The sequence below is a fragment of the Pseudomonas sp. 203-8 genome, from assembly GCF_020708595.1.
GTDB classification, from domain to species: domain Bacteria; phylum Pseudomonadota; class Gammaproteobacteria; order Pseudomonadales; family Pseudomonadaceae; genus Pseudomonas; species Pseudomonas aeruginosa.
On the sequence record NZ_JAJFDF010000002.1, the window covers coordinates 454,265 to 679,157 of the forward strand.

Annotated in this window: 204 protein-coding genes (2 of these 204 cut by a window edge); 102 read left to right on the forward strand and 102 right to left on the reverse strand. The window is 67.5% G+C overall.

Features of this window, described 5'->3' with window-relative positions; translation table 11 throughout:
* Positions 1–827 carry the 5' portion of a TolB family protein gene (locus LJF27_RS05575; RefSeq protein ID WP_023102904.1) on the reverse strand. Its footprint begins 181 nt before the window's first position, so only the first 827 of its 1,008 coding nucleotides appear in the window; it begins with the start codon at positions 825–827; its stop codon lies off the left edge, out of view.
* 147 nt (positions 828–974) lie between these two features.
* Here LJF27_RS05575 and LJF27_RS05580 point away from each other — a divergent pair, with 147 nt between their 5' ends.
* The 3 genes from LJF27_RS05580 (at position 975) to recX (ending at position 3,122) form a co-directional block, all read left to right on the forward strand.
* Complete coding sequence (locus LJF27_RS05580) at positions 975–1,481, forward strand: CinA family protein (protein ID WP_003092262.1); 507 nt, start codon at positions 975–977, stop codon at positions 1,479–1,481.
* 133 nt (positions 1,482–1,614) lie between these two features.
* Positions 1,615–2,655, forward strand: a complete 1,041-nt coding sequence (recA, locus tag LJF27_RS05585) for a recombinase RecA (protein ID WP_003092260.1) — start codon at positions 1,615–1,617, stop codon at positions 2,653–2,655.
* Between the two features lie 5 nt (positions 2,656–2,660).
* Positions 2,661–3,122 carry a recombination regulator RecX gene (gene recX, locus LJF27_RS05590; RefSeq protein WP_003119355.1) on the forward strand — a complete coding sequence of 154 codons (462 nt, stop codon included), beginning with the start codon at positions 2,661–2,663 and terminating at the stop codon, positions 3,120–3,122.
* Between the two features lie 21 nt (positions 3,123–3,143).
* On the opposite strand, the gene LJF27_RS05595 is transcribed toward recX, so the two are convergent.
* Both LJF27_RS05595 and LJF27_RS05600 read right to left on the reverse strand, forming a co-directional pair.
* Entirely contained in the window at positions 3,144–4,214 is a 1,071-nt protein-coding gene (locus LJF27_RS05595; RefSeq protein ID WP_003092255.1) for an LOG family protein, read from the reverse strand.
* A gap of 82 nt (positions 4,215–4,296) precedes the next feature.
* Positions 4,297–5,700, reverse strand: a complete 1,404-nt coding sequence (locus LJF27_RS05600) for an MBL fold metallo-hydrolase RNA specificity domain-containing protein (protein ID WP_003129952.1) — start codon at positions 5,698–5,700, stop codon at positions 4,297–4,299.
* A 179-nt stretch (positions 5,701–5,879) separates the two neighbouring features.
* Here LJF27_RS05600 and LJF27_RS05605 point away from each other — a divergent pair, with 179 nt between their 5' ends.
* Positions 5,880–8,285 carry a phosphoketolase family protein gene (locus LJF27_RS05605; protein ID WP_003113876.1) on the forward strand — a complete coding sequence of 802 codons (2,406 nt, stop codon included), beginning with the start codon at positions 5,880–5,882 and terminating at the stop codon, positions 8,283–8,285.
* 123 nt (positions 8,286–8,408) lie between these two features.
* Here LJF27_RS05605 and LJF27_RS05610 read toward each other — a convergent pair whose 3' ends face one another.
* The 6 genes from LJF27_RS05610 to LJF27_RS05635 form a co-directional block, all read right to left on the reverse strand.
* Positions 8,409–8,630: a DUF3820 family protein gene (locus tag LJF27_RS05610; RefSeq protein ID WP_003092249.1), complete on the reverse strand. Its 222-nt coding sequence runs from the start codon at positions 8,628–8,630 to the stop codon at positions 8,409–8,411.
* An 18-nt stretch (positions 8,631–8,648) separates the two neighbouring features.
* Positions 8,649–9,059 (reverse strand): quorum-sensing-regulated virulence factor family protein, encoded by a 411-nt coding sequence (locus tag LJF27_RS05615; protein WP_003092248.1) that lies wholly within the window; start codon positions 9,057–9,059, stop codon positions 8,649–8,651.
* 175 nt (positions 9,060–9,234) lie between these two features.
* Positions 9,235–10,299 carry a polyamine ABC transporter substrate-binding protein gene (locus LJF27_RS05620; RefSeq protein ID WP_003113877.1) on the reverse strand — a complete coding sequence of 355 codons (1,065 nt, stop codon included), beginning with the start codon at positions 10,297–10,299 and terminating at the stop codon, positions 9,235–9,237.
* Positions 10,300–10,387: 88 nt separating this feature from the next.
* The gene (locus LJF27_RS05625) at positions 10,388–11,158 is read right to left on the reverse strand and encodes an ABC transporter permease (RefSeq protein WP_003098480.1); all 771 of its coding nucleotides are present in this window, start codon (positions 11,156–11,158) and stop codon (positions 10,388–10,390) included.
* Positions 11,151–12,044, reverse strand: a complete 894-nt coding sequence (locus tag LJF27_RS05630; protein WP_003092241.1) for an ABC transporter permease — start codon at positions 12,042–12,044, stop codon at positions 11,151–11,153. The genes LJF27_RS05625 and LJF27_RS05630 overlap by 8 nt, the downstream gene beginning before the upstream one ends.
* 4 nt (positions 12,045–12,048) lie before the next feature.
* Positions 12,049–13,140, reverse strand: coding sequence for an ABC transporter ATP-binding protein (locus LJF27_RS05635; RefSeq protein ID WP_003119359.1), 1,092 nt, complete (start codon positions 13,138–13,140; stop codon positions 12,049–12,051).
* A gap of 258 nt (positions 13,141–13,398) precedes the next feature.
* On the opposite strand from LJF27_RS05635, the gene LJF27_RS05640 reads away from it, so the two are divergent.
* Positions 13,399–14,115, forward strand: coding sequence for a tRNA-uridine aminocarboxypropyltransferase (locus LJF27_RS05640; protein WP_003098478.1), 717 nt, complete (start codon positions 13,399–13,401; stop codon positions 14,113–14,115).
* 3 nt (positions 14,116–14,118) lie between these two features.
* On the opposite strand, the gene LJF27_RS05645 is transcribed toward LJF27_RS05640, so the two are convergent.
* Entirely contained in the window at positions 14,119–15,045 is a 927-nt protein-coding gene (locus LJF27_RS05645; protein ID WP_073653002.1) for a DMT family transporter, read from the reverse strand.
* Positions 15,046–15,177: 132 nt separating this feature from the next.
* Here LJF27_RS05645 and erdR point away from each other — a divergent pair, with 132 nt between their 5' ends.
* Both erdR and LJF27_RS05655 read left to right on the forward strand, forming a co-directional pair.
* On the forward strand, positions 15,178–15,831 hold the full coding sequence (gene erdR, locus LJF27_RS05650) for a response regulator transcription factor ErdR (RefSeq protein WP_003092229.1): 654 nt from the start codon (positions 15,178–15,180) through the stop codon (positions 15,829–15,831).
* A gap of 71 nt (positions 15,832–15,902) precedes the next feature.
* Positions 15,903–16,274 (forward strand): diacylglycerol kinase, encoded by a 372-nt coding sequence (locus tag LJF27_RS05655; RefSeq protein ID WP_003092226.1) that lies wholly within the window; start codon positions 15,903–15,905, stop codon positions 16,272–16,274.
* A 69-nt stretch (positions 16,275–16,343) separates the two neighbouring features.
* On the opposite strand, the gene LJF27_RS05660 is transcribed toward LJF27_RS05655, so the two are convergent.
* Positions 16,344–17,954, reverse strand: coding sequence for an FMN-binding glutamate synthase family protein (locus tag LJF27_RS05660; protein ID WP_003098476.1), 1,611 nt, complete (start codon positions 17,952–17,954; stop codon positions 16,344–16,346).
* A 243-nt stretch (positions 17,955–18,197) separates the two neighbouring features.
* Here LJF27_RS05660 and LJF27_RS05665 point away from each other — a divergent pair, with 243 nt between their 5' ends.
* Together LJF27_RS05665 and ykgO are read left to right on the forward strand one after the other, a co-directional pair.
* Entirely contained in the window at positions 18,198–18,461 is a 264-nt protein-coding gene (locus tag LJF27_RS05665) for a type B 50S ribosomal protein L31 (RefSeq protein WP_003092213.1), read from the forward strand.
* On the forward strand, positions 18,461–18,613 hold the full coding sequence (gene ykgO / locus LJF27_RS05670) for a type B 50S ribosomal protein L36 (RefSeq protein WP_003092209.1): 153 nt from the start codon (positions 18,461–18,463) through the stop codon (positions 18,611–18,613). Before LJF27_RS05665 ends, ykgO begins: the two co-directional genes overlap by 1 nt.
* Positions 18,614–18,640: 27 nt before the next feature.
* Here ykgO and LJF27_RS05675 read toward each other — a convergent pair whose 3' ends face one another.
* Positions 18,641–19,426, reverse strand: coding sequence for a helix-turn-helix transcriptional regulator (locus tag LJF27_RS05675; RefSeq protein WP_003092207.1), 786 nt, complete (start codon positions 19,424–19,426; stop codon positions 18,641–18,643).
* A gap of 127 nt (positions 19,427–19,553) precedes the next feature.
* On the opposite strand from LJF27_RS05675, the gene LJF27_RS05680 reads away from it, so the two are divergent.
* The 3 genes from LJF27_RS05680 (at position 19,554) to LJF27_RS05690 (ending at position 23,053) form a co-directional block, all read left to right on the forward strand.
* A complete protein-coding gene (locus LJF27_RS05680; protein ID WP_003092205.1) occupies positions 19,554–20,369 on the forward strand; it encodes a carbon-nitrogen hydrolase family protein in 816 nt (271 codons plus the stop codon).
* Between the two features lie 198 nt (positions 20,370–20,567).
* Positions 20,568–21,890 (forward strand): APC family permease, encoded by a 1,323-nt coding sequence (locus tag LJF27_RS05685; protein WP_003109706.1) that lies wholly within the window; start codon positions 20,568–20,570, stop codon positions 21,888–21,890.
* Between the two features lie 89 nt (positions 21,891–21,979).
* Positions 21,980–23,053 carry a bifunctional transcriptional activator/DNA repair enzyme AdaA gene (locus tag LJF27_RS05690; RefSeq protein WP_010793352.1) on the forward strand — a complete coding sequence of 358 codons (1,074 nt, stop codon included), beginning with the start codon at positions 21,980–21,982 and terminating at the stop codon, positions 23,051–23,053.
* Here LJF27_RS05690 and LJF27_RS05695 read toward each other — a convergent pair.
* Both LJF27_RS05695 and LJF27_RS05700 read right to left on the reverse strand, forming a co-directional pair.
* On the reverse strand, positions 23,050–24,459 hold the full coding sequence (locus tag LJF27_RS05695; protein ID WP_003113881.1) for an MFS transporter: 1,410 nt from the start codon (positions 24,457–24,459) through the stop codon (positions 23,050–23,052). The genes LJF27_RS05690 and LJF27_RS05695 overlap by 4 nt on opposite strands.
* A gap of 218 nt (positions 24,460–24,677) precedes the next feature.
* Positions 24,678–25,565 carry a LysR substrate-binding domain-containing protein gene (locus LJF27_RS05700; protein WP_023105090.1) on the reverse strand — a complete coding sequence of 296 codons (888 nt, stop codon included), beginning with the start codon at positions 25,563–25,565 and terminating at the stop codon, positions 24,678–24,680.
* 113 nt (positions 25,566–25,678) lie between these two features.
* Between LJF27_RS05700 and LJF27_RS05705 the strand changes: the two genes are divergently transcribed.
* From LJF27_RS05705 to LJF27_RS05730, 6 genes are read left to right on the forward strand one after another with little or no spacing between them, the layout of a single operon-like run.
* Entirely contained in the window at positions 25,679–27,406 is a 1,728-nt protein-coding gene (locus LJF27_RS05705) for an acyl-CoA dehydrogenase family protein (RefSeq protein ID WP_003453614.1), read from the forward strand.
* Positions 27,407–27,444: 38 nt separating this feature from the next.
* Positions 27,445–28,632 carry a CaiB/BaiF CoA transferase family protein gene (locus LJF27_RS05710; protein ID WP_012613737.1) on the forward strand — a complete coding sequence of 396 codons (1,188 nt, stop codon included), beginning with the start codon at positions 27,445–27,447 and terminating at the stop codon, positions 28,630–28,632.
* Between the two features lie 59 nt (positions 28,633–28,691).
* Positions 28,692–29,489, forward strand: coding sequence for an enoyl-CoA hydratase (locus LJF27_RS05715; protein ID WP_023087104.1), 798 nt, complete (start codon positions 28,692–28,694; stop codon positions 29,487–29,489).
* The gene (locus LJF27_RS05720; protein WP_023087105.1) at positions 29,486–31,018 is read left to right on the forward strand and encodes a 3-hydroxyacyl-CoA dehydrogenase; all 1,533 of its coding nucleotides are present in this window, start codon (positions 29,486–29,488) and stop codon (positions 31,016–31,018) included. The genes LJF27_RS05715 and LJF27_RS05720 overlap by 4 nt, the downstream gene beginning before the upstream one ends.
* Before the next feature lie 22 nt (positions 31,019–31,040).
* Positions 31,041–32,246, forward strand: coding sequence for a 3-oxoadipyl-CoA thiolase (locus LJF27_RS05725; protein ID WP_023117070.1), 1,206 nt, complete (start codon positions 31,041–31,043; stop codon positions 32,244–32,246).
* A 52-nt stretch (positions 32,247–32,298) separates the two neighbouring features.
* Positions 32,299–33,549 (forward strand): OprD family porin, encoded by a 1,251-nt coding sequence (locus LJF27_RS05730; RefSeq protein WP_003143278.1) that lies wholly within the window; start codon positions 32,299–32,301, stop codon positions 33,547–33,549.
* 5 nt (positions 33,550–33,554) lie between these two features.
* Here the strand turns inward: LJF27_RS05730 and metR are convergent, their stop codons facing one another.
* Complete coding sequence (metR, locus tag LJF27_RS05735; RefSeq protein WP_003109716.1) at positions 33,555–34,475, reverse strand: transcriptional regulator MetR; 921 nt, start codon at positions 34,473–34,475, stop codon at positions 33,555–33,557.
* A gap of 298 nt (positions 34,476–34,773) precedes the next feature.
* Here metR and LJF27_RS05740 point away from each other — a divergent pair, with 298 nt between their 5' ends.
* Complete coding sequence (locus tag LJF27_RS05740) at positions 34,774–35,760, forward strand: alpha/beta fold hydrolase (RefSeq protein ID WP_003098462.1); 987 nt, start codon at positions 34,774–34,776, stop codon at positions 35,758–35,760.
* A gap of 16 nt (positions 35,761–35,776) precedes the next feature.
* Here LJF27_RS05740 and LJF27_RS05745 read toward each other — a convergent pair whose 3' ends face one another.
* The 5 genes from LJF27_RS05745 to glpF all read right to left on the reverse strand — a co-directional run bounded on the left by LJF27_RS05745 (position 35,777) and on the right by glpF (position 41,413).
* Positions 35,777–36,106 (reverse strand): GlpM family protein, encoded by a 330-nt coding sequence (locus LJF27_RS05745; RefSeq protein WP_003119370.1) that lies wholly within the window; start codon positions 36,104–36,106, stop codon positions 35,777–35,779.
* Positions 36,107–36,238: 132 nt separating this feature from the next.
* Complete coding sequence (glpD, locus tag LJF27_RS05750; RefSeq protein ID WP_003098460.1) at positions 36,239–37,777, reverse strand: glycerol-3-phosphate dehydrogenase; 1,539 nt, start codon at positions 37,775–37,777, stop codon at positions 36,239–36,241.
* A 278-nt stretch (positions 37,778–38,055) separates the two neighbouring features.
* Entirely contained in the window at positions 38,056–38,811 is a 756-nt protein-coding gene (locus tag LJF27_RS05755) for a DeoR/GlpR family transcriptional regulator (RefSeq protein ID WP_003092173.1), read from the reverse strand.
* A gap of 205 nt (positions 38,812–39,016) precedes the next feature.
* Positions 39,017–40,534, reverse strand: coding sequence for a glycerol kinase GlpK (gene glpK, locus LJF27_RS05760; RefSeq protein WP_023117069.1), 1,518 nt, complete (start codon positions 40,532–40,534; stop codon positions 39,017–39,019).
* Positions 40,535–40,573: 39 nt separating this feature from the next.
* Positions 40,574–41,413 carry a glycerol uptake facilitator protein GlpF gene (glpF, locus tag LJF27_RS05765; protein ID WP_003092166.1) on the reverse strand — a complete coding sequence of 280 codons (840 nt, stop codon included), beginning with the start codon at positions 41,411–41,413 and terminating at the stop codon, positions 40,574–40,576.
* 264 nt (positions 41,414–41,677) lie between these two features.
* On the opposite strand from glpF, the gene ybaK reads away from it, so the two are divergent.
* From ybaK to LJF27_RS05780, 3 genes are all read left to right on the forward strand, one after another.
* On the forward strand, positions 41,678–42,148 hold the full coding sequence (ybaK, locus tag LJF27_RS05770) for a Cys-tRNA(Pro) deacylase (RefSeq protein ID WP_003098459.1): 471 nt from the start codon (positions 41,678–41,680) through the stop codon (positions 42,146–42,148).
* 63 nt (positions 42,149–42,211) lie between these two features.
* Entirely contained in the window at positions 42,212–43,696 is a 1,485-nt protein-coding gene (gene glpK, locus LJF27_RS05775) for a glycerol kinase GlpK (RefSeq protein ID WP_023117068.1), read from the forward strand.
* Between the two features lie 195 nt (positions 43,697–43,891).
* Complete coding sequence (locus LJF27_RS05780; RefSeq protein WP_003159513.1) at positions 43,892–44,677, forward strand: PhzF family phenazine biosynthesis protein; 786 nt, start codon at positions 43,892–43,894, stop codon at positions 44,675–44,677.
* A 761-nt stretch (positions 44,678–45,438) separates the two neighbouring features.
* Here the strand turns inward: LJF27_RS05780 and LJF27_RS05785 are convergent.
* Both LJF27_RS05785 and LJF27_RS05790 read right to left on the reverse strand, forming a co-directional pair.
* Positions 45,439–45,861, reverse strand: coding sequence for a hypothetical protein (locus LJF27_RS05785; protein WP_010793344.1), 423 nt, complete (start codon positions 45,859–45,861; stop codon positions 45,439–45,441).
* Between the two features lie 98 nt (positions 45,862–45,959).
* Positions 45,960–46,490 (reverse strand): cytochrome b, encoded by a 531-nt coding sequence (locus LJF27_RS05790; protein ID WP_003092155.1) that lies wholly within the window; start codon positions 46,488–46,490, stop codon positions 45,960–45,962.
* A gap of 182 nt (positions 46,491–46,672) precedes the next feature.
* Here LJF27_RS05790 and LJF27_RS05795 point away from each other — a divergent pair, with 182 nt between their 5' ends.
* Positions 46,673–46,870, forward strand: coding sequence for a heavy-metal-associated domain-containing protein (locus tag LJF27_RS05795; protein ID WP_003111818.1), 198 nt, complete (start codon positions 46,673–46,675; stop codon positions 46,868–46,870).
* Here LJF27_RS05795 and nalD read toward each other — a convergent pair.
* On the reverse strand, positions 46,849–47,487 hold the full coding sequence (gene nalD / locus LJF27_RS05800) for an efflux system transcriptional repressor NalD (protein ID WP_003092152.1): 639 nt from the start codon (positions 47,485–47,487) through the stop codon (positions 46,849–46,851). The genes LJF27_RS05795 and nalD overlap by 22 nt on opposite strands.
* A gap of 365 nt (positions 47,488–47,852) precedes the next feature.
* Between nalD and LJF27_RS05805 the strand changes: the two genes are divergently transcribed.
* Positions 47,853–49,031, forward strand: a complete 1,179-nt coding sequence (locus tag LJF27_RS05805; protein ID WP_003092150.1) for a multidrug effflux MFS transporter — start codon at positions 47,853–47,855, stop codon at positions 49,029–49,031.
* A 7-nt stretch (positions 49,032–49,038) separates the two neighbouring features.
* On the opposite strand, the gene LJF27_RS05810 is transcribed toward LJF27_RS05805, so the two are convergent.
* Together LJF27_RS05810 and mmsR are read right to left on the reverse strand one after the other, a co-directional pair.
* The gene (locus LJF27_RS05810; protein ID WP_003104346.1) at positions 49,039–49,215 is read right to left on the reverse strand and encodes a hypothetical protein; all 177 of its coding nucleotides are present in this window, start codon (positions 49,213–49,215) and stop codon (positions 49,039–49,041) included.
* A 126-nt stretch (positions 49,216–49,341) separates the two neighbouring features.
* Positions 49,342–50,265: an MmsAB operon transcriptional regulator MmsR gene (mmsR, locus tag LJF27_RS05815; RefSeq protein ID WP_023117067.1), complete on the reverse strand. Its 924-nt coding sequence runs from the start codon at positions 50,263–50,265 to the stop codon at positions 49,342–49,344.
* A 131-nt stretch (positions 50,266–50,396) separates the two neighbouring features.
* On the opposite strand from mmsR, the gene mmsA reads away from it, so the two are divergent.
* The 3 genes from mmsA (at position 50,397) to LJF27_RS05830 (ending at position 54,790) form a co-directional block, all read left to right on the forward strand.
* Positions 50,397–51,890 carry a CoA-acylating methylmalonate-semialdehyde dehydrogenase gene (mmsA, locus tag LJF27_RS05820; RefSeq protein ID WP_023117066.1) on the forward strand — a complete coding sequence of 498 codons (1,494 nt, stop codon included), beginning with the start codon at positions 50,397–50,399 and terminating at the stop codon, positions 51,888–51,890.
* Positions 51,891–51,905: 15 nt separating this feature from the next.
* Complete coding sequence (gene mmsB, locus LJF27_RS05825; protein WP_009877528.1) at positions 51,906–52,802, forward strand: 3-hydroxyisobutyrate dehydrogenase; 897 nt, start codon at positions 51,906–51,908, stop codon at positions 52,800–52,802.
* Positions 52,803–52,903: 101 nt separating this feature from the next.
* Positions 52,904–54,790 carry a propionyl-CoA synthetase gene (locus tag LJF27_RS05830; RefSeq protein WP_003092138.1) on the forward strand — a complete coding sequence of 629 codons (1,887 nt, stop codon included), beginning with the start codon at positions 52,904–52,906 and terminating at the stop codon, positions 54,788–54,790.
* Positions 54,791–54,847: 57 nt separating this feature from the next.
* Here LJF27_RS05830 and LJF27_RS05835 read toward each other — a convergent pair whose 3' ends face one another.
* Together LJF27_RS05835 and LJF27_RS05840 are read right to left on the reverse strand one after the other, a co-directional pair.
* On the reverse strand, positions 54,848–55,861 hold the full coding sequence (locus LJF27_RS05835) for a zinc-binding alcohol dehydrogenase family protein (protein ID WP_003104356.1): 1,014 nt from the start codon (positions 55,859–55,861) through the stop codon (positions 54,848–54,850).
* A 21-nt stretch (positions 55,862–55,882) separates the two neighbouring features.
* Complete coding sequence (locus LJF27_RS05840; RefSeq protein WP_003104358.1) at positions 55,883–56,176, reverse strand: putative quinol monooxygenase; 294 nt, start codon at positions 56,174–56,176, stop codon at positions 55,883–55,885.
* Between the two features lie 95 nt (positions 56,177–56,271).
* On the opposite strand from LJF27_RS05840, the gene LJF27_RS05845 reads away from it, so the two are divergent.
* Together LJF27_RS05845 and LJF27_RS05850 are read left to right on the forward strand one after the other, a co-directional pair.
* On the forward strand, positions 56,272–57,192 hold the full coding sequence (locus LJF27_RS05845) for a LysR family transcriptional regulator (RefSeq protein WP_003092132.1): 921 nt from the start codon (positions 56,272–56,274) through the stop codon (positions 57,190–57,192).
* Positions 57,177–57,485: a hypothetical protein gene (locus tag LJF27_RS05850; protein ID WP_023083374.1), complete on the forward strand. Its 309-nt coding sequence runs from the start codon at positions 57,177–57,179 to the stop codon at positions 57,483–57,485. Before LJF27_RS05845 ends, LJF27_RS05850 begins: the two co-directional genes overlap by 16 nt.
* Here the strand turns inward: LJF27_RS05850 and LJF27_RS05855 are convergent.
* The 4 genes from LJF27_RS05855 to cra form a co-directional block, all read right to left on the reverse strand.
* Positions 57,472–57,744 (reverse strand): bacteriocin immunity protein, encoded by a 273-nt coding sequence (locus LJF27_RS05855; RefSeq protein ID WP_017002173.1) that lies wholly within the window; start codon positions 57,742–57,744, stop codon positions 57,472–57,474. The two genes, LJF27_RS05850 and LJF27_RS05855, sit on opposite strands and share 14 nt — an antisense overlap.
* Positions 57,745–57,746: 2 nt before the next feature.
* The gene (locus LJF27_RS05860; protein WP_023117065.1) at positions 57,747–59,867 is read right to left on the reverse strand and encodes an S-type pyocin domain-containing protein; all 2,121 of its coding nucleotides are present in this window, start codon (positions 59,865–59,867) and stop codon (positions 57,747–57,749) included.
* 691 nt (positions 59,868–60,558) lie between these two features.
* Positions 60,559–61,338: a TatD family hydrolase gene (locus tag LJF27_RS05865; RefSeq protein WP_003453587.1), complete on the reverse strand. Its 780-nt coding sequence runs from the start codon at positions 61,336–61,338 to the stop codon at positions 60,559–60,561.
* Between the two features lie 10 nt (positions 61,339–61,348).
* Entirely contained in the window at positions 61,349–62,338 is a 990-nt protein-coding gene (gene cra, locus LJF27_RS05870) for a catabolite repressor/activator (RefSeq protein ID WP_003104372.1), read from the reverse strand.
* 327 nt (positions 62,339–62,665) lie between these two features.
* Between cra and ptsP the strand changes: the two genes are divergently transcribed.
* The 3 genes from ptsP to LJF27_RS05885 are packed head-to-tail and all read left to right on the forward strand — an operon-like array spanning position 62,666 to position 68,239.
* Positions 62,666–65,536, forward strand: a complete 2,871-nt coding sequence (gene ptsP, locus LJF27_RS05875) for a phosphoenolpyruvate--protein phosphotransferase (protein WP_023117064.1) — start codon at positions 62,666–62,668, stop codon at positions 65,534–65,536.
* Positions 65,536–66,480, forward strand: coding sequence for a 1-phosphofructokinase (gene pfkB, locus LJF27_RS05880; RefSeq protein ID WP_014602625.1), 945 nt, complete (start codon positions 65,536–65,538; stop codon positions 66,478–66,480). The genes ptsP and pfkB overlap by 1 nt, the downstream gene beginning before the upstream one ends.
* Position 66,481: 1 nt before the next feature.
* The gene (locus LJF27_RS05885; protein ID WP_003107161.1) at positions 66,482–68,239 is read left to right on the forward strand and encodes a PTS fructose-like transporter subunit IIB; all 1,758 of its coding nucleotides are present in this window, start codon (positions 66,482–66,484) and stop codon (positions 68,237–68,239) included.
* Positions 68,240–68,391: 152 nt separating this feature from the next.
* Here the strand turns inward: LJF27_RS05885 and LJF27_RS05890 are convergent, their stop codons facing one another.
* The 23 genes from LJF27_RS05890 to argF all read right to left on the reverse strand — a co-directional run bounded on the left by LJF27_RS05890 (position 68,392) and on the right by argF (position 98,035).
* A complete protein-coding gene (locus tag LJF27_RS05890) occupies positions 68,392–69,786 on the reverse strand; it encodes a UDP-glucose 6-dehydrogenase (protein WP_003117510.1) in 1,395 nt (464 codons plus the stop codon).
* Complete coding sequence (gene arnF, locus LJF27_RS05895) at positions 69,783–70,196, reverse strand: 4-amino-4-deoxy-L-arabinose-phosphoundecaprenol flippase subunit ArnF (protein ID WP_003124269.1); 414 nt, start codon at positions 70,194–70,196, stop codon at positions 69,783–69,785. The genes LJF27_RS05890 and arnF overlap by 4 nt, the downstream gene beginning before the upstream one ends.
* A complete protein-coding gene (locus tag LJF27_RS05900; protein WP_003112876.1) occupies positions 70,193–70,540 on the reverse strand; it encodes an EamA family transporter in 348 nt (115 codons plus the stop codon). The genes arnF and LJF27_RS05900 overlap by 4 nt, the downstream gene beginning before the upstream one ends.
* Positions 70,537–72,186 (reverse strand): lipid IV(A) 4-amino-4-deoxy-L-arabinosyltransferase, encoded by a 1,650-nt coding sequence (gene arnT / locus LJF27_RS05905; protein WP_023117063.1) that lies wholly within the window; start codon positions 72,184–72,186, stop codon positions 70,537–70,539. The genes LJF27_RS05900 and arnT overlap by 4 nt, the downstream gene beginning before the upstream one ends.
* Positions 72,183–73,070: a 4-deoxy-4-formamido-L-arabinose-phosphoundecaprenol deformylase gene (arnD, locus tag LJF27_RS05910; protein WP_015502515.1), complete on the reverse strand. Its 888-nt coding sequence runs from the start codon at positions 73,068–73,070 to the stop codon at positions 72,183–72,185. The genes arnT and arnD overlap by 4 nt, the downstream gene beginning before the upstream one ends.
* Positions 73,067–75,055: a bifunctional UDP-4-amino-4-deoxy-L-arabinose formyltransferase/UDP-glucuronic acid oxidase ArnA gene (gene arnA, locus LJF27_RS05915; protein ID WP_003119539.1), complete on the reverse strand. Its 1,989-nt coding sequence runs from the start codon at positions 75,053–75,055 to the stop codon at positions 73,067–73,069. Before arnA ends, arnD begins: the two co-directional genes overlap by 4 nt.
* Positions 75,052–76,071 carry an undecaprenyl-phosphate 4-deoxy-4-formamido-L-arabinose transferase gene (gene arnC, locus LJF27_RS05920; RefSeq protein WP_003112880.1) on the reverse strand — a complete coding sequence of 340 codons (1,020 nt, stop codon included), beginning with the start codon at positions 76,069–76,071 and terminating at the stop codon, positions 75,052–75,054. The genes arnA and arnC overlap by 4 nt, the downstream gene beginning before the upstream one ends.
* Positions 76,068–77,216, reverse strand: a complete 1,149-nt coding sequence (gene arnB / locus LJF27_RS05925) for a UDP-4-amino-4-deoxy-L-arabinose aminotransferase (protein ID WP_003117513.1) — start codon at positions 77,214–77,216, stop codon at positions 76,068–76,070. Before arnB ends, arnC begins: the two co-directional genes overlap by 4 nt.
* A 387-nt stretch (positions 77,217–77,603) precedes the next feature.
* Positions 77,604–79,049: a mannose-1-phosphate guanylyltransferase/mannose-6-phosphate isomerase gene (locus tag LJF27_RS05930; protein ID WP_003092113.1), complete on the reverse strand. Its 1,446-nt coding sequence runs from the start codon at positions 79,047–79,049 to the stop codon at positions 77,604–77,606.
* Positions 79,050–79,245: 196 nt separating this feature from the next.
* Entirely contained in the window at positions 79,246–79,896 is a 651-nt protein-coding gene (algF, locus tag LJF27_RS05935; RefSeq protein ID WP_003092112.1) for an alginate O-acetyltransferase AlgF, read from the reverse strand.
* A gap of 72 nt (positions 79,897–79,968) precedes the next feature.
* The gene (algJ, locus tag LJF27_RS05940) at positions 79,969–81,144 is read right to left on the reverse strand and encodes an alginate O-acetyltransferase (protein WP_003092111.1); all 1,176 of its coding nucleotides are present in this window, start codon (positions 81,142–81,144) and stop codon (positions 79,969–79,971) included.
* Positions 81,145–81,158: 14 nt separating this feature from the next.
* The gene (locus LJF27_RS05945; RefSeq protein ID WP_003110467.1) at positions 81,159–82,721 is read right to left on the reverse strand and encodes an MBOAT family O-acyltransferase; all 1,563 of its coding nucleotides are present in this window, start codon (positions 82,719–82,721) and stop codon (positions 81,159–81,161) included.
* Positions 82,722–82,950: 229 nt separating this feature from the next.
* Positions 82,951–84,054: an alginate biosynthesis protein AlgL gene (gene algL / locus LJF27_RS05950; protein ID WP_003092108.1), complete on the reverse strand. Its 1,104-nt coding sequence runs from the start codon at positions 84,052–84,054 to the stop codon at positions 82,951–82,953.
* 3 nt (positions 84,055–84,057) lie between these two features.
* A complete protein-coding gene (gene algX, locus LJF27_RS05955; protein WP_003092107.1) occupies positions 84,058–85,482 on the reverse strand; it encodes an alginate biosynthesis protein AlgX in 1,425 nt (474 codons plus the stop codon).
* A 12-nt stretch (positions 85,483–85,494) separates the two neighbouring features.
* A complete protein-coding gene (gene algG, locus LJF27_RS05960) occupies positions 85,495–87,126 on the reverse strand; it encodes a mannuronan 5-epimerase AlgG (protein ID WP_003110465.1) in 1,632 nt (543 codons plus the stop codon).
* A gap of 20 nt (positions 87,127–87,146) precedes the next feature.
* Positions 87,147–88,619 carry an outer membrane porin AlgE gene (gene algE / locus LJF27_RS05965; protein ID WP_003110464.1) on the reverse strand — a complete coding sequence of 491 codons (1,473 nt, stop codon included), beginning with the start codon at positions 88,617–88,619 and terminating at the stop codon, positions 87,147–87,149.
* Positions 88,616–90,043 carry an alginate biosynthesis TPR repeat lipoprotein AlgK gene (gene algK, locus LJF27_RS05970; protein WP_003112887.1) on the reverse strand — a complete coding sequence of 476 codons (1,428 nt, stop codon included), beginning with the start codon at positions 90,041–90,043 and terminating at the stop codon, positions 88,616–88,618. Before algK ends, algE begins: the two co-directional genes overlap by 4 nt.
* Before the next feature lie 13 nt (positions 90,044–90,056).
* Positions 90,057–91,226, reverse strand: coding sequence for an alginate biosynthesis protein Alg44 (gene alg44, locus LJF27_RS05975; RefSeq protein WP_003092101.1), 1,170 nt, complete (start codon positions 91,224–91,226; stop codon positions 90,057–90,059).
* Positions 91,227–91,308: 82 nt separating this feature from the next.
* A complete protein-coding gene (gene alg8, locus LJF27_RS05980) occupies positions 91,309–92,793 on the reverse strand; it encodes a mannuronan synthase (RefSeq protein WP_003119545.1) in 1,485 nt (494 codons plus the stop codon).
* A 139-nt stretch (positions 92,794–92,932) separates the two neighbouring features.
* The gene (gene algD, locus LJF27_RS05985; protein ID WP_003110461.1) at positions 92,933–94,243 is read right to left on the reverse strand and encodes a GDP-mannose 6-dehydrogenase; all 1,311 of its coding nucleotides are present in this window, start codon (positions 94,241–94,243) and stop codon (positions 92,933–92,935) included.
* A 901-nt stretch (positions 94,244–95,144) separates the two neighbouring features.
* Positions 95,145–95,924: a peroxide stress protein YaaA gene (gene yaaA / locus LJF27_RS05990; RefSeq protein WP_003092094.1), complete on the reverse strand. Its 780-nt coding sequence runs from the start codon at positions 95,922–95,924 to the stop codon at positions 95,145–95,147.
* A gap of 106 nt (positions 95,925–96,030) precedes the next feature.
* Positions 96,031–97,113 carry an ABC transporter ATP-binding protein gene (locus tag LJF27_RS05995; protein ID WP_003092092.1) on the reverse strand — a complete coding sequence of 361 codons (1,083 nt, stop codon included), beginning with the start codon at positions 97,111–97,113 and terminating at the stop codon, positions 96,031–96,033.
* Positions 97,114–97,117: 4 nt separating this feature from the next.
* Positions 97,118–98,035 carry an ornithine carbamoyltransferase gene (gene argF / locus LJF27_RS06000; RefSeq protein WP_003092090.1) on the reverse strand — a complete coding sequence of 306 codons (918 nt, stop codon included), beginning with the start codon at positions 98,033–98,035 and terminating at the stop codon, positions 97,118–97,120.
* A 314-nt stretch (positions 98,036–98,349) separates the two neighbouring features.
* On the opposite strand from argF, the gene LJF27_RS06005 reads away from it, so the two are divergent.
* Entirely contained in the window at positions 98,350–98,781 is a 432-nt protein-coding gene (locus LJF27_RS06005; RefSeq protein WP_003104261.1) for a hypothetical protein, read from the forward strand.
* Positions 98,782–99,174: 393 nt separating this feature from the next.
* On the opposite strand, the gene LJF27_RS06010 is transcribed toward LJF27_RS06005, so the two are convergent.
* A complete protein-coding gene (locus LJF27_RS06010; RefSeq protein WP_003159527.1) occupies positions 99,175–102,162 on the reverse strand; it encodes an autotransporter domain-containing protein in 2,988 nt (995 codons plus the stop codon).
* Positions 102,163–102,460: 298 nt separating this feature from the next.
* On the opposite strand from LJF27_RS06010, the gene LJF27_RS06015 reads away from it, so the two are divergent.
* The 3 genes from LJF27_RS06015 to LJF27_RS06025 all read left to right on the forward strand — a co-directional run bounded on the left by LJF27_RS06015 (position 102,461) and on the right by LJF27_RS06025 (position 106,242).
* Positions 102,461–104,569 (forward strand): molybdopterin oxidoreductase family protein, encoded by a 2,109-nt coding sequence (locus LJF27_RS06015; RefSeq protein ID WP_023117062.1) that lies wholly within the window; start codon positions 102,461–102,463, stop codon positions 104,567–104,569.
* Positions 104,570–104,681: 112 nt separating this feature from the next.
* Complete coding sequence (grxD, locus tag LJF27_RS06020; RefSeq protein WP_003092082.1) at positions 104,682–105,008, forward strand: Grx4 family monothiol glutaredoxin; 327 nt, start codon at positions 104,682–104,684, stop codon at positions 105,006–105,008.
* 82 nt (positions 105,009–105,090) lie between these two features.
* Entirely contained in the window at positions 105,091–106,242 is a 1,152-nt protein-coding gene (locus LJF27_RS06025) for an MFS transporter (RefSeq protein WP_015649282.1), read from the forward strand.
* A gap of 66 nt (positions 106,243–106,308) precedes the next feature.
* Here the strand turns inward: LJF27_RS06025 and bfrB are convergent, their stop codons facing one another.
* Positions 106,309–106,785, reverse strand: a complete 477-nt coding sequence (bfrB, locus tag LJF27_RS06030) for a bacterioferritin BfrB (protein ID WP_003092078.1) — start codon at positions 106,783–106,785, stop codon at positions 106,309–106,311.
* A gap of 209 nt (positions 106,786–106,994) precedes the next feature.
* Positions 106,995–107,216: a bacterioferritin-associated ferredoxin gene (locus LJF27_RS06035; protein ID WP_003092075.1), complete on the reverse strand. Its 222-nt coding sequence runs from the start codon at positions 107,214–107,216 to the stop codon at positions 106,995–106,997.
* A 259-nt stretch (positions 107,217–107,475) separates the two neighbouring features.
* On the opposite strand from LJF27_RS06035, the gene LJF27_RS06040 reads away from it, so the two are divergent.
* Positions 107,476–108,078: a peroxiredoxin gene (locus LJF27_RS06040; protein ID WP_003092073.1), complete on the forward strand. Its 603-nt coding sequence runs from the start codon at positions 107,476–107,478 to the stop codon at positions 108,076–108,078.
* Between the two features lie 178 nt (positions 108,079–108,256).
* On the opposite strand, the gene rnt is transcribed toward LJF27_RS06040, so the two are convergent.
* Together rnt and pyrC are read right to left on the reverse strand one after the other, a co-directional pair.
* Positions 108,257–108,931: a ribonuclease T gene (rnt, locus tag LJF27_RS06045; RefSeq protein WP_003092070.1), complete on the reverse strand. Its 675-nt coding sequence runs from the start codon at positions 108,929–108,931 to the stop codon at positions 108,257–108,259.
* Positions 108,928–109,974, reverse strand: coding sequence for a dihydroorotase (gene pyrC / locus LJF27_RS06050; RefSeq protein ID WP_003092068.1), 1,047 nt, complete (start codon positions 109,972–109,974; stop codon positions 108,928–108,930). The genes rnt and pyrC overlap by 4 nt, the downstream gene beginning before the upstream one ends.
* Before the next feature lie 132 nt (positions 109,975–110,106).
* Between pyrC and motY the strand changes: the two genes are divergently transcribed.
* Positions 110,107–111,072: a flagellar protein MotY gene (gene motY, locus LJF27_RS06055; RefSeq protein WP_003104269.1), complete on the forward strand. Its 966-nt coding sequence runs from the start codon at positions 110,107–110,109 to the stop codon at positions 111,070–111,072.
* 117 nt (positions 111,073–111,189) lie between these two features.
* Entirely contained in the window at positions 111,190–112,407 is a 1,218-nt protein-coding gene (locus tag LJF27_RS06060; RefSeq protein ID WP_003092065.1) for an argininosuccinate synthase, read from the forward strand.
* 91 nt (positions 112,408–112,498) lie between these two features.
* On the opposite strand, the gene gloA is transcribed toward LJF27_RS06060, so the two are convergent.
* The gene (gene gloA / locus LJF27_RS06065; RefSeq protein WP_003110007.1) at positions 112,499–112,885 is read right to left on the reverse strand and encodes a lactoylglutathione lyase; all 387 of its coding nucleotides are present in this window, start codon (positions 112,883–112,885) and stop codon (positions 112,499–112,501) included.
* A 376-nt stretch (positions 112,886–113,261) separates the two neighbouring features.
* Here gloA and mexP point away from each other — a divergent pair, with 376 nt between their 5' ends.
* From mexP to LJF27_RS06110, 9 genes are all read left to right on the forward strand, one after another.
* The gene (mexP, locus tag LJF27_RS06070) at positions 113,262–114,419 is read left to right on the forward strand and encodes a multidrug efflux RND transporter periplasmic adaptor subunit MexP (protein ID WP_003119548.1); all 1,158 of its coding nucleotides are present in this window, start codon (positions 113,262–113,264) and stop codon (positions 114,417–114,419) included.
* A complete protein-coding gene (gene mexQ / locus LJF27_RS06075; RefSeq protein ID WP_023111478.1) occupies positions 114,416–117,577 on the forward strand; it encodes a multidrug efflux RND transporter permease subunit MexQ in 3,162 nt (1,053 codons plus the stop codon). Before mexP ends, mexQ begins: the two co-directional genes overlap by 4 nt.
* Positions 117,574–119,049, forward strand: a complete 1,476-nt coding sequence (gene opmE / locus LJF27_RS06080) for a multidrug efflux transporter outer membrane subunit OpmE (protein WP_023087113.1) — start codon at positions 117,574–117,576, stop codon at positions 119,047–119,049. The genes mexQ and opmE overlap by 4 nt, the downstream gene beginning before the upstream one ends.
* Before the next feature lie 597 nt (positions 119,050–119,646).
* Positions 119,647–119,841: a heavy-metal-associated domain-containing protein gene (locus LJF27_RS06085; protein WP_003092060.1), complete on the forward strand. Its 195-nt coding sequence runs from the start codon at positions 119,647–119,649 to the stop codon at positions 119,839–119,841.
* A 400-nt stretch (positions 119,842–120,241) separates the two neighbouring features.
* Complete coding sequence (locus tag LJF27_RS06090) at positions 120,242–121,279, forward strand: HOASN domain-containing protein (protein WP_023087114.1); 1,038 nt, start codon at positions 120,242–120,244, stop codon at positions 121,277–121,279.
* Positions 121,280–121,311: 32 nt separating this feature from the next.
* Entirely contained in the window at positions 121,312–122,298 is a 987-nt protein-coding gene (locus LJF27_RS06095; RefSeq protein WP_023087115.1) for an HOASN domain-containing protein, read from the forward strand.
* A 30-nt stretch (positions 122,299–122,328) separates the two neighbouring features.
* Positions 122,329–123,762 (forward strand): adenylosuccinate lyase, encoded by a 1,434-nt coding sequence (gene purB / locus LJF27_RS06100; protein ID WP_023117060.1) that lies wholly within the window; start codon positions 122,329–122,331, stop codon positions 123,760–123,762.
* Positions 123,762–125,213 (forward strand): class-II fumarase/aspartase family protein, encoded by a 1,452-nt coding sequence (locus tag LJF27_RS06105; protein WP_003092055.1) that lies wholly within the window; start codon positions 123,762–123,764, stop codon positions 125,211–125,213. The genes purB and LJF27_RS06105 overlap by 1 nt, the downstream gene beginning before the upstream one ends.
* A 49-nt stretch (positions 125,214–125,262) precedes the next feature.
* Positions 125,263–126,336: a methyltransferase domain-containing protein gene (locus tag LJF27_RS06110; protein WP_003159535.1), complete on the forward strand. Its 1,074-nt coding sequence runs from the start codon at positions 125,263–125,265 to the stop codon at positions 126,334–126,336.
* Positions 126,337–126,534: 198 nt separating this feature from the next.
* On the opposite strand, the gene LJF27_RS06115 is transcribed toward LJF27_RS06110, so the two are convergent.
* The 12 genes from LJF27_RS06115 to metG all read right to left on the reverse strand — a co-directional run bounded on the left by LJF27_RS06115 (position 126,535) and on the right by metG (position 138,067).
* Positions 126,535–126,714 (reverse strand): PA3496 family putative envelope integrity protein, encoded by a 180-nt coding sequence (locus LJF27_RS06115; RefSeq protein WP_003092052.1) that lies wholly within the window; start codon positions 126,712–126,714, stop codon positions 126,535–126,537.
* A gap of 108 nt (positions 126,715–126,822) precedes the next feature.
* Positions 126,823–127,461 carry an endonuclease III gene (gene nth, locus LJF27_RS06120; RefSeq protein ID WP_003092050.1) on the reverse strand — a complete coding sequence of 213 codons (639 nt, stop codon included), beginning with the start codon at positions 127,459–127,461 and terminating at the stop codon, positions 126,823–126,825.
* Positions 127,458–128,174, reverse strand: a complete 717-nt coding sequence (locus tag LJF27_RS06125) for an electron transport complex subunit E (protein WP_003107418.1) — start codon at positions 128,172–128,174, stop codon at positions 127,458–127,460. Before LJF27_RS06125 ends, nth begins: the two co-directional genes overlap by 4 nt.
* On the reverse strand, positions 128,167–128,811 hold the full coding sequence (gene rsxG / locus LJF27_RS06130; RefSeq protein WP_003092047.1) for an electron transport complex subunit RsxG: 645 nt from the start codon (positions 128,809–128,811) through the stop codon (positions 128,167–128,169). The genes LJF27_RS06125 and rsxG overlap by 8 nt, the downstream gene beginning before the upstream one ends.
* Positions 128,811–129,845, reverse strand: a complete 1,035-nt coding sequence (locus tag LJF27_RS06135; RefSeq protein ID WP_003117527.1) for an RnfABCDGE type electron transport complex subunit D — start codon at positions 129,843–129,845, stop codon at positions 128,811–128,813. The genes rsxG and LJF27_RS06135 overlap by 1 nt, the downstream gene beginning before the upstream one ends.
* 2 nt (positions 129,846–129,847) lie before the next feature.
* On the reverse strand, positions 129,848–132,172 hold the full coding sequence (rsxC, locus tag LJF27_RS06140) for an electron transport complex subunit RsxC (protein WP_009876886.1): 2,325 nt from the start codon (positions 132,170–132,172) through the stop codon (positions 129,848–129,850).
* Positions 132,169–132,735, reverse strand: a complete 567-nt coding sequence (gene rsxB / locus LJF27_RS06145; protein WP_003103780.1) for an electron transport complex subunit RsxB — start codon at positions 132,733–132,735, stop codon at positions 132,169–132,171. The genes rsxC and rsxB overlap by 4 nt, the downstream gene beginning before the upstream one ends.
* On the reverse strand, positions 132,732–133,316 hold the full coding sequence (rsxA, locus tag LJF27_RS06150) for an electron transport complex subunit RsxA (protein ID WP_229601846.1): 585 nt from the start codon (positions 133,314–133,316) through the stop codon (positions 132,732–132,734). Before rsxA ends, rsxB begins: the two co-directional genes overlap by 4 nt.
* 136 nt (positions 133,317–133,452) lie before the next feature.
* Positions 133,453–133,890 carry a T6SS effector muramidase immunity protein Tsi3 gene (gene tsi3, locus LJF27_RS06155; protein ID WP_003113900.1) on the reverse strand — a complete coding sequence of 146 codons (438 nt, stop codon included), beginning with the start codon at positions 133,888–133,890 and terminating at the stop codon, positions 133,453–133,455.
* Positions 133,887–135,113 carry a type VI secretion system effector muramidase Tse3 gene (gene tse3 / locus LJF27_RS06160; protein ID WP_003092026.1) on the reverse strand — a complete coding sequence of 409 codons (1,227 nt, stop codon included), beginning with the start codon at positions 135,111–135,113 and terminating at the stop codon, positions 133,887–133,889. The genes tsi3 and tse3 overlap by 4 nt, the downstream gene beginning before the upstream one ends.
* A gap of 86 nt (positions 135,114–135,199) precedes the next feature.
* The gene (locus tag LJF27_RS06165; RefSeq protein WP_003117530.1) at positions 135,200–136,000 is read right to left on the reverse strand and encodes a DUF4349 domain-containing protein; all 801 of its coding nucleotides are present in this window, start codon (positions 135,998–136,000) and stop codon (positions 135,200–135,202) included.
* A 33-nt stretch (positions 136,001–136,033) separates the two neighbouring features.
* Positions 136,034–138,067: a methionine--tRNA ligase gene (gene metG, locus LJF27_RS06170; RefSeq protein WP_003159539.1), complete on the reverse strand. Its 2,034-nt coding sequence runs from the start codon at positions 138,065–138,067 to the stop codon at positions 136,034–136,036.
* Between the two features lie 130 nt (positions 138,068–138,197).
* On the opposite strand from metG, the gene apbC reads away from it, so the two are divergent.
* The 9 genes from apbC (at position 138,198) to rarD (ending at position 147,062) form a co-directional block, all read left to right on the forward strand.
* Entirely contained in the window at positions 138,198–139,292 is a 1,095-nt protein-coding gene (gene apbC, locus LJF27_RS06175) for an iron-sulfur cluster carrier protein ApbC (RefSeq protein ID WP_003092020.1), read from the forward strand.
* A gap of 100 nt (positions 139,293–139,392) precedes the next feature.
* Positions 139,393–139,959 carry a dCTP deaminase gene (gene dcd, locus LJF27_RS06180; protein WP_003092017.1) on the forward strand — a complete coding sequence of 189 codons (567 nt, stop codon included), beginning with the start codon at positions 139,393–139,395 and terminating at the stop codon, positions 139,957–139,959.
* Positions 139,960–140,382: 423 nt separating this feature from the next.
* Positions 140,383–141,270, forward strand: coding sequence for a 3-(3-hydroxydecanoyloxy)decanoate synthase (gene rhlA, locus LJF27_RS06185; protein WP_003092013.1), 888 nt, complete (start codon positions 140,383–140,385; stop codon positions 141,268–141,270).
* 65 nt (positions 141,271–141,335) lie between these two features.
* Complete coding sequence (locus tag LJF27_RS06190) at positions 141,336–142,616, forward strand: glycosyltransferase (RefSeq protein ID WP_023109763.1); 1,281 nt, start codon at positions 141,336–141,338, stop codon at positions 142,614–142,616.
* A gap of 124 nt (positions 142,617–142,740) precedes the next feature.
* The gene (gene rhlR / locus LJF27_RS06195; protein ID WP_003119559.1) at positions 142,741–143,466 is read left to right on the forward strand and encodes a transcriptional regulator RhlR; all 726 of its coding nucleotides are present in this window, start codon (positions 142,741–142,743) and stop codon (positions 143,464–143,466) included.
* Between the two features lie 179 nt (positions 143,467–143,645).
* The gene (gene rhlI, locus LJF27_RS06200; protein ID WP_003111059.1) at positions 143,646–144,251 is read left to right on the forward strand and encodes an acyl-homoserine-lactone synthase; all 606 of its coding nucleotides are present in this window, start codon (positions 143,646–143,648) and stop codon (positions 144,249–144,251) included.
* A gap of 154 nt (positions 144,252–144,405) precedes the next feature.
* Positions 144,406–145,212, forward strand: a complete 807-nt coding sequence (gene pheC / locus LJF27_RS06205) for a cyclohexadienyl dehydratase (RefSeq protein WP_023085468.1) — start codon at positions 144,406–144,408, stop codon at positions 145,210–145,212.
* 93 nt (positions 145,213–145,305) lie between these two features.
* Positions 145,306–146,166: a carboxylate/amino acid/amine transporter gene (locus LJF27_RS06210; protein ID WP_003092000.1), complete on the forward strand. Its 861-nt coding sequence runs from the start codon at positions 145,306–145,308 to the stop codon at positions 146,164–146,166.
* Entirely contained in the window at positions 146,163–147,062 is a 900-nt protein-coding gene (rarD, locus tag LJF27_RS06215) for an EamA family transporter RarD (protein WP_003091995.1), read from the forward strand. The genes LJF27_RS06210 and rarD overlap by 4 nt, the downstream gene beginning before the upstream one ends.
* Before the next feature lie 20 nt (positions 147,063–147,082).
* On the opposite strand, the gene LJF27_RS06220 is transcribed toward rarD, so the two are convergent.
* On the reverse strand, positions 147,083–147,679 hold the full coding sequence (locus LJF27_RS06220) for a C40 family peptidase (RefSeq protein ID WP_003103763.1): 597 nt from the start codon (positions 147,677–147,679) through the stop codon (positions 147,083–147,085).
* A 456-nt stretch (positions 147,680–148,135) separates the two neighbouring features.
* Here LJF27_RS06220 and LJF27_RS06225 point away from each other — a divergent pair, with 456 nt between their 5' ends.
* On the forward strand, positions 148,136–149,830 hold the full coding sequence (locus tag LJF27_RS06225) for an NAD-dependent malic enzyme (protein ID WP_003103761.1): 1,695 nt from the start codon (positions 148,136–148,138) through the stop codon (positions 149,828–149,830).
* 120 nt (positions 149,831–149,950) lie between these two features.
* Here LJF27_RS06225 and LJF27_RS06230 read toward each other — a convergent pair whose 3' ends face one another.
* The 4 genes from LJF27_RS06230 to LJF27_RS06245 form a co-directional block, all read right to left on the reverse strand.
* Positions 149,951–150,409 carry an NUDIX hydrolase gene (locus tag LJF27_RS06230; RefSeq protein ID WP_003113894.1) on the reverse strand — a complete coding sequence of 153 codons (459 nt, stop codon included), beginning with the start codon at positions 150,407–150,409 and terminating at the stop codon, positions 149,951–149,953.
* Complete coding sequence (locus LJF27_RS06235) at positions 150,406–150,948, reverse strand: dihydrofolate reductase family protein (RefSeq protein ID WP_003119560.1); 543 nt, start codon at positions 150,946–150,948, stop codon at positions 150,406–150,408. Before LJF27_RS06235 ends, LJF27_RS06230 begins: the two co-directional genes overlap by 4 nt.
* Before the next feature lie 19 nt (positions 150,949–150,967).
* Positions 150,968–152,296, reverse strand: a complete 1,329-nt coding sequence (locus tag LJF27_RS06240; RefSeq protein WP_003103754.1) for a mechanosensitive ion channel family protein — start codon at positions 152,294–152,296, stop codon at positions 150,968–150,970.
* A gap of 167 nt (positions 152,297–152,463) precedes the next feature.
* Positions 152,464–153,831 (reverse strand): MFS transporter, encoded by a 1,368-nt coding sequence (locus tag LJF27_RS06245; protein WP_003113893.1) that lies wholly within the window; start codon positions 153,829–153,831, stop codon positions 152,464–152,466.
* Between the two features lie 185 nt (positions 153,832–154,016).
* Here LJF27_RS06245 and LJF27_RS06250 point away from each other — a divergent pair, with 185 nt between their 5' ends.
* Positions 154,017–155,357: a DEAD/DEAH box helicase gene (locus LJF27_RS06250; protein WP_016852586.1), complete on the forward strand. Its 1,341-nt coding sequence runs from the start codon at positions 154,017–154,019 to the stop codon at positions 155,355–155,357.
* A gap of 121 nt (positions 155,358–155,478) precedes the next feature.
* On the opposite strand, the gene LJF27_RS06255 is transcribed toward LJF27_RS06250, so the two are convergent.
* Complete coding sequence (locus tag LJF27_RS06255; RefSeq protein ID WP_003091965.1) at positions 155,479–157,194, reverse strand: MFS transporter; 1,716 nt, start codon at positions 157,192–157,194, stop codon at positions 155,479–155,481.
* Positions 157,195–157,410: 216 nt separating this feature from the next.
* Here LJF27_RS06255 and LJF27_RS06260 point away from each other — a divergent pair, with 216 nt between their 5' ends.
* Complete coding sequence (locus LJF27_RS06260) at positions 157,411–158,736, forward strand: hypothetical protein (protein ID WP_003453529.1); 1,326 nt, start codon at positions 157,411–157,413, stop codon at positions 158,734–158,736.
* Between the two features lie 472 nt (positions 158,737–159,208).
* Here LJF27_RS06260 and LJF27_RS06265 read toward each other — a convergent pair whose 3' ends face one another.
* The 5 genes from LJF27_RS06265 to LJF27_RS06285 form a co-directional block, all read right to left on the reverse strand.
* On the reverse strand, positions 159,209–159,439 hold the full coding sequence (locus LJF27_RS06265; RefSeq protein WP_003091959.1) for a YheU family protein: 231 nt from the start codon (positions 159,437–159,439) through the stop codon (positions 159,209–159,211).
* 51 nt (positions 159,440–159,490) lie between these two features.
* Positions 159,491–162,247 carry a hybrid sensor histidine kinase/response regulator gene (locus LJF27_RS06270; protein WP_014602640.1) on the reverse strand — a complete coding sequence of 919 codons (2,757 nt, stop codon included), beginning with the start codon at positions 162,245–162,247 and terminating at the stop codon, positions 159,491–159,493.
* Between the two features lie 136 nt (positions 162,248–162,383).
* The gene (locus LJF27_RS06275; protein ID WP_003091951.1) at positions 162,384–163,580 is read right to left on the reverse strand and encodes an osmoprotectant NAGGN system M42 family peptidase; all 1,197 of its coding nucleotides are present in this window, start codon (positions 163,578–163,580) and stop codon (positions 162,384–162,386) included.
* Positions 163,577–165,334 carry an N-acetylglutaminylglutamine synthetase gene (gene ngg, locus LJF27_RS06280; protein WP_017002165.1) on the reverse strand — a complete coding sequence of 586 codons (1,758 nt, stop codon included), beginning with the start codon at positions 165,332–165,334 and terminating at the stop codon, positions 163,577–163,579. Before ngg ends, LJF27_RS06275 begins: the two co-directional genes overlap by 4 nt.
* A 40-nt stretch (positions 165,335–165,374) precedes the next feature.
* The gene (locus LJF27_RS06285) at positions 165,375–167,144 is read right to left on the reverse strand and encodes an N-acetylglutaminylglutamine amidotransferase (RefSeq protein ID WP_003106635.1); all 1,770 of its coding nucleotides are present in this window, start codon (positions 167,142–167,144) and stop codon (positions 165,375–165,377) included.
* Positions 167,145–167,286: 142 nt separating this feature from the next.
* Between LJF27_RS06285 and LJF27_RS06290 the strand changes: the two genes are divergently transcribed.
* A complete protein-coding gene (locus LJF27_RS06290) occupies positions 167,287–167,760 on the forward strand; it encodes a MarR family winged helix-turn-helix transcriptional regulator (protein WP_023117059.1) in 474 nt (157 codons plus the stop codon).
* A 154-nt stretch (positions 167,761–167,914) separates the two neighbouring features.
* Here the strand turns inward: LJF27_RS06290 and LJF27_RS06295 are convergent, their stop codons facing one another.
* Together LJF27_RS06295 and mnmC are read right to left on the reverse strand one after the other, a co-directional pair.
* Positions 167,915–168,667, reverse strand: coding sequence for a sulfite exporter TauE/SafE family protein (locus LJF27_RS06295; protein WP_003117537.1), 753 nt, complete (start codon positions 168,665–168,667; stop codon positions 167,915–167,917).
* A 100-nt stretch (positions 168,668–168,767) separates the two neighbouring features.
* Positions 168,768–170,732, reverse strand: coding sequence for a bifunctional tRNA (5-methylaminomethyl-2-thiouridine)(34)-methyltransferase MnmD/FAD-dependent 5-carboxymethylaminomethyl-2-thiouridine(34) oxidoreductase MnmC (gene mnmC, locus LJF27_RS06300; protein ID WP_003114497.1), 1,965 nt, complete (start codon positions 170,730–170,732; stop codon positions 168,768–168,770).
* Between mnmC and LJF27_RS06305 the strand changes: the two genes are divergently transcribed.
* The 4 genes from LJF27_RS06305 (at position 170,731) to LJF27_RS06320 (ending at position 174,497) form a co-directional block, all read left to right on the forward strand.
* Positions 170,731–170,850, forward strand: coding sequence for a hypothetical protein (locus tag LJF27_RS06305; RefSeq protein WP_003091936.1), 120 nt, complete (start codon positions 170,731–170,733; stop codon positions 170,848–170,850). The two genes, mnmC and LJF27_RS06305, sit on opposite strands and share 2 nt — an antisense overlap.
* Positions 170,851–170,875: 25 nt before the next feature.
* Positions 170,876–172,366, forward strand: coding sequence for a polyphosphate:AMP phosphotransferase (gene pap / locus LJF27_RS06310; protein WP_003102298.1), 1,491 nt, complete (start codon positions 170,876–170,878; stop codon positions 172,364–172,366).
* Between the two features lie 152 nt (positions 172,367–172,518).
* Positions 172,519–173,703, forward strand: a complete 1,185-nt coding sequence (locus tag LJF27_RS06315; RefSeq protein ID WP_003102299.1) for a thiolase family protein — start codon at positions 172,519–172,521, stop codon at positions 173,701–173,703.
* 128 nt (positions 173,704–173,831) lie between these two features.
* Positions 173,832–174,497 carry a YceH family protein gene (locus LJF27_RS06320; protein WP_003091932.1) on the forward strand — a complete coding sequence of 222 codons (666 nt, stop codon included), beginning with the start codon at positions 173,832–173,834 and terminating at the stop codon, positions 174,495–174,497.
* Positions 174,498–174,720: 223 nt separating this feature from the next.
* Here the strand turns inward: LJF27_RS06320 and LJF27_RS06325 are convergent, their stop codons facing one another.
* On the reverse strand, positions 174,721–176,292 hold the full coding sequence (locus tag LJF27_RS06325) for a malate:quinone oxidoreductase (protein ID WP_003102300.1): 1,572 nt from the start codon (positions 176,290–176,292) through the stop codon (positions 174,721–174,723).
* Between the two features lie 202 nt (positions 176,293–176,494).
* Positions 176,495–176,704: a DUF6316 family protein gene (locus LJF27_RS06330; RefSeq protein WP_003102301.1), complete on the reverse strand. Its 210-nt coding sequence runs from the start codon at positions 176,702–176,704 to the stop codon at positions 176,495–176,497.
* Positions 176,705–176,909: 205 nt separating this feature from the next.
* Here LJF27_RS06330 and LJF27_RS06335 point away from each other — a divergent pair, with 205 nt between their 5' ends.
* The 10 genes from LJF27_RS06335 (at position 176,910) to LJF27_RS06380 (ending at position 185,326) form a co-directional block, all read left to right on the forward strand.
* Positions 176,910–177,548, forward strand: a complete 639-nt coding sequence (locus LJF27_RS06335) for a peroxiredoxin (RefSeq protein WP_003102302.1) — start codon at positions 176,910–176,912, stop codon at positions 177,546–177,548.
* A gap of 250 nt (positions 177,549–177,798) precedes the next feature.
* On the forward strand, positions 177,799–178,803 hold the full coding sequence (locus tag LJF27_RS06340; RefSeq protein WP_003119578.1) for an aliphatic sulfonate ABC transporter substrate-binding protein: 1,005 nt from the start codon (positions 177,799–177,801) through the stop codon (positions 178,801–178,803).
* A gap of 3 nt (positions 178,804–178,806) precedes the next feature.
* Complete coding sequence (locus tag LJF27_RS06345; protein WP_023117058.1) at positions 178,807–179,631, forward strand: ABC transporter permease; 825 nt, start codon at positions 178,807–178,809, stop codon at positions 179,629–179,631.
* On the forward strand, positions 179,628–180,377 hold the full coding sequence (locus LJF27_RS06350) for an ABC transporter ATP-binding protein (RefSeq protein ID WP_003091922.1): 750 nt from the start codon (positions 179,628–179,630) through the stop codon (positions 180,375–180,377). The genes LJF27_RS06345 and LJF27_RS06350 overlap by 4 nt, the downstream gene beginning before the upstream one ends.
* Before the next feature lie 153 nt (positions 180,378–180,530).
* Positions 180,531–181,124, forward strand: coding sequence for an NADPH-dependent FMN reductase (gene ssuE / locus LJF27_RS06355; RefSeq protein WP_003091915.1), 594 nt, complete (start codon positions 180,531–180,533; stop codon positions 181,122–181,124).
* Positions 181,125–181,242: 118 nt separating this feature from the next.
* Positions 181,243–182,214 carry a sulfonate ABC transporter substrate-binding protein gene (locus tag LJF27_RS06360; RefSeq protein ID WP_003117542.1) on the forward strand — a complete coding sequence of 324 codons (972 nt, stop codon included), beginning with the start codon at positions 181,243–181,245 and terminating at the stop codon, positions 182,212–182,214.
* Positions 182,215–182,291: 77 nt separating this feature from the next.
* Positions 182,292–183,440 (forward strand): FMNH2-dependent alkanesulfonate monooxygenase, encoded by a 1,149-nt coding sequence (gene ssuD / locus LJF27_RS06365; protein WP_003091910.1) that lies wholly within the window; start codon positions 182,292–182,294, stop codon positions 183,438–183,440.
* 20 nt (positions 183,441–183,460) lie between these two features.
* Positions 183,461–184,249, forward strand: coding sequence for an aliphatic sulfonate ABC transporter permease SsuC (gene ssuC / locus LJF27_RS06370; protein ID WP_003102309.1), 789 nt, complete (start codon positions 183,461–183,463; stop codon positions 184,247–184,249).
* Positions 184,246–185,070 (forward strand): aliphatic sulfonates ABC transporter ATP-binding protein, encoded by an 825-nt coding sequence (gene ssuB / locus LJF27_RS06375; RefSeq protein WP_003102311.1) that lies wholly within the window; start codon positions 184,246–184,248, stop codon positions 185,068–185,070. Before ssuC ends, ssuB begins: the two co-directional genes overlap by 4 nt.
* Before the next feature lie 40 nt (positions 185,071–185,110).
* Positions 185,111–185,326 carry a TOBE domain-containing protein gene (locus tag LJF27_RS06380; protein WP_003091900.1) on the forward strand — a complete coding sequence of 72 codons (216 nt, stop codon included), beginning with the start codon at positions 185,111–185,113 and terminating at the stop codon, positions 185,324–185,326.
* Positions 185,327–185,505: 179 nt separating this feature from the next.
* On the opposite strand, the gene LJF27_RS06385 is transcribed toward LJF27_RS06380, so the two are convergent.
* From LJF27_RS06385 to LJF27_RS06410, 6 genes are all read right to left on the reverse strand, one after another.
* On the reverse strand, positions 185,506–185,844 hold the full coding sequence (locus tag LJF27_RS06385; RefSeq protein WP_003091899.1) for a HopJ type III effector protein: 339 nt from the start codon (positions 185,842–185,844) through the stop codon (positions 185,506–185,508).
* Positions 185,845–185,895: 51 nt separating this feature from the next.
* On the reverse strand, positions 185,896–186,207 hold the full coding sequence (locus LJF27_RS06390) for a DUF1244 domain-containing protein (protein ID WP_003091898.1): 312 nt from the start codon (positions 186,205–186,207) through the stop codon (positions 185,896–185,898).
* A gap of 128 nt (positions 186,208–186,335) precedes the next feature.
* Positions 186,336–186,707 (reverse strand): dihydroneopterin triphosphate 2'-epimerase, encoded by a 372-nt coding sequence (gene folX, locus LJF27_RS06395; RefSeq protein ID WP_003091897.1) that lies wholly within the window; start codon positions 186,705–186,707, stop codon positions 186,336–186,338.
* Position 186,708: 1 nt separating this feature from the next.
* Positions 186,709–187,269, reverse strand: a complete 561-nt coding sequence (gene folE, locus LJF27_RS06400; protein ID WP_003091896.1) for a GTP cyclohydrolase I FolE — start codon at positions 187,267–187,269, stop codon at positions 186,709–186,711.
* A 17-nt stretch (positions 187,270–187,286) separates the two neighbouring features.
* Positions 187,287–187,991, reverse strand: coding sequence for a dihydromonapterin reductase (folM, locus tag LJF27_RS06405; RefSeq protein WP_003091895.1), 705 nt, complete (start codon positions 187,989–187,991; stop codon positions 187,287–187,289).
* Between the two features lie 110 nt (positions 187,992–188,101).
* Positions 188,102–188,659: a hypothetical protein gene (locus tag LJF27_RS06410; protein WP_023117057.1), complete on the reverse strand. Its 558-nt coding sequence runs from the start codon at positions 188,657–188,659 to the stop codon at positions 188,102–188,104.
* Positions 188,660–188,938: 279 nt separating this feature from the next.
* Between LJF27_RS06410 and LJF27_RS06415 the strand changes: the two genes are divergently transcribed.
* A complete protein-coding gene (locus tag LJF27_RS06415; RefSeq protein WP_003102319.1) occupies positions 188,939–189,391 on the forward strand; it encodes a flavodoxin in 453 nt (150 codons plus the stop codon).
* 139 nt (positions 189,392–189,530) lie between these two features.
* On the opposite strand, the gene LJF27_RS06420 is transcribed toward LJF27_RS06415, so the two are convergent.
* Positions 189,531–190,424, reverse strand: coding sequence for a LysR family transcriptional regulator (locus LJF27_RS06420; RefSeq protein WP_003114492.1), 894 nt, complete (start codon positions 190,422–190,424; stop codon positions 189,531–189,533).
* A 95-nt stretch (positions 190,425–190,519) separates the two neighbouring features.
* Between LJF27_RS06420 and LJF27_RS06425 the strand changes: the two genes are divergently transcribed.
* The 7 genes from LJF27_RS06425 to LJF27_RS06455 all read left to right on the forward strand — a co-directional run bounded on the left by LJF27_RS06425 (position 190,520) and on the right by LJF27_RS06455 (position 195,689).
* Entirely contained in the window at positions 190,520–190,909 is a 390-nt protein-coding gene (locus LJF27_RS06425; RefSeq protein ID WP_003091885.1) for a CidA/LrgA family protein, read from the forward strand.
* On the forward strand, positions 190,896–191,582 hold the full coding sequence (locus tag LJF27_RS06430) for an LrgB family protein (protein WP_003102323.1): 687 nt from the start codon (positions 190,896–190,898) through the stop codon (positions 191,580–191,582). Before LJF27_RS06425 ends, LJF27_RS06430 begins: the two co-directional genes overlap by 14 nt.
* Positions 191,583–191,710: 128 nt before the next feature.
* Positions 191,711–192,490 carry a class II aldolase/adducin family protein gene (locus LJF27_RS06435; protein ID WP_003114490.1) on the forward strand — a complete coding sequence of 260 codons (780 nt, stop codon included), beginning with the start codon at positions 191,711–191,713 and terminating at the stop codon, positions 192,488–192,490.
* Positions 192,487–193,383, forward strand: coding sequence for an alpha/beta fold hydrolase (locus tag LJF27_RS06440; RefSeq protein ID WP_016253115.1), 897 nt, complete (start codon positions 192,487–192,489; stop codon positions 193,381–193,383). The genes LJF27_RS06435 and LJF27_RS06440 overlap by 4 nt, the downstream gene beginning before the upstream one ends.
* Before the next feature lie 98 nt (positions 193,384–193,481).
* On the forward strand, positions 193,482–193,775 hold the full coding sequence (locus LJF27_RS06445; RefSeq protein WP_003111018.1) for a hypothetical protein: 294 nt from the start codon (positions 193,482–193,484) through the stop codon (positions 193,773–193,775).
* 115 nt (positions 193,776–193,890) lie between these two features.
* Positions 193,891–194,802 (forward strand): SDR family oxidoreductase, encoded by a 912-nt coding sequence (locus LJF27_RS06450; protein WP_003102332.1) that lies wholly within the window; start codon positions 193,891–193,893, stop codon positions 194,800–194,802.
* Positions 194,803–194,918: 116 nt separating this feature from the next.
* On the forward strand, positions 194,919–195,689 hold the full coding sequence (locus LJF27_RS06455) for a crotonase/enoyl-CoA hydratase family protein (RefSeq protein ID WP_003091874.1): 771 nt from the start codon (positions 194,919–194,921) through the stop codon (positions 195,687–195,689).
* Positions 195,690–195,708: 19 nt separating this feature from the next.
* Here the strand turns inward: LJF27_RS06455 and LJF27_RS06460 are convergent, their stop codons facing one another.
* The 3 genes from LJF27_RS06460 to LJF27_RS06470 form a co-directional block, all read right to left on the reverse strand.
* Entirely contained in the window at positions 195,709–196,053 is a 345-nt protein-coding gene (locus LJF27_RS06460; protein WP_003091873.1) for a cupin domain-containing protein, read from the reverse strand.
* Between the two features lie 34 nt (positions 196,054–196,087).
* A complete protein-coding gene (locus LJF27_RS06465) occupies positions 196,088–197,494 on the reverse strand; it encodes an NAD(P)/FAD-dependent oxidoreductase (protein WP_003102335.1) in 1,407 nt (468 codons plus the stop codon).
* Positions 197,495–197,584: 90 nt separating this feature from the next.
* Entirely contained in the window at positions 197,585–198,328 is a 744-nt protein-coding gene (locus LJF27_RS06470; protein ID WP_003119583.1) for an AraC family transcriptional regulator, read from the reverse strand.
* Positions 198,329–198,612: 284 nt separating this feature from the next.
* Between LJF27_RS06470 and LJF27_RS06475 the strand changes: the two genes are divergently transcribed.
* The 3 genes from LJF27_RS06475 to LJF27_RS06485 all read left to right on the forward strand — a co-directional run bounded on the left by LJF27_RS06475 (position 198,613) and on the right by LJF27_RS06485 (position 204,430).
* Entirely contained in the window at positions 198,613–200,370 is a 1,758-nt protein-coding gene (locus LJF27_RS06475) for a DUF1302 domain-containing protein (protein WP_003102337.1), read from the forward strand.
* A 56-nt stretch (positions 200,371–200,426) separates the two neighbouring features.
* Positions 200,427–201,797: a DUF1329 domain-containing protein gene (locus LJF27_RS06480; RefSeq protein WP_003114488.1), complete on the forward strand. Its 1,371-nt coding sequence runs from the start codon at positions 200,427–200,429 to the stop codon at positions 201,795–201,797.
* 149 nt (positions 201,798–201,946) lie between these two features.
* On the forward strand, positions 201,947–204,430 hold the full coding sequence (locus LJF27_RS06485) for a LuxR C-terminal-related transcriptional regulator (RefSeq protein WP_012613810.1): 2,484 nt from the start codon (positions 201,947–201,949) through the stop codon (positions 204,428–204,430).
* Between the two features lie 6 nt (positions 204,431–204,436).
* Here the strand turns inward: LJF27_RS06485 and LJF27_RS06490 are convergent, their stop codons facing one another.
* Positions 204,437–205,249, reverse strand: coding sequence for a SirB1 family protein (locus LJF27_RS06490; protein ID WP_003106976.1), 813 nt, complete (start codon positions 205,247–205,249; stop codon positions 204,437–204,439).
* 245 nt (positions 205,250–205,494) lie between these two features.
* Between LJF27_RS06490 and LJF27_RS06495 the strand changes: the two genes are divergently transcribed.
* The 4 genes from LJF27_RS06495 (at position 205,495) to LJF27_RS06510 (ending at position 209,883) form a co-directional block, all read left to right on the forward strand.
* Positions 205,495–206,520, forward strand: coding sequence for a Leu/Phe/Val dehydrogenase (locus tag LJF27_RS06495; protein ID WP_003091859.1), 1,026 nt, complete (start codon positions 205,495–205,497; stop codon positions 206,518–206,520).
* A 141-nt stretch (positions 206,521–206,661) separates the two neighbouring features.
* Positions 206,662–207,759 carry a pyruvate dehydrogenase (acetyl-transferring) E1 component subunit alpha gene (gene pdhA, locus LJF27_RS06500; RefSeq protein WP_003106978.1) on the forward strand — a complete coding sequence of 366 codons (1,098 nt, stop codon included), beginning with the start codon at positions 206,662–206,664 and terminating at the stop codon, positions 207,757–207,759.
* Entirely contained in the window at positions 207,752–208,753 is a 1,002-nt protein-coding gene (locus LJF27_RS06505; RefSeq protein WP_003106981.1) for an alpha-ketoacid dehydrogenase subunit beta, read from the forward strand. Before pdhA ends, LJF27_RS06505 begins: the two co-directional genes overlap by 8 nt.
* A 17-nt stretch (positions 208,754–208,770) precedes the next feature.
* The gene (locus LJF27_RS06510) at positions 208,771–209,883 is read left to right on the forward strand and encodes a dihydrolipoamide acetyltransferase family protein (protein ID WP_017149248.1); all 1,113 of its coding nucleotides are present in this window, start codon (positions 208,771–208,773) and stop codon (positions 209,881–209,883) included.
* Here the strand turns inward: LJF27_RS06510 and LJF27_RS06515 are convergent, their stop codons facing one another.
* Genes LJF27_RS06515 through LJF27_RS06525 form a run of 3 tightly spaced genes read right to left on the reverse strand, consistent with a single transcriptional unit; the run spans position 209,884 to position 211,213 of the window.
* Positions 209,884–210,282, reverse strand: a complete 399-nt coding sequence (locus LJF27_RS06515; RefSeq protein ID WP_016852593.1) for a DUF2809 domain-containing protein — start codon at positions 210,280–210,282, stop codon at positions 209,884–209,886.
* Between the two features lie 44 nt (positions 210,283–210,326).
* Positions 210,327–210,911 (reverse strand): hypothetical protein, encoded by a 585-nt coding sequence (locus LJF27_RS06520; protein ID WP_023117056.1) that lies wholly within the window; start codon positions 210,909–210,911, stop codon positions 210,327–210,329.
* A 35-nt stretch (positions 210,912–210,946) separates the two neighbouring features.
* Positions 210,947–211,213, reverse strand: coding sequence for a YebG family protein (locus LJF27_RS06525; RefSeq protein WP_003091854.1), 267 nt, complete (start codon positions 211,211–211,213; stop codon positions 210,947–210,949).
* Between the two features lie 209 nt (positions 211,214–211,422).
* Between LJF27_RS06525 and LJF27_RS06530 the strand changes: the two genes are divergently transcribed.
* The 9 genes from LJF27_RS06530 to LJF27_RS06570 all read left to right on the forward strand — a co-directional run bounded on the left by LJF27_RS06530 (position 211,423) and on the right by LJF27_RS06570 (position 221,956).
* Positions 211,423–211,692 carry a DUF2790 domain-containing protein gene (locus LJF27_RS06530; protein WP_003091850.1) on the forward strand — a complete coding sequence of 90 codons (270 nt, stop codon included), beginning with the start codon at positions 211,423–211,425 and terminating at the stop codon, positions 211,690–211,692.
* 119 nt (positions 211,693–211,811) lie between these two features.
* Positions 211,812–212,030: a hypothetical protein gene (locus tag LJF27_RS06535; protein ID WP_003091846.1), complete on the forward strand. Its 219-nt coding sequence runs from the start codon at positions 211,812–211,814 to the stop codon at positions 212,028–212,030.
* Between the two features lie 77 nt (positions 212,031–212,107).
* Positions 212,108–212,623 carry an RNA polymerase sigma factor gene (locus LJF27_RS06540; protein ID WP_003107536.1) on the forward strand — a complete coding sequence of 172 codons (516 nt, stop codon included), beginning with the start codon at positions 212,108–212,110 and terminating at the stop codon, positions 212,621–212,623.
* Between the two features lie 64 nt (positions 212,624–212,687).
* Complete coding sequence (locus LJF27_RS06545) at positions 212,688–213,674, forward strand: FecR family protein (protein ID WP_003119597.1); 987 nt, start codon at positions 212,688–212,690, stop codon at positions 213,672–213,674.
* A gap of 209 nt (positions 213,675–213,883) precedes the next feature.
* Positions 213,884–216,559 (forward strand): heme uptake receptor HasR, encoded by a 2,676-nt coding sequence (gene hasR, locus LJF27_RS06550; RefSeq protein WP_003119598.1) that lies wholly within the window; start codon positions 213,884–213,886, stop codon positions 216,557–216,559.
* An 85-nt stretch (positions 216,560–216,644) separates the two neighbouring features.
* The gene (gene hasA / locus LJF27_RS06555) at positions 216,645–217,262 is read left to right on the forward strand and encodes a heme acquisition protein HasA (protein WP_003091842.1); all 618 of its coding nucleotides are present in this window, start codon (positions 216,645–216,647) and stop codon (positions 217,260–217,262) included.
* Between the two features lie 217 nt (positions 217,263–217,479).
* Positions 217,480–219,276: a type I secretion system permease/ATPase gene (locus LJF27_RS06560; protein ID WP_023117055.1), complete on the forward strand. Its 1,797-nt coding sequence runs from the start codon at positions 217,480–217,482 to the stop codon at positions 219,274–219,276.
* Positions 219,273–220,604, forward strand: coding sequence for an HlyD family type I secretion periplasmic adaptor subunit (locus LJF27_RS06565; RefSeq protein WP_003161893.1), 1,332 nt, complete (start codon positions 219,273–219,275; stop codon positions 220,602–220,604). Before LJF27_RS06560 ends, LJF27_RS06565 begins: the two co-directional genes overlap by 4 nt.
* The gene (locus tag LJF27_RS06570) at positions 220,601–221,956 is read left to right on the forward strand and encodes a TolC family outer membrane protein (RefSeq protein WP_023117054.1); all 1,356 of its coding nucleotides are present in this window, start codon (positions 220,601–220,603) and stop codon (positions 221,954–221,956) included. The genes LJF27_RS06565 and LJF27_RS06570 overlap by 4 nt, the downstream gene beginning before the upstream one ends.
* Here the strand turns inward: LJF27_RS06570 and LJF27_RS06575 are convergent.
* Positions 221,949–222,236 (reverse strand): DUF3509 domain-containing protein, encoded by a 288-nt coding sequence (locus LJF27_RS06575; protein ID WP_003091839.1) that lies wholly within the window; start codon positions 222,234–222,236, stop codon positions 221,949–221,951. The genes LJF27_RS06570 and LJF27_RS06575 overlap by 8 nt on opposite strands.
* A 174-nt stretch (positions 222,237–222,410) precedes the next feature.
* On the opposite strand from LJF27_RS06575, the gene LJF27_RS06580 reads away from it, so the two are divergent.
* The 3 genes from LJF27_RS06580 to LJF27_RS06590 form a co-directional block, all read left to right on the forward strand.
* Positions 222,411–222,896, forward strand: coding sequence for a phosphate-starvation-inducible protein PsiE (locus LJF27_RS06580; protein ID WP_003091838.1), 486 nt, complete (start codon positions 222,411–222,413; stop codon positions 222,894–222,896).
* A 100-nt stretch (positions 222,897–222,996) separates the two neighbouring features.
* Positions 222,997–223,968 carry an HlyD family secretion protein gene (locus tag LJF27_RS06585; RefSeq protein ID WP_003091837.1) on the forward strand — a complete coding sequence of 324 codons (972 nt, stop codon included), beginning with the start codon at positions 222,997–222,999 and terminating at the stop codon, positions 223,966–223,968.
* 3 nt (positions 223,969–223,971) lie between these two features.
* Positions 223,972–224,893, forward strand: the 5' portion of a protein-coding gene (locus LJF27_RS06590) for an ABC transporter permease (RefSeq protein WP_003098671.1). Its footprint extends 251 nt past the window's final position; only the first 922 of its 1,173 coding nucleotides appear in the window; the start codon lies at positions 223,972–223,974; its stop codon lies beyond the right edge, outside the window.

Sequence of the window (224,893 nt, forward strand, 5' to 3'; positions counted from 1 at the left end):
TTGTCGCCCTGGCAGTGGTTGAGCGGCAGGATCGCCGGGGTGCCGGGCGGGCTGTTGGGTACGACCATGGCCAACTGGTCGTTGCCGGCCGGCTGGGTACGCGAGAGGAAGTAGGCGGTGTAGTCGCGTACCACCGGGTAATAGTCGCGGCCCCCCGCGGCCGGGGTGGCGAGGGGGCTGACCTGGCCGTTCTCCAGGTTCCTGCGCACCACCCGCAGGCTGTCGCCGGCTCCTGTCGCGTAGACCACGTACTTGCCTGAGGGGGTGAGGAACGGCATCGACTCCTCGGTGCTCCAGCCGTCGCTGGTCACGGCTTTCCAGGCGCTCACGCCGACGCTGCCATCGCCATTGAAGACCAGGGTGGCGAGGCGGATGTCGCCCTCGTGCTTGAGCACGACCTGGCGGCCGTCGAAGGAGAACTTCGGGTCCTCGTTGCGACCGCCGATGGCCGCGGTCAGGTTGCTTGGCGCCTGGGTACCGCCGATGGCCCAGGCGAACACGTGCCAGGCGCCATTCTGGCGGCCCATGAAGGTCAGGTAGCGGCCGTCCGGGGAGAAATGCGCATTCATCGGGTCCTCGATGTTCCAGCCGGGCTGGTTGAGCTGGCGGGTGCTCTTGCTCTTGAAATCGTGCAGGTAGAGGTTCGAGGAGCCGTCCCCGTACTCCATATAGCTGTGGTAGACCAGGCGCCCGCCGAGCGCGGGCAGGCTGCTGGCGGGTTGCAGGGCCAGGTTGGCGGTGCAGGCCGCATGGGCGGGGAGGCTGGCAACGGGGGAGAGGAGCAGGGCGAGGGAGAGCAGAGAGACCTTGAATGGCGCGATGTTCATGGGGTGCCTTTCCTTGGACGGTGATGGAACACGCATGTTCGCGCATTCGCTGCCTTCGCGCGGTTGCGCTTGTCCGAAAGCTGCTTCTGAATGGAAAAGCCGATGGTGTAGGGTAGTCCCTTTCCGTTTCTACCCTGGAGAACAGTGATGACCCTGATGGAGTCCGACCTGACCGCACTGGCCGCCCGCCTCGGCGAAAGCCTTCGTTACCTGGGCGAGCAGGTCAGCACGGCGGAATCCTGCACCGGTGGCGGCATCGCCGAGGCGATCACCCGCATCCCGGGGAGTTCGGGCTGGTTCGAGGCTGGCTACGTGACCTACTCGAACCGCCAGAAGACCCTCCAGCTGGAGGTGCCCGAGTCGCTGTTCCCGGCAGTCGGCGCGGTCAGCCGGGAAGTGGTCGAGGCCATGGTGCGCGGCGCCCAGCGGCACAGCGGGGCGCGTTTCGCGGTGGCGGTGAGCGGTGTCGCCGGGCCCGACGGCGGCTCGCCGGAAAAGCCGGTAGGCACGGTCTGGCTGGCCTGGGCCGACGGCGAGCGGCTGGTCAGTGAGCGCTGCCAGTTCAACGGCGACCGCGACGCCGTGCGCCGGCAGACGGTGGCGACCGCGCTGACCGGCCTGCTGCGCATGAGCAACGGCGAGAACCCGGGCTAGCCGCGCCTGCGGGCAACCGTTCGGAACATTCTTCCCGTCGGGGGTAGGCGAGCGACTTGCCCTGTGGAATAATACTGTCTACTTATACAGTTGTTCGTGGCCGTCCGGCCGCCCTGACTTCGCGAGGACTTCAATGGACGAGAACAAGAAGCGCGCCCTGGCCGCGGCCCTGGGACAGATCGAACGCCAATTCGGCAAAGGCGCGGTCATGCGCATGGGCGACCATGAGCGCCAGGCGATCCCGGCCATCTCCACCGGCTCCCTGGGCCTGGACATCGCCCTCGGCATCGGCGGCCTGCCCAAGGGCCGGATCGTCGAGATCTACGGTCCGGAATCCTCGGGCAAGACCACCCTGACCCTCTCGGTGATCGCCGAGGCCCAGAAACAGGGCGCCACCTGTGCCTTCGTCGACGCCGAGCACGCGCTCGATCCCGACTATGCCGGCAAGCTGGGCGTCAACGTTGACGACCTGCTGGTCTCCCAGCCGGACACCGGCGAGCAGGCCCTGGAAATCACCGACATGCTGGTGCGCTCCAACGCGGTCGACGTGATCATCGTCGACTCCGTGGCCGCGCTGGTACCCAAGGCCGAGATCGAAGGCGAGATGGGCGACGCCCACGTCGGCCTGCAGGCACGCCTGATGTCCCAGGCGCTGCGCAAGATCACCGGCAATATCAAGAACGCCAACTGCCTGGTCATCTTCATCAACCAGATCCGCATGAAGATCGGCGTCATGTTCGGCAACCCGGAAACCACCACCGGCGGTAACGCACTGAAGTTCTACGCCTCGGTCCGCCTGGACATCCGTCGTACCGGCGCGGTGAAGGAAGGCGACGAGGTGGTGGGTAGCGAAACCCGCGTCAAGGTGGTGAAGAACAAGGTTTCCCCGCCGTTCCGCCAGGCCGAGTTCCAGATCCTCTACGGCAAGGGCATCTACCGTACCGGCGAGATCATCGACCTGGGCGTGCAATTGGGCCTGGTCGAGAAGTCCGGCGCCTGGTACAGCTACCAGGGCAGCAAGATCGGCCAGGGCAAGGCGAACGCCGCCAAGTACCTGGAAGACAATCCGGAAATCGGTTCGGTACTGGAGAAGACCATTCGCGACCAGTTGCTGGCCAAGAGCGGCCCGGTGAAGGCCGACGCCGAAGAAGTGGCTGACGCCGAAGCCGATTGAGGCCAATGGCGACCGTGCTCGATACGCCCGTCGCCGTGCGGCGGGCGGCCATGGATCTGCTGGCGCGCCGTGAGCACGGGCGCGCCGAGCTTTCCCGCAAGTTGCGCCAGCGTGGCGCGTCTGCCGAGTTGATCGATCCTGCCCTCGACCGCCTGGCCGAGGAAGGTCTGCTCGACGAATCCCGCTATCTCGAAAGCTTCATCGCCAGTCGCGCCCGTAGCGGCCATGGGCCGTTGCGCATCCGTGAGGAACTGGCGCAACGCGGTCTGCCGCGCGCCGATATCGAAAGGGCGCTGGGTGCCTGCGAGGTCGACTGGAGTGCGCAATTGCGTGAGGTCTGGCGCCGCAAGTTCGCCCGCCTGCCGCAGGACGCCAGGGAAAAGGCCCAGCAGGGCCGCTTCCTGGCGTACCGGGGTTACTCCATGGAGTCGATCAGCCGCCTGTTGAACGGCCGCAGCGACGATTGAGCGCGTGCCGGAGCGGCAGCTTCAGTCCCAGTTTTCCGGCAGGTTGATGTAGTCCAGCAATTCCCGCAGCCGCCCCTGGTCGCGCCCGTTGAACACGAAGGCGAGGCGGGTCAGGTTGCGGAACTCCGGTTCGTCCTGTTCCTGCTCGCTGTAGGCCTGCTGCTGGAAGCCGCCGCTCAGGCAGAGGCTGGCGAAGTGTTCGTGCAGGTGCGCCAGCGCGGCTTCGTTCAGGGCGTGGTTCAGGCGAATCACGAAAGTGCCTTTCAGCCAGCGGCTGGAGTGGAAATTGCGGTAGAACTGGGCGATTTCCTTCACCGCGTCTTCGGCCGAATGCACCAGGCGCATCAGGCGCATGTCGGCCGGCAAGATATAGTGATTCTCCAGCAACTGTTCCTGCATGAACTCCAGGGCGTGTTCCCAGTAGCGGCCGCCCGGCTGGTCGAGCAGCACGATCGGCACCAGCGGACTCTTGCCGGTCTGTACCAGGGTCAGCACTTCCAGTGCCTCGTCTAGGGTGCCGAAGCCGCCGGGGCAGAGCACCAGGGCGTCGGCTTCCTTGACGAAGAACAGCTTGCGCAGGAAGAAAAAGTGGAACGACAGCAGGTTGCCGCTGCCGTCCACCGTATGGTTGGCGTGCTGCTCGAAGGGCAGGGTGATGTTGAAGCCCAGGCTGTTCTCCAGCCCGGCGCCTTCGTGGGCGGCGGCCATGATGCCGCCGCCGGCGCCGGTGATCACCATCAGGTCGTAGCGGGCCAGTTCCTCGCCCAGCTTGCGCGCCAGGGCATAGACCGGATGTTCGACTGGCGTGCGCGCCGAGCCGAACACGGTGACCTTGCGTCGCCGCTTGAACTGCTCGAGGACGCTGAAGGCATGCTCCATCTCGCGCAGGGTCTGCAGCATGATCTTGGCGTCCCAGCGGTTGCGGTCGGCCTGGGCCATGCGCGTCACGGTGAAGAGCATCTCGCGGTAGAGCGCGAGATTGGGGCTGTCGCCGGGAGCCGCAAGGGCCGCCAGTTCGTCGACCTTCCGCGCCAGGTCGGTGCCGCTGGTCTGGAAGTGCCGGGAAAGATAGTCATCGGCTTCGTAGGGCATTCGCATACTCCTTCTACAACCACCCTGGACAGGCGGTCATCCGCATACTGCCACGGACTGCGTGACAGTTGCGGACGGCGGCTCAGATCTCGATGCGTTCGCCGGGCTCCGGTATCTCGGCATCCCAGTCGAGACGCTCGCGGATCGCGCCCTGCAGCGCTTCCATCTTTTCCCGCTCGCCATGTATCAGGTATAGCGCTGGACGGTGGGCGAAGTGAGCGACCCAGTCGAGCAGCTGCGATTGCCCGGCGTGGGCGGAGAAGCCGCCGAGGGTATGGATCTGCGCCTTGACCGCGATGCGCTGGTGGAACACGCGAACCGCGCTGGCGCCGTCGACGATGTTGCGGCCCAGGGTGCCGCGCGCCTGGAAGCCGGGGAATACCACATGGCATTCCGGGCGCCAGAGGTTGTGCTTGAAGTGATGGACGATACGGCCGCCGGTGCACATGCCGCTGCCGGCGATGATGACCGCGCCGCTCTTGATCCGGTTGATCGCCATCGACTCGTCGGCGCTGCGGGTGACGCGCAGCACCGGCAGCCATTCCTCCAGGCGGGTGGTGCCGGTGCCGCGAATGTACTCGCGGTCGCGGTCGTCGAACTCGTTGCTGTGGCGCAGGTAGATGCCATTGGCACGGGCGGCCATCGGGCTGTCGAGGAATACCGCCTGTTGCGGCAGGCGGCCCTCCTGGTAGAAGCGGCCGAGGTAGTAGAGCAGGTCCTGGGTGCGACCGACGGCGAACGACGGGATCAGCACGTTGCCGCCGTCGCGATGCGCCTGGTCGAGAATCGCCGCCAGTTCCTCCAGGGTGTCGTTGCTGTCGCGGTGATCGCGATCGCCGTAGGTGGATTCGAGCATCACCACGTCGGCCCGGCTCAGCGGCGAGGGCGCTCGCATCAACGGCGAGCAGGTGTTGCCGAGGTCGCCGGAAAACACCAGGCGGCGCGGTTGCACCTGGTCGTGGAATTGCACTTCGACGATCGACGAGCCGAGGATGTGCCCGGCGTTGTGAAAGGTCACCCGCACGCCACGAGCGACCGCCACGGTGCTGCCGAGGCTGATCGGCCTGCGCAGCTTGAGCGCGCGTTCGGTGTCGGCCTGGGTATACAGCGGCTTGATGCTCGGCTTGCCGATCCGGTTGCGCCAGCGGTTCTCCCACTCGGCGTCCTTTTCCTGGATGTGCGCGGAGTCCAGCAGCATGAGTTCCAGCAGTTCGCAGGTGGCCTCGGTGGCGAAGATCGGGCCCTTGAAGCCCTCGGCCGCCAGGCGCGGCAGCAGGCCGCTGTGGTCCAGGTGGGCGTGGGAGATGACCACCGCGTCGATGCTCGCGGGATCGAAGGGGAAGGGCGCGCGGTTGCCGTTGTCGGCTTCGCGGCGCCCCTGGCGCATGCCGCATTCGAGCAGGACCTTCACGCCATCGAGGGTTTCCAGCAGATAACAGGAGCCAGTGACCTCCTGGGCGGCGCCTAGAAACGTCAGTGATGCCATCGAGCCTCCTCCGTCAGAGCTCTGTCGACACCCCGATACCTTTCGGGGATCGTGGAATGCCATGGAACCTTCGTACAGGGCCAGGGTGAACGAATCGGGGGCGGGGAGCTTGATGCAGGTCAGCGCCCTTTGCCGTGTGCTGCCTAGACTGCAAGGCACCACTAGGGAGGCTACCCACCATGAGTCAGATTCTGCCCAGTCAGGACGAGTTGCTTGCCCATGCGGCGGCCGAGCCGGCGTTTGCCGCGTGGCTGCAAGGCCATGGTCCGCTCCAGCATAGCGCAGAGACCCGCGCCGCCGTGTTCCGCACCGCTCATCAATTGGTCCAAGCCGGGCTGCAACCGGACCTGGCCAGCGTCTACCAGCTGTTCCGCGCCCTCGACCGGCTGACCGCCAGCGCCCTGCGCATCGTCGTGCACATGACCTACGCCCGGCGCATCCGCCTGGACGGCCAGCCGTTGCAGGCCGAGGATTTCAAGACACAGCCCGAGGGCCACACCGGCGGAGCCCTGAACATGGTCCCGGCCTACGCCGGCTATCTGGCACTCAACGTCCTGACCGGCAAGACTCGCGCCTGGCTGATGGGCCAGGGCCATTGCGTGGCCGCCATCGACGCGCTGAACGTCCTCACCGGCAACCTGCACCCGGAGCAGGAGCGCGCCTATGCCGACGGCGAGGAAGGGCTGAACCGCTTGCTGCAGGACTTCTACGGCTACGCCCAGGCCCCCAACGGCGCACCGGCGGCGCCACTGGGCAGCCACGTGAATCCGCATACCGCCGGCGGTATCGCCGAGGGCGGTTACCTCGGCTTCGCCGAATTGCAGTACGCGCACATGCCGCTGCCCGGCGAGACCCTGGTGGCGTTCCTCTCCGATGGTGCCGCCGAGGAACAGCGCGGCAGCGACTGGATTCCGCGCTGGTGGCGAGCCGAGGATTGCGGGGCGGCGCTGCCGGTGATGATCGCCAATGGCCGGCGCATCGAGCAGCGCACCGAGCTGGGCACCCATGAGGGGCTGGAGGGCTTCAAGCTGCATCTGCGCCGCTGCGGCTTCGATCCGATCAGCTTCGATGGGCGCGACCCGGCCGCCTTCGTCTGTACGCTCTGGGAGATGGAGCAGCGCCTGGAGCGGCGCGTGCAGGAGAAGAACAGCGGCATCCTCCGCTACCCGCTGCCGATTCCCTACGGCATCGCCGAGACGGTCAAGGGCTTCGGCTTCTATGGCGCCGGCAGCAACGCCGCGCACAACCTGCCGCTGCCGGGCAATCCGCATAACGACGAACAGGCCCGGCAACTGTTCAACCAGCATGCAAACGAACTCTGGGTCGAGCCTGAGGCTCTCGAATTGGCCCGCCGGCTGTTCGCCGAGCAGCGCGGCGAGCGTCCCCTCGAACGGGACAACCCGCTGGCCCTGCGCCATCCCATCGAACCGATCATCCCGCCGCTGCGCTATCGCGACGACGCCTGCTCGCCGATGGCCGCGCTGGACCGCTTCTATACCGAACTGGTGGAGGCCAACCCCGACCTGCGCGCCCGGGTCGGCAATCCCGACGAATTGGCCAGCAACCGCCTCGGCGGCGTGCTCAAGGCGCTCAAGCATCGGGTCAGCGAGCCGGAGAGCGAACTGGAATCGGTGAGCGGTCGGGTCATCACCGCGCTCAACGAGGAGGCGGTGGTGTCCGCCTGCCTGGCCAACCAGGGCGGACTCAACCTGGTTGCCAGCTACGAGGCGTTCTGCGTGAAGATGCTCGGCGCGGTGCGCCAGACCCTGATCTTCGCCCGCCAGCAGAAGGAAGTCGGGCGTCCGGCCGGCTGGCTGGGCTGGCCGCTGGTCGCTACTTCGCATACCTGGGAGAACGGCAAGAACCAGCAGTCGCACCAGGACACCACCTTCTGCGAGGCCCTGCTTGGCGAGATGAGCGACATGGTCCGGGTGCTCTTCCCGGCCGATCACAACAGCGCCCTGGCGCTGCTACCGACGATCTACCGCAGCCGGGGGCAACTGGCCTGCCTGGTGATCCCCAAGCGCGACCGGCCGATGGTGTTCGACGCCGTCCAGGCCGAGCGCCTGGCCCGCGACGGCGCGATCCTGGTCGAGGAGCGCTGCGGCTCCGATCCGCTGCTGCTGATCGCCAACGGCAGCTACCAGCTCGAACAGATGCGCCGCGCCGCGCAGCGCCTGGCCGAGGCCGGGCAGGCCTACCGGCTGGTCTACCTGCAGGAGCCGGGACGCTTCCGCGCGCCGCGCGATCGCTGGGAGGTCGAGGCGGTGGCCGACGAGGCGCTGGTGGAACGACTGTTCCCGGATAGCCATGAGCGCCGCGTGCTACTCACCCATATGCGCGCGGAAGTGGCGCGCGGTCATCTTTGGCCGATCCTGCCGGATGCCCGGCGCACCTCGGTACTCGGCTATCGCAACCGCGGCGGCACCCTCGACGAGGCGGGCATGCAGTTCGCCAACCGCGCCTGCTGGGGCAACGTGCTGGCGGCTTGCGCCCGCTTGATGGAGGTCCCGCGCACCGCGCTGCTGACCCCGGAGGAAGCGGCGGCGGTGGCCGGCAAGGGCGATCCGGCGTTGTTGCGCTGAGTTCGGCTGCGTATCGGCGGATAACGTCTGTGGCGTTATTCGCCCTGCCGAACGGGGGCGGGTGTCTGGCGAAGGCAGGGTGTGGGCAGGGTATCGGCGGATAGCGTCGGCGACGTCATTCGCCTACGGAGCGGGGGGACGAAGCGGCTTGAGCAGCCCGTCCAGCCCGTCGATCTTCAGTTCCAGGGTCAACTGCATCAGCCGCCCGAGTTCACCAGGCGGGAAGCCTTTCTTGTAGAACCACAGCAGGTACTCCTCCGGCAGGTCGACCAGCATCCGTCCCTGGTACTTGCCGAACGGCATCGGCGTCCTGGCGATCTTCAGCAGATGCTGCTTGTCCAGCATGGCGACCGCGCGGCGCGCTTACTTCTTGCCCTGGATGCGGCAGCTGCCGGCATCGAAGCGTTCGGTGGCGACCGGCTGGTTGGTCTTGTACTCGGTGAAGCTGTAGGTGAGGATCGCGCCGCGGGCGAGCAACTGGCGATAGCCGGTGTTGCTGCACACGCTATCGCCGAGCTGGCTGCGCACGCTGTCCGGGTTGGAGCGCATGCGCTCGGCGTGGCTGGCGCGTACGCTGAGGTGATTGATCAACTGGTTGCCTTCGACGGTGTAGCCCTGGTCGAGGATGTCTTCGTTGATGGCGCGGGGAGTGCCTACGCTGCTTTCCTTGGCCACTTTCTCCAGCATCTTGCTCAGTTCGAAATCCTTGAGCGAGGCGGCATGGGCGGCGGTGGGCAGGACGAAACAAAGGGCAAGGGCCATGAAGCGCGACATCGAAGATCTCCTGGGGCAATAAGCGGATTCGACCGATGGAGGGGGCGAATTGTTTCCGTCGGCCCATTCCCGGGACGGACGGTGGCGAATGGGCGCCATGTTACCGCGTTCGGGGCGGGGCACGGAAACGCAAAAGGGCGACCGAGGGTCGCCCTTTCGTCGATAGCGGTGCGGATCAGCGCAGCTTGATCTCTGTCCAGAGCTTGTTCAGGGCGCGTCGCTGGCGCGAGTTCAGGTCCTTCAGCGGCTCCAGCCTGGCCTGGGTGGTGGCGTCCGGGAACAGGGCGGCGAGCGTCTTGATTTCCGGCTTGATGAAGGGCAGGGCGGCGGCGTTGGGCGTGCCGGTACCGATCTGGTTGGTCAGCTCGGAAGCGTTCCGACCGTCGAGCATGAAGTCGATGAAGCGGTAGGCCAGGTCAGGGTTCTTCGAGCCCTTGTGGATCACCATGTTGTCGATGGCCAGCACCGCACCTTGGCGGGGCAGGGCGAAGTCGACCTTGAAGGCGCGGCCGGCAGCCTCCGCGTCGGCCCTGGCCTGGTACATGTCGCTGGAGTAGCCATGGGCGACCCAGATGTTGCCCAGGGTCAGCTCCTTGATATAGCTCGACGAGTTGAACGCGGCCCAGTACGGCTTGGCCGCGAGGATCAGCGCCTGGGCTTCCTTCCAGTGCTGCGGGTCGGTGTCGTTGGCGGAGTGACCGAGGTACTTCAGGGCGGCGCCGAACAGTTCCTGCGGGTCGTCCATCACCGTGACCCTGCCCTTGATCTTCTCCAGGACCGCCGGGTCGAAGATCACCGACCAGTCGGCGGGGTCGATGCCCAGCTTGTCCAGCTCGGTCTTGTTGTAGCCGACCAGGGTGGTGGTGAAGGCGTAGGGCAGGGAATAGCGGTTGCCCTTGTCGAAATCCTTGTCGAGGTAGCCCGCGGCCTCGTTGCTCAGGTTCGCCAGGCGACTCTTGTCCAGCTCCAGCAGGTCGCCCTTGCGGATCAGCGCCTCGACCGCGTTCTGGGTCGGGATGATCACGTCGTAGCCGCTGGCCCCGGCGGCCAGCTTGGCCATCATTTCCTCGGTGCCGGAATAGAACTCCTGCACCAGCTCGCAGCCACATTGCTGCTCGAAGCGTTTCAGCGTGTCCTCGGCGATGTAGTCGTTCCAGTTGAACAGATACAGCTTCTCGGCGGCGGTGGCCTGGGCGGCTCCTGCCATGAGGGTTGCGACGAGCAACAGCTTTTTCATCATGGTTCCTTGTTACGGGGTGGCAGGGCTCCGGAAACCGGAGCAGGGCAAGGCCGCGGGCCTCTCCGGGAGGCACGCGGGTTTCGGCGGATCAATGGCCCTTGATGGCGCTGGGGGAGAGTTTCGAGGCGATCACGATCAGCACCAGGGTGAGCAGCATCAGCAGGGTGGAGACGGCGTTCACTTCGGGCGTCACGGCGATCTTGATCATGGTGTAGATCTGCGTCGGCAGGGTGGCGAAGCCGCCGCCGGCGGTGAAGAAGGTGATCACGAAGTCGTCGATGGACAGGGTGAAGGCCATCAGCGCGCCGGCGACGATGCCCGGCATGATCAGCGGCAGGGTCACCAGGCGGAAGCTCTGCCAGGGCGTGGCACCGAGGTCGCGGGCCGCCTCGGTGAGGGTTTCGTCCATGCCCGACATGCGCGCCTGCACCACCAGGGCGACGAAGCCGACCGAGAAGGTGATGTGCGCGAGGGTCACCGAGAGCATGCCCAGGCTCATGTTCAGGCCGATGAAGAAGATCACCAGCGAGACCCCCATCAGGAGTTCCGGAATGGCGATCGGGGTCAGCACCAGCAGGGGCAGCACGCGCAGCTTGAAGCGATGCAGGGCGACCCCGGCGAGGGTGCCGAGCAGGGTCGCCACGCTGGCCGAAACCAGCGCGATGACCAGCGAGTTGGCGGCGGCCTGGAGCATGTCGCGGTTGCCGAACAGCTTGCGGTACCAGTCCAGGGTGAAGCCCACCCACTCGGCGTTCAGCCGCGAGTCGTTGAAGGAGTACAGCACCACGATCACCAGCGGTACGTAGAGGAACAGGTACACCAGCGCGGTGGCGCTCCAGAGCAGGTAGGGCCTACGCATGGGCGCCTCCCTTGCGGGCGCGCGCGGCGCCCATGCCGAGGGCGACCAGCAGCAGGATGCAGCCGGTCAGGGCGATCGACAGCGCGCTGCCGAACGGCCAGTCGCGGGAGTCGAGGAACTGGCTCTTGATCAGGTTGCCGATCATGATGCCGTCGGTACCGCCGACCAGGTCGGGGATGGCGAACATTCCCAGCACCGGGATGAATACCAGTGCCGCGCCGGCGGCCACGCCCGGCAGCGAGAGCGGGAAGGTCACCCGCCAGAAGCGTTGCCAACGACCGGCGCCGAGGTCCTGGGCGGCGTCCAGCAGGGCCGGGTCGTGTTTCTCCAGGTTGGCGTAGAGCGGCAGGATCATGAACGGCAGGTGCACGTAGACCATGCACAGGATCACCGCGAACGGGGTGAACATCAGGCTGATCGGCTGCGCGCCGAACAGGTCCAGCGCGGCGTTGATCCCGCGGGTCAGGGCACCGGACGGCGAGAGGATGATCATCCAGGCGTAGACGCGTACCAGCAGGTTGCTCCAGAACGGCAGGATCACCAGCAGGATCAGCAGGTTGCGCCACTTCGCCGGGGCCCGGGCGAGGGTGGTCGCCACCGGGTAGGCGAGCAGCAGGCAGGCCAGGGTGGTGACCAGGGCGTAGCCGAAGGATTTGACGAACAGTTGCAGGTACACCCAGCTCTCGGTGAGCCGGGTGTAGTTCTCCACGCTGAGGTCGTAGACGGTCTGCCCGTCCTCGCTGTACATCCAGGGCGCCAGGCCGCCGTAGTCGCCGGGAAAGCGGAACGAGGCGAACAGCATGATCAGCGCCGGAACCAGGAAGAAGAACAGCAGATACGCTTGCGGCGGCCAGACCAGCAGCCACTTGCCGAGGTTCTTTCTCATCGTGTCAGGCCCTGACCAGATGGCCGGCATCGAAGCGCCAGGCGGCTTCCACCGCGTCGCCCACCTCGAAGAACTTGGCTCGGCCGGGCGTGGCGTTGGGCAGCAGGGTTTCCAGGCGCTCGCCGTTCTCCAGTTCGACGATGTACAGGGTCACGTCGCCCAGGTAGAGCAGTTCGGCGACGCGACCGCGGAAGTGCACCTCGTCGCTGTCGGCGGTGACGCTCTGCGCCAGGCGGATCTTCTCCGGCCGCAGGGTCAGCACGCAGGCCTCGCCGGGCTGGGCGTCGAAGGATTTCAGCGCCTGGACCTCGCCCAGGCCCCTGAGGTCGATGCGCACGCGTTCGCCGTCGACCGCCTCGACCGTGGCGTCGAGCAGGTTGCACTGGCCGATGAAGTCGGCGACGAAACGACTGCGCGGGAAGCTGTAGATGGTTTCCGGGGCGTCCAGTTGCTCCACCCGGCCCTGGTTCATCACCGCGATGCGGTGCGACAGCGCCAGGGCTTCGCCCTGATCGTGGGTGACATAGACGAAGGTGATGCCGACGTCCTTCTGCAGGTTGATCAGTTCGATCTGCATTTCTTCGCGCAGCTTGGCGTCCAGCGCCGACAGCGGTTCGTCGAGCAGCAGCAGGCGCGGCCGGTTGACCAGCGCGCGGGCGATCGCCACGCGCTGGCGCTGGCCGCCGGAAAGCTGTGTCGGCATGCGCCCGCCCTTGTCCGCCAGGCGCACGTCCTTCAGGGCCTGTTCGACGCGGGCGTCGATCTCGCTCTTCGCCACTCCGGCCATCTTCAGCGGGAAGGCGATGTTCTGCGCCACGCTCATGTGCGGGAACAGCGCGTAGCTCTGGAACACCGTATGCACCGGGCGCTTCTCCGGCTCGACGCCGGCGAGGTCCTGGCCGTTGAGGCGGATCTCGCCGCTGTCCGGCTGGTCGAAGCCGGCGAGCATGCGCAGGAGGGTGGTCTTGCCGCACCCGGAAGGGCCGAGGAGGGTGAAGAATTCGCCGGTGTTGATCGTCAGGCTGACATTGTCGACGGCGGTGAAGTCGCCGAAGCGGCGGGTCACGTTGCGGATCTCGAGCAAGGGGGGCGTCACTCGTCTGGAGAGGCAGTAAGGTCAGCGGGCGGAGCCGGCTGCCCGGTGTCGAAAAAGGGGGCGGATTATAGGGATCGCATCCCGCTCTAACTAGACGTCTGAGGCCCCTGTGAAGAATTTTTTTTCGCGGCCTCGGAAGTTGTCCGACAAAGCAGGAGCCACGCGGGCTCTGATAGAATTTCGCGGTCGCTTTCCAGCCCGTTTCCTCGAGTCTTCGATGTTCCTTCGCCCGTCCTTTCCGTATCGGGAGCCTGCCCGATGAGCCATGCCGTTTCCCGCTTGCGCCAGGAGCGCCTGGCGCGCAGCCTGAAACCCTTCGTCGCGCGCGGTTCGCGCATGCCGCGCTGCGAAGGCTGTCGGCTGCTGCCGAGCTATTGCATGTGCGCCTGGCGGCCGCGGGTCGAGGCGCGCGCCGGCATGTGCCTGGTCATGCACGACATCGAGGCGCTGAAACCGACCAACACCGGCTGGCTGATCGCCGATACCGTGGCCGACACCTTCGCCTTCGGCTGGTCGCGCACCGAGGTCGACCCGCGCTTGCTGGAGTTGCTGGCCGACCCGCAGTGGCAGCCATACCTGGTGTTCCCCGGCGAATACGTGGCGGCGGAGCGGGTGGTGAACGAGGTCGCCCCGCTGGTGGAAGGCAAGCGACCGCTGTTCATCCTGCTCGACGCGACCTGGACCGAGGCGCGCAAGATGTTCCGCAAGAGTCCCTACCTGGAGCCGTTCCCGGTGCTCAGCCTGCTGCCCGAGCAGCTCTCGCGCTATCGCCTGCGTCGCTCGACCCGTGGCGAGCACCTGTGCACCGCCGAAGTGGCGGCGCTGTGCCTGGAGCTGGCTGGCGACGAGGCTGCGGGCGAGGCGCTCGGCGCCTACCTGGAGGTGTTCAGCGAGCGCTACCTGGGCGCCAAGCGGCACATTCCGCTGGACGAGGCCAGCCCGGCGCACCGTGCCCTGGCGCCGTTCCGTGGCTGAGTGTCAGGCCGGGCGCGCTTCGGCGGCGAGCTTGCGCGGCCACAACTGCGCCACCAGCATGCCCGCCAGCATCAGCGCGCAACCGAAATAGCCGCGCAGGTGCAGGGTCTCGGCGAGGAACAGGGCGCCGGCGATGGCGGCGAACACCGCTTCCAGGGACAGGATGATCGCCGCATGGGAAGCGATGGCGTGCTTCTGCGCCACCACCTGCAGGGTGAAGCCGGTGCCGACGCCGAGCAGGCCGCCGTATAGCAGGGCGGGACCGGCCTGGACGATGGCGTCCCAGTGGATTTCCTCGAAGACCAGTGCCAGCAGCAGGCTGACCGCCGCGCAGGTGGCGAACTGCAGGAAGGCCAGGCGGATCGGGTCGTAGCGGCTGGCGAACAGGCCTACCAGCAGGACGTGCGCGCCCCAGACCACCGCGCCGGCCAGTTGCAGCCAGTCGCCGGAGGCGACCTGGAAGCCCGGGCCGATGCTCAGCAGGGCCATGCCGAGCACCGCCAGCGACGCCCCCAGCCAGGTGCCCGCGCCGGTGCGCTGGCCGAATAGCAGGCCGAGCAACGGCACGACGATCACGTAGAGCCCGGTGATGAAGCCGGAGTTGGTCACGCTGGTGAACAGCAGGCCGACCTGCTGCAGGTTGATCCCGGTGGTCAGGGCGACGCCGAGGATCACACCGGCGAGCAACTGTCCGCGATGGAAGGGTTGCGCGCCGTCGCGTCGCGAGCGCAGCATCAGCAGTGGCACCAGCACCAGGGCACCGAGGACGAAGCGCAGGCCGGTATAGAGGAACGGCCCGATGGCGTCCATCCCCAGGCGCTGGGCGACGAACGACACCCCCCAGATCATGGCGGTGATCAGCATCAGGACATCGGCACGCAGGGCTTGGCTTCGCATGGCTCGCTCGACGGGGCGGGGAGGGTCCGCCACTCTGCCAGCAAGCCGGGGTGTTTGAAAAGACGAACGCGGTGTACGAGGTATCCCTCATTCGGCTTGACCGGTCCGCCCTCGGTCGGCATCCTGAGCGCCGCCTCGGCTGGGCCGAACAAACTAGGACATGTCATGGCTTCTTACGAGATCCTGATCGCCGACGATCACCCCCTGTTTCGCAGCGCTTTGCACCAGGCCCTCACCCTCGGGCTGGGCCCCGACGTGCGCCTGGTGGAAGCCGCCAGCATCGCCGAACTGGAAGCGCGGCTGAACGAGAAGGCCGATTGGGATCTGGTCCTGCTGGACCTCAACATGCCGGGGGCCTATGGCTTCTCCGGCCTGGTGCTGTTGCGCGGGCAATACCCGCAGGTGCCGGTGGTGATGATCTCGGCACAGGAGGAGGCCGCGGTGGTGCAGCGCTCCCGCGAGTTCGGCGCCAGCGGCTTCATACCCAAGTCCAGTCCGCTGGAAACCCTGCAGCAGGCGGTGCGCGCGGTGCTCGACGGGGACACCTGGTGGCCGCCGCAGGATGCCGCCGCCGAAGCCCTCAGCGAGGAGGCCAAGGCCGCCAGCGCCGGGCTCGCCAGCCTCACCCCGCAACAGTTCAGGGTACTCACCATGGTCTGCGAAGGGTTGCTGAACAAGCAGATCGCCTACGACCTGAACGTTTCCGAGGCGACGGTGAAGGCCCACGTCACGGCGATCTTCCGCAAGCTCAACGTGCGCACCCGGACCCAGGCCGCGCTGCTGCTGCAACAAATGGAGACGGTTCCCGCTTCTCATTGAGAGACGGCTTAACGCTTTTTTGACCAGCCGGCGGCTAGACTGCCGGCCTTCCGAATCGATGAGAACCCGACGTGTCGCCTTCCCCCTTCAAAGGCCAGACCGGCCTCAAGCGTATCCTCAACGCCACCGGCTATTCCCTCGCAGGTTTCCTCGCCGCCTTCCGCGGTGAAGCCGCCTTCCGCCAACTGGTGCTGCTCAACGTGGTGCTGATCCCGGTGGCCTTCCTCCTCGACGTCAGTCGCGGCGAACGCGCGCTGATGATCGCGGTGTGCCTGCTGGCGCTGATCGTCGAGCTGCTCAACTCGGCGATCGAGGCCACCGTCGACCGCGTCTCGCTGGAACGCCACCCTCTGTCGAAGAATGCCAAGGACATGGGCAGCGCCGCGCAGTTCGTGGCCCTCACCGTGATCACCGTGACCTGGGCGACCATCCTGCTGGGCTGATCTACGCGGACATGAAAAAGCCGGAGGCAGCGATGCCTCCGGCTTTTTCTTGCGTGCGAGGGCGGCGGCTCAGGCCGCCGCGTCGAAGCTGTCGGCCCGCGCCATGTTCCACATGCGCTCGTAGAACTCGCCCTCGATCTTGCCGGAAAGCAGTTCGCCCGGCTTGAGGAAGTAGTGCAGCTGCGAGAACAGGCGGATCTCGGTGTCGGTGATGCGTCGCACCAGGTGCTTGGCTTCGAGCTGCGAGGGATGTTCCAGGCCCGCCGCGGCGAGCATCTCGGCCAGGCCCTTGAGGGTGTTGCGATGGAAGTTGCGCACCCGCTCGGCCTTGTCCGGCACCACCAGCGCGCGCTGGCGCAGCGGGTCCTGGGTGGCGACGCCGGTCGGGCACTTGTTGGTATGGCAGCTCTGCGACTGGATGCAGCCGATGGCGAACATGAAGCCGCGCGCCGAGTTGGCCCAATCCGCGCCGGTGGCCAGGACGCTGGCGATATCGAAGGCGCTGACGATCTTGCCGCTGGCGCCGACCTTGATCTTGTCGCGCAGGTTGAGGCCGACCAGGGTGTTGTGGACGAACAGCAGGCCTTCGCGCAGCGGCACGCCGATATGGTCGGTGAACTCCAGCGGCGCTGCGCCGGTGCCGCCTTCCTTACCGTCGACGACGATGAAGTCGGGGAGGATGCCGGTCTCCAGCATGGCCTTGGCGATGCCCATGAACTCCCATGGATGGCCCAGGCAGAACTTGAAGCCGACCGGCTTGCCGCCGGACAGTTCGCGCAGCTGGGCGATGAACTGCATCAGCTCGATCGGCGTGGAGAAGGCGCTGTGGCGCGACGGCGAAACGCAATCCTCACCCATCGGCACGCCACGGGTGGCGGCGATCTCGGGGGTGACCTTGTGCTTGGGCAGGATACCGCCGTGTCCCGGCTTGGCGCCCTGGCTGAGCTTGATCTCGATCATCTTCACCTGCGGGTCGAGGGCCTGGGCGGCGAAGCGCTCAGGGTCGAACTTGCCATCGCGGGTGCGGCACCCGAAGTAGCCGCTGCCCAGTTCCCAGACCAGGTCGCCGCCGTTCTCGCGGTGATAGGGACTGATGCTGCCCTCGCCGGTGTCGTGGTAGAAGTTGCCCATCTGCGCGCCACGGTTCAGCGAGCGAATGGCGTTGGCGCTGAGGGCGCCGAAACTCATCGCCGAGACGTTGAACAGCGAAGCGGAGTACGGCTTGCTGCATTGTGGCCCGCCGATGTCGACGCGGAACTCGCAGGGATCGCTGAGCGGCGCCGGACGCATCGAGTGGCTGATGAATTCGTAGCCGGCGGTGTACACGTCGATCAGGGTGCCGAAGGGCTTCTCCGAGCTTTCGTTCTTCGCCCGCGAGTAGACCAGCGAGCGCTGGGCGCGGGAGAAGGGCAGGGCGTCGCCGTCGGCTTCCAGCAGGTACTGGCGGATCTCCGGGCGGATGCCTTCCACCAGATAGCGGATGTTGCCCAGGATCGGATAGTTGCGGCGCACCGCGTGGGGCGTCTGGATCAGGTCGAACAGGCCGAGCAGGCTCAGGGCCACGCCCAGGAGGGTGAACGGCCAGAGCCATTCGGTGCTGCCGAGGAACGGCAGGCTGACCAAGGTGAACAGGGCGATACAGGCGAAAAACGCATAGCGACTGAGTAGCGACAGATTCATCATGTCTCCAATCTTCAGGCTTCGGTTCAAAATGGTAGTCACCTTCTTCGAGGCGTCTACGACGGGTTCCCCCCGCGCTAACCAAGCGCTGATTATGGGAAACAAACGGGGATAGAAAGCAAGCTAATAATTGTGTCTGGATGGTCGAGCAGCCGAATGGTCGCCGGGAACTCTTTCCGGAGTTGCGAATTATTCTTATCGGAGTAATATGTAACTATATAACATTATGTAGGAGGCATCCCCATGAAACCCGGCATCCATCCCGAATACCGTCCCGTCCTGTTCCATGACACCTCGGCCGACGTGTACTTCCTGATCGGCTCCACCGCGGAGACCGACAAGACCCATACCCATACCGACGGCAAGACCTATCCCTACGTGACGCTGGACGTTTCCAGCGCCTCGCACCCGGTCTACACCGGCGAACAGCGCAAGACCAAGAGCGAAGGCCGCGTGGCCGGGTTCAACAAGCGTTTCGCCGGCTTCGTCGGCGGCAAGGGGGCCTGATGAAAGTCCTCGCCTCGCTGAAACAGGCCAAGCTGCGCCATCGCGATTGCCAGGTGGTGAAGCGCCGTGGCCGGCTCTACGTGATCTGCAAGTCGAATCCGCGCTTCAAGTGCGTGCAGGGCCGGCCGAAGCCGAAGATCAAGCGCCGCTGAGCGGCGACGGGACGGTCGCCCGTCCCGTCAGCCCTGGGCCTGGAGGAACAGGCCGAACAGCTCGGACTGCGACTTGATGCCGAGCTTGCCGTACATGTGCTTGCGGTGGACCTTCACGGTTTCCGCCGAGATCGCCAGCTTGCGGGCGATCTCCTTGCTCGAGCAGCCGCTGAGCATCAGCCTGCCGACCTCCAGTTCGCGCGCCGTCAGCGGCGTGCCCATCTGCTCCGCGACCTTCTCCAGCGAACCCTGCCAGCCCGGCTCCGGCGCCGCGGGGCTGTTCAACACTTCGTCCTCGAAGGCCAGGCGCTGGCGCATCAGCCCGGCCACCCAGGGCCGCACCAGGCCGAGCACGGCGAGTTGCTCGGGGGTGAAGCGGCGCCGCGAGCCGAGCGACAGGCAGAGGGTGCGTTCGCCGGAGAGCTGGACGTTGATCTGGATTTCATCGGCCACCACGTTGAGGCGGAAGTAACGCTGGTAGTAATCGGTCTGCTCGAAGCATTCCGGTGCCACGTCGGCCAGACGGAACAGGCCGCTGCACGGGTTCTCGCGGCTGGCGATGTAGAACGGGTCGAGCAGGTAGAGGCCTCGCAGGTAGTCCTGGAACAGCGGGTCCGGCCCGCCGTCGGCGCCCGGGCATTCGGCGAACACCTGTGGCCGGCCCTGGCTGAACAGCAGGGCCACCCAGCTGTCGAACGGAACGTACTGTTCGAGCAGGCGTACCAGGCGAATCCAGAAGTCCGGCGCATCCAGCGCCTCGACCAGTTGCCCGACGGAGCGGTGCCAGGCGATGTCCTGCAAGGTGAAACTCATCTTCTACCCCTGTTGGGTTAACCCTCGGACGTAATTATCGGCGCGGGGAACGCCAAGCATACTGTGCCGACCCCTGCATACGAACAGCGCGCGTGCCGAACAGCGCCGAGAACAACAAGGAATTCCGATGAAAGTCGAACTCGTCCAGATCGCCGGTCGCGATGGCGACACCGCGCACAACCTGGAGCGCGCCCTGGCGGCCATCGCCGACTGTGCGGCGGACACCGAACTGGTGGTGTTCCCGGAAACCCACCTGACCGGCTTCCCCAGCGAAGACAACATCGCCGCCCTCGCCGAGCCGCTCGACGGCCCGACGGTCAGCGCGGTGCAGCGCGTCGCCCGTGAACGTAACGTTTCGGTGGCGATCGGCATCGCCGAGGCGGACGCCGGCCGCTATTACAACACCACCCTGCTGATCGCTCCCGACGGCATCGCCCTGAAATACCGCAAGACCCACCTGTGGGCCTCCGACCGCGGCATCTTCACGCCTGGCGACCGCTACGCCACCGCCCTGTGGAACGGCATCCGGGTCGGCCTGCTGGTGTGCTTCGACATCGAGTTCCCGGAAAGCGCGCGGGCCCTCGGCCAACTGGGTGCGGAACTGATCATCGTGACCAATGGCAACATGGACCCCTATGGCCCGACCCATCGCACCGCGATCATGGCACGGGCCATGGAAAACCAGGCCTACGCGGTGATGGTCAACCGCGTTGGGCATGGCGACGGCGGGCTGGTCTTCGCCGGCGGCAGCGCGGTGGTCGATCCCTATGGCCAGTTGCTCTGCGAGGCCGGGCGCGAAGAATGCCGGCAGATCGTCGAACTGGACCTCGGCCGGTTGCAGGATGCGCGTCGGGATTACCGTTACCTCGAAGAGCGTCGCCTGGTCCTGCCCGGCGAGCGCCGCGAGCACCCGGACGGCCTGCGCGAACTGCTGATTCCCTGATTCACCGCGGCGCGACAGGAGCGTCGCGTCGTCCTCCGTCCGCCAGCGAGCGGGCGAGGATGGGCCCGGAAAGCCGTAGCACAACGATGGGCGCCCGAGCGTCCGCCGGTCTCCCGGGTGAGGGAGGCCCCTGCGCCCCGCGGCCCGGCCGGCTGCGGGCCACTGCCATAACAAACGATAATTCCGGAGTAAGCAGTAATGGCCAGACTCAAGCGCACCCTGTCGCTGGGTTCCGTGGTGCTGTTCGGCATCGCCTACATGACCCCCATCATCGTCCTCGGGACTTTCGGCATCCTCGCCGAGACCACCCAGGGACACGTCCCCGCCGCCTACATCGCCGCTTCCCTGGCGATGCTCTTCACCGCCCTCAGCTACGGGCGCATGGCCGCGGCCTTCCCCGTGGCCGGCTCGGCTTATACCTACGTGCGCAAGGCCATCGATTCCCGGCTCGGCTTCATCGCCGGCTGGGCGGTGCTGCTCGACTACCTGTTCCTGCCGATGGCGATCTGGCTGATCGGCGCCGCCTACCTGCACTCGGCCTTTCCCGCGGTACCCAACGCGGTCTGGGTGCTGGCGTTCATCGGCGTGACCACGACGATCAACATCGTCGGCCTGCGCCTGGCGAAGAACGTCAATGGCCTGCTGATGCTGGTGCAGTTCCTGGTCCTCGGCGCCTTCGTCGCACTCTGCGTGCACTACGTGCTGGGCGACCCGGGCAAGCCGTTATGGTCACTGCAACCGTTGCTAGGTGGCGACCTGCAGGTGCCGCTGGTGATGAGCGGTGCGGCGATCGCCTGCTACTCGTTCCTCGGTTTCGACGCGGTCAGTACCCTGACCGAGGAAACCCGCGACCCGCGGCGCAACATCCCGCGGGCGATCCTGCTGATCACCCTGCTGGGCGGGTTGATCTTCATCGTCACCTCGTACTTCGTGCAACTGGCGCACCCGTCGTTCGCCTTCGACAGCGCGGACTCGGCGGCCTACGAGATCGCCCGCAACATCGGTGGCGACCTGTTCGTGACCTTCTTCCTGGTCGGCCTGATCGTCGGCCAGTTCACCTCCGGTCTCTCGGCCCAGGCCAGCGCCTCGCGCCTGCTCTTCGCCATGGGCCGCGACGGCGTCCTTCCGCGGCCGTTCTTCGGTCGTCTCGGCAAGCGCTTCGAGACGCCGGTGAACAGCATCGTCCTGTGCGGTGTGGTGGCCTTGCTGGCGCTACAGATGGACGTGACCACCTCCACGTCGTTCATCAACTTCGGCGCCTTCCTCGCCTTCAGCCTGGTCAACCTGTCGGTGGTCTTCCACTACTACCTTGGCGCCGAGCGCCGCGGTCCACGGGAAACCCTGTTGTTCCTGGTATTCCCTGGCATCGGCCTGGTCGCCGACCTGTGGTTGATGGCCAGCCTCGACCATCTGGCGATCATCCTCGGCCTCTGCTGGCTGGCGCTGGGCGCGGTGTACCTGGCGGCGATCACCCACGGTTTCCGCGAGCCGCCGCCGGAGATGCGTTTCGAGGAGGGCTGAGAAAGAATCGACGCCCGTTTCGCGGCGGCAAGGCGCAGGCTCCTGGCCTAGAGTGGCTATCCATCGCCTCCCTGGTTCCGGAGCCGGCCATGTCCCATGCAGCGTTGTTCCTTCCCCTTCCCGATGACGACACCCTGTATGCCGCGCTGTTGGCGCGCGACCCCGCCTACGATGGCTTCGCCTTCGTCGGGGTGAAGAGCACCGGGGTGTTCTGCCGCCTGACCTGCCCGGCGCGCAAGCCGAAGCGCGAGAACACCCTGTTCTTCGATTCGATCAAGGGCTGCGTCGAGGCCGGCTTCCGGCCCTGCCTGCGTTGCCGGCCGCTGGAACGGCTCGGCACGCAGGGGCCGCTGGTCAGCGACCTGCTCCAGCGCCTCGGTCGGCAACCGCAGCGGCGCTGGTTCGAAGACGACCTGGCGGCGCTGGGCTATGACCCGTCCACCGTGCGCCGTGCCTTCAAGCGCGAGTTCGGCGTGACCTTTCTGGAAATGGCTCGCCTGCGCCGTCTTGGCCAGGTCGCCGAGCGGCTGTCCTCGGGCGCGCGGGTAATCGACGCGCAACTGGATGCCAGCTTCGACTCCGACAGCGGCTTCCGTAGCGCCTTCGCGCGCCTGCTGGGCGAGCCGCCGTCGCAGTTGCGCGGGCGCGAGCTGCTCAAGGCGGACTGGCTGCAGACCCCGCTCGGCGCCATGCTCGCGGTGGCCGATGCGCAGGCCCTGCACCTGCTGGAGTTCTTCGACCGCCCGGCGTTGAGCGGGGAGCTGAAACGCCTGCAGAAGAACAGCGGATCGAGCATCGGTTTCGGCCGTTTCGCCCCCATCGACAGGATCGAGGCGGAACTCGCCGGCTACTTCGACGGTACTCCAGTGCGCTTCCAGACCCCGTTGGCGCTGAACGCCTCGGCCTTCACCCGCACGGTCTGGCAGGCGCTGCGCGAGGTACCGTGCGGCAGCACGCAGAGCTACGCCGGGCTGGCCAGGTCCATCGGCTCGCCGTTGTCGGTGCGCGCCGTGGCCCGCGCCAACGGAGCCAACCAGATCGCCATCGTGATTCCCTGCCACCGCGTCATCGGTTCGGACGGTTCCCTGACCGGTTATGGCGGTGGCCTGTGGCGCAAGCGCTGGTTGCTGGAGCACGAGCGGCGCATGGGCGCTGCCGGCTAGCCGGGATCGCCGCCCAGTAGCCGGGCGGGGGCGCGCAACACCGGTTCCCGCTCGACCGCTACGGGCCGCTGCAAGTCCTCGGCGTCGGCGCGCTCGGCGGTCGACAGGTCGCTGGCGTGGAACCCGGTGATCCGCAACAGGGCCAGGGTACAGGCCAGCGAGACCAGCGCGTAGCAGGCCGAGGCCAGGGCCACGCCGACGATGCTGCCGGTACTGTTGAGAATCCACTGGGCCAGTACCGGTGTACCGCCGCCGACCAGCAGCGAGCAGAGCTGGTAGGCCAGCGACAGGCCGGTGTAGCGCACCCGCGCCGGGAAGGCTCGGGCGAGGATACCGCCCACCGCGCCGTAGAACATCGCGTGCGGCACCGTGGCCAGGCACATGCCGACCGCGGCGATCCAGTAGACCTTGGTTTCTACGGCGAAGAACATCGCCGGCATCAGGATGAACTCCGGCAGCACCATCAGGCATGCCGCCTTGCGCATGTCGATGCGCGAAGTGAGCAGCGCCCCCAGTGGCTGGCTGAGGAACTGCACCACCAGCGCGACCACGATGATGCTGAGGAAGGTGCCCTGGCTGTAGCCGAGGGTCTTGGTCGCCCAGGAGAGGGCGAAGGTGCTCTTGAAGTAGGTGACGTGGATGATCGGCAGCACGCCGGCGCCGAGCAGGACGATCTTCCAGTGCTTGCCCAGCACCTCGGCGAGCGGCAGCTTCACCGTGCGCTTCTGCGCCAGCACGCGCTTCATGTCTTCCGACTCCTCCAGCTTCAGGCGGATCACCATGCCGACGATGACCAGCACCGCAGAGAGCAGGAACGGCGCGCGCCAGCCCCAGAGAATGAAGTCCGAGGCGGGCAGGGCGCTGAGGGCGAAGAACGCCAGGGTCGCCAGCAGGTTGCCGGTGGGCGAGCCCTGCTGGGCGAAGGCGGCGTACAGGATGCCCTTGCCCTTGGGCGCGCTTTCGCTGGCGATCAGGATCGCGCCGCCCCACTCGCCGCCGACCGCGATGCCCTGGACGATACGCAGCGCCACCAGGGAGATCGGCGCCCAGATGCCGATCTGCGTATAGACCGGCAACAGGCCGATGCAGGTCGTGGCGATGCCCATCATGATCAGGGTGATCACCAGGGTGGTCTTGCGGCCGATGCGGTCGCCGAGATGGCCGAAGATGATCCCGCCCAGCGGGCGAGCGATGAAGCCCGACCAGAGGGTGACGAAGGACAGCAGGGTGGCCAGGCCCGGATCCATGTCGGCGGGGAAGAATACCTTGCCGAACACCAGGGCGGCGGCCAGGCCGTAGATGTAGAAGTCGTACCACTCGATGGTGGTGCCGATGAAGGAGGCGATACCGGCCCTGCGGGCCTTCTTGTGCAGGTCGGCGTCTTCGGGAGAGGGCGTGCGCGGCATGGGTCGAGTCCTGTTTATTGTTGTTCTCGCCGACACGCCGCTCCCTACCGCCCTTCGCTGAAAGGCGGGGCGGAAACGCTGGTTTCCGTGGAGGGAGAGCGTGCGTCGGTGTTGACCCGGGTGCCTCGGAGTCTAGGTGGCACCCCCGCAAATCAATAGTCTTTTAATCTTATGGCTCGATAAGGGATTCCATATCGACGTTTTCCGTCAGCCCTCGCTCAGGCGTCGTCCAGGCCGCTCTTCAGCGTCGCCAGGAACGCCTGCGCCGCCCGGGAAGGTTCGCTGGCCGGAAGGATCGCGTGGATCTCCGAACGCGCGCCGGCCGGCTCGATCTCCAGGTAGCGCACCTCGTTCCGCCAGGCCAGGCAGAGGGTCTCCGGGATCAGCGCGACGCCCATGCCGAGACCGACCATGGCGGCGACGGTCTGCCACAGGCGCGCCTCGTGGCGGATGCGCGGGCTGAAGCCGGCGTCCACGCAGCGGGCGATGATCAGGTCGTGGTAGTGCGGGGAGACATGGCGCGGGAAGAGGATGAAGTCTTCGTCGCGCAGTTCGGCGAGGTCCAGACGCGCCTGGCCAGCCAGGCGGTGCCCGGCGGGCAGGCAACAGAGGAACGGGTCGCTGATCAAGGGTTCGGAGACGATTTCCGCCGGCAGCCTGCCCCAGTGCACGAAGCCCATGTCGATCTGCCCGCGCTGCAACGCCTGGGCCTGCTCCGCGCTGTTCATTTCGCCGAGCACCACCTCCATGTTCGGGTGCTCCCGTTCGAAGCGGGACATGGCCCTGGGCAGGCCGCGGTAGAGCATGGAATTGACGAAGCCGACGCGCAGTTGGCCGACGTCGCCCTCGGCGGATAGCTGGGTCAGGCGTTTCACCTTCTCTGCCTGCAGCAGCAGGTTGCGCGCTTCCACCAGCAGGACCTGGCCGGCGCCGGTGAGCTTCACCGACTTGTTATTGCGTAGCAGCAATTGGGTTCCGAGCTGTTCCTCCAGCTTCTTGATGTCGAAGCTCAGCGCCGGCTGGGAGATGAACAGGCGAGCCGCGGCGCGACCGAAATGCAGTTCCTCGGCGACCGCGATGAAGTAGCGAAGCTGTCTGAGATCCATGGCAGGCACCTGGTTCTACGATCTGTTTTTCTTATCGTCGATGATTTTTTTTGTATTGGATGCTTATCGAAGCACTCGCCTAGTCTCGGCGCAAGACAAGCAGGAGCCGCGCCATGACCGCCATGCCCGAAGTACTTCGCGAAGATACGCTGAACATCCCCGACAGCCGTGGGCTGAATCTCTACACCTGCGATCCGGCCCTGGAGCGGCTGCTGGAGGTATACCTGCCGCCGGCGTTGCTCGCCGAATGGCGGCCGCTCCTCGAACGGCTCGGCGCCCGTGCCGGCGGCGAGCTGGACGTGCTGGCGCTGGCGGCGGACAAGAACCCGCCGGTGCTGGCGCCGCGCACCCGCCGCGGCGAGGATTTGCAGAGCATTCGCAAGCATCCGGACTACGTCGCCCTCGAACAGGTGGCCTATGCCGAACTTGGCCTGGCTTCCATGAGCCATCGCCCGGACGGCCCGCCGCCGCTGGTGAAGTATGCGCTCACCCACCTGTTCGTACAGGCCGAGTTCGGCCTTTGCTGCCCGGTCAGCATGACCGACTCGCTGACCCGCACCCTGCGCAGGTTCGGCGCGCCAGAACTGGTCGAGCGCTACCTGCCGTCCCTCGCCTCGCGGGATTTCGACGAGCTGTTCCAGGGCGCCATGTTCATGACCGAGCAGGCCGCCGGCTCCGACGTGGCGCGGACCCGTACCGTGGCGCGGGAGCAGGGCGGCGAGTGGAAGCTCTACGGCGACAAGTGGTTCTGCTCCAACCCGGACGCCGACCTGGCGATGGTCCTGGCCCGCCCCGAAGGCGCGCCGGAAGGAATGAAGGGCGTGACCCTGTTCCTGTTGCCGAAGGTCCGCGAGGACGGCACGCGCAACGCCTATCGCATCGTCCGCCTGAAGGACAAGCTGGGCAGCCGCTCCATGGCCAGCGGCGAAGTCCGCCTGGAAGGCGCCAGCGCCTACCTGATCGGCGAGATCGGCCGCGGCTTCCAGCAGATGGCCGACATGGTCAACATGTCGCGCCTGTCCAACGGCGTGCGCGCCGCCGGGTTGATGCGCCGGGCGCTGAGCGAGGCGCTGTTCGTCGCCCGCCATCGGCGCGCCTTCGGCAAGCACCTGATCGACATGCCGCTGATGCAGAAGCAGTTGCTGAAGATGATGCTGCCCACCGAACAGGCGCGCTCGATGTTCATGCAGATCGCCACGCTGCTGCCGCGCGCCGATGGCGGCGAGGTCGAGGCGCAGAAATGCGTGCGGATCCTCACCCCGCTGATCAAGTTCCGCGCCTGCCGCGATGCGCGACGGGTCACCGGCGACGCCATGGAGGTGCGCGGCGGGGTCGGCTACATCGAGGAGTGGAGCGACCCGCGCCTGGTGCGCGACGCCCACCTGGGATCGATCTGGGAGGGCACCAGCAACATCGTGGCGCTGGACGTCGCCCGTGCGGTGAGCCGCGAACAGGCGCTCGAACCCTTGCAGCGCCACCTGCGCCGGCTGCTGGATGACAGCGATCTGCCAGGGGACGCCCGCGACCTCTTCGACGAACTGCTGGTGCGAGTGGTCGCGACCATGGCCGACGTCGCCGAGCGCCGCCAGGACGAGCAGGTGCGCCAGGCCGGCAGCGCCCTCTACCACCTGTGCACGGCGATCTTCATGGCCTGGGAAGCCAGCCGCCAGGCACCCGACCAGCGCCGCCTGGCCCTGGCCTTCCTGGTCGCCCGGCACAAGCTGCTGCCGCGCGACCCGCTGCACCTGGAGGGCTGGACCGACCAGGCCGAACTGCTGGCCAGGGTGGTCGGCGAGGTGCCGCTGAGCCAGGCCGAAGCCATGCAATTGCTGCCGGCCTGACTGCCCGCATTCCCGCTCACAACAACCAGAGAGTCGCCATGACCAATCAGACGGGCGCCCTGCGTGGCCTGAAAATCATCGATCTCAGCCGGGTCCTCGGCGGACCCTACTGCTCCCAGGCGCTGGCCGACCACGGCGCCGAGGTGATCAAGCTGGAACCCCTCGGCGGCGACGAGACCCGTGGCTGGGGGCCGCCCTTCGAGGGCGACACGGCGTCCTACTTCAAGGGCGTGAACCGCAACAAGAAGGGCATCGCCGTCGACCTGGCGACGGCGGAGGGCATCGAGCTGCTGCTGCGCTTGCTGGAGGACGCCGACGTACTGCTGGAGAACTTCAAGCCCGGCACCCTGGCGCGCTGGGGGATCGGCTACGAGGAGGTGCTTCGCCAGCGCTTCCCGCGGCTGGTCCACTGCGCGGTATCGGGCTTCGGCGCCGACGGCCCGCTCGGCGGCCTGCCCGGCTACGACGCGGCGATCCAGGCGATGGCCGGACTGATGAGCGTGAACGGCGAGGCCGGCGGCGAGGCGTTGCGTATCGGCCTGCCGATCGTCGACATGGTCACCGGGCTGAACGCCATGGCCGGCATCCTCCTCGCCCTCCACGAGCGCCAGGTCAGCGGGCGCGGGCAGTCGGTGGACATCGCCCTGTACGACTGCGGTATCTCCCTGCTGCACCCGCACCTGCCGAACTACTTCGCTTCCGGACGTACGCCCCGGCGTAGCGGCAACGCCCACCCGAACATCGCGCCCTACGACAGCTACCGCACCGGTACCGAGCCGATCTTCCTCGCCGTCGGCAACGACCGCCAGTTCGCCCGCCTGTGCGAGTACCTGGGAGCGGATGAACTGCCGGGGGACCCGCGCTTCGCCGACAACGGCAAGCGCTCGGTCAACCGCGAGGCGCTGAAGCGCGCCCTGGAGGACTACCTGGCGGCCCACGACGGCCGCGAGCTGGCCGAGCGGCTGATCCGTCTCGGCGTGCCCTGCGGAGCCATCGCCACGGTGGATCGGGTGGTGGAGCACCCGCACACCCGCCATCGCGGGATGGTCGTCGAACTCGAGGGCTATCGCGGCATCGCCTCGCCGGTGAAGCTTTCGCGCACCCCGGCCAGCTACCGCGCCGCGCCGCCGGTGCTGGGCGGAGACACCCGGGAAGTCCTGGCGGAACTGGGATTGAGCGCCGAGGCGATCGACGCGCTGGTCCGGCGCGGCATCGTCCGCGCCTGAAACCCCTCACGGCACGGCCTGCGCCGTGCAACTCAATCCCCGGGCAATTGGAGATGGCCATGGATTCCTCCCCTGGGGCGGTGCGCCCCGAACTCGTGCTGCTGGAGCGGCCGGAGCAGGGCGTGGCCCTGTTGCGACTGAACCGCCCGGCAGTGCTCAACGCCCTGAACATGCGCCTGCGCGAGGCTCTGGCGGAGCACGTACGGCGCCTCGACGAGTGCGCCGATACCCGGGTCATCGTCCTCACCGGAAATGGCACGGCGTTCGCCGCCGGCGCCGATCTCAACGAACTGGCGGAGGCGTCCGCGCTGGAGATCCAGCAGCGCGGGGTGGAGCGCCACTGGCAGGCCCTCGCCGCCTGCCGCAAACCGCTGATCGCCGCCGTGGAGGGCCATGCCCTGGGTGGAGGCTGCGAGTTGGCGATGCACTGCGACCTGATCGTCGCCGGTGCCTCGGCGCGCTTCGCCCAGCCGGAAGTTCGTGTCGGCGTGATGCCCGGCGCCGGCGGCACCCAGCGCCTGGTGCGAGCGGTGGGCAAGTTCCAGGCGCTGCGCATGCTGTTTACCGGTTGCACGGTACGGGCGCCGGAGGCCCTGGCCATAGGGTTGGTCAGCGAGGTGGCGGCGGATGGCCAGGCATTGGATCGCGCCCTCGAACTGGCTCGCCAGATCGCCGGCCTGCCGCCGCTGGCGCTGGCGCAGATCAAGGAAGTGGTCCTGGCCGGCGCCGACCTGCCGCTGGACCAGGCCCTGGCGCTGGAGCGCAAGGCCTTCCAGTTGCTGTTCGACAGCCACGACCAGAAGGAGGGCATGCGTGCCTTCCTGGAAAAACGCACAGCGGAGTACCTGGGAAAATGAGCGAGCCATCGATCGTTCTCATCGGTATCGTCGGTACCGGTGCCATGGGCCAGGGCATCGCCCAGCTCGCTGCCTGTGCCGGGCTGTCGGTGCTGCTCTACGACAGCCGCCAGGGGGTGGCGCTGCAAGCGCGCGAGCAGATCGCCACGGTCCTTGCCCGGCAGGTGGAGCGGGGCCGGCTGGAGGCGGAGGCTGTCGAGCGCGCGATGGGCAATCTGCGGGTGGTCGAGGACTTGCGGGTCCTAGGCGGCTGCCAGTTGGTGATCGAGGCGATCGTCGAGAACCTGGAGGCCAAGCAGGCGTTGTTCCGCCAATTGGAAGAGGTGGTCGGCGACGAAGCGATCCTCGCCAGCAATACCTCCTCGCTGTCGGTTACCGCGATCGCCTCGGCCTGTCGCGATCCCGGCCGGGTCGCCGGTCTGCACTTCTTCAATCCGGTGCCGCTGATGCGTCTGGTGGAGGTGATCGAGGGTCTCGCCACCCGCACCGGCATCGCCGAGCGACTGTGCGCCCTGGTGGCGACCTTCGGCCACCAGGCGGTGCGTGCCACGGACAGCCCCGGCTTCATCGTCAACCATGCCGGACGGGCCTTCGGCACCGAGGCGCTGCGTATCCTCGGCGAGGGCGTGGCGCCGGTGGCGGCGATCGACGAAGTCCTGCGCGAGGGCGCCGGCTTCCGCATGGGCCCGTTCGAGCTGTTCGACCTGGTCGGGTTGGACGTCAGCCTGCCGGTGATGGAGTCGATCTACCGGCAGTACTACGAGGAGCCGCGTTATCGTCCGCATCCCTTGCTGCGCCAGATGCTCGCCGCCGGCCGCCTGGGGCGCAAGAGCGGCCAGGGCTTCTACCGCTACGACGGCGCTGGGCAGGTGCCCGTCGCCGCCCCGGCGGTTGCGCCAGGCGCGGCGTTGCCGCCGGTGTGGCTGGGCGTCGACGACGAACATGACCGCGCGCCATTGCTGACGTTGCTACAACGTCTGGGCGCCGAGGTGGAGAGCGGCGAGCGTCCTTCCGGGGCGGCGTTGTGCCTGCTTGCGCCACTGGGCGCCGACGTCAGCGCCGCAGCGCGGCGGTTCGCCGTCGATCCGACGCGCAGCCTGGCCATCGACGTGCTGTCGGACCTGGAGCGACACCGCTGCCTGATGGCCTGCCCGGCGACCCGAGCGGAGCTGCAGCAGGCCGCTCGCACCCTGTTCGCACGGGACGGCGTGGGCGTCACGCTGATTCGCGACAGCGCCGGGTTCATCGTCCAGCGCACCCTCGCCTCGATCGTCAATCTCGCCTGCGACATCGCCCAGCAGGGTATCGCTTCGGTGGAGCACATCGACCTGGCGGTGCGCCTCGGTCTCGGCTATCCGCTGGGGCCGCTGGAGTGGGGCGACCGAATGGGTGCCGGGCGCGTGCTGCGCATCCTCGAACGCCTGCATGCGCTCAGCGGCGACCCGCGCTATCGCCCCAGCCCCTGGCTGCGCCGGCGCGCCCAACTGGGCCTTTCCCTGCGCCAGCCGGACAGCCCGTTGGCCTCCTGATCCCTTCGCGGAGAAACACACCATGCTCGATGCCTATATCTACGCCGGCCTGCGTACGCCTTTCGGCCGGCATGCCGGTGCACTCTCGACGGTGCGTCCGGACGACCTGGCCGGCCTGCTGCTGGCGCGTCTCGCGGAAACCTCCGGGTTCGCCGTCGACGACCTGGAGGATGTGATCCTCGGTTGCACCAACCAGGCCGGCGAAGACAGCCGCAACCTGGCGCGCAACGCGCTGCTCGCAGCCGGCCTGCCGGCGCGGCTGCCCGGGCAGACGGTCAACCGCTTGTGTGCCAGCGGACTGTCGGCGGTGATCGACGCGGCGCGCGCGATCAGTTGCGGCGAGGGTCGGCTGTACCTGGCCGGCGGCGCCGAAAGCATGTCCCGGGCGCCGTTCGTCATGGCCAAGGCGGAGAGCGCCTTCAGCCGCACGCTGGAGGTCTTCGACAGCACCATCGGCGCGCGCTTCGCCAACCCCAGGCTGGTCGAGCGCTATGGCAACGACAGCATGCCGGAGACCGGCGACAACGTGGCCCGCGCCTTCGGCATCGCCCGCGGAGACGCCGACCGTTTCGCCGCTTCTTCCCAGGCGCGCTACCAGGCTGCGCTGGAGGAGGGCTTTTTCCTCGGCGAGATCCTTCCGGTGGAGGTGCGTGCCGGACGCAAGGGCGAGACGCGGCTGGTGGAGCGCGACGAGCATCCGCGGCCGCAGGCCGACCTGGCGGCCCTGGCGCGCTTGCCGGCGTTGTTCGCCGGCGGGGTAGTGACCGCCGGCAATGCCTCGGGGATCAACGACGGGGCGGCGGTAGTGCTGCTGGGCGACCGCGCGATCGGCGAGCGCGAGGGCATCCGGCCGCTGGCGCGGATCCTCGCCAGCGCCAGCGTCGGCGTGGAGCCCCGGTTGATGGGCATCGGCCCGCAGCAGGCGATCCTCCGCGCGCTGCAACGCGCCGGCATCGACCTGGACGAGGTCGGCCTGATCGAGATCAACGAAGCCTTCGCGCCGCAGGTCCTGGCCTGCCTGAAGTTGCTCGGCCTGGACTACGAGGACCCGCGGATCAATCCCCATGGCGGCGCCATTGCCCTCGGCCATCCGCTCGGCGCCTCCGGTGCGCGCCTGGTGCTCACCGCCGCCCGCGGGCTGCAACGCATCGAGCGGCGCTACGCGGTGATCAGCCTGTGCGTCGGGCTCGGCCAGGGCGTGGCGATGGTGATCGAGCGCTGCCGATGAGACACCGTTCCCCCTAGAAAAAGAGGCGCCCAGGCGCCCGTTCGGAGTGCGTATGAACAACAACAAGAAATGCGCGTTTTTCCTGCTGCCGATCCTTGCCGGCGATAGCGTTCCCGCCTTGGCCGAGGGCTTCCTCGAAGACTCGCGGGCCAGCCTGGCCTTGCGCAACTTCTACATGAACCGCGACTTCCGCGATGGCGCGGGACGTGCGAAAAGCGAGGAGTGGGCCCAGGGCTTTCTCTTCGACTACCGCTCGGGCTATACCGAGGGTACCCTCGGCGTGGGTCTCGACCTGCTGGGCAAGCTCGGCGTCCGACTCGATTCCGGCGCGGGGCGTAGCGGCACCGGCCTGCTTCCGCTTCGCGACGATGGCAGCGCGGCGGGCGACTACGCGCGGCTGGACGCCACCGCCAAGCTGCGCCTGTCGCGCAGCGAACTGAAGGTCGGCGGCCTGGTGCCGAAGCTACCGACCATCCAGCCCAACTACGGGCGGCTATTCCCCCAGGTGTTCCAGGGCGCGCTGCTGACTTCCGGCGAACTGAGCGGACTGAGCCTGAACCTGGGACGGCTGACCGAGGTCAGCCAGCGCAACGAGGCGGGCACCAGCGACCTGGCGCTGTTCAACCGCAACCGGCGTTTCGCCGGCGCGGCGCAGGCGGACCGTTTCGACCTGGCCGGCCTGGACTACCGTATCGCCCCGGACTGGACCGGCAGCTACCACTATGGCGAACTGGAGCAGGTCTACGCCCAGCATTTCCTCGGTCTCAAGGGGCGCATCGGCGTCGCTGCGGATAGCCTGGAGAGCGACTTGCGCCTGGCGCTCAGCCGGGATACCGGCGGCGCTCGCGGCGGGCGCATCGACAACCGTTCCTTCAGCGGGTCGCTCACCTACCGCCTGCGCAACGGCCAGGCCTTCGGCCTGGGCTACCAGCGGATGAGCGGCGACCACGGTTTCCCCTACCTGGAGGGGACCGATCCGTACCTGGTCAATTTCGGCCAGTACAACGACTTCGCCGAGGCTGGCGAGTCCTCCTGGCAACTGCGCTACGACTGCGACTTCGCGCCGCTCGGGGTGCCCGGCCTGAGCCTGATGACGCGCTATTTCAGCGGCCACGGCGCGAAACCGAAGGGCGCCGACGGCAGTCGCGAGTGGGAACGCGACAGCGACCTGCGCTACGTGTTGCAGGGCGGTGCGCTGAAGGGACTGGGGCTGGTCTGGCGCAACGCTACCTACCGTTCGGCCTTCAGCCGCGACATCGACGAGAACCGCTTGTACCTGACCTATGAGCTGCCGCTGTTCTGAGCCGCTCAGCCCTTGGCGGCGCTGACCCCTTCGAGGGTGGCGAAGGAGGTGTCCTTGGCGGTGAGCAGGAAGTCGCGCATGAATGGCGCATCGAACATGTCCGTGCGGATGGCGGCGAAGAGCGTGCAGTACAGGCCCTTTTCACCGAGGCGCCGGGCCGTCACGTAGCCGCGCGAGCTGTACTCGTGCAGGGCCCAGTTCGGCAGGCAGCAGACGCCGCGACCGGAGGCCACCAGCTGCATCATCATCACGGTCAGCTCGGCTATGCGCACCTGCGCCGGCTCCACGTCGGCGGGGTCGAGGAAGCGGGTGAAGACGTCGAGACGATCGCGTTCCACCGGATAGGTGATCAGGGTTTCCCGCTCCAGGTCCTCCGGGACGACATACGGTCGACCAGCCAAGGCATGCTGGTTGGCCACCGCCAGCAGCGCTTCGTAGGTGAACAGTGGCACGTAGGTGATGCCGGGCAACTCGATCGGGTCGGCGGTCACCACCAGGTCGAGGTCGCCGCGGGCCAGGGCCGGCAGCGGCGCGAAGGAGAAGCCCGAGGCCAGGTCCAGTTCGACTTCCGGCCAGGCGTCGCGGAACTGGTCGATGGTCGGCATCAGCCACTGGAAGCAACTGTGGCATTCGATGGCCATGTGCAGGCGTCCGGCGGTACCGCCGGCGAGCCGCGCCAGGTCGCGTTCGGCGGTGCGCAGCTGGGGCAGCAGCGAGTCGGCCAGTTGCAGCAGGCGCAGCCCGGCGCTGGTGAAGCGTACCGGCTTGGTCTTGCGCACGAACAGCTGCATGCCCAGGCGCTCTTCCAGTTCCTTGAACTGGTGCGACAGCGCCGACTGGGTAAGGTGCAGGCGCTCGGCGGCTTCCACCAGGCTGTCGGCTTCGCGCAGCGCGTGCAGGGTCTTGAGGTGGCGAAGTTCGAGCATGGCGGCCTCTGTATGAGCAAAACTTGATAGCGGTGCGGATTCGTTGAGTTTGTCTCATACGCCAGGGGCTGTCGACAAGCGATGGCCTCGATCCCGCAGAGCGTGCGATCGTGGAGCGACGGGGAGAAGAGCCCGGCACACGGGACGGCGGCACGGAGCAGCGGCGCAACGCCGCAGAGCCACAACGCCACGACCGCCTGGCGGCATTCATCAAACTGTCACGCTACTGTGGCAGCGCGCTGGACGAAATTTAATCAGAATCGCGCTCCACTGGGGTTTTGCGTTCTGGGTTTTCTTCATGCGTGCTTTCATCTTCCTGGCCGCCTTGTTGTGCAGCCTCTCCTCCTTTGCGGCGGCGCGTTGCGACGCACGCGTACCTACCGAGACGGTCGAACTGGGCGACGTGCGCCTGGCCTACCAGAGCATCGGCCGCGACAGCGATCCGGCCCTGCTGCTGGTGATGGGCCTGGGCGGGCAACTGATCCACTGGCCGGACGAGGTGGTCAGCGCCCTGTGCGAGCAAGGCTTCCGGGTGATCCGCTACGACAACCGCGACGTCGGCCTGTCGGCCTGGAACGTGCCGGTGCCCAGTTCGCGGCTGACCTACGAAGTGGTGCGTTATCGCCTCGGCCTGCCGGTCAGCGCGCCCTATACCCTCACCGACATGGCCGGCGATGCCCTGCATCTGCTCGACGCGCTGGATATCCCCCAGGCCCATGTGCTCGGCGCCAGCATGGGCGGGATGATCGCCCAGCACATCGCCGACATGGCGCCGCAGCGCCTGCTCAGCCTGACCCTGGTGATGACCAGCTCCGGCGCCGAAGGCCTGCCGGCGCCCAGCGAGTCGCTGCTGCGCCTGCTGGCGCGGCGCGAGGCGGCCAGCCGCGAGCAGGCGGTCGAGCAGCAGGCCGACCTGCTGGCGGCGCTGGGCAGCCCGGAAGTGCGCGATGATCGCCAGCAGCTCCTGTTGCAGGCCGCACGTTCCTACGACCGCGCGTTCAACCCGGAAGGCGTGCAGCGGCAATTGCTGGCGATCCTCGCCGAACCCAGCCGGGTGCCGCTGCTGAACCGTCTGCAGGTGCCGACCCTGGTGATCCATGGTACCGCCGATCCGCTGCTACCGGTGATGCACGGCGTGCACGTGGCGGCGCATATCCGTGGCTCGGAGCTGAAGCTGATCCCCGGTCTCGCCCATCGCTTCCAGGAGGCCTTCAAGGAGCCGTTGCTGGCGGCGGTAGTGCCTTACCTGAAGGCCCATCGGCAGGCCAGCGTCGTCCAGCTCTGAAGCCGCGCTCGCGGTCTCAGGCGTGCAGGCGTACCCAGAGGCCCACCAGCACGCTTGCCGCCACCAGCCAGGCCAGCGCCGCCAGGGCCAGCGAGGTCTCCAGGCGGAAGCGCTCGACCAGCAGGTAGAGCGCGGCGAGATAGACGAAGTAGGGGATGATCGACCACATGCCGAAGACGATGGTGGTCTTCAGGTCGTCCAGCGAACGGCCCTTGCCGACGATGTAGTGGGCAATCAGGGCGAAGGTGGGAAACAGCGGCACCAGGCCGGCGATGTAGTAGTTGCGGGTCTTCGACAGGACGGCGAGGAGCACGACCACGGCGGCGCCGATCAGCGCCTTGAACATCAGGTCCACGGGATTCTCGACTGCGGCGGCGCCACCGGCTTGGTGGCGTCGCGCATTATGCCCGGATCGTCCCGTACCCTTCCATAACGAACGAGGCCCGCAAAAGCGGGCCTCGACGTTTCTGGCTGGCGATCAGGCCGCATGCACCCGCGGGCGATGCGGATGCTCGCTCTGCAGGTACTGGCCGAGGCGCACCTGCTGGCTCGGCGAGAGGAACAGGCCGAGCTTGCTGCGGCGCCAGAGGATGTCCTCGGCGTCCTGGGCCCACTCGTGCTTGCACAGGTAGTCCACTTCGCGGGCATACAGGCCGCCGCCCAGGTGCTCGCCGAGATCGGCTTCGCCATTGACCCCGTCCAGCAGGCGCCACACCCGGGTGCCGTAGGTGCGCGCCCAGCGCAGCGCCAGTTCGCGGTCGAGCCAGGCGTAGCGGTTGGCCAGTTGCTCGGTGAGCGCCTCGACGCTCTGCATCTGCTCGCCGCCCGGCAGCGGTGCCTTGGCGGTCCAGGCCGGGCCGAGATTGGCGAAGAACGGCTGGAGCTGCGTCAGCGCCGATTCGGCCAGCTTGCGGTAGGTGGTCAGCTTGCCGCCGAACACCGAGAGCAGCGGCGGCTCGCCGTTGCCGGCGGAGAGCGACAGGGTGTAGTCGCGGGTGATCGCCGAAGGCTCGTCCGACTCGTCGTCGCACAGCGGACGCACGCCGGCGAAGCTGTGCAGGATGTCGGCGGCCGCGAGTTGCTGCTTGAAATGGGCGTTCACCACTTGCAGCAGGTAGGCGGTTTCCTCTTCGCTGATCGCCACCTTGGCCGGGTCGCCCTGGTACTCGCGATCGGTGGTGCCGATCATGGTGAAACGGTCCAGATAGGGGATGGCGAAGACGATGCGGCGGTCTTCGTTCTGCAGGATGTAGGCGTGCTCGCCTTCGTACAGCTTCGGCACGATGATGTGGCTGCCCTGGATCAGGCGGATACCGTAGGGCGACTTCTGTTTCAGGTCGTCCTGGATGAAGCGCGCCACCCAGGGGCCGGCGGCGTTCACCAGGGCGCGGGCGCGGATCGAATACAGGCTGCCGTCGCTGCGCTCCAGGTGCAGGTGCCAGAGTCCCTTGCTGCGACGGGCGCTGACGCAGCGGGTGCGGGTATGGACGTGGGCGCCGTGCTCGCGAGCGGAGATCGCGTTGAGCACCACCAGGCGCGCATCGTCCACCGCGCAGTCGGAGTACTCGAAGCCACGGCGGATCTCGGCCTTCAGCGGGCTGCTGCCGGTGAAGCGCAGGCCGCGCGAGGCGGGCAGCTTCTCGCGCTTGCCGAGGTGATCGTAGAGGAACAGGCCGGCACGGATCATCCAGGCCGGGCGCAGGTGCGGACGGTGCGGCAGGACGAAGCGCAGCGGCTTGACGATGTGCGGCGCCTTGGCCAGCAGGACCTCGCGCTCGGCCAGGGCTTCGCGGACCAGGCGGAATTCGTAGTGTTCGAGGTAGCGCAGGCCGCCGTGGATCAGCTTGCTGCTGGCCGAGGAGGTGTGCTGGGCCAGGTCGTGCTGTTCGCAAAGGAACACGGACAGGCCGCGCCCGGCTGCGTCGGCGGCGATCCCTACACCGTTGATGCCACCGCCGACCACGGCGACATCGTAGACTTCGGCGAGTGGAGCGGAGGGGGTGTGCGCTTGACTCATGTGAAAGGCCCTGAAGTCGAAAGTGAACGTAGTTTTGTTCGAATTCGAAAATAGCTTAGTCGATTGCGCAGTTATTGACCAGCCCGATTCACCAGGCTTTTTCAATTTCGAAGGGGTGCCCGGGCGCTACCGGTTTGCCCGTCCGCGCGGGAACCACCCCTCTTCCGCATGCGGGAAAGCGGCCGCCGAGGGTCGTGGCGCATGGGCAGGGGTCGGCAGGTGGCTTTTCTGAAACGAACATTCACGGCGCCGAACGGCGCCGTGGCAGGGGAAATGCCTCAGACCAGGTCCAGGTGAACCTTGTGCTGTGCCATCAGGCGGGCGATGGCGGCGGGCGGCGGGCTGTCGCTGATGACCCGGTTGACCAGCGAGATCGGTCCCAGGCGGACCACCGCGTTGCGCCCGAACTTGCTCGAGTCGGCGGCCAGGAACACTTGCCGCGCGTTGTCGATGATCGCCTGGGATACGCGCACTTCCTGGTAGTCGAAGTCGAGCAGGCTGCCATCCTCGTCGATGCCGCTGATGCCGACCAGGGCGAAGTCGACGCGGAACTGCTGGATGAAATCCACCGCGGCCTGGCCGACGATGCCGCCGTCGCTGCGTACGGTGCCGCCGGCGACCAGCACTTCGAAGTCTTCCTTGGCGCTGAGGGTGGCGGCCACGTGCAGGTTGTTGGTGATGATCTTCAGATTGCGGTGGTTGAGCAGGGCGCGGGCGATGGCCTCGGTGGTGGTGCCGATGTTGATGAACAGCGAGGCGTTGTCCGGCACCAGGCTGGCCACGGCTTCGGCGATGCGCTGCTTCTCGTCACGCATCTGGTCGGCGCGCATGGTGTAGGCGGTGTTCTCGATGCTCGAATCGTAGGCCGCACCGCCGTGGTAGCGGCGCAGCAGTCCCTGTTCGGCGAGCTGGTTGATGTCGCGGCGGATGGTCTGCGGGGTGACCGCGAACATCTGCGCCATCTCCTCGATGCTCAGGTAACCGCGCTCGCGGACCTCCTCGATGATGCTTTGCTGTCGGGGGGGCAGGTTCATGGGTTGTTCTCGTGCTGCCGGGCCGGGACCCTGGAAAGTCGCCAAGAATGCCGCACGCGGGGGGCCGTTGTCAGCCGTGCATGAGTCGTAGAGGGCGCCGCGGCGGCACCCGGCCGCCGCGCGCAAACGTTACCCAGGGCATGCCAGAGCGGCGCCCGGGAACACGCCATTCGCCGCATTGCGGCGGACGAATGGCGCCAGCTCGTCACAGTTCGCCGTCGTCCCAGCCGCGAGTGCGCTCCACCGCTTTCTTCCAGCCGGCATAGAGCTTTTCGCGCCGGGGCTCGTCGCACTCCGGCTCGAACACCCGCTCGATCACCGCCTTGCTCTTCAGCTCGTCGAGGCTGCTCCAGAAGCCGCAAGCCAGGCCGGCCAGGTAGGCGGCGCCGAGGGCGGTGGTCTCGCGCATCACCGGACGTTCCACGCGGGTGCCGAGGATGTCGGCCTGGAACTGCATGAGGAAGTTGTTGGCCACCGCCCCGCCGTCGACGCGCAGGGCGCGCAGGCGTTCGCCGGCATCGCGCTGCATGGCGTCGAGCACGTCGCGGGTCTGGTAGGCGATGGATTCCAGGGTAGCGCGGATCAGGTGGTCGGCCTTGACTCCACGGGTCAGGCCGAACACCGCGCCGCGCGCATAGGGGTCCCAATAGGGCGCGCCGAGTCCGGTGAAGGCCGGTACCAGGTAGACGCCGTTGCTGTCCTTGACCTTGGTGGCGAAGTATTCGGAATCGAAGGAGTCGTTGATCACCTTCAGTTCGTCGCGCAACCACTGCACCGTGGAGCCGCCGTTGAACACCGCGCCCTCCAGGGCGTAGCCGACCTCGCCGCGCGGGCCGCAGGCGATGGTGGTGAGCAGGCCATGGGTGGATTTCACCGCCTTGTCGCCGGTGTGCATCAGCAGGAAGCAGCCGGTGCCGTAGGTGTTCTTCGCCTGGCCCGGTTCCACGCACATCTGGCCGAACAGGGCGGCCTGCTGGTCGCCGGCGATCCCGGCGATCGGCAGCTCGCCGCCGCCGACCCCGCCGATCCGGGCGTTGCCGTAGACCTCCGAAGAGTTGCGCACCTCGGGCAGCATCGAGCGGGGAATGTCGAGCACCTCGAGCATCCGTGCGTCCCAGTCGAGGCTGTGGATGTTGAACAGCATGGTCCGCGAGGCATTGGTGTAGTCGGTGACGTGGACCTTGCCTTCGGTGAGCTTCCAGATCAGCCAGGTGTCGATGGTGCCGAACAACAGGTTGCCGTTGCGCGCGCGTTCGCGGGCGCCTTCGACGTTGTCGAGGATCCACTTCAGCTTGGTCCCGGAGAAGTACGGATCGGTGACCAGCCCGGTGGTTTCGCGGATGTAGTCTTCCAGCCCGTCGCGCTTGAGCTGCGCGCAGATCGCCGCGCTGCGCCGGCACTGCCAGACGATGGCGTTGTGGATCGGCCGACCGCTGTGACGGTCCCAGACCACCGTGGTCTCGCGCTGGTTGGTGATACCGATGGCGGCCACCTGGTCGTGCTCGATGCTGGCCTGGGCGAGGGCCTCGACCAGGGTCGAACTCTGCGTGGCCCAGATTTCCATCGGGTCGTGCTCGACCCAGCCGGCCTGCGGATAGAACTGGGCGAACTCGCGCTGGGCCTGGCTGACCACGTTGGCATCGCGGTCGAAGACGATGGCGCGGGAGCTGGTGGTGCCCTGGTCCAGGGCGACGACGTATTTCTTGTTGTGCTTGTCGGTCATGGCTGTGGCCTTGTGGCTATGGCAGGAAAGAACGGGCGGTCAGGAAGCGCGAACCTTCTCCGGCTCGGCTTCGGCGGGCGCTGCGGCGCTCGGCAGATGGCGCGCGATCAGTACACGATAGCCGCCGGCGCCGAGGCAGGCACCGAGGATCGGGGCGAAGATCGGCACCAGGAAATAGGGAATCTCGCGGCCGCCGGTGAAGGCGATGGGCCCCCAGCCGGCCAGGTAGGTCATCAGCTTGGGGCCGAAGTCGCGCGCCGGGTTCATCGCGAAACCGGTCAGCGGGCCCATGGCGCTACCGATCACGGCGATCAGCAGGCCGATCAGCAGCGGCGCCAACGGACCGCGCGGCAGGCCGTTGCCGTCGTCGGTAAGGGCCATGATCACCGCCATGAGGATGGCCGTGATCACCACTTCGACGAGGAACGCCTGGCCGACCGACAGCGCCGGGTGCGGATAGGTGGAGAACACCGAGGCCAGGGCCAGGCTGTCCTGGCTGCCGCGGACGATGTTCTGCGCCTGTTCGAACTCGATGAACAGGCTGCTGTAGAGGGTGTAGACCAGCGCTGCGGCGCAGAACGCACCGGCCACCTGGGCGGTGATGTAGAACGGCAGCTTGCGCCCCTCGAAGCCGGCGAACAGCCACAGCGCGATGCTCACCGCCGGGTTCAGGTGGGCGCCGGAGACGCCGGCGCTGAGGTAGATCGCCATGCTCACGCCGACCCCCCAGATGATGCTGATTTCCCACAGGCCGAAGCTGGCGCCGGCGACCTTCAGGGCCGCGACGCAACCGGTGCCGAAGAAGATGAGGAGGGCGGTGCCGAGGAACTCGGCCAGGCATTGGCCGAACAGGGACGGGGTCGGGGCGGCGGTGGTCATGGGGCCTCTCTTGTCTGTTCTTGTAATTATGGCGGGCAGCCGTGAAAATTGTTCAGTTTCGAAAAAATATATTCACAAAGGAATGCTGTCAAAGCGCGAAGATGAACGTTTGTCCGAAAAACGACCCTCCGGTTTCGTTTTCGCGGCCAATCGAATATCGCTACCGAGGCACGCGGGCCGCGGCATCGGCGCCCGTGCAGCAGGGGCGGCGATGGCTTAAGGTAGGCGCCGGTTTTCAGCCAACGTTCTTCTCCGGGAGTGACCATGACCCCTGCCATCGACCTGCTGAAAAAGGCCCGCGCCGCGCACAAGGTGCTCAGCTACAGCCACGACCCCAAGGCACCTTCCTATGGCCTGGAGGCCGCGGAAAAGCTCGGCCTGGACCCGCAGCGGGTGTTCAAGACGCTGCTCGCCGCCACGGAGAAGGGCGAGTTGCTGGTGGCGGTGGTGCCGGTGATCGGCAGTCTCGACCTGAAGGCCCTGGCCCATGCGGCGGGGGCGAAGAAGGCCGACATGGCCGATCCGCAGGCGGCGCAGCGGGCTACCGGCTACCTGGTGGGCGGGATCAGCCCGCTGGGGCAGAAGAAGCGCCTGCGTACCTTCATCGATGAAAGCGCGCGGCAGTACCCGAGCATCCATGTCAGCGCAGGACGGCGCGGGCTGGAAGTGGAGCTGGCGGCCGAGGTGCTGGCCCAGCTGACCCAGGGTTCGTTCGCCGCCATCGGCCGTGAATGAGCCGCTAATCCCGCCGGCCTAGCGGTCGGCATTCGTCTTACTTTTCAATCTGTCAGGTTTTCCATGTCCCACTATCTCCTCGCCATCGACCAGGGCACCACCAGCTCCCGCGCCATCGTGTTCAGTGCCCAGGGCTTGCCGGTGGCGAGCTGCCAGCAGGAATTCAAGCAGTACTTCCCGAAGGACGGCTGGGTGGAGCACGACGGCGAGGAAATCTGGCTGACCACCCTCCAGGTCTGTCGCGACGCGCTCGCCCGCAAGGGCTTGCGCGCGGCCGACATCGCCGCCATCGGCATCACCAACCAGCGCGAGACCACGCTGGTCTGGGACGCCGCCAGCGGCGACCTGATCCACCCGGCCATCGTCTGGCAGGATCGTCGTACCGCCGACTACTGTGCCGAACTCAAGGCCGCCGGCCACGAGGCGAACGTCAGCGCGCGCACCGGGCTGCTGATCGATCCGTATTTCTCCGCCACCAAGCTGCGCTGGATCCTCGACAACGTGCCCGGCGCCCGCCAGCGCGCCGAACGCGGCGAGCTGCGCTTTGGCACCGTCGACTGCTTCCTGCTCTGGCGCCTGACCGGCGGCCGCTCCCATCGCACCGACGCGACCAACGCTTCGCGCACCCTGCTGTTCAACATCCACAGCCAGGACTGGGACGAGGAATTGCTGGCGCTGTTCGAGATCCCGCGCAGCCTGCTGCCGGAGGTACTCGACTGCGCGGCGGAGTTCGGCGTCAGCGAGCCGTCGCTGCTTGGCGCGGCGATCCCGGTGCTGGGCATGGCCGGCGACCAGCAGGCCGCGCTGATCGGCCAGGCCTGCTTCCAGCCGGGCATGGTGAAGAGCACCTACGGCACCGGCTGCTTCATGATCCAGAACACCGGCGAGCAGCCGGTGACCTCGAAGAACCGCCTGCTCACCACGGTCAGCTACCGTCTGGACGGCAAGGTCAGCTACGCGGTGGAGGGCAGCATCTTCGTCGCCGGCGCCGCGGTGCAATGGCTGCGCGACGGCATCAAGCTGATCGACCACGCCCACGAGAGCGAAGCCCTGGCGATCCAGGCCGGCGACTCCAACGGCGTCTACCTGGTGCCGGCCTTTACCGGCCTCGGCGCGCCCTACTGGGACCCGAAGGCGCGCGGCGCGATCTTCGGCCTGACCCGTGACACCGGAATCAAGGAGATCGTCACCGCCGGTCTGCAATCGGTCTGCTACCAGACCCGCGACCTGCTCGAAGCGATGCGCCAGGACGGCACGCCGCCCAGCGCGCTGCGGGTGGACGGCGGGATGGTGGTGAACAACTGGGTGATGCAATTCCTCACCGACATCCTTGGTGTCACCGTGGAGCGCCCGGAAGTCACCGAGACCACCGCCCTCGGCGTGGCCTACATGGCCGGGCTGAAGGCCGGCTTCTATCGCGACCTGGACGACATCGCCAGCCACTGGCACCTGCAGCGCCGCTTCGCCGCGCACATGGCCGAGGAGCGCCGCGGCGAACTCTACGCCGGCTGGCAGAACGCGGTGCGACGGGTGCGCAGCGAGGCCTGAGCGGCGTTTCGCGGAAAAAGGCGGCGTTTTTGCCGGCGGCTTCACAACGCCGGCAGGTCGCCGCAAACGCCCGCTCGGGCAATGGGTCGAAGGCAGGGCGAAGTCCCACTGTTACGATCGGAAAAGATCGCACTGTATCGCCCATCCCGGAGCCTGCGGCGGCATGCTGTGGCGATCGTTCCCAGGAGGTCTGCCATGCAGCTCGAGTTCCACCAGGTCGACGCGTTTTCTTCCCGCCCGTTCAGTGGCAATCCCGCCGTGGTCTATCGCCTCGATGCCTGGCTGGCGGACGAGCTGATGCAGATGATCGCGACCGAGCACAACCTCTCCGAGACCGCCTTCGTCGTTCGCGAAGGAGAGGCCTGGCGGATCCGCTGGTTCACCCCGAGCGTCGAGGTGGCGCTCTGCGGCCACGCCACACTGGCTGCGGCCCACGTACTGTTCGAGGTCTACGACGAGCCGGGCGAGCGCCTGGAATTCATCTCGCGCTCCGGTGCGCTGCGGGTCAACCGCGAGGACGAGCGGCTGGTCCTGGATTTCCCCGCGCAGTATCCGAGCGAGGTCGGTAGCACCGTCGAGCTGGAGCAGGCCCTGGGCCTGCCGCCGGTGGACGTGCTGGGCTCCACCGACAAGCTGCTGGTGCTGCTCGAGTCCGAAGAGGCGGTGCGCGCCTGTCGCCCCGACTTCGCGGCCCTGGCGCGGCTGCCCTGGCGTGGAGTGATCGTCACCGCGCGGGGCCTGCAGAAGGATTTCGTCTCGCGCTTCTTCGCCCCGGCGATGGGCGTCGACGAAGACCCGGTCACCGGCTCCGCGCATTGCAGCCTGATTCCCTACTGGGCCCAGCGCTTGAACAAACTGTCGCTGACCGCCCAGCAGTGCTCGGCGCGCGGCGGCGAGCTGTGGTGCCGGTTGGAGGGCGAGCGGGTGAGTATCGCCGGGCATGCGGTGCTGGTGGCGAGCGGAAGGATTCGATTGGGCTGAGGGGCGCTTCAGGAGGGGGATGACCTCGTGCATGCCAGACTTCCACATACCGAAGCCCTGATCCGTAGAGTGAATGACCGCTTGCGGTTATCCGCCCTACGGATCGGGTTCCTGGCATGCACGAAGGGAGGTTTGCCCTCCAAGTGGTGGGGCGGCAAACCCGCCCCGTCAGGAGGCCGAGCGGAATCGTTGCGGAGGGGGACGAGTGGCAGGATGCCGGGGCGAGTCTTTTGGTTCCTTTTGGACGCTTGCAAAAGGAACTCGCCTGGGAAGGCGAAACAAGAGGTCAAGGCAGGCACAGAAAACAGCTTGACCACCAAACATGACGCCCGCTCAAGCGCTAAGCAACAGCGTCCCCCCTCACTGCCGTGTAGCTAAGAAGTCGCGAGCGATATAGTCCCGTAGGGCGAATACCGCCACAGGCGGTATCCGCCGATGCCCCGGAGAGCCGGCGGATAACCGCAAGCGGTCATTCGCCCTACGGATCGGGCTCCTGGCATGCCCTCCGAGTGGCAGGGCGAGTCTTTTGGACGCTTGCAGAAGGAACTCGCCTGGAAAGGCGAAACAAGAGACCAAGGCAAGCACGACGCCCGCTCAAGCGCTAAGCAACAGCTTCCCCCCTTAGTGCCGTGCAGGCAGCGACGGGAGCTGGGGCCAGTCACGCATTCACGGCCCGCCAGGCAGTCCCCGTGCACCCGGTGCCGAAACGCCACCTTCGTGCCCTGCGTCATGGCCAATGCTCCACGGCAAGTCGCTACCCCTCAGTACCCATCCGCCACCGGTGCCAGGTAGAGCCCGCCCGCACCGAGGGTAATGCGCAGGTTGCGGATCTCTCCGGCGCGCAGGGTCAGGGTCTGTCCGGCGAGGATGGTCATGCCGTTCCGGCAGGCCTCGCCAGGACCGTTCGGCGCAAGACGCACGTCAACCGCGCCGGGTTGCAGGTTCAGGGCCAGGCTGGCGCCCGGTTGCAGGTTGCCGACCAGTTCGTCGTGGACGTACAGGCCGACATCGCAGGCAGTGCCGGACTCGACCCGCTCGCGGGAAACGTTCAGCACCGCATAGCCGATCGGCGCCGGGTCGGGTTGCGCCCAGCCGCCGCTGGCCGGTTGCGGGTCCGCGGCGAGCGCCGGGAGGGCGCAGGCCAGGGCGGCGGTATGGAGCAGCGGGCGAAGAATGGGGAACATGGCGGGCCTCGGCGGCGGGGGCGTAGGGAAAAGCTTGGCCGAAGCCGGGGCCCGGGACAAGTCGGGACGGGCATCCGCGTGCCCGTCCGTCGCTGGGGTCAGGCGCCGCGTTGCGGCAGCATGGCGCGCAGTACGTCGTCCTTCTGCACGCGGTGGTGCCAGATGGCCGCGGCGGCGTGGCCGAGGATCAGCGCGAAAAGCAGGTACTGGACGGTGACGTGGGTGCCGCCGGCGAACGCCTTGAAGGCTTCCGGCAGGTCGAACGGGCCGATCTGCACCAGCCAGAACAGGTCCAGCGGACGCTTGCCGGCGAGCATGCCGGAGAGCGGCATGACGATCAGCACCGCGTACAGCAGGAAATGCCCGGCCTTGGCGGCCGCGCGCTGCCAGTCCGGGTTCCCCTCCAGGGTGTCCGGGACACCCTGGACGCGGCGCAGCGCCAGGCGTGTCAGGGTCAGCAGGAGTACCGCCACGCCCAGCGACTTGTGCAGGGTGAAGACGTTGCCCTTGCCGCCGAGCAGGCCGGCGAAGAAGTCGGCGCCGTAGGGCAGGGCGATGATCAGCAGGACCGCGACGGCGCTGAGCCAGTGCAGGGCGATCTGTGACGGGGAATAGCGGCGGATGGACATGGTTCTACCTCGTGAAGAACAAGGTGAACATGTTAACCATGTGCTTTGTAGGGTTTAAGCCTCTTTACTCCGCCTTTACCCGTTCTTGACGCTTTGTCGGTTACCGGATATTTCGAGGATTGACCTTGACACCATGTCAAGGTCGAAAATCGCCCCATCGATGACCAACAGGAGGCAATACCATGCAAGTCTTCAAGGTTCAGGGCATGACCTGCGGCCACTGCGTACGGGCGATCACCCATGCGGTGCAGGCGAAGGATTCGGCGGCGGACGTCCAGGTGGATCTTGGCGCCGGCGAAGTCCGGGTCGCCAGCCGGCTCGACAGCGCCCAGGTACTCGAGGCGATCCGCGAGGAGGGCTACGGCGCCGAGCTGGCCTGACCCCAGTCGCGCACCAGGCCACGGAACATCGGCTCCAGCAGGTGTTCCGCGTCCGTATCCGGATCGAACAGGCGCGGGTCGCGCAACCAGTCGTTGAACAGGCCCAGGATCAGCGCGTGCAAGGCGCGCGAGGCGATCCTCGGGGTCATGCCCGGATGCAGCCGCACACGGCATTCGTCGCGGGCGAACAACTGCTCGCAGAGTTCGATGAACATCTGCACGAAGGCGTTGTTGCGTTCCTGCGCCTCGCGCAGTTCCTCGGTGAATTCGCAACGTTGCATCAGGATGGTCAGGATGCGGCGCTTCTTCTCCTGCGTCAGCAACGATTGCACGGCCTCCAGGCAGAGGTCGTAGAGCGAGCGCAGCGGGTCGCTGCCATCGCAGCCGGACAGGCGCTCGGTGAGTTGCTCCGGCGGCAGGCGTACCTGGTTGAGCATCTCGTTGAACAGGTGGGCCTTGTTCTGGAAGTGCCAGTAGACGGCGCCACGGGTCACCCCGGCGGCCCTGGCGATCTGTTCCAGGCTGGTATGGGACACGCCCTTTTCCAGGAACAGTTCCTCGGCGGCCAGGAGGATGGCCGTACGGGTTTTTTCAGAATCTTCCTTTGTGCGTCGCATGCTGTGCTGGGTAGTCGAATCGGTCTCGGCAACGGGGCGGGGAGTGTACCGATTTTAGCCGCGCTCGGGCGGACTCGAAGTATTTCGACACCACCTTTGTCTAATGCTGCTCACTCATGAGTCGTGGATTCCGCGGTTCCACGGTCTCCGGCCATGATCGACGGGCGTCTTCGGTGTTATGCTGCGCGCTGCTTTTTCGGCGACTCCCCGGCTGTCCGTAGCATCTTCCCGCCAGTACCGGCCTTCAGGCCTGGAGCCGCCCGCCCTCACAGACGATTCAATGATAGGCGTCGTCGTCCCGCTTGCCGGGAGCCGCGCAGGGAAGTGCCTTGCCTGCCACCGACGCGCCCCGTGCCGAGCGATCCATGAACCTGCGCATCCTGCTGATACTGGGAGCCCTGAGCGCCTTCGGGCCACTGGCCATCGATTTCTACCTGCCGAGCTTCCCGACCCTGGCCAAGGCCTTCGCCACCGACGTCGAGCACGTCCAGCTGAGCCTGGCCGCCTACTTCGCCGGCCTGTCCATCGGCCAGTTGCTCTACGGCCCGGTGGCCGACCGCTATGGCCGGCGCCTGCCGCTGCTGGTGGGGGTGAGTATCTTCACCCTGGCCTCGGCCGCCTGCGCCCTGGCGCCGAGCCTGGAGTGGCTGATCGCCGCGCGCTTCGTCCAGGCCCTCGGCGGCTGCGCCGGGATGGTCATCTCGCGGGCAGTGGTGCGGGACCTGTGCGATCCGATCGGCGCCGCCAAGGCGTTTTCCCAGTTGATGCTGGTGATGGGCCTGGCGCCGATCCTCGCCCCCGTGGCCGGCGGCCTGCTGCTGGACTGGCAGGGCTGGCAATCGATCTTCGTCTGCCTGACCCTGTTCGCCGCCCTGGCCGGCCTCGGCGTGGCGTTGTGGCTGCCGGAAACCATCCCGGCCGACGGCGAGCGACCGCCGCTGTCCGGCGCGCTGGGGCAGTACCGGCGGCTGTTCGCCGACCGCCTGTTTCTCGCCTATGGCCTTTCCGGCGGGGTGGCGATGGCCGGGATGTTCGCCTACATCGCCGGTTCGCCCTACGTGTTCATCCAGCTCTACGGGATTCCCGCCGAGCACTATGGCTGGCTGTTCGGCAGCAATGCCGCGGGCTTCATCGTCATGGCACAGGTCAACGCGCGGCTGCTGCGCTATCGCGGGCCGGCGTTCTGGCTGCGGCGGATCATCTGGGGCTACCTGGCGTGCGGCCTGGCCCTGCTGGGCATCGCTTCGCTGCAACCGGCCACGCTGTGGCCGCTGCTGGTTCCGCTGTTCGGATGCGTGGCCAGCCTCGGCTGCATCATTCCCAACGCTTCCGCCTGCGCCATGGCCGGACAGGGACAGCACGCCGGCAGCGCCTCGGCGCTGATGGGCAGCCTGCAGTTCAGCGTGGCGGCGGGCGCTTCGGCGCTGGTCGGCGTGCTCCACGACGGCACGGCGATCCCCATGACTCTGGTGATCGCCGTCTGCGGCGCGGTCGCGACCCTGCTCGCCTGGCAGACCGGGCGCCTGGAGCGCCAGGCCGCCTGAGCGCGGATCAGGCCGTTCGCTGTTTCAGTTCGGGCAGCACATGGGGCGCGCGCAGGCGCGCCTCGAGGCGGTCGACGAAACGCCGGGCCTCGCTTTCGCTACGGAAGTTGACGGCCTGCTGGTCGAGGCAGACTTGCCAGCATTGGCCTTTCGGGGTTTGCGACGGGCGGACGAGGATGTTCATGGCGATTCATCCATCGGGGCTGGAAAGGGAGCTTCAGTCTAGTCCTGTCGGCCCGGAAAACACTGACCGGGATCAGTTTGCCGACAACTGGTCGCCGCTTCGTTTACAGCCCCGCCGCAGAGCGCTTCAGGCTCCTCCCTCGCCCTGCCTTACCCGCTGCCGGTAGGCGCTCGGCGACAAACCCATGACCTTGCTGAACAGGCGCGAGAAGTAGTAGCTGTCGTCGTAGCCGACCGCCTGGCCGACCCGGGCCACGCTCTGGTCGCTGCTGTCCAGCAACTGGCAGGCGTACTCGATCTTCAGGTGCAGGAAGTGCTGGATAGGCGTACGGCCGGTGATCGCCTTGTAGCGACTGACGAAATGGAACTTCGACAGGTTGCAGAAGGCCGCCAGGCGTTCCAGTTCGAGGCGCGCATGCAGGTGTTCGCGCATGTAGGCGTGCAGCCCGTCGAGGTCCAGGCTGCCCTCGCGCAGCGGGCGCAGCAGCGGTAGCTGGCAGAGCAGGCTGCGCAGGCGGCTGGCGGCGAGCAGGAAGTGCTGGAAGCGGTAGCCGCTGTGGCGCACCTCCAGCAGTTGCTCGAAGCCGCCGAGCAGGGCGTGTTGCAGGCCCCAATGGCGCAGCGGGGTGTCGCGGTAGCCGGCGCTGTGTTGCAGCCAGGTGGCGCTGTCGCCGCGCAGGTGGGTCCAAAAGATGGTCCAGGGTTGGCGGTCGTCGGCGGCGTAGTCGTGGGACATGCCCGGCGGCAACCAGAGCAGGTCGCCGCTGCCGACCCGGTATTCGCGCCAGGCCTCGCCCTCGCGCACGCGCAACAGGCCCTGGCCTTCGCTGCAATAGATCAGCAGGTGCTCGTCATGGCGCTCGCGGCTCATGCGGTGGTCGCGGGCGCGCCGGTAGTGGCCCAGGGAGGTGGGGTAGAGGTCGCGGCTGAGCGGGTGGACCGCCAGTTTCTCCAGCAGCGCCGCCGGGATCGGCAAGCGCAGGCTGTCGGCCGGCAGGGGCCAGTCGGAGGTGTGCGACATGTCGGTAGCCGGCTCCGCAATATAGTCCATGAACAACACAATTTAGTCGATCTCGCGACCTTCCGCCCAGTGATAGCTTCTTGGCCAAAGCGAGGTCCGAATCGACCTCGTACCAGTCCGCCACAACAATAAAAGCCGGCCTGGCCGGTGCAGGAGGGTTCATGTCAGTCCCAGTCCGCCACCTCATCGCGGGAGCCTTCGTCGAAGGTCTCGGCGCCCAGCGCATCCCGGTCAGCAATCCCCTCGACAACAGCACCCTGGCGGAGATCGCCTGCGCCAGCGCGGAGCAGGTCGAGCAGGCGGTGGCCAGTGCCCGCGAAACCTTCGCCAATTGGAAGGAAACCCCGGTTTCCGAGCGCGCGCGGGTGATGCTGCGTTACCAGGCGTTGCTCAAGGAACACCACGACGAACTGGCGAAGATCGTCTCCAGCGAGCTGGGCAAGACTTTCGAGGACGCCAAGGGCGACGTCTGGCGCGGTATCGAGGTGGTCGAGCACGCCTGCAACGTGCCCTCGCTGCTGATGGGCGAGACGGTGGAGAACGTCGCCCGCAACATCGACACCTACAGCATCACCCAGCCGCTGGGCGTGTGCGTTGGCATCACCCCGTTCAACTTCCCGGCGATGATCCCGCTGTGGATGTTCCCGCTGGCCATCGCCTGCGGCAACGCTTTCATCCTCAAGCCTTCCGAGCAGGTGCCGCTGACCAGCGTGCGGCTCGCCGAGCTGTTCCTCGAGGCCGGTGCGCCGAAGGGCGTGCTGCAGGTGGTGCATGGCGGCAAGGAACAGGTCGATCAGTTGCTCAAGCACCCGCAGGTGAAGGCGGTATCCTTCGTCGGCTCGGTCGCCGTCGGCCAGTACGTCTACCACACCGGCACCGCGCACAATAAGCGCGTGCAGAGCTTCGCCGGGGCGAAGAACCACATGGTGATCATGCCCGACGCGGACAAGGCGCAGGTCATCAGCAACCTGGTCGGTGCCTCGGTGGGCGCGGCCGGGCAGCGCTGCATGGCGATCTCGGTGGCGGTGCTGGTGGGGGCTGCCCGCGAGTGGATTCCGGAAATCCGCGACGCGCTGGCCAAGGTCCGCCCCGGCCCATGGGACGACAGCGGCGCCAGCTACGGCCCAGTGATCAACCCGCAGGCCAAGGCGCGCATCGAGCGCCTGATCGGCCAGGGCGTGGAGGAGGGCGCGCAACTGCTGCTGGATGGCCGCGGCTACAAGGTCGAGGGATACCCGGACGGCAACTGGGTCGGCCCGACGCTGTTCGCCGGGGTGCGCCCGGACATGGCGATCTACCGCGAAGAGGTGTTCGGCCCGGTGCTCTGCCTGGCCGAGGTCGACAGCCTGGAGCAGGCGATCCGCCTGATCAACGAAAGCCCCTACGGCAACGGCACCTCGATCTTCACCAGCTCCGGCGCCGCGGCGCGGACCTTCCAGCACCACATCGAGGTCGGCCAGGTCGGCATCAACATCCCGATTCCGGTACCGCTGCCGTTCTTCTCCTTCACCGGTTGGAAGGGCTCGTTCTACGGCGACCTGCACGCCTACGGCAAGCAGGGCGTGCGCTTCTACACCGAGACCAAGACCGTGACCGCGCGCTGGTTCGACAGCGATAGCGTGGCCGGGACCAACTTCTCGATCCAGATGCGCTGAAAGGGAGACGGACCGATGACCGACATCGCATTCCTCGGCCTGGGCAACATGGGTGGGCCGATGGCCGCCAACCTGCTCAAGGCCGGCCACCGGGTGAATGTCTTCGACTTGCAGCCCAAGGCCGTGCTGAGCCTGGTCGAGCAGGGCGCGCAGGGCGCCGATAGCGCCTTGCAGTGCTGCGAAGGCGCCGAAGTGGTGATCAGCATGCTGCCGGCCGGGCAGCACGTGGAAAGCCTGTATCTCGGCGACGACGGCCTGCTCGCGCGGGTCGCCGGCAAGCCCCTGCTGATCGACTGCTCGACCATCGCCCCGGAGACCGCGCGCAAGGTCGCCGAGGCCGCCGCGGCGAAGGGCCTGACCCTGCTCGACGCGCCGGTTTCCGGCGGCGTCGGCGGCGCCCGCGCCGGCACCCTGAGCTTCATCGTCGGCGGCCCCGCCGAAGGCTTCGCGCGGGCCCGGCCGATCCTCGAGAACATGGGCCGGAACATCTTCCACGCCGGCGATCACGGCGCCGGTCAGGTGGCGAAGATCTGCAACAACATGCTCCTCGGCATCCTCATGGCCGGCACCGCCGAGGCCCTGGCGCTGGGGGTGAAGAACGGCCTCGATCCGGCGGTGCTGTCCGAGGTGATGAAGCAGAGTTCCGGCGGCAACTGGGCGCTGAACCTCTACAACCCCTGGCCCGGGGTGATGCCGCAGGCGCCGGCCAGCAACGGCTATGCCGGCGGTTTCCAGGTGCGCCTGATGAACAAGGACCTCGGCCTGGCGCTGGCCAACGCCCAGGCGGTGCAGGCCTCGACGCCACTCGGCGCGCTGGCGCGCAACCTGTTCAGCCTGCACGCCCAGGCCGATGCCGAGCACGACGGGCTGGACTTCTCCAGCATCCAGAAGCTCTACCGCGGCAAGGACTGACCCCTACGACCAAAGGTTGATGGCGGGTGCCCGGCGCCCGCCCATACTCCAAGGCTCACTCACTGCTTCATCCCTAATAAGAACAATCAGAGGGCTGGAACATGACGTACCTGCAGCAGCACGCCCGCTCGATCGCCGAGCCGGCCGCGTTCTGGGCCGAACAGGCCCGTTCCCTGGCCTGGTACCAGGCGCCCGCGAATATCCTCGAAAGCCTGCCCGACGGCACCCATCGCTGGTTCGCCGATGGCCGCCTGAACAGCGCCTACCTGGCCCTCGACCGGCAGATCGAGGAGGGGCGCGGCGAACAGACCGCACTGATCTACGACTCGCCGGTGACCGGCACCCAGGACCGCTACAGCTACCTGCGGCTGCGCGACGAAGTGGCGCGCCTGGCCGGCGCCCTGCGGGCCCTCGGGGTCGGCAAGGGCGACCGGGTGATCATCTACATGCCGATGGTGCCGCAGGCGGCCATGGCGATGCTCGCCTGCGCGCGCCTGGGCGCGGTGCATTCGGTGGTGTTCGGTGGCTTCGCTCCCTACGAGCTGGCCCTGCGCATCGACGACGCCACGCCGAAGCTGGTGCTCACCGCTTCCTGCGGGCTGGAGTTCGATCGGGTGATCGAATACAAGCCGCTGGTGGACAAGGCCCTCGAATTGGCGATCCACCAGCCTGCCCACGTCATGGTCTGGCAACGCCCGCAGGCGCTCGCGCGCCTGCACCCGGGCCGCGACCTGGACTGGCAGGACTGCCTCGCCGCCGCCGAGCCGGCCGATCCGCTGCCGGTGGCCAGCGGTGATCCGCTGTACATCATGTACACCTCGGGCACCACCGGTAAGCCCAAGGGCATCGTCCGCGACAACGGTGGCCACGCGGTGGCGGTGCGCTACGCGGTCCGCACTATCTACGGCATGCAGGCCGGCGACGTCTGGTGGGGGATCTCCGACGTCGGCTGGGTGGTCGGCCACTCGCTGATCGTCTACGGCCCGCTGATGTGCGGCTGTACCACGGTGTTCTACGAAGGCAAGCCGGTGCGTACGCCGGACGCCGGCGCCTACTGGCGGGTGATCGAAGAGCACAGGGTGAACAGCCTGTTCTGCGCGCCGACGGCGATCCGCGCGATCCGCAAGGAAGACCCGCATGGCGAACGGGTCAAGCGCTACGACCTAAGTTCGCTGCGCCACCTGTTCCTGGCCGGCGAGAAGCTCGACAGCAGCACCCAGCACTGGCTGGAGGAGCACACCGGGCGGCCGGTCCACGACCATTGGTGGCAGACCGAGACCGGCTGGCCGGTGACCGCGCCCTGCATCGGGATCGCCGGCCACGACCTGCGGGCCGGTTCGACCAACCGCGCGGTGCCCGGCTACCACGTGCAGGTGCTGGACGACGAAGGCCGGCCGCTGGGAGCGAACCGCCAGGGCGCGATCGTCATCGCCCTGCCGTTGCCGCCGGGCTGCGCGCAGACCCTCTGGGGCGACCACCCGCGCTACCTCCAGGCCTACCTGGGCAACTATCCCGGCTACTACCACACCGGCGACGGCGGTTATCTCGACGAGGACGGCTTCGTCTACATCATGGGGCGCACCGACGACGTGATAAACGTTTCCGGGCATCGCCTCTCCACCGGCGAGATGGAGGAACGCGTGGCGCAGCACCAGGCGGTTGCCGAGTGCGCGGTGATCGGCGTGCGGGACGAACTCAAGGGCCACGTGCCGCTGGGCCTGGTGGTGCTCAAGGACGATGCCGGGATCGCCGCCGAGCAACTGCAGCGCGAGCTGGTGGCGCTGGTCCGCGAACAGATCGGCGCGCTGGCCTGCTTCCAGCGGGTGGTGGTGGTCAAGCGGCTGCCGAAGACCCGCTCCGGGAAGATCCTCCGCGCGGTGCTGCGCAAGATCGCCGATGGCGAGGACTACGCGGCGCCATCGACCATCGACGACCCGACGATCCTTGGCGAGATCGAGGCTGCGCTGAGGGTGCGCAAGGCGGGATAGCAAAAGCCAGGGGCACGGCGGTAGGGTGGAAAACGCCGCGCCCCGTGGTCCTGCCGTTCAGAACCCTTCGAGAACGATCTTGCCCTTGGCCCGGCCGCTCTCCAGCAGCGCGTGGGCGCGGCGCAGGTTGGCCGCGTCGATGCGGCCGAAATGCTCGCCGACGGTGGTCTTCAACACGCCTTCGTCGATCAGCCCGGCGACCCGCTCCAGCAGCCGGTGCTGCTCGATCATGTCGTCGGTCTGGAACATCGAGCGGGTGTACATGAACTCCCAGTGCAGCGACAGGCTCTTCTGCTTCAGCTTGCCGATGTCCAGCGACGCCGGGTCGTCGATCAGCGCCAGGCGGCCTTGCGGGCGCAGCGCGGCGACGATCTGTTCGAGGTGCTGGTCGGTGTGGGTCAGGCTGGCGACGTGGCTGACCTCGGCGACACCGATCCGCTTCAGCTCTTCGGCCAGCGGCTTGCCGTGGTCGATCACATGGTGCGCGCCGAGGTCGCGGACCCAGGCCTGGGTCTCTGCGCGCGAAGCGGTGCCGATCACGTTCAGGCCGGTCAGTTGCCGGGCCAGTTGGACCAGGATCGAACCGACCCCGCCGGCGGCACCGACCACCAGCAGGCTCTGGCCCTGGTCGGCCTTGCCTTCGGCGATCTGCAAGCGCTCGAAGAGCAGTTCCCAGGCAGTGATGGTGGTCAGCGGCAGGGCCGCGGCCTGGGCGAAGTCGAGGCTTTTCGGCAGGTGCCCGGCAATGCGCTCGTCGACCCGATGCAGCTCGCTGTTGCTACCGGGGCGGGTGATGTCCCCGGCGTACCAGACCCGATCGCCAGGACGGAACAGGCTGACCTCGCTGCCGACCGCGCGCACCACGCCCGCCGCGTCCCAGCCCAGCACCTTGGCCTGGCCGGCTTCCGGCTGGGCGCGCTGGCGGACCTTGGTATCCACCGGGTTGACCGAGATGGCGCGGACCTCCACCAGCAGGTCGCGCGGGCCCGGCGTGGGCTCGGGCAGTTCGAGGTCGAGCAGGGCGTCGGGATGGTCGATGGGCAGGGATTGGTAGTAACCGACAGCTTTCATGGGAACTCCGGGAAACGGGCCTCAGGCGAGGCGATAGAGTTGGTCGATCTTCACGTTCTGCAGCAGGGCTTCGTTGCCGCGGCTGAAGCGCAGGAAGTGTTCGGTGTTCTGGTGCCGCTCCAGGGCGGCGTCGTCGCGCCACTGCTCGATCATGTAGAACAGGTGGGAGTCGTGGCGGTCCTGGTGCAGGTCGTACTGCAGGCAACCAGCCTCGGCGCGCGACGGGGCGACCAGGGCGCGCAATTCGCGTTCCAGGGCCTCGGCGTGGCCGGGGGCGGCGGTGATGGTGGCGATCAGGGTGAGGGGTGTGCTCATGGTGGGTTCCTTCGATGGGGCGGAGTCAGGATGGGCTATTTCAAATCGCTGAAAAACAGGCTATCAGGGAAGACTCTTTCAAAGGAATCTTGAAAATGCTGCGTTACGACGACCTCCAGGTGTTCGTCCACACCAGCGACAGCGGCTCGTTGTCCGCCGCCGCGCGCCAGTTGGAGATTTCCCCGGCGGTGGCCAGCGCGGCGCTGAAGCGCCTGGAAAGCGAGCTGGAGGTACGCCTGTTCGCCCGCTCCACCCGCAGCCTGCGCCTGACTCCCGAGGGCGACGCGTTCCTCCTGCATGCCCGCGCCTCGTTGCGCAGCCTGGAGGAGGGGCGCCGGTTGCTGCAGGGCGGCAAGGACCAGATCGCCGGGGTACTGCAGCTTTCCGCGCCCTCCGACTTCGGCCGCAACCTGCTGCTGCCATGGCTCGACGAGTTCCAGGCGCGCTATCCGCAACTGAGCCTGCGCCTGCTGCTCGGCGACCGGGTGACCGATCTCTACCGGCAACCGGTGGACGTGGCGATCCGCTACGGCGCACCGGCCGACTCCAGCCTGGTCGCCCTGCCGCTGGCGCCGGACAACCGGCGAGTGCTCTGCGCCGCGCCGGGCTACCTGGCGGAGCGCGGCGAGCCGCGCCAGCCGGACGACCTGCGCGAGCACAATTGCCTGCTCTACCAACTCGGCGGCCGGGTACACGACCGCTGGGCTTTCCAGCGGGGCCGCCGCAGCCTGACCCTGACGGTCGCCGGCGACCGGGTCTGCGACGACGCCGACGTGGTGCGGCGCTGGGCCCTGGCCGGCAAGGGGCTGGTCTACAAGTCCTGGCTGGACGTGGCCGAGGACGTGCGCGCCGGGCGCCTGCGCCTGCTGCTGCCGGAGTGGCAGGGCGAAGCGACGCCGATGAACCTCTTGTGTACCCACCGCGCCCAGTTGACCCGCCCGGTGACCCTCTTGCGCGCGTTCGTGCGCGAGCGTTGCGACGCATTGCTGGCGGAGGCTCCATGGACGAGGAACTGAACCGGGCGGCGAGCCTGGCCATCGAGCTGGCGGACGTGGACAGCGCCGCGCGGTTGCACGAGGGGAAACCGCAGAATTCGGAAAAATCCTACGCTAAGGTTTCTGTGAGCCTGAGAATATGCTCTTCAATGACTCAGCCTGGGGCGCAAGCCGAAACCGCCGAAAACTCTGCAAGCCAATTAAATGGACTTGTCAGGGCTAGAGTGAGTAGCGTCCAGAAAAATAAGGAAAGTCTCTCAAAAAACAAGCCCCGCCGGAACGGGGCTTGTTGGTGGCTAATTAGCCAGCCTTGAAGCCAGGGAGGCCGTTGGCGGCACGCCACTCTTTGACTTCTTTCACTATGCCTTCGGGCGTTTCAAAGCCAGGTTTCGGATGGAAAATTACCCCACTCTTTCGTGGGTGAGAAGTAACTTCCTCGAAGTGCTTGACCAGTTTATCCATTCTCTTCTCTAGCTCACTACCCTTTAGTCCTGATTTGTTCTTGAAGAACTCTTCAATGATCTCCAGGAACTCGCTTTCAGTATAATCGGAAAGGTTATTTTTAATATCCATTATTATTTCTCCTTACGTTTAAGTTTCAGTTCTTTATGAATTTCGCTGTGGCGTTTCGGAGTGACGATAACAAGATTGTCTATATTGTAAAGAGCACCGCCGCTTTCCAGAGGGACTACATGGTGAATCTCAAACTTTTCTTTGCTACCCAGATGCTCCTCTGGCACAGCATAAGGAGCAAGGCCCTGACTGACAAAGTACCTATTACTGGGGGAGAGGTTTTCGAGAGCTGATGGGTCTTTGCTAACGGCCATCCAAAACTGCTCCCGAAAGTCTCGCCAACTCTTGAATTCCTTACCGCGTAACTGATCGGCGATTTGGCTCGGAATCGGCACTCCGTCACCTTGCGAGGCGCCGGCCAGCCAGTTCCCAGTGACCGGCTGGCCATTACCGGTAGCAACGCCCGGCTCATCTCGCGGATCTCGATAAACAATATAGAGTGGCGGAATACCGCTGTCTTCCGGGTAGACGTAGATGCCGTCGTTGAACTCCCGTTGGTCGAGTTCTGGATAGGACTCGATCTGCGGTTCCTTCGGAATCAGCAGTGTGCCGGGCATGATCAGCGGGCCACGGGGCACTGCGGGTGTCGAAGACGACGGATCGATCTGGCCAGGTGGAGTATCCGGGGTGACTAGGATGGTGCCGCCGCCAGGGCCGGTAGTCGTGTATTTGTAGGTCCCCGAGGCGGAGTCCAGAGTCAGCGCCCTGACGGGGACCGCCGCACTACCCGGCTCGGTCGGTACGGCGATGATTTGAATCGACCCATCGACATTGAGGGTTTTCAGCCGGTAAGGCAGGTCCACCGTTCCTTTGGCGGCGGCAATGGCTTGCCAGTCAACCGCCAGTGGCGGAGACAGTTCCGCAACCGGAATGGCAAAGGAGGCCTGCCGTTCACCATTGTTCAGTTTCGGCCAGAAGGAACTGACCGCCATAGTGGCGACGACAGCGGCTACCTGACCCAACATTGCACCAGGGGTCTTGCGGGCCACCGAAAGCAAATCCACTGCGGTTTTGAGAGTCCTGGAAACGCTCGCAGCACCGCCACCTGCTGGAATCAGAGGTTTAGCCGCTGCTGGTACACCGACGCCCGGAAAGCTAGGGAACGTCGGGAAGTCGGGAAAAGTAGGAACCAACGAGCCAAGATCCCTCCTTGGCTGGTCGGGAATTTTCGGGTCACGCCGGTCAGGGATTGAAACACTGCCGACATCGACCGGGCGCGCCGTGATGCCTCCTTGTCCAGTACCCGTATCAACATCCCGACCGGAGCCACCCGTTGCTCCAGTTTCTCCTCCAGAGGTCACACGGGTTCCGGTATGGGCGAGTGCGTCATCGACCCGAGAGCCGGCATCGACTGCGGGAGGGGTAGTGACGGTGGGGTTGCTGATTTTGTCCTGTTCTTCCAGACGCTTGTAGATTTCCTCGATGCGCTTGGCCTCACTTTCCGATACGACAATGGCCTGAAGCCGCGCATTGATTTCGTCTTGACGCTTTTTCTCCGCCTCTGCGACTCGCTTGGCCTCTGCTTCGGCCAAGCGTTGCAGTTCGGCTTGTCGCTGAGCCTCGGCCTGGCGACGAGCCTCTTCGGCCTGCCGTCGGGCTTCAGCTTGACGTTGCTCTTGCGCTAAGCGCTCCGCTTCCGTCTGCCGGGCGGCCTCTGCGGCGTGCTGTGCGTCCTCCAGCCGCTGAAGCCGGGTCAGTTCGGCGACCTTGCCATCCAGGGCGGAGGAGCGGCTATTGAGGACGCTGATTTCCGCTTCGATCAAGCGGATCTTTTGTGCGGCTGAATAAGACTTCGACCAGTTGTCGAAACTGAAATCTTTATCTTCGCGGCGGCCGTAGATTTCATTCATTACATTAACATAATTGACCGTGAGAGGGTCATAGCCAAAGAATGCATTTGCAATGGTTCGTGCGTCAGCCAGTTCCTTCTGTTTGGACGCAAGCAGTTCCACCGCCGCGGCCTTTTCAGCAGAGGCCATCTGCAAGGGTGTCGCCTCGGCAGGATTTAATTTTTCCTTTTTCTGGCTAGCAAGATACGCCAGTTCGCCATCGACAATTGCCCCCACATTGGCCAAGGCAGTGTTCGTGGATTTTTTGATCTCTTCCTGCACACCACGAATCATGATTGCTGCCGGGATTTGCGAACCAATATACTGATAGCGCTTAATCAGATCCTTGATTTTCGCCCCTTCAGGAAGATCAAATTTATTGATGCCGGGACGGGCGATATAGGTAAGGTATGGAATAGGGGTAGGTGGCGGAGGTGTGTAGAAAGTACTGACCAGTAGCGGTTGCTACTGTGGTCATGCTTCCAAGGTCAAAAACGTCGCTCATGATATTTCCCTTAAGAAACCCATAAAAGAAAACCTGCTTTCACTGCCTGTCTAGTAGGCAAATGGGATTCTTCAGGTTTGCTGCGGAACATTGAAGATAGCGACCCTCAATAAACGGTGATGCACGAGCGATGCACGACAACAAACTACAATATCTCCTCTTGCTGTCGCAGTAGCCGTGTATTCGCTTTCATCGTTACCGAGTTAGCTTGGCGCTGCCGCATCCTAAGTTCTCGCGATGTCAAATTGGGCCACGCCCTAACTGGGCGTCAGAGCGGCTGGGCAATGTCAGGTTAGGGTTTATCCATGCATTTTCTGACGCCTCACCTGCTACCTCTAGGGCCTCACTGGCAGGCTGCACGCTTAGCGTACGATTTTGTCCTTGCTAGCTATCGTCCCCCACGAGCGCCTGCGCGAGGCCCTGGCGCTGCCGCAATGGTAAGGGCGCAACTGGGATGTTTAACTTCTGCGCGACGCTTGATCAGTCCCAGCCGAACAGCTCGGCGGCGTTGCGGCTGCTGCTCGCCGCCAGTTCCTCGGCGTCGACCCCGCGCAGCTTGGCGAGGGCGCGGCAGATGTCCGGCAGGTGCTCCGGACTGTTGCGCTGGCCGGGGTGCATCGATGGCGCCATGTCCGGCGCATCGGTTTCCAGCACGATGGCGTCGGCCGGCAGCTCCGCCGCCACCTTGCGCAGGCGGTTGGCCTGCGGCCAGGTCGGCGCGCCGCCGAGGCCGAGGCGGAAGCCGAGCTTGAGGTACTCGCGGGCTTCCTCGCGGCTGCCGGCGAAGGCATGGATGATGCCACGGCGCTCCAGGCGGATGCGCTTGAGGGTGGCGATGGTCGCCGCGTGGGCGCGGCGCACGTGGATCAGCGCCGGCAGGCGGAATTCCGCGGCCAGCCGCAGTTGGGCCTCGAACAGCGCCTGCTGGGCGTCGCGGTCGAGGTGTTCCAGGTAGTAGTCCAGGCCGATCTCGCCGACCGCGCAGAGCTTCGTCTCGCCGCGCAGGCGTTGCAGCCACTGGCGCAGGTCGTCCAGGTGCTGCGGGCGGTGCCGCGCCAGGTAGACGGGGTGCAGGCCGAGCGCCGCGTACAGGCCATCCTCGGCCTGCGCCAGGTCCCAGACCCGTTGCCAGTTCTCGCGGTAGACGCCGAGCACCACCTGGCGCTCGACCCCCAGCGCGCGGCTGCGTTGCAGCAGCGCGGCGCGGTCGGCGTCGAAGTCCGGGAAGTCGAGGTGGTTGTGGGTGTCGACCAGGCGCATGGCGGCCGGCTCAGTCGCGCAGCTTGAGTTGCCGGGGGACGGCGTGCAGGCCCGGCCGGTAGTCGTTCTCCTCGACCGCGCGGAGCGCCAGTTCGAGGGCGTTGGCGGCGATTAGCGCGTGCTGCTGGTAGATCGAGTTGACCTTCAGCGGCACGAAGTCGAGCAACTGGGTGTCGCCGAAGGTCGCCACCCGCAAGCCTTCGGGCCAACCGTCGGCGCGCGCCTGGAACACATCGAAGACGCCTTCGAGGAGTACATAGGCAGTGGTCACCAGGGCGTCGGGCAGGTAGCCCAGGCGCTCGAGCAATTGCTCCATCAGGCGGCGTCCGCACTCGCGGCTGAACACCTCGGCATGCTCGACGATGACCTCGCCGCGGAAGTCCTTCAGCGCCTGGCGGAAGCCGGCGGCGCGGTCGTGGCTGATGATCAGGTCCGCCCGCGCGCCGAGCAGGGCGATATGGCGCGGCGCCGGTTGCAACAGGGTTTCGGTGAGGCGGCGCGCGGCGTCCTGGTCGTCGCTGATCACCGAGGCGAAGCGCTGCGGGTCGAGCTGGCGGTCGATGGCCACCACCGGCAGGCCTTCGGCGACCAGCCGGGCATGGGTATCATCCCCGGCCGGCAGGCAACTGGCGACGATCAGCGCGTCGCAGCGGCGCGCGCGGAACAGGTTGACCACCTGGCGCTCGGTCTCCGGCTCGTCGTCGGAGCAGGCGATCAGCAACTGGTAGCCGCGCGCCCGGGCGCCTTGTTCGAGTTGCTTGGCGAGGCGGGCGTAGCTGGGGTTTTCCAGGTCCGGGAGGATGAAGCCGAGGGTGCGGGTCTGCCCGCGGCGCAGGCCGGCGGCCTGCTGGTCCGGCTGGTAGCCGTGTTCCTCGACCACGGCAAGCACGCGCTCGACGGTGGCGGCGCTGATGCGCCGCTGGGCGGCCTTGCCATTGATGACGTAGCTGGCGGTGGTCACCGAGACCCCGGCCAGGCGGGCGATATCACTGAGTTTCAAACCGATCTCTACTGGAGGCGACGACAAGTTGGGCTTCAAGGATCAATCATTATCGGGTAACGTGCCAATTTAATTAAGTGAATCGATTCAGCAAAAGATTCCGGCGAAGCCGGCGCCCCCTGCCCCAGGCTGCCTCGCGCAGCCCGAACGCGGCGCCGCCTACGCTATGGCAGGTCAATGACAACAAGCGGATCACCGCCCCAGGCTGTACGGAAGGCTCCCGCGAGCCGCTTTCCGCTACCGCCGGCACATCCCGCGCCCGCGCCTCGGCGCGGCGGGACGATCCGGACGTGAGACGGGGAGCCGTTCGCTCCTGAGGAGGTTTCCATGCTCGAACTCGATACCCGGCAGATCCGCATGGGCCAGCGCGCCGCGGACAAGGCCGAAGCCCTGCGCCTGCTCGGCGCGGCGCTGGTCGCCGACGGCCTGGCCGCGCCCGGCTATGCCGAGGGCCTGAAGGCGCGCGAGGCACAAGGCTCCACCTACCTCGGCCAGGGCATCGCCATACCCCATGGGACCCCGGATACCCGCGAGCTGGTCTTCAGCACCGGTGTGCGCCTGCTGCAATTCCCCGAGGGAGTGGACTGGGGCGATGGCCAGCAGGTCTACCTGGCCATCGGCATCGCGGCGAAGTCCGACGAACACCTGCAGCTCCTGCAATTGCTCACCCGCGCCCTCGGCGAGGCCGACCTGGGACCGGCGCTGAGCGCGGCCGCCAGCGCCGAGGAAGTCCTCGGCCTGTTGCAGGGCGCGCCGCAGGAACTGGCGCTGGACGCACAACTGGTCGGCCTCGGCCAGAACGCCGAGGACCTCGACGAACTGGCCTGGCTCGGCGCGCGCCTGTTGAAGAAGGCCGGCTGCGTGGAGAACGGCTTCGCCGCCGTGCTCCAGCAGACCGAACCGTTGCCGCTGGGCGACGGGCTGTGCTGGTTGCACAGCGAACAATTGGTGAAGCGCCCCGGGCTGGCCTTCGTCACTCCGGCGCAACCGTTGCAGCACCAGGGGCAACCGGTCACCGGGCTGTTCTGCCTGGCCAGCCTGGGCGAAGCGCACCAGGCGCTGCTCGAACGCCTGTGCGACCTGTTGCTGGAAGGGCGTGGCGCCGAGCTGGTGCGCGCCACCAGCAGCCGCAGCGTACTCGCGGCGCTCGGTGGCGAGCTGCCGCCGGACTGGCCCAGCGCGCGAGCGGTCCTGGCCAACCCGCATGGCCTGCATGCCCGCCCGGCGCAGGCGCTGGCGCAGCTGGCCAAGGGTTTCGCCGGCGAGATCCGGGTACGCCTGGCCGACAGTGAGGCGGCCCCCGTCTCGGCGAAGAGCCTGAGCAAGCTGCTCGCCCTCGGCGCGCGACGCGGCCAGACGCTGGAGTTCAGCGCCGAGCCGGCGATCGCCGAGGACGCGCTGCCAGCCTTGCTGGCCGCGGTGCGCGAGGGGCTCGGCGAGGAGCTCGAAGCGCTGGCGGAGGAGGCCTTGCCCGATGCCGTCGGCGAGGCGGAAGAGGATGCCCGGCCGGCGCCGCTGCGCGCCGGCGAGCGCCTGCAGGCAATCGCCGCGTCGCCGGGCATCGCCAGTGGTCCGGCGCATGTCCAGGTGGCGCAGCGCTTCGAGTTCCAGCCGCGCGGCGAGTCGCCGGCCCATGAACGCGAGCGCCTGCTGCGGGCCAAGCGGGCGGTGGACGAGGAGATCGTCGGCCTGGTCGAACGCAGCACGGTGAAGGCGATCCGCGAGATTTTCGTCACCCACCGGGAGATGCTCGACGATCCGGAACTGGCCGAGCAGGTGCAACTGCGCCTGAATCGCGGCGAAAGCGCCGAAGCGGCCTGGAGTCGGGTGGTGGAAGACAGCGCGGCGCAACAGGAGGCGCTGCACGACGCGCTGCTCGCCGAGCGCGCCGCCGACCTCCGCGACCTCGGCCGGCGGGTGCTGGCCAGGCTCTGCGGGGTGGAGGCGCCGCGCGAGCCGGAGCAGCCGTACATCCTGGTGATGGACGAGGTCGGCCCCTCCGATGTCGCCCGCCTCGACGCCCAGCGGGTCGCCGGCATCCTCACGGCGCGCGGCGGCGCCACTTCGCACAGCGCGATCATCGCCCGCGCCCTCGGCATTCCGGCATTGGTCGGCGCCGGCGCGGCGGTGCTCGGCCTGGAGCCGGGCACGGCGCTGCTGCTGGATGGCGAGCACGGCTGGCTGCAGGTGGCGCCGAGCACCGAACAGTTGCAGCAGGCCGCCGCCGAGCGCGACGCCCGCCAGCAGCGCCAGGCCCGCGCCGACGCGCAGCGTCTGGAGCCTGCGCGGACCCGCGACGGCCACGCGGTGGAAGTCTGCGCCAACCTTGGCGACACCGCCGGCGCCGCGCGCGCGGTGGAGCTGGGCGCCGAGGGCGTTGGCCTGCTGCGCACCGAGTTCGTCTTCATGAACAACGCCCGCGCGCCGGACCTGGCGACCCAGGAAGCGGAATACCGTCGGGTGCTCGACGCCCTCGACGGACGTCCGCTGGTGGCGCGGACCCTGGATGTCGGCGGGGACAAGCCGCTGCCGTACTGGCCGATTCCCCACGAAGAGAATCCCTATCTGGGCCTGCGCGGTATCCGCCTGACCCTGCAGCGACCGCAGATCCTCGAGACCCAGTTGCGCGCGCTGTTCCGCGCCGCCGGGGAGCGGCCGCTGCGGGTGATGTTCCCGATGGTCGGCAGCCTCGACGAATGGCGCCAGGCGCGTGACCTGGCGCTGCGCCTGCGCGAGGAAATCCCGCTGGCCGACCTGCAACTGGGGATCATGGTCGAGGTGCCCTCGGCGGCGTTGCTCGCGCCGGTGCTGGCCCGCGAGGTGGATTTCTTCAGCGTCGGCACCAACGATCTGACCCAGTACACCCTGGCTATCGATCGCGGCCACCCGAGTCTTTCGGCCCAGGCCGACGGCCTGCATCCGGCGGTGCTGCAACTGATCGACATGACCGTCCGCGCCGCCCACGCCGAGGGCAAGTGGGTCGGCGTCTGCGGCGAACTGGCGGCCGACCCGCTGGCGTTGCCGCTGCTGGTCGGCCTGGGAGTGGACGAGCTGAGCGTCTCGGCGCGCAGCATCGCCCTGGTCAAGGCCGGCGTGCGCGAACTGCAGCTGGTCGCTGCGCGCGGCCTGGCCCGCAAAGCCCTGGGCCTGGCGAGCGCCGCCGAGGTCCGGGCCCTGGTGGAAGCGGAGGTGCAGTAATGGCGCGGATCCTGACGATTACCCTGAACCCTGCGCTGGACCTCACCGTGCGCCTGCGCCAGCTGGAACTGGGGGCGGTTAACCGCAGCGAGGCGGTGCTGACCCAGGCCGCCGGCAAGGGTCTGAACGTCGCCCAGGTGCTTGCCGACCTCGGCCATCGGTTGACGGTCAGCGGCTTCCTCGGCGAAGACAACCAGCCGCCGTTCACCGCCATGTTCCAGCGTCGTGGCTTCGCCGATGCGTTCGTCCGGGTGCCGGGCGAAACCCGCAGCAACATCAAGCTGGCCGAGCGCGGCGGGCGCGTCAGCGACCTCAACGGGCCGGGCCCGGAGGCCGACGAGCGAGCCCAGGCGGCGTTGCTCGAACGCCTCGACCGGCTTGCCGGGGAGCACGAGCTGGCGGTGGTCGCCGGCAGCCTGCCGCGCGGGGTCGAGCCGGAATGGCTGGGCGAACTGCTGCGGCGCTTGCGGCGCCTCGGCCTGAAGGTCGCCTTCGACAGCAGTGGCGCGGCCCTGCGCGAAGGTGTGAAGGCTGCGCCGTGGATGATCAAGCCGAACCTCGAGGAACTGGCCGATCTCTGCTCGGCGCCGATGGATGACCTGGTCGCACAGCGCCAGGCGGCCGAACGTCTGCGCCATGACGGGGTAGGCCAGGTGGTGATTTCCCAGGGCGCCGCGGGGGTCAACTGGTTCGCCGCCGAGGGTGCCTGGCAGGCGCGGCCGCCGGCGGTGGAAGTGGCCAGCACGGTGGGCGCCGGCGATTCCCTGCTGGCCGGCATGCTGCACGGGCTGGCCAGCGGCTGGCCGGCCGAGCGGGTGCTGCGTCAGGCCACCGCCATTGCCAGCCTGGCGGTGACCCAGTTCGAGTTCGGCATCGGCGATCCGCAGCGTCTGGCGCGGATCGAAGCGGGCGTCGTGGTGCAGCCATTGGTCGAGGAGGCCTGAGATGAAACTAGCGATCGTCACCGCCTGCCCTGGCGGACAGGTCACCAGCGTGCTCGCCGCGCGCCTGCTGCGGGGCGCCGCCGAGCGCCTGGGCTGGGAAACCTGCGTCGAGGCGAATGCCGGGTCGAGGCCCGAGGGCGAACTGAGCGCCGAACAGATCGCCGAAGCCGACTGGGTCCTGCTGGTCGGCGTCGAGCCGCTGGCGGCGGCGCGTTTCGTCGGCAAGCCGGTGTATCGCGCGCGTCCCGCCGAGGCGCTGGCCGATCCGCGCGCCTTCCTCCAGCGGGCCGCCGCCCTGGCGAGCGTGGAGGTCGCCGGGGACGAGGCCGGCCTGGTTGCGCCGGAGGCCGGAGCGGCACCGCGGATCGTCGCGGTGACCGCCTGTCCGACCGGCGTGGCGCACACCTTCATGGCCGCTGAGGCGTTGCAGCTCGCGGCGGGGCAACTGGGCTTCGCGTTGCAGGTCGAGACCCAGGGCTCGGTCGGCGCGCGCAACCCGCTCGACCCGGCGGACATCGCCGCCGCCGACGTGGTCCTGCTGGCCGCCGACATCGACGTGGACACGGCCCGTTTCGCCGGCAAGAAGATCTACCGTTGCGGCACCGGCGTGGCCCTCAAGCAGGCCCGCGCGACGCTCGAGCGGGCGCTGGCGGAAGGGCAGGTCGAGAGCGCGGGCGCAGCCAGCGCGGTGGTCGCCAGGGACGAGAAGCGCGGGGTGTACAAGCACCTGCTGACCGGGGTGTCGTTCATGTTGCCGATGGTGGTCGCGGGCGGCCTGCTGATCGCCCTGTCGCTGGCCTTCGGCATCGATGCCTACAAGCAGCCGGGCAGCCTGGCGGCGGTGCTGAGGACGGTCGGCGACACGGCTTTCGTCCTGATGGTGCCGATGCTCGCCGGCTACATCGCCTATTCCATCGCCGACCGCCCGGGCCTGGCGCCGGGCATGCTCGGCGGCCTGCTCGCCGGGACCCTCGGCGCCGGGTTCATCGGCGGGATAGTCGCCGGCTTCATCGCCGGCTATGCGGCGCGGGCCATCAGCCACGGGCTGAGGCTGCCGGCGAGCCTGGAAGCGCTGAAGCCGATCCTGGTCATCCCGTTGCTGGCCAGCCTGGTCACCGGCCTGCTGATGCTCTACGTGGTCGGCAAGCCGGTGGCCGGGATGCTCGCGGCACTGACCGGGTTCCTTGACGGCATGGGCACCTCCAATGCCATCCTCCTCGGCCTGCTGCTCGGCGGGATGATGTGCGTCGACCTCGGCGGACCGGTCAACAAGGCCGCCTACGCCTTTTCCGTCGGCCTGCTCTCGTCGCACAGCTACGCGCCGATGGCGGCGGTGATGGCGGCGGGCATGGTGCCGCCGATCGGCATGGGCCTGGCGACCCTGCTGGCGCGGCGCAAGTTCGCCGAGAGCGAGCGGCAGGCCGGCAAGGCCGCCTCGGTGCTGGGGCTGTGCTTCATCTCCGAAGGCGCGATCCCGTTCGCCGCCAAGGACCCGTTGCGGGTGATCCCGGCGAGCATCGCCGGCGGCGCGCTGACCGGCGCCCTGTCGATGTATTTCGGCTGCAAGTTGCAGGCGCCTCACGGCGGGTTGTTCGTGATGCTGGTGCCCAACGCGATCAACCACGCCCTGGCGTACCTGCTGGCGATCGTCGCCGGCAGCCTGCTTACCGGGCTGCTCTACGCCGTGCTCAAGCGCGGCGCCGAGCCGGGGCTGGCGCTGGGGACCTCGTCCTCGCGGGAACCGGCGGCTGGCGGATAGCCGCGAGGCGGTCATGCGCCCTACGCCACCTGAGCGACGTGGCAGGGGGTAGGGCGAATAACGCCGCAGGCGTTATCCGCCGATACTCCGGCGAACCAGCGGATAACCGCAGCGGTTATTCGCCCCAGCGGTCGATCCGACCTGGGGCGGCCTCAGGCCTGGCGCAACAGGCGCACGCCATCTTCCTGTGCGAGGCTGGCCTCGTTGATCGGCAACGAGCAGGACTGCCCGCGTCCCATCGGGTAGTAGTGGAAGCCGTGGCGGGCCATGCGCTCGGGGTCGTAGAGGTTGCGCCCGTCGAAGATCACCGGGGCCTTCAGGCGCTCCTTGAGCAGCTCGAAATCCGGTGCCTTGAATTGCTGCCACTCGGTGCAGATGACCAGCGCATCGGCGCCTCCCAGGGTCGCCTCGGGGGTGCCCATCAGGCTCAGGCGTTCGTCGTGGCCATAGAGCCGCTGGGTTTCCTGCATGGCTTCGGGATCGTAGGCGCGCACCTGCGCGCCGTGGCGCCAGAGCGCTTCCATCAGTTCGCGGCTGGGCGCGTCGCGCATGTCGTCGGTATTCGGCTTGAAGGCCAGGCCCCAGAGGGCGAAGGTCTTGCCGCGCAGGTCGCCGTCGTAGAACACCCGGATGCGTTCGAACAGCTTGTGCTTCTGCCGCCGGTTGATCGCTTCCACCGCCTGCAATAGGTCGCTGGAGCAATGCGCCTGCTCGGCGCTGTGGATCAGCGCGCGCATGTCCTTGGGGAAGCAGGAGCCGCCGTAGCCGCAGCCGGGGTAGATGAAGTGGTAGCCGATCCGCGGGTCGGCGCCGATGCCCTGGCGCACCGCCTCGATGTCGGCGCCGAGGTGTTCGGCCAGTTCGGCGATCTGGTTGATGAAGCTGATCTTGGTCGCCAGCATGCCGTTCGCCGCGTACTTGGTCAGTTCGGCGCTGCGCAGGCCCATGAACAGCATGCGGTCGTGGTTGCGGTTGAACGGTTCGTAGAGTTCGCGCATCACCTGGCGCACCTCTTCGTTGTCGCAGCCGACCACGATGCGGTCCGGGCGCCGGCAGTCGGCGACGGCGGAGCCTTCCTTGAGGAATTCCGGGTTGGAGACGATCTCGAATTCCAGCTCGCGTCCGTCGGCTTCCAGGCGCCGCTCGATGTGCGCGCGCAGGCGGTCGCCGGTGCCTACCGGGACGGTCGATTTCTCCACCACGATGACGGGCTTGCGGCGATGCTCGGCGATGGCATCGGCCACCGCGAAGACCGCGCCGAGATCGGCCGCGCCGTCCTCGCCAGGCGGGGTGCCGACCGCGATGAACTGCACCCGGCCGTGCTCCACGGCCAGGCGCGCATCGCTGCTGAAACGCAGGCGGCCGCTGTCCAGGCCTTCGCGCAGCAAGGCGTCGAGCCCGGGTTCGTAGATGCTGGCGAGGCCCTGCGCGAGGCGTTCGACCTTGTTCCGGTCGATGTCCATGCACAGTACATCGTGGCCCACTTCGGCGAGGACGGCGGCCTGCACCAGTCCTACATAGCCACTGCCGAATACGCTGATCTTCATGGTGCTTTCCTCGACGGATGATGCGCGGGCGCGGCAGCGGTGCGGCGGGCGTTGACGGTCAACACGCCGAGCACCACCAGGCCTACGCCCAGGGTCTTGCTGGTACTGAAGGTTTCATCGAACGCCGGCAGGCTCGCCGCCAGCAGGTAGACCAGCGCGTAGCTGGCGCTCAACAGGCTGTAGGCGCGGCCCAGCGGCAGGTGGCGCAGGGCGGCCAGCCAGCACAGCAGGGAGGCGGCGTAGGCCGCCACCGCCAGGGCTACCGCGAGCAGCGCGGCGCGCTCCGGCGTTTGCCCGGCCCAGGCTTCCGGTAGCGGCAGGCGGCTCATGCCCCAGCGCATGCCGAGCTGGGCGGCGCTGGCCAGCAGCATGCTGCCCAGCGCCGCCAGCCAGCCGCGTAGCGCGTTCATGCGCTCCTCCCGAGCAGGGCCACGCCGGCGACGATCAGCAACAGGCCGGCGAGGTGGCGGCGATCCACCGGCTCATCGAAGACGAAGCGTGCCGCCAGGGTGACCAGGACGAAGTTCAGCGCCAGCATCGGATAGGCGCTGCCGACTTCCACCCGTTGCAGGAGCAGCAGCCAGCAGAGCAGGCCGAGCCCGAGGGCGAGCAGCGCCAGCCACGGCCACGGACTGCGCAGGCGCGCCGTCCAGCCGTCGGCGGCGACCAGGCGCCAGTGCTCCACGGTGAGCTTCTGCGCAACCTGGCCGAGGCCGGTCATGAGCAGGGTGGCGAGCAGCAGTGCGGCGCTCATGGGCGCACCTGCGGCAGGATCGCCAGGACCAGGTTGCCGTTCCGGTAGCGTTCGCCGTCGCCCGGCAACAGCGCCAGCTGGTAGCGGTCGCTGGCGCTGTTGATCCGCAGCAGCACGGCAACCGAGCCGTCCTGGCGTGCCTGCCAGAGCCACTGGCGGATGTCTGCCAAGGGCACGCTGCGCTGGCTGTGCTCGGGGTAGGAGAGGCCGTACTTCAGCTCGCCGCGCGTGTCGTAGAGCGTCACGTCGCTACGACGCAGGCGCCAGGCGAGGGCCGAGGCGGCGCCGAGGTCGTTGCTCAGCAGATGGTGGGCGCCGGTCAGTTCGTCGAGGTGTTCGGCGACGAACAGGTCGGGGGTCTTGTTCTGCACCACATGATTGGGCATCGCTGCCGGCAGCAGCGCGATCAGCACCCAGCTCGCCAGCAGCGGCGCGGCCCAGGCGCGTAGCGGGTAGCGCCACTGGGCGAGGCCGGCGGCGGCCCAGGCGCCGATCACCAGCAGGACCAGGAACAGCTCGAAGGGTTCTTCCTGGTACACCGGCTTGCGCAGTTGCAGGTAGGCCAGGGCCGCCAGCGCGAGGAGTGCCAGGCCCAGGTTGAGCAGCCCGTTGCCGCGCAGCGCGACGCTGTTCCCCAGGCGCAGCCGCTGCACCAGGGCGTGGCCCATGAGCAGTGCCAGCGGCAGCAGGCAGGGCATGATGTAGGTCGGCAGCTTGCCCCGGCTCAGGCTGAAGAACGCCAGCGGCAACAGCAGCCATAGCGCCAGGAAGACCACCGGCGCTTGGCGCCGCTCGTGCCAGGCCTGGCGCAGCGCGCTCGGCAGCAGGCCGCTCCAGGGCAGGCAGGAGACCGCCAGCAACGGCAGGTAGAACCACCACGGGCGAGAGTGCTGGGCGTCTTCGCCGGCGAAGCGGCGGATGTGTTCGTGCCAGAAGAAGAACCGCCAGTAGTCCGCTTCCCGCGCATGCACGGCGAGCGCCCAGGGCAGGCAGACGAGCAGCGCCGCCAGCACCGCCAGCGCGCCGTAGCCAAGCAGCTCGCGCCAGCGCCGCTGCCAGAGCATGTAGGGCAGGGCGACCAGCACCGGCAGCAGCCAGGCGAGGAAGCCCTTGGTCAGGAAGCCCATGCCGCAGGCGAGGCCGAGCAGGGTCCAGCCAAGCAGGCGCGCGCGGCGGCTCCCCGCGTCGAGGGCATGCCACAGCGCCACCAGGCTCAGGTTGACCCAGAAGGTGAATTGCGGGTCGAGGTTGGCATAGCCGGACTGCCCGGCGATCAAGCCGAAGCTGGCGTAGAGCAGCGCGCACGCCAGGCTGGTGCGCGGGTCGCGCCACAGGCGGCGGGCCAGCAGGTAGGCGAGCAGGACGCTGAGGGCGGTGGCGACGACCGAGGCGATGCGCACGCCGAACAGGTTTTCGCCGAAGACCGCCTGGCCGAGGGCGATCATCCAGTAGCCGGCGACCGGCTTCTCGAAGTAGCGCAGGCCGAGGAAGTGCGGCGACACCCAGTCGCCGCCCAGCAGCATCGCCTGGCTGATCTGCGCGTAGCGGGTCTCGTCGGGAATCCACAGGCCATGGTTGCTCAGTGGAACCAGGTAGAACAGGCCGAAGGCGATCAGCAGCAGCGACCAGGTCTGGCGGCGGCTCATGGCTGGCGCACTCCCAGCCAGCCCTCGCGGCCGGCCAGGCGGCCGCGCACCAGTTCGGCCAGCGGCAGGTTGCGCGGATCGTCCGGCAGCAGTTCGCCCAACGGTCGGAAGCGGATGCCACGCCGTTCGGCGCGCCGCAGCAGTTCGCGGAACGCCGGGGCGAGAAGCAGCCCCTCGACCTCGGCGTGGATGGTGTAGACGTTGTCGCGGCCAGCGGCGAAGCGTTCCAGGATGAAGTCGTTGTAGGCCTCGCGCGGCAGGCCGGGACCGACCACCTCGTCGAAGGTCGGCAGGTTCACCGGCACCTGCGGGATGCCGGGGCTGCCGTCGGCCAGGCGCGGGCGGAACGCGCCGCGTCCGCGGCAGTCGCTGTTGTAGCGGAAGCCGAAGGGCTGCTTGGCCTCGACCACCCGGCCGTCGGCGCGCCAGCCGGCGGCGGCGGAACAACGCACCGGCTGGCCGAGGATGTCCGCCAGGCAATCGCTGCCGCGGCGGATCTGCTCGCCGAGCTGCTGCACGCTCCAGACGCCGGCGTGGGTCTGCCAGGCATGGTGGTCCCAGGCGTGCAGGCCGACCTCGTGGCCGGCGGCCTGGGTCCGCCGCATCAGCGGGCCGAGTTCGCGGCCGATCGGCTTGCCCGGCCAGGCGGTGCCGGCCAGCAGGATGTCCCAGCCATACAGGCTGGCGGCGCGCGAGCGGAGCATCTTCCAGAAGAACGCCGGGCGCGCCAGGCGCCAGAGGTGGCGGCCCATGTTGTCCGGGCCGACGCTGAAGAAGAAGGTCGCCTTCAGCCCGGCTTCGTCGAGCAGCTCGAGCAGCCGCGGCACCCCGTCGCGGGTGCCGCGGAAGGTGTCGACGTCGATGCGCAGGCCGGCCTGGATCACGCCTGTGCCTCGCGCTCGCGGAGCGCTTCGTGGAGGAAGAAGTCGAGGGTCTTGCCGATGGTCTCGCGCAGTTCGATGGTGGGCTGCCAGTCGAGCAGGCGCCGGGCGTTGTCGATGCTCGGCTTGCGGTGGGCCACGTCCTGGTAGCCGTCGCCGTAGAAGCTGCGGCTCTCCACCTCGCGGAAGCCGGCGAAGGGCGGGAACTGCGCGCGCAGCGGGTGGGCCTCGAACTGGCGCAGCAGTTCCTCGCCGAGCTGGCGGATGCTCGCCTCGTTGTCCGGGTTGCCGATGTTGACGATCTGCCCGTCGCAGCGGCCGTCGCGGTTGTCGATGATCCGCGCGAGGGCCTCGATGCCGTCGTCGACGTCGGTGAAGCAGCGCTTCTGCGCGCCGCCGTCGACCAGGCGGATCGGCGTGCCTTCGACCAGGTGCAGGATGAGCTGGGTGATCGCCCGCGAGCTGCCGATCCGCGCCGAATCCAGGCGGTCCAGGCGCGGGCCCATCCAGTTGAACGGACGGAACAGGGTGAAGCGCAGGCCCTGCTGGCCGTAGGCCCAGATCACCCGGTCGAGCAACTGCTTGGACACCGAGTAGATCCAGCGCTGCTTGTTGATCGGCCCGACCACCAGGTTCGAGCGGTCTTCGTCGAAGTCCGGGTCCTGGCACATGCCGTAGACCTCGGAGGTGGAAGGGAACACCACGCGTTTGCCGTATTTCACGCAGTAGCGGACGATCCGCAGGTTTTCCTCGAAGTCCAGTTCGAACACCCGCAGCGGGTTGCGCGTGTACTCGATGGGCGTGGCGATGGCCACCAGCGGCAGGATCACGTCGCATTTCTTCACATGGTATTCGAGCCACTCCGAATGGATGCCGATGTCGCCTTCGACGAAGTGGAAATGCGGGTCGGCCTTGAGCCGTTCGATGGCGTCGGAGCCGATGTCCATGCCGTGGACCTCGTAGCGCCCGTCGCGCAGCAGGCGTTCGGACAGGTGGTTGCCGATGAAGCCGTTGACCCCGAGGATCAGCACCCGCGTGCGGCGCTGCGGGCCGGACGCCGCGCCACGCAGGCGCGCGCCCTCGACCAGGCCCAGCTCGGTGGCCAGTTGCGTGCCGGCCAGGTACAGGCCGCGCTCGCCGCGCTGGCCGAAGCGCAGCACCAGCGAGTCCTCGCCGCAGGCGATCCGCAGCGGGTCGCAGGACAGTACGCTGCCCGGCTCGCGACCGTGGTTGCCGGCGACCACCTCGGCGCTCCAGACGATCAGCTTCTGTTCGCCGACCTGGCAGAAGGCGCCAGGGTAGGGCTGGGTCACCGCGCGCACCAGGTCGTACAACTGCCGTGCCGGCCTGTGCCAGTCGAGCAGGCCGTCCGCCGGGGTGCGCCGGCCGAAGTGGCTGGCCTGGCTCTCGTCCTGCTCGACTTCCGGCAGCACGCCGAGGGCTAGCAGCGGCAGGCTGTCGCGCAGCAGGGCACCGGCGGCCTTGCGCAGCTTGCCGTGCAGGCTCAGGGCGGTGTCCTCGGGGTCGATGGCGACGGCCTGCTGGGCGAGGATCGGCCCGGCGTCGGCGCGCTCGATCATGCGATGCAGGGTCACCCCGGTCTGCGTTTCGCCGTTGACCAGCACCCAGTTCGCCGGGGCGCGTCCGCGGTAGCGCGGCAGCAGCGAACCGTGCAGGTTGTAGGCGCCGCGTGCGGCGCAGGCGAGCAGCTCGGCGCCGAGCAGGCGGCGGTAGTAGAAGGAGAACAGGAAGTCCGGGCGCAGTTGGCGGATGCGCTCCAGCCACAGCGGATGGTTCACGTCCTCGGGCGCGTGCAGCGGAATGCCGCGCTCGGCGCAGAGGCGTGCGACCGAGGCGTAGAAGGTGTTTTCCCGTGGGTCGTCGGCATGGGTGAAGACGGCGGCGATCTCGTAGCCGGCATTGAGCAGGGCTTCGATACCGGTGCAACCGATGTCGTGGTAGGCGAAGACGACGGCTTTCGAGGTCATGGCGTGGAAGGCTCGCTGGATGAAGAGGTGAAACCGGCCCGCTGCAGGGCCGAGGGAAGCGCGGAGGGCGTGGCGCGGACCACGCGCTCGATGAAGAAGCGCGGCCGCGCGCGCACGTCGCTGTACATGCGCCCGAGGTACTCGCCGAGCAGGCCCATGCCGAGCAACTGCACGCCGCTGAACATGAACAGCACGGCGAACAGCACGAACAGGCCGTTGCCGGCCCAGGCGGCGCCGAAGGCCAGGCGCAGCACGAGGAGGAACAGGGCGAAGAGGAAGCCGGCCAGGGCCATGCCGCCGCCGACCAGGCTGAGCAGGCGCAGCGGCGTGGTGGTCATGCAGGTGACCAGGTCGAACATCAGGTTGAGCAGGCGCATCGCGCTGTATTTCGATTCGCCGTGGGCGCGCTCGGCGTGGGCGACGCGGATCTCGCAGGTATGCCGGGCGAAGCCGTTGGCCAGGATCGGGATGAAGGTACTGCGTTCGCGGCAGGCCAGCATCGCTTCGACGATGCTGCGCCGGTAGGCGCGCAGCATGCAGCCGTAGTCGTGCATGGCGACCCCGGTGGAGCGCTGCACCGCCAGGTTCACCAGGCGCGAAGGCCAGCGCCGCCAGGCCGAGTCCTGGCGCTCGGCGCGGATGCTGCCGACCACGTCGTAGCCCTGCGCGGCGCGCTCCACCAGGCGCGGGATTTCCTCCGGCGGGTTCTGCAGGTCGGCATCGAGGGTGATCACCAGGTCGCCACGGGACTGCTCGAAGCCGGCGAGGATCGCCGCGTGCTGGCCGTAGTTGCGGTTGAGGATCACCGCCACCACGGCGCTGCCGTCGCGTTCGGCGGCGGCCTGCAAGAGTTCCGCGGAGCGGTCGCGGCTGCCGTCGTCGACCAGCACGATCTCGAAGGCGCGGCCCAGCTCCAGGCAGGCGGCCTCGGTGCGGCGCAGCAGTTCGGGCAGGCTGGCTTCCTCGTTGTAGACCGGGATCACCACCGAGACCAGGTCGATCGGATAGGGCTTCATCGACGTTTCTCCAGGATCTCCTCGATGGCGCGGGCGACGCGCTCGATGTCGTCGTCGCGCATGTCGGGGAACAGCGGGATGGAGCACAGGCGGGCCGAGTTCCACTCGCTGTTGGGCAGGCTCAGGCGCGGCTGGCGCTGGCGGTAATAGTGGTGCAGGTGACTGGCGATGAAATGGATGCCGCTACCGATGCCGCGCACCTTCAGGGCTTCCATGAAGGCGTCGCGGCCCAGGCCGCAGGCCTCGGCGTCGATGCGCAGGATGAACAGGTGCCAGGCGTGGCGCTGCTTGTGCGCGGGCAGGCCGAGCGGCGCCAGCGGCAGGCCGGCGAGGCGCTCCAGGTAGCGTTCGGCGAGGGCCTGGCGGCGCGCGTTGAGCGCGTCCAGGCGCTTGAGCTGGACCAGCGCGAGGGCGGCGTTGAGGTCGGCCAGGTTGTATTTGAAACCGGGCTCGATCACTTCCGCCTGCGGCTTGCGTCCATGGCTCAGGCGGTCGTAGGCATCGACCCCGAGGCCGTGGAACTTGAGGCGGCGGACCCGTTCGGCGAGGGCACTGTCGTCGCTGACGAACATCGCGCCTTCGGCGCAGGTCAGGTTCTTGATCGCGTGGAAGGAAAAGATCGCCGTGCCGCGGGAGCCTACCGGGCGCCCGCGGTATTCGCTGCCGACCGCGTGGGCGGCGTCCTCGACCAGGGCGATGCCGTGGCGCCCGGCGACCGTGCGCAGGCCTTCGAGATCCAGGGTGGAGCCGGCGTAGTGCACCGGCACGATGGCGCGGGTGCGCGGGCCGATGGCGGCTTCCACTGCCTGCGCCGAACACATCAGGGTGTCGCGGTCGACGTCGACGAACACCGGGGTGGCGCCGAGCAGGGTGATGACGTTGGCGGTGGAGACCCAGGTCAGCGACGGCGTGATCACTTCGTCGCCGGGGCCGATGCCCAGCGCCAGCAGGGTGACGTGCAGGGCGCCGGTGGCCGAGGATAGCGCCACCGCGTGGCGGCAGCCGAGGCGTTCGGCGAAGCGCTGTTCGAGCTCCTGGTTCTTCGGCCCGGTGGTGATCCAGCCGGAACGCAGGACCTGCTCCACGGCAGCGATTTCGTCCTCGCCGATGCTTGGCCGGGAGAATGGCAGAAAGTCCAGTGACATGTAATGAAGCCTCGGTACTGGGAGGGCGGTACGAAGAGGTTATTTATATGTCGCTGAATGCTGCCTGAACGTTTGTTAAGACTCGCTTAACAACGGCTGAATGAAGACTGAACGAACTCGAAGAAACTGGAGGATAAAGCCGGAAGCCTCTTTTTCAGGGGCTTGCAGGGTTGGTTGGAATGGATCTCGGGTGTTTTCTGAGTGGCCTTTATTAATAACCCGAGTCCTGTTTCTTTAAGGGTTCATTAATACTTGATGTCCGCTCCCCGTGAATATTCCGGAAACTTCATGGAAACATGGGGAGGGCCAGGGAAAGTCAATCCCGTAGGTTGTCGGAAAAAAACAACCCCCTGGCGGATCGCTCCGCCAGGGGGCCGGGTCGACGCTTCAGCGGCTGCCGGCGACCACTTGCAGGGCCGGTTCTGCGGTGCGCCCGTAGACGTCTTCCAGGCGCTCGATGTCGTCCTCGCCGAGGTAGCTGCCGGACTGCACCTCGATGATCTCCAGCGGGATCTTGCCGGGGTTGGCCAGGCGGTGCACGGAGGCGATCGGGATGTAGGTCGACTGGTTCTCGGTGAGCAGGAAGGTCTTGTCGTCGCAGGTCACCTGGGCGGTCCCGGAAACCACGATCCAGTGCTCGGCGCGGTGGTGGTGCATCTGCAGCGAGAGGCGCGCGCCGGGCTTCACGGTGATGTGCTTGACCTGGAAGCGGCCGCCCATGTCCACCGAGTCGTAGGAGCCCCACGGACGGTAGACCTCGCAGTGGTTCTGGGTCTCGCTGCGGCCTTGGGCGTCGAGGTCCTTGACCACGTGCTTGACGTCCTGCACCCGGTCCTTGTGGGCGATCATCATGGCGTCCTTGGTTTCCACCACCACGATGTCCTCCAGGCCGATCACCGAGACCAGCTTGCCGTTGCCGTGCACCAGGCAGTTGTGGCTGTCGTGGACCAGCACGTCGCCCTTGGTGACGTTGCCGTTGGCGTCCTTGGCGTGCACGTCCCAGATCGACGACCAGCTGCCGACATCGTTCCAGCCGGCGGACAGCGGCACCACGCAGGCGCGTGAGGTCTTCTCCATCACCGCGTAGTCGATGGAGTTGTCCGGGCAGCATTCGAAGGTGGCGGCGTCGATGTTCACCAGGTCGCCGTCGTGCTGGCTGCGCTCCAGGGCCAGCAGGCAGGTGTCGTAGATGTCGGCGTCGTGCTTCTTCAGTTCTTCCAGGTAGCGGCTGGCGCGGAACAGGAACATGCCGCTGTTCCAGTAGTAGCCGCCGGCGGCGACGAACTCGCGGGCGCGGGCTTCGTCGGGCTTCTCGACGAAGCTCTGCACCCGGCTGACGCCTTCCGGCAGTTGCGCATCGGCGCTCGCGCGGATGTAGCCGTAGCCGGTCTCGGGGCGGCTGGCGGGAATGCCGAAGAGCACCATCTCGCCCTTTTCGGCGGCGTTGGTGGCCAGCGCCAGGGCCTGCTGGAAGGCGCGCTGGTCCTCGATCACGTGGTCGGCGGGAAGGATCAGCAGCAGTTCGTCGCGGCCTTCGGCGACCAGTTTCATCGCGGCGATGGCCACCGCCGGCGCCGTGTTGCGGCCGAAGGGTTCGAGGAGGATCGCCTGGCTCGCCAGGTTCTGTGCCTCCAGCTGTTCCTGGACGATGAAGCGGTGCTCCTTGTTGCACACCAGCAGCGGCGCCTGCATGCCGTCGAAGGCCAGGCGCTTGATGGTCTGCTGGAACAGGGTGTCGTCGCCGGTAAGGGCGAGGAACTGCTTGGGGTACTGCTTGCGGGAAAGAGGCCAGAGTCGCGAGCCGCTGCCACCGGAAAGGATTACTGGGATCATGTTGTTTCTCCTTGAAGCGATGCGTCTGTCTAGGGATCCCGCCGCGCGGCGGGATATCTCGTTACCGGGCTCCACGGAGCCCCGGGTGACCTCTCCAGTGCGCTCCTTCTGCGGGAGCGCTGACGGTTGGTGCGCCGGTGTCGGGCCGGTCTTGTTGTGTGGAATGCCGGGAGGGGCGAGCCCCTCCCGGTCGGTCTCAGTCCGCCTTCACCGGGCGCTTGACCCAGACCGGCGCGAGCTTGCCGCCGCTGCCGGTGACGTACAGGCAGACCACCTCGCCGCGGGCCAGGGTGACCGGCTTCAGGTCGCTGACCTTCTTGCTGCCGTCGAACAGCGCCAGGTTCACCTTCACCGGGTTGATCTCGCGGTCGCCGTGGCTTTGCGGGCCGACGTCCTTGACCACGTCGGTCTTGCCGTCGGCGGTCTTCAGGGTCAGCTTCGAGCCGCTGAGGTTCTGCACCCGTACCAGCGCCTTCTGCTTGTTCTTGAACGGCGGCTCGGCCACCAGCTGCGGCTTGCCGCCGGGCTGGCTGACCAGGGTGTAGTAGCTGTCCGGGTCGAGCTTGACCGGCAGGCTCTGCTGGCCGACCTGGGCGGTGTAGCTGCCGGGGGGGAGGAACTTGAAGTCGCTGGAACCGAGCGGCGCGACGTCGTTCAGGCTGGTGCTGCCGACTGACACGTCGAGTTCGCTGTTGCCGGCGTTGTAGGCGCGGACGAAGGCCGAGCCCTTGGGGGCCTGGGGCCCGTACAGGGCGCCCTCGTCGGCCTGCGCGGCGAATGCGGCGACGCCGAGGGAAAGTGCGCAGGCCAGGCGGGTCCAGGTGTGGCGGCGGGTCATCGGGTTCATGGGTATTCCTCCGTTGCTTCTTCTTCAGCGGGGCGCTCGGCCCCGTGGGTAAACAGCCTTGGCTGTGTTCGTTCAATCGTTGCGGCTGGCGGCCAGGCGCTCATCGCGGCCGCCGCTGGCCTTCAGCTGGGCGACCCAGTCGGCGTCGAACTGGCTGAGGTCGCTGGCCATCGGCAGGTAGCGCTCGGGAAACTCCCAGACCAGCAGTTGCGGCGGGTCCTTGCGGAAGCCTTCGTCCTGCAGCAGTTCCAGCATCGGTTCGAGGGGGCCCTTGCCTTCCTTCGCGTAATTGATCAGGTCGGCGGACAGCGCCTGTTTCAGCGCGCCCTCGAAGTTCCACCTGGGGTTGGCGCTGTAGCTGGTGCCGACCAGCGCCAGGCGCGGTTGCTGGCTATCGCCGAAGAGGTCGTCGCCCGCGCCGGACTGCTGGCCGCCCGGCAGTGCCGGCGCGGCTTCGGTGGTGCGTTGCTGCAACTGCTCCGGACGCGGCAGCAGTTCGTCGAACAGCGGGTCGAGCGGCAGGAAGCTGAGCAGGTCGCCCTTGTGCGTGCGTTCTTCGCCGACGCGGGTGACGAAGTTCTGCGCCGGCACATCCAGCAGGTGCGTCTCGCGGATCTCCGCGCCGAGGCGCTGGGCCACGGTTTCCGCGCCGAGCGGCGACCAGTGGGTGTCGGTGCGCAGGAACACCGCGCCGTTGTCCTTGGCCTGGCGCAGGCTGCCGAGCAGGTCGGGACTGTCGATGCCGGCGGCGCGGGCGCGGGCCAGGAAGTCCTGGTAGAGGCTGTCGTGCAGCGCGGCCGGCTGCTCGCGGCCGATGTGCTCGGGATACAGGCGGGCCTTGGCCGGGATCACCGCGAGCACCAGCTTGACGCCGCGTCGGTTCAGCTCCCGCTGCACGCCGCGTACCAGTGCCCAGTTGTCTTCCAGTTGCTGGCCGCTCGGTGCCGGCTTGAACTCTTCGTCGGTGAACAGCCAGCCGTCCTTGCCGATCACCACGCCGGGGCGGCCTTCGTGGAACAGCGTGTAGTCGAGTGCGGCCCAGAGGTTGGTGCCCAGGCGCTTGATCGGGAATTCCTTGTCGTAGTGGGCTTCGAAGGCGTGCGCCAGCTTGCCGTTGAGCAGTGGCGTATCGGCCGCGGCGGAGAAGCCCGGCACGCTCTTCAGCGACCATCCGGCGAGCCCCAGCAGCAGCCCGCCGAAGGCGGCGATATAGGCGTATTGCAGGGGGCGGGAAATGCTCTGTGTCATGGCGTGGGCCTCGCTCAGAACTGGAAGTAGAGGAATGGCGAGTAGCTCTGCGCGGAGAGCTTCAGCACCGAGGCGGCGAACAGCAGGAGCAGCGCCAGGCGGGTGGCCAGGACGGGCAACTGGCTGAGCCAGCTCGGCTGGTAGACCAGCGCGCCGCTCGGCGAGTAGGCGATCGCCGCCGGGTCGCCGGCGGCCTCGCGCGGGGCGCGCGGCTGGGCACTGGCCGGGCCGTCGGCGGCCACTTCGTCGCTGTTCGCCGCGGCCTTGGGCGCCTTGGTCTGCAATGGCTGGTTGTAGAACTGGCGCAGGCCGAAGAACGCCAGCACCAGGTAGGCCAGGACCAGGGTGCCGACCTGCAGGCCGGTGAGGCTGGCGCGGTTCAGTTCGGAGAGCTGCCAGGTGCCGAAGCTGAACATGGCTTCGTACATGCGCCAGGCGACCTGCAGGTTCTCGGCGCGGAAGATCACCCAGCCGATCACCACCAGGAGGAAGGTGAACGCCCACTTCAAAGGGTTGAGCACGCGCGGCGCGGCGTTCACTCCGAGGGCCCGCTCGATCGCCAGCCACATGCCGTGCCAGGCGCCCCAGATGATGTAGGTGAAGTTGGCGCCGTGCCACAGGCCGCCGAGGAGCATGGTCAGGAACAGGTTGCGGTAGGTCTGGAAGGTGCTGCCGCGGTTGCCGCCCAGGCTGATGTAGAGGTAGTCGCGCAGCCAGGTCGACAGGCTGATGTGCCAGCGCCGCCAGAACTCGGTGATCGACTGGCTGATGTAAGGCTGGTTGAAGTTCTCCATGAAGCGGAAGCCCATCATCAGGCCGAGGCCGATGGCCATGTCGCTGTAGCCGGAGAAGTCGAAGTAGAGCTGCGCGGTGTAGGCCAGGGCGCCGAGCCAGGCGTCGCCGGTGGTCGGGTTCTGCAGGGCGAAGCAGTGGTCGGCGAGGGCGGCCAGGGTGTCGGCGATGAACACCTTCTTGACGAAGCCCTGCATGAAGCGGGTGCAGCCTTCGGCGAACTTGTCGACGGTGTGGGTGCGGTGGTTGAACTGGTCGACCAGGTCCTTGAAGCGCAGCACCGGGCCGGCGATCAGGTGCGGGAAGATCGCGACGAAGGCGGCGAAGTCGATCAGGTTGTGGGTCGCCGGGGTATCGCCGCGGTAGACGTCGATGATGTAGCTGATCGACTCGAAGGTGTAGAAGGAGATGCCGATCGGCAGCAGGATGTGGGTCAGCACGAACGGCTGCATGCCGAACGAGGTGATGATCTCGTTGAGGCTGTCGACGCCGAAGTTGGCGTACTTGAAGTACCCGAGCACGCAGAGGTCGACCACCACGCCGAGGATCAGCCAGCGTTGCGCGGCCCTGGTGCGTACGCCGGCGGCGCCGATGCGCAGGCCGATCCAGTAGTTGAAGACGGTGACCCCGGCGAACAGCAGGAGGAAGTCCACCCGCCACCAGGCGTAGAACACGTAGCTGGCGATCAGCAGCAGCAGGTTCCGGTAACGTTCGCCGCTCAGGTAGTACAGGCCGAGAAAGACCGGCAGGAACAGGAACAGGAACACGTTTGAAGAAAAGACCATGCCGTCTCTCTCTCTAGAGCGTCAACCATTCAGGTCGGCCCTGCCTTTCCGCGCCCTGGAGCGCTCGAGGAAAGGCGGGACGACCCGCCGTTTTCCTCCCCGTGGTGTTGCCTAAGGTGTTGCGCCCGCCCGCGTCTGTCGCGCATGGGTCGGGGTGTGGCGCCTGGTCGGCGAGCGGGGTAGAGGGGCGCGTGGCCCCCGGCCTGTGCGCCCGCTTCCCGCCACGCCCTCAACTTCCCCCTTCGCGGCTGAACACCCGCGTCACTTCGCCGCCGAGGCGGAAACTGTTGAACGGCTCGCGGTCCTTCTTCGCCTCGAGCATCTTCGGCTCGCAGCGGTAGAGGGCGCAGTAGGGCTCCAGCCAGGCGTACTTGTTGTCGACCTTGAGGTCGGTCATGTCCTGGTCCTCGCCGGTCTTCTCCTCGAAGGTTTCCTCGTCGTCGACTCCCTTCATCACCCGCTCGGCCAGGCGCTGCAGGGCGCCGTGGTTCTCCTGGCGCAGGTCGACGCCGTTGACCTGGGCGAACGCGGCGATCATCGCCAGCGGTGGCAGCGCATAGTTGTGGTAGGCGAGGGCGCGCTGGCGGCGCTTGAGTTCGTTGGGCAGGAAGCCCTGCTCGTCGACCTGGTTGGCGGCGACCTTGAACTCGCTCACCGCCCAGTCGAAGAGGTCGCGGCGGTTGGTCACCACCGCGGTGGACATCACCGACCAGGCCGCCCAGTAGGAATGGTTGTTGATCTTCTTCAGCGGCAGGCCGCTCCAGTCGCGGACTACCTGGGTGCCGAGCCGGGCGAACCAGTCCTCGATTTCCCGGCTCTGCTCGGCGTGGGCCGCGAGCGGCCGCGAGCTGGAGAACTTCAGGCGCATGTAGGCGCCGGAGAGGCTGCCCAGCGCCCATTTGCGCATGGACTTGCCGGTGTGGTTGAAGTCGTCGCTCTGCAGGGCGCCGGCGCGGGCCCAGGCGCTCATCCAGTTCAGTGCGCAGGCCAGGTCGCCGTCGCGGCCGCTGCGCATGTACTGGGTGACCAGCTTGGTGGCGCCGCGCTCCATGTCGGTGATGTCCTTGATCTGCGAGCGGAAGGTCTTCTCCGCCTTGACGTTGAGGGTCGCCCGCGCCGAATCGGAGCCTTCGTACTTGCTGGTGAAGACCAGGCTGCCGGTATACGGCGGCGGCACCGCGGGGCAGCTGCCGGCGCTGCCCTTGCGCTCGCCGACCGCCGCGTAGTAGCCGGGCGGGGGTACCAGGTCGGCGGCCTGGCTGACCTGGCTGGCGAGCAATGCCGCGGCGAGGGCACCGGGCAGGGCGATACGGATCAGGTGGGACGTTTTCATCGTTTACCTCCCGGCCACCGACTGGCTGGCCTTGGCGGGCGCCGCCTGGCAGATGCTGGCCTGGACCTCCAGGCCCTGGGGCATGTCCTCCGGCGCTTCGATTTCCAGGGAAAGGAACTGCTGGTCGGCCCAGTCGCTGTCGTTGCGCAGCTGGAAGACGTAGCGGCCGCCGGTATCGACGGCTTTCGACTGCTCGATCTTCAACTGCTCGCGGCGGCCGTTCATGTACCAGATGGTGTTCTTCAACTCGTGTACCGAAGGGTCGCTGTAGGTCACGTCGGCGACGTAGCTGCCGCTACGGATCGGTAGCGCGGCGCTGTTCAGCAGCACCTCGTTGCGGCCCTGGCGCAGCTTGACCTTGCGGCTGAGTACGGTCTTCCGGCCGGAGCAGCCGTTGTCCACCAGCGGCATGGCCTGGCGGTAGAAGCTCTTCTGCGCCATGTCGTAGTGGGTGGCGAATTCCCAGATGAGGATCTTCGGCGGGTTCTTGTGGAATTCCTCGCTGGTCATGTACGCCAGCAGCGAACTGTCGAAGCCGCCGCCGGACACCGCGTTGTTGAGGATGTCGGCGCCGCTGAACTCCTCCAGGAAGCCGGCGAAGTTGTAGGCCGGGCCGCTGTTGGAGGTGCCGACCAGGGCGATCTGCGGGTTGCCGCCGTCGCCGAACAGGTCGCCGCTGTCGCTGGCGCCCACCGGCTCGGTCTCGAAGCGGTCGACGTACTGGGTGGCGTAGCTGTTGCCGCAGAGTTGCGCGGCGGCCTTGTGGAAGGTGCCGAGCTTGGACAGCAGGCCGACGCGCTTGCTTTCGAACTGCTTCTTCGGGATCTCCTCGAAGCCGGGCACCTGCTTCAGCGTCTCGGCCACGATCTTCGCGCTGCGCCGGGCGCCATGGGGAGTCCAGTGGTGGTCGCCCTTGAAGTAGTAGGCGTGCTCCTCCTTCTCGTCGAACAGCGGCGAGAAGTCCGGGGTCCAGATGCCGGCCTGGCGGAAGCGGGCGATGGTCGCCAGGTAGTTCTTCTTCGCCAGCTCGTAGTCGAAGCCGGCCTTTTCCGCCGGGCTGAGCTTCTCGCGGTTCACCAGGCCGCGGGTCGGCTGGTAGACCACCACCAGCTCGATGCCCTTGCGCTTGAGTTCGTCGCGCAGTGCGCGGAGTTCGCGCCAGCCTTCGGCGCTGGTGCCGAAGTCGGTACGCAGGTCGTAGGTGGTGCGGAACAGCCAGTCATCCTGGGCCTGCACCAGGTGGGTGAAGAAGCCCAGGTACTTGGTGTTGTAGCGCGAGTCGTCGGCGGCGGCCGGGCACAGGTTGCCGGCCGGCAGCGCCTGGTAGCTCGGCGCCGCGCCGGGGTCGGCGGCCAGGGCTGCCTGGGCCAGGCAGAGGCCGGCGGCCAGGGCGCTCAGGCGGAACAGTCGGGAAGTGCGGGTTTTCATGCGTCTGGGTCCTCAGTCCTGGAGTTCGGCCTGGCTTTCCACGGGGTCGATCAGCACCGCCTTGTCCTGGCGCACCAGCAGGTCGAGGATCTGGTCCTGCTTCTCGCCGAGAACGCCGGGCAGGCTGATGCCGGAGGATTTGGTCGGGGCGAGCATCGCCACCCGGTACAGTTCGAGGCTCAGCGGCGAATCCACCGAGAGCGGGCCGGAGCCGTTGCCGGCGAGCTTGCCGCCGACCACGATCAGCGAGACCTTGGTGTCGAATGGGTCGAGGGCGATGTTGCGGTCGGTGTTGGTGAGGTCCTTGATGTGGCCGTACACGCCGATCAGCTGGTTGCCCGCCGCGAGGTTCTCGTAGAGGCGGATGTTCACGCTGTTGCGCACGCGGATGCCGTGGCGGCGGTTGGCCAGGACCTGGTTGCCCCAGAGTAGGTTGTCGCCGCTCTCGTAGAGGGTGATGCCGTCGGAATGGTTGCGATAGACCTCGTTGTAGGCCACCAGGTTGCCCTCGCTGTTACGGTCGAGGACGATCCCGGAAAGCTTGTTCTCGTAGCTGCGGTTGTTGAAGATGAAGCTGTCGTTGACTTCCCGCGAGACGATGATGCCGTGCTTCTTCCTGGTCCCGTGGACGGTGTTGTCGGCGATGATCAGGCGGTGCGAACGGTCGTGCGGGTCGATGCCGTAGACGATGTTGTCGCGGTAGGTGTTGCCCTTCACCACCAGGTCGTCGGCCTCGTAGCAATAGAAGCCGTACCAGCTGTCGACGATGGTCGAGTCGATCACCCAGCCCTTGGGGCGCGGGCGCTTCATCTGCTTGTCCATGCCCGGGCTGTACTGCGAGATGGAGATGCCGTAGGCCTTGGAGGCGTTATAGCCGAAGCTGGTGAAGGTGCTGTTGCTCAGGTACACCTCGGCGCCGCCCCAGGAGATCAGGAACGGACGGAACTCGTTGGGCGTCTTGAACCAGGCCGGCTCCTTCTTCGATTCGCTCCAGCCGGTGACCTTGCTGTCGCGGACGAACAGCATGCCGTCGTTGACCAGGAACGCGCCGCGCTCCTGGGACAGGCGCAGTTCCTTGACCTGCTTGTCGATGTCGAGGGTCGCGCCCTGGCTGACCACGATCGGCAGGCGGGCGACGAACACCCCCGGCTCGACCTGTTCCAGCGCGCTGGCGGGAAGCTTGCCGGCGAGCTGGGCGAGGTTCACGTAGCCGCCTTCGATGAAGATCGCCTGGGGCATCTGGCGCTGGCGCTTGACCCATTCGGCGAGGCGGTTGCTGCCACCGGTGAACTCCTTCAGCGGCTGCTGCTGGACCATGCGCTGCACGCTGGCGCGGCCACCCGGCTTGCGCACGATCTTGGCTTCCACCGCGGCGGCGGTGTAGCCGGAGAGGTCGGGCAGTTTCGGCGGGTCCAGGTGCAACGGTTCGGCCGGCGCGGTGGTCACCGTGTAGTTGCCGGTTTCCTTCAGGCCCTGGGTCAGGCCCGGCTCGTTGCCGGCCTGCGCCGGGACCGGCTGCGGTTTCTCCACCGGCTGCGCCGCCCACGCCTGGCCGTGCAGCAGCACCGCGCCGAGCACTGCCGCGGCCAGCGGGCGCAGGCGCGGGAGCCGGCGGCGGGGGATCGAAAGGGAAATGTCGGGCATGTCCGGTTTCCTCGCGGGGCTCAGAAGCGCCAGATGAAGTCGACGAAGGCGCGGTGCATGGTCGAGTCGGTGCCCGGCCCGTAGGCGTCGCCCGGCTTGAACAGGCCGCCGCGGAAGCGGATCAGCGCCGAGGGCTCGTCGACGTACTGGCTCATCGAGGCCGGCAGCAGGCCTTGCTTGAAGTACTTGGTCACCACCAGGTCGAGTTCCTGGCCGATGTCCTTCTCGCCCGGTTGCAGGGCGGCGTTGATGCCGCTGGTGCCGATGTCGGAGTCGTCGTCGACGCGCCAGAACTTGTGGTAGACCAGGCTCGCGTCGTAGTCCTCGCGCAGTTGCCAGGAGCCGAACAGGGTGGCTGCCTGGAGGTTGCTCAGTTCGCCGCGGAAGGCTTCGCCGAAGCGGTGCACGCGCGAGCGGGTGCCGGTGAAGTTGGAGCGATTGCTCTCCAGCCCGGTCTGCTGGAACTGCTCCTCGCCGTCCTTGCCACCGCCGCTGCCGCGGGCGTAGCCGACGCCGGCCTTCCATTGCTCGTCGATGTTCCAGCGCAGGCCGAGGTCGACGCCGAAGGCATTGACGTCGCCGCTCTGCTTGCCGGTGGCGATGCGCCGGTCGTCGACCGTGGTGGTGGTCAGGTTGTCGCGGTCGCCGGTCAGCCAGGTGGCGCTGGCCCAGTAGTTCAGCGGCATGCTCGAACGATAGTTGTAGGCATCGCCGGTAGCCTCGATGCCGAGCCAGGTGAGCTGGCCGGTATAGGTCTTGTCGAGGTTGTCGACTTCCTCGCCGGGGCGGCGCAGGTGGCCGCTGTCGTCGGCGTGGTGGATGCGCACGCCGATGCGGTGGTGCGGCGCCCACTGGGTGGAGATGTCGCCGAACACATGGGTGCGGTCCTTGTCCTCCGGAGCCAGTTCGTCGAGGTCGGTGCGGTATTCGCTGAAACGCTGGGCGACTCCGGCGTGGGCGTTGAGCAGGGTGGTCTCGAAGCTCCAGTTCAGCGCCTCGATGTTGGTGTCCTGCCACTGGCCGCTGTCTTCCCGCAGGCGCTGGCGGCCGAAGCGCAGGTGCTCGCCGGGGTAGGCGGTGAGGCCGGCGTAGTCGACCCAGAATTCGCGTGCGGCGAGGTAGCTCTTGTCCGGCTCGCGACCGTCGTTGCGGCTGTTGTTGCCGTCGTCGGTGTCCGATTGCAGGGTGTCGGTCTCGATGGTGTCGGTGGCGGCCACCGCCTGGCCCATGAAGTAGGCGCTCCAGTCGCCCCACTGGCCGAAGGCCCAGGGCCGCAGGTCGATACCGATGTCGTTGAGGGTGCCGCCGGGAGCGGTGCCGAGGTCGCGATCGTTTTCCGATTCGCCGGTGATCTTCACGTCCAGGCCGAAGTTCTTCGGTGCCTCGCCGCTGCCGGCGGCGAACGCCGGCGCGCCGAGCAGCAGGGCGATGGCCAGGGACAGGGCGCGCGGCGCGAAGGACGGCCGCGGGTTGACGGAACGGGAGCTGTTCATAGGCTTTCTGGCTCTTCTTCGTTGATCGGCGAGTCCTGGCTCTGCAGCAGGCTGACGGTGGCCTGCCAGTTGTTGCCGCGGCTCTGTTGTTCGCGCTTGAGCAATTGCTGCGCCTGGCTGCGTTCGGCCGGCGGCAGTTGCGCTTCGATCTGCCCGAGCAGGTCGCTGGCCTGCGGTACCTGCTGCTGCACGGCGAGCTGGCCGAAGACGTAGGCGTTGACCCGGTTCGGCTGGATGCCGCGGCCCTGCGACCAGAGCTGGGCCAGGGCCATGTCGGCGCTGGCCTGGCCGGCGCGGGCGGCGAGGATCAGGTGGTCGACGGCCTTCTGCGGATAGACCTTGCCGAGGAAGCCGCGGCGGTAGATCTGCCCCAGGTAGTAGTTGGCCTGGGGTTCGCTGGCGGCGGCCTTGAGCAGGTGCCGCTCGGCCTTGCGCGGGTCCTGCGGCGCCCACTTGCCGTCGTAGTAGAGGCGCCCGAGGAGCAGTTCGGCGCGTGGCTGGGCGGCGTCCTGGGCGTTCTTCAGGTAGCCGAGCATCTTTTCCAGGTCGCCCTGGTCGGGATAGTCGTAGAGCAGCTTGGCCAGGCTGACCCAGGCCGCGGGGTAGCTCGGCGCGATCTCTTCCAGCAGCGCCTGGGCGGTCTGCGGGTCGGGCTGGCCGAGTTCGCCGTCGGCGAGCACCCCGGCCACCGAGTCGACCCGCTCGCCGGGCACCCGGCCGGCCTTGTAGGCGGCGCGCAGCTGTTCGAGCAGGACCTTCTGCTTTTCCGCGTTGCCCTGCATCTGGTAGACCGTGGCCAGTTCGTACCAGCACACGTCCATGCGCCGCAGCCAGCGCTGGCAGACCTGCTCGATCTCGCCCAGGTGCTGGGCGTAGGTGCCCTGGGTGCGGTAGAGGATGATCTGCGCCAGGTCGGCCTGCGGCAGTCCGCGCGCGCGCCACTGGTCGATGCGCTGCTGCGGGTCGATTTCCGGCCAGGACTGCGGGTACTGCAGGTAGAGCACGATGAGCGGCACCAGGGCACTGTCCTCGCCCTGTTCGAAGGCCTGGCTGAGCAGGCGCTCGGCCTCGCGGTGCTCGGCGTCGCTGGCGCCGGGCTTGGCCGCCAGCCACTTGCCAAGGCGCGCGCGGGCCCGCGGCGAGGTCTGCGCGGCCTCGCGGTAGAGCTTTTCGGCCTTGGCCTGCTGGGCGCTGTCGCCGCTGGCGACCTGCATGTCGGCGAGGCCGACCTGGGCGTCGGCGTAACCCATCGCGGCCAGGGCCTGGTAGTTGCTCTGGGCGGTGGCGAGGTCGCCGCGCTCCAGGGCCTCCTGGGCCAGGCGCTGGTCGGGCAGTCCGGCGCAGCCGGCGGCCAGGGCGATGGCCGAGGCCAGCAGCAGGTGCCGGGACGCCAGGGGCAGGGGAGGGAGGATGGGCATCTTCATGGTCGGGTACCGGTCAGCGAGCGGTGGCCAGGGTCACGGCCTTGTTCAGCAGGGTGCGGCCGGGCAGGCCGCCGATGCTGACCTCGGCCGGGCGGCCGGCGTACTGGGCGTCGAGCGGCTGGTCGGGCTGGATCTGCACGCGGATTTCCGAGGACAGGTCGCCGTCCACCGGCGCGGTGTTGACGATGCGGCCGCTGCGGTTGACGCCGTCGCCGGCGACCTGGAAGTTCACCCGGGTGCCCGGCGCCAGCTCGGCGGCGTTGCGGTAGGGGAAGCGCGCCTCGATGCTGGCCACGCTGTCGCGCGGCGCGAGGGTGAAGATCACCTGGCCCTTGTTGGCGTATTGCCCGTCGGCTACCAGTTGCTGGACCACGCGGCAGTCGCAGGGGCTGGTCAGGGTCCCTTTCATCTGGTGGCCGAAGAGCTTCTCGATGTTGCCCGGGTTGAGCTGCTCCTCGGTCAGGTTGCCCTTGAGCATGTCCAGCAGGTTGGCCGAGAAGGTAGCGATCGGCGCGCCTTTGGCGACTTCCGCGTTGGGCCCGAGAAGGCTCTGCACGGTGCCCTCGCGGGGCATGGTGATCTGCTGGTTGGGGACGCTGACCACGCCGGAATCGGCATGGGTGACGAAGTACAGGTTGTACATCTGGTTGAGGATGAAGGCGAAGGCGCCGACTCCGACGACGAAGATCGCGGTGCTCAGGGTCACCGCCCGGACCCGGCCGAAGAAGCCCATCCCGCCGTTGCCGCCGCCCTGCTTGCGGGCCTTGGTGAAGTTCTCGCGCTGGAGGGTGTTGAGCATGTCGCCGACGCCGATCACCTCGCCGGCCAGGTAGGAGGTGATCAGGTAGCGCAGGGCCGCCACCTCGCGCGGCTTGAGGTTCTGGAACTCGCAGCCGACGCGGCGGCTGGCGGGGTCCACCGAGCGCACCTGGAACTCCACTTCGAGGGAAAAGCTGATGCTGTCGACCTGGAACAGCAGCTTGCCCTTGTACAGGTCGCCGGGCTGGATCGGCGCGCCGCTCGCGGTGAAGGCGAAGCCGCCGGCGGAGAGATCCAGCAGGCGTGCGTCGACGCCTTCGCGGTTGGCGCCGATGTAGCGGATGCGCGCCGGCAGCTTGACCCGGGCGAACTGGCGCTGGGCTTCGGATTCGTGCACGACGTTGACGTTGACGGCTGTATTCATGGTGTCGGGTCCTGTTCGGTCCAATCTGGGTCGATTTGCGCGCGGGCCGCGGCCCTGGCGTTGTCCGTAGTCGATTCGGTGGTCATACGATGGTCAGCAGCACGGCGACGAAGATGCTGGCGGCAGAGAAGGTCATGGCCCGCGACGACCAGGCGTTGAACCAGCGCTGGAAGCTGGCCAGGCCGCGCTCCAGCTTGGTCGGCTGGCGGGTCCAGGACTGCCGGTCGAGGCGGAAGAACACGTAGATCTTCACCAGCGCGCCGACGATCTGGTTGTAATAGAGGATCAGCGGATAGGCCGGGCCGATGCGGTGCCCGGAGAGCGAGAGGAGCAGGGTCAGCACCAGGCGGGTGAGGCCGATCCAGAGCAGGTACACCAGCAGGAAGGCGATGCTGTACTTGAGGCTGGCGAGGATCGCCACCACCAGGCCGAGCAGGCTGGTCCACATCGAGACGCGCTGGTCGAACAGCACCAGCATGGTGAACCAGCCCAGGCGCCGCGCGCCGAGCTTGAGCGCGCGCGAGTTCTGCCGTAGGTTGTTGCCGTACCAGCGGTACATCAGCTTGCGACTGGCCTTGATGAAGCTCTTCTCCGGCGGGTGCTCGACCGTGTTGATCGCCGCGTCGGGCACGTAGAAGGTGTCGTAGCCCAGGCGCATCAGGCTGAACCAGCTGGACTTGTCGTCGCCGGTGAGGAACTTGAAGCGACCCAGGCGCCAGTGCTCCAGGTGGTCGTTCTCGACGTCGGTGATGAACTCGGGGTTGGTCACCACCCGGGCGCGGAACACCGACATCCGTCCGGTCATGGTCAGCACGCGCTTGGACAGGGCCATCGAGCACATGTTGATGTGGCGCTGGGCGAAGCGCAGCTTGTGCCACTCGCTCATCACGTAGCCGCCCTGCACTTCGCAGAATTCATTGGTGGTGAGGCCGCCGACGTTGGGGAAGAGCTTGAACCAGGGCACGGTCTTCTTCACCACGCCGTGGTCGAGCACGGTGTCGCCGTCGATCACCGCGACCACCGCGTCGTCGTCCGGCAGGTGCCGGGAAATCGCGCGGAAGCCATAGGCCAGGCCGTCGCGCTTGCCGGTGCCGGGAATCCGCACGAAGTCGAGGCTGACCCGGTCCGGCGGGTTCATCTTCTCCCACAGAGAACGGACCAGGACCTCGTCGGACATCTCGACGATGGAGCAGACCACGGTGGTCGGGTAGCCGCTGTCGATGGCTTCGCGGATCACCGAGCGATAGACCATGGCAGTGGTCAGGGCGTCGATGCGGAAACTGGTGACCATCAGGAACACGTGCGACGGGTCGGCCGCGCTGCCCAACTGGCGCACGCGCCGGCGGTAGTACGGGTAGACCACGTGGAGGAACAGCATGCCGCGCAGGAAGTGCACGCCGCCCATGGAGTAGCGCCAGATGCCGACGGCGCCGATAAGCAGGATGAAATCCTTGGAGTCGGCGTCGAACACGGTCTTCGGCACTGCCAGCGCGAGCACCATCAGCAGGCTGAGGAACACCAGCCAGCCGGTGGCTTCGGCGAGGCCACGTTTGTAAGTTTCCATCATCAGTTCCATCGGGCTGGGGACCTTGGCCTCGACGCCGGCGTGCGCTTGTTGTTGTTATGGCGCACGCCGCGGAGACGGCCTTTGGTCCGAGGGCGATAAAGAGGTTCTTTACCGGCTCACGGGGCCAGGGGGCGGCCCGCTACCAGCAGATGCCCTCGGCCTGGGCAGTGGTGGTGTGCGGCATGAAGCCCACCAGGTCGACCAGCTTCTTGCCGCTCGGGGTCTTGTTCACCAGGTCGACGAACAGCTCGTCGCCATTGCCCAGCACCAGCACATCGGAACTCGCCACCACTTCGTCGAGGTCGGAGACCAGCAGTGAGGAGACGTGCGGGATCTTCGACTCGATGTATTCCTTGTTGGCCCCGTGGACACGCGCGTATTCGACGTTGCGGTCGAAGATGCGCAACTCGTAGCCCTTGCCGATGAGCATCTCGGCCAGCTCCACCAGCGGGCTTTCGCGCAAATCGTCGGTGCCGGCCTTGAACGACAGGCCGAGCAGGCCGACCTTGCGGGTGTCGTGGCTGGTGATGAGATCGAAGGCCTTCTGCACCTGGTTGGAGTTGCTGCGCATCAACGAACCGAGCATCGGGTGCTCGACGTCCAGCTGGCTGGCGCGATAGGTGAGGGCGCGTACATCCTTGGGCAGGCAGGAGCCGCCGAAGGCGAAGCCGGGACGCATGTAGTAGCGCGACAGGTTGAGCTTGTGGTCCTGGCAGATCACGTCCATCACCTCGCGGCCGTCGACGCCGACCGCCTTGGCGATGTTGCCGATCTCGTTGGCGAAGGTGACCTTGGCGGCGTGCCAGACGTTGCAGGTGTACTTGATCATCTCGGCGACCTCGACGGTCTTGCGGATGATCGGCGCGTCCAGCTCGCGGTAGATTTCCTCGAGAAGGTCGCCGGTCTGCTTGTCCAGTTCGCCGATCACGGTCATCGGCGGGAAGTCGTAGTCCTTGATCGCGGTGCTCTCGCGGAGGAATTCGGGGTTGGTGCCGACGCCGAAGTCGACCCCGGCCTTCTTGCCCGAGCAGTCCTCGATCAGCGGGATCACCACGTTGTTGACGGTGCCCGGCAGTACGGTGCTGCGCACCACCACGGTGTGGCGTTCGGACTTCTCGCGGATGGCGAAGCCGATCTCGCGGCAGACGGTCTCGATGTAGCCCAGGTCCAGGTCGCCGTTCTTCTTGCTCGGCGTGCCGACGCAGATGAACGATACGTCGGAGTCCAGCACGGCCTTCTTGAAGTCGGTGGTGCCCGAAAGCCGTCCGGTCTGCCGGCCTTGCTGCAACAACGCTTCCAGGCCCGGTTCGACGATGGGCGACTTGCCCTGGTTGATCAGGTCGATCTTGGTGCTGGAGACATCCACACCAATGACTTCATGACCGCGTGCCGACAGGCAGCCAGCACATACTGCACCGACATAGCCCAAACCAAAGATGCTGATTCGCATCGCATTCACCTCGATTGTTTGTCGCGCCGTTAATGAGGTGGCCGTATGGCCACTTCCCTATCTGGCGAGCCGTTACTACGAGCCCCGATCCAGAGCCCTTGATCCGCCTTCAGGCAGTTTCGAATAGAGTGCTTAGTTGTTCGGCACTCTAATAGGGCAAGTTATAAGTTCATGCCCTTTAATGTTTCAGGTGGGTTTCAATAACGGTGCATAACCCGACCTTGGATGCTTCGTTTTAGTTCGGTCCATAGAATTCAAGTTTCTAAAGGCCTTTAATTTCAACAGGTTGAGTTTGTCCCTCGGAGCGGAGTCCGATTATTCGAGACGGTTTCAAGTTGCTCTGCCCATAACTATCGATAGGCATCGCGGTGATAGGATGTTTTCTCTGCGAGGGAAGTTCCGGCCGTTTGTCCCGCTCGCGAAATATTTGGAAATATCCGTTTGATATCACTTGATACCAACTTGATGGCCTTTCCGTTAAATGCCTGCCAATGGCCACTAGTTGCAGAATGCATGGCGGCTGAAAGTTCCGCGTCACCGGAATGAAACAGAAGCCGCTTTTACCGCCTTAAGCAAACCTTAAGGATTCCTTAATCTTCGACCCATGCACTTTGCAATCGTAATTTGCATGTAATGGCGGGAGGCTGGTAATGGCCAATGGATTACGCCGGAGATGGCATTTCCGCCTTGAATTGGGGAAAAGTCTGTGGGCTGGGCGTGAAAAAATGTGATGCAGTTCCGAATGACTTGCAGACGAACGGTTGAGTAGGCCTATTCGCCACAAGGGCTTTTCCGGGGAGAAAGGCGACGCAGCAGGGGTGTCGGAGGGACGAACGGTAGCGCCAGGAGGCGTCGGCGTGCCGAAAGAGGAGCGGCCCGCCAGGACGGCGGGCCGGGGAGATCAGTCTTGCGGGGCGTCCCTGAGGAATACCAGCTGATCCGGGCCGGATTGCTCGGCGCTGAAGTAATAGCCGTGGGCATTGAAGTCCTTCAGCCCGGCCGGGTCGCGCAGGCGCTCGCGGATCACGTAGCGAGCCATCATGCCGCGAGCCTTCTTGGCGTAGAAGCTGATGATCTTGTACTGGCCGTTCTTCAGGTCCTTGAACTCGGTGTCGATGACCCGCGCTTGCAGTGCCTTGCGCTTCACCGCGCCGAAGTACTCGTTGGAGGCCAGGTTGAGCAGCACGTCGTCGCCCTGGGCGGCCAGCGCTTCGTTCAGCCACTGGCTGATACGCTCGCCCCAGAAGGCGTAGAGATCCTTGCCACGGGCGTTGGCCAGGCGGGTGCCCATTTCCAGTCGATAGGGCTGCATGAGGTCGAGCGGGCGCAGCACGCCGTAGAGACCGGAGAGCATGCGCAGGTGGTCCTGGGCGAAGGCGAAATCGTCCTCGCCGAAGTCTTCCGCGTTGAGGCCGGTGTAGACATCGCCCTTGAAGGCGAGCAACGCCTGCTTGGCGTTCTCCGGGGTGAACTCCGGATGCCAGCTGGCGTAGCGAGCGGCATTCAGGCCGGCGAGCTTGTCGGAAAGCTTCATCAGTTCGCTGATCTGCAGTGGCGTGAGCTGGCGCAGTTGCTGGATCAGTTCCTGGGCGTGGTCCAGGTATTGCGGCTGGGTGAAGCGGTGGGTGACCGGCGGGGTCTCGTAGTCCAGGGTCTTGGCGGGGGAAATCACCATCAGCATCGTTCAGGCTCCTCGAATCGTCGGGCGATTGTAGGGGCTGGAGACGTCCGGCTCCACCTATGCGGTCGATAGGGAAAGGCGCCGCCGACCGAACGGCGCCGAGGTATCAGGCCTGGACGGGAGCGAGGTGCGCGGCGACGCTGCCCCGGGCGGCGAACACCACCAGGTGGTCGGCGGCGACGCGGATACCGACGTCATCGCCCGGCTGGTGGTCGGCATGGCTGGGGAAGATCGATTCCAGCTGGGTACCGGTGGGCAATTGCAGGCGGTACAGGGTGGCGGCGCCGAGGAAGGTCTTGCCGACGATCCGCGCCTTCAGCTCGCCCTGCGGCGCGTGCACCAGGTCGTCCGGGCGCAGCAGGACGTCTACCGCGCTGCCGGAAGGCAGGCTGTAGGCGCGATTGCCGCGGATCACGCCGAGTTCGGTCTGCACCGTATCGGGGCTGAGCAACTGGCCGCGAATGAAGTAGCCCTGGCCGACGAAGCTGGCGACGAAGGGCGTCAGCGGCTCGTGGTAGAGGTTGTAGGGAGTGTCCCACTGTTCCAGGTGACCTTCCTTGAACACGCCGATGTGGTCGCAGACGGCGAAGGCTTCTTCCTGGTCGTGGGTCACCAGGATCGCGCTGGTGCCGCGTGCCTTGAGGATCTCGCGAACCTCCTGGCTGAGGCTGCGGCGCAGTTCCACGTCGAGGTTGGAGAAGGGTTCGTCGAGCAGCAGCAACAGCGGTTCGGGCGCCAGCGCGCGGGCCAGGGCCACCCGTTGTTGCTGGCCGCCGGAGAGTTCGTGGGGGTGGCGCGCGGCGAGGTGGTCGAGCTTGACCAGCTCCAGAAGCTCGCGCACCAGGCGTTCGCGTTGTGGATGCTTGCGGATGCCGAAGCCGACATTGTCGGCCACGCTGAGATGGGGGAACAGCGCGTAGTCCTGGAACACCATGCCGATCCGGCGTTTCTCCGGCGCCAGGGTGAAGCCGGGACGCGAGATGACTTCGCCGCCCAGCTCGATCTGCCCGGCCAGCACCGGTTCGAAGCCGGCGATGGCGCGCAGGGTGGTGGTCTTGCCGCATCCCGAAGGACCCAGCAGGCAGCCGATGTCTCCGGCATTGAGGTGCAGGTCGAGGTCCTGCACCACTTTCTGCGAGGCGTAGCCGCAGGCGAGATCTTTCAGGTTCAGCAGCAGGTCGTGGCTCATGGGCTCAGGCGTAATGGGCGTGTTCGATCAGCAATTCGAGGAGGGCCTTCTGCGCGTGCAGACGGTTCTCTGCCTGGTCCCAGGCTACCGAGCGCGGGTCGTCCAGCAACTCTTCGCTGATTTCCTCGCCGCGGTGGGCCGGCAGGCAGTGCATGAATAGTACATCGTCGGCGGCCCCATCGAGCAACGCGGCGTTCACCTGGTAGGGACGGAACAGGGCGATGCGCGCGGCGGCTTCGTCTTCCTGGCCCATCGAGGCCCACACGTCGGTGCTCACCAGGTGCGCGCCGGCCACCGCCTCGCGCGGGTCGCGGACGACGCGCAGGCGGTCGCCGGCAAGGGCGACGAACTCGGCCTTCGGCTCGTAGCCCTCGGGGCAGGCCACGCGCAGCTGGAAGTCGAACTTCAGCGCCGCTTCTATATAGCTGTTGCACATGTTGTTGCCGTCGCCGATCCAGGCCACGGTCTTGCCCTGGATGCTGCCGCGGTGCTCGTGGAAGGTCTGCATGTCGGCGAGCAACTGGCAGGGGTGCAGGTCGTCGGACAGGCCGTTGATCACCGGCACCTTCGAGTGCGCGGCGAATTCCGTCAGGGTGGCGTGGGCGAAGGTGCGGATCATCACGCCGTCGAGCATCCGCGACATGACCCGGGCGCTGTCGCCGATCGGCTCGCCGCGGCCGAGCTGGGTGTCGCGCGGGGAGAGGAAGATCGCCTGGCCGCCGAGCTGGATCATCCCGGCTTCGAAGGACAGGCGGGTACGGGTCGAAGCCTTCTCGAAGACCATGCCCAGGACCCGGCTCTTCAGCGGCTCGTAGAGCACGCCTCGGTTGCGCAGGTCCTTCAGCTCGCTGCCGCGGCGGATCAGACCGATCAGCTCTTCGGGGCTGTAATCCATAAACGAGAGAAAGTGCCGTACGCTCATCGCTGACTACCTTTTATTTTTACTGCTGGCCGAGGCACTGGCCGGCTTTCGCGAGAGAAAACGGGACTGGACCTGCGGCGGGACCGCAACGTGCGGGAAAATAGGGGAAGGCGCGATCTTATAAGGAAATGTCGCGGAAACACAAGGAGGGGCTTGGAAGGCGCGGGTTACGGGGTTTTTCCCGGGGCTTCGCCGTTGTCCCGCCGCCAAAGTCCCGCCTCGTCGATCTATCGGTTGGGCGGGGCGACGCTTTATGCTGTGCGCGCCCGAATACCTTCATGGAGGAGGCGGGTTTCGGACCAGGGAGGTCGAACATGCACACGGGAGAAACACTCGCCGCCGCGCCGCCGGCACGGCCATTGCGCCAATCGCGGCTGGGCGGCCTGTCGCTGTTCCTCGCCCTGGCCGGGGTCGCCATCGCGCTGGCGGTGATGGCGCTGGCGCTCGGCGAGCGGATCGACCTCAGCGACGAGAACCATCTGCTCGGCCTGTTCGCCGCCTTGCTGGCGGTCTTCGCGGTATCGACCTGCGGCCTGGTGCTGGGCCTGGCCGGCCTGCTCAGGCGCAGCCGCAAGCGTCACCTGGCCCTGGCCGGCATCGTCCTCAACCTGTCGTGCCTGCTCTGGGGCTGGCATGCGCTGAGCACGGCGGCGGCCGCGATCCTGATGGTCCTGGGGCAAACCGGGTTGTCGTTCCTCAGCGCCCTGGCGGTGCTGTTCGGCATGATCTTCTTCCGCCAGGCCTGACCCGTTCCGCGACTGTGCGCAGGCAGCCTGGGCGCCCGCGGTTCGGCCGCTCGTTCATCGGATTGCCGGATTGCAGCCATTCGTCGCGGATTTGCAGGGGGAGGGGCTCAGCCGGGGAAGGAGGGTGCGAGAGGAGCAAAAGGTGAGCCCCGGAGGTGCGGATCTCCGGGGCTCGTGCGGCACGGTGGTGCGGGCACCGGGTCGCGATCAGCGCTGGAAGGGATAGTACAGCGCTGGATGGACAGTATAGCGCTATGCATTTCGCATGAATCCTTTAGTTAGGTCTTTTTCTCATATTTGCAGCGGTTTCGTGACCGAGGGCAATGAAGTGGCTTTTTCCCCTTGCCGCCCGCCGGAACCCATCCAACGGCTGGCATGCCCTCGTAACCGAAGTCAGAAACGCCAGTCGACGGCCAGTCCGACGCCATGGTCCTTCTCGCGGCTGCCCAGCAGGCCGTTGTAGCCCAGCCGCACGCTCACTTCGCGATTCACCGCGAGGCTGGCGTCGACGCCGAGCAGCGCGGCGTCGCGGGACAGGGCCACGCTTTCCACGCTGAATGGCTGGCTGCCGCTGGCGAACGCCAGGTGCCGTTGCGGGGTGGTGTCGCTCAGGTTGTGGCGCCAGCCGAGGGTGCCGGAGAGCGCCAGGCGGCGTCCGGCATCCAGCTCGAAATGCCGTTTCGCGCGCAGGCCCAGGGTGGTGAAGGCGGCGTCCAGGTTGTCGTCGCCACCCTCCAGGGCCGCGGCGCTACCGCGTTCGCGGAAGTCATCGCTGGCGACGTGCACGTAGGCCAGCCCGGCGAAGGGTTCCAGCTCCAGGCTGCGCCAACCCAGCGCGTAGGCGGCCTCGGCGAACAACTGGCTGCTCTGTGCGTCGAGCTTGGCCTTCTGCTTGCCGGCCACGGCGCCGTATTGCAGGTCGCGCTTGACCTCGGCGCGGTGCCAGGTGTGCGCCGCGCCCAGGCTCAGGCGCCATTGCTGCAATTGCCGGCCGAGGTAGGCGCCGAGGTGGTAGCTGTCGATGCTGGCGGAGGATTGCAGGCTGCTGTCCATGTTCAGCGAGCTGTTGCTGTAGCCGGCCACCAGGCCGAGGCGCGTGTCGCTGGCGACCTGGCTGTCGACGCCGAGCAGGAAGCCGCCGACCGAATGCCGGTAGCCTTCGCTGCCGTGGCTGCCATCGGCACTCTTGCCCCAGGAGCCGAGCGCCTTGAACCAGCCTTCGGGAGCCTCCCCGCCGGCCTCGCCGTCGCTGGCCTGGCGCAGGCGTTCGCCGACGCTGTCGCGCAGATAGCGGCTGTCGTTGAGCAACAGGCCGGCGAGCGCCGGGTAGATTTCCCCGGACAATTGCTGGAAGGCCCGTTGGGCGGTTGCGGCGTTTTCCGACAGGAGCAGGCTTTCGTAGACCGGGTTGCCGGCGCCGAGCGTTTCCACGGCCCCAGCGACCGCCGCCTGGTTGGGCGTCTGCGCGACGCTGGCGAGGGTCGTGCCGTTGCGTCCGATATCCAGGCGGATGGCGTTGGCCGCGTAGTCCAGGGTGCCGCCGAGGAACAGGTAGTTCGGCAATACCGCGTCGAAGCGCCCGTCGATGCCGCCGGCGGCGTCGAGGATGTCGTAGCGGCGGCCGACCAGGCTCTCGACCTGGGACTGGCTGAGCAGGTCGGGGCTGTTTTCCATGGCCAGGGTGACGTTGCCGCCCGCGATGCTCGCCTTGCCGCTGGCGACGATCCGGTCGCTGGCGCTTTCCGAAAGCTCCACCGCGTAGGTCGAGCCGGATTCGAAGCGCAGGTCCCCGGCGACCTCCAGGGTGCCGATGGAGTTGCCCGCGGCCACCGTGCCGCCGGAGCGCGCCAGCAGGCCGCCGATCCTGCCGCTGCCGCCGAGGGTGCCGCCGGCATTGACTTCGACGGCGGACAGCAGCGAACCGTCGACGCTGAGCAGCCCGCCATCGACCAGGGTCGGCCCGCGATAGGTGCTGTCGCCGCTCAGGACCAGGCTGCCGGCACCGGCCTTGACCAGGCTGCCCTGGTACTGGCGCTGGGCGGCGGCCTGGTCGCGGGCCATGCCGATGGCATAGTCGGTGCGTTCCTGCTGGCTGGCACCGGCCGGCAAGCCGTTTTCCCAGCCCTTGTCCTTCAGCGTCCGCTGCCAGGCCGCGTGCTCGGCGGCGTCCTCGGCCTGGCGCTGGAGCAGGGCGCTATCGGAAATCGGGTTGCTCCATTCGTCGCGCAGGCCGGCCGGGAGGTTGGCCTCGAAGCGGCCGAGCAATTGTCCAGGCCCATGCATCGCCCGACCGAGATCCGGCACGCCCCAGCCGACGGTGTCGGTGGGGGCGCCGGTCGGCGTGCCGTCGAGCTGGGTGGCGGTGGTCAGCAGAACCTGCAGCGCCTGCTCGTTGTTCAGGTACGGATAGCGCTGCATGACCAGGGCCAGCGCGCCGGTGGCGTGGGGCGCGGCCATCGAGGTACCGGACTTGTTGGCGTAGCCGCCGCCGGGCATGGTGCTGTTGATCAGGCGGCCGGGCGTGGTGATGCACCAGTACTTGGCGATGCCGCAGCGGTTGTAGCGCTGGCCGTTCTGCTGGTCGAGGCCGGACACGGCCAGCCAGTGGCCTTCCAGGTCCGGCTGGAAGTAGGGCAGGGCGGAGCGCACGCTGGCGTTGGCGTAGCCGCTGTTGCCGGCGCTGAAGACGTTGATCACGCCCTGGCGGGAGACGCCGGCGGCGGCGTCCAGCCAGGTGGAGCGCCCGTAGTGCTGGGCATAGGCGGCGTGCAGGCCGTCGAGGGTCTCGTAGCTGACGTCCTTGGGCTGGCTGCCCCAACTGTTGTTGATCGCCCGCACCCCGGCGTCGGCCAGCGCCTGGTAGGCGGCCTTGAAATAGTTCGGGTCGGGCGTCGGGCCGAACAGGAAGCTGTCGTTCTGGTTGGTGTTGGCGACATACACCTGTGCCGCGTAGGCCACCCCGTGCATGCCGACGCCGTCGCGCGAGGCGCCGAGGGTGCCGCCGACGTGGGTACCGTGGGAGTCGTTGTTGCCGTTCATCGCGCCGCTGACGCTGAACGGCGTGCCGTCGACATAGGTGCCGCTGGCCGTCACCGGCTGGTAGCGCGAGGCGGGAGTATCCGGATGGCTCGGGTCGAAACCGGAGTCCATCTCGCCGATCTTCACGCCCTGGCCGTCGATGCCGGCGGCATAGGCCTGGTCGGCCCGCATCCGTTCCAGGCCCCAGTCCTGCTGGTATTCGGCGGAGCGCCAACTGGCCGGATCGCCGGGCCGACCGGCTTCGACATAGGCGGCCGTGGCCGGCTGTGCGATCCAGGCGCCCAGCAGCAGGGCGGCTGACAACGAGGTGGGGCGAGGGCGGAAGGAGTGGTCGTCGGTCATGCGGTCTCCACGCTTTATTGGTCTTGTCGGACAGGGGTGGACTCGAAGAGACAAGGTTTAGCACCGGCTTTCGCCGCGCCGGAATTCCCAGGTGGATAGTTGACAGCCGGACAAACGGCACGCCTCCCCTCTACCGCGCCCATCGGCCAGCCTGATGCCTGGCGATTCAGCCGACTGACGCTGCTGGCGCGGCGGCGGAAGGCGCCGCATAGTGCCGATTCGACGACTAGACCGGTCGTCTGGTCCTCGCGTACGCGCCGGGCCGCGACGGCCGGCGACGACAATGAAGAGGCGAGCCATGAGCAAGACCCTCCACTACCGTGCGTGCCATCTCTGCGAGGCCATCTGCGGGCTCGCCATCGAGACCGAGAGCGACGAGGGCGGCGTGCCGCGGATCCGCTCGATCAAGGGCGACCCGCAGGACAGCTTCAGCCGCGGCCATGTCTGTCCCAAGGCGGTGGCCCTGCAGGACATCCAGGACGACCCCGACCGCCTGCGCCAGCCGTTGCGCCGGGTCGGCAGCGAGTGGCAGCCGATCGGCTGGGACGAGGCCTTCGCGCTGGTGGCCAGCCGCCTCGGCGAGATCCGCGAGCGCCATGGCAACGATGCGGTGGCGGTCTACCAGGGCAATCCGAGCGTGCACAACTACGGCCTGATGACCCATAGCAACTACTTCCTCGGCCTGCTGAAAACGCGCAACCGCTTCTCCGCGACTTCCGTCGACCAGTTGCCGCATCACCTGGTCAGCCAGCAGATGTACGGCCATGGTTTGTTGATCCCGATCCCCGACATCGACCACACCGACTTCATACTGGTGCTCGGCGGCAACCCGCTGGCGTCCAACGGCAGCATCATGACCGTGCCGGACGTGGAGAAGCGCCTGAAGGCGCTGAAGGCACGCGGCGGCCGGTTGGTGGTGGTCGATCCCCGGCGCAGCGAGACCGCGGCTATCGCCGACCGGCACCTGTTCATTCGTCCCGGCCAGGATGCGGCGCTGTTGCTCGGGATACTCAACACCCTGTTCGAGGAGAACCTCGGTCGCCCCACGCCGCTGCCGGTCGACGGGCTGGAGCGGGTGCGCGAGGCGGTCGCGGCCTTCGACGCCGAGTCCATGAGCGCGCGCTGTGGCGTGCCGGCCGAAAGCATTCGCCAACTGGCGCGGGATTTCGCCGCCGCCGAACGGGCGGTCTGCTATGGCCGGATGGGCGTTTCCACCCAGGCCTTCGGCACGCTCTGCCAGTGGCTGGTGCAACTGATCAACCTGGTCACCGGCAACCTCGACCGGGTCGGTGGCGCGCTGTGCACCTCGCCGGCCCTGGACCTGGTGGCGAGTACCTCGGGTGGCCACTTCGGCCGTTGGCGCAGCCGCGTCTCGGGGCTGCCGGAATATGGCGGCGAACTGCCGGTGGCGGCATTGGCGGAAGAAATCCTCGGTGAAGGCGAGGGGCAGGTGCGCGCGCTGGTCACGGTAGCCGGCAACCCGGTGCTGTCCACGCCCAACGGGAGGCGGCTCGAACAGGCCCTGGACGGCCTGGAGTTCATGCTCAGCATCGACCTCTACATCAACGAGACGACCCGCTACGCCGATCTCATCCTGCCGCCCACCGCGCCGCTGGAGCACGATCACTACGACACCACCTTCAACGTCTTCGCCGTGCGTAACGTGACCCGTTTCAACGAGGCCGTGCTGCCGCGTCCCGAGGGTGCGCTGCACGACTGGGAGATCTTCGTCGGCCTGGCGCGGGCCTTCGCCGCGCGCAACGGCCTGGAGCTGAAACCGACCCTGGAGCCGCAGCAGATGATCGACCTCGGCCTGCGCGCTGGCGCCTACGGCGACCGTTCCGAGCACAGGCTGAGCCTGGCCACTCTGCGCGAACATCCCCACGGCATCGACCTTGGGCCGCTGCGGCCGAACCTGGCGCCGCGCCTGAAGACCGCCGACCAGCGCATCCAGGCCGCGCCGCCGCTGTTCGTCGACGACCTGCAACGCTTCGCCGCACAGCCGCTGCCTGCGTCCGACCAGTTGTTGCTGATCGGACGACGCCACGTGCGCAGCAACAATTCCTGGATGCACAACTACCATCGCCTGGTGAAGGGCAAGCCGCGTCACCAGTTGCTGATGCACCCGCGGGACCTGGAGGGTCGCGGCCTGGTCGACGGGCAACGGGTGCGGGTGCGCTCGCGGGTCGGCAGCGTGGAGGTGGAGGTGGCGGCGAGCAGCGAGATGATGCCCGGGGTGGTCAGCCTGCCGCACGGCTGGGGCCACGCGCGGCCCGGCGTGCAACTGGCGATCGCCCGCGCCCAGGCCGGCGTCAGCGCCAACGACCTGACCGACGAGCGTCATCTCGACCTGCTGTCGGGTAACGCCGCGCTCAACGGCCTGCCGGTGGAGGTGGAAGCGGCCTGAGCGGGTCGACGGAACGCGAGAGTAAAGCCGAGCGTCGCGCTAGGCTTTCCGATACAATACCGGTCATTATTTGCCGAGTTACCGTGTCGAAACGTTCCTGTTGAGGTAAGCCATGGACATCATCGAAACCATTAAAGAGCAGATCGCCAACAACCCCATCCTGCTGTACATGAAGGGTTCGCCGAACGCCCCGCAGTGCGGTTTCTCCTCGCGCGCGGCCCAGGTGCTGATGGCCTGTGGCGAGAAGTTCGCCTACGTCGACATCCTGCAGAACCCGGAAATCCGCGCCAACCTGCCGAAGTACGCGAACTGGCCGACCTTCCCGCAGCTGTGGGTCAATGGCGAACTGGTCGGCGGCAGCGACATCCTCGCCGAGATGTTCGAGAAGGGCGAACTGCAGACCCTGGTCAAGGACGCGGCGGCCAAAGCCAACGCCTGATCCGCGCATCCGACGAAGAGCCCCGCCTTGTGCGGGGTTTCTTTTTTGTCCGGAGAAACCAGCAAGGAAACCGGGAGCCTCCATGTCGGAAGTCAATCCTCGCCAGGGTCGCCTGGCTTGCATCTATTTCTTCGCCATGGCCGGGCTGGTCATCGGCAACCTGATGGGACGCATCCCGGCGCTCAAGGAGCAGACCCAGCTGGACGAGCGCGCGCTCGGCCAGGCCCTGCTCGGCGTCGGGGTCGGCGCGCTCACGGCGTTCCCGTTGAGCGGTTTCCTGGTCCAGCGCATCGGCAGCCGCAGCGTAGTGATCGGCGGTTGCCTGATCATGCTGCTGGTGTTTCCGCTGCTCGGCCTGAGCCAGGGCTGGTGGCAACTGGCGTTGGCCTTCTACGTGCTGGGCGTGAGCTTCGCCGGGATGGACGTGGCGATGAACATCCAGGCGGTGGATGTCGAGCGCCTGCTCGGCAAGCCCTGCATGTCCATGCTGCATGGCATGTACAGCCTCGGTTGCCTGGTCGGTGCGTTGAGCGCCGCGGCCCTGGCCGGACTGACGCCGTTCTGGCACTTCCTCATTCTCTCCGCACTCGGCCTGCTGAGCCTGCCATTCTTCGTACGCGCGTTGCTTCCGCCGGACCCGAGCAAGGCGGGCGCGCGCAAGGGCGGCGGCTTCACCTTGCCGCCGCGGGCCTTGCTCGGCCTGGGCCTGCTGATTCTCTGCGCGTTCGTTTCCGAGGGCGGCGTGGCTGACTGGAGCGCGCTGTTCCTGCACAGCGTTCTGGATGCTTCCGAGCGGGTGGCGGCGCTGGGCTTCGCGGCGTTTTCCGCGGCGATGGTGGTGGGGCGGCTGTTCGGCGACCGCCTGCGCGGACGCATCGACGATGCGCCGTTGCTGCGCGGCCTGGGTTCGCTGGCCACGCTGGGCATGCTGGTGGCGCTGTTCAGCCCCTGGCCGGCGCTGAGCATCGCCGGTTTCGGGGTGGTTGGCCTGGGACTGTCGGTGATGGTGCCGATCGTGATCAGCGCTGCTGGCAACCAGCCGGGCATCGATCCGGTGATCGGGGTCGCCGCCGTCTCTACCGTGGGGTATGGCGGACTGCTGATGGGACCGCCGCTGATCGGCCTGCTGGCCCACGAGATCGGCCTGCGCTGGGCATTGCTGGTACTGGTCGGTCTTTGCCTGTTGCTGGCCCTGCGCGCCGATCTGGTCCGGCGCAGGCCGCGCAGCGCCTGAGGCTTTCTGGCGGCAAGAAAAAAGCGCCGGCGGGGCAGGCCGCCGGCGCTTCGTCGTGGTTCCCGATCAGTCGTCTTCGTGCATGTGCGACTGCAGGTAGTTCTCCAGGCCGACTTTCTGGATCAGGCCCAGTTGGGTTTCCAAGTAGTCGATGTGCTCTTCTTCCGACTCCAGGATGTCCTTCAGCAGGTCGCGGCTGACATAGTCGTGCACCTGCTCGCAATGCACGATGGCTTCGCGCAGGTCCTTGGTCGCCTTCAGCTCCAGGTTCAGGTCGCACTGCAGCATTTCCTGGGTGTTCTCGCCGATCAGCAGCTTGCCGAGGTCCTGCAGGTTGGGCAGGCCTTCGAGGAAGAGGATGCGCTCGATGAGCTTGTCGGCATGCTTCATCTCGTCGATCGACTCGTGGTACTCGTGGGCGCCGAGGCGCTTCAGGCCCCAGTCGTTCCACATGCGCGAGTGGAGGAAGTACTGGTTGATCGCGATCAGCTCGTTGCCGAGGATCTTGTTGAGGTGCTGGATGACTTTCTTGTCGCCTTTCATGCCGAATCCTGCCGTCGTAGTGGGTGTGATTCGCCAAGTTTGGCCGCGACGAAGCAGGGTGTCAAACCTAAGTTATTGAAATATAAGGGAAAAAGAATATGAATACGAATGTTTTCTTTCCGCGTTCTGCCGCTAAGTCATTGAATTGAAGGCATAAAAAAACCGGGCGCCAGGCCCGGTTCTTCTGAAAGAGGGATAAAAAATATTTTTCAGGCAGCGACGAACGCCGTAGTCCCGAACGCCGGTACCGGCTGGGCACTCTGCAGGTCGTTGAGGGTTTCGCGTACCACCTGCTTGGCCAGGCATGCGCACTTGCCGCACTGGGTACCGACGCCGGTGGCTTCGCGAACCTCACGATAGCTGCAGCAGCCTTCGTAGATGGCATCGCGGATCTGGTTGTCGGTAACACCTTGGCAGAGGCAGACGTACATGGCGATCTGGCTACTGGGAAGTTGAGTTGGAAAAGATACTAATAATAATGAGAATGATTGTCAAAGTTCCCTGGAGCGTTTTAGTCGGGTTTTTTTCGCCCCCCGACAAATGGCTTTGTCGGACAAAGACTTAGCGCCGGCTGGGGCGGGGTGTATGATGGTTGTTTCCCGGGGAACGGCGCCCCTGCCATCGAGGCTTCACGAGGAGCCGGCAGGCTGCGGTGCCGTCCTTCAACCTTCCGCTTAAAGGAGACATGGAATGAGCGTACTCGTAGGTAAGAAAGCGCCTGACTTCAACGTTGCCGCGGTACTGGGCAATGGCGAGATCGTCGAGAGCTTCACCCTGTCCGAGGCCATCAAGGGCAAGTACGGCCTGGTGTTCTTCTATCCGCTGGACTTCACCTTCGTCTGCCCGTCCGAGCTGATCGCCCTGGACCACCGCATCCCGGAATTCCAGGCGCGCAACGTCGAGGTGATCGGCGTTTCCATCGACTCCCACTTCACCCACAACGCCTGGCGCAACACCCCGGTGGACAAGGGCGGCATCGGTGCCGTCAAGTACACCCTGGCGGCCGACACCAAGCACGAGATCGCCAAGGCCTATGACGTCGAGTCCGACGGTGGCGTGGCTTTCCGTGGCGCGTTCCTGATCGACAAGGAAGGCGTAGTGCGCTCGCAGATCGTCAACGACCTGCCGCTGGGCCGCAACATGGACGAGCTGCTGCGTCTGGTCGATGCCCTGCAGTTCCATGAGGAGCACGGCGAAGTCTGCCCGGCCAACTGGAAGAAGGGCGACAAGGGCATGACCGCATCGCCCGAAGGCGTGGCCAAGTACCTGGCCGAGAACGCCAGCAAGCTGTAAGAAGAGCCTGCTTCGCGCGTTGGAAAAAGCCCCGCTTCGGCGGGGCTTTTTCATGGGTTCGCGGGGGCCGGCAGCCCCATCCCAGGTCACGCGCCTCGCTCCGAAGAGGGGGAGATTGCCTGACCGGTCGCGTAGGACGGATAACGTCCTGGCGTTATCCGCCTAAGTGGGCCGAGGCTCAGTCGTCGTCATCCATCCAGCCGCCCATTTCCTTCCAGCGGTTGACGATGCCGCAGAACAGCTCGGCGGTCTTCTCGGTGTCGTAGCGTGCCGAGTGCGCCTCGCGGTTGTCGAACTCCATGCCGGCGGCCTGGCAGGCCTTGGCCAGGACCGTCTGGCCGTAGGCGAGGCCAGCCAGGGTGGCGGTGTCGAAGCTGGAGAAGGGATGGAACGGATTGCGCTTGATCCCGGTACGCGCCACGGCGGCATTGAGGAAACCGAGGTCGAAGCTGCTGTTGTGGCCGACCAGGATCGCCCGCTTGCAGCCATTGGCCTTCAGCGCCTTGCGGATGCCGCGGAAGATCTCGGTGAGTGCCGCTTCCTCCTGCACCGCCATGCGCAGCGGGTGGTCAAGCTTGATGCCGGTGAATTCCAGCGCGGCCGGCTCGATGTTGGCGCCTTCGAAGGGCTCGATGCGGAAGAAGTAGGTGTGTTCCGGGAACAGGAAGCCTTTCTCGTCCATGCCGACAGTGGTCGCGGCGATTTCCAGCAGCGCGTCGGTGGCCGAGTTGAAGCCGCCGGTCTCGACGTCCACCACTACCGGCAGGTAGCCGCGGAAGCGGCGCGCCATCGGATGGCGCGGGCCGCTGGGGAGGCTGCCGTCGAATTCGTCGTCGAAGTTGTCTTCGCTCATGCCCCGGCCTCCAGCAGTTTCCAGCGGAGTGTCTCGCCGGCGCGCAGCGGCACCACGTCGAAGTCGCCGAAGGGGAGGCTGGCGGGCGCCTGCCATTCCTCGCGGACCAGGGTGATCCGGTCGGTGTTGCGCGGCAGGCCATAGAAGTCCGGGCCGTGCAGGCTGGCGAAGCCTTCCAGCTTGTCCAGCGCATTGCGCTGTTCGAAGGCCTCGGCATACAGCTCGATGGCGGCGTAGGCGCTGTAGCAGCCGGCGCAACCGCAGGCGGCTTCCTTGGCGTGGCGGGCGTGCGGCGCCGAGTCGGTGCCGAGGAAGAATTTCGGATTGCCGCTCACCGCGGCGTCCAGCAGGGCTTCCTGGTGGGTGTTGCGCTTGAGGATCGGCAGGCAATAGAAGTGCGGACGGATACCGCCGACCAGCATGTGGTTGCGGTTGTACAGCAGGTGATGGGCGGTAATGGTCGCGCCGACGTTGGCCGGGGCTTCCCGGACGAACTGGGCGGCGTCGCCGGTGGTGATGTGCTCGAAGACCACCTTCAGGGTCGGGAAGCGCTCGACCACCCGGCGCAGGTGCTCGTCGATGAACTGCTTCTCACGATCGAATACGTCGACCTCGGCGCGGGTCACCTCGCCATGCACCAGCAGCGGCATGCCGACCTCGGCCATCGCCTCGAGCGCTTCGAAGATATTGTCGATGCGGGTCACGCCAGAATCCGAGTTGGTGGTGGCGCCTGCCGGATAGAGCTTGGCGGCATGCACGAAGCCGCTGGCCTTGGCGGTACGGATTTCCTCGGCGCTGGTGCGGTCGGTGAGGTACAGCACCATCAGCGGCTCGAAGCGGCTGGCGGCGGGGCGGGCGGCGAGGATGCGCTGCCGGTAGGCGTCGGCTTCGGCGGCGTTGCGCACCGGCGGCACCAGGTTCGGCATGACGATGGCGCGGCCGAAGGTGCGGGCGGCGTCGCCGACGGTATTGGCCAGCGCGGCACCGTCACGCAGGTGAATGTGCCAGTCGTCGGGGCGCAGGAGGGTGAGACGGTCGGACATGGGGCTTCCAGGACGGGATTTCGTGGGGGGAAATGCTACCGGAAAAGGGGGGGCGGGGCACTCGCTATCAAGTTTTGTCCGGGCCGTCCGATACATCCTTCGTATTTGGACGCTTTCCCGGAGCCCGCCGTCGTGCAGCCGCGCCTTCTTCTATTGCCTTTCCTGCTCAGCAGCCTGCCGGCGCTGGCGGTGACCTTCCAGACGCGGCTGGAGAGCGTCGAGTGGAAGGTCGAAGGCGACCAGTTCGAATGCCGCCTGTCGCAGCCGGTGGCGAATTTCGGAGTCGGCGAGTTCGTCCGGCGTGCCGGCGAGCAGGCGACCTTCCGCCTGAAGCCCGAGGCCCAGTGGCTGGGGCGCGGGTCGGCGACCCTGCTGGCTGCCGCGCCGCCCTGGCGACCGGGGCAGGGCGACATCAACCTTGGCCAGGTCAGCATCGGTAGCGGCGAGGTGCCGTTCAACAGCAGCCAGCAACAGGCCGGTCGGTTGCTCACCGGCCTGCTCGAGGGGCGCAGCCCGCTGGTCCGCCATCGCACCTGGCAGGGCGATCGCCTGGAGGTGCGCCTGCTGCCGGCGCGCTTCGCCAGCGTCTACAGCCAGTACCAGGCCTGCATCGCCAAGCTGCTGCCGGTGAACTTCGACCAGGTCAAGCTGGCCCAGGTCGGCTTCCCCGACGGCGGCACGGCGCTGAACGACGTGGCGCGAGCCAAGCTGGACATCATCCTGCAACTGCTCAAGGCCGATCCGAGCATCAACCGGATCGAACTCGACGGGCACTCCGACAACAGCGGCAACCGCCTGACCAACCGCGACCTGTCGCGCCGCCGCGCGCTGGCGGTGCAGGAGTACCTGAAGAGCAACGGGGTGCCGGAAAGCCAGATCAACGTGCGCTTCTACGGCGAGCGCTACCCGCTGGTGGCCAACAACAGCGCCGCCAACCGTGCGCGCAACCGCCGGGTCACCGTGCACCTGTCGCGCGAGGCGGTGGTCGAGCCGGCGACGGAAGCGCCGAAGGCCGAGGACAAGCCGGCGCCGCCCGCGGCAGAACCTGCCGCACCGAAGCCTCCGGCCGCCTCGCTTCAGGGAAAACCCACGGTTTGAGTCGCGCAAACGATAGAATCTGTCGCTTTTGCGTCTAAAGCTGTCGCCCCTCTGTAATTTCCCGAATGCCCTGCGTAGAATTGTCGCTTTTCGTGACGACCCCCGTGGAGTGATGGCATGGCGGATGTGAAGAAGGTAGTCCTGGCGTATTCCGGCGGCCTGGATACCTCGGTAATTCTGAAGTGGTTGCAAGATACCTATAACTGCGAAGTGGTGACCTTCACCGCCGACCTCGGCCAGGGCGAGGAAGTCGAACCGGCTCGCGCCAAGGCCCGCGCGATGGGCGTCAAGGAAATCTACATCGACGACCTGCGCGAAGAATTCGTCCGCGACTTCGTCTACCCGATGTTCCGCGCCAACACCGTCTACGAAGGCGAGTACCTGCTGGGCACCTCCATCGCTCGTCCGCTGATCGCCAAGCGCCTGATCGAGATCGCCAACGAGACCGGCGCCGACGCCATCTCCCACGGCGCCACCGGCAAGGGCAACGACCAGGTCCGCTTCGAGCTGGGCGCCTACGCGCTGAAGCCCGGCGTCAAGGTGATCGCGCCCTGGCGCGAGTGGGACCTGCTGTCCCGCGAGAAGCTGATGGACTATGCCGAGAAGCACGGCATCCCGATCGAGCGCCACGGCAAGAAGAAGTCGCCGTACTCGATGGACGCCAACCTCCTGCATATCTCCTACGAAGGCGGCGTGCTGGAAGATACCTGGACCGAGCACGAAGAAGACATGTGGAAGTGGACCGCTTCCCCGGAAAACGCGCCGGACACCCCGACCTACATCGAGCTGACCTACCGCAAGGGCGACATCGTCGCCATCGACGGCAAGGACATGACCCCGGCCGAGGTGCTCACCGAGCTGAACCGCGTCGGCGGGATCAACGGCATCGGCCGCCTCGACATCGTCGAGAACCGCTATGTCGGCATGAAGTCCCGTGGCTGCTACGAGACCCCCGGCGGCACCATCATGCTCAAGGCCCACCGCGCCATCGAGTCGATCACCCTGGACCGCGAAGTGGCCCACCTGAAAGACGAGCTGATGCCCAAGTACGCCAGCCTGATCTACACCGGCTACTGGTGGAGCCCGGAGCGCCTGATGCTGCAGCAGATGATCGACGCCTCGCAGGTCAACGTGAACGGCGTAGTGCGCCTGAAGCTGTACAAGGGCAACGTCGTGGTGGTGGGCCGCAAGTCCGACGACTCGCTGTTCGACGCCAACATCGCGACCTTCGAGGAAGACGGCGGCGCCTACAACCAGGCCGATGCCGCGGGCTTCATCAAGCTCAACGCGCTGCGCATGCGCATCGCCGCGAACAAGGGTCGCACGCTGTCCTGACCGACGCGCGCCGCCTGAGATGGAACGAAGAACCCCGGCCATGAGCCGGGGTTCTTCGTTCCTGATTGCTGAAAGCGATAGCCGGGGCCGTTCAGGAAGACTTCTGGATCAGTTCGATCTTGTAGCCGTCCGGGTCGGTCACGAAGGCGATCACGGTGGTACCGTGCTTCATCGGCCCGGCTTCGCGGGTGACCTGGCCGCCGTTGTTGCGGATGTCGTCGCAGGCCTGGTAGGCGTCGTCGACCTCGATGGCGATATGGCCGTAGCCGGTGCCGATCTCGTAGGCATCCACGCCCCAGTTGTGGGTAAGCTCGATCACCGCGGAATCCGCCTCGTTGCCATAGCCGACGAAGGCGAGGGTGAACTGGCCGTCGGGATAGTCGTTCTTCCTGAGCAGGGTCATGCCTAGCACCCGGGTATAGAAATCGATCGAGCGATCGATGTTTCCGACCCGGATCATGGTATGGAGAATGCGCATTTTCATTGCCTCGAGCTTCACGGTCAAAGGCGGATTTTACCATGTGGCCGGCAACCGGCTGCGAGATCGGGATCGTCCCCGTCCCGGCGACCGGCCCTTTGCCGGACTTCCCTTCCTACGGGGCGTTTCGCCTCTTCCCTGGGCCGGCCGTCGATAGCCGGTCGGCCTGCCTCCGCCACCCTCCCGAGCTGCCCGCTGCGTCTCCGAGCGTGCCAGGCGTCCCGCCCCCGGTGACCGGCCGAAAGCTCGCTGCGCCTTCGCCATGAGGTCGGAAAAAAGGGGGGTTGACCTTGCCAAGGTGTCAAGGTTGATAACCGGCCACGGAAGCGGTTTCGTCCAGCCAGGCCACGCAGGCTCAGACCAGGAAGGCACAACAATGAATCTCAGACACTTCATCCGCATCACCGCGACGCTAGGTGTCGCGGCCCTTATCGCTGGCTGCGGGGAATCGGCGCCGCCGGGGGCGGCGAGCGCCCCGCCAAGCGTTCCCGTCGCCGAGGTGGTGGTTCGCCCGGTGACACCCTACGCCGAGTTCACCGGCTCGCTGACCGCTGTCGAGCAGGTAGAACTGCGGCCGCGCGTCGCCGGCTACATCCAGGACGTTACGGTGCCGGAAGGCCGCCTGGTAGAGAAGGGCCAGCAACTGTTCCTCATCGACCCGCGCGTGTTCAAGGCGGCGCAGGATGCCGCCAGGGCACGCCTGCGCGAGGCCGAGGCCGCGGCGTTGCTGGCGCGCACCGAACACGAGCGAGCCGAGCTGCTGTATGCGCGGAAGGTCGTCGCCCGGGAGCGGCTCGACAGCGCCATCGCCTCGCGCAATGCCAGCAAGGCCCAGGTCGATGCGGCCAGGGCCGCCCTCGACGCGGCGCAACTGGATCTCGGCTTCACGCGGGTGACGGCACCGATCGGCGGGCGTGTCGGGCATATCCAGGTCACCGAGGGCAACTACGTCACCAATGGCGTCACCGCGCTGACCAGCATCGTTTCGGTCGATCCGCTATACGTGTACTTCGATGTCGACGAGCGCACCTACCTGCAGGCCCTGGCGCCGACCCGCGGCAGGGAAGGCGAGCAGGCCCCCAGGGTCAAGGTGGCGCTGCTCACCGACGAGTCCTATGGACGAAGCAGTCGCCTCGATTTCCTCGCCAACGCCGCCGACCGCGGGACCGGCACGGTCCGGGTTCGGGCGGTGGTCGACAACCCGGACGGGCAACTGACGCCGGGGCTGTTCGCCAAGGTCAGGCTGGAGACCGGCAAGCCTCGCGCGCAGGTGCTGGTCGCCGACCATTCCATCGGCACCGACCAGGGCAGGCGCTATGTGCTGGTCGTCGACGAAGGCAACAAGACCCAGTACCGGCCGGTGGAACTCGGCCCGATGGTCGACGGCCTGCGGGTCGTCCGCCAGGGCCTGCAGCCGGGCGAGCGCATCGTCGTCAAGGGCCTGGTCCGGCCGGACATGCAGATCACACCGCGCCTTGCGGAAATCGATGGCACGCCCGTCGACCTGTCGAAGACCGTGGGGGCCGCACAATGACATTCCCACGCTTCTTCATCGATAGGCCGATCTTCGCCATCGTTCTTTCGGTGCTGATGATGATCGGAGGCATCGTTTCGTTCTTCCAGTTGCCGCTGAGCGAATACCCGGCGGTGACGCCGCCGACCGTGCAGGTGACTACCGCCTATCCCGGCGCCAACCCCGACGTGATCGCGCAGACGGTGGCGACACCGCTGGAGCAGGCGATCACCGGGGTCGAGGGGATGCTGTACATGTCCTCGCAGTCGGCCACCGACGGGCGAATGATCCTGACCATCACCTTCGACCAGCACATCGATCCCGACATGGCCCAGATCCAGGTGCAGAACCGGGTCTCGCGGGTGCTCTCGCGCCTGCCCGACGAGGTGCAGCGGCAGGGCGTGGTCACCCAGAAGACCTCGCCGGACATCCTCATGGTGGTGCACCTGCTGTCGCCGGAGCAACGCTACGACCCGCTGTACATCTCGAACTACGCCTACCTCCAGGTGCGCGACGAACTGCTTCGCCTGCCGGGGATCAGCGATGTGGTGGTGTGGGGCGCCGGCGAGTACAGCATGCGCCTGTGGCTCGACCCCGACCTGATCGCCGCGCGCGGGCTGACGGCGGGCGAAGTGATCGCCGCGGTACGCGAACAGAACGTCCAGGTGGCGGCCGGCGCCGTCGGCCAGGCGCCGGACTCCACCGCGGCCTTCCAGGTCACGGTGAATACCCTCGGGCGGCTGAGCGACGAAGAGCAGTTCGGCGACATCATCGTCCGCACCGGCGCCGACGGCCAGGTGACGCGCCTGCGCGACGTCGCGCGGATCGAGATGGGCGGCGATGCCTATGCGCTGCGCAGCCTGCTGGACGGCGAGCCGGCGGTGGCCTTGCAGATCGTCCAGAGCCCCGGAGCCAACGCGCTGGATACCGCCGAGGCGGTGCGTGCCACCGTGGCGAGGCTCGAAGGCAACTTCCCGGCCGGCCTGAGCGCGCGCATCGCCTACGACCCGACGGTGTTCGTCCGCGCTTCGTTGCAGACCGTGGCCACCACCCTGCTGGAGGCGATCCTGCTGGTCGTGGTGGTGGTGGTGCTGTTCCTGCGTAGCTGGCGTGCTTCGCTGATTCCGCTGATGGCCGTGCCGGTCTCGCTGGTCGGCACCTTCGCCATCATGCATCTGATGGGTTTCTCGCTGAATACCCTGTCGCTGTTCGGCCTGGTGCTGTCGATCGGCATCGTCGTCGATGACGCCATCGTGGTGGTGGAAAACGTCGAGCGCCACATCGAGAACGGCGAGCCGCCGCTCCAGGCCGCGCGGCGTGCGATGGACGAGGTCACCGGACCGATCATGGCGATCACCTCGGTGCTGGCGGCAGTGTTCATCCCCACGGCCTTTCTCAGTGGCCTGCAGGGCGAGTTCTATCGTCAGTTCGCCCTGACCATCGCTATCTCCACCATCCTGTCGGCGCTCAACTCGCTGACCCTCAGCCCGGCCCTGGCGGGCCTGCTGTTGCGTCCGCGGCCGGCCGGAGATGCGGTGGCGGGGCGTTTCCAGCGACTGCTCCAGGCCCTCGGCCGACCGTTGCGAAATGCCCCCGAGGCCTACGGCAACGCGGTGCGCAAGGTGGTGCGGGTGAGCGGCCTGGCCCTGGTGGTGTATGGGGGCCTGCTTGGCCTGACCTGGGTCGGTTTCCAGGCGGTGCCACCGGGCTTCGTGCCGATGCAGGACAAGTACTATCTGGTCGGCATCGCCCAGTTGCCGAACGGAGCGTCGCTGGAGCGTACCGATGCGGTGGTCAGGCAGATGTCCCGGATCGGCCTCGACGAGCCGGGGGTGGAGAGCGTCGTGGCCTTCCCGGGCCTGTCGGTGAACGGCTTCGTCAACGTGCCGAACGCCGCGGTCATGTTCTTCATGCTCGACCCGTTCGAATCGCGCACCTCCGCCGATCTCGGCGCGCTGGCCATCGCCGGGCGCCTGCAAGCCAAGTTCGCCAGCATTCCCGACGGCTTCCTCGGGGTCTTCCCACCGCCGCCGGTACCGGGGCTGGGAACCATCGGCGGCTTCAAGATGCAGGTCGAGGATCGCGGCGGCGCCGGGCTGGAAGCCCTGGCCAGGCAGACCCAGGTGCTGATGATGAAGGCCACTGAGTCCGGCCAGCTCGGGGGCTTGATGACCAGCTTCGATATCAATGCCCCGCAGCTCGAGGTGGTGGTCGACCGCACCAAGGTGAAGAGCCAGGGCGTTCGCCTGGCCGATGTGTTCGAGGCATTGCAGGTCTACCTCGGCTCGCTGTACATCAACGACTTCAACCGCTTCGGGCGCACCTACAAGGTCACTGCCCAGGCCGATGCGCCGCACCGCATGCAGGCCGAAGCCATCGGGCGCCTGCAGGTACGCAATGCCGCCGGGGCGATGTTGCCGCTGTCCTCGTTCGTCACCGTGACGCCCAGCTCCGGTCCCGACCGGGTGATCCACTACAACGGCTATCCGTCGGCCGATATCAGCGGCGGCGCGCTTCCCGGCGTCAGTTCGGGACAGGCGGTGGCGTTGATGGAGCGCCTGGCCGGCGAAGTGCTGCCCGAGGGCATGACCTTCGAATGGACCGACCTGACCTACCAGCAGAAGCTGGCCGGCAACAGCGCGCTGTTCATCTTCCCGCTGTGCGTGCTGCTGGCCTACCTGATCCTCGCCGCGCAGTACAACAGCTGGCTGTTGCCGCTGGCGGTCCTGCTGATCGTGCCGATGTGCCTGCTCAGCGCGATCGCCGGGGTGTGGCTGGTGGGCGGCGACAACAACGTGTTCGTCCAGATCGGGCTGGTGGTGCTGGTAGGCCTGGCGGCGAAGAACGCGATCCTGATCGTCGAGTTCGCCCGCACGCTGGAGGCCGAGGGCGCCCGTGCGCTGGAGGCGGTGGTCGAGGCTTGCCGCCTGCGCCTGCGGCCGATCCTGATGACCTCGCTGGCGTTCATCGCCGGCGTGGTGCCGTTGGTCATGGCCAGCGGCGCCGGAGCGGAAATGCGCCAGGCGATGGGCGTCGCGGTATTCGCCGGGATGCTCGGGGTGACGCTGTTCGGCCTGTTCCTCACGCCGGTGTTCTACGTACTGGTACGGGCACTGGCGGCGCGCCTGGAGCGACGCGCCGGCGGCAGCCTGGCGCATCTGGAGGGAGGCCGTCCATGAAGCCATACCTGCGGTCTTCGTTGAGCGCGCTGATCCTGCTGGGCGGCTGTGCCGCGGTGGGGCCCGACTATGCGCCGCCGAGCGCGTCCGCACCGGCCAGCTTCGGCGCGATGCCGGCGGGTATCGATGGCGGTGGCGTGGAGATCGAGTGGTGGCGCGGGTTCGACGAGCCAGCCCTGGAGTCTCTGATCCAGCGGGCGCTCGCGGCGAACCTCGACATCGCCCTTGCCGGCGCGCGCCTGGACGAAGCGAAGGCGCTGCTGCGCGAGAACCGCGAAGAGTTCCTGCCGCGCGGCGGCCCGGCGTTCGATTACCAGGCCCGGCGGCGCGGCGAGGTGGAAACACCGGCCGGCCAGCAGCGCGACATCGAGACCTATCGCGGCGCGCTGGATGCTTCCTGGGAAATCGACCTGTTCGGTCGGGTGCGGCGCTCGGTGGAGGCCGCCGAGGCGCAGGCGGGCTCGCGCGAGGCCCTGCTGCGCAACGTGCAGGCGAGCGTCGCGGCTACGGTTGCCATGACCTGGTTCCAGCTACAGGGCATCGAGGCCGAACTTGCGGTGGTCCATGACATCGCCGGCAACCAGCGCGACAGCCTGGAGATGGTCGAACGCCTGGTCAGCGCCGGCTCCGCCCACGAGTTCGACCGGTTGCGCGCCGAAGCGTTATTGCACAACGTCGAGGCGGCCGTGCCCGACCTCGAACGGCGCCGCGCCGCCACCCGCAATGCGCTGGCCGTTCTCCTCGCGGAAGCCCCGCAGGCCTTCAGCCCGCCGGTCGCCCGTGCCTCCGGGGAAAGGCTGACGCTCCGCACCCTCGGGGTCGGCGACCCGGCGGGACTGCTGGCGCGTCGCGCCGACATCGCCGCGGCCGAACGCAACCTGGCGGCCGCGACCGCACGTATCGGCGTCGAGACCGCGGGGCTGTATCCGCGGGTCGAGGTACGCGGCTCGATTGGCCTGGTCGCCGGCAATCTCGATGCTTTGGACGAGAGTGGTACGTCCTTCAACGTCCTGAACCCGGTGATTCGCTGGGCGCTACTCGACCGCGGTCGCGTGCGGGCGCGGATCGCCGCCAGCGAGGCCCGTGCGCAGGAGGCATTGATCCTCTACGACCGGACGGTGCTGCGCGCCCTGCAGGAGACCGATGATGCCTTCAACGGCTATGGCGCTGCCGCTGACAGGCTCCGCCTGCGCCTGCTCGAGGCGACGGCCAATCGCGAGGCGGCGCGCCTGGCCCGGGAACGCTTCGTCCAGGGGGACGGCGAGTACCTGGACGTGCTCGAGGCGGAACGCTCGGACTACCTCAGCCGGCGCGCATTGAGCATCGCGCGCACCGAGCAGCGCCTTGCCGTCGTGGGTATCTACAAGGCGCTGGGTGGTGGCTGGGAAGCCTGCGCGGGGGCGCGGCGCTGTGGCGTGGCTACCGACGATACCTCTCCAGGCGTGGCACGGCAGCGCGACAGTCGCTCCTGATCAGCCGCCGGCGGTTTCCGGCCGCCGGCCTTCGCTCGACTGCCTAGGTCGAGGGCCGTGCGGCGCGTCCTCCGGTTATTTGGCGAACCCCGGGAGTACGGATTGCCTGGCGCGGATCGCTCGTCCCTGTCCGCCTTATCGATAAGTCGGTTCCGAACTCTTTTTCGGTAGTTCATTCAGATGGATGAGTGAAGAGGGCAGATGGAAAGTATCTGCTCGGGACTTCAATGTTCAGAAGAGTGGGGAAGTATTACTTCCTCATTGTTCTTCAGGTACGTTCCGGCTGCCCGCCGTTTCTTATTGGATGAAGTCACTCCTGTGCCTCTGCGCTCGCGCCGCACGGAGACGTCGAATACATATCGTCGAGAGGTTCTTCAGTGGTGAGTGGAGCTGGCTGACGCGGTATCTCGGTTGTCGGGCGGAGTTGTTCTATATGTTCGAACTTGGCTTTGCTCGTTGTTTTAAGTTTGCGGAATAACCTCTGGAACTATTCATATGAATTTTTGAAAGTTTGGTTTACCTGAGAGATTTATGAGTTGACCTTGTCACGATGGCAGGACTCATGGTTCGCAGGAGCCAACAAACCAGGAGGTTGCGATGTTTTCTTTCCATATTCCGAACATGACCTGCGGCGGTTGTGCCAAGACTGTCACCCGTATCCTGCACGGCGTCGATCCCCAGGCGCGCGTAGAGACCGATCCTCCTCGGCGCGAGGCCAGGGTCGAGAGCACTCTGGACAAGCACGCATTCCTCGAGGCGTTGAGCGAGGCCGGTTATCCGGAGGGCCGTTGAGTGCATGGGCATGACGCAGGCGTAGGGTCGGATAGTAGCGTTTCGCCCAGTGCCGGCAATAGGAAAATGATTTTCATTGAAGTCCGCGTTCCATATGCCATCAATGGCGCTTGGCTATTGTGGAAAGAACTCTTTGGAATTTGTAAATCAATATTTCAGTCGGCCGCGAGGTGACAGTTATGTGAACGGCAAGAGGCGCTGACAGGAAACCCTAAAAGTTATTCTCCGATGGATTCGCAGGCCTTTAGATCGGGGTTTTTCGCAGCGCATCCAGTGTTATCGAAGAGCACCTTTCGGCGAACTCCGTTGTCCGCCGAGAAGGCCGCTGCATTGCTTGACCTTGCCACCGTGGCAAGCTTTACGGTCGCCCCGCACAACAACAAAAACAAGGGTGATCCAAATGACTTCAAATCCGTTACAGCAATGCTGCAATTCTTCCTCCGATATGAATATCCGCCCCCAGCGGACAATGTCGGAACCTGCCCGAAATGCATCGGCTCTCCTGGCTGAAGCCTTGAAACCGGGTGCCTCCCTGGACCAGATCACGCTCGCGCTCGAGGCGATTCTCGCGGTCACGGCCAAAGGCCTGGGCGGTGATGCTTCGGCTTACGCGCAGTACCAGGCGTTGCTCCTGGAACTGCACGTAGGCAGCGATCCGCATACGGAGCCGACCCGCCGCTGGATGGCGAGCCAGGTCTACCTGGTCGAGGATCGTTTCGCTCCCGAGCCGGCCGGTTTCAGCGCCGTCCCGGTGGAGGAGTTCCGCAAGAAGGTCGACGCCGAGATCGAGGCGCGCAGCCGGGTGCGCCATCCCATGTCGGTCCACCTGTTCCAGGGCACGCCGCCGGTCGAGGACGTGCGCTTCTTCCTGGAACACCATTGGGTCCGTTCCTACAACTTCTACAGCCTCCTGGCGGAGCTGGCCTTCCGTTTCGAAAACATCGAGGACGCCTCGGTGTTCTACCGCAACCTCTACGGCGAGGCCGGGGCGGAGACGCCGGAGCGCTCGCACCCCGCGTTGCTGTCCCACCTGATGACCTACTTCGACATTCCGCTGCGCATCGATTTCCCGGCGCTGCATCCGCTGGAGAAGGCCTACCTCAACAACCGTATCCGTTGCGTGCGGCACACCGATGTCGCCTGGGGCCTTGCGCTCCTGTACGCGGTCGAGTCGGTGAGCTGCGTCAACCACCGGCGTATCTACGAACTCCTGCAGCGCCTGGGCGTGCCCGAGCAACCCAGCGAGTTCCATCGCCTGCACGGCACCCAGGACGAGATCGATACCGAGGAGATGTGGGCGCTGATCGCCAAGTTCGCGCCGAGCGAAGACTTCCAGCGCAAGTTCATGCAGTCGCTGGCGCGCCACTTCGAAATCAACCGGGCCTACTTCGACCTGCTCTGGGAGCAGATGCAGGCGAATTCCCTGGCCATGGCCTGATGCCTATCCAGAACAAGAACAAGGAGTACAGGATGAATACCCGCAATTTTTCCCTGCCGCAGTTGCAGAACCTGCCCATCGATGAAGCACGCATCGTTGCCGATGCGCTGGCCGTCCACGCTACTTCCCGCCAGATCGATAGCGCCGCGAGCAAGCTGGCCGCGCTGGCCGAGGCAGGGCTCAAGGGCGACCGCCAGGCCTATGCCGCGTACCAGCAGTTGCTCTACGTCCTTTCGTTGAGCGACGACGTGGCGACCGCCCAGACCCGGCGCTGGCTGGCCCGGGCGATCTATCGCGTCGAAGAGCGTTTCATGCCCGCCGCCGATCTTTCCAGGGCGTTGTCCGAGGAGGATTTCCAGAAGCGACTCGAACAGGAAATCGCCGCGCAGTCCCGCGAGCGGCACCCGATGTCGCAGTACGTGTTCTCCGGCTCGGCCTCCCGCGCGCAGCTCCAGGTGTTCCTCCGTCACCAGTGGTTCCGCACCTTCCGCCTGTACCGCGATGCGGCCGACCTGTTGGTCAACCTGACCGATGTGGACGAGGCCGCGGCGCTCGCGCGTTACCTCTATGGCGAGTTGGGCGAGGAAGACGAAAAGGGTTCGCATCCGCGCCTGCTGGCCAAGCTGCTCGAGGCCATCGGCCTTGAGGCGGACTTCCAGGCCGTGTCGACGATGCCCGAGGAAATCGCCTACCTGAACAATCGCGCCCGTGCCTTCCGGCATGCCGAGGTCGGTTGGGGGCTGGCGGTGTTCTACATCACCGAACTGGTCGTGCCGGGGAACCACGAAAAGCTCTATCGGGCCCTGCTCCAGGCCGGCCTGAGCGAGGACCAGGCGGAGTACTACAAGGTCCACATCAGCCTCGTACCGCCGCGGGCCAAGCGCGAATGGCAACTCATCGCGCGGCGGGTTCCGGACGTGCAGTTCCAGAATGCGTTCCTGACCTCGCTATCGCAGCACTTCCGTGTGGAAAGGGCCTATTACGACGCGATCTGGGAAGAGATGCAGAGCGTCAAGTGACTTCCACCGGGACAAAGCGAGCACTCGAAAATGCCAAGTCACATTACGGAATCCCGTATACACGGGGGCGCCTACTCGTCCCCGGCATTCGCCGCGATCTTTTCCGATACCAACCAGGTGCGGAGGTGGCTGGATGTCGAGCGAGCCTTGGCGGCGACCCAGGGCGAGATGGGCATCATCCCCCACGAGGCGGCGCGGGAGATCGACCGCGCCGCCCAGGTGGAGCGCTTCGACCTCATGCAACTGGGCCGCGAAAGCCTGGAGACAGGGCACCTGCTGGTGCCTACCATCCGCGCCCTGGCGAGGTTGTGCGAGGGTAGCTGGGGGGAGTACGTGCACTATGGCGTGACCACTCAGGACATCCTCGACACCGGGCTGATGCTGCAGGTCAAGGAAGCCTGGGGCCATACGCTCGGGCTCCTGCACTCGATCCGTGGCCATCTGCTGGCGCTCGCCCTGCGCCACCAGCACACGCCGATGGTTGCACGCACCCACGGGCAGCAGGCGCTGCCCACGACCTTCGGCTACAAGGTCGCCGTCTGGGTGGATGAAATCGACCGTCACCTGGCGCGCTTCGACGAGGCGCGCGAACGCGTCCTGGTCGGCAACCTGACCGGTGCCGTGGGAACCCTGGCGTCGTTCGGCGCCCAGGGCTTCGAGCTACAGCGGCGAACCCTGGCCAGGCTTGGTCTCGGCGCGCCGTCGACCAGTTGGCACAGCGCCCGGGACCGGGTGCTGGAGGTTGCCGGGTTGCTGGTCCAGGTGTCGGTGACGCTGGGCCGGGTGGCGAACGAGATCTACCACTTGCAGCGCAGCGAAATCGATGAGGTACGCGAGCGCAGCCGGCCGGGACAGGTGGGCAGCAGCACCATGCCGCACAAGCGGAACCCGTCGTCGGTCGACCTGGTCAGCGCGCTGTCGCGGCTGGTGCGGGCACAGATGGTGGCGCTCACCGATGCCGCGTTCCAGTTGCACGAGCGCGACGGCACCGCCTGGCGCATCGAGTGGGCGGCGTTGCCGGAGCTGTTCGTCTACGCCGGCGCCTTGCTGACCCGCATGGAGGCGGTGCTGGCCGAGGGGCTCGAGGTGCGCGAGGAACGCATGCGCGCCAACCTCGACCTGCTGGGTGGGCTGATCCTGTCGGAGCGGGTCATGCTCGCGCTGGCGGGGCAGTTCGGCAAGCAGACCGCCCACGAACTGCTCCATGAGATAACCCAGGCCTCCCAGCGGCAGGGCGTTCCGTTCCGCGAGGCGCTGCTCGGGCAGCCAAGGTTGCGCGGCTGTTTCAGCGCCGAGGCGCTCGAAGAACTGCTCGACCCCGTCGGCTACGTCGGCCTCGCCGCGGAGATGGTCGACCTGGTCGCCGGCAAACCACGAACCGGCGCGTCGGGCGACAGGCCCGAAGGCGCCGCCTCTTCCCAAGGAAATCCCGGTCAGTCCCAGTACGTGATGGAGGATAGGTGATGGATGCTGAATCGCTGGAAATGCTTGCCCGTTCCTCGTGCACCGCGCATCCGCAGAGCTTCGGCGGCGCACCGGCCGAGTCGTCCTGCAAGCACGAACACAGTCACATCGTTGACTCTAAAACCCATGGCGGCGGCTACGCCGGTCCGGTGAGCCGACGGATCTTCTGTAGCCACTGCCGCCTGCAACGCTGGCTCGACGTGGAGGCGGCGCTGGCGCTGGCGCAGGCCGATGTCGGCGTCATTCCGCCCGAGGCCGCGCTGGAGATCGCGAAGGCCGCCAGGCTTTCGGCCGTTGACCTGCAGCAGATCGCCGACGGCGTGGCCAGCACCGGGCACTCGCTGATGCCCCTGCTGGGTGCGCTGCAACGGAACTGCAGCCCCAGCGCGCGCGAGTACGTGCATTTCGGCGCGACCACGCAGGATATCCAGGACACCGCGCAGTCCCTGGAAATGCGCGATGTGCTGGATGAAACGGAGCGGGCGCTGGACATCCTCCTGGACCGGCTCTCGGTGCTGGCGAGCGGGACCCGCAATGCGCTGATGGTCGCCAGGACCCACTCGATCCCGGCGTTGCCGACCACCTTCGGGCTGAAGGTGGCCGGCTGGATCGACGAGTTGCTGCGTCACCGCGAACGCCTGGGCGAGGCGCGCAAGCGGATCCTGGTGGTGCAACTGTTCGGCGGCGTGGGCACGATGGCCGCCTTCGGCGACGAGGCCATGCTCCTGCTCGAAAGCTTCGCGCGGCGGCTGTCGCTGGACGTGCCGCTGGCGGGTTGGCACGTGTCCCGCGACCGGGTTACCGAGTTCGTCAGCACCCTGGCCATGGTCACCGCGTCCCTGGCGCGGATCGCCGACGAGATCCGCACCCTGAACCGCTGGGAGATCGGCGAGCTGGAGGTGGGATGGACGCAGCAGCAGATCGGTAGCAGCACCATGCCCCACAAGCGCAATCCGGAAGGCTGCGAGCAGGTCGTGGTGCTGGCCCGGCTGGCCAAGGCCCAGGTCCTGCTCGCGTTGGACGCCATGATCCTCGAGCACGAGCGGGACTACCGCGGCACGCGCCTGGAATGGTGTGCGGTGGCGGACGTTTCCCACTATGCGCTGATGGCGCTGTCGCTGCTGACCGACACCATCGACGGGCTCACGGTCCACGACGAGACCATGGCGCGGACGGCGAATGCATACAGCGATGCGATCTGTACCGAGGCGTTCGTCTTCGAGATGGCCAAGCAACTGGGCAAGAGCAGCGCTTACGAAATCATCTTCGAGATCACCCAGGCCTGCCAGCGCAAGCGGATTCCGATGCGCCAGGCGCTCGAGTCGGATCCGCGGGTGGGCGCCGTCATGCCGAAGGAAACCCTGGCCAGGCTGTTCGAGCCGCGGACCCATCTCGGCATGGCCGGGACCATCGTCGACAAGGTGCTGGACAAGGTCGCCAGCCACCACTGAATCACCCGCCGCCAGAGGCGGCGGTACTGCACATCAACGGAGAACAAGAATGACAAAGGCTAACGAGATCGAAACCGCGAAGGTCAAGCAGTTTTCAGCACGGATCATGGAGGACTACGGCAATACCCTGCGCGGCGCGATGCTCTACATCGGCGACCGCCTGGGGCTGTTCAAGGCGCTCGCCCATGGCCAATGGGTGACCCTGGAAGAGCTGGCGCAGCAGACCGGCTACACCACCCGCTACCTGCGCGAATGGCTGGGCAGCATGGTCACCGGCAACTACCTGGCCTACGATCCGCAGAGCAGGAGCTATCGGTTGCCGGCCGAGTTCGTCCCGGTGCTCGCCGACGAGGACTCGCCTTATTTCGCCGGCGGGATCATCCAGTTGAGCGTGCCCTTCGTGAGCATGGCGCCGAGGATCATCGAGGCCTTCCGCTGCGGCGGCGGTTGCCCCGAGGAATCCTTCCCGCTGGAAACCTGGGAAGGCATGGAGCGCATGACCATGCCCTGGTACAAGCACTTCCTCGTGCAGCACTGGATTCCTTCGCTGGATGGCGTCAAGGAAAAGCTACAGGCGGGTGGCAGCGTGCTCGATTTCGGCTGCGGCAGCGGGCTGGCCGCGATCATGATGGCCAAGGCGTTCCCCGAAGCCCAGGTCTATGGCTGTGACTTCCACGCGCCGTCCATCGAACGCGCGCGGGCGAACGCCGAGGCCGCGGGGGTCGGCGACCGGGTGCGCTTCGAGGTCAGCGATTCCGATGCGCTGGCGGGCAAGAAGTTCGACTTCGTCACGACCTTCGTGGTCATCCACGACGCGACCGACCCGCAGCAGATGATGAAGGATCTGCGCGAGTCGACCGCCGACGATGGGACCTACCTGATGGTGGAACTCAACCTGTCGCAGGAACTGCACGAGAACATGAACCTGTTCGGTCGCGTGATGTACCCGCAGAGCACGCTGTATTGCATGACCTGTTCGCTGTCCCACGGCGGCGAGGGCCTCGGCGCCTTCATGGGCGAGGACCGCGCGCGGCAGATGGCCGAGGCCGCCGGCTTCAGTCGCTTCCGCAAGGTGCCTTCGGAGTGGCCGCCGCTGCCGGCGCTGTTCGAACTGCGACCCTGACGGCGTTATCCGGGACGGCCGGGACGGCGACCGTCGGATAGCGGTTGCCGTGGCCGCCGCCCGGCGCGTGCCGACTGGGCATGGCGGTCTCGGCTCGATCGCACCGGTGTTCAGGCCCGCTTCGGCGGGCTTTTCATGGCCCCCGGAAAAACGAAGCCCCGCCAATTGCGGGGCTTGCTTGCGGTGTGGGCGGCGCTCTCACAGGTCGAAGTCGTAGTCCGACAACTGGCGCTGCAGGCGGCGTTCTTCCAGCAGGTTGTCGATGATGCGACGCTTGGTCAGGTTGGTCTTGGCCACCTCGACGCTGGTTTCCTCGCCGTCATCCTCTTCAACGCCGGCTTCGTCGTCGATCTCGAGTTCTTCTTTGGCTTTTGCCATGACATTCACTCCAACTTATGGGGTGGTAATGGCGCACCTTATAGCGACAAAGCCGTGGCTGGTAAAAAAGATTTTTTCAATCGTAAAGATAGGATTTCGAATAGTTGATCAATCGTCTGAAGTCTTGTGCTTGTATTCGCACAGGTCCTCGATCCGGCAGCTTCCGCATTGCGGCTTGCGCGCCTTGCAGACGTAGCGGCCATGCAGGATCAGCCAGTGGTGGGCATCGAGCAGGTACTCGCGCGGCACGAACTTCAGCAGTTTCTTCTCCACCTCCAGAACGTTCTTTCCCGGTGCTATGCCGGTGCGGTTGGCGACGCGGAAGATATGCGTGTCCACCGCCATGGCCAGTTGCCGGAAGGCGGTGTTGAGCACCACGTTGGCGGTCTTGCGGCCAACCCCGGGCAGGGCTTCGAGGTCCTCGCGGTTGTCGGGGACCTGGCCGCCGTGCTTTTCGATGAGGATGCGGCAGGTTTCGATGACGTTCTTCGCCTTGCTGTTGTAGAGGCCGATGGTCTTGATGTACTCCGACAGCCCCTCGACGCCGAGGGCGTGGATCGCCTCGGGGGTGTTGGCCACCGGATAGAGGCGGGCGGTGGCCTTGTTCACCCCGACGTCGGTGGCCTGGGCGGAGAGGATCACCGCGATGAGCAGTTCGAAGGGGGTGGTGTAGGCCAGTTCGGTCCTTGGCTCGGGGTTGTCTTCGTGCAGTCGGCGGAAGATCTCCGCGCGCTTGGCGGCATTCATTCAATCACTCCGGTGACGCGGACGCGCTGGCGCTGGGTGGCGGGTACGTCGCCCGCCTGCACCTTGGCGCGTTCCGCCAGGCTTTCATCGATACGGTTCTTCAGGGCGATCAGCAGGCCGAGCATGATGAACGCGCCCGGCGGCAGGATCGCCAGCAGGAAGCCCTGGTACTGCGGGAACGGCTGGATCTTCCAGTCCGCCGCCGCCGGGCCGAACAGCAAGTGCATGTCGGCCAGCAGGGTACCCTGGCCGAGCAGCTCGCGCAGGCCGCCGAGGACCAGCAGGACCAGGGCGAAGCCGAGGCCCATCAGCAGTCCGTCGAAGCTGGCGCGCAGCACGCCGTTCTTCGCCGCGAAGGCCTCGGCGCGACCGAGGATCACGCAGTTGGTGGTGATCAGCGGGATGAAGATGCCGAGGACCTGGTACAGCTCGTAGGTCCAGGCCTGCATCAGCAGTTCGATGCAGGTGGTCAGCACGGCGATGATCATGACGAACGCCGGTAGCCGGATCGCCTCGCTTACCGCGCCGCGCACCAACGATACCGCGGCATTGGAGCAGGCCAGCACGAGCATGGTGGCCAGGCCCAGGCCGAGGGCGTTGACCGTCGAGTTGCTGGTGCCCAGCAGCGGGCACAGGCCGAGCAACTGGACCAGGCCCGGGTTGTTGCGCCACAGGCCGTTGCGGGCGATCTCGCGGAAATCTTGTTCACTCATGTCCGGCAGCCTCTTCGGGGGCGAGCAGGCGTTCGCGGTTGGCGTCGAAGTAGCGCAGCGCCTTGTGCACGGCGCGGACCACGGCGCGCGGGGTGACGGTGGCGCCGGCGAACTGGTCGAACGTACCGCCGTCCTTCTTCACCGCCCAGCCGGCGTCCGCCGGATCGCCCAGGCTCTTGCCGTCGAAACCGTGCACCCAGGGACTCTTGGCCAGTTCGATGCGGTCGCCGAGGCCGGGGGTTTCCTTGTGCGCGACGACCCGCACGCCGAGCAGCCGGCCCTGGGCGGTGACCCCGACCAGTAGCTGGATGGCGCCGCTGTAGCCATCCGGCGCGCTGGCCTGGAGGATGACTGCGCTGGCCTGGCCGTGCAGGCGGGCGACATAGGCCGGACGCGGCGCATCCAGGCCGAGCAGCTTCGGCGCGAAGGTTGGCACCTGGCTGTCCAGCGGATGGTTGTCGTAGCTGCCCGGCGGCAGCAGTTCCAGCAGGGCGCGGCCGCGCGCCTCGCGCTGGGCTTCGGCGATGCGCGCCTCTGTGAATTGCTGCACCAGGGCCACCAGGCCCACCCCGACCAGGGCGAAGAGCCCGAGCAGGAGGGCGTTGCGCAGCATCGAACGGCGAGTCGCGGCGTCCATCAGTCGCCTGCCTTGAAGCCGCGCTCGGCCTTGCGATGGCCGTAGGTGCGCGGCCGGGTGTAGTAGTCGATGGTCGGCGCCGCCAGGTTCATCAGCAGCACGGCGAACGCCACGCCATCGGGATAGCCGCCCCAGGTGCGGATGACGTAGGTGAGGACGCCGACGCCGAGGCCGAAGACCAGCCGCCCGCGATTGCTGGTGGCGCCGGACACCGGGTCGGTGACGATGAAGAAGGCGCCGAGCATGGTCGCCCCGCTGAACAGATGGAACAGTGGCGAGCCATGGGAATCGGAGCCGGAACCATTCCAGAACAGCAGGCTCATGGCGAACAGGCCGGCGAGCATGCCCAGCGGCGCGTGCCAGGTGAACAGCCGGCGCCAGAGCAGGAACAGGCCGCCGAGGAGGAACGCCAGGTTGACCCACTCGCTGCCGGCGCTACCGAGGTGGCCGAAGGCCGGGTTGCCGGCGAACAGCTCATCGACGGTCAGGCTGCGGTCGGTCTTCAGCACGTCGAGGGCGGTGGCGTGGGCCCAGGCGTCCGGCCGGGTAGCGAGGCCGAGGAATTCGCGGAGGCTGTCGGGCAGGCCGAGGGCGCTGTCCGGCGAGGGCCAGCGGGTCATTTCCAGGGGAAACGAGACCAGCGCCACGACGTAGCCGAGCATCGCCGGGTTGAACGGGTTCTGTCCGAGGCCGCCGTACAGGTGCTTGCCGAATACCAGGGCGAAGAAGGTCGCCACCAGGGTCAGCCACCAGGGGGCGTAGGGCGGCAGGGCGACTGCCAGCAACAGGGCGGTGACCAGCGCGCTGCCGTCCTTGAGGAACACCCCCGGCGGACGTTTGCGCAGGGCCAGCATGGCGGCTTCGCAGGCCAGCGCGACGAGGCTGGCCCAGGCCAGGTTGAGCAGGGTGCCCGGGCCGTACAGCCAGGTCAGCGTCAGCAGGCCGGGGACGCAGGCGCCGAGCACCAGGCGCATGATCGCCGGGGTACGGTTGGAGCCGCGGGCGTGGGGCGAGGTGGGGCGGGGCAGGGCCATGGTCACTCCGTGCCGTGTTCGGTCAGGGCGCGCTCGGCGGCGCTCAGGCGCGCGCGGGCGGCGGCGAGTGCGGCGGCGTCGGCGTTCGCCAGGCGTTCGAGCTTCTTCAGGGCGGCGCGGGCGTAGGCCAGCTCGGTCTTCAGCTCGCGGGTGCGCGGGTCGACCGGGCGCTTGTCGATCCGCACCAGCTCCGGCGCCGGCTTGCCGCAGGCGTCCTCGGCGGCATGCAGGTCGCGCTCGGCGGCTTGCAGCTCGCCGCGCAGGCGTTCCAGCTCGCTGTCCATCACCCCGGCCTGCTCGGCCTTCTTCAAGGCCGCGCGCTTGCCGACCAGGGCGATCTTCGCCCGCTTCAGCGCCGCCTGGCCGTCGTCGCCGGGCGCCGCGGGCTTCGGCGCGTGACGCTCGAGGCGGGCCAGGGTGGCTTCGCAACGCTCGACCTCGGCGCGCAGTTCGTCGAGGGTCGCCCGCTGCTCGGCGCCGGGCGCTTCGCCGAAGGCCTTTTCCGAGCGCTTGAGCTGGGCGCGGGCCATGGCGGCCTGGGCCTTGGCCTTCTTCAGTTCGGCTTCGTCGTCGAGCGCGGCAGGCGGTGCGCTGGGTAGGTCGCGCGGCAGGCTGGCTTCGGCATCGGCCAGGGCCTTGTCGGCGGCCTCGGCGGCGGCGCGCAGTTCCGCGACCAGGCCATGCTGTTCCGGGGTGTCGTGGCTGAGCAACTGTTTCTCGGCCTTCTTCAGGGCCACCCGCGCCATGCTCGCTTCGATCTTCAGCCGTTTCAGCCGTTCGCTGCCGCTACCGGCCTGCTTGCGCGCCCTGGCCCGCTCGATCGCCGCCTGCACCGGGTCGACCGCCGTGGCGGGGGCGGCTTCCTCGCGCTCGGCCTGGGCGGCGCGCGCCAGCGCGGCCTTCTCCGCGCGTTGGGCGCGTTCTGCGGCCCGGCGCTCCTCGTCGCGGCGCAGGCGAGCCTGGCGTTGCTCGAAACGCTCACGGGATTGTTCGGCCTTCAGCAGCTTCTGCCGCTGCTCGCGGATCTCCGCCTTGGACGCGCGGTAGTACTGCACCAGGGGAATGCTCGACGGGCAGACGTAGGCGCAGGCGCCGCATTCGATGCAATCGAACAGGTTGTGGGCGAGCAATTGCTCGTGCTCGTCGCCCAGGGCGAAGAAATGCAGTTGTTGTGGCAGCAGGCTGACGGGGCAGACCTGGGCGCAGTCGCCGCAGCGGATACAGGGCATGGCCGGCACTGGTTCCGGCAGCTCCGTGGCATCGCCGGCGAGCAGGCAGTTGCAGGTCTTGATCAGCGGCACCGAGAGATCGGGCAGGGCGAAGCCCATCATCGGCCCGCCCATCAGCACGCGTTCCAGGCGTCCCTCGGCGAGGCCGGCGAACGCCAGCAACTCGTGTACCGGCGTACCGATCAGCGCCTCGACGTTCATCGGCCGCTCCAGGGCGCCGCCGGCGAGGGTAGTGATCCGCGAGATCAGCGGCCGACCGAGGACGACGGCATCGTGCACGGCGGCCAGGGTGCCGACGTTCTGGCACAGGATGCCGATGTCCGCCGGCAGGCCGTCCGCCGGGACTTCCCTGCCGGTGAGCAACTGGATCAGCTGGCGCTCGCCGCCCGAGGGATAGCGGGTCGGCAGGGCGACGATGCGATAGGGCCGTTCACCGAGGGCGGCGCCGAGGGCGGCGATGGCTTCCGGTTTGTCGTCCTCGATGCCGACCAGCACCTCTTCGGGGCATAGGATCTGCACCAGGATATCGATGCCGCCCAGCACCTGCGTGGCGCGCTCGCGCATGAGCAGGTCGTCGGCGCTGATGTAGGGCTCGCATTCGGCGCCGTTCACCACCAGCGTATGGATCTTTTCCGCCGGGCGCGCGGCGAGCTTGGCCGCGGTGGGGAAGCCGGCGCCGCCGAGACCGCCGATGCCGGCCGCGCGGATGCGTTCGAGCAACGCCAGCGGACTTTCGGCGCGGAAGTCCGGGCAGGGATGCAGCTCGGTCCAGCGCTCCAGGCCGTCGCTGGCGATGACGATGGCCGGCGCGGGAAGACCGGAGGCATGCGGATAGGGGTGTGCGCCGATCGCCACCACGGTACCCGAGGTCGGGGCATGCAGCGCGGCGCTGACGGTGCCGTCCGGGAGGGCGATGGTCTGGCCCTTGAGTACGGCCTGGCCGACTTCCACGCAAGGCCGCGCCGGCGCGCCGATGTGCTGGCCGAGCGGCACGATGTAGCGCTGCGCCAGCGGCGCCTGCTGGATCGGCAGGGCGGTGGAGCGCTCCTTGTTGGCCGGCAGGCAGAGGCCGCCGGGGAAGGCGTGCAGGGCGCTCATGCCGCTCGCTCCCGGTCGCTGGCGATCAGTCGCGGCGACGGCTGCGGCCATTTCCAGTGGCGCACGTCGTCCGGTATCTCGCGCATCTCGATGCAGTCCACCGGACAGGGCTCCAGGCACAGGTCGCAACCGGTGCATTCGTCGGCGATCACCGTGTGCATCAACCGTGCGGCGCCGACGATGGCGTCCACCGGGCAGGCCTGGATGCACTTGGTGCAGCCGATGCATTCGGCCTCGCGGATGTAGGCTACCCGCGGCGGGGTTTCCTCGGCGGCGTCGAGCGGCTCGGGCTCCAGGTCGAGCAGGTCGGCGAGGGCGCGGATGGTCGCTTCGCCGCCCGGCGGGCACTTGTTGATCTTGTCGCCGGCGGCGATCGCCTCGGCGTAGGGCTTGCAGCCGGGGTAGCCACACTGGCCGCACTGGGTCTGCGGCAACAGGGCGTTGACCTGCTCGGCGACCGGATCGCCCTGGACGCGGAAGCGCACCGCCGCATAGCCGAGCAGCGCACCGCCGGCCAGGCAGATCGGCAGCAGCGCGCCGATCGCCAGGAACACGCCGTTCATGGCCGGACCAACCCGCTGAAGCCCATGAACGCCAGCGACATCAGGCCGGCGGTGATCATGCCGATGGCCGCGCCGCGGAACGGCGCCGGCACGTCGGCGATGGCGATGCGCTCGCGCAGGGCGGCGAACAGCACCAGCACCAGGGAAAAGCCCAGCCCGGCGCCGAAGCCCTGGGTAGTGGCCTGGAGGAAGCCGTATTCAGCCTTGTTGGCGTTGAGCACGGCGACGCCGAGGACGATGCAATTGGTGGTGATCAGCGGCAGGAAGATGCCGAGCACCCGGTACAGCAGCGGGCTGGTCTTCTTCACCAGCATCTCGGTGAACTGCACCACCACCGCGATCACCAGGATGAAGCCGATGGTGCGCAGGTACTCCAGGTCCAGCGGGCGCAGCACGTAGCGTTGCAGGATATGGCTGCACATCGCCGCCAGGGTCAGGACGAAGGTGGTGGCGAGGGACAGGCCGATGGCCGTCTCGATCTTCCGCGACACGCCCATGAACGGGCACAGGCCGAGGAACTGCACCAGGACAAAGTTGTTGACCAGGATGGCGCTGACCAGGATCAGGGCGAGTTCAGTCATACGCGAAGCATTCGTTGCAGGGCCGGGGCCGTCGGGGGAAATCCCCTATTATCGGGTGGGATTGCCCTGCAAGGCTAGCGCAAACACGTACGAAAGACCGGGAGACGGACTGCCGTTGCGTCTCCCGGGGTCGCGCTCACTGCAACCTGGCCCGCTCCAGCAGCGCCCAGGCCAGGGCGAAGGTCGGTTCGCCATCCTCGCTCTGCTCGCTGGCGCTGACCACGATCCACCGCGCGCCCGCCGGCTTGGCTGCCCACAGGCGGTATTCGCTGCCTGCGGAGCCGCCGTCGTCTTCCTCTACCTTGTAGCGCGCCTCGCCGTCGCCCAGGCGCCTGCTCGCCAGGTCGGGCGGGGGCGGCGCGTCCTGGCGCTGGACCTCCAGTTGGCGTGGGTTGCGCAGCTTGCCGCCTTCGTCGAAGCGGAAGCCCTCGGCGCTGCGCCGCGCGTCGAAGCCGACGGGGCGCTCCACCACCAGGCCGTTCGGGTGGGTCAGGGTCTTGTCGAAGTCCACCCCGGACTCCGCGGTGCAGGCCAGCAGGGCGAGGCTGGCGAGAATCAGGGCGACTGTCTTCATGGGAACCTCATTCCAGGGTCGAGGAAGGTGGCGTAGGCATCGTCGACGAACATCGGCCAGCCCGGCGACAGGTTGTCGTCCCAGGGCCGCGAGGTGTATTCCGAGGCCAGCGCGCGGACATTGTCCCGCGGCCAGTTGCGCGGATTGCCGGCGTAGGCGCGGAGATCGATGGAGGGAAATGCGCCGCGGGTCTTCGGCAACTTGCGCAGGTCCTGTTGCGACGCGAGGTTGGCGACGTAGCGGATGTAACGGGCGGTGGCGAAGATGTTGAATTCGTCGGAAGCCAGCAGGGTGGCGACCGCCTTGCGCGACAGACCGCGGCGCACCGGCTGGCCGAGCAGGTCGGTGAACAGCTCGTACTTGATCGCGGTGGAGACCACCACCTGGCCGAGGCCGATGGAGGTGTTGGCGCTCTTGATGCTGACTGCCGCCTGATAGTCCTTGGCGTCTTCGTCGCGGGTCTGGTCACGCTGCTCGGCGAGGATGATCGCGCCGATCAGTTGCGGCGTCAGGTCGTACTTGCGCGCGGCCGCGGACATGACCTTGGCCCGCGACGGCGGGTTGCCCGGATAGGCGTCGGGGAACAGCGTGCTGATCGGCTGGCCGACCAGCGTCTGTGCCTGGTTCAGCTTGTCTTGCGGCGAAAGCTGGCTCAGGTAGGCGCCCAGGTCGCCGAGCGGGTTGCTGTACTTGGTGACGGTCGCCGGGTCCTTGTTGAGCAGCTTGAGCTGGTCGCCGAAGGCAATGGACGGCAGGTCGGTCGGATTGACGCCGGTGGCGCCGACCCCGCTGAACGGACCCTGGATCGCCTGGCTGGCCACCCCGGTGGCTCCCGCCGCGGCGAAGCCCAGGCGACCGGCGGCGTCGGCGAGGTCGGCGCAGATGTCGAAGAAGGTGATGGTGGGGAAGTAGATCCAGTTGTCGGTCTGGGTGCCCAGGGGATTGTTGATCAGGCTGCGGATCAAGGCATTGCGTGCCTGGTAGCGCTGCATGGTGGTGCGCCCGGCGATGCTGGCGATCAGCGAGCGCGCCAGTTCCGGCGGGCCCACCCGCTGGAACAGCTTGATCAGCGAGCCGCTCTTGTCGAGTGCGGCGATGGTCGCATCGGGCACGTTGTCGTTGCGGATCGCGGCGATCACCCGGCGGGCTTCCTGGCGGGTCACCTGCCAGTCGTCCCAGCTATAGGAAATCAGTGACTCGATCAGGTCGCTGGTGGCGGTCATCGGTCTTCCTCCTTGTGAGTTGCCAGGCCCGTCAGGCGGTCCTGGGCGAAAGAGCGGACCCTCCCGGTCCGCCCGTATGCCTGGGCTCAGCGCGCCTCGTTCTTGCCGGGCCGCCGCAACCAGCGCCACAGGCCGCGCAGCAACAGGCCCAGCGGCAGCAGCACGACGAGGAACGGCAGGCTGTAGGCGAAGAACTTCATTGCGGCGATGGTGCCATCGACAAGGTCGTCGAGCAGTTGCCCGGCGGCCGTGGCGAGCTGGCCGAGGCGGCTGTCCGGCTGCGCCTCGCTGCTGAAGCTCAGGGTCAGCAGGTTGGTAGCGATGCGCCGCTGCTGCTGGGCGCCGGCCTGGGCGTTGTCGGCCAGTTGGGCTTCCACCGCGGCGATTTCCTTGGCCAGGGCCAGCAGGTCGCCGACGCTCATGTCCTTGCGCCCCTGGTATTGCTGCAGGGTCTGGTACTCGCGTTGCAGGCGCTCGCGTTGCTGGCGGGTGTCGGCGACCGCCTGGGCCAGGTCCTCGGCGCGGGTCTGCCGGCTTTCCAGCGTGCCGCCCTCGGCAGCGGCCGCGACCAGCTTCTCCACGCCGTCCGGGACGATGCGCACGGTGAGTTCGGCGTAATGGCCGATACCGCCGCGTTGTTCGATGGCGAGCACGTCGCACTGGCCGAAGCGCTCGCTGTTGCAGGCGTCGCGGCTGGCGGCGAGTTGCGCGTCGATACGCGCGGCGGGAAGGCGGATGCCGACGCGGTGTTCGTAGGCGAGGGCGGTGCCGGGTTTGCCCGTCTCGCCCTGGAAACCGGCATTGCCGGAGACGCTTTCGGCGTGTTCGGCGGAGCATCCGTAGAGCGCCGCCAGCAGGACGCCGGCGGCAAGCTTCCATGCGTTCATTCTATCGAGCCCTCCGTGGCTTCGTGGTCTGCGTTACTTGACGCGCTGGCCCGGCTTGGCGCCGCTGTCCGGACTCAGCAGGTAGATCTCCTCGCCACCCGGGCCGGCGGCCAGGACCATGCCCTCGGACACCCCGAACTTCATCTTGCGCGGCGCCAGGTTGGCCACATAGAGCGTCAGGCGGCCTTCCAGGGCACTCGGGTCGGGATATGCGCTCTTGATCCCGGAGAACACGTTACGCTTCGCGTCGCCGATGTCCAGCGACAGGCGCAGCAGCTTGTCGGCGCCTTCGACGAATTCGCACTTCTCGATCAGGGCGATGCGCAGGTCGACCGCGGCGAAAGCGTCGAAGTCGATCTCCGCGGCGATGGGTTCCTTGACCAGCTCGCCGTTGCCGGCGGGTTGGGATGCGGCGGCGAGGTCTTCCTTGGAGGCTTCGATCATGGCTTCTACTTTCGCGGGCTCGATACGGGTCATCAGGGGCTGGAACGGGTTCAACTGGTGGTTGGCCAGCAGGGTCTGGTGGTCGGCCCAGGTCAGCGGGGCGACGTTGAGGAAGGCTTCGGCGGCGGCGGCCAGCTTCGGCAGCACCGGCTTGAGGAAGATCACCAACTGGCGGAACAGGTTGATGCCCAGGCCGCAGACGGCCTGGACCTTGTCCTGCTGGCCTTCCTGCTTGGCCAGCGCCCAGGGCGCCTGTTCGGCGATCCAGGCGTTGGCGCGGTCGGCGAGGGCCATGATCTCGCGCATGGCGCGATTGAAGTCGCGGGCCTCATAGGCCTCGGCGATTCCCGGGGCGGCCTCGCGGAAGGCGGCGAGCAGCTCCGGCGCCGGATCGGCGCCGACCAGCACGCCGGCGTTGCCCTTGTGGATGAAGCCGGCGCAGCGGCTGGCGATGTTGACGACCTTGCCGACCAGGTCGGAGTTGACCTTCTGCACGAAGTCCTCGAGGTTCAGGTCGAGGTCCTCGACGCCGCGGCCGAGCTTGGACGCGTAGTAGTAGCGCAGGTATTCCGGGTCCAGGTGGTCGAGGTAGGTGCGCGCCTTGACGAAGGTGCCGCGCGACTTGGACATCTTCTGGCCGTTCACGGTCAGGTAGCCGTGCACGTTCAGCGCGGTCGGCTTGCGGTAGCCGGCGCCTTCGAGCATGGCCGGCCAGAACAGCGCGTGGAAGTTGACGATGTCCTTGCCGATGAAGTGGTACAGCTCGGCGCTGGAGTCCTTGCCCCAGAACGCGTCGAAGTCCAGCTCGGGACGCCGCGCGCAGAGGTTCTTGAAGCTGGCCATGTAGCCGATCGGCGCGTCCAGCCAGACGTAGAAGTACTTGCCGGGAGCGTCGGGAATCTCGAAGCCGAAGTACGGCGCGTCACGCGAGATGTCCCACTGCTGGAGGCCGCTGTCCAGCCATTCGGCGAGCTTGTTGGCCACCGACTCCTGAAGGGCGCCGCTGCGGGTCCATTGCTTGAGCATGGCCTCGAAGTCCGGCAGCTTGAAGAAGTAGTGCAGCGATTCCTTGAGCACCGGGGTGGCGCCGGAGATCGCCGATTTCGGGTCCTTCAGTTCGGTCGGGGCGTAGGTCGCGCCGCAGGCCTCGCAGTTGTCGCCGTACTGGTCGGCGGTGCCGCACTTCGGGCAGGTGCCCTTGATGAAGCGGTCGGCGAGGAACATCTGCTTTTCCGGGTCGAAGTACTGGGTCACCGGGCGGGTGTCGATGTGCCCGGCGTCGCGCAGTTTCAGGTAGATCGCGCTGGACAGCTCGCGGTTCTCTTCCGAGTGGGTCGAGTGGTAGTTGTCGAAGTCCACCAGGAAGTCGGCGAAGTCGCCCATGTGCTCGGCGCGCACGGCGTCGATCAGTTGCTCGGAGGTGATGCCCTCGCGCTCGGCGCGGAGCATGATCGCCGAACCGTGGGCGTCGTCGGCGCAGACGTAGACGGCCTGGTTGCCACGCATCTTCTGGAAGCGCACCCACATGTCCGTCTGGATGTACTCCAGCATGTGTCCCAGGTGAATGGAACCGTTGGCGTAGGGGAGGGCGCTGGTAACGAGGATCTTGCGTGGTTCGGACATGGGTTCGGCTTATCGGCTGAGAGCTAAACGGATCGGTCACTATAAAGAAGCGGCGGTTTTTTTTCATCCGCGCGCCACTCGGGTAGGATGACCGGCATCGATTCCCCGCTTAACCCTCAGGAAATCCCCCATGTCCGCTATCACTCGCCAAACGGTGGAAGCCACCCTCCGCCAGTACCAGGACCCCTATCTGAACCAGGACCCCGTCAGCGCCGGCTGCCTGCGCGAGGTGGAGATCCAGGGCGACCGCGTGCGGGTGCGCCTGGAACTGGGGTACGCCGCCGGGCTGTTCAGAAACGGCCTGGCGCAAACCCTGCAAATGGCCCTGGAGGCGCTCGACGGCGTCGCTCGCGCCGAAGTCCGGGTCGACTGCGTGATCCAGCCGCACAAGGCACAGCCGCAGGTCGAGGTGATGGGCAACGTGAAGAACATCGTCGCGGTGGCTTCCGGCAAGGGCGGCGTCGGCAAGTCCACCACCGCCGCCAACCTGGCCCTGGCCTTGGCCCGCGAGGGTGCGCGGGTGGGCATCCTCGACGCGGACATCTACGGACCCAGCCAGGGCATCATGTTCGGCCTGCCGGAAGGCACCCGGCCGAAGGTCCGTGAGCAGAAGTGGTTCGAGCCCCTGGAGGCGCACGGGGTGCAGGTGATGTCGATGGCCTTCCTCACCGACGACAGCACGCCGGTGGTCTGGCGCGGGCCGATGGTCTCCGGTGCCCTGATCCAACTGATCACCCAGACCGCCTGGGACAACCTCGACTACCTGGTGGTGGACATGCCGCCGGGCACCGGCGACATCCAGCTGACCCTGGCGCAGAAGGTGCCGGTGGCCGGCGCGGTGATCGTCACCACCCCGCAGGACCTGGCGCTGCTCGACGCGAAGAAGGGCGTGGAGATGTTCCGCAAGGTGAACATCCCGGTGCTCGGCGTGGTGGAGAACATGGCGGTGCATATCTGCTCCAACTGCGGCCATGCCGAGCACCTGTTCGGCGAGGGCGGCGGCGAGAAGCTGGCGGCGCAGTTCGGCGTCGAGCTGCTGGCGTCCATGCCGCTGTCGATCGCCATCCGCACCCAGGCCGACAGCGGCCGGCCGACGGTGATCGCCGACCCGGAAAGCCAACTGGCGATGCTCTACCAGGAAATCGCCCGCCATGTCGGCGCGCGCATCGTTCTCAGCGAGCGGGCCAGCGTCGGCCTGCCGAACATCAGCATCAGCGACGACTGAGGCGCTCGGGCAGCCGTCGGCGACGGCTGCCTTTGCCCTGGGGCGGCGGCCCCGGTAAGATTCGCGATCATTTTTCGCAGCTTTCGACAGGACACCCTCCATGACCATCAAATCGGACAAGTGGATTCGCCGCATGGCTCAGGAGCACGGCATGATCGAGCCGTTCGTCGAGCGCCAGGTGCGCGGCGCGGACGACAGCCGGGTGATTTCCTACGGGGTGTCCAGCTACGGCTACGACGTGCGCTGCGCCGCCGAATTCAAGGTGTTCACCAACATCCATTCGGCGGTGGTCGATCCGAAGAACTTCGACGAGAAAAGCTTCGTCGACATCAACAGCGACGTCTGCATCATCCCGCCGAACTCCTTCGCCCTGGCGCGCACCGTCGAGTACTTCCGCATCCCGCGCGACGTCCTGACCATCTGCCTGGGCAAGAGCACCTACGCGCGTTGCGGCATCATCGTCAACGTCACCCCGCTGGAGCCGGAGTGGGAAGGCCATGTGACCCTCGAGTTCTCCAATACCACCAACCTGCCGGCGAAGATCTACGCCAACGAAGGCGTGGCGCAGATGCTCTTCCTGCAATCCGACGAGGCCTGCGAAGTGTCCTATAAGGATCGCGGCGGCAAATACCAGGGCCAGCGCGGCGTGACCCTGCCAAAAGCCTGACGCCAGAGCGTTTCGACACCGGAAACCGGGCCTGGCGCCCGGTTTTTTCATGCCTTTTCCGCCAACCCCTCGCTGTTCCCCGCCGGCCGCTCTGGCACGCCTTATCGCGGGCGGGCAGGGGCTTATGCGCAGGCGACCCCCCGTCCTGTGAAATCTGGCAGTTACCGTTAGCTTTCGAATTGGCTAAAAAGTGTTCATCGGCTACGCGTGAACACGGACGCCAATCGTTTGCGCAGGCCGATCTGCAAGACCCACACAAGCCCCTCGCCTGAAGGGGTACGCATCCGCCGTGGCTGGTCCGCGCGGATGGCCGCTGAGTTACTTGTCTGCCGTTCGAACAATAAGAACGAACTCTACGTAATGCCGGGATACCCGTGGCAGCGATAGCTGTTTGCCTGTTCGAAAATTTTTGGGAGGTGTGAAATGCGGCGCGAAAGTCTGTTGGTATCGGTTTGCAAGGGCCTGCGGGTACATGTCGAGCGCGTTGGGCAGGATCCCGGGCGCAGCACGGTGATGCTGGTCAACGGCGCGATGGCGACCACCGCCTCGTTCGCCCGGACCTGCAAGTGCCTGGCCGAACATTTCAACGTGGTGCTGTTCGACCTGCCCTTCGCCGGGCAGTCGCGGCAGCACAACCCGCAGCGCGGGTTGATCACCAAGGACGACGAGGTGGAAATCCTCCTGGCGCTGATCGAGCGCTTCGAGGTTAATCACCTGGTCTCCGCGTCCTGGGGCGGTATCTCCACGCTGCTGGCGCTGTCGCGCAATCCGCGCGGCATCCGCAGCTCGGTGGTGATGGCATTCGCCCCTGGACTGAACCAGGCGATGCTCGACTACGTCGGGCGGGCGCAGGCGCTGATCGAGCTGGACGACAAGTCGGCGATCGGCCATCTGCTCAACGAGACCGTCGGCAAATACCTGCCGCCGCGCCTGAAAGCCAGCAACCATCAGCACATGGCTTCGCTGGCCACCGGCGAATACGAGCAGGCGCGCTTTCACATCGACCAGGTGCTGGCGCTCAACGATCGGGGCTACCTGGCTTGCCTGGAGCGGATCCAGAGCCACGTGCATTTCATCAACGGCAGCTGGGACGAATACACCACCGCCGAGGACGCCCGCCAGTTCCGCGACTACCTGCCGCACTGCAGTTTCTCGCGGGTGGAGGGCACCGGGCATTTCCTTGACCTGGAGTCCAAGCTGGCCGCGGTACGCGTGCACCGCGCCCTGCTCGAGCACCTGCTGAAGCAACCGGAGCCGCAGCGGGCGGAACGCGCGGCGGGATTCCACGAGATGGCCATCGGCTACGCCTGAACCCTTGACCTGCGAAGACCCGGCCTGGCCGGGCTTTGCGGTTGCATAACGCACGGAGTAGCCCCATGCACGCCATCCTCATCGCCATCGGCTCGGCCGGCGACGTATTTCCCTTCATCGGCCTGGCCCGGACCCTGAAACTGCGCGGGCACCGCGTGAGCCTCTGCACCATCCCGGTGTTTCGCGACGCGGTGGAGCAGCACGGCATCGCGTTCGTCCCGCTGAGCGACGAACTGACCTACCGCCGGACCATGGGCGATCCGCGCCTGTGGGACCCCAAGACGTCCTTCGGCGTGCTCTGGCAAGCCATCGCCGGGATGATCGAGCCGGTCTACGAGTACGTCTCGGCGCAGCGCCATGACGACATCGTGGTGGTCGGCTCGCTATGGGCGCTGGGCGCACGCATCGCTCACGAGAAGTACGGGATTCCCTACCTGTCCGCGCAGGTCTCGCCATCGACCCTGTTGTCGGCGCACCTGCCGCCGGTACACCCCAAGTTCAACGTGCCCGAGCAGATGCCGCTGGCGATGCGCAAGCTGCTCTGGCGCTGCATCGAGCGCTTCAAGCTGGATCGCACCTGCGCGCCGGAGATCAACGCGGTGCGCCGCAAGGTCGGCCTGGAAACGCCGGTGAAGCGCATCTTCACCCAATGGATGCATTCGCCGCAGGGCGTGGTCTGCCTGTTCCCGGCCTGGTTCGCGCCACCCCAGCAGGATTGGCCGCAACCCCTGCACATGACCGGCTTCCCGCTGTTCGACGGCAGTATCCCGGGAACCCCGCTCGACGACGAACTGCAACGCTTTCTCGATCAGGGCAACCGGCCGCTGGTGTTCACCCAGGGCTCGACCGAACACCTGCAGGGCGACTTCTACGCCATGGCCCTGCGCGCGCTGGAACGCCTCGGCGCGCGTGGGATATTCCTCACCGGCGCCGGCCAGGAACCGCTGCGCGGCTTGCCGAACCACGTGCTGCAGCGCGCCTACGCGCCACTGGGAGCCTTGCTGCCATCGTGCGCCGGGCTGGTCCATCCGGGCGGTATCGGCGCCATGAGCCTGGCCTTGGCGGCGGGGGTGCCGCAGGTGCTGCTGCCCTGCGCCCACGACCAGTTCGACAATGCCGAACGGCTGGTCCGGCTCGGCTGCGGGATGCGCCTGGGCGTGCCGTTGCGCGAGCAGGAGTTGCGCGGGGCGCTGTGGCGCTTGCTCGAGGACCCGGCCATGGCGGCGGCCTGTCGGCGTTTCATGGAATTGTCACAACCGCACAGTATCGCTTGCGGTAAAGCGGCCCAGGTGGTCGAACGTTGTCATAGGGAGGGGGATGCGCGATGGCTGAAGGCTGCGTCCTGAACGGTGCTGGCATAACAGATAGGGTTGCCATGATTTTGCCGTATCGGCAAGGCTGCGCGCTTGACAGCGTCATACCCCGGGCCAATTCTGCTGTGATGCATTTTATCGATCAGGGCTTACTGCAATGAGGAATGACGGAGGCTTTTTGCTGTGGTGGGACGGTTTGCGTAGCGAGATGCAGCCGATCCACGACAGCCAGGGCGTGTTCGCCGTCCTGGAAAAGGAAGTGCGGCGCCTGGGCTTCGATTACTACGCCTATGGCGTGCGCCATACGATTCCCTTCACCCGGCCGAAGACCGAGGTCCATGGCACCTATCCCAAGGCCTGGCTGGAGCGATACCAGATGCAGAACTACGGGGCCGTGGATCCGGCGATCCTCAACGGCCTGCGCTCCTCGGAAATGGTGGTCTGGAGCGACAGCCTGTTCGACCAGAGCCGGATGCTCTGGAACGAGGCTCGCGATTGGGGCCTCTGTGTCGGCGCGACCCTGCCGATCCGCGCGCCGAACAATTTGCTCAGCGTGCTTTCCGTGGCGCGCGACCAGCAGAACATCTCCAGCTTCGAGCGCGAGGAAATACGCCTGCGGCTGCGTTGCATGATCGAGTTGCTGACCCAGAAGCTGACCGACCTGGAGCATCCGATGCTGATGTCCAACCCGGTCTGCCTGAGCCATCGCGAACGCGAGATCCTCCAATGGACCGCCGACGGCAAGAGCTCCGGGGAAATCGCCATCATCCTGAGCATCTCCGAGAGCACGGTGAACTTCCACCACAAGAACATCCAGAAGAAGTTCGACGCGCCGAACAAGACGCTGGCTGCCGCCTACGCCGCGGCGCTGGGCCTCATCTGAAGCGCAGGGCGCGCCGGCCGGCGCGCCCTACCAGATCTGGCAGGTTGCCTGCCGTTCATCCTCCTTTAGTCTTCCCCCTCATGTGTGTGCTGGTATGTCCTCCGACTGAGAGGGCCCAGGAGTATCAGGGTAGGGATGCCGCCTTTTTTTCTCGGCCGGCACGACACGGGGACTTGGTCATGATCGAATTGCTCTCTGAATCGCTGGAAGGGCTTTCCGCCGCCATGATCGCCGAGCTGGGACGCTACCGGCATCAGGTCTTCATCGAGAAGCTGGGCTGGGACGTGGTCTCCACCTCCAGGGTCCGCGACCAGGAGTTCGACCAGTTCGACCATCCGCAAACCCGCTACATCGTCGCCATGGGCCGCCAGGGTATCTGCGGTTGTGCCCGCCTGTTGCCGACGACCGACGCCTACCTGCTCAAGGAAGTCTTCGCCTACCTGTGCAGCGAAACCCCGCCCAGCGATCCGTCGGTATGGGAGCTTTCGCGCTACGCCGCCAGCGCGGCGGACGATCCGCAACTGGCGATGAAGATATTCTGGTCCAGCCTGCAATGCGCCTGGTACCTGGGCGCCAGTTCGGTGGTGGCGGTGACCACCACGGCCATGGAGCGCTATTTCGTTCGCAACGGCGTGATCCTCCAGCGCCTCGGCCCGCCGCAGAAGGTCAAGGGCGAGACGCTGGTCGCGATCAGCTTCCCGGCCTACCAGGAGCGCGGCCTGGAGATGCTGCTGCGCTACCACCCGGAATGGCTGCAGGGCGTACCGCTGTCGATGGCGGTGTGAGGTCGTCAGCCATTTCGCGCACTTTTTTCCGCTTCTCCTGCCGCATGCTCGGCCCGCGCCCCGGCGTCATCGGGCGTTCCCCTGCATTCCGGGATTTGGCCGCGGCTGCCGACTTGCGTAGTCTCTCTGCGGTCCGCCATCCCGAGGAGTCGCCATGCTGAAGTCATTCCGCCATCTCGTCCAGGCCCTGGCCTGCCTTGCGCTGCTGGCCAGCGCCAGCCTCCAGGCGCAGGAGAGCCGCCTCGACCGCATCCTCGAAAGCGGCGTGCTGCGCGTCGCCACCACTGGCGACTACAAGCCCTTCAGCTACCGCACGGAAGAGGGCGGTTACGCCGGTTTCGACGTGGACATGGCGCAGCGCCTGGCCGAGAGCCTGGGGGCCAAGCTGGTAGTGGTGCCGACCAGTTGGCCGAACCTGATGCGCGATTTCGCCGACGACCGCTTCGACATCGCCATGAGCGGCATCTCGATCAACCTGGAGCGCCAGCGCCAGGCGTATTTCTCGATTCCCTACCTGCGCGACGGCAAGACGCCGATCACCCTCTGTAGCGAAGAAGCGCGTTTCCAGACCCTGGAGCAGATCGACCAGCCGGGCGTGACGGCCATCGTCAACCCCGGCGGCACCAACGAGAAGTTCGCCCGGGCGAACCTGAAGAAGGCCCGGATCCTGGTGCATCCGGACAACGTGACGATCTTCCAGCAGATCGTCGACGGCAAGGCCGACCTGATGATGACCGACGCCATCGAGGCCCGCCTGCAGTCGCGTCTGCACCCGGAACTCTGCGCCGTGCATCCGCAGCAACCCTTCGACTTCGCCGAGAAGGCCTACCTGCTGCCGCGCGACGAGGCCTTCAAGCGCTACGTCGACCAGTGGCTGCACATCGCCGAGCAGAGCGGCTTGTTGCGCCAGCGCATGGAGCACTGGCTCGAATACCGCTGGCCCACCGCGCACGGCAAGTAATACAGGGGCGGCGAGGGTGGCCGCGGGCCCGCGCGGCCTTCCTTGGCGGCGGCAAAAACGTTATGGTCGGCGCCCCATCCTGGTGCCTGGTCCATGCGTTATCTACTGTTCGTCACCGTCCTCTGGGCGTTCTCCTTCAACCTGATCGGCGAGTACCTCGCCGGCCAGGTCGACAGCTACTTCGCCGTGCTTACCCGGGTCCTTCTCGCTGGCCTGGTGTTTCTCCCGCTGACCCGCTGGCGCGGCGTCGAACCGCGTTTCGTCGGCGGGGTGATGCTGGTCGGCGCGCTGCAGTTCGGCATCACCTACGTCTGCCTTTACCTGAGCTTCAACGTGCTGACGGTGCCCGAGGTGCTGCTGTTCACCGTGCTGACGCCGGTCCACGTGGCCCTGTTCGATGACCTGCTCAACCGCCGCTTCAACTTCTGGGCCCTGGCCGCCGCGCTGGTGGCGGTGCTGGGCGCGGCGATCATCCGCTACGACGGGATCACCGGCGAATTCCTCCAGGGCTTCCTGCTGCTGCAACTGGCCAACGCCACCTTCGCCGCCGGCCAGGTGCTGTACAAGCGCCTGGTGCGCAAGTACCCGTCCGAGCTGCCGCAGCGCCAGCGCTTCGGTTATTTCTTCGTTGGCGCGCTGCTGGTGGCGTTGCCTGCCTGGCTGCTGTTCGGCGATCCGCAGCGCCTGCCGGCCGGCGAGCTGCAATGGGGCGTACTGGTATGGATGGGGCTGCTGGCCACCGCCCTCGGCCAGTTCTGGTGGAACAAGGGCGCCACCGAGGTGGACGCCGGTACCCTGGCGGTGATGAACAACCTGCACGTGCCGGTCGGGTTGCTGCTCAACCTGCTGATCTGGAACCAGCACGCCGACCTGCCGCGCCTGGCCCTGGGCGGCGCGGTGATCGTCGCTTCGCTGTGGGTCAACCGGCTCGGCCGGCGCGAGGTGCGTGCATGAGGATTTCCGGACAGGGCGTGCTGCTGTCGCTGGCCGCCTCGGTGCTGTTCGTTACCCTGCCGGGCTACGTCCACCTGCTGGAGCCGCTGGACAGCCTGCAGGTGGTGGCGCATCGGGTGGTCTGGTCGATCCCGATGGTATTCCTGCTGGTCGTCGCCACCCGCCAGTGGCCGACCCTGCGCGCCGCCTGGCGCCGGCTGTTCGCCGAGCCCTGGCTGCTGGCCTGCTTCCCGCTGACCGCGGCGATGATGCTGCTGCAATGGGGCATCTTCATCTGGGCGCCGTTGGCCGGGAAAACCCTTGAACTGTCGCTGGGCTACTTCCTCCTGCCGCTGGCGATGGTGCTGGTGGGGCGGGTGTTCTACGGCGAGCGCCTGACGCCGCTGCAGGCTATCGCCGTGGCCTGCGCGCTGGCCGGGGTGCTCCACGAGTTCTGGCTGACCCGCGCGTTCTCCTGGGTCTCCCTGGTCACCGCGCTGGGCTATCCCCCATACTTCATGCTGCGGCGCAGGATGGGCGTGGACGCGCTGTCCGGGTTCGTCTTCGAGATGCTCTTCCTGCTGCCGCTGGCGTTGGCCGCGCTGTACTGGCTGGGCGACGAGAGCCAGGCCTTCCGCGAGGCGCCGCGCCTGTGGCTGCTACTGCCGATGCTGGGGCTGATCAGCGCCCTGGCCTTCGGCGCGATGATGGCTTCCAGCCGGCTGCTGCCGATGGGGCTGTTCGGGATTCTCAGCTACGTCGAACCGGTGCTGCTGTTCCTGGTGGCGGTACTGTTCCTCGGCGAGGCGTTCCGTCCCGAGCAGCTATGGACCTACGCGCCGATCTGGCTGGCGGTGCTGTTGACCGGCTGGGACAGCGCGCGCCTGCTGAGGAAACAGGCGCGGCGGGGCATCTGAGCGAGCCGCAGGCGCCGGAATCAGCGCTTGCGGGTGCTTTCGACCTGGGCGAGGGTGGTCGGCAGGATGCGCTTGCCGGCCAGGTAGTGGCGTTTCCAGTAGCTGCTGTTGAGGTCGGAGACGCGGACCTTCTTGCCGCGCCGCGGCGCATGCACGAAGCGGTCGTTGCCGACGTAGATGCCGACGTGGTCGACGCTGCGGCTGCGGATCCGGAAGAACACCAGGTCGCCCGGTTGCAGCTTGCCGCGGGAGACCTTGTTGTTGTCCATGTTGTAGATGGCGCGGGCGGTCCGCGGCAGGTCGACGTCATCGACGTCCTGGAACACATAGTTGACCAGGCCGCTGCAATCGAAGCCTTTCTTCGGCGTGGTGCCGCCCCAGCGGTAGGGGGTGCCGATCATGCTGAAGGCGCGGTCGGTGACTTCGGAAGCGGCGGCCGCGACCACCGAGCGGTTGGCGGACTGGCGGGTGCTGACGACCCGGCTGGGCGACAGGGTGGAATTCTTCGACGGCTTGAAGGTGTGGGTGACCTGGTTGGAAGCCAGGCTGGGCGTCGAGAGGGCGGCCAGAAGGGCCGCGAAGCCTACAGACAGGCATGTCAAAAAGGGTGAACGCATTTCGGCATGTCTTCGCGTGCGTGAATAACGGTCCAGGCTTCCGCTGGTTCGTGGTTACTCTCTGTTCATCGGAGTGTCTTCTGGGTGACCGGAACGAGCCCTCCTGACTCTTCCGACCAGGCCGTCAAACGAAACGGCCAACTGCTTCCGGGCCTGGATGCATTCAGGTTGTCCCGGCGATAACGGGCTTAACGAAGGAAAATCGGGGACTCATCGGCGTTCCCAGCGTATTCCCCTACGAAAGCGGCGGCTATTGTGACCTATTTTGACGCCGGCCTTCTGACCATTCGTCGAATGATCGGTTCCGGATGTGACGCGCCGGTTTCGCCGTGCAAGTGGCGATACTTGCGGGTCCGGCAATGACCTGTTGTTCGCCGTGGCCTTGGAAAGCCTCTGCGCCGGGGGTATGTTCGTGTTCCCCGTACCCGAGTGAAGCCCGTAGAAGCGAGTCCAGATATGACCGAAACAGCCAAGCGTCCCTTGTACGTTCCCCATGCCGGCCCATCGCTGCTGGAGATGCCGCTGCTGAACAAAGGCAGCGCGTTCAGTACCCAGGAACGCATCGATTTCAACCTGCAGGGCCTGCTGCCGCACAACATCGAGACCATCGAGGAGCAGACCGAGCGCGCCTACAGCCAGTACAACCTGTGCAACACCGATCTGGACCGCCACATCTTCCTGCGCTCGATCCAGGACAACAACGAGACCCTGTTCTTCCGCCTGCTCGAGGAGCACCTGGAAGAAATGATGCCGATCATCTACACCCCCACGGTCGGCCAGGCCTGCCAGGAGTTCTCGAAGATCTACCGGACCCACCGCGGCCTGTTCATCTCCTACCCGGACCGCGAGCGGATCGACGACATCCTGCGCAGCGCCACCAAGAACAACGTGAAGATCGTGGTGGTCACCGACAGCGAGCGGATCCTCGGCCTCGGCGACCAGGGCATCGGCGGGATGGGCATCCCGATCGGCAAGCTGTCGCTGTACACCGCCTGCGGCGGTATCAGCCCGGCCTACACCCTGCCGGTGGTGCTGGACGTCGGCACCAACAACCCGGACCTGCTCAACGACCCGATGTACATGGGCTGGCGCCACGAGCGGGTGAGCGGGGCGCAGTACGAGGAGTTCGTCGACCTGTTCATCCAGGCGATCAAGCGCCGCTGGCCCAACGTCCTGCTGCAATTCGAGGACTTCGCCCAGACCAATGCCATGCCGTTGCTGGAGCGCTACAAGGACGAGCTGTGCTGCTTCAACGACGACATCCAGGGCACCGCCGCGGTGGCCGTGGGCACCCTGCTGGCGGCTTGCAAGGCCAAGGGCGAGAAGCTCAGCGAGCAGACCGTGACCTTCGTCGGCGCCGGCTCCGCCGGTTGCGGCATCGCCGAACAGATCATCGCCGCCATGCAACTGGAGGGCCTGGACGAGGCCCAGGCGCGTCGGCGCATCTTCATGGTCGACCGCTGGGGCCTGCTCACCGACGACATGAGCAACCTGCTCGACTTCCAGCACCGCCTGGCGCAGAAGCGCGCCGATCTCGGTGCCTGGGGCGGCCAGCAGGGCGACGACCTGGCGTTGCTGGAAGTGATCCGCAATGCCCGGCCGACGGTGCTGATCGGCGTCTCCGGGCAGCGCGGGCTGTTTTCCGAAGAGGTCATCCGTGAGCTGCACAGCCATTGCAAGCAGCCGCTGGTGATGCCGCTGTCCAACCCGACCTCGCGGGTCGAGGCGACTCCGCAGGAAATCCTCAACTGGACCGACGGCCAGGCGCTGGTCGCCACCGGTAGCCCGTTCCAACCGGTGCAGGTGGGCGACAAGCGGATTCCCATCGCCCAGTGCAACAACGCCTATATCTTCCCCGGCATCGGCCTGGGGGTGATCGCCGCGCGGGCCAACCGGGTCACCGAAGGCATGCTGATGGCCGCGGCCAACGCCCTGGCCAACTGCTCGCCGATCGTTACCCAGGGCGAGGGCGCCGTGTTGCCGGCGCTGGGCGACATCCGCGAGGTCAGCAAGCGCATCGCCGTCGCCGTGGCCAAGCAGGCCCAGGCCGAGGGCAAGGCCCTGCATACCAGCGACGAGGTACTGAACGACGCCATCGAGGCGAACTTCTGGTTCCCGCGCTACCGTGCCTACCGCCGGACTTCGTTCTGAGGCTCTGCCGCAGGCTGCGCACGGGGGAGAGGCGTTAACCGCCGATATTCCGCGCGATCGGTGCGAGAACGCGAAAAGGCCACCCCGAGGTGGCCTTTTTCGTTGACGGTAGCGCTAGCGCTAGCGCACATGATCGGGGCGCGTCCGGTGTTCGGCCTGGGTTTCCGGGTTTTCCGCCGCGCGCCGCGCCAGGGCCGGCAGGACATGATCGCGCAGCAGCGGCGCGAGATTGTCCGGCTGCGCTTGGCCGGGGACCAGCCAGGCCAGTTCCTCCAGCTCCGCCTGCGCACAGACGGCGTGGGGCAGGCGGGCGACGTAGATATCGGCATCGACGCGGGTGTTCGCCTCGTTGGCCGCCGGCGCCTGGAAGCTGCCGAGGTGCTCGAAGGTCGAGGCGCCCATCGGCAGGCGCAGTTCCTCCAGCAGTTCGCGCTGTAGCGCGGCGAGGGGCGTTTCGCCCGGCTCGCGCTTGCCGCCCGGGAGCATGAAGGCCTGGGTGCCGCGCTTGCGCACCAGCAACAGGTTGCCCTGGTCGTCGAACAGGCAGGCGGCGGAAATGCTCAGCAGGTTGTCGGTCATTGCGGGTCGTCCTCGGCGATCACCTGGTAGCGCATCTGTACGATGCCGCTGTTGTAGCCATGTTGTTCCAGCAGTTGCAGGCGCCGCTCGCGGCCGCCGGCGAACAGCGGGATGCCGGCGCCGAGCAGCTGCGGAATGACGCTGACGATCACCTCGTCGAGCAGCCCGGCCGCCAGGCAACTACCGGCGAGGCTGCCGCCGCCGGCCAGCCAGACCCGCCGGCAGCCCTGTTCGCCGAGGCGTGCGAGGCCTTCCTGGGGCGTGCCATGGCGCAACTCGACGCCTTCCACCGCGCTCTCCCGGGGATTGCGGGTGAGCACCTGGCAGGGCTTGCCCGGATACGGCCAGTCGCCGAAGCCGCGCACGATATCGTAGGTGCCGCGGCCCATCAGCAGCCCGTCGATGCCCTGGTAGAAGCCGTTGTAGCCATGGTCGTTGCCGCCCTCGGCGAAACGGTCGAGCCAGTCGACGCTACCGTCGGGACGGGCGATGAAGCCGTCCAGGCTGGTGGCGACGTAGTAGATCAGGTGCGGTTTCATGGACGGCGCTCCCCTCGCTTCAGACAGTGGCTTCGTCGCTGCGGCTCGGTGCGGCCAACGCCTCGAACGAACGGGCCTCGGCGTCACGCCCTTCGAGCATGCCCTGCAGCCCCTGGCGCAGGTCCTGGCCGCTGGGCTGCTGGTAGGCGCCGAGGCCGAACTCCGGCATCACCGCCAGCAGGTAGTCGAACACGTCGCCCTGGATGCGCTCGTAGTCGACCCAGGCGGTGGTGCGGGTGAAGCAGTATATCTCCAGCGGGATGCCCTGGGCGGTCGGCTGCAACTGGCGGACCATGCAGGTCATGTGCGGATGGATGTCCGGATGGTTCTGCAGGTAGGCGAGGGCGTAGGCGCGGAACGTACCGATGTTGGTCAGCCGGCGGCGGTTGGCGGCCAGCGGGGCGACCCCGCCGTTGGCGGCATTCCACTCCTGCAACTCGGTCTGCTTGCGGGCCATGTATTCGGTGAGCAGGCGCACCTGGCTCAGGCGCCGCTCTTCCTTCTCGTCGAGGAAACGCACCTGGCTGGAGTCGACGTAGATCGCCCGCTTGATCCGCCGTCCGCCGGACTGCTGCATGCCGCGCCAGTTCTTGAACGACTCCGACATCAGGCGCCAGGTCGGCACCGAGACGATGGTCTTGTCGAAGTTCTGCACCTTCACGGTGTACAGGGTGATGTCCACCACGTCGCCGTCGGCGCCGACCTGCGGCATCTCGATCCAGTCGCCGACTCGCAGCATGTCGTTGCTGGTGAGCTGCACGCTGGCGACGAAGGACATCAGGGTGTCCTTGTAGACCAGCAGGAGGACCGCCGACATCGCGCCGAGGCCGGACAGCAGCAGGAGCGGCGAGCGGTCGATGATGATCGAGACGATGATGATCGCGCCGAACACGAACACGGCGATCTTCGCCAGTTGCACGTAGCCCTTGATCGAGCGGGTGCGGGCGTGCTCGGTACGCGCGTAGATGTCCAGCAGGGCATTCAGCAGCGCGGTGAGGGCGAGGATCAGGAACAGCACGGTGAAGGCCAGTGCCAGGTTGCCGAGGAAGTGCGCGGCCTTGTCCGGCATCTCCGGGATCCATGGCAGGCCGAATTGCACCAGCAGCGAGGGCGTGGTCTGCGCCAGGCGCTGGAACACCTTGTTGCGGATCAGGTCGCCGAGCCAGTGCAGCGCGGGCTGGCGGGCGAGCAGGTTGGCGGCGTAGAGGACGATGTAGCGGGCCACCCGGCCGAGGATCAGGGCGCCCACCAGCAGCAGGCCGAAGGCCAGGCCGGCGTGCAGGATAGGGTGTTGGTCGAGCGCCGACCAGTACCCGGAGAGCTGGTCGAGAAGGGATGTGGAGTCCATGGACAGGCGACTTCCTTTGTTGCGGGCGGGGGGGACGGGCCGGCCCCGCGGTTGAACGGACATCCCGACGCGGGGGCCGGGAACGCACAAAGGAACCAAGAGTGCCCCATCGGGCGCCGGATCGCATCCCCGACGTGTCTACAAAGGTTTTCCGCCGACGCGCGGGCTCAGCCGGCAAGCTCCTCCAGGGTGCGCCCGCGGGTCTCGATGCCGAAGGCCCAGACCACCAGGGCGGCGACGCCGAAACAGAGGGCGCCGAGGGTGAACACCCCACCCTGGCCGGTGAGCGGCAGGACCAGCCCGGTGACCAGCGGGCCGAGCAGCGAGCCGATCCGCCCGACCGCCGAGGCGAAGCCCGAGCCGGTGGCGCGCGCGGAGGTCGGATAGAGTTCCGGGGTATAGGTGTAGAGCACCGCCCACATGCCGAACAGGAAGAACTGCATGGCCAGGCCGAAGCCGATCAGCAGCGCCAGGCTGCCGCCGAACACCGCGGTCTGGCCGTAGGCGTAGGCCATCGCGCCGCCGCCGAGGAGCATCAGCACGCAGCTCGGCTTGCGGCCCCAGCTTTCCACCAGCCAGGCCGCGCAGAGGAAGCCGGGTATCCCGGCCAGCGAAATCAGCACCGTGTAGTACACCGACTGGGTGACGGCGAAGCCGGATTGCTGGAGCAGCGCGCTGAGCCAGGAGGTCAGGCCGTAGAAACCGAGCAGGGCGAAGAACCACAGGCCCCAGACGGTCAGGGTGCGGCGCCGGTAGGCTGGCGACCAGAGTTCGGCGAAGGCGCTGAAGAAGCCCGGACGGCTGCGTTCCCGCTGCGGCTGGCGCAGCGGCGGCGGCAGCTCGGTCAGGCCCAGCGAACGCATCACCCGTGCTTCTATGTCGCGCAATACCCGGTCCGCCTGTTCGCGCCGGCCGGCCTGCTCCAGCCAGCGCGGCGACTCGGGAATCAGGAAGCGGATGGCGAGGACGAACACCGCCGGCAGCGCCAGCACCAGGAAAATGCTGCGCCAGCCGGTCAGCGGCAGCAGGAAGTAGGACAGGCAGCCGGCAGCGACGAAGCCCAGCGGCCAGAAGCCGTCCATCAGCGCAATGTACTTGCCGCGGCGGCTGGCCGGGATCATCTCCGACAGCAGCGACTGGGCGATGGGAAACTCCATCCCCATGCCGATCCCCAGCAATACCCGGTAGAAGGTCAGGCTGTCGAGGTCGCCGGCGGTGGAGCACAGGTAGCTGGCCAGGCCCCAGAGCACGATGCTGGCCTGGAATACCGGCTTGCGCCCGAAGCGGTCGGCGAGCATGCCCGACAGGGCCGCGCCGATCACCATGCCGAAGAAGCTCGAGCTGGCCAGCAGCCCGGCCTGCGCCGAGTCGAGCCCGAACTCGGCTTTGATCGAGCCGAGCAGGAAGGTCATCATCGCCAGGTCCATCGAGTCGAAGAAGAACGCCAGCGCGATGATCACGAAGACCAGTCGGTGATACGGACTCAGCGGCAGCCGTTCGAGGCGTTCGGCGGCGGATGCGGGCGCGTCGGGCATGACCTGGTTCCTCTGGGCGGCGGGCGTCGAACGAGTCTGCGATCGCCGCCCCCGCCGTGCTTGCCTGGCGGCGACCCGGCGTCGAGCCGATTGCGACGCCGGCGCTGGCCGTCGCGCCGCGCGAATAAAGCCTGCGCGCCGGCGCGGCAACCGTTAGGCTATGCACCTGTCCATTTTCACGTGCAATGCCGAGGTTTCCCTTGTTCAGCCAATTTCCCCTCCACGAACGCCTGCTGAAGGCACTGGAAAGCCTGTCCTTCAGCGAGCCGACGCCGGTCCAGGCCGCGGCCATTCCCAAGGCGCTGGAGGGGCACGACCTGCGGGTCACGGCGCAGACCGGCAGCGGCAAGACCGCGGCCTTCCTGCTGCCGCTGCTGCACCGCCTGCTGGCCGAGGACAAGCCGCGCTCCCTGGCGCGCGCGCTGATCCTCCTGCCGACCCGCGAGCTGGCCCAGCAGACCCTCAAGGAAGTCGAGCGCTTCGCCCAGTTCACCTTCATCAAGGCCTGCCTGATCACTGGCGGCGAGGACTTCAAGGTGCAGGGCGCGCGCCTGCGCAAGAACCCGGAGATCATCATCGGCACCCCCGGCCGCCTGCTCGAGCAGCGCAACGCCGGCAACCTGCCGTTGCAGGACATCGAGGTGCTGGTGCTGGACGAGGCCGACCGCATGCTCGACATGGGCTTCGCCGACGACGTGCTGGCCCTGGCCAATGCCTGCCCGGCCGAGCGCCAGACCCTGCTGTTCTCCGCCACCCACAGCGGCGCCGGGTTGAACAAGGTGATCGCCGAGGTGCTGCGCGAGCCGCAAGTGCTGCGCCTGAACCAGGTCGGCGAGCTGAACGAGAACGTCCGCCAGCAGGTCATCACCGCCGACGACGTGGCGCACAAGGAACAGTTGCTGCAATGGCTGCTGAGCAACGAGACCTACACCAAGGCCATCGTCTTCACCAATACCCGGGTCTCCGCCGATCGCCTGACCGGGCGGCTGATCGCCAACCAGCACAAGGTCTTCGTCCTGCATGGCGAGAAGGACCAGAAGGACCGCAAGCTGGCCATCGAGCGCCTGAAGCAGGGCGCGGTGAAGATCCTCGTCGCCACCGACGTCGCCGCACGCGGCCTGGACGTCGAAGGCCTGGACCTGGTGATCAACTTTGACATGCCGCGCAGCGGCGACGAGTACGTGCACCGCATCGGCCGGACCGGTCGCGCCGGCGCCGAGGGCCTGGCGATCTCGCTGATCTGCCATGGCGACTGGAACCTGATGTCGAGCGTCGAACGCTACCTCAAGCAGAACTTCGAACGACGCAACATCAAGGAACTGAAGGCCGCCTACCAGGGGCCGAAGAAACTCAAGGCGTCGGGCAAGGCCGCCGGCAGCAAGAAGAAAAAGCAGGACAGGAAGGGCGCCGCCGCCAAGCCCGCGGCCAAGCGCAAGCCCGCCGCGCGGCCGAAGGCCGGGCCGTCGGCGGTGGTCAGCGCCGACGGCATGGCGCCGCTCAAGCGCAAGAAGCCGACGGCGGAGTGATCGCGCGCCGCCGACCGCTTCGGAGGGCGGATAACCGTTTGCTGTTATCCGCCGCGCCGGCGTTGGATGGCGGATAACGCCGCTGGCGCTGTCCGCCCCGGGGGACTGCCTGGCCCCGTTCTCAGCTCCCCGCCGTCGCGCCCGCCTCGTCGTTGGCCGGCGGCGTGGCACTCTTCACCAGCGGCGTATCGTAGCTGCTGGCCTCGTAGCTCACGCAATGGCGGATCTGCGGCGGACCGTCGCCGGCATGCAGGGCGGTGACGTTGTCGATGACGATCTTGTCGGCCAGGGTCATGCGGTCGAGCATGCGCAGGTGCTGGATCCAGTTGTCCACCAGGAACAGTTCCTGCCAGACCTCCGGGTTGCTCACGTCGCGGAACAGCGACCAGCGCTCCGCGCCGTTGCGCAGGCGCAGGCGGCGCAGCGGCTGGGCGGCGCGAACGAAGTCGCGGGTGCGCTCGGCGGGAATCCGGTATTCGATGGAGACCAGCACCATGCCCCGCCGCGTGTTGAAGACGAAGCTCGGCTGCCCGGGCATGCTCGCCGGCGCGCGGGAAATACTGGCGGCGTCCATTTCCGGCAGGCGCGAGTTGTACAGGAGGATCACCGAGGCCAGCAGCAGGCAGCCGGCGGCCAGCAGCGCACCGTGCACGGTCATGGTCTCGGCGAGATGGCCCCAGAGGAACGAACCCAGCGCCAGGCCACCGTACAGCGCGGTCTGGTACAACGCCAGGGCGCGCGCCTTGATCCAGTCGGGGACGAGGATCTGCACCGCCGAGTTGTAGGTGGCGAGGGCGCCGATCCAGCAGCCGCCGCCGAGGATCAGCACCGGGAACAGGACCCAGAGGTTGTCTACCAGGCCGAGGGTCAGCAGGATCAGCGCCAGGGTGAAGCCGGCCAGGCTAATCAGCCGGCTGCTGCCGATCCGCTGGCGCAGGCGCGAGACCTGGGTGCTGCCGAGAATCGCGCCGAGGCCGAGGGCGCCGAGCATGTAGCCGTAGATCGCCGCGTCGCCGTCCGGGTTGCGGTGCGCCAGCAGCGGCAGCAGGGCCCAGACCGCGCTGGCGGAGAGGCCGAAGGCGAAGGAGCGCATCATCACCAGGCGGGTGACGGTGGAGTACTGGGTGAAGCGCAGCGCCGCGGTGACACCTTCGAGGATGCCTTCCGGCGGCAGGCTGCGCTTGGGCACCTCGCGCCGCCACTGCCAGATCGCCCAGATCAGGGCCATGTAGCAGAAGCTGTTGAACAGGAACACCCAGGCCGGTCCCACCGCGCTCAGCAACAGGCCGCCGAGGGCCGGGCCGGCGGCGCGGGCGACGTTGTAGTTGACGCTGTTGAGCAGCACCGCGTCGCTGACCATGCGCGCCGGCACCTGCTCGTTGACCGCCGCCTGCCAGGCCGGGATGGTCACCGAGCCGCCGAGGGAGATCCAGAGGATGGAGATGATCAGCAGCACCGGGTCGAGGTAGCCGAGGAAGGCCAGCAGGGTGGCGAACATCGCCCCGGTCATCTCGAAGCTGAGTCCCCAGAGCATGATCTTGCGCCGGTCGTGGTTGTCGGCGATGACCCCGGAGAGGATCGACAGCAGCACCAGCGGCAGCGCCGCGGCGACCTGGATCATCGCCACCATCAGCGGGCTGGCGTGGGCGTCGGTGACCACCCAGGCGGCGGCCACCGACTGGGCCCAGGTGCCGAGGTTGGCGAACAGGTTGCAGATCCAGATGATGCGGAAGGCCTGGATCGAGAACGGCGCCCAGGTGCCGGTGCGTTCTGGCTTGGCCGCTTGGCCTTCGGGTTTGAGGGGCAGGTCGTGCTTGGGCGAAACGGACTGGAGCATCAGATGGGTGCCTTGTATCAGCGTGCCTGATGTCGGGAAAGTCTAGCCGCCTGGCGCCTGGGCGCCATTGATGGCGGTCATGGGGCCGGCCCGGCGTGGATAGACATTGGTCCGATGGCGCTATCGGAGAGTTCCGATGTCCAGGCAGGACAGTGCCCTGGGTGTCCCGCATTGGTAGGCTTGCCGGCACCGAGTCGAGACAAGAGCGAAAAGCCGATGAAGTTGCTGTTGCGTTGCCTGCTGCTGGGGGCGTGGGTCGTCTCGCCGAGCCTGTGGGCCTGGTCCAACCATACGGTGGGCAGCTACCTGGCATTGCGCGAGCTGGCGGCCATCCGCGAGGCGCCGGAAGTCGAGGTGGAGTCGCTGGAGGCGTTCCTCGCCGCCGAGCGCGGCGGACTGGCCGCCCTGCTGGACGAGCAGGAAGCCTACGCCCGAGCGCATATCGGCAACTACCCGGCGCGTCCGGACGCCCTGCGCTTCGCTGCCGAGGGCGAGGCCGGCGACTTGCGTCAGGCGTTCCTCGCGGCGCTGCGGGTCAACCCGGAGATCCGCCTGGCGCTGGCGCTCCAGCCGCTTCCCGGGCAGGACCAGCCGCAGCGCCCGCACCTCAAGCCACAGGAGGTGCTGGTGTTCCAGAACCTCTCGCCGTGGACCGCTTGGCGTTTCATCCGCCTGGAGCCCGGCGAGCGAGTCGCGCCCCTGGCAGTGCTGGCCACCGCCGCCGACGAACCGGACTACGGCCACGACATCAACCTGTTCAGCGACAACCCCGGCGAAGCCGGCCAGCGCTACGGCTTCGGCACCCAGCCATTCGGCGACCCGCGCTTCGAGTTCAGCTCCCAGGCGCCGTTCCACATGGGCTTCTATCACGAGGCGGCGGTGATCTACAGCGGCGCGCCGTTCCTCGCCCGGGCCTGGCCGGAATGGCGTGCCTACCAGTACTTCGGCCTGTCCCGCTTCGCCTTCGCCAACGGTCATCCCTACTGGGGCTACCGGTTCCTTGGCTGGGGCATGCACTACATCCAGGACATCACCCAGCCCTACCACTCCACGCCGCTGCCCGGTGCCAGCCTGGCGGCGATGCTACAGATGGAGGGCAAGGCATTGCTCGGCTACCCGGAGGAAAAACAGGCGGCCATCGAGCGTGTCGCGAACCGCCATACCGCGGTGGAGAAATACCAGTTCGACTGGCTGCGCCAACTGCTCCGCGACGGCCGCCCGCAGCCGATGCTCGACGCCTACGCCGACACCCGCCGCGACGGTGCCTATCCGGCCTATTCGCCGACCTACTTGCGCGAGGTGGTGGCCGCCGAGTCGAACGCCCACGCCGCGGCCTTCGACGCCGCCATCGGCGAATGGCTGGCCGCCCGCCCGGCCTCCGCCGCGCAGGACTTCAGCGAGAGCAACCAGCCACGCCCCGAGGCCCACGACAATGCGGGGCTGAACGCGCAACTGATCGAACTGATCGGGCATTTCGGCGCGCATAGCCGGAACATCGCCAGGGCGGCGTTGGAGACGGAGGAGGGTGGGGCGAAGGAGTGAGGGGGCGGCGGATAAGCGGCGGATAACCGCGAGCGGTTATTCGCCCTACGGAGCGGGGGCACTGTCCGGCGTTTCCGGGGTGTGTAGGGCGAATAACGCCATGGGCGTTATCCGCCGATGTCGCGGATGAGTGGCGGATAACCGCGAGCGGTTATTCGCCCTACGGAGCTGGGGCGCAGTCCGGCTTTTTCGGGGTGTGTAGGGCGAATAACGCCATGGGCGTTATCCGCCGATGTCGCGGATAAGCGGCGGATAACCGCGAGCGGTTATTCGCCCTACGGAGCGGGGACGCTGTCCGGCGTTTCCGGGGTGTGCAGGGCGAATAACGCCATGGGCGTTATCCGCCGATGTCGCGGATAAGCGGCGGATAACCGCGAGCGGTTATTCGCCCTACGGAGCGGGGGCGCTGTCCGGCGTTTCCGGGGTGTGCAGGGCGGCGAACCCGCCCCGCCAGGCGGGGCGATGCCGAGACTCAGTCGCGCAACAGCTCCGCAGGCACCTCGCTGCGCAACATCAACTGGCACTGCTGGCTCTCCGGGTCGAACAGGATCACCGCCTCGCCCCGCCGCAAGGCATGCCGGGCGCGTTCTACACGCACGTCCAGCGGGGTCTCGTCGCCATTGTCGGTGCCTTCGCGGGTGACGAAGTCTTCCAGCAGGTTGTTCAGGGTGTCGGCTTCGAGCAGGTCGTGGGGGATCAGCATTGGCGGTACTCCGGGATGGCGGCGAATGCTAGCGCGACGCATCGCGCACTGTCATGCCTGTCGCGAAGGCTGGCCGAGTAGGCGTTCGAGGGTGGCATAGAGTTCCGCCCGGTCCACCGGCTTGCCGAGGTAGGCGTCCATGCCAGCCTCGATTCCGGCCCGGCGGTGTTCGTCGAGGATGTGCGCGGTCAGGGCGACGATCGGTACGCGTGGCCAGCCCTGGGCACGCTCCTCCCGGCGGATCAGGCGGGTCGCCTCGAAGCCGTCCATTTCCGGCATCTCGCCATCCATCAGGATCAACTGGATGCCGTTCGGATCGCGCAGGTACTCGTCCAGCGCGAGCCGTCCGTTGCCGGCCAGGCGCACCGCGTAGCCGCGCTTGGCGAGGAAGCCGCGCACCACCAGCTGGTTCACCGGGTTGTCCTCGGCGACCAGGATGCATGGGGCGTCCAGGCGTTCGTCCGGGGCCGCCTCGCTGCTCCGCCCTGGCTGTCGGCGCCGCTCCCGGTACAGTTCCAGCAGGGCTTCGCGCAGGGCCTTCACCGCCACCGGCTGGGCCAGGGCCAGCAGGCGCAGGCCTTCGTGCGGCGGCAGGTCCTGGCAGTGCTGCGGCGGGCATAGCAGGAGGATGCGCTGGCCTTGCTCCAGTTGCGCATAGAGGGTGTCCAGCCAGATCGACGGCGGCCCCGGCCAGGGCGCCGCCAGGACCAGCAGGGGCGGTGCGCTGAAGTCCTCCAGGTAGGCGTTCAGCCGTCTCGGCTGCAGGCAGCGTTCGACCCGCAGTCCCCAACGCTCCAGCAATGCCTGCAGGCAGTCCAGGGTCAGGTTGTCCTCGCTGGCCAGCAGGGCCGGGCGGTGTTGCAGCAGTTGCGCCAGTTCGTCCGCTTCGCCGGCGTCGAGGGCGGGGCTGAGCGGCAGGTCGACGCTGAACCGGGTGCCCTTGCCCGGCTCGCTGCTCACCTCGATGCGCCCGCCCATCATCTGCACCAGCTCGCGGCTGATCGCCAGGCCCAGGCCGCTGCCGCCGTAGCGGCGGGTGGTGCTGGAGTCGGCCTGGGAGAAGGATTCGAACAGGGTCTTCTGCGCCTGGGCGGATATCCCGATGCCGCTGTCGCTGACGCTGTACAGCAGGCGCTCGCGTCCGCCCTCGTCGAAGCGCCGCTGCACGCGCACGGCGACATGGCCTTCGGCGGTGAACTTGAGGGCATTGCTGAGCAGGTTCATCAGTACCTGGCGTAACCGCGTCGGGTCGCCGTTGAGGCGGCGCGGCACGCCCCTGTCCAGGCCGAGATGCAGGCGCAGGCGTTTTTCCACGGCCTGGGCGCTGAACAGCGCCAGGGTGTCGGAGAGCAGCTCCTCAAGGTCGAAGTCGATGCGCTCCAGGTGCAGCTTGCCGGACTCGATGCGAGCGTAGTCGAGGATATCGTTGATCACCGACATCAGCGCGCTGCCGGAGCTGGCGATGGTCTCCACGTAGGCCGCCTGGCCGCGGTCCAGCGGGGTGTCGCGGAGCAGTTGCAGCATGCCCAGCACGCCGTTCAGCGGGGTGCGAATCTCATGGCTCATCTTCGCCAGGAAGCGGCTCTTCGCCTCGTTCTCCACCCGCGCCTGCTCGGCCGCCTGGCGCGAGCGGAAGCCTTCCTCCTTGAGCGCATTGATGCGGTCGGCGAGGCCGATGGACAGGGTCACCAGTTCCACGGTCATGCCGATCTTGACCACGCTGCTGCCGAACAGGCCGAACAGTTCGAAGCCCAGCGAGGCGGCGGTGGTGACCAGGAACGACAGCAGCAGCGCGCCCCAGGCCAGGATGTAGTAGAGGCCGTAGCGCAGGCCCTGGCGCCAGACGTGGACGCCGGCCAGCAGCAGGCTGAGGGAGACCAGCATCACCGTCAGGCTGGCGAGGACGTTCCAGGCGCGCAGCCCCACCAGCGGCTCGCTGGCCAACAGGACCACGCAGGCCAGCAGCAGGCCGCGGAGGAAGCGGTCGAGGCGCGGGAAGTCGCGGCGGGTGTAGAGGTAGCCGCGGCTGAACTGGATCGACACCAGGCAGCTCAGGTACATCAGCAGGTAGATGCCGGCCGACTCCAGCGCCACGTGTCCGGGCAGCAGCTTGAACAGCAGGCCGTCGAAGCTGGCGGAAAACAGGCCGAGGCTGAGGTTGTACAGCAGGTACCAGGCATAGGTGGCCTCGCGTAGCGAGACGAAGAGGAACAGGTTGTAGCAGAACAACCCGAACAGCACCCCGTAGAAGGCCCCGTTGAAGCCCATCAGGGTTTCCTGGCTGGCCGCGCTGGCCGCGTAGGTGCTGAAGTACAGCGGCACGTAGACGGTGCTGGTGCTCTGCACGCGCAGCAGCAGGGTGCTCTCGCCGGGCGGCAGTCGCAGCGGGAACCAGAAGTTGCGCACTTGCACCGGGCGCTGGGAGAAGGCGAACAGGTCGCCGCTCTCCTGCTGTTCGATGCGCCCATCGGCGGTCAGCAGGTAGACCTTGAGGTCGTCCAGCAGCGGGTAGTTGATCTCCAGGAAACCGGCCAGGTCGGTGCCGTTGCGGTTGTCCAGGCGCACCCTGAACCACCAGGCTGCGGCGTTCTTACCGAAGTTCGCGTGGTCGCCGCGCAGGGCGGCGAAGGCCTGCGCCGGCAAGGCGAGGATGTCGCCCAGGCGCGCCTTGCCGCCGGCGTCGCGGTAGTACTCGGCGTACTCGCCCAGGGACAGGCGCAGGTCCTCTCCGTCCAGCGGTGCGGGCGGCTGCGCCCGGGCCGGCAGCGCGCAGCAGAGCAACAGCAGGACCAGGCAGAGTCGAGACATGCAACTACTCCATGGACACGAGTCGGCACGCATGATGCTACGGAGGAAACGAGACAGGCGAGGGAACCTGCCATCAGCCTAGCAGTTGGCTGGAGAGGAGGGCGGCCTCCCCGGGGGCGGGGAGGCCGGCGCGGGTTCAGTCCTTGTCGCTGTTGTTGCTGCTGTCGAGCACTTCGTCCACCGGCGGGACGTGGGTGCAGCTTTCCATGTGCACCGGATGCTCGAGCTGCTTGTTGAAGCGTTCCAGCGAGGTTTCCCGGGGCTTGGCGTCGCTGGCGAAGACCGGCGGGCTGAGGATGTAGGCGGTGAGCAGCCGGCTCAGCGCGGCGAGGCTGTCGATGTGCGTGCGCTCGTAGCCGTGGGTGGCGTCGCAGCCGAACGCCAGCAGCGCGGCGCGGGTGTCGTGGCCGGCGGCGATCGCCGACTGCGCGTCGCTGTGGTAGTAGCGGAACAGGTCGCGGCGCAGGGCGATGTCGTGGCGCTCGCCGAGCCGCAGCAGGTGCCGCGACAGATGGAAGTCGTAGGGCCCGCCGGAGTCCTGCATGGCCACGCTGACGCTGTGCTCGTTGGAATTCTGGCCTTCGGCCACCGGGGCGATGTCGATGCCGACGAACTCGCTGACGTCCCAGGGCAGGGCGCCGGCGGCGCCGGAGCCGACTTCCTCGGTGATGGTGAACAGCGGGTGGCAGTCGATCGGCGGCTCCTGGCCGCTTTCCTTGACCGCCTTCAGCGCCGCCAGCAGCGCCGCGACCCCGGCCTTGTCGTCCAGGTGGCGGGCGCTGATATGGCCGCTCTCGGTGAACTCCGGCAGCGGATCGAAGGCCACGTAGTCACCCACCGAGATGCCCAGGCTCTCGCTGTCGGCGCGACTGGCGGTATAGGCGTCGAGACGCAGCTCGATGTTGTCCCAACTGATCTTCAGGTTGTCCACCTCGGTATTGAAGGCGTGGCCCGAAGCCAGCAGCGGCAGCACGCTGCCACGGAACACGCCCTGTTCGGTGAACACCGTGACCCGGCTACCCTCGGCGAAGCGGCTCGACCAGCAGCCTACCGGGGCCAGGCCGAGGCGGCCGTTGGGCTTGATCTCGCGGACCAGCGCGCCGATCGTGTCGAGGTGCGCGGAAACCGCCCGGTCGGGGGTATTCAGGCGGCCCTGGAGGGTCGCCCGGATGGTTCCCCGGCGAGTCATCTCGAAGGGCACGCCAAGTTCGTCGAGCTGCTCGGCGACATAGCGCACGATGGTATCGGTGAAGCCGGTGGGGCTGGGGATGGCGAGCATCTCCAGCAGCACCCGTTGCAGGTAGTTGAGGTCCGGTTGTGGCAGAGGGGTCATGAAGGCACCTCGCGGCTGAGGGGGAAGAGAAGATCGACGAAGCGTTCGGCGGTCGGCTGCGGCTCGTGGTTGGCCAGGCCGGCGCGCTCGTTGGCTTCGATGATCACGTAGTCGGGCTGGTCGGCGGCCTCGACCAGGAAGTCCAGGCCCACCACCGGTATTTCCAGGGCCCGCGCGGCCTGGATCGCGGCCTCGCGGAGGGCCGGATGGAGGGCGTCGGTGACGTCCTCGAGGATGCCGCCGGTGTGCAGGTTGGCGGTGCGCCGCACGGCCAGGTGTTCGCCGCTGGGCAACACGTCGTCGTAGCCATAGCCGGCGGCCTGCAGGGTGCGCTCGGTCTCGTGGTCGAGCGGGATGCGGCTTTCCCCGCCGGTGGCGGCCTGGCGCCGGCGGCTCTGCGCCTCGATCAGCTCGCGGATGCTGTGCCGGCCGTCGCCGATCACCGCGGCGGGACGACGGATGGCGGCGGCCACCACCTCGTAGCCAATCACCAGCACGCGCAGGTCGTGGCCGGCGTGGTAGCTCTCCAGCAGCACGCGCGAATCGAAATGGCGGGCGGCCTCGATGGCCTCCTCGACCTCTTCCGCGGTGCGCAGGTCCACCGCCACGCCCTGGCCCTGCTCGCCGTCCACCGGCTTGACCACCAGCGAACCGTGCTCGGCGAGGAACGCGGCGTTTTCCTCCGCGCTGCCGGCCAGGCGCTGCTGTGGCTGGCGCAGGCCGGCGTGCTGCAGGGCGCGGTGGGTGAGGACCTTGTCCTGGCAGAGGGTCATGCTTACCGCCGTGGTCAGGTCGGAGAGCGATTCACGGCAGCGGATCTGCCGGCCGCCCTGGGTCAGGGTGAACAGGCCGCCCTCGGCGTCGTCGACGCGCACCTCGATGCCGCGCCGGTGGGCTTCGTCGACGATGATCCGGGCGTAGGGGTTGAGGTCTTCCTCCGGGCCGGGGCCGAGGAACAGCGACTGGTTGATGCCGTTCTTGCGCTTGATGGTGAAGGTCGCCAGTTCGCGGAAGCCGAGCTTGCGGTAGAGCGCCTTGGCCTGCTGGTTGTTGTGCAGCACCGAGAGGTCGAGGTAAGCCAGTTCGCGGCTCATGAAGTGCTCGACCAGGTGCCGTACCAGCGCCTCGCCGACGCCCGGCCGGCTGCATTGCGGGTCCACCGCCAGGCACCAGAGGCTGGAGCCGCCCTCCGGATCCTGGAACGCCTTGGCGTGGTTGAGGCCCATCACCGTGCCTACCGCGACGCCAGTGTCGGCGTCCTCGGCCAGCCAGTAGATCGGCCCGCCCTGGTGTCGCGGGCTGAGGCGCTCGGTCTGCACCGGAAGCATGCCGCGCGCCAGGTACAGGCGGTTGATCGCCGCCCAGTCCTCCTCGGTATGCACCCGGCGGATGCGGAAACCGCGTGGCGGACGGCGCGCCGGGCGGTAGTCGGTGAACCACAGGCGCAGGGTATCCGAGGGATCGAGGAAGAGCTGCTGCGGGGCGTGGGCCAGGACCTGCTGCGGCGCCGCCACGTAGAGCGCGATGTCGCGTTCGCCGGGGGCTTCCTGCAACAGGTCGCGGGCCAGTTCCTCGGCGTCCGGGTAGGTCTGCCCGATCAGCAGGCGGCCCCAGCCGCAGTGGATGCTCAGCGGTTTCTCGGTGGGCTCGCTGTGATCTTCGGCGAGACGCGCCTGGAGGCGTTCGTAGGTGGGCGCCTGGATACGTTGCAGGCGCTGGTTGTGCGGGTGAGGCAGATGCAAGTGGCCTTTCATGATCGCTCCTGGTTCGGGCCCCTGCGTTGGGGGCCCATTTTCAAAGTCCCTGTTCGCTGAGCCAGAGGTTGAGGGCGGCCAGCTGCCACAGCTTGGAGCCGCGCAGCGGTGTGAGGTCGCCGTCCGGATCGCTCAGCAGGCGATCGAATATCGCCGGCTGGAACAGGCCGCGGTCCTGGCTCGGGTCCAGCAGCAGTTCGCGTACCCATTCGCGGGTGCGGCCCTGCAAGTGCTTGAGGCCGGGCACCGGGAAGTAGCCCTTGGGCCGGTCGATGACTTCGCTGGGAATCACCTTGCGCGCGGCACCCTTGAGCACCTGCTTGCCGCCGTCGCCGAGCTTGAAGCGGGCGGGAATGCGCGCCGACAGCTCGGCCAGGCGGTAGTCGAGGAACGGCACGCGGGCTTCCAGGCCCCAGGCCATGGTCATGTTGTCGACCCGCTTGACCGGGTCGTCGACCAGCATGATCGTGCTATCCAGGCGCAGCGCCTTGTCCACCGCGGCCTCGGCGCCGGGGCTGGCGAAGTGGTCGCGGACGAAGCGCCCGGCGACGTCCTCGACGCGGAAGCGCTCGCCGACGGTGGCCAGGTATTCCTCGTGGTCGCGGTCGAAGAACGCCGCGCGGTACGCGGCGAAGGCGTCGTCGGCGCCATCCACCTTCGGATACCAGTGGTAGCCGGCGAACAGCTCGTCGGCGCCCTGGCCGCTCTGCACCACCTTGCAGTGCTTCGAGACTTCCCGCGCGAGCAGGTAGAAGGCGATGCAGTCGTGGCTGACCATCGGCTCGCTCATGGCGCGGAAGGCCGCCGGCAACTGCTCGATCACTTCGTGCTCGCCGATGCGCAGGCGATGGTGGCGGGTGTGATAGCGCTCGGCGATCAGGTCGGAATACTGGAACTCGTCGCCGCGCTCGCCGCCGGCATCCTCGAAGCCGATGGAGAAGGTCAGCAGGTTGTCCACCCCGGCTTCGTGCAGCAGGCCCACCAGCAGGCTCGAATCGACCCCGCCGGAGAGCAGCACGCCGACCTCGCGGGCGGCGCGCTGGCGGATCGCCACCGCTTCGCGGAGGCCGTCGAGGACGCGCTCCTGCCAGTCGTCGAGCGTCAGCTCGCGCTCGTCCGGGCGTGGGCCGTAGTCCAGCGTCCACCAGGTGCGCTGCTCGCAGCTGCCGTCGAGGTCGACGCTCATCCAGGTCGCCGGCGGCAGCTTCTTCACGCCCTCCAGCAAGGTGTGCGGGGCGGGAACCACGGCGTGGAAGTTGAGGTAGAAATTCAGCGCCTGCGGATCGAGGTCGCTGGCGATGTCGCCGCCCTTGAGCAGGGCCGGCAGGCTCGAGGCGAAGCGTAGGCGCGAGCGGTCGAGGCTGTAGTAGAGCGGCTTGATGCCGAGTCGGTCACGGGCCAGGAACAGCCGCTGGCGATCGCGCTCCCAGACGGCGAAGGCGAACATCCCATTGAGCCGGGGCAATAAATCGGCGCCCCAGGCATGGTACCCCTTCAAGAGAACTTCGGTGTCGCCGCCGGAGAAGAACCGATAGCCAAGGCTTTCCAGTTCGCCACGCAGTTCGGGGTAGTTGTAGATGGCGCCATTGAACACCATGGCCAGGCCGAGATCGGGATCGATCATCGGTTGGCCGGAAGCTTCCGCCAGGTCCATGATCTTCAGCCGTCGATGTCCGAGGGCGATCGGACCCTGGGCGTGGAAGCCCCAGGCGTCGGGGCCGCGAGGGGCCAGGTGGTGGGTGATGCGTTCGACCGCTGCGAGGTCGGCTGCCTGGTTGTCGAAACGAAACTCTCCTGATATGCCGCACATATTCCTTACCGGTTCTCCGTTGGGGAAGTGGGTTGCGTACCCCTTCCGGGTACATGACTTACCTAACAGAGGACCGTTACAGTTGGAAGGAGTTCTATACGAATTTTCCGGGCCTATCAGGACCCTTAACGAAGAATTTATTATGGTTGAAAGTAATAAGACCGCTGCCGATACCTATTCGCTCGCTATTTTCCGCGCCATCCGCTGTCTCCAGCAGGCCGCCGAAATCCACTCCAAGCGTCTCAGCCGATACGGTGGCCTGACCCCGCTGCAATTGCTGATCCTGCATGTCCTGGCGGTGGAGGGAGAACTGACCGCGACGCAACTGGCCAAGCTGGTCAGCCTGTCCCAGGCATCGCTCTCCGGCGTGCTCGACCGCCTCGAAGGACGCGGCCTGCTCTATCGTCGGCGCGACGAACAGGACCGGCGCAAGTCCTGGCTGCACCTCGACCCGGCCGGCCACGAAGCCCTGGCGGAGGCGCCGCCGCTATTGCCGGAGTACGTGATCGAGCGCTTCGCCGCGTTGCCCGAGTGGGAGCGCCACGGCCTGCTGGCCGCGCTGCTGCGCGCGGCCGACCTGTTCGGCTTGCCGGAAGAGGACGTCGAAGAAGAGTGAGGGCGCCAGGTTCGCTACGAAAGACAGTCGCGTCGGCGGTCTTTACCTGGCGAACCTGCCGATGCCTGGTGGACAAGCGCGTTGTACGCCATGGCGTGACCTCCGCGTAGGGCGGATAACGCCGCTTCCCCGGTGCCCCGGCCGCCGAGGAAAGCTACCCGCCGTAGAGCTTCTGCGCCGCCAGGGAGAAGCTCACCGCCACCAGCATCAGCGCGAACAGGCGTTGCAGGGTCGGGCCGCCGAGGCGCTGCGCCAGCAGGTTGCCGCCGAGCACGCCGACCGCGCCGCCGGCGGCGAGGCCGCCGAGCAGCGGCAGCGGCGGGTGGGCGCCGGTCAGGTAGATCAGGAAGCCGCCGCCGGAGACCAGCGCGATCACCGCCATCGAGGTGGCGGTGGCGGCCATCATCGACAGCGGGGTGAACCAGAGTAGCCCCGGCACCACCAGGAAGCCGCCGCCCACGCCCATCAATCCCGACAGCAAGCCGACCGCCAGGCCGATGCCGAGCAGCGGCAGGCTCCGTGCCTGGTCGCTGGCCTCGCGTTTCATCCCGGCGCCGCGCCACATGCGCCAGGCCGACCAGAGCACCAGCAGGCAGAAGGCGACGATCAGCACGCCTTCCGGGACGAAGCGGCCGAGCCATTGGCCGACGGCGTTGCTCGGCAGGCCGGCCAGCGCCAGGACCAGCACCGGCCGCCAGGCCACCTGGCCCTGGCGCGCGCGCGGAATGGCGCCAATCAGCGCCGACAGGGCGACCGCGCCGAGGCTCACGCCGATGGCGTCGCGCAGCGGCAGGTGCAGGCTGAGCAGCAGGGGCAGGGCGACCAGCGAGCCGCCGGCGCCGGTGAGGCCGAGCAGCAGGCCGAGAACGGCGCCGATGCCCAGGGATTCGAAGAGCAGTACATCCATCGTCGATCAACTATTTCCGCGGGTGAGCCAGCCGGTGGTCCGGTATGGCCTGCGCGTGCGGCAGGCCCGAAGGGTAGCGCAAATCGGTGCGCCCGGGGCTTCAGCCGCGCTGCCCGCGCACCAGGTCGCGCAGCAGGAAGCGGTTCGGGTGGCAGGCCTCGGCCACCGCGCGCGGCAGCGGCAGCGGCTCGCCGCAGATCCACGCCGCCAGCAGTTCGCCGGACAGCGGCGCGCTGATCAGCCCGCGCGAGCCGTGGCCGCTGTTCAGGTACAGGCCTGGCAGCCAGGGGCAGGCACGCTCCGGCACCTGGCGGGCGTCGCGGGCGAGCACCGCGTAGGCCTCGTCGAAGGCCGCGCGCTCGGCCAGCGGGCCTACCAGGGGCAGGTAGTCGGGGCTGGTGCAGCGGAATGCCGCGCGGCCTTCCAGGCGCTCCAGCGGCAGGTCGTCGGCGCCCAGGCGCTGCAACAGGTCGGGGGATATTTCCCGCAGCAGTTCGAGGTTGCCCTGGTGTTCGGCGAGGGTCGGCGCCAGGTCTTCGCTCTTGAAGTCGAAGCTGGCGCCGAGGGTGTGTTCGTCGCCACGCGGCGGTGCGACGTAGCCCTCGGCGCAGACCACGGTGCGCAGCGCCCGGCTTTGCGGGGTGGCCGGCAGGCGGGTGACCTGCCCGCGAATGCGCTTCAGCGGCAGCTCGGCGGCGGGCGGGAAGTCGCGGATGTCGGCGGCGGTGGCGAGGATCGCGAGTGGCGCGCGGGCCAGGCATTCGTCGCCGGCGTAGGCGCACCAGTCGTCGCCCTCGCGGCGCAAGCGTACTGCCCGGCCGCTCAGCAGGGTGATCCCGGGGGTGGCGGCCAGGGCCTGGCACAGCGCGGGCGGATGGACCCAGCCGGCTTCGGGATAGAACAGGCCGCCGGCGGGCAGGGCGACGCCGGCGAGGCGCTCGGCCTGCTCGCGCTCCAGGCCGTGCAGCAGGTCGGCGGGGAAGGCTGCGGCCAGTTGCGCCTGGCGTTGCGCTTCCTTGGCGTCGAAGGCCAGTTGCAGTACGCCGCAGGCGTCCCAGTCGTGGCCGCGCCGCAGGCGTTCGAGCAGCCGGCGGGTATGGCCGAAGCCGCTGAGCACCAGGCGCGATAGCGGCGTGCCGTGGGCCGAGAGTTTCAGGTAGAGCACGCCCTGGGGGTTGCCCGAGGCTTCCCGGGCGAGGCCGGGATGGCGTTCGATCAGGGTCACCTGCCAGCCGCGCGCGGCGAGGCTGGCGGCGCTGGCGCAGCCGGCCAGGCCGCCGCCGACCACCAGTGCCGCGCGGCGCCCGGCGTGGGGCGCGGGGCGTGCGTACCAGGGCTTGCCGGCGTTCGCCGGCGGCCCCTGGTAGGTGCCGCTGAGCATCTCGCGCTTCTGTCCGTAGCCCGGTACCCGTTGCATGGCGAAACCGGCCTCGACCAGCCCGCGGCGGACGAAACCGGCGCTGGTGAAGGTGCCCAGGGTCGCCTGCGGCGCCGACAGTCGCGCCAGTTCGGCGAACAGTACGGGCGACCACATGTCCGGGTTCTTCGCCGGGGCGAAGCCATCGAGGAACCAGGCGTCGACCCGCGCGTCGAGCTGCGGCAGGCACTCCAGGGCATCGCCCAGCAGCAGGGTCAGGCCGACCCTTCCGCCCGCGAACGCCAGGCGCTGGAAGCCCGGGTGCACGGCAAGGTACTGGCCCAGCAGGGCCTCGCTCCAGGGCGCCAGTTCCGGCCATAGCGCCAGGGCGCGGCGCAGGTCGGCGGCGGCGAGGGGGAATTTCTCCACGCTGACGAACTCCAGGCGCGCGCCGGCCGGCGCGACCCGCTCGAACAGCTGCCAGGCGCAGAGGAAGTTCAGTCCGGTGCCGAAGCCGGTCTCGCCGATACACAGCACCTCGCCGTCGCCCAGCGCGGCGAAGCGCTCGGCCAGGCGGTTGGTGGCGAGGAACACATGGCGCGTCTCGTTGAGCCCGGAATGCCGGGAAAAATATACGTCGCCGAAGGCGCGGGATAGCGGCTGGCCGTTTTCGTCCCAGTCGAGCTGGGCATGCTGGAAGTCGGACATGGCAGAACCTGAAAAAGCGGATGGCGCATTTTACGGGGCTTTGCCGGCCAGCGGCGAGGCGCTGCGCGAACATGCCGCGGCGCCGCGCAGACAGCCGCACGCCGATCCGCTACCTTGAAGGACTCAGGTTAAGGGAGACCTCCATGTTCGAATCCGCGGAAGTTGGCCACAGCATCGACAAGGACACCTACGAGAAGGCCGTCATCGAGTTGCGCGAAGCGCTGCTCGAGGCGCAGTTCGAGCTCAAGCAGCAGGCGCGCTTCCCGGTGATCATCCTGATCAACGGCATCGAGGGCGCCGGCAAGGGGGAGACGGTCAAGCTCCTCAACGAGTGGATGGACCCGCGCCTGATCGAAGTGCAGAGCTTCCTCCGTCCCTCCGACGAGGAACTGGAGCGGCCGCCGCAGTGGCGCTTCTGGCGGCGCCTGCCGCCCAAGGGGCGGACCGGTATCTTCTTCGGCAACTGGTACAGCCAGATGCTCTACGCGCGGGTCGAGGGGCATATCAAGGAGGCCAAGCTGGATCAGGCCATCGATGCCGCCGAACGCTTCGAGCGCATGCTCTGCGACGAAGGCGCGCTGCTCTTCAAGTTCTGGTTCCACCTCTCCAAGAAACAGCTCAAGGAACGCCTCAAGGCGCTGGAAAAGGACCCGCAGCACAGCTGGAAGCTCAGTCCGCTGGACTGGAAGCAGAGCGAGGTCTACGACCGCTTCGTGCATTACGGCGAGCGCGTGCTGCGCCGCACCAGCCGGGACTACGCGCCCTGGTACGTGGTGGAAGGCGTGGACGAGCGCTACCGCGCCCTGACCGTCGGTCGCATCCTCCTCGAAGGGTTGCAGGCCGCGCTGGCCACCAAGGAGCGCGCCAAGCGCCAGCCGCACGCCGCGCCGCTGGTGTCGAGCCTGGACAACCGCGGCCTGCTGGACTCCCTGGACCTGGGCCAGTACCTGGACAAGGACGCCTACAAGGAGCAGCTCGCCGCCGAGCAGGCCCGCCTGGCCGGGCTGATCCGCGACAAGCGCTTCCGCCAGCATTCGCTGGTCGCGGTGTTCGAGGGCAACGACGCGGCCGGCAAGGGCGGCGCCATCCGCCGTGTCACCGACGCGCTGGACCCGCGCCAGTACCATATCGTGCCGATCGCCGCGCCGACCGAAGAGGAGCGTGCGCAGCCCTATCTCTGGCGCTTCTGGCGGCACATTCCGGCGCGTCGCCAGTTCACCATCTTCGACCGTTCCTGGTACGGCCGCGTGCTGGTGGAGCGCATCGAGGGCTTCTGCGCACCGGCCGACTGGCTACGCGCCTATGGCGAGATCAATGACTTCGAGGAGCAGCTCAGCGAGTACGGGATCATCGTGGTGAAGTTCTGGCTGGCGATCGACAAGCAGACCCAGATGGAGCGCTTCAAGGAACGCGAGAAAACCCCCTACAAGCGCTACAAGATCACCGAGGAAGACTGGCGCAACCGCGACAAGTGGGACCAGTACGTGGACGCGGTGGGCGATATGGTCGACCGTACCAGCACCGAGATCGCGCCCTGGACCCTGGTCGAAGCCAACGACAAGCGCTTCGCCCGGGTCAAGGTGCTGCGCACCATCAACGACGCCATCGAAGCGGCGTACAAGAAGGACAAGTGAGGCCCGCCGGAATGCGGCGCCGTCCTCTCCAGGGGATGGCGACGCATACGCCGGATGAATGATCGGTGCCTCGCGCGATTGCCTCGCCTTATCCTCGCTCGATCCGGCCGCTGCCCCGGCGGCCGACCGACAATAACAGCGAGGGTACCCCCATGCGTGAAGTGGTGATCGTCGACAGCGTCCGGACCGGCCTGGCCAAGTCCTTCCGCGGCAAGTTCAACCTGACCCGGCCGGACGACATGGCCGCCCACTGCGTCGACGCGCTGCTGGCGCGCAACGACCTCGACCCGCTGCTGGTGGATGACTGCATCGTTGGCGCCGGCTCCAACGAAGGCGCCCAGGGCCACAACATCGGGCGCAACGTGGCGGTGCTCTCCGGCCTCGGCATCCAGGTGCCGGGGATGACCCTCAACCGCTACTGTTCCTCCGGCCTGCAGGCGATCGCCATCGCCGCCAACCAGATCGCTTCCGGTTGCAGCGAGGTGATCGTCGCCGGCGGCGTCGAGTCGATCACCCTGACCCTGAAGAGCGTCAACACCGACCACCTGGTGAACCCGCTGCTGCAAAGGGAGGTGCCGGGCATCTACTACCCCATGGGGCAGACCGCCGAGATCGTCGCCCGTCGCTACGGCATCACCCGCGAGGCCCAGGACGCCTACGCCCTGCAGAGCCAGCAGCGGATGGCGCGAGCCCAGGCGGACGGGCTGTTCGCCGACGAGATCGTGCCGATGACCACCCGCTACGCGGTGGAGGACAAGGCCAGCGGCGAGAAGCAGGTGCTCGACGGAGTGGTCGACCGCGACGACTGCAACCGCCCGGACACCACCCTCGAAGGCCTGGCCTCGCTGAAGCCGGCGTTCGCCGAGGACGGTTCGGTCACCGCCGGCAACGCCTCGCAACTCTCCGACGGCGCCTCGATGACCCTGCTGATGAGCCTGGAGAAAGCGCTGGCGCTGGGCCTGGAGCCGAAGGCCTTCTTCCGTGGCTTCACCGTGGCCGGCTGCGAGCCGGACGAAATGGGCATCGGTCCGGTGTTCTCGGTGCCGAAGCTGCTCAAGGCGAAGGGGCTGAAGATCGCCGACGTCGATCTCTGGGAACTCAACGAAGCCTTCGCCTCGCAGTGCCTGTACTGCCGCGACCGGCTGGAGATCGACAACGAGAAGTACAACGTCAATGGCGGCTCCATCGCCATCGGCCACCCGTTCGGCATGACCGGCTCGCGCCAGGTCGGTCATCTGGTCCGCGAACTGCGCCGGCGCAACCTGCGCTACGGCGTGGTGACCATGTGCGTCGGCGGCGGCATGGGCGCCAGCGGGCTGTTCGAAGCCGTACGCTGAGCCCGTGCGCGACGGCGGGCCCCGCAGGTCGGGGCTCGCCTCATGGGTTTTATTTACATGACGCTCCGTGCCATCCCCGGCGACTCGCGCTAGGCTAGGCGCCTTTTTCCTTGCATAGGGATGTAGCGATGTCCACCGAGCCCAACTCGCCGTTCGTCGACGACCCGCTGAGCGCCGTCGATGCACGGATTCTCGGCAGCCTCGTCGAGAAGCAGGCGACCACCCCGGAAACCTATCCGCTGACCCTCAATGCCCTGGTCCTCGCCTGCAACCAGAAGACCAGCCGCGATCCGGTGATGAACCTCACGCCCGGCCAGGTCGGCCAGAGCCTGCGCCAGCTCGAGGGGCGCGGCCTGGTCAGGCTGGTGATGGGCAGCCGCGCCGACCGCTGGGAGCACACCCTGGGCAAGGGCCTGGAATTGGTGGCGCCACAGGTGGCGCTGCTCGGCCTGCTGTTCCTGCGTGGTCCGCAGACCCTCAACGAACTGCTCACCCGCAGCAACCGCCTGCACGATTTCGACGACGTCGAGCAGATCCGCCACCACCTGGAACGCCTCGCCGGCCGTGGCCTGGCCGTGCACCTGGAGCGTCGCGCCGGGCAGCGCGAGGAGCGCTACATGCACCTGCTCGGCAGCCAGGCCGACCTCGAGGCCGCCGTGGAGGCGATGGGCAGCGACCCGGAACGCGCCGCGCCGGCCGCTCTGTCGGCCGATGCGGAAGCGCGGATCGCCGAGCTGGAGACGCGCCTGGCGGCGCTGGAGGAGCGCCTGGCCAGGCTCGAAGGAGGGGCGTGATATCGCGGGAGGGCGCAATCGGTGACATGCAGGTTCCGGCGGATAACCGCGAGCGGTTGTTCGCCCTACGGCCCGCAGTGACTTTGTGGGCGGCGCTGCCTGTCGGGTAGGGCGGATAACGCCAGCGGCGTTATCCGCCGATGCGCCGCCCCGCAAGGCGAACGCCAACCCAAAAAAGCCCGGCTATTGCCGGGCTTTTTCATGCGCGCGCGTCGGTGGCCGATCAGGCCTCCGGCTGTACCGGCACGTGGATCAGTTGCAGGCGCTCGCTGCTCCAGGCACGGGTGCTGTTGGTCAGCTCGATGTCGTTGTTCAGCTTGCGCCCGTAAGACGGCACGATTTCCTTCAGGCGTGCCTGCCACTCGGGAGTAGCGACCTTGTCCTTGAAGGCCTTCTCCAGCACCGACAGCATGATCGGCGCGGCGGTCGAGGCGCCCGGCGAGGCGCCGAGCAGGGCGGCGACGGAGCCGTCGGCGGCGGTCACCACTTCGGTGCCGAATTGCAGTACGCCGCCTTTCTCGGCGTCCTTCTTGATGATCTGCACGCGCTGGCCGGCCTGCACCAGCTTCCAGTCCTCGTCGCGGGCTTCCGGGAAGTACTCGCGCAGCGAGGCCATGCGGTCGTCCTGGCTGAGCATCAACTGGCCGATCAGGTACTGGCTGAGATCGAAGTTGTCGATGCCGGCGTTGAACATCGGGCCGATGTTGCCGCTGGTCACCGAGCCCGGCAGGTCCCACAGCGAGCCGTTCTTCAGGAACTTGGTGGAGAAGGTGGCGAACGGACCGAACAGCAGAACCGGCTTGCCGTCGATCATGCGGGTGTCGAGGTGCGGCACCGACATCGGCGGCGAACCCACCGAAGCCTTGCCGTAGACCTTGGCCAGGTGGCGCTTGACCACGTCCGGGTTGGTGGTGGCGAGGAACGAACCGCCCACCGGGAAGCCGGCGTAGCCTTCGGCCTCGGGGATGCCGGACATCTGCAGCAGCTTCAGCGCGCCGCCGCCGGCGCCGATGAAGACGAACCTGGCCTTGACGCTGGTTTCCTTGTCGCCATTGGCCAGGTCGGCCATGGTCACGGTCCAGGTGTTGTCGTCGTTGCGCTTGAGGTCGCGGACCTCATGTTGCAGGCGCAGCTTGAAGGTGTCCTTGGCCGACAGCGAGCCCACCAGTTGGCGAGTGATCTCGCCGAAGTTGACGTCGGTGCCGATCGACATGCGCGTGGCGGCGATCTTCTGCCCCGGCTCGCGGCCTTCCATCACCAGCGGCACCCACTGCTTGATCTGCTCGGGGTCTTCCGAGTACTCCATGCCGCGGAACAGCGAGCTGTGCTGCAGGGCGGCGTGGCGCTTCTTGAGGAAGGCGACGTTGTCGTCGCCCCAGACGAAGCTCATGTGCGGGACGTTGTTGATGAACGACTTCGGATCGTTCAGCACCTTGCGGTCGACCTGGTAGGCCCAGAACTGCTTGGAGATCTCGAAGTTCTCGTTGATCGCCACCGCCTTGCTGATATCCATCGAGCCGTCCGCGGCCTCGCTGGTGTAGTTCAGTTCGCAGAACGCCGAGTGACCGGTGCCCGCGTTGTTCCAGCCGTTGGAGCTTTCTTCGGCGACCTTGTCCAGGCGCTCGACCATCTCGATGGTCCAGCCTGGTTCCAGTTCGTTCAGATAGGTACCCAGGGTGGCGCTCATGATGCCGCCACCGATCAGGAGCACGTCGACCGGTTTTTCCGATTCGACGCTGTTTTTGGAGCAACCCAGCACGCTGACGCACAAAAGCATCAATAAGATTTTTTTCATGGATTTACCGCTAGAAAACGTGGAGAAGCGTGGATACGCACGACATGGCAGGTATTCACCGGGTGAATGATACTGGAACTCACCCCCGATGTGAGTGCGTTCACATGCGGTGACATTTGCCTCGGCGTTCCGCCGAGAATACCTGCCTTCCCTTTCTTGAACGTTTCAGCCACCGGGAAATAAATTCAGCGCCTGTATCGTTTCAGCGGGAACCCGGCGCGTGGATTTCCGCCGATTGGCGCATCCTGCGGATATACGCGTCGATTTCCCGCTCCGCGTCGAAACGGGTGAAATAGGGACCTTCCAGGGTCCCTTCGCGGGTGGAGAAGAAGTACTGCCCATTCACCGAACTTATGCGATCACTGCGAAAGCGGGTGGCCGGGGTGGGATCGGTGGAACGTTTCCCCAACATGACGGCGACTCCTGGATAGCGGGCCAAGGTGTTTTCAGTGTAGGCGGGGGTTGGCCGGGCGGCAGGCCGGCGGACGAAAGGAGACGGATTTCCAGGCGAAGGGTTGGGTATTCTATTTTTGGTTATAAGAAAATCTGAATTTATTCTTTTTAACGTCAGCCGGCCTTGGGCATAGTGGGCTCCAACACGAACAAGGAGTGACCCCATGAGCCTCAGACTCGGCGACATCGCCCCCGATTTCGAACAGGACTCCAGCGAAGGGCGCATCCGCCTCCACGAGTGGCTGGGCGACAGCTGGGGCGTGCTGTTCTCCCACCCGGCCGACTTCACCCCGGTGTGCACCACCGAGCTGGGTTTCACCGCCAAGCTCAAGGACCAGTTCGCCCAGCGCGGGGTCAAGGTCCTGGCGCTGTCGGTGGATCCGGTGGAGTCGCACCTGAAGTGGATCGACGATATCAACGAGACCCAGGACACCCGGGTCAATTTCCCGATCATCGCCGACGCCGACCGCAAGGTTTCCGAACTCTACGACCTGATCCACCCGAACGCCAACGACACGCTGACCGTGCGTTCGCTGTTCATCATCGACCCGAACAAGAAGGTGCGCCTGATCATCACCTACCCGGCGAGCACCGGGCGCAATTTCAACGAGATCCTCCGGGTGATCGATTCGCTGCAACTGACCGACGAGCACAAGGTCGCCACGCCGGCCAACTGGGAGGACGGCGACGAGGTGGTAATCGTGCCTTCGCTGAAGGACGAGGAAGAGATCAAGCGGCGTTTCCCCAAAGGCTACCGCGCGGTGAAGCCCTACCTGCGCCTGACGCCCCAGCCCAACCGCTGAGGCCGGATTCGTCCCGCCTGCATGGGCAGGCACGGCAGGCGGGACCTTTTATTCGACGGTGCGTGCCGTCATGCAACGCTGTTTAGCCACGAGCAGGGTTTTTGGCCGGTTTCGACCGGCCCTCTTTTTTATGTGCGCGAGCGCGTCGCCGCGACGCTTTTTATCCGCCATCCATTTCCGAAACCGGCTCTGACTTGCCCGCCAGACGGGGAGAAGGCTCGCTCATCCACCTCCTTCCAGGAGCAGACGCATGATCGCCGCTCTCCGTCGCTGCCGGGCCTGGCTGGCCCTGCTCGCCGTTCTTGCCGTGTTTCCCGCGGCAGAGGCCGCCGCCGCCCCCGCTGAAATCCGTCTCGACTATGCCTACTACGCCCCCACCAGCCTGGCGCTCAGGAAGTTCGGCTGGCTGGAGAAAAGCCTGGACGGCAGCGGCACCCGGGTGCGCTGGGTGTTCAGCCAGGGCAGCAACCGTTCCCTGGAGTACCTTAACGCCGGCAGCGTCGATTTCGCCTCGACCGCCGGCCTCGCCGCGGTACTCGCGCGGGCCAACGGCAGCCCGGTACGTACCGTATACGTCGCCAGCCGCCCGGAGTGGACCGCGCTGCTGGTGCGCAAGGATTCGCCGATCCGCAGCCTCGCCGAGCTCAAGGGGCGCAAGGTGGCTGCCACCAAGGGCACCGATCCCTACCTGTTCCTGCTCCGCAGCCTGCACAGCGTAGGCCTGGACAAGAACGACCTGCGTATCGTCCACCTGCAGCATCCCGACGGCCGGGTAGCCCTGGAGAAGGGCCAGGTCGACGCCTGGGCCGGGCTCGATCCGCACATGGCGGCCAGCGAGTTGCAGGCCGGCTCGCGGCTGCTCTACCGCAACCTCGGCTTCAACAGCTACGGCGTGCTCAATGTCCGCGAGGATTTCGCCGAACGCCATCCGCAACTGATCCGCCAGGTGCTGGCGGCCTACGAGCAGGCGCGCCACTGGGTGATCGGGCATCCCGACGAGGCCGCGCAACTGCTTGCCGAGGAAGCCGGCCTGCCGCTGGAAGTGGCTCGCCTGCAACTGTCGCGCACCGATTTCAGCCAGCCGCTGCCGGGCGCCGAACAGGTCGCCGCGCTCAAGGCCGCGGCGCCGATCCTGGCGGACGAGCGCCTGGTGCGGCCGGGCGTGGACGTGCAGAAGGTGGTCGACGAACTGATCGCGCCTCAGTGGGCCGCCGAGGTCATCGGCGGTGTCCCGTTGGCGCGCACGGAGCCCTGAGCCATGGTCAGCCAGAGCCTGCGACTGGCCCGGCGAGTCTCGCGCCGGGCGTGGCGACTGCGCGTGCCGGGCGCCTGGCGGGCCTGGGCCTTGCCGCTGCTGGCACTATCGTCGTGGGAGGCGCTGGTGCGCCTGGGCTGGCTGCCGGCCTACCAGATGCCGGCGCCGAGCGGCATCCTGCTGACCCTGGTGGAACTGGCTCGCGGCGAGCTGTGGGGGCATGTCGGCGCGAGCCTGGCGCGGGTCGCCGCCGGCTTCGCGATCGGCAGCGGCCTGGCCCTGGTGGTCGGTACCTGGGTCGGTCTCAGTCGTCGCGCCGAAGCCTACCTGGAGCCGAGCTTCCAGGCCCTGCGGGTGATCCCCAGCCTGGCCTGGGTGCCCCTGCTGCTGCTCTGGTTCGGCATCGACGAGACGCCGAAGATCGTCCTCATCGCCCTCGGCGCCTTCTTCCCGGTCTACCTCGCGCTGGTCGCCGGGGTACGCGGGGTCGATCGCAAGTGGGTGGAACTGGGGCGGCTCTACCGTTTGTCGCGCTTCGCCCTGGTCCGCCGCATCCTCCTTCCGGCGGCGCTGCCGAACCTGTTCACCGGCCTGCGCGGGGCGCTCAGCCTGAGCTGGATGTTCCTCGTCGCGGCGGAGCTGATCGCCGCCACCCAGGGCCTCGGCTACCTGCTCAGTGACGGTCGGGAAACCTCGCGTCCGGACCTGGTGATCGCCGCGATCCTGGTCCTGGCGGCCCTCGGCAAGCTCAGCGATGGCCTGCTCCGCTCGCTGGAGCGCCGGGCCCTGCGCTGGCGCGACAGCTTCGACGGGGAGGGCGGCGCATGAGCGGCCTGCTCGACCTGCTGGAGATTCGCAAGGCCTATGGCGATACGCGGGTGCTGGAGGGCGTGGCGCTGTCGCTGGCGCCCGGCGAGGTGGTCAGCCTGCTCGGCCCCAGTGGTTGCGGCAAGAGCACCCTGCTGCGGATCGCCGCCGGACTGGACGATGACTTCCAGGGCACTGTCGAACGCAACCCGATCCTCGGCTTCGGCCCGGACGGCGAGAACGGCCGCAGCGGCGGAATCGGCGTGGTGTTCCAGGAGCCGCGCCTGTTGCCCTGGCTGACGGTGGCGCAGAACGTCGGTTTCGCCGACGGCTGGCTGGAGGACGAGCACTGGGTCGAGCGCCTGCTCGCCGATGTCGGACTGGCCGGCTGCGGAGGATTGCTGCCCAAGCAACTGTCCGGCGGCATGGCGCAGCGCGCGGCGATCGCCCGCGGTCTCTACGGACGGCCGCAGGTGCTGTTGCTCGACGAGCCGTTCAGCGCGGTCGACGCCTTCACCCGCATGCGCCTCCAGGACCTGCTGCAGGACGTGGTGCAGAACTACGAGATCAGCGTCCTGCTGGTCACCCACGATCTCGACGAGGCGTTCTATCTCGCCGACCGCGTGCTGCTGATGGGCGGCCGTCCCGGACACATCCGCCGCGAGTTCCACGTACCGCTGGCGCGTCCCCGCGATCGCCGGGCGGTGGAGCTGGCCTACTTGCGCGGCGAGGCCCTGACCGAAATGCAGCGGGCGCACGTGCTCTGAGGCAAGACCCCGAACCGGGTTCTTATATGCTTTATGGAATAAATAAATGAATAAAAAACATTTATTGGAATATGAGGCCGCCTGTTAAGGTCTATGCAACTTGGTTAGCAAGCCAAACGAATATTCTGTTTTCCGGTTATAAGGAATCCCCCCATGCTCGTCGTTTCCATCGCCGGAAGTCCCAGCGTACGCTCCCGCTCCGGGGTGTTGCTGGAGCGTGCCAGGGACTGGCTGAGCCGTCGCGGCGTCGAGGTGGCCAGCCACCAGGTGCTGGATTTTCCCGCCGAGGACCTGCTGCGTGCCCGCCTCGACAGTCCGCCGGTACTGGCGCTGGCCGAGCAGATCGGCCGCGCCGACGGCCTGCTGGTCGCCACCCCGGTGTACAAGGCCTCGTTTTCCGGCGCGCTGAAGGTCCTGCTCGACCTGTTGCCCGAGCGCGCCCTGGAGCACAAGGTGGTGCTGCCGTTCGCTACCGGTGGCAGCAGTGCGCACATGCTGGCCGTGGACTATGCATTGAAGCCGGTCCTGGCCGCGCTCAAGGCCCAGGAGGTACTGCATGGCGTATTCGCCGTGGACAAGCAGATCGCCTACGCCACCGAGAGCGACCCGGCGCGCCTGGAACCGGTCCTCGAGCAGCGCCTGGAAAACGCCCTGGAAACCTTCCACCTGGCCCTCTCGCGACGGCCGCAGCCGATCGACCCGCAGTTGCTCAACGAGCGCCTGGTGAACGCCCGCTGGAGCATCTGATCCGTCCGCCGCCAGCGCACGCGCGCCGCGGCCCGATTGCACAACGCACACACGACGACCTCACTGTTCCGTCAACGGCGCGGCAGGTTCGGCACCCACAACGACAAAGGAGAGCGCCATGCGCACCATCGCTTTGCGTCGTGGACTGGCGGCCCTGCTGGTGGCGGCCCTGTCCTACGGCGTTCAGGCCGACGAGAAGTCGGCCAACACCCTGCGGATCGGCTACCAGAAATACGGCACCCTGGTCCTGCTCAAGGCCCGCGGCACCCTGGAGAAACGTCTCGCCGAAGACGGCGTGAAGGTGCAATGGACCGAGTTTCCCGGTGGCCCGCAACTGCTCGAGGGACTCAATGTCGGCAGCATCGACTTCGGCGTGACCGGGGAAACCCCGCCGGTATTCGCCCAGGCCGCCGGCGCCGACCTGCTCTACGTGGCCTACGAACCGCCGGCGCCGACCAGCGAGGCGATCCTCCTGCCGAAGGACTCGCCGATTCGGTCGGTGGCCGAGCTGAAGGGCAGGAAAGTCGCCCTGAACAAGGGCTCCAACGTGCATTACCTGTTGGTCCGCGCCCTCGAGCAGGCCGGCCTGAAGTACAGCGACATCCAACCCGTCTACCTGCCGCCGGCCGACGCCCGCGCCGCCTTCGAGCGTCACAGCGTCGACGCCTGGGTGATCTGGGACCCCTACCAGGCCGCCGCCGAGAAGCAGTTGTCCGCGCGGGTCCTGGTGGATGGTCGCGAGCTGGTCGACAACCACCAGTTCTACCTCGCCACCCGGACTTACGCGCAACGGCATCCGCAGGTGCTCGACAAGCTGGTGGACGAGATCCGCCAGGTCGGCGACTGGTCGCGGGCCAACCCGCAGCAGGTGACCGAGCAGGTCGCGCCGCTGCTCGGGCTGCCCGCCGACATCACCCTGACCGCGGTGAAGCGCCAGGGCTACGGCGCGCAGTTGATCACCCCGGCGGTGGTCGAGGCGCAGCAGAAGATCGCCGACACCTTCACCCAGCTGAAGCTGATTCCCAAACCGCTGAGCATCAAGGACGTGATCTGGACGCCACCGGCCGGCAAGGTCGCCAGCGCACCCTGAGCCCGTACCGCCCACATACCGACACGATCATCGCGCGGCTACGCCACGCCGGCGCGCTCACCCTGGAGTCAATTGCGATGAGCCTCGAGATTTTCTGGTTCCTTCCCACCCACGGCGACGGCCACTACCTGGGCACCACCCAGGGCGCCCGTGCCGTCGACCACGGCTACCTGCAGCAGATCGCCCAGGCCGCCGACCGTCTGGGCTTCGGCGGCGTACTGATCCCCACCGGACGTTCCTGCGAGGACTCCTGGCTGGTCGCCGCCTCGCTGATCCCGGTAACCCAGCGCCTGAAGTTCCTCGTCGCGCTGCGTCCCGGGATCATTTCGCCGACCGTCGCCGCGCGCCAGGCGGCGACCCTGGACCGGCTGTCCAACGGCCGCGCGCTGTTCAACCTGGTCACCGGCGGCGATCCCGACGAACTGGCTGGCGACGGCCTGCACCTGAGCCACGCCGAACGCTACGAGGCGTCGGTCGAATTCACCCGCATCTGGCGTCGCGTGCTGGAGGGCGAGACCGTCGACTACGCCGGCAAGCACATCCAGGTGAAGGGCGCCAAACTGCTCTATCCGCCGTTGCAGCAGCCGCGTCCGCCGCTGTACTTCGGCGGCTCCTCGGAGGCCGCCCAGGACCTCGCCGCCGAGCAGGTCGAGCTGTACCTGACCTGGGGCGAGCCGCCGGCGGCGGTTGCCGAGAAGATCGCCCAGGTACGCGAGAAGGCTGCCCGCCAGGGCCGCCAGGTGCGCTTCGGGATCCGCCTGCACGTGATCGTCCGCGAGACCAGCGAGGAAGCCTGGCAGGCCGCCGATCGCCTGATCGCGCACCTCGACGACGACACCATCGCCCGCGCCCAGGCCTCCCTGGCGCGCTTCGACTCGGTCGGCCAGCAACGCATGGCCGCGCTGCACGGCGGTTCGCGCGACAACCTGGAAGTCAGCCCCAATCTCTGGGCCGGCGTCGGCCTGGTGCGCGGCGGCGCCGGCACCGCGCTGGTCGGCGACGGGCCGACGGTGGCGGCGCGGGTCAGGGAGTACGCCGAGCTGGGCATCGATACCTTCATCTTCTCCGGCTATCCGCACCTGGAAGAGTCCTACCGGGTCGCCGAACTGCTGTTCCCGCACCTCGACGTGCAGCGCCCGGCGCAGCCCGAGGGACGCGGCTATGTCAGCCCGTTCGGCGAGATGGTGGCCAACGACATCCTGCCCCGGCAGGCCGCGCAGAGTTGAGAGCGGTCGGAGCGAACGACATGAGCATTTCCAAACGACTGGCCGAGCGCCTGGCGCCCTGGGCGCTGCCGCTGGTCCTGCTGGCGGTGTGGCAGGCGGCGGTTGAGTTCGGCTGGCTGTCCAGCCGCATCCTCCCCGCGCCCAGCGCCGTACTCGAGGCCGGCTGGGCGCTGCTGCGCAGCGGCGAGATCTGGCAGCACCTGGCGATCAGCGGCTGGCGCGCGGCGATCGGCTTTCTCATCGGCGGCGCCATCGGCCTGGTGCTGGGCTTCGTCACCGGCCTGTCGAAGTGGGGCGAACGCTTCCTCGACAGTTCGGTGCAGATGATCCGCAACGTGCCGCACCTGGCGCTGATCCCGCTGGTGATCCTGTGGTTCGGCATCGACGAGTCGGCGAAGATCTTCCTGGTCGCCCTCGGCACGCTGTTCCCGATCTACCTGAACACCTACCACGGCATCCGCGGCATCGACCCCGGCCTGCTGGAGATGGCGCGCAGCTACGGGTTGTCCGGCTTCGCCCTGTTCCGCCAGGTGATCCTGCCCGGCGCGCTGCCGTCGATCCTGGTCGGGGTGCGCTTCGCCCTTGGCTTCATGTGGTTGACCCTGATCGTCGCCGAGACCATTTCCGCCAGCTCCGGCATCGGTTACCTGGCGATGAACGCCCGCGAGTTCCTGCAGACCGACGTGGTGGTCCTGGCGATCCTGCTCTATGCCGTCCTTGGCAAGCTCGCCGACCTCGCCGCCCGCGGCCTGGAACGCGTCTGGCTACGCTGGCACCCGGCCTACCAGGTCAAGGGAGGTGGCGCATGAATGCCCACAACGCCGCCCTTGGCGGCACTCCGCAGCGCCTCAAGCGCGGTATCCCGCTGGCCCTGCGCGGAGTGGCGCGGCGCTTCGGCGAGCGCGAGGTGCTCAAGGACATCGACCTGCTGGTTCCGGCCGGGCAGTTCGTCGCTATCGTTGGCCGCAGCGGCTGCGGCAAGAGCACCTTGCTGCGCCTGCTGGCCGGCCTCGACCAGCCCAGCCGCGGCGAGTTGCTGGCCGGCTCGGCGGCGCTGGCCGAGGCCCGCGAGGACACCCGGCTGATGTTCCAGGACTCGCGCCTGCTGCCGTGGAAGCGGGTGATCGACAACGTCGGCCTTGGCCTGCGCGGCGACTGGCGGGCGAAGGCCCTGCAGGCGCTGCGGGCGGTCGGCCTGGCCGAGCGTGCCAACGAGTGGCCGGCGGCCCTGTCCGGCGGGCAGAAGCAGCGCGTCGCGCTGGCTCGCGCGCTGATCCACGAGCCGCGCCTGCTGTTGCTCGACGAGCCGCTCGGCGCGCTCGATGCGCTGACCCGGATCGAGATGCAGCAACTGATCGAAGGACTCTGGCGCGAACACGGTTTCACCGTCCTGCTGGTCACCCACGACGTCAGCGAGGCGGTGGCGGTGGCCGACCGGGTGATCCTCATCGAGGACGGCGAGATCGGCCTCGACCTGCCGGTGGAACTGCCCCGGCCGCGCTCGCGTGGCTCGGCGCGACTGGCCGCGCTGGAAGCCGAAGTGCTCAACCGGGTGCTGGCGCAGCCGGAGCTGCCGCCGCAACCCGAGCCCGTTTCACCCCTGCCCACGCAACTGCGCTGGGCGCTCTAACCAACCATGCCTCGTTCCGAATCCCCCCAGGAGAAACGCCATGACCATCAAAGCCATCAACGTTCGTAACCAGTTCAAGGGCACCGTGAAGGAAATCATCGAAGGGCCGGTGCTCTCCGAGATCGACGTGCAGACCGCTGCCGGGATCGTCACTTCGGTGATCACCACGCGTTCGGTGAAGGAACTGGAGCTGGCCATCGGTAGCGAAGTGATCGCCTTCGTCAAGTCCACCGAGGTCTCCATCGCCAAGCTGTGACGCTGGCTGCGCCGCGCTTGCGGCGCCGAGAAGGGCGGGGACCCCGATGGGGCCCCGCCTTTTTTCGTCGCGTATCGGCAAGGCCGGCCGGTGGCGACGGCTGTCGTGGGTCGCTATGGAGCGGTCGGTAGGGCGAATAACCGCTCGCGGTTATCCGCCGTGGGGGCGACCGGGACTTCTCAGCCCCGGCGCGACAGGGGCTGGCGCTCGAAATGCACGCCGGCCAGGCCGGTCTGTTGCAGGGCGCGGATGTTGGCGTGGTCGTCGCCTTCCGGGTTGTCGCGCACCGCACGGTAGTGCTCGCCGAAGGCCAGCAGGGTTTCCTCGAGGCTGAGGCCCTCGAGGATGGCGAAGCCCAGGGTCTTGCAGGAACCTTCGTTCTGCCCGGCCGGGTTGCTCACGCTGCCGTTGTCGAAGGCGCTCGGCGTGTAGCTGTAGTGCTCGGCGATGAACGCCAGGGTGTCGGTGAACAGGTGGTGTTCGCTGCGCAGACGCGCGCGGAAGTCGGTCAGGGTCATCGAAACAGGCTCATGGTGTCTGGGGCAGGGTTGGCAAGGGGCCCGGTGGCCTCAGGCGTTGCCCTGGCTCTTGGCGAAGGCGGCCTGTTGTTCCGGGCTCGCTTCTTTCTGGTACTTGGCTTTCCACTCGGCATAGGGCATGCCGTAGATCTCTTCGCGGGCCTGGTCATTGCTGACTTCCACCCCGAGGTCGTCGGCGGCGGCCTTGTACCACTTGGACAGGCAGTTGCGGCAGAAACCGGCGAGGTTCATCAGGTCGATGTTCTGCACGTCCTTGCGGGTCTGCAAATGATGGACCAGGGTGCGGAAGGCGGCGGCTTCGAGTTCCAGGCGTTGCTGTTCGGTGAGGTTGGCTGCGGTCATGGCGGTGTTTCTCGACGATGGCTCGGGGCAGGGTGAAGGCACAGGGCCAGGTCCGGCGATGATAAGAGTTGGCGCGGCCGGCGGGCAACGCTTGTGCGCGTCTTCGCGCGGTTCGCTCGTCGGCCGCCTCAGCGGTGGCCGGCGAGGGTGATCGAGACCGACTCGGCGAAGCGCAGCGCGTGCGGCTTGTCCACTTCCACCTCGGCGTAGCGCACCGCCGGGTTCTCCATCACCAGGTCGAGGATTTCCTGGGTCATCCGTTCGAGCAGGGCGAAGCGGTTCTCCTCGACGTGGCGGATGATCGCCTTGGTGATGGTGCGGTAGTTCAGCGCGTGCTCGATGTCGTTGACCTCCACGGCATCCGCGGCCGGGTAGAGGATGGTCAGGTTGATCAGCACGTCCTGCTTGTTGAGGATTTCCTCCTCCTTGATCCCGATGAAGGTGCGCAGGCGCAGGTCCTTGACGCGGATTCGCGCCATTCCCGGTTCCAGTCGCGGCATGTCACTTGCTCCTTCCGATCAATTGCAGAAATTCCTGGCGGGTGGTGTTCGAGTCGCGGAACGCGCCGAGCATCACCGAGGTGAACATCTGCGAGTTCTGCTTCTCCACCCCGCGCATCATCATGCACATGTGCTGGGCCTCGATCACTACCGCCACGCCGGCGGCGCTGGTCACCTGGCGGACCGCCTCGGCGATCTGCCGGGTGAGGTTCTCCTGGATCTGCAGGCGGCGGGCGAACATGTCGACGATCCGCGCCACTTTCGACAGGCCGAGCACCTTGCCGGTGGGAATGTACGCCACATGAGCCTTGCCGATGAAGGGCAGGAGGTGGTGTTCGCACAGGGAGTACAGCTCGATGTCGCGGACGATGACCATTTCATCGTTGTCCGAGGCGAACAGCGCGCCGTTGACGATTTCCTCCAGGGTCTGGCCATAGCCGTGGCAGAGGTACTGCATGGCCTTGGCCGCGCGCTTCGGGGTGTCGAGCAGGCCTTCGCGCTGCGGGTCTTCGCCGAGACCGACGAGGATCTCCCGGTAATGCTGGGAAAGTGCTGGGTTCATAAGGGGTCCTTGGCGCCTCACTTGACGTGGCGGCCGCCGTTCACGGTCAGGGTGGTCCCGGTGACGTAGGGGTTGTCCAACAGGTAGCGAAGGCTCTGGTAGATGACTTCCGGCCCCGGTTCGATGCCGAGGGCGGATTTCGCCAGGGTGCGGGCGCGGTATTCGGCATCGTCCCCGTCGTTGAACATCACCAGTGCCGGTGAAATGGCGTTGACCTTGATCCTCGGCGCGAAGCGCGCGGCGAACGACAGGGTCAGGTTGTCCAGCCCGGCCTTGCTCGCGCAGTAGGCGATACGCCGGGCGCTGCCCTTGCGCGCCACGTCGTCGGTGAGGTGGACGATGTCGGCGGGCTGCGAGCGTTCCAGCAGCTCGGCGCAGTGCAGGTTGATCAGGTAGGGCGCGAGCATGTGCACGCTGAACAGTTGCTGGAACGCCTCGGCTTCGTGGCCGGGCGTCTCGGCGACCCAGTCCGAGGCGTTGTGGACGATCGCTCGCAGGCTGTCGGTATGCTGTCGGAGGGCCCCGATGAAGGCGAAGATGCCGGCCTCGCTGGCGAAGTCGGCGTGCAGGGTCAGCGCGCCGGCCTGGCGCAGTTCGTCCAGCGCCGGGCGTTCGCTGCGGTAGCTGACGATCACCGACTCGCCGTCGGCCAGCAGGCGGCGGGCGCAATGCAGGCCGACACGCTGGCTGGCGCCGGTGATCAGGATCGGGGCTGTCGCCATGGGACTCTCACAGCAGGCGAAGGGAATCGGATGGATGCAGGGTACCCGACTGAGCCAGTCGGGCAAAGCCTTGCGCTACGGCCCACCCCGCCGGGGTGGGCGGCAAGCCGTCAGTGCGCTTCCGGCAGGCTGGCGGCGTGCTGCGGGCGGCGGTGCAGCCAGGGGGCGAGCAGGCGGCTGGAGAGAGGGATGAACCAGTAGGTCATCAACGGGGTGAGGACCAGCGTGCTGAGCAGCACCCGCGCGGCCAGCGACAGCTCGCCGAGGTAGGGGCCGGCGCCGAGGTTGAAGGCCAGCGAGACCGGGAAGAACGCCAGCCAGATCGCCACGCTCTGCTTCCAGCGCGGCGGTTTGCGGTTGTCGTCGAACCAGGCGGCGAGGCCGTGGGCGCGGTGCTCGCGCGGTTCGTCGAAGAGTCCCTGGCCGCGTTCGAGCCAGGCCTGGCGCGAGGCGGAGTGGGCCCAGGCGGCGAGGGTGGCGTCGTCGGCGAAGCGAAAGATCATCTGGAATTCGTCTCCGCCGGCGGGCGGCGCCAGCGCCCCGGAGCCGAGGTAGCCGGGGAAGTCGGCGGCGAGGGCTTCGCCTTCGCGCTGCCAGGCGAGGAAGTCGCGGTAACGGCCGGCGGCGACGCGGCGGGCCACCAGCAGGGTAACGGGAGCGGTAGACATCGTGTATCTCCTGGAACGGTTGAGTGCGCTTCGTGGGCGCCCTCGGACAACGGCGCAGCGCCGGGGGTGGTGGGCTGCGTCGGAGGACAGGCAAGGATCGTTCCCGCCGTGGTGGCGAAGGTTCGCTGCCGTGTCTACGGCAGCGCGATGACATCCCGATGACAGGGTGCGCACCGAAATGGTGCTTTTGCAGCCTGTCTGCATTGATTCGGTGCGTCCCGCTCGGCGTACGCATGCGGCATAATGCCCGGCTTACCCCTGTTGGCTTACGGAGTGTTCATGAAAGTCGCCATTCTCTCCGGCTCGGTCTACGGCACCGCCGAAGAAGTCGCCCGGCACGCCCAGAAATTGCTGTCCGCGGCCGGCCTCGAGGCCTCCCATCTGCCCCGCGCCAGCCTCGACGAACTCAAGGCCTTCGCCCCCGAGGCATTCCTGGTGGTGACCTCGACCACCGGCATGGGCGAACTGCCGGACAACCTGCAACCGCTGTACTACGCGATCCGCGACCAACTGCCGGCCTGGCACGGCCTGCCGGGCGGGGTCATCGGCCTGGGCGATTCGAGCTACGGCGACACGTTCTGCGGTGGCGGCGAGCAGGTTCGCGAACTGTTCGGCGAACTGGGCGTGCGCGAAGTGCTGCCGATGCTGCGCCTGGATGCCAGCGAAACCGTTACCCCCGAGACCGACGCCGAGCCTTGGCTGGCCGAGTTCGCCGCCGCCCTCAAGGGCTGATCCCGGGCGTACCCCGCCGAGGCGGCGGATAACCGCGTGGCGGTTATTCGCCCTGCACGGGGAGGGAGCAAGCGGTAGGGCGAATAACGCCCCCAGGCGTTATCCGCCGTAGCCTCTGCCGAGCTGGCGGTTATTCGTCCTACGCCGGGCTTTCCTCCAGCGGCTGCTCGCGCAGCAGCTCCAGCCAGGCCTGCGCCGCCCGCGACAGGTAGCCGCCACGGCGCCAGATGAAGGCGATGTCCCAGCGCAGGTCCGGCTCCCTGAGCAGGACCCGCACCACTCCCGGGCGTTCGATCTCGCGAGCGATCACCCGTGGTAGCAGCACCACTCCCTGGTTGGCCGCCACCAGCGCGCCGAGGAAGTCGGCCTGGCCGCTGCGGCCGCCTTCGCGCGGGCTGAAGCCGGCCTCCAGGCAGGCGCGCAGCAGGCGGTCGTTGAGGGTGAAGCTCTGCTGGTAGAGCAGGAACGGGCTGTCCGCCAGTTCGCCGAGGGCGACGCTGGCGGCAGCGGCCTTGGGATGCCCGGCCGGCAGCAGCACGTCCAGCGGTTCGTTGCAGAACGGCTGGTAGTCGAAGCCGTCGTCCGCCGGGGTGAGGCTGCCGGCCAATTCCAGCTCGCCGGCCAGCACCGCCTGCTCCATGGTCTTGCTGCCGCCCTCCACCAGGTGCACGGCGATGTTCGGATAGCGCCGCCGGTATTCGGCGAAGCGTTGGGCGAACAGCGCGTCGGCACCGAGCAACGGCAGGCCCAGGCGCAGTTCGCCACGGTTGAGCTGGCTGAGGTCGTCCAATTCGCTGAGCAGGTCGCGGCGCAGCCGCAGCATCTCCTCGGCGCGGCGAAACACCACGGCGCCGGCGTCGGTCAGGCGCACGTGCGGCCCGTTGCGTTCCAATACCTGCACGCCAAGGCTCTGCTCCAGTTGGGCGACCTGCTTGCTGATGGTCGACTGGCTGGCGTGGCGGACCTGAGCCGCCTGGGTGAAGCTGCCCTGGCGGACCACTTCGACGAAGCTGCGGAGTTGACGGAATTCCATTCTGGAATGGCTCTCATGCGGACAATTCGCTTTGGGGATGATAGGCCGGGCCTTATCCTTTCTCCATCCCCGATTTCCCAGCCAAGGCCTTTCCCATGTTGCCCCCGCTCGTCCGCCGTCTGTCCCGCCTTGCCGCCGAACTGGCGGTACTCATCGCCTTCTGGTGGGCCGGCGGCTGGCTGGCGAAGGCCATCGGCCTGCCGCTGCCGGGCGGGGTGGTCGGCCTGGCGGCACTGTTGCTGCTGTTCGCCAGCGGCCTGCTGCGTCCGGCCTGGCTGCAGGCCGGGGCCGGCCTGTTGCTGGCGGAGATGTTGCTGTTCTTCATCCCGGCGCTGATGAGCCTGCTCGACTACGGCGCGCTGCTACGCAGCGAGGGCTGGCGCATCCTCCTGGTGATCATGCTCAGCACCCTGCTGGTGATGCTGGTCACCGCGGTGTCGGTGGAGTGGATGTGCCGCTGGAGGGCGCGCCATGAGTCTCGATAAGCAAGCCCTGTTCTGGTTGGCGGCGACCGTCGGCGGCTACCTCCTGAGCCGCCAGCTGTACCGCCGGGTGAAGTGGTACTGGCTGTCGCCCATCGTGTTCGTCCCGGTGCTGCTCTACGCCCTGGCGATTCCCACCCATACCCGCTACGCCGACTACGCCCGCGACACCAATTGGCTGGTGGCGCTGCTCGGTCCGGCGACGGTGGCCTTCGCCATCCCGATCTGGCAGCAGCGCGAGCTGCTGATGCGCCACTGGCCGGCGCTGCTGGCCGGGATGTTCGCCGGCACCGCGGTGGCCATCGGCAGCTCCTGGGCGCTGGCCCAGGCCCTGGCGCTGGACGGCCAGGTCACGCTGTCGTTGCTGCCGCGCTCGATCACCACGCCGTTCGCCATGGAGATGTCCCACGACCTGGGTGGCGTGCCGGAACTGACCGCCGCCTTCGTGATGATCACCGGGGTGTTCGGCGCGGTGATCGGCGGCACCCTGCTGCGCGTCCTGCGCTTGCGCACGCCGCTGGCCCGCGGCGCGCTGTTCGGCGTCGGCGCGCACGGCGCCGGCACCAGTCGGGCCTACGAGTTCGGCGGCGAGGAAGGTTCGGCGGCCGGTCTGCTGATGGTTCTCACCGGGCTGTTCAACCTGCTGGTCGCGCCCCTGGTCGCCCACTGCCTGTAGCCTGCGCGCATAGGCCGGCTGAATCCTCCGCCATTCAGCCGGCGCGCGAGTGTAAGCCCGGCGACAGTCGCCGGAGGAGGGCGGGGCTAGACTGCGGGCATCCGATAACGACAAAAGAGGATGCCGCCGTGACCGCCGTTCACTCCCTGCCCGCCGATGTGCAAGCCCAGGTCTCCGCCGCCGAATGGCAGACCCGCGTCGATCTCGCTGCCTGCTACCGGCTGGTCGCCCTGCACGGTTGGGACGACCTGATCTTCACCCACATCTCGGCCAAGGTGCCGGGCACCGAGGACTTCCTGATCAACCCGTTCGGCCTGATGTTCCACGAGATCACCGCCTCCAGCCTGGTGAAGGTGGATGCCAGCGGCAAGAAGCTGATGGACAGCCCCTACGAGATCAACCCGGCCGGCTACACCATCCATAGCGCGGTGCACGAGGTCCGCCACGACGTCGAGTGCGTGCTGCACACCCATACCGCCGCGGGGATCGCGGTGTCCTGCCAGAAGCAGGGCCTGTTGCCGCTGTCGCAGCAATCGTTGTTCGTGCTCTCCAGCCTGTCCTACCACGCCTACGAGGGCGTCGCCCTGAACCATGAGGAAAAGGCCCGCCTGCAGGCCGACCTGGGGGCCAGCAATTTCCTGATCCTGCCCAACCACGGCCTGCTCACCTGCGGCGGTTCCATCGCCGATACCTTCCTCATGATGTTCACCCTGCAACGCGCCTGCGAGGTACAGGTGATGGCGCAGAGCGGCGGCGCCGAGCTGATCCACATCCCGGGGCAGATCCTCGCCGGCGCGCGCGACATGATCGCCGGGGTGATGCGCAGCAAGACCGGCATGGGCGGCCAGCTCGCCTGGCCGGCGCTGCTGCGCAAGCTCGACCAGCAGAACCCGGGCTACCGCCAGTGACCGCGGCGCTGCCCGGCATTCCACTGGAGGCCTGGCGGAGGCGGGGCCGCACCCTGGATTTCAAGGGCTTCCCGATCCGCTACTGGGAAGCCGGGCAGGGTCGGCCGTTGCTGCTGATCCACGGTTTTCCCAGCGCCGCCTGGGACTGGCACTACCTCTGGGAGCCGCTGGCGCAGCGCTACCGCGTGCTGGTCTGCGACCTGCTCGGCTTCGGCGATTCGGCCAAGCCGCGCGCCCATCGCTACAGCCTGCTGGAGCAGGCCGACCTGCAACAGGCGCTGCTCGGCCGCCTGGGAATCGACGAGCCGCTGCACGTGCTGGCCCACGACTACGGCGACAGCGTCGCCCAGGAACTGCTCGCCCGCCATCACGAAGGCCGGCTGCGGCTCGCCTCCTGCGTGTTCCTCAATGGTGGGCTGTTCCCGGAAACGCACCGCCCGGTGCTCAGCCAGAAGCTGTTGCTGAGCCCGTTGGGCGGGCTGTTCGGCCGGCTGTTCGAGCGCCGCGCCCTGGCGCGCAACTTCGCCAAGGTCTTCGGCCCGCGCAGCCAGCCCGGCGAGACCGAGCTGGATGCCTTCTGGAGCCTGATCGAAAGCAACCAGGGGCAGCGGGTGATGCATCGCCTGATCCGCTACATCGTCGACCGCCGCGAGCAGCGTGAGCGCTGGGTGGCGGCGTTGCAGCACGGCGGGGTGCCGTTGCGGGTGATCGACGGAGCCGTCGACCCGATCTCCGGGGCGCACATGGTCGAGCGCTACCGGCAACTGGTCGCCGATGCCGACTGCGTGCTGCTCGATGGCATCGGCCATTATCCGCAGATCGAAGCGCCGGCGGCGGTGCTCGAACATTACCTGGCGTTTCGCGCCCGACTGGATGATTCAGAGTTTTCTTAAGCGAGTTTGAGATTGCAGCAAGTGCCATCGCGCAAGGATCGGGGCTAGGGTGCTGGCGCCTCGCTGGACGAGGCGTTTCGTCACCCATGGAGGTCTCCATGCACGATCCCGTTTCTCCCTTGCGCGTGTTCGACGAGGGCTCCTGGTTGTTCCGCCAGATGGTGCAGGCGCAACCGTTCATCCGCCAGTCCGGGATGGTCCTCGCCGAACTCGGCCTGCTGCTGGCGCTCGGGCTCGGCTACCTGTGCTGGCAGGAAGGCAGTCGCTGGTACGCCGTCGGCGCCGGCCTCGCGTTGCTCGGCAGCCTGCTGCTGGTGGTGGTCCGGCACAACTACGACTGGTGGCTGTTCAAGCTCGGCCCGCGTGGCCGGCTGTACATTCCGTTCGACTGAAGCGGAACATCCCGCTGCCTTATCGGGCGCCATTCATGGCGGCGCGAAGCCTTGTCCCCGCCGGCGGGCTGGCCGACACTCGGGCAATCCTTCCTACTGTCCTGGAGTCCCGAACATGAGCGATGCCCTGCGTTTCGACGACCAAGTCGTGATCGTCACCGGAGCCGGCGGCGGCCTTGGCCGCGCCCACGCCCTGCTGTTCGCGAAGCATGGCGCCCAGGTGGTGGTCAACGACCTCGGCGGCAGCACCCATGGCGAAGGCGCCAGTGCCTCGGCGGCGGACAAGGTGGTGGCGGAGATCCGTGCCGCCGGCGGCACCGCGGTGGCCAACCACGACTCGGTCACGGACGGCGGCAGGATCGTGGAGAACGCGCTGGACGCCTTCGGTCGCGTCGACGTGGTGGTCAACAATGCCGGCATCCTGCGTGACAAGACCTTCCACAAGATGGAGGACGCCGACTGGGACCTGGTCTACCAGGTGCATGTCGAAGGCGCCTACAAGGTCACTCGCGCCGCCTGGCCGCACTTGCGCGAGCAGGCCTACGGGCGGGTGGTGTTCACCTCCTCGACCTCGGGCATCTACGGCAACTTCGGCCAGAGCAACTACGGCATGGCCAAGCTCGGCCTCTACGGCCTGACCCGCACCCTGGCCCTGGAAGGGCGCAAGAACAATATCCTGGTCAACGCCATCGCCCCCACCGGCGGTACGCGGATGACCGAGGGGCTGATCCCGCCGCAGGTCTTCGAGCAGCTCAAGCCGGAGCTGGTCAGCCCGCTGGTGGTCTACCTCGGCAGTTCGGCCTGCGAGGATACCTCGGGGCTCTATGAGGTCGGCGGTGGCTGGATCGGCAAGGTACGCTGGGAACGCAGCCTGGGCTTCGGCTTCGATCCGAAGGCCGGCTTCGACGCCGAGGACGTGGCCGCGCACTGGCAGCAGATCTGCGACTTCGAGAACGCCGCGCACCCGGCGGACAACGTCGAGGCGCTCCGTGAAATGATGGCCAACCTGCAGAAGCACGCGCTCTGAGACGCCCGGCGGATGCGGCGCGGCCGCGGGAAAAGGACTAAGGTGAAGACCGGCTGACGCCGGTCTTCTGCCATCCGGCCGGTGTCTTTTTTCGCTTTTTCCGCAGGGAGTCTGTCATGAGTGTCATCGTCGAACGCAACGGCCCGGTCACCACCCTGGTCATCGCTCGCCCGGAGCGGCGCAATGCGGTGGACCGGCCGACCGCCCAGGCCCTGGCCGACGCCCTGCGCGAGTTCGAAGCGGACGATACGGCGCGGGTCGCGGTACTCACCGGCAGCGGCGGCAATTTCTGCGCCGGCGCCGACCTGGCGGCGGTGGCCGAGGATGGCGAGCGGCGCAATCGCCTGGAGGCGGAGGGCGACGGACCGATGGGGCCGAGCCGCATGCAGCTCGGCAAGCCGCTGATCGCCGCCATCGAAGGTTATGCGGTGGCCGGCGGGCTGGAGCTGGCGCTGCTCGCCGACCTGCGGGTGATGGCCGAGGACGCTATCTGCGGAGTGTTCTGCCGGCGTTTCGGGGTGCCGCTGATCGATGGCGGCAGCGTGCGCCTGCCACGGATCGTCGGGCAGGGCCGGGCGCTCGACCTGATCCTCACCGGGCGTCCGGTGAAGGCCGACGAAGCGTTGCAGATCGGCCTGGCCAACCGGGTGGTGCCGAGCGGTTCGGCGCGAGCCGAGGCCGAGGAGCTGGCGGCGGAACTCGCCGCCTTCCCGCAGACCTGCATGCTCGCCGATCGCGCCAGCGTATACGCGCAGTGGGAACTGTCCTTCGACGTGGCCCTGGCCAACGAATTCCAGGGCGGGCTGGCGGTGATCGAGAGCGGCGAGACCCTGGAGGGCGCGCAGCGCTTCAAGGACGGCGAGGGGCGCCACGGGCGCTTCGAGTGACGCCGTCGCGCCGCCCGGGCTAGCGGTGGATGATCACGTAGCTCTTGCGCACGGTTTCCTGCACATCCCACACGCCAAGACTGTTCTCCGGCAGCAGCAGGGCATCGCCGGCCTCGATGCGGATGGTCTCGCCGCCGTCCGGGGTGAAGGTGCAGCGGCCTTGCAGGAAGTGGCAGAACTCCTGCTCGACGATCTGCCGCCGCCAGCGTCCGGGGGTGCATTCCCAGATGCCGGTTTCCACCTGGTCGGTGCGCTCCACGGCGTAGGCGCGGGTCTGCGCGACCGGCTCGCCAAGGGGCACCGCGACCGGGCTGGCGGCGCCAAGATCGGCGCCGGCGGTATTTTTCAGAAGGGTCAGGGCCATGCGGTTTTTCCTCTGTGGGAGGTGGAGGGGATTCTCAGCGCATCAGGCTTTCCATGCCGGCCGCGAGGGTTTGCGCCAGGCTGCGGCGCCAGGGCGCGCTGTGCGGGTCGGCAAGGACCCGGTCCTCATGGACGAAACTGCGGATGATCGCGTTGTAGCCGAGCCAGCGGCAGGGTTCCGGTTCCCAGCGGGCCAGGCTGTCCAGCGGACGCTCGCCCAGCACCCAGGGCTGCCGCAGCAGCTCGCTGTCCTCACCGAGGATCAGCGCGGCCAGGGTGCGGCCGCCGAGGTTGCTGGCGCCGACCCCTTCGCCGCCGTAGCCGCCGGAGAGGGCGATGCCACTGGCGCGGTCGAGCAACATGTGCGGGCGGAAGCGCCGGGCCATGCCGAGGTTGCCGCCCCAGGTGTGGCTGATCCTGGCGTCCTTGAGCAGCGGGAAGAGTTCGCCGAACAGGTAGCGACGCAGGCCGACTTCCTCGTCGTCGAGGCTGAAGTCGCTGCGCAGCTTGCCGCCGAAGCGGTAGCCGCCCCGCGCGCCGAAGGCCAGGCGGTCGTCGGCGGTGCGCTGGCCGTAGGTGACCTGGCGGCTGAATTCGCTGAAGGCCTGGCCGCGCTCCAGGCCGATCTCCGCCCAGACCGACGACGGCAGCGGCTCGGTGGCCACCAGCAGACTCTGCACCGGCAACTGGTAGTGGCCCAGCGGCGGCAGGCTGGCGGCGTAGCCTTCCACTGCCGGTACGATCCATTCGGCGCGCAGTTCGCCGCGCTCGGTGCGCAGCAGGCCGCGTTGCCAGTGCAGCACCCGGCTCTTCTCGAACAGCCGCACGCCCAGGCGCTCCACCGCGCGGGCCAGGCCGCGCGCGAGCCTGGCCGGCTGGATGGTGGCGCAGTGCGGCGAATGGATCGCCCCGTAGCTGCCGGGGATGCGCAACTGCTGGTCGAGTTCCTGCGGCGTCAGCCAGCGGTAGTCGCTTTCGTCCAGGCCTTCGGCATAGAGATCATGCAGATAGGCGCGCAGGCGGCGTTCCTGTTCCGGGTAGCGCGCCGCGCAGTAGAGCACGCCGCCCTTGCGGTAGTCGCAGTCGATGCCTTCCTCTTGCAGCACCCGCGCGACTTCGTCGGGAATCCCGTGCAGCAGGTCGTAGCCGGCCCGGCGCCGCTCCGGCGGCAAGCCGGCGAGCAGGCCGTCCTCGCCGAGCAGGTTGCCCATCAGCCAGCCGCCGTTGCGCCCCGAGGCGCCGAAGCCGGCGGTTTCTGCCTCGACGATGGCGACGCGCAACTGCGGCGCCCGGCGCTTCAGGTAATAGGCGGTCCAGAGGCCGGTGTAGCCGGCGCCGACGATGGCCACGTCGACCTCGAGGGATTCTTCCAGGGACGGGCGCGCTTCGAGCGGATCGTCCAGTTGATTCATCCACAGGCTGAGGTGGCGCCAGGCCGACATAGAGGGCTCCATAGCGAGAGGGAAGGGGGAATGCGGCGAGGGTAGGAAGATGCCGTGCGCCTGTCGTGCGCGCGGGTCCGCTGGGAAATCTCAGCGGCGCGACGACAGGCGCTTCAGGTATTCGCGCGGAGACTGGCCGGTGTGCTGGCGGAAGCAGCGGTAGAAGGCCGACAGCGAATTGAAGCCGGCGGCGAAGGCCAGTTCGTCGACCCGTCCGGGCAGCTCGCCGGAAAGCTGGCCGAGCAGGTGTTGCAGGCGGGTCTGGTTGACGTACTGGTAGAAGCTCAGGCCGAGCACCTGGTTGAGCAGGTAGGAAATCTGGTTGCGCGTATAGCCGGTGGCATTGGCCACCTGGGTCAGGTCCAGGTCCGGATCGAGATAGGGCTGGGCCTGCTGGAAGTAGTGCTCCAGGTCGCGTGCCAGCAGGCTCAGCTGCTTGGCCGAAAGCCCCAGGCGGCTGGCCGGCGGCCGGCCGTCGCCGCCGGCCTGGGCTCCGCCGCCGCTTTCGTGGACCAGCGAGGCGTATTCGTTGATGCGCCAGATCAGGCCGTCGCGCACGGTGATCGCCTCGCTGGCGCGGAACGAAGCCAGGCGGCCGCTGAGGGTCACCCGCAGGCGGTACTGGATGAAGGCGGTATCGCCGTCGAAGCGGATACGGTCGGTGTGCTCCAGCGACTCGTCGGGGCCCTTGGGCATGGTCGCCTCGACGTACTCGCGGAGATCGGCCAGGCGCATCCGGCGGTTCTGGAAGAAGTCGTTGTATTCGACCTCGGGATGATAGAGCGCCATCACCGCGTCGATGTCGCGGTGCTTCCAGCTGAGGTGATAACGCATGACCGTCTCGCGGGTGGCGTCGGCGAGATCGCGGTCGGCGGGAATGGTCTGTTCGGGCTGCATGCAGCGAAGGATGCCATCGCCGCCGCCGGCGGAACAGTGCCGCGCTGTCATCCATGCACTGGATGACGGCGTATCCATCCTGCATATGGCGTTCGCCGAGGCGCTTTCCAGGGCCCCTGTTCACTCTTTCGGGCGACAGCCGGAATACCTCCTTGGTGCGCTTACCGCCGTTCGGGCCGCTGGGTAGGGTGTAGCCACCTCGACCCTGTCAGGAGAGCCGCATGACAACAACAAAAAGGCGCGGAATCTTCCCTCTGCACGCACTCGCTGCGGCCACAGCCCTGGGTTGCGCCACCCAGGCCTCGGCCGTGTCATTCAACATCGGGGAGATCGAAGGGCAATTCGACTCGTCGCTGTCGGTGGGGGCCAGCTGGTCCATGCGTTCCGCCGACAAGGACTACATCGGCACCCGCAACGGCGGCCACGCCTCGTCGCAGACCTCCGACGACGGCCGGCTGAACTTCAAGAAGGGCGAAACCTTCTCGAAGATCTTCAAGGGCATCCACGATCTCGAACTCAAGTACGGCGATACCGGCGCGTTTTTCCGTGGCAAGTACTGGTACGACTTCGAGCTGAAGGACGAACACCGCCTGCTCTACGACATCGACGACCACAATCGCAAGGAGGGCGCCAAGTCCTCCGGGGCGCAGCTGCTCGATGCCTTCCTCTACCACAACTACAGCATCGGCGACCTGCCCGGCAGCGTGCGGGTCGGCAAGCAGGTGGTGAGCTGGGGCGAGAGCACGTTCATCCAGAACTCGATCAACAGCATCAACCCGATGGACGTCGCCGCGTTCCGCCGGCCCGGCGCGGAGATCAAGGAAGGCCTGATCCCGGTGAACATGCTCTACCTGTCCCAGGGCATCAGCGACGCGCTGACCGTCGAAGGCTTCTACCAGTTGGAGTGGGACCAGACGGTGATCGACAACTGCGGCACCTTCTTCTCTACCACCGACGTGGTCGCCGATGGCTGCGAGCGGATGGTCTACGCCGGCAGCGACTTCGACCCGAACCCGGCCAACGGCTACCGCTACCTGCCGCGCGCCGGCGATCGCGATGCCCGCGACAGCGGCCAGTGGGGCCTGGCCCTGCGCTGGTACGCGGCGGAGCTGAACGACACCGAGTTCGGCCTGTACGCGATGAACTACCACAGTCGCAACCCGTACTACAGTGTGATCGCCGGCAACGGCCTGGCCACCTCCGACCCGGTCACCGGGCGCTCCACCGGCTATTACTTCATCGACTATCCCGAGGACATCCGCCTCTACGGCCTGAGCTTCCAGACCAACATCGGCAGCACCTCGGTGGCCGGCGAGCTGAGCTACCGGCCGAACATGCCGCTACAAATCAACAGCACCGACATGTCGATCGCCGCGATCTACCCGACCACCCTGTTCGGCAACCCGATCTACGACAGCGGCTTCGCCACCCCGCGCGCCGGCGAGGTGATCAACGGCTACGTGCGCAAGCCGGTGACCCAGGCACAGGTGACCGTCACCCAGTTCTTCGACCGGGTACTGGCGGCCGACCGCCTGACCGTGGTCGGCGAAGTCGGCTACAACCACCTCAGCGGGGTCGACGGCGACGATCTGCGCTACGGCCGCGACGCCATCTACGGCATCGGCGAACTGCCGAACAACGCCTTGTGCACCGGCGCGCTCAACGTGGCCAACCCGCAGGAGTGCAACAGCCACGGCTTCTACACCCGCAACTCGTGGGGCTATCGCCTGCGCGGGATCCTCGAATATCCCAACGTGTTCGCCGGGGTCAACCTGAAGCCGAACCTGGCCTGGTCGCACGACGTCGAGGGCTACGGGCCGAACTTCAGCGAGGGCGCCAAGGCCGTCAGCGTCGGCCTCGATGCCGACTACCAGAACACCTATACCGCCAGCATCAGCTACACCGACTTCTTCGGCGGCAACTACAACCCGATCAACGACCGCGACTTCCTCGCGGTGAGCTTCGGGGTGAACTTCTGAGGTCCGCCGCCCCTCGGGGCGGCCGCTTTCGCGGATACGAACAAGGATAACGACGCATGAAAACAGCACGACTCCTGTCCTCCGGGGCGCTGGCCCTCAGCCTGCTGGCCGGTTCGGTAACGGCGGCGGTTTCGCCCGACGAGGCCGCCAAGCTCGGCAGCAGCCTGACCCCCATCGGCGCGCAGAAGGAAGGCAACGCCGACGGCAGCATCCCGGCCTGGACCGGCGGCCTCGCGGCCAGCGCCGGCAAGGTCGATGGCAAGGGCTTCCTTTCCGATCCCTTTGCCGACGAGAAGCCGCTGTTCACCATCACCGCGCAGAACGTCGAGCAATACAAGGACAAGCTCTCCGACGGCCAGTTGGCGATGTTCAAGCGCTACCCGGAAACCTACCGGATCCCGGTGTACAAGACCCATCGCACGGTGGCCCTGCCGGCCGAGATCGACGAGGCGGTCAAGCAGAGCGCGCTGAACGTGCAGCCGATCAACGACGGCAACGGCCTGTCGAATTTCGAGAAGAGCCGCTACTACGCCTTCCCGATTCCGAAGAACGGCGTCGAAGTGCTCTGGAACCACATCACCCGCTACCGCGGCGGCAACCTCAAGCGCACCATCGTCCAGGCCACCCCGCAGACCAACGGCAGCTTCACGCCGATCCGCTTCGAGGAGTCGGTGGCATTCCCGCAGAACATGCCCGACCTCGACCAGAGCAAGGCGGCCAACATCCTCACCTTCTTCAAGCAGCAGGTGACCGCGCCGGCGCGCCTGGCGGGCAACGTGCTGCTGGTCCACGAGACCCTCGACCAGGTCAAGGAGCCGCGCCTGGCCTGGGTCTACAACGCCGGCCAGCGCCGCGTGCGGCGCGCCCCGCAGGTGGCCTACGATGGCCCGGGCACCGCCGCCGACGGCCTGCGCACCTCGGATAACTTCGACATGTTCTCCGGCGCCCCGGACCGCTACGACTGGAAGCTGGTCGGCAAGCGCGAGATGTACATCCCCTACAACGCCTACAAGCTCAACGACCCGACCCTGAAGTACAGCGACATCATCAAGGCCGGGCACATCAACCAGGACCTGACCCGCTACGAGCTGCACCGGGTGTGGGAAGTGGTCGGCACGGTGAAGCCGGGCGAGCGGCACATCTACGCCAAGCGCCACATGTACATCGACGAGGACAGCTGGCAGATCGCCCTGGTCGACCACTACGACGGTCGCGGCCAGCTCTGGCGGGTCGGCGAGGGCCACGCGCAGTACCACTACGACCAGAAGGTCGCCGGCTACACCCTGGAGGCGCTCTACGACGTGATCGCCGGTCGCTACCTGGCGCTGGGCATGAACAACGAGGAGAAGCGCGGCTACGAGTTCGGCTTCAAGGCCTCGTCCGCCGACTACACGCCGGCCGCCCTGCGCAACGCCGGGGTACGCTGAGTCCCGGCCAGTCGCGACGAGCGTGGCGGCTTGTGCCGACGCGCTCGTTCGTTATGACGGCCCATCACCCGGCGCAATCATCGTTCAGCAGCGGGGCAGGCGCGGTCTAGGCTCCCGGCAAGGCGCTTCGACAGAACAAGAGCACTGCCATGACCGAGCCGACCGAGCTGCCCGCCGCCTTGCCGCGGCTGCCGCCGCAGCACCTGCCGCGGCCCCGTTTGCACCAGCCGCTGCTGCGCGGCGAATGCCGCCTGCGACTGCTCTGCGCGCCCGCCGGCAGCGGCAAGACCGTCCTCCTCGGAGAATGCGCGCGGCGGGCGCCGCCTGGCGTGCAGGTGGTCTGGCTGGCGCTGGGCGGGGAAGCGCTGGACCCCGCGACCTTCCGCCGCCGCCTGGCCGGCGCCCTCGGCTTGCCCGAGGACAGCGACGAAGCGCAGCTGTGCCGGCGGCTGCGTAACGCTTCCGCGCTGTGGCTGCTGCTCGACGATTACCCACGGCACCCCGACCCCGCCCTCGACGCCTGCCTCGATCGCCTGTTGAGCGCGGCCTCGCCACGGGTGGGCTGGTGGCTGGCGAGCCGGCGGCGGCCGCAGTGCAACCTGGCGCGGTTGCTGCTGGAAGGGGAGTTGCTGGAGGTCGACGGCGGCCTGCTGGCGTTCGATGCCGACGAGGTCGCCGAACTGCTCCGCCTGCACGGGCGCAGCGCCGATGCCGCTACGGCCGGGGCACTGCTGGAACGCAGCGGCGGTTGGTGCGCCGCGTTGCGCTTGCGCCTGCTGGTCGGCGAAGAGACGGCCGGACCGTTGTTGCAGGAATACCTCCAGCACGAGTTGCTCGACGAGCTGCCGCCGCCGCTGGCCGACGCCGCACGTGCCCTGGCCTGGCTGCCGCAAGTCGGTCCGGAGCTGTTCCGCCGGCTGTTCGAGGAGCTGCCCCACGGGCTGGACGACCTGTTGGCGCGGGGCTTCCCCCTGCTGGCCGATACGAACCAGCGCTACAGCCTGCCGCCGGCGATCCGCGAGGCCTGGCGCGAAGCGCCGCAGCGCCCGCAGCGGGACTTCCACCGGGAAGCCTGCGAATGGTTCGCCGAACACGGCGAGACCCGCGAGGCGGTCGACCAGGCGCTGGCCGCCGACGAACCGGAAACCGCCGCCGGATTGTTGCAGAAGCTCACCGAGGAGCAATTGCTGCACGGCCACAACATCGGCATGGTCCTGGCCCTGCGCGACGAACTGCCGGCGGCGCTGCTGGCCAGCACGCCGCGCCTGGTGATCCTGAATGCCTGGACGCTGCTCTACGCCGGACGCCTGGCCGAAGCCGAGGACTGCATCGGCCAGTTGGCGCGCTTCCTGCCGATGCCCTCGGCGTCCCGCCAGCGGGTGCTGCTGGCGCAATGGCAGGGCTTGTTCGGGATCCTCCTGCACTGCCGCGGCGAGCGCGGCGCCGCCGACTACCTGCGCGAGGCGCTGGAGCAACTGCCGGAGGACGCCTGGTCGCAGGGACTGATCTGCCGCTCGGCGCTGATGCAACTGGCGATGATCGAGGGGCGGATGGACCAGGCGCGGTTGATCGGCCGCGATGCCTTGCGCCTGGCGCGCGAGCACGACAGCCTGATCTTCGAGGCGTTGATCGAACTGGAGCGGGCGCAGTGGCTGGAGCAGCGCGGCGAACTGCTGCGCGCAGAAGGCGTCCTCGATCGCGCCCAGCGCTACCTGGAGGACCTCGGCCAGCAGGGCAGCCCGATGCTCGGCCGGATCGCCCTGCGCCGCGCGCGCCTGTGCCTGCAGCAGGGCCGCGAGGTCGAGGCCGGGCACTGGTATCGGCTGGGCCTGGAGCAGGCACGGGAGAATCTCGATCCCTGGGCGCTCTACGGCTACCTGGGACTGGCCTTGCTGGAGGCCGGGCAGGGCGACCTGGACGCGGCGTTCAACCGCCTGCTGGAGGTCGAACGGCTGATGCAGCAGCGCCATGTCCCCGATCCGCTGTATCGCGGCGCGCTGCTGCTGGTCAGCTCCGCCCTGACCCTGCAGCAGGGACGGCCGGCGCAGGCGCGGGAGATCCTGCTGCGGGTCCGCGCCTACTTCCAGCCGGGACGGGCGCGCCTGTCGCCGCCCTCCGAACCGGAGCTGGAAGCGCGGGTAGAGCACCAATTGGCACTGGCCGAACTCTACAGCGGCGAGGCAGCCGCCGCCGAAGCGCGGCTGCGCGGGCTGCTCGCCATTCTCGAGGCGCAGGGGCGGCAGACGCTGCTTTGCGAAGTGCGCATGGGTATCGCCGAGTGCCAGTTCCTCTCCGGACAATTGCCCCAGGCCCAGCAGACCCTGCGCAGCGGCCTGGAGCTGGCGGAGCGGCTAGGCCTGCAACTGCCGCAGCGGCGACTGCGGGATCGCCAGCCGCAACTGTTCGCCGCCCTGCCGGGGGAAGAAGAGGAGGGGCTCAGTCCGCTCAGTTGTCGGGAGCTGGCGGTGCTCGGCCTGATCGCCCAGGGCTGCTCCAACCAGGAGATCGGCGAGCAACTGTTCATTTCCCTGCACACGGTGAAGACCCACGCCCGGCGGATCAACGGCAAGCTCGGGGTGGCCCGTCGGACCCAGGCGGTGGCGCGGGCCAAGGCCCTCGGCCTGCTCGCCTGAGCGGCCTCAGTGCAGGGCGCGGCTGGTCGGCGGGGCGAGTTCGCCCAGGCGCTGGCCGAGGCGCAGTTGCTCGGTGGGATCGTCGCTGAGCAAGAGCGCGCGTTCCAGGTCGTAGCGTTCCGCCTGCGGGCAATCCAGTTGCCGATAGAGGCCGGCGCGGGCCTCGTGGTCGGCGGCGCCCACCGGGCCGAGTTCGATCACCCGCTGGGCATCCTTCAGCGCGGCCAGCGGCTCGCCGGCGGCGCTGTGCAGTTGTCGCAGGTTGCGCGACAGACGCTGGAGGATTTCCCCGGGAGAGGCCTGCTTCAGGTAGGCGGCTTGCAGTTCGCTCTTCGGCCCTTGCAGGCGCAGCAGCAGTTCGCGGCAGTCGGGGGTATAGAGGCGTCGCCCGGTGGCCGGGTCGAGCAGATGGTCGGCCTGCGGCACGCGCAGCAGGAAGCGTCCCGGGAAGTTCACTCCGACCAGCGGAATGTCCAGCCGCCGCGCCAGTTCCATGGCCACCAGCGCCAGCGACAACGGCTGTCCCTGGCGCCGCTGCAGCACCAGCGGGAGCAGGGCCGAGCGCGGTTGCAGGGGGAAGTCGTCGTCTTCGCAGAAACCCTGTTCGCTCATTCGCCGCAGCAACCCCTGGGCGCGCTCGCTGGCCGAGGCGCGGTCGTCCAGGCTGGCGCCGATCTGCCGGACGAGTTCGTCGAGCTCGCGCAGGGCGTGGGCGGGCGAATACGCCGGGAGGTGCTCCGCGGCGATCCACAGGGCCGCCTCGAACAGCGCTGGCGGTTCCTGGGCGAGACAATCGAGGCAGGCTTGACGCGGGTCCATGGCTTTCCTCCTGGTGCGCCTGGATCGCTGCGGACGGGCCGTTCGGAGCACGCCGGGGCCGGTTTCGAGCGGGCGGACCCCAAGGTTGTAACCGTCCGCCGAAGCTTCGTCCAGTACCCGGCTCGGCGAGCGCCGCCGCCTGGTCGTCGGCCTTGCGGGCGTTTCGCCGACGCCTGCCTATACTGAAGGTGCCGGGCGGCAACGGCCCGGCCCGGACAACAAGCAGCAAGCAGGGGAGCCCCAGCATGTTCGACATGATGGACGCGGCCCGGCTCGAGGGTCTCCACCTCGCCCAAGACCCGGCCACGGGACTCAAGGCCATTATCGCCATCCACAGCACGCGACTCGGCCCGGCGCTGGGTGGTTGTCGCTACCTGCCTTACCCCAACGACGAAGCCGCCATCGGCGACGCCATCCGCCTGGCCCAGGGCATGAGCTACAAGGCGGCCCTGGCCGGGCTGGAGCAGGGCGGCGGCAAGGCGGTGATCATCCGCCCGCCGCACCTGGACAATCGCGGCGCGCTGTTCGAGGCCTTCGGGCGCTTCATCGAAAGCCTCGGCGGACGCTACATCACTGCGGTGGACAGCGGTACCTCCAGCGCCGACATGGACTGCATCGCCCAGCAGACCCGCCACGTCACCAGCACCACCCAGGCCGGCGACCCCTCGCCGCATACCGCCCTCGGCGTGTTCGCCGGGATTCGCGCCAGCGCCCAGGCGCGCCTCGGCAGCGACGACCTGGAAGGCCTGCGGGTCGCGGTGCAGGGGCTCGGCCACGTCGGCTACGCATTGGCCGAGCAACTGGCGGCGGTCGGCGCCGAGTTGCTGGTCTGCGACCTCGATCCCGGCCGGGTGCAACTGGCCGTCGAGCAGCTCGGCGCCCATCCGCTGGCGCCGGAGGCATTGCTTTCCACCCCATGCGACATCCTCGCGCCCTGCGGGCTGGGCGGCGTGCTCACCAGCCAGAGCGTCAGCCAGTTGCGCTGCGCGGCGGTGGCCGGGGCGGCGAACAACCAGTTGGAGCGGCCGGAGGTCGCCGACGAGCTGGAGGCGCGCGGCATCCTCTATGCGCCGGACTACGTGATCAACTCCGGCGGCCTGATCTACGTCGCCCTCAAGCACCGCGGCGCCGATCCGCACAGCATCACCGCGCACCTGGCGCGGATTCCCGCGCGGCTCACCGAGATCTATGCCCATGCCCAGGCCGACCACCAGTCGCCGGCGCGGATCGCCGACCGTCTGGCGGAACGGATTCTCTACGGCCCGCAGTGACGGGCCGGCGTTTCCGGCGAGGCCGCCAGCGGGCCTCGCCAGCGGCAGTGCGGGCCACCCCCGCCGCGCCGCGCGTGCACGCCGCCACCCGCGGCGCGACCCTGAGCGGCACGCCTACCCGGCGTGCGGAGGAGGTTTGCGATGGTTCACAACCGGATCGACCCGCCTTTCACCCGCTACCTCGACAGCGACGGTCGGCCCCTCGGCGAGTTGCCCGCCTGGGCCGGCGACAGCGATGCGCTGGTCGGCCTCTACCGGCAGATGCTCCTGACCCGCCTGTTCGACCAGAAGGCGGTGGCCCTCCAGCGTACCGGGCGGATCGGCACCTATGCGCCAACCCTCGGCCAGGAAGCCATCGGCGTGGCCATCGGCAGCCAGATGCGCGCCGAGGACGTGCTGGTGCCGTATTACCGCGATACCGCCGTGCAATTGATGCGCGGCGTGCGCATGGAGGACATCCTCCTCTACTGGGGCGGCGACGAGCGCGGCAGCGACTACGCCGAACCGCTGGCGGCGCAGGACTTTCCCATTTGCGTGCCGATCGCCACCCAGGCCCTGCATGCCTGCGGGGTCGCCTCGGCGTTCCGCATCCGCGGCGAACACCGGGTGGCGGTGACCACCTGCGGCGACGGCGCCACCAGCAAGGGCGATTTCCTCGAGGCGCTGAACGTGGCGGGCGCCTGGCAGTTGCCGGTGCTCTTCGTGGTCAACAACAACCAGTGGGCGATCTCGGTGCCGCGGCGCATCCAGTGCGGCGCGCCGACCCTGGCGGAGAAAGCGGTGGGTGCCGGCTTCCCCGGCGAACAGGTGGACGGCAACGACGTGCTGGCGGTCGCCGAACGCGTCCGCGCGGCCCTGGAGCGCGCGCGCCAGGGCAAGGGGCCGACCCTGCTGGAGTGCATCAGCTATCGCCTCTGCGACCACACCACGGCCGACGACGCCAGCCGCTACCGTTCCGCCGAGGAGGTCAACCAGGCCTGGCGCGAGGAGCCGATCAAGCGCCTGCGCGCCTTCCTCGCCGGCCGCGGCCAGTGGGACGAGGAGCGCGAGCAGGCGCTGGTGGGCGAGTGCCAGGCGCGGGTGCAGGAGGCGGTGGAGCGTTTCGAGACGTTCGCCGCGCAGGCGCCGCAGGCACTGTTCGAGCATGTCTACGCGCGCTGGCCGGCGGTCCTGGAGGAGCAGCGCGAGCAATTGCTGGAGCGCGCCGCGCGGCGGCAGGGAGGGGCCGAACATGAATGAGCGCAACGGCGAAGCGAAACGCCTGGCCCTTCTGGAGGCGGTCAACCTGGCGTTGCACCGGGCCATGGCCGAGGACGAGACGGTGGTGGTGCTGGGCGAAGACGTCGGGGTCAACGGCGGGGTGTTTCGCGCCACCCTCGGCCTGCGCGAGCGCTTCGGCTTCAAGCGGGTGCTGGATACGCCGCTGGCGGAGAACATGATCGCCGGACTGTCCATCGGCATGGCCGCCCAGGGCCTGAAGCCGGTGATGGAGATCCAGTTCATGGGCTTCATCTACGCCGCCATGGAGCAACTGGTGTCCCATGCCAGCCGCCTGCGCAATCGCACCCGCGGCCGCCTGGCCTGCCCGTTGGTGCTGCGCACGCCGATGGGCGCGGGGATCCGCGCGCCGGAGCACCACAGCGAGGCGACCGAGGCGATGTTCGCGCACATCCCCGGCGTCCGCGTGCTGGTGCCGTCGTCGCCGGCGCGGGCCTACGGCCTGCTCCTGGCGGCGATCGACGATCCCGATCCGGTGATCTTCCTCGAGCCGACCCGGCTCTACCGGATGAACCCGCAGCCGCTGGCGGACGACGCCCGGCGCCTGCCGCTGGACAGTTGCTTCACCCTTCGCGAAGGCGGCGACCTGACCCTGGTCAGCTGGGGCGCCAGCGTCCACGAGACCCAGCAGGCCGCCGAGCGCCTGGCGCAGCGCGGCATCGAGGCCGAAGTGATCGACGTCGCCTGCCTCAAGCCGCTCGACCTCGACACCCTCGAAGCCTCGGTGCGCAAGACCGGTCGCTGCGTGATCGTCCATGAGGCGCCGAAGAGTGGCGGCCTCGGCGGGGAAATCGCCGCGAGCCTCTACGAGCGTGTCCTGTTCGACCTGCGGGCGCCGATCCAGCGGGTCGCCGCGGCCGATATCCCGCCGCCGCTGTACCGCCTGGAAGCGCTGTACATGCCCGCCGTGGAGGACATCCTGGCGGCCTGCGACACCGTGCTCGGCTACGCCTGAGCCAAGGGGAGACGACCATGAAGCACTTCAAGCTGCCCGACCTGGGCGAGGGCCTGCAGGAAGCGGAAATCGTCGAATGGCACGTCAAGGCCGGCGACAGCGTGCGCGCCGACCAGCGCCTGGTCTCGGTGGAAACCGCCAAGGCGCTGGTGGACATCCCTGCGCCCTACGATGGGGTGGTGGGCAAGCTGTTCGGCGCCGAGGGCGACATCCTCCACGTCGGCGAACCGCTGGTGGGCTTCGAGGGCGAGGAGGCGGACGCCGGTACCGTGGTGGGGCGCCTGGAGGGCGGCGGTAGCGCCCTGGAAGACCGTTTCTTCATCGGCGCCGCACCGTCCACCCGCGAACACCTGGCACCGCGCGCGACCCCGGCGGTGCGCCAGTTCGCCCGCCAGCAGGGCGTCGAACTGGCCGGCCTGAGCGGCTCCGGCCCGGATGGCCTGATCACCCGCGCCGACGTCGACGCCGCCGCCCAGGGCGCCCGCGAACGCTTCGGCGGCGAGCGCTTGCGCGGGGTACGGCGGAGCATGGCGCTGAACATGGCGCGCTCGCATGCCGAGGTGGTGCCGGTGACGATCTACGGCGACGCCGACCTGCATCGCTGGAAGACCGCACGCGACCCGTTGATCCGCCTGGCCCAGGCGCTGGCCGAGGCCTGTCGCGCCGAGCCGACCCTCAACGCCTGGTTCGATGGCGCCTCGTTGTCGCTGAAACTGCATGAGCGGCTCGACCTGGGGATCGCCGTGGACACCCCGGACGGCCTGTTCGTGCCGGTGCTGCGCGACGTCGGTGCGCGTTCGGCGGAGGACCTGCGCGCCGGTATGCGGCGCCTGCGCGAAGACGTCCAGGCACGCTCGATCCCGCCGGCGGAAATGCTCGGCGCGACCCTGACCCTATCCAACTTCGGCACCCTGTTCGGCCGCTACGCCAACCCCGTGGTGGTGCCGCCGCAGGTGGCCATCCTCGGCGCCGGCGGCATCCGCGACGAAGTAGTGGCCTGGCGCGGCGAGATGGCGATCCACCCGATCCTGCCGCTCTCGCTGAGCTTCGATCACCGCGCGGCCACCGGTGGCGAGGCGGCGCGTTTCCTCAAGGTACTGGTGAACGCCCTGGAGCAGCCCGACGGCTGATCAGCGCCGGCGCTCCAGCCACCATGCCAGCAGCGCGCCGAGGGCATAGGCGAGCAGGTCGAAGCCGTCGGCGGTGCTACCGAGAACGATGCGCAGCACGGGGCTGGAGAATTGCCAATGCAGTTGCGCCGCCAGGTACTGGCCCAGTTCCAGCAGCGCGCCGACGGCAAAGGCGGCGGATGCCAGCCAGGCGGCCGGCGCCCTGAGCGCGCTGCCCATCAGGTAGTAGAGCCAGACCACCGCCAGCAGGTCGCCGCCGAAGCTGCGTATCCAGCCCCAATGCCGGCCCAGGGTGGCGAGCAGGACCAGCAGGCCGAACAGCAGCATTGCCAGCAGCAGGCTGCGCCGGTCCAGGCGCCAGCGTCGGGAGCGGACGGGGGAGGCGGGGAGAGCGGGCATGGGGCCTTCCTGGTCGATGGGGGGCGGACAAGCGCCGCGCGGACTCAGCGGCGTCGCAGGCTGGCGAGCAGTTGTTCGACGAAGGCGTCGCTGCCGGAGCTGTCGAGGTAGTGCACCTGGGGACCGTCGAGCAGGTAGAGCGCGTGGTAGGGCTTGCCGGCCTGGCTGCCGCGCAGGCGATAGACCTCGGTGCCGGCCACGCGGTAGCGGCTGACGCTGGCGCGCCGGTCGCACAGACCGAGGGCCTGGCGCTGCGCCTGGAGACGCTCGCGCTCGGCGTCGGGCAGGCCGTCCAGCGGCAGGGCTCCGAAGAGCAGGCGAACCTGTCGCGGAAGGTCGAGCCGTTCGCCCTCGTCCGCGCCCATCTCGTTGCCTTCGAGCAGGCGGTGGGCGAGGTAATGACCCTCGGCGTAGCGGGCGATCAGCAGGTCGCCGCTGTGCAGCAGAGTGGCGGGGGCCCGTTGCAGGTCGAGTTGCAGCCTGCCGGCGCCGCCCAGGGCCAGGACCTGCGCGGCGCCGGCAGAGGCTGCCGGTGTCTCGGCGTCCGTGGCCCGGAACGGGCAGGCGAGGGCAGGGGCACCGGCGAGGCCGAGGAGGATGCACAGCAGGCCGGCAAGTTGTCGCGGCATGTTTCGGCTCCTTGCGCTTTGCTTGCAGCGGCGGCTCATTCGTCCGCGGCGTTTTCCTCGAACAGTTCGTTGAGGGCGTCCGGCTGGTTCTTGAAGGCGCGGGCGAAGGCGTCGCGGTTCTTCGCCATGAAGATGCCGAGTTCTTCCACCTGTTCTTCCTTCAGCGACGGCACCGCCTTCTGCAGCACCTCGGCCAGCGTTTCCGCCAGCTCCAGCATCTTGTCGTAACGATCGGCTTCAGCCTTGTCCATGAACAAACGCTCCTGATCCCGGCTGCTGCGGTACACCACTTCGACGGCCATTCATCACCTCTGTGCCTTCTGAGTCGCAAGGTTGCTTTGACTGGTTATCCATCCAGTATATGGCGTCTTGCCGTCCGTGGATAGCGCCAGGATTGCCGGCGCATTGCCGGGGCGGTCGTCGTCTGACAGAAATGTCACGCCGGGCTCATGAGCCTGACAGTCTCCGCAGCGTAGTTTCAGGCTGAACGTTCTACCAAGGAGACATCCTCATGAGAGTGATCCCGTTGGCACTTGTCGCGCTGCTCGGCCTGGCGCCGCTGGCCCAGGCGCAGCAGCAGCCCTACGGACCCAACCCGGACTCGAAATCGCTCCGCCAGCACTACGTGGAAGGGCGCCTGGACATCGCCCGGGTGATCTACAAGACCGACCTGTGGAGCGCCTGTGGGATCGTCCCGGCGCGCCTGGTCTACGAGGACTCGCAGGGCGAGCGGCATACCGTCGAGTACAAGGCCTGGGGCAGCGGCTGCAGCGGCAATTGAGCGAACCCGGTGCGGCACGGGCCGCGCCGGGTTTTCCTCGGCTCCCGCGCTTCTGCTAAGGTTGCGCGCCTGCCGCCCGTTGCGCGGCGCATACCTTCCGCCCCGCAAGGATGCCCGGCATGCAAGACCTCGGTTTCGCCCTCCTGCTCATCGGCTACGTCTGGTCCGTGGCCAGCGGCGGCCGCCGTTCGATCCCCTGCGCATTGCTCTGCCTGCTGCTGTTTCCGCTGGCGCAACTGGCCTTCGCCATCAACGACGCGCCGATGCGCCCGCCGCTGGCGCTGGCGGCCCTTGGCGCGGGCCTGGCCTACCTCGGCGGCGGCTCGGTGTTCGGCTGAGCCCCGGTATCTCACAAGAATACGATTGAAAATCATTATCATAAAAAATATGCTGCTGCCCTTCTGAAAGGACGTGGGTGGATGCGCCGTTGGCGGAGCAGGATCTCAAGGCACTGTTTCTCAGGCATGCCCGGCAGTTGCAGTCGTATCTGTTGCGCAAGACCCGCGATCCGCACCTGGCGGCGGACCTTGCGCAGGAGAGCTTCCTGCGCCTGGCCGAGCAGCGGCACAAGGAGCCGATCGAGCATGTCGACGCCTATCTCTACCGCACCGCGCACAACCTCACCATCGACCATTACCGGCAGGAACGGCGGCGCCGCACCGAGACCCGGCCCAACGACGACCTCGCCGGGTTCGTCGCCGACCAGCCCGGCCCCGAGGAGTCCGCGGTGGATGCCGATGCGCTTGCCCGCCTGCGCGAGATAGTCGCCGAACTGCCGCCGCGCACCCGTGAGATCTTCCGTCTCAACCGTCTGGAGGGGCTGACCCATGCCGAGGTGGCGAGACGCCTGGAAATCTCCGATAGCTCGGTGCAGAAGCACCTGGCCCGCGCCCTGGCCCATGTGATGCAGGCACTCGAGGATTCCCGCTGAATGGATTACCGAGTCTTGCCGGTTCGCGCGTCTGAACCTCTATAACGACCAACGAGAGCCGCACGTGAACAGCCCCCAGGAACAACAGCAGATCCGCCAGCAGGCCGCCGAATGGGCGATCCGCCTGGACGGCGGCGACCTCGACCGGTCCCGGCGCGAAGCGCTGGACGGCTGGCTGGCGGCTGACCCCCGGCACCCGGCCGCGCTGGCGCTGGCGCAACGGACCTGGAAACAGCTGGGATCGCTGGCCGAACCGCGGACGATGGTTCAGACGCCGGTTGCCAGCGCGCCGCGCCGCGCCGGGGGGCGGCGCAAGGGCTGGCGCGGCTGGGCCGCGGCGGCGGCGGTGCTGCTGGCCCTGGGCAGCGCCTGGAGCGAACGCGACGCCGGCGTGACCTGGCTGGCCGACCACTCTACCGGCAAGGGCGAGGTACGCATCCTGCGGCTGGTGGATGGCAGCGAGGTCGAGCTGGACGCACAGAGTGCCATCGATGTCGCCTACGACAGCCGCGAGCGACGGGTGCGCCTGCTCGAAGGCAGCGCGATCTTCCGCGCCGCCCCCCGCGCGGGGCGGGAGACACGGCCCTTCGTGGTGGAAAGCGCCGGCGGCAGCACTCGCGCGCTGGGTACTCGGTTCCTGGTCAGCCGCAACGACGACGGCAGCGTCCAGGTCGGGGTGCTCGAACACCGCGTCGCGGTGGCCCTGGCGCATCCGCGCACGGGGACCGTCGGGCGCCGCGAGCTGGGCGAGGGCGAGAGCCTGCGCTACAGCGCGGAGGGCGGCGTCGAGGCGCCGCTGGGCGGTCGCCTCGACGACCTGACCAGTTGGCGGCGCGGCCTGCTGGTCTTCGACGAGCAGCCGCTGGGCGAGGTGGTGGCGCGGCTCAATCGCTACCGGCCGGGGCATTTGCTGGTGGCTCCCGGTGCGTTGGCGCAGCGGCGGGTCAGCGGCGTATTCCGGGTCGCCGACCTGGAGGCCTCGTTGCAGTCGATCAGCGATGAGCTGGGAGTGCGCAGCCTGGGCCTGGCGGGAGTGACGCTGCTGTACTGAGCGGCGCGATCGCTTCCGAGAGCCTCGACCACGGGCCGGGCAGTCGCCCCGCGCGCTTGTTCCGGCAGGGGCCGGGAAGCGCATTTTCGAGCCGTGGATCCCGCCGGCGAAAAATTTTCTCGATTTCCGTTACTGACTTTCCCTGCCTCCATCGTTCTCTTAACGAGACTGATTCTTATTACACAAAACGATGGAGTGTAGGCGCTGTCATGAAACATCGTGGATGGAGTGCCGTGCGAGGCGGTCGCAAGGGGGCGCAACTGGCCCTGGGGCTGGGCCTGGTCCTGCTGGGAACGGCCGCGCTACCGCTGCATGCGCAAGACGGGGCGGACTCGGCGAGCCAGCAGCAGACCGCGCTGCGCCGGGTCCGGCTGGACATCCCGGCACAACCGCTGAACCGCGCCCTGCTGCGATTCGCCGAGCAGGCCGGGGTCCAGGTGTTCTTCGACAGCCAGCGTTTCGCCGGTCTCGGCAGCGCGGCGGTGCACGGCGAATACGTGCTGGCCGACGGCCTGAGCCAGATGCTCCAGGGCAGCCCGGTGGAATACCGCTTCTCCGGCAAGGACCAATTGAGCCTGATCCGCGTCAGCCAGGACGACCTGGTGCAGATGTCGCCCTCGGTGATCTCCGCCGCGCGTCCGGACGACTGGGTCTACCAGACGCCGCATTCGGTCAGCGTGATCGGCCGCGAGCAGATCGAGCGCAACCCGCCGCGGCATGCCGCCGACATGCTCGAGGAAACCCCCGGGGTGTACTCCTCGGTGAGCCAGCAGGACCCCGGCCTGTCGGTGAACATCCGTGGCATCCAGGACTACGGGCGGGTCAACATGTCGGTCGACGGCATGCGCCAGAACTACCAGCAGAGCGGCCACCAGCAGCGCAACGGGACGCTCTACGTCGATCCCGAGCTGCTCAGCGAGGTGGTCATCGACAAGGGCGCCAGCTCGGCCATGGGCGGCGCCGGGGTGATCGGCGGGATCGCCAACTTCCGCACCCTGGAGGCCCGCGACCTGGTCAGGCCGGGCAAGCAGGTCGGTGGCCGGGTGCGCCTCACCAGCGGCCTGGGCGGCGACGCCAATGGCACCCACTTCATCGGCAGCGCGGCCTTCGCCATCGGCACCGAGGTCTGGGACATGCTGGTCGCCGCCAGCGAGCGCCACCTGGGCGACTACGACCCGGGGACCAAGGGCAGCATTGGCGAGCTGCGCACCGGCGCCTGGTTCAATCCCGAGGCCGGGCAGCGGGTCAAGCATTCGCCGGTGGCCTACTCCGGCTATGTGATGCGCTCGCGACTGGCCAAGCTTGGCGTCGCCCTGCCGCAGGACCAGCGCCTGCAGTTCAGCTACCTGACCACCCAGGTGTCCTACGACGACGCCAACATGCTCAACACCGAGAACCAGGCGCTCTGGGAAAAGCTCGGCAGCAGCGACGTGCGTGCGCAGAACTTCGCCATCGACTACGGCTACGCGCCGGACAACCCGTTGGTGGACTTCAAGGCCAAGCTCTACTACGTCGACAACCGCAACCGCCAGCAGACCCTGCAACGCGGTATCACCCCCGGCTACTCGATCACCTACCAGACCGACACCTACGGCGCGCAGGCGCAGAACACCTCGACCTTCGCTCTCGACGATCTCTCCACGCTGCGCGCCAACTATGGCCTGGAGTTCTTCTACGACAAGGTGCGGCCGGACTCCAGCCAGCCGCGGGCGAGCACCTCGGCGGTCGGCTTCCCTGCGGCCGAAGGCATGACCCCCAAGGGCGACCGCGCCCTCGGTAGCCTGTTCGCCCGTCTCGACTACGACTACGACGACTGGCTCAACCTCAACGCCGGGCTGCGTTACGACCGCTACCGCCTGCGCGGCGACACCGGCTTCAACGCGCGCACCTTCATCCTTGGCACCACCCGGCAGACCGACATGCCGCTGCAATACGCCGTCGACCGCGAGGAGGGGCGCTTCTCGCCGACCTTCGGCCTGTCGGTCAAGCCCGGTGTCGACTGGTTGCAGCTGTTCGCCACCTACGGCAAGGGCTGGCGCCCGCCGGCAGTGACCGAGAGCCTGATCACCGGCCGCCCCCACGGCGGCGGCGCGGAAAACATGTACCCCAACCCGTTCCTCAGTCCGGAGCGCTCGAAGGCCTGGGAAGTCGGCTTCAACGTGCTGAAGGAGAACCTCTGGTTCAGCGACGACCGCCTGGGCCTGAAGGTCGCCTACTTCGACACCCGGGTCGACGACTTCATCTTCATGGGCATGGGCATGCAGCCGCCGGGCTACGGCATGGCCGGGATCGGCAACAGCGCCTACGTCAACAACCTCGACAGCACGCGCTTCCGTGGCGTCGAGTACCAGCTCGACTACGATGCCGGGCTGGCCTACGGGCAGCTCTCCTACACGCACATGATCGGCAGCAACGACTTCTGTTCGAAGACCGCCTGGCTCGGTGGCGTCACCCAGACGGTGAAGGGCAGCGGTCGCCGCCCGCCGGTGATCGACATGCGGCCGGACGAGCAGGCCAACGCCGCCACCCATTGCAGCGCGGTGCTCGGCTCCGCCGAACACATGCCGATGGATCGCGGCTCGCTGACCCTGGGCATGCGCTTCTTCGACCGCAGGCTGGACGTCGGCGCCCGTGCCCGCTACAGCGAAGGCTACTCGGTGGCTGGCGGCGCCACGGTGTCGCAGGCCGGCGTGTACCCGGCGGACTGGAAGGAATACACCGTCTACGACCTGTACGGCAGCTACCGGGTGAGCGATGAACTGACCCTGCGCCTGGCCATGGAGAACGTCACCGACCGCGCCTACCTGGTGCCGCTGGGCGACGTGCTGGCCTTCACCCTCGGTCGCGGGCGGACCCTGCAAGGCACCCTCGAATACCAGTTCTGACCCCCGTTTTGCCCAGTGAAGGGCAAAACCGGAGCGGGCATCCGTGCGCTCCGGCATTCACCACTCGTTGAATTGGAGTTTTGGCATGAGCATTTCGATTTCCTACAGCACCACCTACAGCGGCTGGACCGTAGCGGATTACCTGGCGGACTGGTCGGCCTACTTCGGCGACGTCAACCATCGTCCGGGCCAGGTGGTGGACGGCAGCAATACCGGCGGCTTCAACCCCGGTCCGTTCGACGGCAGCCAGTACGCGCTGAAGAGCACCGCCAGCGACGCGGCCTTCATCGCCGGCGGCGACCTCCACTACACCCTGTTCAGCAACCCCAGCCACACCCTGTGGGGCAAGCTGGACAGCATCGCCCTCGGCGACACCCTGACCGGCGGCGCCTCCAGCGGTGGCTATGCCCTGGACAGCCAGGAGGTGAGCTTCAGCAACCTGGGCCTGGATTCGCCGATCGCCCAGGGCCGCGACGGCACCGTGCACAAGGTGGTCTACGGCCTGATGAGCGGTGACAGCAGCGCCCTGCAGGGGCAGATCGACGCGCTGCTGAAAGCGGTCGACCCGAGCCTGTCGATCAACTCCACCTTCGACCAGTTGGCCGCGGCCGGCGTCGCCCATGCCACCCCGGCTGCGGCAGCGGCGGAAATCGGCGTGGTCGGCGTGCAGGAACTGCCGCACGACCTGGCCCTGGCGGCCTGAGCAACTGTCCACGATAGCGTTCGTGGACTGCTTGCGCTAAAGGCCGGAGAGGAGTTGGCGCTCCTCTCCGGCGCACGAACCGCCGTCGCTGCGCCTCGCACCCGTGGCGACGGCGGCCCCCGGATTGTTCCTCCGCCGGCCGTGCCCGGCAAGCGGAGACTGCCGCAATGTCCTCCGGGCCCGCTCGCGGCCCGGACACCCACAGGACCCGACTCCGATGAAGCTCCGGCCGGCCTCGCCGCGCAATGAAATCCTCGCCACCCTCGGCCGCTTCCGCCCGGCGCTGCGCAGCGTCGCGCTGTTCACCGCGGTGATCAACCTGCTGATGCTGGCGCCGTCGCTGTACATGCTGCAGGTCTACGACCGGGTGCTCGGCTCCGGCAACCACATGACCCTGCTGATGCTGACCCTCATGGTGCTCGGCCTCTACCTGCTGCTCGGCGCCCTGGAGTGGGTGCGCAGCCTGGTGGTGATCCGCCTCGGCGGCCAGCTCGACATGCAACTCAACCAGCGCATCTACGACGCCTCGTTCCGCGCCAGCCTGGAGCGCGGCGAGCAGGCCGTCGGGCAGGCGCTGAACGACCTGACCAGCCTGCGCCAGTTCCTCACCGGCAACGCCCTGTTCGCCTTCTTCGACGCGCCCTGGTTCCCGCTCTACCTGCTGGTGATCTTCCTCTTCAGTCCCTGGCTCGGCCTGCTCGCCCTGGTTGGGGCGCTGCTGCTGGTGCTGCTCGCCTGGGTCAACGAAAGCCGCTCGCGCGAACCGCTGGCCGAGGCCGGGCAACTGTCGATCCTCGCCACCCAGCAGGCCTCGGCCAACCTGCGCCAGGCGGAAACCCTGGCGGCAATGGGCATGTTGCCGGCCATGCGCGCGCGCTGGTTCGCCCAGCACCAGGCCTTCCTTGCCCGGCAGAACCTCGGCAGCGAGCGCAGCGCGGCGATCGGCGCGACCTCCAAGGGCGTGCGCCTGGCCCTGCAGTCGCTGGTGCTCGGCCTCGGCGCCTGGCTGGCGGTGGAAGGCCTGATCACCCCGGGGATGATGATCGCCGGCTCGATCCTGATGGGCCGCGTGCTCAGCCCCATCGACCAGTTGATCGCGGTCTGGCGCCAGTGGAGCGGCGCGCGGCAGGCCTACCAGCGACTGGCGCGGCTGCTCGAGGAGAATCCGCCGGCCGCCCTGGGCATGCCGCTACCGGCGCCGCGCGGCGCGTTGCGCGTCGAGCGGCTCTGCGCGGCCGCGCCGGGACGCGAGCAGGCATTGTTGCAGGACCTCGGTTTCGCCCTGGAGCCTGGCGAAGCGCTCGGCGTGATCGGGCCGTCCGGTTCCGGCAAGTCGACCCTGGCGCGCTTGCTGGTGGGCGCCTGGCAGCCGCTGTCCGGCGCGGTGCGCCTGGACGGCGCCGACCTGCGGCAGTGGAGCGCGGCGGCACTGGGGCCGCACATCGGCTACCTGGCCCAGGACGTGCAACTGTTCGCCGGCAGCATCGCCGAGAACATCGCGCGCTTCGCCGAGGTGGATGCCGAGAAGGTGGTGGCGGCAGCGCGCCTGGCCGGCGTGCACGACCTGGTGCTGCGCCTGCCGCAGGGCTACGACACGCGCCTTGGCGACGGCGGCGCCGGTCTCTCCGGCGGCCAGCGCCAGCGCATCGGCCTGGCCCGCGCGCTGTACGGGCGACCGGCGCTGATCGTGCTCGACGAACCCAATGCCAGTCTCGACGAGGCGGGTGAGGCGGCCCTGGCCGAGGCCATCGCGGCGATGCGCCGGCAGGGCAGCAGCCTGGTGCTGGTCACCCACAAGCCGGCAGTGCTGGCGCTGACCGACAAGCTGTTGTTGCTGCATGGCGGGCGCCTGCAGCGTTTCGGCGCGACCGCCGAGGTGCTCGCCAGCGCCTCGCCGCCGGCCGCTGCGGCCCCGGCCCCGGCGCCGACACGGCCGACGCCGGCGTTCGGTTTCGGCTACCGGCCGGGACCGGGCATGCCGGTCGGCGGTGTGCCGGGAGGAGCGGCGCGATGAGCGGGCAGGCGCGGTTGCGCGAAGTCGGCGCCGGCGGCGCGGCGCTGGAACTGGACGAGAAGCGCTTTTCCCGGCTCGGCTGGGGGCTGGTGCTGCTCGGCTTCGTCGGCTTTCTCCTGTGGGCCGGGTTGGCCCCGCTGGACAAGGGCGTCGGGGTCTCCGGCACGGTGATGGTGGCCGGTAGTCGCAAGGCCGTGCAGCACCCTACCGGTGGCCTGGTCAGGCACATCCGCGTGCACGAAGGCGAGCGGGTGGAGGCAGGACAGGTGCTGCTGGAGATGGACGCTACCCAGGCCCGGGCCCAGGCCGATGGCCTGTTCGCCCAGTACCTGGCGGCGCTGGCGAGTCTGGCGCGGCTGAGCGCCGAGCGCGATGAAAAGGCGCGGATCGAGTTTCCCGCCGAGCTGCTGGCGCTGGACGACCCGCGCCTGCCGACCCTGCTGGAACAGCAGCGGCAGTTGCACGACAGCCGTCGGCGGGCGCTGCGCCTGGAACTCGATGGTCTCGCCGAGACGGTCGCCGGCAGCCAGGCGCAACTGGACGGCCTGCAAGCCGCGCTGCGCAGCAAGGAGCAGCAGCGCGCCGCCCTCGAGGAACAGTTGCGCGGCCTGCGCCAACTGGCCAGCGAGGGCTACGTGCCGCGCAACCGCCTGCTCGACAGCGAGCGCCTGCTGGCCCAGGTCAACGGCGAGATCGCCGGCGACCTCGGCAGCCTCGGCAGTACCCGCCGGCAGATCCTCGAACTGCGCCTGCGCATGGCCCAGCGGCGGGAGAAGTTCCAGGAAGAGGTGCGCGGCAGCCTGGCCGACGCCCAGGTGCGCGCCGAGGAGTTGCGCAATCGCCTGGCCAGCGCGCGCTTCGACCTGGCCAACAGCGAGGTACGGGCGCCGGTCGCCGGCCTGGTGGTCGGCCAGGAAGTGTTCACCGAGGGCGGCGTGATCGCGCCCGGCCAGCAACTGATGGAAATCCTCCCGGAGCGCCAGCCGCTGCTGGTGGACGCTCGGCTGCCGGTGGAGATGGTCGACAAGGTCCGCGTCGGCCTGCCGGTGGAGCTGATGTTCAGCGCCTTCAGCCAGAGCACTACGCCGCGGGTGGAGGGCGAAGTGACCCTGGTTTCGGCCGACCGCCTGCTGGACGAGCGCAGCGAGGCGCCGTACTACCGGGTGCGCATCCGCGTAGGGGAGGAGGGCGTACGTCGCCTGGCCGGCCTGGAGATCCGCCCGGGGATGCCGGTGGAGGCCTTCGTCCGCAGCGGCGAGCGCTCGCTGCTGAACTACCTGTTCAAGCCGCTGGCCGACCGTACCCACCTGGCGCTGGGGGAAGAATGAATCGCCTGCGAGCCTGCCTGCTGTCCTCCGCGCTGCTTTCGGCCTCTTCGGCCCAGGCGCTGGGCCTGCTGGACGCCTACCAACTGGCGGTGCGCCACGACCCGACCTTCCAGGCGGCGCTCCACGAGCGCCGCGCTGGCAGCGAAAACCGCGCCATCGGCCGTGCCGGCCTGCTGCCGAGCCTGCGCTACGACTACAACAAGGCGCGCAACGACTCCACCGTCAGCCAGGGCGACGCCCGCGTCGAGCGCGACTATCGCAGCTACGCCTCGACCCTCAGCCTGGAGCAGCCGCTGTTCGACTACGAGGCCTACGCGCGCTACCGCCAGGGCGAGGCCCAGGCGCTGTTCGCCGACGAACAGTTCCGCGGGCGCAGCCAGGAACTGGCGGTGCGCCTGTTCGCCGCCTACAGCGAAACCCTGTTCGCCCGCGAGCAGGTGGTCCTGGCCGAAGCCCAGCGGCGCGCCCTGGAAACCCAGCTGGCGTCCAACCAGCGTGCCTTCGAGGAAGGCGAGGGCACCCGCACCGACCTGCTGGAGACCCGCGCCCGGCTGAGCCTGACCCGCGCCGAGGAGATCGCCGCCAGCGATCGCGCGGCGGCGGCGCGGCGTACGCTGGAGGCGATGCTCGGGCAGGCACTGGAGGATCGCGAACTGGCCGCGCCCATCGAGCGTTTCCCGGCGTTGCGCCTGCAACCGGCGACCTTCGAGGGCTGGCGCCAGGTGGCCCTGCAACGCAGCGCCGAGCTGGGCGCCCAGCGCTATGCGCTGGAGGCGGCGGCCTACGAGGTGGAGCGCAATCGTGCCGGCCACCTGCCCAGGCTCAGCCTCTACGCCAGCAGCAGCAAGACGCACTCGGCTTCGGAAAGCACCTACGAGCAGAAATACGACACCGACAGTGTCGGCCTGCGTCTCAGCCTGCCGCTGTTCGAGGGCGGGCGGGTGTCGGCGGCGACCCGCCAGGCCGGCGACAAGTACGCCCAGGCCCAGGCCGAGCTGGATGCCCAGGTGGCCAGTGTGATCAATGACCTGCACAGCCAGTTCGACCTGACCGCCAGCAGCCTGGCCAAGGTGCGTGCCTATGAGATGGCGGTGGCGGCGGCGCGCGAACAGGTGACGGCGACGCGGCGCAGCGTCGCCGGCGGGGAGCGGGTCAATCGCGACGTGCTGGACGCCGAACAGCAGTTCTACGGCGCCCGCCGCGACCTGGCGGAAGCGCGCTACGCCTACCTCAACGCCTGGCTGCGCCTGCGCCAGCTGGCGGGGGTGCTGGAAGACCGCGACCTGGCGGTGCTGGCTGCCTATTTCGGCGCCGGCGAAGGACGCGCGCAGGTCACCGCTGCCATCAGATAGCTATCGGCCAGCGTGCCTTGCCTTGGGTCATCGCCTGCAACAGTTGCGGCGCGCTGGTGCCGTTTTCGATGGCGATGCCGAAGCGGATGCTCTCGATCATCCGCTGCAACTGTTCCAGGTCATGCAGTTGCGCCGGTCGGATCAGGCGCTTGGCGGCGACCCCGCGTTCGTTGGAGAGGGTGAGGACGATGCTGCCGTCCGGCCGCTCCAGGCTGAGGTTGACCCGGTACTCGGCCTGGAAGGCCTCGGTGAGGAGCTGGAAAGGGCTGCTGTCGGTCATGGTGGACCACCTGAATGCTGTCGTGCTGGTTGGGACTGGGTACCGCCCGGAAAGTTCTTTGTCACCGCCGGGCTGTACCCTGCGCCGACGTGCGGACGTCTATCTGCGCACGTGCCTTGGCCTGGGCCTTGCACGCTTCGGGCCAGGTGGCCGTCGTCTTTGTCGGGAGAAGCTATGAAACAGAATTGGGCCGAGCGCCTGCGCGCAAGCATGCACCACCAGGCGGAGAGCCTCGGCAACCTGCTGGTGGAGGCCTTCCACTACCTGGCCCTGTTCGCCATCGGCGCCACGGTGTTCTGGGCGGCGGGCGCGGCTTTCCTGGGGATGGTGAACAAGGGGCATGCGTCGATCGACGACATCCTCCTGCTGTTCATCTACCTCGAGTTGGGCGCGATGGTCGGTATCTACTTCAAGACCAACCATATGCCGGTACGCTTCCTGATCTACGTGGCGATGACCGCGCTGACCCGCCTGATGATCGCCGACATCCAGCACAACCATACGCCGGACGATGGCATCATCCTGGTCTCGGTGGCGTTGCTGCTGCTGGCGCTGGCGATCCTGGTGGTGCGCTTCGCCTCGGCGCGCTTCCCTTCGGCGAAGTCCGACGGCGCCGCCGCGCGGCGGGTGGCGAGCGAGGACGCCGAAGGGGAAGCCTGATTCGTCGCCGCGCCGGAGCCGGTCTCCGGCGCGCTTCCGGCCAGCGCAACGGCCTGGCAATGTACTACCATCGCCCGGTCGTGTTCAGGAAGCCTGCCCCATGAAGGGATGGAAACTCTTTACCCCGCTGCTGATCCTCGCGATCGTCGCCATCACCCTCTACCTGCGCCTGCACAATCCGCCCCTGCTGTTGCAGGGCGAGGCGGACGCCACCAACGTCATCGTTTCCTCCAAGGCCAAGGGCCGGGTCCAGGTGCTGCACGTGCGGCGCGGCGACGAGGTGAAGCAGGGCGACCTGCTGATCAGCCTCGACAGCCCCGAGCTGGAAGCCCAGCTCGATGCCCTGCACGCGGCGCGCAACCAGGCCCAGGCGCAGCTCGACGAGTCGCTCCACGGTACCCGCGAGGAGAGCATCCGCGCGCTCAAGGCCAGCCTGGCACAGGCCGAGGCCGAGTTGCGCAACGCCGAGTCGGATTTCCAGCGCAACCAGCAGATGGTCGAGCGCGGCTTCCTCTCGCGGACCCAGTTCGACCTCTCGCGGCGTGAGCGCGATGTCGCCCGCGACCGCGTCGCCGAGGCGCGGGCCAATCTCGACGAAGGCCTCAAGGGCGACCGCGAGGAGCGCCGCCAGGCGTTGCAGGCCGCGGTGCGCCGGGCCGACGCGCAGATCGCCGAGCTACAGGCGCAGATCGACGACCTGCAGGTGCGCGCGCCGGTCAACGGCGAGGTCGGGCCGATCCCCGCCGAACAGGGCGAACTGATCAACGCCTACAGTCCGCTGCTGACGCTGGTGCGGCTGGACGACAGCTACTTCGTCTTCAACCTGCGCGAGGACATCCTGGCCAAGGTGCGCAAGGGCGACCGCATCGTCATGCAGGTGCCCGGCCTGGGCGGCGCCGAGGTCGAGACCGAGCTGCGCTACATCGCCCCGCTGGGCGATTTCTCGACCAGGCGCGCGACCCGCGCCACCGGTGATTTCGACCTGAAGACCTTCGAGACCCGCTTCTACCCGTTGCAGCCGACACCCGGCTTGCGCCCGGGCATGAGCGCGCTGTGGCGCTGGACGAACTGAGCGATGGCGTGGGCCGCGCTGAAGCGCAACGCCAGCCGTTTCGTCCAGGCGTTCAACACCGAGACGCGGATCGCCTGCCGCAGCTGGACCATCCACTGGCTCGGCTGGTGCTGGCCGCTGCTGCTGTTCGGCGTGATCAGCGGCGTCTACCAGGCCGGTACCCTGCTGGACATGCCGCTGGCGGTGATCGACAAGGACCATAGCCAACTGTCGCGCAAGTTGATCCGCGAACTCGACGCGACCTCCCACGCCCAGGTGATCACCGTTCCCGCCGGCGTCCAGGAGGGGCTCGACGCGATCCGTCGGGCCGATGCCTACGCCTTGCTCTACATCCCGCCGGACTTCGAGGCCGACGTGCTCGGCGGGCGCGCGCCGAAGGCCGAGCTGTACTACAACGCGCTGCTGTATTCGGCCGGCTATGCCGCCACCCAGGACTTCTCGGCGCTGGTCGCCAGCCTCAACGGCGAATTGCGTCCGCGCCTGGCCGCCGGGATGCCGGCGGCGCTGCCGCACCTGGCGAGCATCAGCGTGTCCTACGACAGCCTGTTCAATGCCAGCGGCAACTACATCTATTACCAGCAGTTCGCCGCCATCGTGCACCTGCTACAGCTGTTCGTGATCGTCACCATGGTCCATGTGCTGGCCCGCGAGGCGCCGGAACTGCGCGCCTCCTCGCCGCACATCCTGCGGGCCAAGGCCCTCGGCGTACGCCTGGTGGGCAAACTGGCGCCCTACACGCTGCTGTTCACCGCGCTGCTGATGCTGGAAATCTTCCTGCTGGTGGCGTTCTCCGGCGCGCGCATCAACGGCAGCCCGCTGGCGATGCTGATGATCACGCTGTTCTACGTGATCGCCGCGCAGAGCGTCGGGTTGGTGCTGTTCGTCTTCACCGCCAACCGCTTCACCGCCTATTCGCTGGTGGGCA

Coding starts and splice junctions, on each gene's coding strand:
- LJF27_RS05580 (WP_003092262.1), top strand. CDS start 975: ATGACCCTGATGGAGTCCGACCTGACCGCACTGGCCGCCCGCCTCGGC.
- recA (WP_003092260.1), top strand. CDS start 1,615: ATGGACGAGAACAAGAAGCGCGCCCTGGCCGCGGCCCTGGGACAGATC.
- recX (WP_003119355.1), top strand. CDS start 2,661: ATGGCGACCGTGCTCGATACGCCCGTCGCCGTGCGGCGGGCGGCCATG.
- LJF27_RS05595 (WP_003092255.1), bottom strand. CDS start 4,214: ATGCCCTACGAAGCCGATGACTATCTTTCCCGGCACTTCCAGACCAGC.
- LJF27_RS05600 (WP_003129952.1), bottom strand. CDS start 5,700: ATGGCATCACTGACGTTTCTAGGCGCCGCCCAGGAGGTCACTGGCTCC.
- LJF27_RS05605 (WP_003113876.1), top strand. CDS start 5,880: ATGAGTCAGATTCTGCCCAGTCAGGACGAGTTGCTTGCCCATGCGGCG.
- LJF27_RS05610 (WP_003092249.1), bottom strand. CDS start 8,630: ATGCTGGACAAGCAGCATCTGCTGAAGATCGCCAGGACGCCGATGCCG.
- LJF27_RS05615 (WP_003092248.1), bottom strand. CDS start 9,059: ATGTCGCGCTTCATGGCCCTTGCCCTTTGTTTCGTCCTGCCCACCGCC.
- LJF27_RS05620 (WP_003113877.1), bottom strand. CDS start 10,299: ATGATGAAAAAGCTGTTGCTCGTCGCAACCCTCATGGCAGGAGCCGCC.
- LJF27_RS05625 (WP_003098480.1), bottom strand. CDS start 11,158: ATGCGTAGGCCCTACCTGCTCTGGAGCGCCACCGCGCTGGTGTACCTG.
- LJF27_RS05630 (WP_003092241.1), bottom strand. CDS start 12,044: ATGAGAAAGAACCTCGGCAAGTGGCTGCTGGTCTGGCCGCCGCAAGCG.
- LJF27_RS05640 (WP_003098478.1), top strand. CDS start 13,399: ATGAGCCATGCCGTTTCCCGCTTGCGCCAGGAGCGCCTGGCGCGCAGC.
- erdR (WP_003092229.1), top strand. CDS start 15,178: ATGGCTTCTTACGAGATCCTGATCGCCGACGATCACCCCCTGTTTCGC.
- LJF27_RS05660 (WP_003098476.1), bottom strand. CDS start 17,954: ATGAATCTGTCGCTACTCAGTCGCTATGCGTTTTTCGCCTGTATCGCC.
- LJF27_RS05665 (WP_003092213.1), top strand. CDS start 18,198: ATGAAACCCGGCATCCATCCCGAATACCGTCCCGTCCTGTTCCATGAC.
- ykgO (WP_003092209.1), top strand. CDS start 18,461: ATGAAAGTCCTCGCCTCGCTGAAACAGGCCAAGCTGCGCCATCGCGAT.
- LJF27_RS05675 (WP_003092207.1), bottom strand. CDS start 19,426: ATGAGTTTCACCTTGCAGGACATCGCCTGGCACCGCTCCGTCGGGCAA.
- LJF27_RS05680 (WP_003092205.1), top strand. CDS start 19,554: ATGAAAGTCGAACTCGTCCAGATCGCCGGTCGCGATGGCGACACCGCG.
- LJF27_RS05685 (WP_003109706.1), top strand. CDS start 20,568: ATGGCCAGACTCAAGCGCACCCTGTCGCTGGGTTCCGTGGTGCTGTTC.
- LJF27_RS05690 (WP_010793352.1), top strand. CDS start 21,980: ATGTCCCATGCAGCGTTGTTCCTTCCCCTTCCCGATGACGACACCCTG.
- LJF27_RS05695 (WP_003113881.1), bottom strand. CDS start 24,459: ATGCCGCGCACGCCCTCTCCCGAAGACGCCGACCTGCACAAGAAGGCC.
- LJF27_RS05700 (WP_023105090.1), bottom strand. CDS start 25,565: ATGGATCTCAGACAGCTTCGCTACTTCATCGCGGTCGCCGAGGAACTG.
- LJF27_RS05705 (WP_003453614.1), top strand. CDS start 25,679: ATGACCGCCATGCCCGAAGTACTTCGCGAAGATACGCTGAACATCCCC.
- LJF27_RS05710 (WP_012613737.1), top strand. CDS start 27,445: ATGACCAATCAGACGGGCGCCCTGCGTGGCCTGAAAATCATCGATCTC.
- LJF27_RS05715 (WP_023087104.1), top strand. CDS start 28,692: ATGGATTCCTCCCCTGGGGCGGTGCGCCCCGAACTCGTGCTGCTGGAG.
- LJF27_RS05720 (WP_023087105.1), top strand. CDS start 29,486: ATGAGCGAGCCATCGATCGTTCTCATCGGTATCGTCGGTACCGGTGCC.
- LJF27_RS05725 (WP_023117070.1), top strand. CDS start 31,041: ATGCTCGATGCCTATATCTACGCCGGCCTGCGTACGCCTTTCGGCCGG.
- LJF27_RS05730 (WP_003143278.1), top strand. CDS start 32,299: ATGAACAACAACAAGAAATGCGCGTTTTTCCTGCTGCCGATCCTTGCC.
- metR (WP_003109716.1), bottom strand. CDS start 34,475: ATGCTCGAACTTCGCCACCTCAAGACCCTGCACGCGCTGCGCGAAGCC.
- LJF27_RS05740 (WP_003098462.1), top strand. CDS start 34,774: ATGCGTGCTTTCATCTTCCTGGCCGCCTTGTTGTGCAGCCTCTCCTCC.
- LJF27_RS05745 (WP_003119370.1), bottom strand. CDS start 36,106: ATGTTCAAGGCGCTGATCGGCGCCGCCGTGGTCGTGCTCCTCGCCGTC.
- glpD (WP_003098460.1), bottom strand. CDS start 37,777: ATGAGTCAAGCGCACACCCCCTCCGCTCCACTCGCCGAAGTCTACGAT.
- LJF27_RS05755 (WP_003092173.1), bottom strand. CDS start 38,811: ATGAACCTGCCCCCCCGACAGCAAAGCATCATCGAGGAGGTCCGCGAG.
- glpK (WP_023117069.1), bottom strand. CDS start 40,534: ATGACCGACAAGCACAACAAGAAATACGTCGTCGCCCTGGACCAGGGC.
- glpF (WP_003092166.1), bottom strand. CDS start 41,413: ATGACCACCGCCGCCCCGACCCCGTCCCTGTTCGGCCAATGCCTGGCC.
- ybaK (WP_003098459.1), top strand. CDS start 41,678: ATGACCCCTGCCATCGACCTGCTGAAAAAGGCCCGCGCCGCGCACAAG.
- glpK (WP_023117068.1), top strand. CDS start 42,212: ATGTCCCACTATCTCCTCGCCATCGACCAGGGCACCACCAGCTCCCGC.
- LJF27_RS05780 (WP_003159513.1), top strand. CDS start 43,892: ATGCAGCTCGAGTTCCACCAGGTCGACGCGTTTTCTTCCCGCCCGTTC.
- LJF27_RS05785 (WP_010793344.1), bottom strand. CDS start 45,861: ATGTTCCCCATTCTTCGCCCGCTGCTCCATACCGCCGCCCTGGCCTGC.
- LJF27_RS05790 (WP_003092155.1), bottom strand. CDS start 46,490: ATGTCCATCCGCCGCTATTCCCCGTCACAGATCGCCCTGCACTGGCTC.
- LJF27_RS05795 (WP_003111818.1), top strand. CDS start 46,673: ATGCAAGTCTTCAAGGTTCAGGGCATGACCTGCGGCCACTGCGTACGG.
- nalD (WP_003092152.1), bottom strand. CDS start 47,487: ATGCGACGCACAAAGGAAGATTCTGAAAAAACCCGTACGGCCATCCTC.
- LJF27_RS05805 (WP_003092150.1), top strand. CDS start 47,853: ATGAACCTGCGCATCCTGCTGATACTGGGAGCCCTGAGCGCCTTCGGG.
- LJF27_RS05810 (WP_003104346.1), bottom strand. CDS start 49,215: ATGAACATCCTCGTCCGCCCGTCGCAAACCCCGAAAGGCCAATGCTGG.
- mmsR (WP_023117067.1), bottom strand. CDS start 50,265: ATGGACTATATTGCGGAGCCGGCTACCGACATGTCGCACACCTCCGAC.
- mmsA (WP_023117066.1), top strand. CDS start 50,397: ATGTCAGTCCCAGTCCGCCACCTCATCGCGGGAGCCTTCGTCGAAGGT.
- mmsB (WP_009877528.1), top strand. CDS start 51,906: ATGACCGACATCGCATTCCTCGGCCTGGGCAACATGGGTGGGCCGATG.
- LJF27_RS05830 (WP_003092138.1), top strand. CDS start 52,904: ATGACGTACCTGCAGCAGCACGCCCGCTCGATCGCCGAGCCGGCCGCG.
- LJF27_RS05835 (WP_003104356.1), bottom strand. CDS start 55,861: ATGAAAGCTGTCGGTTACTACCAATCCCTGCCCATCGACCATCCCGAC.
- LJF27_RS05840 (WP_003104358.1), bottom strand. CDS start 56,176: ATGAGCACACCCCTCACCCTGATCGCCACCATCACCGCCGCCCCCGGC.
- LJF27_RS05845 (WP_003092132.1), top strand. CDS start 56,272: ATGCTGCGTTACGACGACCTCCAGGTGTTCGTCCACACCAGCGACAGC.
- LJF27_RS05850 (WP_023083374.1), top strand. CDS start 57,177: ATGGACGAGGAACTGAACCGGGCGGCGAGCCTGGCCATCGAGCTGGCG.
- LJF27_RS05855 (WP_017002173.1), bottom strand. CDS start 57,744: ATGGATATTAAAAATAACCTTTCCGATTATACTGAAAGCGAGTTCCTG.
- LJF27_RS05860 (WP_023117065.1), bottom strand. CDS start 59,867: ATGATTCGTGGTGTGCAGGAAGAGATCAAAAAATCCACGAACACTGCC.
- LJF27_RS05865 (WP_003453587.1), bottom strand. CDS start 61,338: ATGCGCCTGGTCGACACCCACAACCACCTCGACTTCCCGGACTTCGAC.
- ptsP (WP_023117064.1), top strand. CDS start 62,666: ATGCTCGAACTCGATACCCGGCAGATCCGCATGGGCCAGCGCGCCGCG.
- pfkB (WP_014602625.1), top strand. CDS start 65,536: ATGGCGCGGATCCTGACGATTACCCTGAACCCTGCGCTGGACCTCACC.
- LJF27_RS05885 (WP_003107161.1), top strand. CDS start 66,482: ATGAAACTAGCGATCGTCACCGCCTGCCCTGGCGGACAGGTCACCAGC.
- LJF27_RS05890 (WP_003117510.1), bottom strand. CDS start 69,786: ATGAAGATCAGCGTATTCGGCAGTGGCTATGTAGGACTGGTGCAGGCC.
- arnF (WP_003124269.1), bottom strand. CDS start 70,196: ATGAACGCGCTACGCGGCTGGCTGGCGGCGCTGGGCAGCATGCTGCTG.
- LJF27_RS05900 (WP_003112876.1), bottom strand. CDS start 70,540: ATGAGCGCCGCACTGCTGCTCGCCACCCTGCTCATGACCGGCCTCGGC.
- arnT (WP_023117063.1), bottom strand. CDS start 72,186: ATGAGCCGCCGCCAGACCTGGTCGCTGCTGCTGATCGCCTTCGGCCTG.
- arnA (WP_003119539.1), bottom strand. CDS start 75,055: ATGACCTCGAAAGCCGTCGTCTTCGCCTACCACGACATCGGTTGCACC.
- arnC (WP_003112880.1), bottom strand. CDS start 76,071: ATGAAGCCCTATCCGATCGACCTGGTCTCGGTGGTGATCCCGGTCTAC.
- arnB (WP_003117513.1), bottom strand. CDS start 77,216: ATGTCACTGGACTTTCTGCCATTCTCCCGGCCAAGCATCGGCGAGGAC.
- LJF27_RS05930 (WP_003092113.1), bottom strand. CDS start 79,049: ATGATCCCAGTAATCCTTTCCGGTGGCAGCGGCTCGCGACTCTGGCCT.
- algF (WP_003092112.1), bottom strand. CDS start 79,896: ATGAACCCGATGACCCGCCGCCACACCTGGACCCGCCTGGCCTGCGCA.
- algJ (WP_003092111.1), bottom strand. CDS start 81,144: ATGACACAGAGCATTTCCCGCCCCCTGCAATACGCCTATATCGCCGCC.
- LJF27_RS05945 (WP_003110467.1), bottom strand. CDS start 82,721: ATGGTCTTTTCTTCAAACGTGTTCCTGTTCCTGTTCCTGCCGGTCTTT.
- algL (WP_003092108.1), bottom strand. CDS start 84,054: ATGAAAACGTCCCACCTGATCCGTATCGCCCTGCCCGGTGCCCTCGCC.
- algX (WP_003092107.1), bottom strand. CDS start 85,482: ATGAAAACCCGCACTTCCCGACTGTTCCGCCTGAGCGCCCTGGCCGCC.
- algG (WP_003110465.1), bottom strand. CDS start 87,126: ATGCCCGACATTTCCCTTTCGATCCCCCGCCGCCGGCTCCCGCGCCTG.
- algE (WP_003110464.1), bottom strand. CDS start 88,619: ATGAACAGCTCCCGTTCCGTCAACCCGCGGCCGTCCTTCGCGCCGCGC.
- algK (WP_003112887.1), bottom strand. CDS start 90,043: ATGAAGATGCCCATCCTCCCTCCCCTGCCCCTGGCGTCCCGGCACCTG.
- alg44 (WP_003092101.1), bottom strand. CDS start 91,226: ATGAATACAGCCGTCAACGTCAACGTCGTGCACGAATCCGAAGCCCAG.
- alg8 (WP_003119545.1), bottom strand. CDS start 92,793: ATGATGGAAACTTACAAACGTGGCCTCGCCGAAGCCACCGGCTGGCTG.
- algD (WP_003110461.1), bottom strand. CDS start 94,243: ATGCGAATCAGCATCTTTGGTTTGGGCTATGTCGGTGCAGTATGTGCT.
- yaaA (WP_003092094.1), bottom strand. CDS start 95,924: ATGCTGATGGTGATTTCCCCCGCCAAGACCCTGGACTACGAGACCCCG.
- LJF27_RS05995 (WP_003092092.1), bottom strand. CDS start 97,113: ATGAGCCACGACCTGCTGCTGAACCTGAAAGATCTCGCCTGCGGCTAC.
- argF (WP_003092090.1), bottom strand. CDS start 98,035: ATGAGCGTACGGCACTTTCTCTCGTTTATGGATTACAGCCCCGAAGAG.
- LJF27_RS06005 (WP_003104261.1), top strand. CDS start 98,350: ATGCACACGGGAGAAACACTCGCCGCCGCGCCGCCGGCACGGCCATTG.
- LJF27_RS06010 (WP_003159527.1), bottom strand. CDS start 102,162: ATGACCGACGACCACTCCTTCCGCCCTCGCCCCACCTCGTTGTCAGCC.
- LJF27_RS06015 (WP_023117062.1), top strand. CDS start 102,461: ATGAGCAAGACCCTCCACTACCGTGCGTGCCATCTCTGCGAGGCCATC.
- grxD (WP_003092082.1), top strand. CDS start 104,682: ATGGACATCATCGAAACCATTAAAGAGCAGATCGCCAACAACCCCATC.
- LJF27_RS06025 (WP_015649282.1), top strand. CDS start 105,091: ATGTCGGAAGTCAATCCTCGCCAGGGTCGCCTGGCTTGCATCTATTTC.
- bfrB (WP_003092078.1), bottom strand. CDS start 106,785: ATGAAAGGCGACAAGAAAGTCATCCAGCACCTCAACAAGATCCTCGGC.
- LJF27_RS06035 (WP_003092075.1), bottom strand. CDS start 107,216: ATGTACGTCTGCCTCTGCCAAGGTGTTACCGACAACCAGATCCGCGAT.
- LJF27_RS06040 (WP_003092073.1), top strand. CDS start 107,476: ATGAGCGTACTCGTAGGTAAGAAAGCGCCTGACTTCAACGTTGCCGCG.
- rnt (WP_003092070.1), bottom strand. CDS start 108,931: ATGAGCGAAGACAACTTCGACGACGAATTCGACGGCAGCCTCCCCAGC.
- pyrC (WP_003092068.1), bottom strand. CDS start 109,974: ATGTCCGACCGTCTCACCCTCCTGCGCCCCGACGACTGGCACATTCAC.
- LJF27_RS06060 (WP_003092065.1), top strand. CDS start 111,190: ATGGCGGATGTGAAGAAGGTAGTCCTGGCGTATTCCGGCGGCCTGGAT.
- gloA (WP_003110007.1), bottom strand. CDS start 112,885: ATGCGCATTCTCCATACCATGATCCGGGTCGGAAACATCGATCGCTCG.
- mexP (WP_003119548.1), top strand. CDS start 113,262: ATGAATCTCAGACACTTCATCCGCATCACCGCGACGCTAGGTGTCGCG.
- mexQ (WP_023111478.1), top strand. CDS start 114,416: ATGACATTCCCACGCTTCTTCATCGATAGGCCGATCTTCGCCATCGTT.
- opmE (WP_023087113.1), top strand. CDS start 117,574: ATGAAGCCATACCTGCGGTCTTCGTTGAGCGCGCTGATCCTGCTGGGC.
- LJF27_RS06085 (WP_003092060.1), top strand. CDS start 119,647: ATGTTTTCTTTCCATATTCCGAACATGACCTGCGGCGGTTGTGCCAAG.
- LJF27_RS06090 (WP_023087114.1), top strand. CDS start 120,242: ATGACTTCAAATCCGTTACAGCAATGCTGCAATTCTTCCTCCGATATG.
- LJF27_RS06095 (WP_023087115.1), top strand. CDS start 121,312: ATGAATACCCGCAATTTTTCCCTGCCGCAGTTGCAGAACCTGCCCATC.
- purB (WP_023117060.1), top strand. CDS start 122,329: ATGCCAAGTCACATTACGGAATCCCGTATACACGGGGGCGCCTACTCG.
- LJF27_RS06105 (WP_003092055.1), top strand. CDS start 123,762: ATGGATGCTGAATCGCTGGAAATGCTTGCCCGTTCCTCGTGCACCGCG.
- LJF27_RS06110 (WP_003159535.1), top strand. CDS start 125,263: ATGACAAAGGCTAACGAGATCGAAACCGCGAAGGTCAAGCAGTTTTCA.
- LJF27_RS06115 (WP_003092052.1), bottom strand. CDS start 126,714: ATGGCAAAAGCCAAAGAAGAACTCGAGATCGACGACGAAGCCGGCGTT.
- nth (WP_003092050.1), bottom strand. CDS start 127,461: ATGAATGCCGCCAAGCGCGCGGAGATCTTCCGCCGACTGCACGAAGAC.
- LJF27_RS06125 (WP_003107418.1), bottom strand. CDS start 128,174: ATGAGTGAACAAGATTTCCGCGAGATCGCCCGCAACGGCCTGTGGCGC.
- rsxG (WP_003092047.1), bottom strand. CDS start 128,811: ATGGACGCCGCGACTCGCCGTTCGATGCTGCGCAACGCCCTCCTGCTC.
- LJF27_RS06135 (WP_003117527.1), bottom strand. CDS start 129,845: ATGGCCCTGCCCCGCCCCACCTCGCCCCACGCCCGCGGCTCCAACCGT.
- rsxC (WP_009876886.1), bottom strand. CDS start 132,172: ATGAGCGCCCTGCACGCCTTCCCCGGCGGCCTCTGCCTGCCGGCCAAC.
- rsxB (WP_003103780.1), bottom strand. CDS start 132,735: ATGAACGGCGTGTTCCTGGCGATCGGCGCGCTGCTGCCGATCTGCCTG.
- rsxA (WP_229601846.1), bottom strand. CDS start 133,316: ATGACTGAACTCGCCCTGATCCTGGTCAGCGCCATCCTGGTCAACAAC.
- tsi3 (WP_003113900.1), bottom strand. CDS start 133,890: ATGAAGACAGTCGCCCTGATTCTCGCCAGCCTCGCCCTGCTGGCCTGC.
- tse3 (WP_003092026.1), bottom strand. CDS start 135,113: ATGACCGCCACCAGCGACCTGATCGAGTCACTGATTTCCTATAGCTGG.
- LJF27_RS06165 (WP_003117530.1), bottom strand. CDS start 136,000: ATGAACGCATGGAAGCTTGCCGCCGGCGTCCTGCTGGCGGCGCTCTAC.
- metG (WP_003159539.1), bottom strand. CDS start 138,067: ATGTCCGAACCACGCAAGATCCTCGTTACCAGCGCCCTCCCCTACGCC.
- apbC (WP_003092020.1), top strand. CDS start 138,198: ATGTCCGCTATCACTCGCCAAACGGTGGAAGCCACCCTCCGCCAGTAC.
- dcd (WP_003092017.1), top strand. CDS start 139,393: ATGACCATCAAATCGGACAAGTGGATTCGCCGCATGGCTCAGGAGCAC.
- rhlA (WP_003092013.1), top strand. CDS start 140,383: ATGCGGCGCGAAAGTCTGTTGGTATCGGTTTGCAAGGGCCTGCGGGTA.
- LJF27_RS06190 (WP_023109763.1), top strand. CDS start 141,336: ATGCACGCCATCCTCATCGCCATCGGCTCGGCCGGCGACGTATTTCCC.
- rhlR (WP_003119559.1), top strand. CDS start 142,741: ATGAGGAATGACGGAGGCTTTTTGCTGTGGTGGGACGGTTTGCGTAGC.
- rhlI (WP_003111059.1), top strand. CDS start 143,646: ATGATCGAATTGCTCTCTGAATCGCTGGAAGGGCTTTCCGCCGCCATG.
- pheC (WP_023085468.1), top strand. CDS start 144,406: ATGCTGAAGTCATTCCGCCATCTCGTCCAGGCCCTGGCCTGCCTTGCG.
- LJF27_RS06210 (WP_003092000.1), top strand. CDS start 145,306: ATGCGTTATCTACTGTTCGTCACCGTCCTCTGGGCGTTCTCCTTCAAC.
- rarD (WP_003091995.1), top strand. CDS start 146,163: ATGAGGATTTCCGGACAGGGCGTGCTGCTGTCGCTGGCCGCCTCGGTG.
- LJF27_RS06220 (WP_003103763.1), bottom strand. CDS start 147,679: ATGCGTTCACCCTTTTTGACATGCCTGTCTGTAGGCTTCGCGGCCCTT.
- LJF27_RS06225 (WP_003103761.1), top strand. CDS start 148,136: ATGACCGAAACAGCCAAGCGTCCCTTGTACGTTCCCCATGCCGGCCCA.
- LJF27_RS06230 (WP_003113894.1), bottom strand. CDS start 150,409: ATGACCGACAACCTGCTGAGCATTTCCGCCGCCTGCCTGTTCGACGAC.
- LJF27_RS06235 (WP_003119560.1), bottom strand. CDS start 150,948: ATGAAACCGCACCTGATCTACTACGTCGCCACCAGCCTGGACGGCTTC.
- LJF27_RS06240 (WP_003103754.1), bottom strand. CDS start 152,296: ATGGACTCCACATCCCTTCTCGACCAGCTCTCCGGGTACTGGTCGGCG.
- LJF27_RS06245 (WP_003113893.1), bottom strand. CDS start 153,831: ATGCCCGACGCGCCCGCATCCGCCGCCGAACGCCTCGAACGGCTGCCG.
- LJF27_RS06250 (WP_016852586.1), top strand. CDS start 154,017: ATGCCGAGGTTTCCCTTGTTCAGCCAATTTCCCCTCCACGAACGCCTG.
- LJF27_RS06255 (WP_003091965.1), bottom strand. CDS start 157,194: ATGCTCCAGTCCGTTTCGCCCAAGCACGACCTGCCCCTCAAACCCGAA.
- LJF27_RS06260 (WP_003453529.1), top strand. CDS start 157,411: ATGAAGTTGCTGTTGCGTTGCCTGCTGCTGGGGGCGTGGGTCGTCTCG.
- LJF27_RS06265 (WP_003091959.1), bottom strand. CDS start 159,439: ATGCTGATCCCCCACGACCTGCTCGAAGCCGACACCCTGAACAACCTG.
- LJF27_RS06270 (WP_014602640.1), bottom strand. CDS start 162,247: ATGTCTCGACTCTGCCTGGTCCTGCTGTTGCTCTGCTGCGCGCTGCCG.
- LJF27_RS06275 (WP_003091951.1), bottom strand. CDS start 163,580: ATGACCCCTCTGCCACAACCGGACCTCAACTACCTGCAACGGGTGCTG.
- ngg (WP_017002165.1), bottom strand. CDS start 165,334: ATGAAAGGCCACTTGCATCTGCCTCACCCGCACAACCAGCGCCTGCAA.
- LJF27_RS06285 (WP_003106635.1), bottom strand. CDS start 167,144: ATGTGCGGCATATCAGGAGAGTTTCGTTTCGACAACCAGGCAGCCGAC.
- LJF27_RS06290 (WP_023117059.1), top strand. CDS start 167,287: ATGGTTGAAAGTAATAAGACCGCTGCCGATACCTATTCGCTCGCTATT.
- LJF27_RS06295 (WP_003117537.1), bottom strand. CDS start 168,667: ATGGATGTACTGCTCTTCGAATCCCTGGGCATCGGCGCCGTTCTCGGC.
- LJF27_RS06305 (WP_003091936.1), top strand. CDS start 170,731: ATGGCAGAACCTGAAAAAGCGGATGGCGCATTTTACGGGGCTTTGCCG.
- mnmC (WP_003114497.1), bottom strand. CDS start 170,732: ATGTCCGACTTCCAGCATGCCCAGCTCGACTGGGACGAAAACGGCCAG.
- pap (WP_003102298.1), top strand. CDS start 170,876: ATGTTCGAATCCGCGGAAGTTGGCCACAGCATCGACAAGGACACCTAC.
- LJF27_RS06315 (WP_003102299.1), top strand. CDS start 172,519: ATGCGTGAAGTGGTGATCGTCGACAGCGTCCGGACCGGCCTGGCCAAG.
- LJF27_RS06320 (WP_003091932.1), top strand. CDS start 173,832: ATGTCCACCGAGCCCAACTCGCCGTTCGTCGACGACCCGCTGAGCGCC.
- LJF27_RS06325 (WP_003102300.1), bottom strand. CDS start 176,292: ATGAAAAAAATCTTATTGATGCTTTTGTGCGTCAGCGTGCTGGGTTGC.
- LJF27_RS06330 (WP_003102301.1), bottom strand. CDS start 176,704: ATGTTGGGGAAACGTTCCACCGATCCCACCCCGGCCACCCGCTTTCGC.
- LJF27_RS06335 (WP_003102302.1), top strand. CDS start 176,910: ATGAGCCTCAGACTCGGCGACATCGCCCCCGATTTCGAACAGGACTCC.
- LJF27_RS06340 (WP_003119578.1), top strand. CDS start 177,799: ATGATCGCCGCTCTCCGTCGCTGCCGGGCCTGGCTGGCCCTGCTCGCC.
- LJF27_RS06345 (WP_023117058.1), top strand. CDS start 178,807: ATGGTCAGCCAGAGCCTGCGACTGGCCCGGCGAGTCTCGCGCCGGGCG.
- LJF27_RS06350 (WP_003091922.1), top strand. CDS start 179,628: ATGAGCGGCCTGCTCGACCTGCTGGAGATTCGCAAGGCCTATGGCGAT.
- ssuE (WP_003091915.1), top strand. CDS start 180,531: ATGCTCGTCGTTTCCATCGCCGGAAGTCCCAGCGTACGCTCCCGCTCC.
- LJF27_RS06360 (WP_003117542.1), top strand. CDS start 181,243: ATGCGCACCATCGCTTTGCGTCGTGGACTGGCGGCCCTGCTGGTGGCG.
- ssuD (WP_003091910.1), top strand. CDS start 182,292: ATGAGCCTCGAGATTTTCTGGTTCCTTCCCACCCACGGCGACGGCCAC.
- ssuC (WP_003102309.1), top strand. CDS start 183,461: ATGAGCATTTCCAAACGACTGGCCGAGCGCCTGGCGCCCTGGGCGCTG.
- ssuB (WP_003102311.1), top strand. CDS start 184,246: ATGAATGCCCACAACGCCGCCCTTGGCGGCACTCCGCAGCGCCTCAAG.
- LJF27_RS06380 (WP_003091900.1), top strand. CDS start 185,111: ATGACCATCAAAGCCATCAACGTTCGTAACCAGTTCAAGGGCACCGTG.
- LJF27_RS06385 (WP_003091899.1), bottom strand. CDS start 185,844: ATGACCCTGACCGACTTCCGCGCGCGTCTGCGCAGCGAACACCACCTG.
- LJF27_RS06390 (WP_003091898.1), bottom strand. CDS start 186,207: ATGACCGCAGCCAACCTCACCGAACAGCAACGCCTGGAACTCGAAGCC.
- folX (WP_003091897.1), bottom strand. CDS start 186,707: ATGCCGCGACTGGAACCGGGAATGGCGCGAATCCGCGTCAAGGACCTG.
- folE (WP_003091896.1), bottom strand. CDS start 187,269: ATGAACCCAGCACTTTCCCAGCATTACCGGGAGATCCTCGTCGGTCTC.
- folM (WP_003091895.1), bottom strand. CDS start 187,991: ATGGCGACAGCCCCGATCCTGATCACCGGCGCCAGCCAGCGTGTCGGC.
- LJF27_RS06410 (WP_023117057.1), bottom strand. CDS start 188,659: ATGTCTACCGCTCCCGTTACCCTGCTGGTGGCCCGCCGCGTCGCCGCC.
- LJF27_RS06415 (WP_003102319.1), top strand. CDS start 188,939: ATGAAAGTCGCCATTCTCTCCGGCTCGGTCTACGGCACCGCCGAAGAA.
- LJF27_RS06420 (WP_003114492.1), bottom strand. CDS start 190,424: ATGGAATTCCGTCAACTCCGCAGCTTCGTCGAAGTGGTCCGCCAGGGC.
- LJF27_RS06425 (WP_003091885.1), top strand. CDS start 190,520: ATGTTGCCCCCGCTCGTCCGCCGTCTGTCCCGCCTTGCCGCCGAACTG.
- LJF27_RS06430 (WP_003102323.1), top strand. CDS start 190,896: ATGAGTCTCGATAAGCAAGCCCTGTTCTGGTTGGCGGCGACCGTCGGC.
- LJF27_RS06445 (WP_003111018.1), top strand. CDS start 193,482: ATGCACGATCCCGTTTCTCCCTTGCGCGTGTTCGACGAGGGCTCCTGG.
- LJF27_RS06450 (WP_003102332.1), top strand. CDS start 193,891: ATGAGCGATGCCCTGCGTTTCGACGACCAAGTCGTGATCGTCACCGGA.
- LJF27_RS06455 (WP_003091874.1), top strand. CDS start 194,919: ATGAGTGTCATCGTCGAACGCAACGGCCCGGTCACCACCCTGGTCATC.
- LJF27_RS06460 (WP_003091873.1), bottom strand. CDS start 196,053: ATGGCCCTGACCCTTCTGAAAAATACCGCCGGCGCCGATCTTGGCGCC.
- LJF27_RS06465 (WP_003102335.1), bottom strand. CDS start 197,494: ATGTCGGCCTGGCGCCACCTCAGCCTGTGGATGAATCAACTGGACGAT.
- LJF27_RS06470 (WP_003119583.1), bottom strand. CDS start 198,328: ATGCGTTATCACCTCAGCTGGAAGCACCGCGACATCGACGCGGTGATG.
- LJF27_RS06475 (WP_003102337.1), top strand. CDS start 198,613: ATGACAACAACAAAAAGGCGCGGAATCTTCCCTCTGCACGCACTCGCT.
- LJF27_RS06480 (WP_003114488.1), top strand. CDS start 200,427: ATGAAAACAGCACGACTCCTGTCCTCCGGGGCGCTGGCCCTCAGCCTG.
- LJF27_RS06485 (WP_012613810.1), top strand. CDS start 201,947: ATGACCGAGCCGACCGAGCTGCCCGCCGCCTTGCCGCGGCTGCCGCCG.
- LJF27_RS06490 (WP_003106976.1), bottom strand. CDS start 205,249: ATGGACCCGCGTCAAGCCTGCCTCGATTGTCTCGCCCAGGAACCGCCA.
- LJF27_RS06495 (WP_003091859.1), top strand. CDS start 205,495: ATGTTCGACATGATGGACGCGGCCCGGCTCGAGGGTCTCCACCTCGCC.
- pdhA (WP_003106978.1), top strand. CDS start 206,662: ATGGTTCACAACCGGATCGACCCGCCTTTCACCCGCTACCTCGACAGC.
- LJF27_RS06505 (WP_003106981.1), top strand. CDS start 207,752: ATGAATGAGCGCAACGGCGAAGCGAAACGCCTGGCCCTTCTGGAGGCG.
- LJF27_RS06510 (WP_017149248.1), top strand. CDS start 208,771: ATGAAGCACTTCAAGCTGCCCGACCTGGGCGAGGGCCTGCAGGAAGCG.
- LJF27_RS06515 (WP_016852593.1), bottom strand. CDS start 210,282: ATGCCCGCTCTCCCCGCCTCCCCCGTCCGCTCCCGACGCTGGCGCCTG.
- LJF27_RS06520 (WP_023117056.1), bottom strand. CDS start 210,911: ATGCCGCGACAACTTGCCGGCCTGCTGTGCATCCTCCTCGGCCTCGCC.
- LJF27_RS06525 (WP_003091854.1), bottom strand. CDS start 211,213: ATGGCCGTCGAAGTGGTGTACCGCAGCAGCCGGGATCAGGAGCGTTTG.
- LJF27_RS06530 (WP_003091850.1), top strand. CDS start 211,423: ATGAGAGTGATCCCGTTGGCACTTGTCGCGCTGCTCGGCCTGGCGCCG.
- LJF27_RS06535 (WP_003091846.1), top strand. CDS start 211,812: ATGCAAGACCTCGGTTTCGCCCTCCTGCTCATCGGCTACGTCTGGTCC.
- hasR (WP_003119598.1), top strand. CDS start 213,884: ATGAAACATCGTGGATGGAGTGCCGTGCGAGGCGGTCGCAAGGGGGCG.
- hasA (WP_003091842.1), top strand. CDS start 216,645: ATGAGCATTTCGATTTCCTACAGCACCACCTACAGCGGCTGGACCGTA.
- LJF27_RS06560 (WP_023117055.1), top strand. CDS start 217,480: ATGAAGCTCCGGCCGGCCTCGCCGCGCAATGAAATCCTCGCCACCCTC.
- LJF27_RS06565 (WP_003161893.1), top strand. CDS start 219,273: ATGAGCGGGCAGGCGCGGTTGCGCGAAGTCGGCGCCGGCGGCGCGGCG.
- LJF27_RS06570 (WP_023117054.1), top strand. CDS start 220,601: ATGAATCGCCTGCGAGCCTGCCTGCTGTCCTCCGCGCTGCTTTCGGCC.
- LJF27_RS06575 (WP_003091839.1), bottom strand. CDS start 222,236: ATGACCGACAGCAGCCCTTTCCAGCTCCTCACCGAGGCCTTCCAGGCC.
- LJF27_RS06580 (WP_003091838.1), top strand. CDS start 222,411: ATGAAACAGAATTGGGCCGAGCGCCTGCGCGCAAGCATGCACCACCAG.
- LJF27_RS06585 (WP_003091837.1), top strand. CDS start 222,997: ATGAAGGGATGGAAACTCTTTACCCCGCTGCTGATCCTCGCGATCGTC.